Genomic DNA, 230,686 nt, shown 5'->3' on the forward strand with positions numbered 1-230,686 from the left:
CCGCCGGATTTCGGCAAGCGACGCATCAGCTAACGCCCGATTCAGGCCACGTTTGCGCGAACCCCCGGCCGAGCCCATCGCGGCCGCGTTCAATGTTTCCACCACGATCACCTGATGGTGCGCAGCGAGTGTGGTGGTGGCCTTGTGTAGGACGTCGCGGCGTATCGCTGCGGCGCGGGCGTGGGTACGCCCGATCCGCTGCTGCGTGACGCGCCACCGGTTCGACGGCTGCTGCCGAGTCTGGGTGGCCGAATCATAGCGGCCACGCTGGCGGGCGGCGCGCCGCTGCAACACCCGTAGCCGATGCTGGGCGGCGGTCAACGATTTCGGCGCCGCGACCCGCGCCACTTCACGCCCGTCCGGGGTAGCCACAACCAGCAGACCGTCAGCCTTCACCCCGACATCAACACCCACCACCGGCGCCTGGGCACCGACATGGCCGGGTACCGCGACTGCTCGCTGCACGACGACCTGAAATGCCACATGCCAGCGGCCTGACGCGTCTTCGGACAGAGTGGCCGAGAGAACCCGGGCTGTTCCGTTATCGATGCGGCGAGCCAACTTTCGGGTCGACTCGTGCGTCTTGATCCGCCCGATCCTGGGCAGAGTGATGTGGTGGCGGTCGGTCTCGACCCGGATGGTGCCGGTCGTGAACCGCACCGACCTAGGTGCCCGCGCGGACTTGAACCGCGGGAACCCGACCGGTTTCCCCGCACGTTTACCTGCACGCGACTTGCCCCACGCGTCCAAGCCCCGAGCCAAGGCGTCGAGTCCGGAACTGTAGGCCTCTTTCGAGTTGTCACCCCACCACGGGGCGACCTCGTCCTTGCGCGCATTCCACTGCTTACGCAAACCAGCCAACGACCAATTCAGTAGCGGCGTCAACTCGGCCTCGACGATCCCGTACGAGCGTTCGGCGGCCCGTTGATCGATCACCGCCTTCACCACCGCCAGCATCACATTGTGGGCAAATCGTGCACCCCCGGCATGAGACCGGAACGCCCGCACCTGCGCAGGCGTGGGATCGAGCGCGAAACGGTACGCCTGGACTGTCCAACCCGCGGGCACCTCGAACCGGGCCATCAGCCCAGCCCGGTCGTCTCGGCATGTGTGGTAGCGGTGACAGCGCGCAGCGCCCGATTGCGTGCACCACGACGGCCATACAAACCCGCGCACATCGACGTCAACACCTCGATCACGTCGCGGACCAGATCATCGTCGGTCTCACCCTGATCAGTCACCACGATCCGACGCCCCTGCGCCGACAACGCCGCTTCGAGGTACTCCACCCCGAACCGCGCCAGACGATCACGATGCTCCACAACCACCACACTGACAGACGGGTCCGACAACACCCGCCGAATCTTGGGGCGCTTCCGTTCAACCCGGACCCGACCTCACACACCACCTCACCGACCTCGTGGCCATTCGCAGTCGCCCACTCGGTGAGCCGGGCAACCTGACGATCCAAGTCCGCGCGCTGATCATGCGAGGACACCCGCGCATACACCACCACCCGGCCGCCACCACCGACCTCAGCAACGTCGACCCAGATCGTGCCCGACTCCAGACGACGAGCAGGCACCGGCATCCGGTCCTCCCGAAACCACCGATACGCAGTCTGCGGATGCACCCCCTGCGACCGCGCCCACTCAGCCAACTTCACCCACTCAGCAAAACACACATTCGATCACGTTTACTCACAACGTAAGGAACAGTTCACAACCCCAGCGAGATGATCACGGCGGTGACCCCCGCGATGAGCGCTGCGGCCAATTTGGCGAGCACCACCCGTTCTCGGCGCGGTTCCATCGTGAACGTGGTCAGCGCGGTGCGTTGACTCCATTCGCCGGTGACCAGCAGGATGGCGAGGACCGGCAGGATGATGCCGGTCGGAATGTTCATCATGCCGAAGAACTGTCCGAAGTTCAGGTTCTCGGGGCTGTTGCGGTCCGCGATCAGCATCGCGACCGCGACCACCACCGAGATGACACCGATGGATGCGGCGAGCCAGAATCCGGCGCGGGTGTCGACCAGCTTGCGTAGTTCGACGCGGGTCAATCGGGTCAGCGGGATCGCGGTGTCGCGGATCCCACCGGCGTCGTCGGGCGCTGGAGTTGTTGGGCGAGTGGGAATCTGGACGGTCATGACGGCACTCCTGACAGGGCGGGCTGTTCGCGCTGAGTCTGTTGGGTGAGTTCGAGGAACATCTCCTCGAGTTGGGCTCCGTCGGCGGGCCGCAGTTCCACCAGCGCGATGGCCGCGGCGGCCGCGACCCGACCGACGTCTTCCGGTGCGGCGTCGGTGCGCAGACCGCCGCCGTCGGCGGCCCGCACCTCGATGCCGGTGATGCCCAGCGCGGTGGCCAGCGCCGCGTCGTCGAGCGACCGGACCAGGGTTCCCTGGGCGGCCAGCAGCTCGGATGTGGTGCCTTGCGCGACGATTCGGCCGTGGCCGATGACGAGGATTTCGTCGGCGATGATCTCGATCTCGTGCAACAGATGTGAGGACAGCAGCACCGTCCCGCCACGGTCGGCGTAGTCGCGCAACAGCGTGCGCACCCAGTGGATGCCCGCGGGGTCGAGCCCGTTGGCGGGTTCATCGAGAATCAGGATGTTCGGATCGCCGAGCAGCGCGTTGGCGATGCCCAGACGTTGACGCATGCCCAGCGAGTAGTTGCGTACCCGGCGGTCGGCTTCATCGGGCGTCAGACTCACCAGCTCGAGAATCTCGTCGACGCGTGCCCGCGGGACTCCCAGGGTCATCGCGCTGAGTCGCAGGATCTCGGCCCCGGTGCGACCCGCGTGTTGCGCGGACGCGTCGAGCAACACCCCCACGTGCGTTGCCGGGTTGGGGATGTCGCGGTAGACGCGTCCGACGACCGTCGCCGAACCCGACGTCGGCGGGGTCAGCCCGGCGATGATCCGCATGGTCGTCGATTTCCCGGCACCGTTGGGTCCGAGAAAACCGGTGACCTGCTCGCGAGTCGTTGGCGGCGCTCACCGAACGAGAACATGCCGTCGCGGTGTGCGTGGCCACGGGTGCCTCGAACTCGGAGATCGCCGCGCAGCTGTTCATGAGTGTCGCGACCGTGAAGGCGCACATCTCGCACATCTTCGCCAAACTGGGCGTCACCAACCGCGTGCAGGTCGCGATTGCGCTGCATGACGCCGGCCTGGCCTGATGTCGGCCCGCCTGATCTGGGACGTGGCGTAGACGTGTGTTCCGGTGGACACTGGACAGCACACGGCCACGGCGCCGACCCGCTGCAGTAGGAGGTCTCCCATGGCGGAGAACAACGGTCCGTTCGGGATGAGTCCCGAGGACTTCGATCGCTTTGCCCGCGAGGCCACCGACGGTGTGCGCGACATGGTCGGCAAGTTCTTGTCCGGCTCCGGGGCCCAGGGCGCGGCGTGGTCGACCTTGTTCACCGACGCCGGACGCCCGCGCCGTCGTGAACCCGAGACGGCGGGGGAGACCGGCACCGGAGTCTGGGCTGTCTTCGTCGTCAGCGACGACGGCGGTGCACGGGTCGAACAGGTCTACGCCTCCGAGATCGACGCGCTGCGGGCCAACAAACACAACACCGATCCGCGGCGTAAGGTCCGGTTTCTGCCCTACGGCATCACCGTCAGCGCGCTCGACGAGGATGACGCCTCCGACGAATGAGGCGACCATCGGCGTCCCTGGGCTGATCGTCACCGGGTCACTTTCACTGGGCTGATCGAAGTGCCGCTCGGCGTTCCTCGGCCTCGGTGAACCGTCGGCGCGCGACTGCGGTGCGCGGTACCAGCTGGGGCACCGGGTGTGGTCGGCCGGCGTCATCGGTGGCGACCATCGTGAAGTAGCAGCTGTTCGTATGGCGGCGTTCGCCGGTGAGCACGTTCTCGGTGTCCACGCGGATACCGACCTCCATCGACGTCCGGCCGGTGTAGTTGATCGACGCCGAGAGGGTCAGCACTTCGCCCACCCGGATCGGTTCGCGGAAGATCACCCGGTCCACCGACAATGTCACGGCGTACCGACGGGAGTACCTGCTCGCACAGGCGTAGGCGACCTGGTCCAGCAATTTGAGCAAGGTCCCGCCGTGCACGTTGCCGGTGAAGTTGGCCATGTCCGGTGTCATCAACAACGACATCGACAAGCTGATCCGGTCGTCGTCGGCCTCGGGTTCGTCGGCGTCGGTTCGGTCGGTGACAGTCTCCATCCATGGCTCCCATCGGGCTGCGGCGTCTGACCTGACCAGCCTTTCATCTACCGGCTGGTCAGGTCGGCAACGCAGTGATATCCCGACGGGGTGCCTCAGGGATGTGCGGGTTCGGCCAGCCCCTGGGCGAGGCCCACGCCGCCGCCGATGGCTGCGCCGGCCGCAGCGAACGGCGCCGCAGTGGCGGCTGCTCCGATGGCCGCCCCGACCGGCGGTCCCACCACCAGGCCGGCGGGCAGGAATGGCACCCCCGCCACCAGTCCGGCGACACCACCGACGACCCCGCCGGCGACCGCGAGCGGGGCACCGACCGTCGCAGTGGCGACGGCTGCGCCGGTGGCCGCGCCGGCGATGGTGGTCGCCGCGACCCGGTCCGAGCGTGCGGAATCGAGGCCCACGGCGTCGCCCGCGGTGGCAATCTGCGCCTCGCCGGTAGCGGCGGCGGTATTGACCTGTTCGGTCTGCTCGGGCGGCAGCCACTGCGGCGCCGGTGCGGTGATGTCTCCGATCCGTACGGTGTCCGGTGGCGCGGTGATCGGCCGGACCGGTGCGGTGGGTGCCGGGGCGTGCAACGTGCTCGGATCGAAAGTGGGCAGCGGCCGGTCGGGTAGCGCGCGACTGCCGGGCCCGGTCCGGGTACCCGCGTCGTCATCGACGATGTGGTGCGGTCCGATGTCGGCCGTGAGATGTGCGGGAGCCGGTTGGGCCGAAGCGATCGCGCCCCCGGTGAAGGCGAGTATCGCCGGTGCCGATCCGGTCGCCACCCAGGCGGCGAGTCTGGCCGGGCGGCGCCGGTCGACGGCTTGCGGGGTGCGGCTGTCGCGTCGATCCAGCCGGTGCCGGCCGTGTGTGCGTGTACCCATACGAATCTCCGAAACGTCGTCGTCTGTGTTCTGGCACACGTGATTCGCCCGGTGAGAGTGTGCGGATGGGTTGGTTGCCCGGCGATGTGCCAGGATGACCGGATGATGGTGATCGCCGAGGCGTCTTCGTCAGCCGATACCTCCGCGATCGAATCATTGTTCTGGATCACCGTCGCCGCGGCAGCGTCGCCGATCCTGTCGCGGATCACGCGCGGCTACGTGCCGGATGTGGTGATCCTGTTGGTGTGCGGCATGGCGATCGGCCCCCATCTGCTGGGGTGGGCCGACGTCGACAGCGTGCAGATCCTGAGCGAACTGGGCCTGGGCATGCTGTTCCTGCTGGCCGGCTACGAACTGGATCCGAAACTGCTCGGCGGTAGGTCGGGCAGGGTGGCGCGAATGACGTGGCTGGCGGGTCTGGCGATCGCCCTGATCGCGGTCACCTTCGCGATCCCGGACGAGAACTTCAGCGCGCACATCGCGGTGGCCATCGCGCTGACCTCGACCGCATTGGGCACGCTGCTGCCCATCATCAAGCAGGACGGACTGCTCGACACCCCGCTGGGTCGGTCGGTGATGGCCCACGGGGCGGTGGGGGAGTTGGCGCCGATCATCGCGATGTCGCTACTGCTCACCAGTCGCAGCGTGGGCGGTGCGCTGGTGGTGTTGATCCTCTTCGGGGTCGCCGCGGTGCTCATCGGTGCGGTACCCCAACGCATCGTGGAGCGCATCCCGGGCGTGCGATACGCGGTGTCGGAGATGAGCGAGGGCACAGCACAGTTGCCGGTCCGGGTGGTGTTCCTGCTGCTGGTCACCCTGATGACCGTGGCCGCCGTCTTCGACCTCGATGTGGTGCTCGGCGCTTTCGCCGCCGGACTGATCCTGCAGCGGCTCATCGGGCCACAGAACCACGAGGTCGGGAAGTCGCTGGAAGTCGTCGGCTTCGGTGTGCTCATCCCCGTCTTCTTCGTCGTCTCGGGGATGAACATCGATGTGACGGCCGTGCTCGGGCAACCGGTGCTGTGGCTCGGGCTGGTCGTCGCGATCGCGGTCGCCCGCGGACTGCCGGTGTGGCTCAGCGAGCGCTACGTGCAGCATGGCAACAACCTGGTGAACCAGCGAGAACGAACTCAGCTCGCCTTGTATGCGGCCACCGGCCTGCCGATCATCGTGGCGGTCACCGGAGTGGCCACTGCGGCCGATCTGATGTCGGTGCAACTGGCATCGGTGCTCGTCGCAGCCGGCGCCACCACGGTGTTGGTGTTCCCGCTCATCGCACGCCTGATCACGCCCCGAGAACGGGTGTAGCCGCCGCCCCGGTCAGGGGCGACGGCCACACAACACGGTCACACGCGCGGTGTCAGAGGTAGGCACCGCAGGTCGGCCATGCGCCGGCGCCCTGAGTGGCCAGCACGTTCTCGGCCACCCGGATCTGCTCGGCCTTCGAGGCGTTGGCCGGGTTCCCGACACCGCCGTTGGCTTCCCAGGTGCTCTGCGAGAACTGCAGGCCGCCGTAGTAGCCGTTGCCGGTGTTGATTCCCCAGTTGCCGCCGCTCTCGCACTGGGCGACTGCGTCCCAATTGTTCGCCGACGCGGTGCCGGCGACTGCAGCGAACGGGGCCAGGGACAGGGCGCCGACGATTCCGGCGCGCACAGCAAGCTTCTTCATGCTCATGGTCATCGTTCCTCCTATCGCCACCCCGTAGCTGGCTGGGCGGCTGATCTCGGACCGGTGGCGACGGTACAAGCGGATAACAGAAAGGTCACATCGACTCGGTGACCTGCAGGATTTTGATCACGCGTCGATAACGTAGGGTCGAATCCTGTGAATTCCCTGCACATCGCGGCGTTTTGCGGGCCGCGGATCACGATCTGACATCCGCTTCACTGTGACGGATCGCACAGCCAGATTGTGGTGTCGGTCACCGACATCGGCGCGCGGAGCGGGTCCGCGTGTGGCGTCAGGTCAACTCCGCCCGGAGGTCGTCGTCGAGCGATACGCGCACCAGGGCCGCTGCCAGCAGCGCCGGATGACCGTCCGCGAGCCGGTGCAGTTCGACGGGGTCGTCGGGCAACCCCAGTTCGCCGGCCGCCGACAGTGCCCGCTCGTCGAAGTAGGGGGTGACCCAGTCCCACACGTCCTGTACCTCGCGCAGGAACACCGATGCGCCGGTGGGGCCGATCCCGGTGAACGTCTGTAGTTCCTTGGCGGCGCGACCGACGTCTCCGTCGGCGCGGTCGGCCAGCGTGCGTAGGTCGCCCTGGTAGTCGGCGCCGACCTTGCGTGCGGCCTCGCCCAGTCGGGTGGCGGTGCTCTCGTCGTAGCGCACGTAGTGTCCGCGCCCGAGTGCATCGACCAGGTCCTGCCAGTCGGCGTCGGCCATCTTCGCCGGCGTCCGGTAGCCCGCGGCGAACAACTCGCGTGCGGCCGCGACCGCGATGTCGGCCGAGATGCGCGCGCTCAGCAACAGCGACAGGACCAGCAGTTGGAACAGGGGTGCCGGCGTGTTCTTCAGGGTGATGCCGGCCTCGTCGGCGTAGGTGCGCCCGGCGCGTTCGATCAGCGCCGAGACGACGCGCTGGTGTGACACGGTGATCCCTCTCGTCGACTCGTGAGGTCTCACGGGTCGACGGCGCCACGCGCCCGCCCCCGCGAGCTGTCGCTGAGGTGTTACCCGGACGGCGGGTCAGGTAATCGTCCATCCTGTCCCGGGGAGCATGACGCGCTACCGACGGCGGTGCAGTACGACACGTCCGCCGCGGGCGGGTGCGTACGCGACGCCGCGAGAGTGCCAGCGTTCATCGGGCGATGTCGACGGTTCGATGGTGAAATCGCGTATCAGTGCGCGCAGAACGACGTCCATCTCCATCTGTGCAAACGCGGCGCCGATACATCGGCGCGTACCGCCGCCGAACGGCAGCCATGCGGGCCCGGGCGTGGTCCCCAAGAAGCGTTCCGGATCGAACCGCTCGGGATCACGGAACTGGCGGCTGTCGTCGTGCAAGAGGGATATCGACACCATGATGTTGTGGCCCTTGGGTATTCGATACGGGCCGAGCTCGACGAGGTCGTCGATCACATGGCGGCCGGCGAGGTCGATCACCGGCCGGCTGCGCTGGATCTCGGTGATCGTGGCCGTGAGGTAATCGCTGCCACCCGCGTCCAGCTCGGCGACGAGCGTGTCGAGCGCCCTGCGATGACGCTGGAGGCGTTCGATCGCCCAGGCGAGTGTCGTCGCGGTGGTCTCGTGTCCGGCGGCCAGCAAGGTGAGCAGCTCGTCGGCGATCTCCGCATCGGTCATCGCCGAGCCGTCCTCGTGTCGGCTGAGGATCATCAGCGCCAGGATGTCGGTGCGGTGGGCGAGGTCGTGCTCGGCGCGGGCGGAGGCGATCAGCGATCCGACGACGCGGTCATAGGTCTCGCGCTGTGCAGCGAATCGGCGACGCGGATCGAGTGGGCCGAAGGTCAGCGGCAGGTCGGGGATCGTCGCCAGCCGCGATCCGGTCGTCACCATGGGCGGAATGATCTGACGCAGGACGTCGAGGTCGGCGTCGCGCGCACCGAACACCGTGCGCAGGATGACGTTGAGGGTGATCCGCATCATCGGCTCGAGGGTGGCGAACGGGCGTCCGGTCGGCCACGTGACCGCCTCGGCGGCGAACTCCTCGGCGACCACCGCCTCGTAATACCGAATCCGCTTGCCGTGCAGCGGCGGTGTCAACAGCTTCCGGCGTCGCCGATGCTCGGCGCCGTCGAGTGAGAACATCGACCCGGCGCCGAGGACGCGGCCGAGGTTGGGGCGGATGTTGGCGACGCGATCGGTCGAGGTGGTGAAGAGTTGCCGTGCCAGAGTGGGATCGGCGACCACTACCACGTCGCCGAACACGGGCAGCCCGATCGTGAACGTGGAACCGTATCGCCGCGTCAGTTGTGTCATCGTCTGGCGCCTGCGGAGGGCGAAGCCGAGACCGGTCGCGACCCTCGGCAGGCGCGGGCGCGGGGGGAGAATCGGTTCGACCTCGCTGATCTGTCCGGTCGTCATCCCGCGGTCCTCTCGTCGTGTGCCCGGTACGCTTCCGTACCACCTGACGGTACGCGTGCGTACCGTGCCTGACAAGGGCGGGGTCGTATCGTTGGGGCATGTTGCCCGAAGCTGTCGTCTCGTCGGAGGGCGCCGCATCCCCGGTGCGGGAACGGCTTCTGCAGGCCATGGCCACCTGCGTGATGGAACGCGGCTATCGGGAGACCACGGTCGCCGACGTGGTCCGGGTCGCGCGGACCTCGCGCCGTTCCTTCTATCAGGAGTTCGCCGACAAACAGGCCTGCTTCGTCGATCTCCTGCGCACCACCAACGACGCGATGATCCAGGCGATCTCCGAGGAGGTCGATCCTGCCGCGGAGTGGACCATGCAGATCCGGCAGGCGGTCGAGGCGTATGTGTCGGTCACCGAACAGAACCCGGCGATCGCCTGGAGCTGGATTCGTGAACTGCCGGCACTCGGGGACTCGGCGCGCCGCGTCCAGGTGGACGCGATGGAATCGCTCATCGCGGTTCTGGTGCCGCTCACCGACTCGCCGCGTATGCGGGAAGCGGGCATCTCTCCGATGACGCATGAGACGGCGGTGATGATCTGGGGTGGTATCCGCGAACTGGCGGCGTCGGCGATGGAACAGGACCGGTCCCTCTACAGCATCGTCGAACCCGTGGTCGCGGCATGTATCGCCCTGATCGGAGCGAACATCCGGAGTTGACGACCAACGTCCCGGTGCGACGGTGCGCACCGGGACGTTGGTCGCATCGGTGGTCGCTCAGGCGTCGGCCAGTTTGGCGAAGCGCGCGAGATGAGCGTCGGCTGAGCCGAATTCGTACTCGACAGCGGTCAATCGGCGGAAGTAGTGGCCGATGGCCAGTTCCTCGGTCATACCCATGCCGCCGTGCAGTTGGACTGCATTCTGGCCGATGAACCTGGCCGCGCGGCTGGCAGTGGCCTTTGCTGCCGACACTGCCGCGGCTCGTGCTGCGGGTTCGGCGTCGAGGGTCAGGATGGCGTAATACTGTGCGGCAACCGCCTGCTCGAGTTCGATGTGCATGTCCACCATGCGGTGTTGCAGAGCCTGGAAGCTACCGATGGGCTGACCGAACTGCTGTCGCTGCTTGGCGTACTCGACGGTGTCGTCGAGCACCTTGCGCATCGCCCCGACCGCCTCGGAGACCACGGCCGCGGTCGCCTCATCCCATGCGTACTCGAGCACGGGGAGAGCCTGCCCCTCGTTGCCGATCAGTGCGTCGGCGTCGACCCGCAGGTCGGTGAAGGTCAGGTCCGCGGCTCGGCGGTCGTCGATGGTGCGCACCGCGTGCATGGTCAGGCCCTCGGGCACGGTCTCGGTGAGGTCCACCAGGAACATCGACACCCCGTCGCGTTCACGGGTCTCACCGCCGGTCCGCGCCGTGATGATCAGGTGATCGGCGAGTGGCGCGGTGGTGACAACGGCCTTGGCACCGTTGATGATCCACGAGTCGCCCGACTTCTCGGCCCGGGTGCCGACGTGGTGAAGCATGCCGCCCGAGCCGTCTTCGATCGCGGCGAGTGCGGTCAGTGCGTTGCCGCTGACGATCTGCTCACCGATGGCCAGCGCCCGCGGGTGACCGGTGCGGGCCAGCAGACGCGCGCCCAGCACCACGGTGTCGACGAACGGCTCGACGACGAGCGCATGTCCGAGGGCCTCGGTGACCACCATCAGTTCTTCGGGTCCGCCGTCGTCACCGCCGATGGATTCGGGTAGGCAGGCGCCGATCACGCCGAGCTCCTCGGCGAACGAGCGCCAGATCTCGGGTTGCCATCCGGCGCCCACCTTGGCCACCTCGCGGCTGGCCTCCAGGTCGTAGCGTGCGCCTAGGAACTTGGTGAGTCCGTCGCGCAGCAATTGTTGTTCCGGGGTGAGGGTGAAGTCCATTGTTCTGTGTGCTCCGTTTGTGTGCCGGGTTGATGTGGGACCGCGGTTGTCTACCCGAGTCCCAGCGCGGCCTTGGCCAGGATGTTCCGCTGGATCTCGTTGCTGCCCGCATAGATAGATCCGGCACGATCGTTCATGTAGTGCAGCGGGGCGACGGCCTGCCATGCCTCGCCGCTGACATACCCGTCGGTCGGCGGGGTGTACCGGTTGATCGGACCGCCGGGGGCAGCGGCGTGCGGCTGGTACACGCGCCCGTGCACTCCTGCGGCCTCGAGGTCGAGTTCGGTGATCTTCTGGCTCAGTTCGGTGCCGAGGATCTTGAGCATCGAGGCGAGCGACCCGGCATCTCCGCCGGAACTCATCGCGGCCAGCGCACGGTACTCGAGGACCTCGAGGATCTTCGCGCGCACACGTACGTCGGCCAGCTTGGCCGCGAACGCCGGTTCCTCGATCAGGGGTACACCCGACGGCCCGGTCATCGCGGCGGCTTCGGCTGCGATGTTCTCGGCCATCACCTGCAGGGCGGGGGCCGCGGCGCCACCACCACGTTCAAAGATCAGCAGGTACTTGGCGACGGTCCAACCCTCGTCGACCTTGCCGAGCACGTTGCGCTTCGGGACCCGGACGCCGTCGAAGAAGACCTGTGCCTGGACCTGCTCACCGGAGGCCATCACGAGTGGCTGGACTTCGATGCCCGGTGAGTTCATGTCGATCAGCAAGAAAGTGATGCCCTGCTGCTTGCGCTCCTGGCGAGACGTCCGGACCAGGCAGAAGATCCAGTTGGCCTCCGCGGCATGCGTCGTCCAGATCTTGCTACCGGTGACCACGAAGTCGTCGCCATCGCTGACCGCGGCCATCGACAGAGACGCCAGGTCCGAACCTGCCTCGGGCTCGGAGTAGCCCTGGCAGAAGAACACGCTGCCGTCGAGGATGCCGGGCAGGTAGAAGTCCTTTTGCTCCTGCGTACCGAATGCCATGATCGCGTGGGACACCATCCGGATGCCCATCGGCGACAGCGCCGGTGCGCCGGCCAGGATCGATTCGCGGCTGAACAGGTAGTGCTGCCCGAGGGTCCAATCGCAGCCGCCGTATTCGACCGGCCACGCGGGCGCGGCCCAGCCGCGCTCGTGCAGGATTGCCTGCCACGTCATAGACGCCTCGTGATCTGCGTACACGCTGGTCCGCAGGCGGCCCGCGGCGCGCAGATCGGGGGTCAGTTTGGCCTCGAGGAACTCCCGTACCTCATCGCGGAACGCGATGTCGGCGTCCGACCATGTCATGTCCATTTCGAGTTGCCACCTCTGTCTTCACTGAAGCTGTGCGCTCACGTCGTTGCCACCTACGTATCAAATATATGTGACACGCCGAATGTACTCCGACGTCGCCCGCGTGGGGAAGCAGATGCGGGTTTTGCCGGTGGCGAGTTCGCGCGACGGTCGCTGTCGCGGTGTGAAGTTCGTGCGGGGTAAGTGCCCTCAGCTCGGCTGCGGGGACGCTCCGGTCTCGCCGGGGCTGTCCGGTCCGGCGTCGCCGTCGGCGTCCGGGGAGGCCTCGTCGGTGGGTGGCCCGGTGCCCGCGTCGGGTTCGGACTTCGGTGCCGACGACGACAGCAGGATGTCGGCCCACCGCGTGGACGGATCGATGTCGATGAGCAGGGCCTTGGACATCAGCGTCAGCGGCACCGCGAGGATCGCACCCAACGGTCCGATGACCCACGCCCAGAACACGAGTGAAAGGAAGGTCAACGTTGTGGACAACCCCACGGCGTCGCCGACGAATTTTGGTTGGATCACCGATTGGATCACCACGTTGATGACGCTGTAGATGGCGATCACCAACAGCATCTGACCCCAGCCGCCGTCGAGCAGGGCCAGCAGGGCCGGGGGGATCAGGCCGATGACGAACCCGATGTTCGGGATGTAGTTGGTGATGAACGAGAGCAGTCCCCAGAGGATCGGCAGAGGGATGCCGACGATCCACAGCGCCACCGAATCGAAGACGGCGACGATGAGGCCGAAGACGGTGGACACCAGCAGGTAACTGCGGGTGCCCTGGGCGAAGCTGCGGAACGCCATGGCGATGTCGGGTCGGATGCCGCGCAGCACATCGATGCGCTTGTCGAAGGACATCGCGTCGGCGGCCATGAACAGCAGGAGCGTGACCACCAGGATGAGCGCCGACGCCACCGACAACGTGCTCTCGAGGACGTCCGACATGTATCCGAGCGCCTTGCCCGGGTCGACGTGGGAGATCATGTTGTGCACGTTGTCCGGGCTCACGCCGTGACTGGTCAAGAACTCCTGGAAGTTGTCGATGAGGCCTTGGAACTTGTCGGCGTACTCGGGCAGGATCGTCGCGAGCCGGGCGATCGAGAAGGCCAGCGACCCGAAGAGTGTCAACAAGATGCCATAGACGGCCACCAGGGTGGCGACGAAGGCGAGCCACGTAGGCATTCCCTTGCGGCGCAGCCACACCGGGATCGGCTGGACGGCCACCGTGAGCATCAGGGCGAGGAAGATCGGCCCCACGAGGCCGGACACCGCCTTCATGCCGCCGACGGTGACGATCAAGCCGGTGACCGAGAGCAACACGATCGTGCCCCGCGGCATCGACCAGCCCTTCGGCTCCTCGGTGCCTGCCTGCTCCAGCGTCATGTCCGAGCCTCTCGTCGTGTGGCTGTGGCGAATGGCTCGCCGATGGTCGGACGAATGGTAACCCTCCGGCCGCCGAATTCACCGACGATGCGGTCAGCGACCGGTCCAGCGTGGTGGTCGCTTGGCGACGAACGCGGTGATCCCTTCAATCGTGTCCTGGCTGACCAGCAGGCTGTCCATGGCGGCCGAAGTCGCCTCGATGGCCTCGATCTCATCGGGGATGGCAGCCGCGGTGTCCATGGCGCGTAGCGATTCCCGCACCGATGTGGGTGACGCCGCGAGTACTTCGGCGGCCACGGTGCGCGCGAGGTCCATCACCTCGCCGGGTGGCGCGATGCGGCTGATGAGTCCTGCGGCCAGCGCCTCGGCGGCGTCGAGTCGTCGTCCGGTGAGAATCATGTCGCGGGCCAGCGCCCCACCGACGGCGGCCGGCAGGCGCACCAGCCCGCCGGCCAGCGCCGCCAGACCCACCCTGACCTCCGGGAGGCCGAAGGTGGCGCGTTCGTCGGCGACGACGATGTGACAGGCCATCGCGATCTCACAGCCGCCGCCCAGGGCGAAGCCGTTGACCGCGGCGATGACGGGTTTGGGCATCGATCGGCGGGAGGTGAGCCCGGCGAAGCCGTTGCCCGGAATCTCCAGGCCGGCACCGGTGGTCTGCGCGAGATCGTTGCCGGCGGAGAACGCCTTGTCGCCGGCACCCGTCAGGATCGCCACCCAGAGGTCTGCGTCGGCGAAGTACGCGTCGAAGATCTCATCGAGTTCGGCGTTCGCGGCCGGGTGCAGTGCGTTGCGCGCCTCGGGGCGATTGATCGTCACCTCCAACAGGTGGCCGTCGCGGCGGACCTCGACGTGCTCGTAGGAGGAACGGAAGGTGGGCGCAACCGGTGGGTGGTGACGGAGCATCGATGCCCGATCGGTGAACACGCGGTTGCCCTTCGCGCTCGACCGGACGTAGATGTCGGCGCCCACCGGGTCGTCGGTGGCCAGTAGTTCGAACATCGACTCGTCGTCGGTGGCCACTGTGGCGATGAACCGTCGACCGGAGTCGAGACGGCCGATGACGATGCCGGTTCGTGAGCCGTCGCGGCCGGGCATGACCGTGAATCCCTCGATTGTCGCCGGACCGTCGGCGTAATCCGAGGTCTGTACGCGGGGAGCGGCGTCGAGCACCTCCTGTACACCGCTCGAGTCGTCCGGCGACCATGCGGTCGGTCGGGTGCTGTAGATCCCCACCGACGTCTTGCTGAGGATGCCGCCGTTGGCCGCAACGAGTGCAAACGAGTCGCGCTCGCCACGACACCGGTCGACGGCCTCGGCGATCGCGTGCATCGAGTAGTTGTTGCCCGGGCCGCCGAAGAACGGCAGACCGCCGGTCAGGGTCAATCCGCGGGGGTCGTCGGCATCGATGCCGAGTGGATCGATCACGTTGGACACCGCGATCGGGAAGCAACTGTAGATGTCCAGGTGCGCGACGTCGTCGAGGCCGATCTGGGCCACCGCGAGCGCGTGCTGCACGGCCGCGGCGGCCGCCGGCCCGCGGCTGAGGTCTGGGCGCTGCATCAGTGGGCGCTCGCGGGTGTCGGCGTGGCCGTGCAGGAACACCCACCGTGACGGGTCGATCCCGAGTTGTCGGGCGACCCGCACGGACATCACCAGGGTGGCGGCCGCCTGGTTGACCTGGTCGCGCGCGACCATGAACCTGGTGAACGGGTCGGCCACAACGCGATTGGTCTCCGACACGGTGGCGAGTTCGGATGCAGATCGCACCGTGGGGGCTGCCGCATGCGGGTTGGCGGCCGCGACCTCCGACATCGGGGCGAACAGTTCGCCCATGGTCTCGGTATAGCGTCCGCGGGGCAGGCCGACCCGGTGGCGACGGGCGTTTTCCAGGACCGCGTACTGGGCCACCGGCGACAGCAGTCCGTGTTTCGCCTCCTGGTGGGTCGTGAGACCGGCGATCGCGAAGCCACGATCCTCAAGTTGACCTCCGACCTGCTCGGTGAAATCGGGTCGATCGCGCTCAGTGGTGGTCGACATCAGGTGGCGCACCGTCGACATCACCTCGGCGCCGAAGATCATTGCCGCCGAACGACGCCCCGCGACGATCTCGCCGGCGAACTCGGTCAGCAGGCTCTGTGGACTCTGCCCGCCGGTCACCCCGAGCACGGCGTGTTCGGGGTCCATCCCGATCCGTTTGGCCACCGCCCGCGGCATGTTGTCCGGTCTGCCCAGCGGCGAGGATGACATCGGAGTGGATTGTTCGAACGTGCGCACAGCGACGACGGTGTCGATCTCGGCGGCGACCGCAGGTGCGACCACGCCGGTGTCGGCCAGCGCCGCCTCGACGGCGCGCGATGCGAGGTCGGATTCGCAGAGGCCTCGGTAGTCGTCGTCGGTGAGGCGTTCGGACGACTGGCCGACCCCGACGATGACCGGAGTGTTCGGATCGAGCGCGTGGATAGAGACAGATCTCGGCATGTGTCCATTTATGCACTCCGGTCACCGCTCGCGCTGACCTACCCCTGATTCTTCGGGCGATGAGGCGCTGGCTCCGAACCATGGATCGAGCTACCCTGAATGCAAGTAATACTGATTACAAGTAATCACCTGGAGGTTGCCATGTCCGATACCGCGGCAGAAGTGAGCGGATGGTTGGCCGGACGCCTGCCCGACGAATTGTTCGTCGGCGCACCCGAGGTATCGGTTGATCGTGAGGAGATCACCATCGTCGGCACCATTGCTGCGCCCGATACCGAATCCGGGGCCGATCCGGCGACGGTCGCGCAGGCCGAGGCCGGCCGGATCGCGCGCTTCCGGGAAACCACGCGTGATCAACGCATAGAGGTTGCGCGGGAGGCGGAACATCGATTCGACCGCAAGGTCGCCTGGGGCGTGCGATGCGGCGAATCCGCGCAGTTGTTCACCCACCTCGCCGTGCCCGTCATGACGCGACTGCGTCAACCGCAACGCCAGGTACTCGACACACTGGTCTCGGCCGGGGTTGCACGCAGTCGCGCCGATGCGCTGGCCTGGTGTGTGAAACTCGTCGGGCAGCACACGGATTCGTGGCTCACCGAGCTTCGCACGGCGATGGACCGGGTCGACGAGGTGCGCAGCACGGGTCCCGTCGTGGACTGAGGCTGCCGACCGAACGCGCCCGTCAGGTCAGCCGGGTGTACACATCCTGCCATCGGACCGTGATGGCTTGTCGCGCAGCCGCGCTGCTCCAGTCTCCGAGGGTTGCGCTCAACACTGCTTCGGCGACGTCGCGCACCTCGTTGGACAACGCGAGGAGGTCGTCGCGGTAGCGCGCGATCAGTCCGATCCGCAGACCGGCGACGTCGATCAGACGGGTCACGTCCTCGTCGGGTTCGTCGAGGTCTCGACTCGCCTCCACCAGCCACGCGTCCGTCTCGTCGGAGTGCCCACCGTCGACGAATATGTCATTCACGGTTGCGCTCCTTCCCGGATGTTGTCGATCGGTCTGTGTTCCGTGGCGGTCTGGTTGTCGGGGGTTTCTCCGCATCGGGTGGGCCGCCGGGGCGCCAGGGTCGCAGCCGGATGGACAGATACCTCCTGCTGCGCTGCAGATGACCGCGGACGGACCCGGTGCTGGTCTGCAACACCCGGGCGATCTCGTCGAGCGACATCCCCTCGTTCTCGCGCAGCCACCACGCCGTGCGCGAGGTGGGCGGCAGGTTGCCGAGTTCGGTGCGCAATGCCTCGACCAACGAGGAGTGTTCGGCGACATCTGCGGGGAGGGGGCATGGGTCGGCGAGCGCCGCGAACTGCTCGTCGGCGGTGGGCAACTCGCGACGCCTGCGTCGGTAATCGGTGGTCCGACGGTGAGCGATGGCGAACATCCAGGTGCGAAAGGAACTGCGGAATGCGAAATCCGGCAGGCTCTTCCACGCATGCATCAAGGTCTCCTGGGCGAGATCCTCGGCGGTCTGGGGGTCGGGCACCATGCGTCTCAGATAGCGCAGCAGGCCGGGAGGGACGCGCGCCACCAACAGGCCGAAGGCCTCACGATCACCGACCGCGGCGGCTGCCGCCAACTCGTCGTCGGACATCGCCGTCAGTTCCAGCGGCGACGATGCGGGCCGGTGTGCCGTCGGCCCATGGCCATCCATGCCGGCCACTCGTGGGAACCTTGAACCATTCATGTGACCGGCATCACCAGAACTCGTGCGTGCACTTTCCGTTTCCACTGCGACTGACTCTATACACGGGCCACCGCCCGGGTACGCAGGTCGCGCACCGAAGAACGTGGTGGCCCCCGGAGAACGAAGGAGTTCGCATGTCCGACACGACCAGCCGCACCCAGTCCGCCACCATCGAGCGGGAGCGGCCGTCGGCCGCGACCGGCGGTGTCGGCACCAGCCTGGTGCACAAGGACCCGGCCGGCGATCGCGGGAGGACATCGATCTCCGACATCGTCGTGGCGAAAATCGCGGGTATCGCCACCCGCGAGATCGACGGCGTCCAAGATGTCGGCGGCGCTGCTGAGCGGGTGGTCGGCCGGGTCCGGGAAGCTTTGCCGGGCGCGACCACCAGCACCACTCAGGGGATTGCCGTGGAGGTGGGGGAACGGCAGGCAGCCGTCGACGTGTCGATCGTGGCCGACTACGGCGTGGCGATCCACCAGCTGGCCGCCGCCATTCGGCGCAACGTCATCACCGCCATCGAGCAGATGACCGGACTCGAGGTGACCGAGGTGAACGTCACGGTGCACGACATCCGCTTCGAGGACGACGACGAGGGCGTCGACGAGACCCCGCGCGTCCAGTGAGCACGGGGGACGCGCAGGCGACAACCGCGGCCGGTGTGGTGGATGCCGTGACCGCCGTGCCCGGGGTCACCGGATTGTACGGCGGGGTCTTCGGCGAGATCGCCACCTATCTGCCCGGTCGGCGGGTGAACGGCGTTGTGCTGACCGATGATTCGGCAGAGGTGCATATCGTTGTCGACGCGACCCACGACCTTCGTGAGGTCGCGTCGGCGGTGCGCGAGACGGTGCACGACCTGACCGGCGTCCCCACCGTCGTGACGGTCGAGGACATCAGCGTCAGGACCGAGCCGATCGATGCAGCCGATGGTGGGTTGTGATGGGGAAGGAGAACCAGATGCCACAGAACGCGGTGGTCGGCATGATCGCCGGCCTGCTGCTGGCGATAGCGGCGATCACCGGTGGTTTCGGTGGCTTCGTGCTCGCGCTGGTGCTCGGTGCGATCGGGGTGCTGGCGGGTCTGCAGCGCGACGGAGTGATCGATGTGCGGGCCGTGGTACGGAGCCGCAACCGTGGTTGACCATGCCACCGCCCGCGGCGGTCTGGTCATCGCCGATCGCGTCGGTGAGAAGACCGCGGTCCGTGCGGCCCTCGGAGTCGACGGCGTCATCGCCCACCAGACGACGCTCGGGTCGATGCTGTCCGGCTCGACGCCGGGCCGGGCCATCGCCGGTGGCGACTACCCGCAGGTCTCGGTGGACATGTCGGCGGCGACGCCGCGGGTGCAGGTGACGATCGCGGTGCGGTGGCCGTGCCGGCTCACCGATGTGTGCCTGATGGTGCGCGATGCGGTGACCCGCGATCTCGATCGGCTGACCGGACATCGACCGTCACGAGTGGACGTCTCCGTCGCGGCGGTGGTGAACGCCGCCGACATCGCCGCCACCGGTGACCCTCGTCGCGGCTACACCGAGCTGCCTCCGGTGCCTCCGGCGCCGAGGGAACCCGACCCGGCCCTCGACGATGCGGACGCAGACGCAAGGCCCGATGCCGAACGTCAGGAGGTACAGCGGTGACGACGCAGATGTCGGTTCCCGGCGAGCACAACCGCACGACCGCGGCCAAGACCGCCGACACTCACGACGCGAAGGTGTTCGCGCCGGCCGCGAATCCCACCGCGGTGGTGCCCGGTGTCCTGATCGGCGTCGCAATGCTCAGCCTCGCCGTGGTCGCCGTGCGCGACCTGCTCGTGGCGGCCGGCTGGATCTCCGGGCCCGGTTGGTTGACCACGGCCGCACTGTGGGTGGCCGACATCGACTGGTGGGACTGGATGTGGCCGGCGGCGGTCGCGTCGATCATCGTAGGCGGCGTGTTGCTCTGGCTCGCCGTGCGGCCCCGTCGGCGCACCCATCTGAGCGTCGCCGAGCACGAAGTGTTGTGGACCCGACGCGGTGATGTCGCACGGCGCTGCAGTGCTGCGGTCTCCGCGCTCGGCGGTGTGTCGCATGCGACGACCGTGGTGGGCCGTCGCACCGTGAAAGTGTCGGTCACGGTGCACGATTCGGTGGACCGATCGGTCATCGACCAGGTCGTGGGCGAGGTGTTGTCGACCATCGCCGCGCCGCTGCGTCGCAAGGTCAGAATCGTGAGCGCGCGCGGAGGTGATGAACGATGAACCGAAGGCCGGCGGTGTGGCACCGGCTCACAGTGGCGGTGATCGGTGCGCTGCTCGTAGCCGTCGGTGCGGGTGCGTTGCTGTGGCGAGCCGAGGTTGGTCCCGTACGGGACTGGATCGACCGGATCGATGCGGGATGGGCGGCGCGGACCGCCGAGACCGCCTGGTGGCCGGCGATCCTGGGCGCGGTGGCCATCGTCGCCGCACTGTGGGGTCTGCGGCTGCTCACGGCCACGGTCCGCCCCGGAAAGGTCGACGACCTCGTCCTCGACGGCAGCAATCGCTCCGGGGTGCTCACGGTGCCACCGAAACTGGTCGCGACCGCGGTCGGCGCCCAACTCGCCGCGAATCCGCTTCTCGACGGGGCGAAGGCCACGGCGACCGACGACCGCGGCCGAAAGATAATCCGGCTCACGGTCACGGCGCAACCGACGCGTTCCTATGACGAACTCGCCGGCGTCGTGGGCGATGCGGTGGACGAGATCCGCGACGCCCTCGAGGGTGCGCAGGTCCACGTGCAGGCCTTCATCCATCTGGAACCACACTCGAAGTGATCGGCGGCGGCCGTGAAGCTGCACGCCGATGAGCTACCGTGCGGGCATGCAGCGGATGGCACCGGCCGACGCTCGGACCTACTGGATGTCCGAGGCGATCCCCAACGATCAGTTCCTGGTGTATTCCTTTGCCGACCAGGGTGTCCCGCTCGACCGGTGGGCCGACGAGCTGCGCCGGCGATCGCGTGATGTGGCGGATCTGACCCGGCGCGTGCGCGATGTTCCGGCGGTACTGGATCGCCCGTTGTGGGTGACCTGCGGCGTGGACGACTCCCAGGTGCGACTCCATCGCGACGTCACGTCCTGGCCGGAGTGTCTGGACCGGATCGCGACCCTGATGTCGGCTCAACTGTCACCGACGAGGCATGCCTGGCGTGCCCACCTCTTGGGGCCGGTGACCACGCCGCGTGGGCGCGGTGTGGTGGTGGTCCTGCAGATCTGTCACGCGCTCGGCGATGGCAGACGTGCGGCCGACATCGCGCGAAAGTTGTTCGCTCCCGATGTTTTTCGTCCGAACGCGACGAGCCATACCGACGGTATGCCGCCTGCGGTCGCCGCCGGGGCGGCCGCCGCGATCGGTGGTGTGCTGCTGCCTGTGCGACTCGGCCGGATGATCTGGCGTGGCGGGTGCGCCTACCGGGCGGCTCGTCGTCGCCGGCCTACCGGGACGGCCGGATACCCGCCGACCGTGCTGAACCGTCCACCCGGCGACCGACGGAGCCTGCGGGTGATCGTTGTCGATCGGGATGCACTCCCGCGTGAGCACACCGTCACCGTCGGTGCCCTGACGGTGATCTCGATCGCCCTCGCGCGTCATCTCGGGATGCCCCGAGGTGGCATCGGGGCCGAACTGACCGTCGGCCGCAGCCGGCCGACGGCTGCGCGCAACAACTTCCGCAACGTCGGTGTCGACCTGCACCTCGAGATCGCGGACCCCGTCCGACGGTCGACGGCGATCGCCGCCGAGATCGCTCTCGCCCGCGACGCCGACGATGAACCCGCGCGGATCGCGCAGCGGCGCGCCGACGATGCGGTGCCGTCGATACTGACCCACTGGGGTGTCAGGCATTTCGACGTCGATCGCCGACCGGATCGGGTCACCGGGGTGACCGTGGTGTCCTCGGTCTACCGCGGCGCCGACGACCTCGCGCTCGGTGGTGGACGGGTTCAGTTCACCACCGGCTTCCCGGCACTGTCCCCGGCGCAGGGACTCACCCACGGCGTGCACGGGATCGGTGACACGGTGGCCATCTCGGTCACGACCAGTCCGGAGATCATGCCCGATGTCGACGGGTACATGGGCCTGCTCGACGAGGCGCTGACCCAGGTCGGCGGTGGCCGCGCTGGTCAGGACTCGTCGGGTTCGCCGCCGCGCGAGTAGCCGTTGCGCTCTGATCCGTCGGTGATCGCCGGATCGCCGTGTGGTGTCGAACCTCGTGAACCGCGCGTCAATCGCTTCGGCAGGCGGTCGGCCAGCCCACCGAGGGGTGCGACGGTCTGATTGAGCAGATCGACGGTCTGCGCCAACTCGTGCACGGTGTCCTGCATGGCCAGCAGGTTGGGGGCGAGCTGACCGATCACTTCAGTGAGTTCGGTGATCCGGTCCAGCGGACCATCGGGCGCGATCGCGCGTTCGACCGCGCCGTTCTCGCCGACCAGTTGATCGAGCAGGCCGCCGTCGGCGGCCATCCGGTCGAGCACCCCACCGTCGGCGGTCACTTTCTCCATCACTCCGTCCGGCGCGGTCAGCTTGTCGACGATGCCGCCCTGCGATGTCAGCCGTTCGAGGATGCCCTCGTTCTCGGTGAACTGATCGACCACACCGCCGGGCCGGGTGAGTCGGTCGAGCGGTCCGTCCTTGGCGGTCAGCCGGACCAGGATGCCGCCCTCCTCGGTCATCTGCTCCAACAGACCGCCCTTGGCGGTGAGCTTCTCGAGTAACCCATCGGGGGCGGTCAGTCGGTCGATCACACCGTCGGGGTTCAACAGTCGTTCCAGGGGGCCGCCCGCGGCGAGGATCCGTCCGAACGGCCGGTCCGGCCCGAGAAGTTCGGCGAGTTGGTTGAGCAGCGCGATCGGTGTCCGTGAGCTGCCCAGTTCATCGCCGGACATCCCCAGCGCCGTGTTGACCTCGTGCTGGACGCTGTTGGCGGTCAGTCGGGCGATGGTGACAGCGGATTCAGCGGCGGTCAGTACCACGCCGGTCACGGCAAAGCCGAGTCGGAACGGCAACTCGATGACGCCGGGCGAACCGCCGTTGTTCTCAACCATGACCCTGACATTATGTGATGTCAGGTTCTGGCGGGAGGGGGCTTGGCAGATCCGGCGCGCCGATTCAGCCCTTCTTGGCTGCGGCCTTGGCTGCCTTCTTGAAATCGCGGACCTTCTGCAGCGACACCGGATCGGTGACGTCGGCCACCGATCGGAAACCGGCCTTGCCGTAGTCACCAACGACCTTGGTCCAGCCCGTCGGTTTCACGCCGAGCTGCTTGGCCAGCAGAGCGGTGAAGATCTTCGCCTTCTGATCGCCGAAACCGGGCAGGGCGCGGATGCGGTCGAACAGGTCGGCGCCCGAGGACGCCTCGGTCCAGATGCGTTCGGTGTCTGAGCCGTATTCGTCGACGACGACCTGTGCAAGGGCCTGGACGCGACCGGCCATCGACCGGCCGTAGCGGTGGATCGCTGGTGGGGTCGCACACAGATCGGCGAAGGACTCCGGGTCGGCGGCCGCGATCGCATCGGGCTCCATGGTGCCGAACCGATCGCGGATCTTGGCCGGCCCGGCGAAGGCGCGTTCCATCGGGAACTGCTGATCGAGCAACATCCCGGTCAGCAGCGCGAAGGCGTCGGTGGACAGCAGGGCATCGGCGGCCGGGTCCTGCGCAATCTGGAGATTCGCCATGGGGTCATCGTAGTTGGCCCTAGACTCTGGCCTCATGGGGATTGTGCGCAGGGGGCCGGGCAGCAGGGGTTGTGCACAGCGTGGGCGAACCCGCCGCTTCGCTGCTGCGGTGCTCGCCGTGGCCGCGGTGGTCGGCGGGGTCATCACCAACGGAGCGGGAGCCGCGCGGGCGATTCCCGAATACACCGATCCCAATCTCGTGACCACCCTGCGCTGCGACAGCGCGAACCCGCTGCCGGGCCCGACCATCCCCATTCACGTCGATGTGTTCAACCAGATCCCGTTTCCGGCCGATGGTCTGCCCGGACCGGCGATCTCGCTGATCGCGTCGAACCGGGCACAGCCGGCGATCCTCGACTACACCATCGAGGTCCGGGTGTCCTGGCGCAACCTCGCCAGCGGCCGCAGCGGGACGGTCACCGTGCCGACCCGTGCGCGCACGGTCACCTGGCAGGTCGATCTCCACCCGGGTCCGGGGCCGGTCGCATTCACCATCCGGCAGAAGATCGGTGTGATGGCATTCGTGCCGATGGTCGGCGCGACCACGTCGACCTGCGCGGGCCGCGCCACGGCCTGAGAGAACGGATTTCGATACCAAATAGTGCGCGTAAATGCCCCGGCGCCGCGGGCTCGGACTAGTAGCCTGACAATCGCACTCCGCCTCGACGTGGCGGAATTCGATGGTGAGGACACGGCAAATGGCGCAGTCGCACAACCCCGAGGCCGCTGAGCAACATACCGCGAAGGTCATCGGTGTCACGGTCGCCGCGGCGGTCGGCGGCTTCCTGTTCGGTTTCGACAGTTCGGTCGTCAACGGAGCGGTGGAGTCCATCGAGGACACCTTCGGCATGGCCGAACTGCTGACCGGTTTCGCCGTGGCCATCGCACTGCTCGGTTGTGCCCTCGGCGCCTGGTTCGCAGGTCGGCTCGCCGACGTGTGGGGACGCAAGCGCGTCATGCTGCTGGGATCGGCGCTGTTCATCATCAACTCGATCGGTACCGCATACACCCAGACGGTTCCGGACCTGTTGCTGTGGCGCGTCCTGGGCGGCATCGGCATCGGCATCGCCTCGGTGATCGCGCCGGCCTACATCGCCGAGATCGCACCCGCGCGCTACCGCGGCGCCCTCGGATCGCTGCAGCAACTCGCGATCACACTCGGCATCTTCGCGGCGCTGCTGTCGGACACGTTGCTGCAAAACGCCGCCGGAGGCCCGGAGAACGACCTCTGGTGGGGCCTGGAGGCGTGGCGCTGGATGTTCCTCGTCGGCGTCGTCCCGGCCGCCATCTATGGCCTGCTGGCACTGATGATTCCGGAGTCCCCGCGCTACCTCGTCGGGCGGCACCGCGACGAAGAGGCCGCGCGAATCCTCCAGGAGGTGACCGGCGAGCCCAATCCGCTCGACCGGGTCAAGGAGATCCGGATAACCGTCAAACGGGAGGCGCGGACGTCGCTGAAGGACATCCGCGGTCCGTCGTTCGGTCTGCATCCGCTTCTCTGGGTGGGTATTTGGCTGGCGATCTTCCAGCAGTTCGTCGGTATCAATGCGATCTTCTACTACTCGACCACGCTGTGGCAGTCGGTCGGCTTCAGCACCGACGAGGCATTCGTGACATCGGTGATCACCGCCGCCATCAACGTCGGGATGACGTTCGTGGCGATCCTGTTCGTCGATCGCATCGGTCGCCGCAAACTGTTGCTCAGCGGCTCGATCGGTATGTTCATCGGCCTCGTCATGGCCTGTATCGCATTCACCCAGGCGTCCTATCTCGACTCCGGCACCGTGGGTGACACGACCTGTACGCCGGGCAACACCAACGCCGATTGCCTTGCCCTGCCGGACCCGTGGGGCCCGGTCGCGCTGGTCGGGGCCAACGTGTTCGTGATCTTCTTCGCCGCCACCTGGGGACCGGTCATGTGGGTGATGCTGGGTGAGATGTTCCCCAACAGCATCCGCGGAGTCGCACTCGGTGTGTGCACCGCCGCCAACTGGCTGGCCAACTTCACGATCTCGATGCTGTTCCCGGAGATGAGCAAGACCCTTGGCCTGGGGTGGATCTACGGGTTCTTCGCCTTCTGCGCAGCGGCGTCGTTCTTCTTCGTGCGGTCCAAGGTGGAGGAGACCAAGGGGATGGAGCTCGAGGACATGGACGCGGCTGCCGCATCGCGCCTGTCCCAACTCGAGGCGATCCGGTCGGCCAAGGGCGGCGGTCGCTGATCAGTCGTCGTCGTTGTCCGGCTCGGAGCCGAGGCCGGTCAACAGCAGCCACTGTGCGGCGAAATAGCTTGCGAGCACCCAGGCCTCACCGGCTGCCGCGAGGCGCGGATTGTTGATGAGGTGACGTCGGTTGATGATCGTCAGGTCCGAGGCCAGAAAGAGCAGACCCCCGGTACGCATCGCCGATCGAGACGGGCGCATACCGGCGGCGGTCGCCGACATCAGCGCCAGGGAGTTGCCGTAACCGCCGAGTATCGGCAGCAGCCGCGGACGGTGCACCGCGAGGACGGTCGCGGATTCGGCGAGGACAGCGGTGCGGGCGAGGAGCCCCCGTCCAGATGGCCGCGCGCCGCGCCGCATCATCGCTGCCGTCAGGCACAACTGCGCGCCCGCGAACAGTGAGGCACCGAGCTGCAGCCGTCGATCCTTGTCGGCCGGTTCGTCGGCGAACTCCTCGAGCAACATGGCGCGATCGCCGGCGGCGGAGAAGGCCACCGCCCCGGCGAGTAGCGCATTGTCGGTTCCCGACCGAGTGCCCGCGTGCCGAGCGACGTCGACCCCGAGAAACAGCAGGGGAAGCGGTTTGGTGAGCGCTGCCGGCCGACGACGGTGCGCTGCGCCGGCCACCGTGGCGGCGGTGGCCAGCGCCAGATAGGTGAGGGCGCGCCCGTCCGGCCGCCGAGTGCGACGCGGTTGGGAGGCCCTCACCGACCGGCCACGCGAGCGACGAACCATCGCATGTCGTTGTCGGACAACGCTTCGGACTGTTGTTGGTTGACCGCGAGATACGTGCGTGCGGTCACCCGGCGGTCGGCGTGCTGTGCGTCGTTGAGATACCGCAGCGACAGTGGCACGACGACATCCTGGTCGAACAGACTCTGCGTCATCATCACCGGCCGGGTGAATCCCTTGATCGGGATCATGTGGGTGCGGGAGACGACATCGAGCAGCTGGCCATTGCCCGACAACGGCTGGCGGAACAGCGATCCGAGGGTGGTGCCGGAGAACTCCGCGGTCAGGTCGTCGGCGCAGACCGCAGCAGCGCGATCGAGCCAGTGCCTACCGGAGTCGGTCAGGAACGCATCGAGATCGACCGATTCACGGGCGTTGCGGATCGCGCTGAGGGTGAACAGCACGGCGGACTCGACACCACTGGGCATGGTGCCGGTCTCAGGTCCGAGGCCGCCGATCAGTGTGTCGAACTCGACCGGGATGGACGACACGGCCGACCCGCGATAATCCAGCTTCGGCCCCTGCATGCGGGTGGCGGTGCGTGCGAGCTCGATGGCCGCGGCGGCGCCCTGGCCCTCACCGACCACAACCCAACGGCGACTGAGGTTCTCGGCGACATCGCGACTGGCCCGGACGGCATCGACGATGTTGCGCGAGGTGGTGTCTGTGTCGAAGTACTCCGGTGTGCCCTGCGTGCCCAATCCGGCGTAGTCCGGGGTCACCACGGCGTATCCGCGGTCGAGCCAGCGTGCGATCTGGTCGCTGTCGGCGCGGGTCGGTTGCGCTGACGGCGCACACCGGTCGGCGATGCCGCGGCTGCCGTGCGCCCACACCAGGATCGGCCAGCCGCCCCCTGGTGCTTTTCCGGCCGGCACCTCCACCGAACCGGTGGACAACCGTGGTTCCCGGTCGGTGCCGGTGCTCCAGTAGGTGAACGCGGCTCCGGAACCGGCAGTCGACGTCAGTCGGTGTTTGGGCAGGTCCCGGTTGGCGAACACCGACCCGGCGGCTCCCGCGGCCGGGGTGGCGCCGGGCGCACCCGCGGCGGTCGTCGGTGTGAGGACCGACGTCGCACCCAGCAGGAGGGCGGCGGCCGCGATGGGCAGTGCGGCGCGGGCGCTGCGAGTGGATCTCCGTCGGCGGATGGCGCGGCGGGGGTGAGGCGAGGACATGATGTGGCGGCTTCTCGTTGTCAAGGGGTGTGCTCGTCCGAAGGGCCCGTCAGGCCTCGACTATGCCCACGGCGGGTAGGAAGTAGCAGGTGCGCCCGGCATGGTCGGCGGTTCCGTAGACGGCCGACAAGACGGTGCCGTTGCCGGTCTGCACCGGTGCCAGGCGGACCCCGGACAGCAGTGGCAGCGCCTTGAGGATCGGTGCGTCGCTGATCGGCTCGAGATCGGCGAATCCGCCCTGCAGGGTGGCCACGTTGAACCAGGCGATCTGCATCTTGGCGTCGGTTGTGCCGGCCGATGCCGGGACAAAGGCATACGCGGTCTGACCGTCATCGACGAGGTTCAGCTTTGGCAGGGTGATCCCGAACAGTTCCTCGAGCGGGGTCAGGGGTTCGGATGCCAGGGGCCATGGCCCTGGGACCGCGCCGGCGCCGGCGGTGACCAGCCCCAGCGGGTTGTCGTCGGTGGGAGTGGTGCAGAACGGCGCCACCGACGGGGTGAGTGGCTGTATGCCGAGGGTGCGCAGGAGCGCCATGGGGTCGGAGTCGGCGACCGGTGTCGCGGCACCGCGGACGGCGATCTGGTCGCTGGAGAGCTGGCCGACACTGGTCATGATGGCCTGCGCGGCGTCGAGTGCCATCCGGTCGACCCCGGCATCCTTCAGCAACCGCACGGCCGCCGCGAGTTCACTGTCGAACGGGATGTCGGGCAGCGTCAGGGAATTCGGCTCTACCAGTGGCGCGGCTGCTGCGGGGGTCGCCAGAGCCGGTACACACAGTCCGGCAGCAGCTGCGACGGCAACGCCGAGCGCACCCGCTCGCAGACGGTACGGGCGACGACGGCGGCGTGTCCGCGCGCCGGCTCCCACCATGTCGCTGCCCACCATGTTCTCTCCTTCAACGATGCACGCCGCCGGGTCTCACCGGCGGTGTTACGAATGTGACAGATGTTGCTCAAGTTAAAAGAGAGCACGATTGACAGCGACGGAGCAAGTCGTGAGTCCGACCTGTGACATGGTCGCGATCATGGGGCGATCATCTGGCGGAGCGGATCGAACCCGCAGGTGGTGGACGTGTGGCGGTGATCACATGGTCCGTTGGGCACTACGACGACACCCCCGAGGACGTGAGTCCCGGGGGTGTCGAATGGTCGGGGTCGGTGACTATATGTGTCGCCGCCCGTGGGTCAGATGATGGCGAGGCCGATCGTCGGCACGATGGTGCAGCTGTTGATGCGTCCGTCGCTCTTGGTGGTGACGTCACCGTAGATCGTCGACACGATCCGACCCCTGCCGGTCTTGGCGATCCCGGTGAAGGTGCCCGGGCCGTCGGTCACATTGATCTTCGGGTTGCGCTTGAGCGGCTGCTGGCCGGTTCGGCCGTTGTCGATGTTGAGCCAGGTCACCCACAGCTTGCGATCGGGGTTGTTGATGGCCGGGCCGGTGCCGAGACTGGTGTAGACGTAACCGGCCTCACCGCGCTTGGGCCCCGGCGCGGGCGCATCCTGCGGACCGGCGGTGACCAACGCCCGGCCCAGCGAGTTGCCGCCGTCGGGACTGCCGTTGCCCTCCATGCAGCCGAATCCCAGCGTCGGATAAAGAAATTCCTGGATCTTCGGTGCATTGGGTCCCTGTGGGATCTCGGGCTCGCCGGGTTTGCGTTCCGCGGCCAGATGTCGCTGCGCTGCCACCCGTCCCGGCTCGCCGAGGAAGTCGATCACGTCCTGCCAGATCTCTTTGACCTTCGGCGGCAGACCGGGGGCGGCCGCGAGGGCTTTGGCCTGGTCGAGAAGTTGCGGGCTGATCTTGCCGTCCGGCCCCTTGGTGGCGACAGCGCCGATGATGGCGGGGGCGAAGGCGCCGAGCGAGTCGAGGACGCGCTGATCGACCTTGGGCTGTGCGGGTGCCGGCGCGGCATCGGCGACGGCGGGTACGGCCAGCGAGGTCGCCGCGACGAGGCTCATCGCCGCAACCGTGATCCGGCGTGCCGGGCGGCCGGCGTGGCTACGGGTGCGGGAGGAGCGCGGGCTCAGGAGTGCAGGCAAACGCACTGTTTCCGGTCCAATCGGTCGTCGGTGCGGGCCGGTTGTGGCCTGCACTCCGCGGTCAGTGACGGACGACGCAGATCGCGTCGCGCGTCATTCTATGCACCCGCCGACGACGGGCACCGTCCAGGGAGCCTAACGCCAAAGAATGTGACCAATGGTGTTGTTGATGCAATTGTTACTGATGGGGTTCGCTGTGGCAACGGTCGTGTAGTCGTGGAGTTACTGGTTAGATCGAGCAGTGGCCAGACGACGAGAGAGGTGGCCGTTCATCGTGATCGGTGTCCACAGACGCAGATACGTGACCAGGGCAGTCGCCGCAGTGGCAGCGGTGCTGACCGGTGCGACCGTGGTGGCCGGATGCGCCGACGACGCGGAGCCCGGCGCCGAGGTCACGTTGCTGACACACGATTCGTTCACCCTGCCGGATTCGGTGTTCGACACCTTCCGCCAGGAGACCGGATTGACCCTGAAGGTGGTCAAATCCGGAGATGCCGGCCAGCTCGCCTCGACCGTGTCGCTGACCCCCGGATCGCCCAAAGCGGATGCGGTGTTCGGCATCGACAACACCTTTGCCTCGCGTCCGATCGAGGCGGGTGCGCTCGAGCCCTACCAGTCGCCGATGGCGGCCGGCGGCGCCGCCGATTACGCGCTGCCCGATTCCGACAACGAACTGACCGCGGTGGACCGTGGCGATGTCTGCCTCAACGTCGACGACGATTGGTATGCCTCACGCGGTGAGGAACCGCCGACGAGTCTGCGTGACCTGCGTGACCCGAAATACGCGTCGCAGGCCGCCTTGCTCGATCCCGGTACCTCGTCGCCCGGACTCGCCTTCCTGCTGACCACCATCGGGGTGTTTCCGCAGGGATGGCAGGACTACTGGAAGACGGTGACCGCAGGCGGTGCGACCGTGGTCTCCGGTTGGGAGATCGCCTACAACCAGCTGTTCTCCGCCGGTGAGGCGCAAGGCGACAAACCCATCGTGCTGTCCTACGCATCGTCGCCGGCCGCCACCCCGGGGACCTCGGCGCTCCTCGACAGCTGCTGGCGGCAGGTCGAGTACGTCGGAATCCTCAAAGGGACCGACAATCTCACCGGCGCGCGAAAACTGGTCGACTTCATGCTCTCGCCGACGGTGCAGGAGGCCCTGCCGTCATCGATGTATGTCTATCCGGTGCAGCAGGGGACACCGCTGCCCGACGGATGGGTCCAGCGGGCCCCGGTGCCGTCCTGGACTGTCAGCCTCCCACCTGCCTACGTCGCGCAGAATCGGGAGGCGTGGCTGCAGGAATGGCGCGACGCCGTCGGGCGGTGACGGGCCGGCGTCTGGGCGTGTTCGCGCTGAGGTTGGTGCCCGCGGCTTTCATCCTGGTGTTCTTCCTGTGGCCGCTCGGTGCGCTCGTGCGACGCGCGGTCGAGGTGCGTTCGGGCGAGGGTATCGGTGCCTTGCTGCGTCGCACCAACGCCGTGGACCTGTTGGGCTTCACCCTGTTTCAGGCTGCCGCGTCCACCGTGCTGGCGCTGGTGGTCGCTGCGCCGATGGTGTGGCTGATCGCCCGTATCGACATCCCCGGCTCGCTGTTGCTGACGGTCGTGGTGACGGTGCCCTTCGTGTTGCCGACGGTCGTCGTCGGGGTCGCGTTCCGGGCTTTGCTCGATGGCCCGCTGGCCTTCGCTGACATCTCGTCGGGACTCTGGCCGATCCTGCTCGCCCACGCCTTCCTGAACGTCGCGGTGATCGCACGGGTGGTCGGGGCGGCGTGGCGGTCGGTGGACCCCCGGCTCGCCCAGGTCGCCCAGACGCTCGGCGCTTACCGGGCGCGCGCTTTCGTCGACGTGACCCTCCCACGCCTGCTCCCGGCGGTCGGCGCTGCCGCTGCGCTGGTCTTCCTGTTCTGTTCCACGAGCTTTGGGGTGATCATCATCCTGGGCAACGGGGAGATTCGCACTCTGGAGACCGAGATCTACACCCAGGCCGTCAGTTACTTCCGCATTCCGGAAGCGGTGACCCTGTCGATGCTGCAGATCGTCGTGGTGGTGGCCGCGCTGCTGCTGACCCGGCTGTTCACCGAGCCCGGCGGTTCGGGTCCCACCGCTGCGGCCGAGACCCGGGTACGGCCTCGGGGCAGGCAGTGGTTGCCGGTGTCCGCCGCTCTGGCGTGGGTCGCGGTGGTCCTGGTCGCGCCGCTGGCGGTCCTGGTGGTGCGTTCGGTACGCCCCGGAGCCGACGGGACCTGGACGCTGGCCGGCTACCGCGCGCTCAACGAATCGGTCAACGGCGTCACCCCGCTGGAATCGCTGCGCTACTCGTTGGTCACGGCCGCGCTCGCGATGGTGATCGCGCTGGTGGTCGGTCTCCTCGCCGCCATCGCGATGCATCGATCCACCGGGGCCTGGGCGGCAGCGGGGGGCGTCATTACTACCATTCCGCTCGGAATCAGCGCGGTGACACTGGGATTCGGCTATTTGATCGTGCTCGCGGCGTTGCCCCGGGAGGTGGCCGCATCGCCACTGGTCATCCCGTGCGTTCAGGCACTGATCGCCATCCCGGTGGTGGTACGGGTGGCGGTGCCCGCGCTCGAATCGGTGTCGTGGCGACTGCGGCAGGCCGCGATGACGCTCGGCGCGTCACCGCTGCGGGTGTTCTGGACCGTCGACCTGCCGATGATCGGACGGTCTCTGGGCGCGGCCGGCGGGTTCGCCTTCGTGATGGCGCTCGGGGAGTTCGGTGCGACGAGTTTCCTGGCGCGCGCCGACACCACCACGCTGCCGGTGCTGATCGGGTCCGCCCTGAACCGACCCGGCGCGGAGAATCTGGCCACCGCCATGGCAGCGTCCGTGGTACTGGTCGCCGTGACGACCCTGGCGGTGACGATCGTGGAGGCGCTGCGGCCGCGCCAGGGGGCGCTGCTCTGAGATGGTGGATCGCTGACATGCTGGAACTCGACAATGTGGCAGTGCGGTACGGATCGACCACGGTGATCGACGAACTCACCTGGTCGACGGGCACCGGCGGATCGGTGGTGACCGCATTGCTGGGTCCCTCGGGGTGTGGCAAGTCCACGCTCATCCGGGCCATCGCCGGACTGGAGCCCCTGACAACGGGGCGGATCATGTTCGATGGCCAGGACCTGGCCGACACTCCGGCGCATCGGCGTGACTTCGGGGTGGTGTTCCAGGATGGGCAGCTCTTCGGCGGGCGCAGTGTGGCCGCCAACATCGCCTACGGGTTGCGGATGCGTCGATGGCCCCGTCCAGCAATCCGGGTGCGAGTTGAGGAGATGCTCGAACTGGTCCGTCTCAGCGGGTTCGGGGAGCGTCGCGTGGAGGAGCTCTCCGGGGGCCAGGCGCAACGTGTCGCGCTGGCCCGGGCGCTGGCACCCCGCCCGCGGCTGTTGTTGCTCGACGAGCCACTCGCCGCGCTCGACCGGTTGCTGCGTGACCGGTTGGCCACCGAGATCAGAGACATCGTCACGACCACCGCGACCCCGACGATCGTGGTCACCCACGATCACACCGAGGCCGCGCTGATGGCCGACTCGATCTCGGTGATGCGCAGTGGCGCGTTGGTGCAGACCGCCGCGCCGGCTGAGCTGTGGCTGAGCCCGAAGGACGAGTGGACGGCCCGGTTCCTCGGCGTGACCACCGTGCTGGCCGCCGAGGTCACCGACGGACGAGCGGTGACCTCGCTGGGGGAGGCCACCCTCGATCTCCCGGACGGACACGCGTCGTTGGGGCTACGGCCCGAGTCCGTGCGTGCCGTCGGTGTCGTCGGGGAGAGCCCGTCGTCCGGCGTAGTCGCGGCCGTAGCCGATCTGCCGGCCGGTCGCCGGCTGCGGGTGCAGGTGGGCCACATCGAACTCGATGCCATCACCTCGGATCGACTCGGCGTGGGCGACCGGGCCGCCCTCGAGCTGGTCGAAGAGCGGGTCGCGGTGATCGGCGAATGACCGGACACCGGATCGTGGTGGCCGGGGCGGTCCTGGACCGTGATCGATTACTGCTGGCGCAGCGGCGCTATCCACCCGACCTGGCGGGCCTCTGGGAGCTACCGGGCGGCAAGGTCGAGGCGGGGGAGAGCCCCGCGGACGCGCTGCGTCGAGAACTGCGTGAGGAGCTCGGGGTGACGATCGCGGTGGGCGCGGCGCTGCGCGAATCGGTCGCCTTGACCGGCGATCTCACGCTGGTCGCCCTGCGGGCGCGCATCGAGTGCGGCACCCCGCACCCCGCCGAACACGAGGCGCTGCGTTGGGTGGATGCGCCGGGCCTGCGACTGATGCACGACTCGGGTCGACTGGTACCCGCCGACAACGTGTGGGTGCCCGAACTGCTCGGCGACCTCGGCGGGTGAGATGACATCGATGCGGGCCAGGCTCACCCGCGGTTCAGCTCCTCGGCCAGCATCACGATGATGCCGCTGGGCCCCCGCACGTAAGTGAGCCGATAGCTGTCCCCATAGGTCCCCACGCCGCGCAGCGGGTGGCACCCGTGGCGAGCGGCGATCTGCAGTGCTTCGTCGAGGTCATCGACCGAGAACGCGACGCGGTGCATACCGATCTCGTTCGGACGCGTGGGTGCGGTCTCGATCGCGTCGGGGTGGATGTATTCGAAGAGTTCGAGACGCCCCAGGCCGTCGGGTGTCTGCAACATGGCGATCCTGGCGTGGTTGCCGTCGAGGCCGACGGCCGTGTCGGTCCATTCGCCGCTGACCGTGTCGCGACCGAGCACCTCGAGTCCGAGGTCGGTGAAGAATGCGATGGCCGCGTCGAGGTCACGTACGGCGATGGCGACGTTCTCGAGTTTGATGCCCATGCCCGGATCCTACGAGCGTCTCCCGTTGGTCCCTGAGGCGCGAGCTTGCGAGCGACACGAAGGGCCCTCGCACACCCTCAGGCCGCGCGCGCCCGCTTAAGGGCCTTGGTGAGCTGCTTCTTCGTCATCTGCGCACCGTCGAGTTTGCGCATCCGATGGACCACCACCGGGCACCGTACGCACCTGGTGGACTTGCGGCAGCATTTCTTCTTCGGCTTCAGTTCGGCGATGTCCGCCGGGTGGACCTTGCCCATGCGCCGGACATTAGCATGCCCTAACTTATCGGCCGACCCGGAGATGTGATCGCGATCTCAGCTTGTCGCCCGATACCCTGTACGCGTTGACTTGTCCACCGGTGATCGACCGGTCCCCATCGCAGTGAAAGAGAGCTCAGTGAGCGCTGTCCACAACTTCCGAAACGTCGCGATCGTCGCGCACGTCGACCACGGCAAGACCACGCTGGTCGACGCGATGCTGCGCCAGTCGGGGGTCTTCGGCGAGCGCGCCGAACTCGTCGACCGCGTGATGGACTCGGGTGACCTCGAACGCGAGAAGGGCATCACCATTCTCGCGAAGAACACTGCGGTCCATCGTCGCCAGCCCGACGGCACCGAGGTCGTCATCAACGTCATCGACACGCCCGGCCACGCCGACTTCGGTGGCGAGGTCGAACGCGGCCTGTCGATGGTCGATGGTGTGGTGCTGCTCGTCGATGCCTCCGAGGGTCCGCTGCCGCAGACCCGGTTCGTGATGCGCAAAGCACTCGCCGCATCGCTGCCGGTGATCCTGGTGGTGAACAAGACCGACCGCCCGGACGCGCGCATCCAGGAGGTCGTCGACGAGAGTCAGGATCTGCTGCTCGACCTCGCCTCCGACCTGGACGACGAGGCCGCTGCCGCGGCCGAGCTCGCACTCGAGCTCCCCGTGCTCTATGCCTCCGGCCGCGCCGGCGTCGCCAGCACCGAGCAGCCCGCCGACGGCGAGGTGCCGTCGGGGGAGAATCTCGACCCGTTCTTCGATGTGCTCCTCGAGCACGTTCCCGCGCCCAAGGGCGACCCCGATGCGCCGTTGCAGGCGCATGTGACCAACCTCGACGCGTCGGCGTTCCTCGGTCGCCTGGCCCTGGTCCGTATCCACAACGGCACCCTGCGCAAGGGCCAGCAGATCTCGTGGTGTCGTGAAGTGGACGGGGAGCCGGTCGTCGAGAAGGCGAAGATCACGGAGCTGCTGGCCACCGTCGGCGTGGACCGCGCCCCGGCCGAATCGGCCGTGGCCGGTGACATCGTCGCGGTGGCCGGTATGCCGGAGATCATGATCGGTGACACCCTCGCCGACCTCGACAACCCGGAGCCGCTACCGCGGATCACCGTCGACGAGCCGGCGATCTCGGTGACCATCGGCACCAACTCCTCGCCGCTCGCCGGCCGGGTGTCGGGCCACAAACTGACCGCCCGGATGGTGAAGTCGCGCCTGGACTCCGAACTCGTGGGCAACGTGTCGCTGCGGGTGCTCGACATCGGCCGTCCCGACGCCTGGGAGGTCCAGGGCCGCGGCGAGCTTGCACTGGCCATCCTGGTCGAGCAGATGCGACGCGAGGGCTTCGAACTCACCGTTGGCAAACCTCAGGTGGTGACCCGCAAGGTCGACGGCAAGGTGCAGGAGCCGTTCGAGCACCTGACCGTCGACGTCCCCGAGGAGTACCTCGGTGCGGTCACCCAATTGCTTGCCGCCCGCAAGGGCCGCATGGAGCACATGAACAATCACGGCACCGGCTGGGTCCGGATGGAGTTCATCGTGCCCTCGCGAGGCCTGATCGGGTTCCGCACCGACTTCCTCACCGAGACCCGGGGAACCGGCATCGCCAACGCCGTGTTCGACGGATACGACGCGTGGGCCGGCGAGATCCGCGCACGCCACACCGGATCGCTGGTCAGTGACCGCACCGGCAGCGTCACCCCGTTCGCGATGATCCAGCTCGCCGACCGCGGCACCTTCTTCGTCGAGCCGGGTGCCGACACCTACGAGGGCATGGTCGTCGGGATCAATCCGCGTGCCGAGGATCTCGACATCAATGTCACGCGCGAGAAGAAGCTGACCAACATGCGCCAGTCGTCGGCCGACGTGATGGAGACCCTCGCCAAGCCGATGCAACTCGACCTCGAGGGCGCGATGGAGTTCTGCGCCGCCGATGAGTGTGTCGAGGTGACGCCCGAGGTCGTGCGGGTGCGTAAGGTGCATCTCGACTCCTCGACGCGCGCCCGCGAGCGCTCGCGGGCGAAGTCGCGTGACCAGGCGGCCGGATAGCCGGCGCGTGTGCGCCCGGCGTCGATTCGCGCCGTGACGAGCTTGTGGGGGTGTTGTCGGTGAGTCGTTGGCAGGCGGGAGCGGGCCGCGTGAGACAGTCGGTTTCCGGTGGACGCAGGGTCCGGCTGCTGGCACTACTCGGCGCTCTCGCGCTGCTGGCGACGGCGTGTATGTCCAACCCGCCGCCGCCGGTGCGAGAAACCGCTCCACCGCCCACTCCGACCGAGTACCCGACCGAGAAGACGGTCTATGTCGCGACCGATTCGGTCGGTGGCGGCTTCAACCCGCACATCGGTGCCGATCAGGGCACTGTCACCACCGCGGTCGCGGCGATGACCCTGCCGAGCGCATTCCGGCCGGTCGCAACGCCGGAGGGAGTGGTGTGGCAACGCCAGGAGGCGTTGATCACCTCGGCCGAGGTCACCTCACGTGACCCGTTCACCGTGACCTATCAGATCCACACCGATGCCCAGTGGTCGGACGGGCTGCCGGTCACCGGTGACGATTTCTCGTATCTCTGGCAACAGATGTCGCGCCAGCCCAATGTGGTGGCGCCCGCGGGATACCGGCTCATCGACTCCGTGCAGTCGCGCGCAGGCGGTAAAGAGGTGCAGGTGACCTTCGCCCAGCCCTATCCGGGGTGGCGGCAATTGTTCACCGATCTGCTGCCCAGTCACGTGTTGCGGGGTGCTCCGGCCGGTTTCCAGACCGGTATGGACAGCGGGAAACCGGTGTCGGCGGGCCCGTTTGCGATCGTCTCCATCGACCAGACCCGCGACGAGGTGCGGTTGGCTCGCAACGACCGATACTGGATGGAACCGCCCAGTCTCGATCAGGTGGTGCTGCGACGTGCCGGCACCGCATCGCAGATGGTCGAGTCGGTGCGGACGGGCGACTCGGCGATCGCCGCGGTGCGGACCAGCCCGGCGACCACCGCCGAACTGTCGGCCGTTCCCGGTCTGATGACCCGCCGCAGCCCCACGTCGCGGGCTCTGTCGATCAGCGTCAACGCCCGCACCTCGACGATGCGTGCACTACCGATACGGCGTGCCGTGCTGGGAATGATCGACCCGGATCTGGTGACCCTGGCCGGTGCCGGGGACGACATCGTCACGCCGTTCGCCAACACCGTTTTCGCACCCACCGATCCCGGATACTTCCCGGTGGATCGTGTCCGGCCGACGGCCGATGAGATCGCCGGTCTGCTCGCCGACGAGGGTTACCAACGGGCAGCGCCCGACGAGGAGACCACTAATCCTTCCGGTGCTCCGTCGGCCTCGATGGGTGCGTCGAGCGCGCCCGCATCGCCCGCCGAGTCGGGTTCCGACGGCCCCAGCGCGTCCGACGGTGGCACCGAGGTGGAGCCGCTACCGGCCGGAATCGCCCCATACCGCAAGGACGGCGACGACCTGGTGATCCGGGTGGGCGCCATCAGCGGGGATCCACGATCCACCTCGGCGGCGGCCAACATCGTCGACCAGTTGCGCGGCCAAGGCGTCCGGGCAACGGTGCTCGCGCTGCCCAACAGTGAGCTCTACGGTGTCGCGCTGACCAACGCGCGTGTCGATCTCGTGGTGGGCTGGCAGGGCCTCGGCGTGCCGGCCGCGGCATCGCTGGCCTCCCAGGTCGACTGCGATCAACCCAAGCCGGGGACCGCGCCGTCACTGTCGACGCCGCCTACACCGGCCAGTGTGTCGCCGGGTCGCGAGGGCGCGGCCGACGACAGCTATGCGAGTAATGTCTCCGGGATCTGCGATCCGCAGCTCATCGGTCTGGCCCGCGAAGCGCTGTCCGCGCCGAACCCGATCCCACTGCTCACCGAGGCCGAGCCGTTGCTCGCCGCACAGTCGGTTTATGTGCCGCTGTATCAGGACAGCATGTTCGTCGGCCTCACCGACCAGGTCGTCGGGGTTCCGCTGTCCGGACCGATCCAGGTCGCCATCTTCGGCGACACGGTCGCCTGGGAGCAACGATGACCACCGACACCTCGCGGCGTTTGCTGCTGCTGCACGCGCATCCCGACGACGAGACGATCATGACCGGCGGCACCATCGCCCGTTACCTCGCCGAGGGCGTCGACGTGCGCGTGCTGACCTTCACCCTCGGTGAAGAGGGCGAGGTCATCGGCGACGAATGGGCGCAGCTGGCCGCCGACGGTGGAGCCGATCAACTGGGCGGATACCGAATTGCGGAACTGAGCAGCGCGCTGGCCGCGCTGAGTCCGGCTGGGCGACCGGCGCTGCGGCCGAGATTTCTCGGCGGAGCGGGGCATTGGCGGGACTCCGGCATGGACGGCGCACCGTCTGCGCAGCATCCGCGCGCGTTGGTCCGGGCCGGGTTCGACGATCTCGTCGACACCCTCGTCGACGAGATCGTGTCGTTTGCACCGCAGGTCGTCGTCACCTACGACAACGCGGGCACCTACGGCCACCCCGACCACAAACTGGTCCACGCGTCGACCGTGGCGGCCCTGCCACGGGTGCATGCTCGGATGGCCGGCGGGTCGCTGCCCGAGCCGGTGAAGGTCTACGAGTCGATCACCGAACGCTCCGCGCTGCGTTCCGGGTTGTCGGCGGCGGCAGGCCGGGTGCCGAACGGCTGGCGACTACCGGCAGCCGACGAGTTGCCCAGCCACCCCGACCACACCATCACCACCGAGATCGACGTCGGCGACGTCGTCGATCGCAAGGTTGCCGGATTGCGCGCACATGCGACTCAGGTGACCGTGGCGCCGTCCGGATCCGAATACGCGCTGTCCAACAACATCTTGCAGCCCGTCTTCGACCGGGAGCACTTCGTGCTGATCTCCGCGCGCCACCGGCCCGAGCCGGGGCGACGGGAGACCGACCTGTTCGCCGGGATCGACTGATGCGTCCCGTCGACCGCGCATTGCTGGCCTTGCTGGTGGTGAACGGCTTCGTCGTCGGTGTGTTGTCGGTGGCGTTCGTCTACCTGCGTTTCGGCGGCATCGCGATCCCGGTGGCGGCGGTGCTCGCCGGGATCGTCAACGCGGTGTTGCTCTGGCTGGCTGCGGCCATCACCGACGGACCGTTGCGTTTCCTCCCGCTGCTGGCCTGGTTGCTGGTGCTGGTCGCCGGCGCGCTGCCCGGCCCGGGCGGCGATCTCGTGCTGGTGCCGGACGGAACGTTGGTGCTGCCCACCCTCGGTCTGCTCGCCATTGGCGCAGGCGTGCCCTTTCTGCTTGCCTGGACCCGGCGGTTGCCCGATCCCGACGACCGCTGAGCAGCGCCGGTCCCGGGCCCGTCGGGGCGTCGAGGCCGGTTCGCCGGGTGCGGTTAGAGTGAGGGAATGGTCCTGCGGGAGTGGGCTCGGGACGCGCACGCCACTGTGCAGGCCGTCCGGGCAGCTGTGCGTCACGTCGCCGACGATCCGTCGTCGCTCGGCGACGACGAGTGGCTGGCGTTGCTCGGTGCCTCCGGCGCCGAACTCGACGAGCTCTGCGCGCTGGCCGACGACGCCCGCCGGACGATCACCGGAGACGAGCTCACCTTCGTCGTCAACCGCAACCTCGACACCTCGGTCGTCGGCTCGGGTCGGCCCGACGTTCCCGATGTCAGCGATCTGGTCGTCGAGGCATGGGAATTGGGTGCCACCGAGATCTGCCTGCAGGGACCGCTGTCCGTCGACGCTCCCACCGACGGGTACCTGCGCCTGGTCGACACCATTCACGCGGCGGCCCCGCAAATGCATCTGCACGCCTTCCGCCCGCCCGAGGTGCGCGACGCCGCCACTCGGATGGGGGTGTCGGTGACCGAGCTCCTGCGCCGTGCACACGCGGCCGGACTCGGCTCCGTGCCCGGCACGGCCGCCCAGATTCTCGACGACGACGTCCGTGCGCATCTTGCCGGTGGCGCCGCCCCACCTGTGGCCGAGTGGGTGTCGACCATCGAGGCGGCCCACCAGGTGGGAATGTTCTCGACGGCGACGATGCTGTATGGACACGTGGAGACCCCGCAGCATCAGCTCGACCATCTGCGTGCGCTGTGCGAGATGCAACGCCGCACGCGAGGGTTCAGTGAGCTCATCTTGATGCCACTGCTGCCCGAGAACGCCCCACCGCATCTGCGGGAGGTGGCCACCACGCCGGTCACCCGGCGCGAGACCCGAGCCGTGCATGCGGTGGCCCGGCTGCTCACCCTGGGCACCTTCGACCACATTCAGGTCGCCTGGACCAAACACGACGCCGACACCACCGAGGCGTTGCTGGGCGGCGGAGCCGACGACATCGGGGGCCTGCTCATCGACGGCGACCTGATGCCGGACGCCGGCCAGGAGGCCGGACGGGTACTGGGCGTCGACGCGATCGCCGACCTCGGCGCACGGCTGGGACGCAATCCTCGCCAGCGAACCACCGGCTATGCGGATCCGCCGGCGCAGCGATTGACACCGATACCCCAGGTTCGTCGGTGAGCAGGACGTCTACTGCCGAGCCGCTGGTGATCGACGTGGCCATCGTCGGTGCCGGATTCGCCGGCATCGGCATGGCCACGCAATTGGCGCGGCGCGGACGAGACTCGTTCGTCGTCCTCGAACGGGCCGGTGGCGTGGGCGGCACCTGGCGGGACAACACCTATCCCGGCATCGCCTGCGACATCCCGGCACATCTGTACTCCTTCTCCTTCCGGCCTCCGTGGGACTGGGCGACGCTGTATCCGCAGGGTGCCGAGATCCGCCGCTATCTCGAACAGACGGTTGTCGACGAGGGGCTGACACCGCACATCCGGCTCGGCTGTGAACTCCGCGATGCGCGATGGTCGGACGCCGAATCTCGTTGGGAGATCGAGACCAGCGCGGGTGCCGTGTGCGCGCGGGTGTTGGTGATGGCCGTCGGGCGACTGTCTGAACCGCACATACCCGACATCGACGGACTCGAATCCTTTACCGGCACAGTCGTTCACACAGCGCAATGGCGTGACGACCTGCTCGCCGGAGGCGAGCGGATCGGGGTCGTGGGTACCGGTGCCTCCGCGGTTCAGGTGATTCCGCACCTCGCTGCGGACGCCGAGGAGCTCGTCGTGTTCTCCCGCACACCACCGTATGTCGTGCCGCGTGACGATCGCCGGTTCACCGTCGAGGAACGAGCCGAACTCGCGGTGCCTGAACGTGCGCAGGCAGTCCGGCAGGACATGCTCGCCGACGCCGACCGGGCCTTCCGGCAGCGCCTGGGGTTGCGGCCCGACATCGATGCCATCCGCGAGCGCGCCTCGAGTCATCTCCGCCGGCAGGTCGCCGCCCCGGGCCTGCGCGCGGCGCTGACCCCGGACTACGAGATCGGCTGCAAACGCATCCTGCTCAGCGATGATTTCTACCCGGCGCTGCAACGGCCGAATGTGGTGTTCGAACCGAGCGCGCTCGACTCGGTCGTCGAGTGCAAGGCGCGCGCGGTCAGTGGACAGACCTACGACCTCGATGTGCTGGTGATGGCGACCGGTTTCGAGGCCACCCGGCTACCTGCCGCGGTACGGGTGCGGGGCCGCCACGGGGAGGTCCTGGACGACCACTGGTCGGCGGGCATGGTGTCATTCGCCTCCACGGCGGTCCACGGTTTCCCGAACATGTTCGTCCTCGACGGTCCGAATGCTGCCCTGGGACACAATTCGGCCATCTACATGATCGAGACGCAGTTGGATTATGTGGTGGGCGCTCTGGATCACATGGCGCGCAACGCCATCGACGCCATCGAGGTGACCGCGGCGGCCGAAGAGGCCTACACCCGGGAGATCGACGAGCGCAGCGCCTCGACGGTGTGGTTGACCGGATGCAACAGTTGGTACGTGGATCCCAGAAGCGGTCGGCTGACCCTGTTGTGGCCCGGCACCGCGGTGTCGTTCCGCGAACGCAACGGCACCTTCGATCCGACGCCCTATGAGATCGGATCCCGACCCGTCGACGAAGGAGGTCGATACCCGTGACAGACGAGACGATCGCCGATGCACTCGACGCCGCCCGTTGCGGCGCCGACCTCGATGAGACTCAGGCCGCCGCGTTGCTCGCCTGCTCCGGTGACGACTTGATCGCACTGCAGGAGATCGCCTCGCGGCTGCGTGACGACGGCCTCGCCGGGGCCGGACGCGACCGGCAAATCACCTATTCCCGAAAGGTGTTCGTCCCTCTCACCCGGCTGTGTCGGGATCGATGCCACTATTGCACCTTCGTCACCGTCCCCGGCAAACTCGCCCGCGCCGGGCAGGGCATGTACCTCGAGATCGACGAGGTACTCGAGATCGCCCGCAACGGTGCCGCGCTCGGGTGCAAGGAAGCACTGTTCACCCTCGGTGACCGCCCGGAGGATCGCTGGTCGCAGGCGGGTGAGTGGCTCGCCGCGCGGGGGCATGACTCCACCCTCGACTATGTCCGGGCGGCAGCGGTTGCCGTATTGCAGGAGACGGGTCTGCTCCCGCACCTGAACCCGGGGGTGATGAGTGCGGCCGAGATGCGGGCGCTGCGCCCGGTCGCGCCGTCGATGGGCATGATGCTCGAGACCACCTCGCGTCGGCTGTTCACCGAGAAGGGGCAGCCGCACTACGGCAGTCCGGACAAGGATCCGCGCGTGCGGCTGCAGGTACTGCACGACGCAGGGGCCGAACGCGTCCCGTTCACCACCGGCATCCTGGTCGGGATCGGGGAAACCCTCTCCGAGCGCGCCGAATCCATCATCGCGATCCGCGACATCCACCGGGCGCACGGACACATCCAGGAGGTCATCGTGCAGAACTTCCGCGCGAAGCCGGATACGGCGATGCGCGGCACCCCGGATGCCGAGATGACCGAATTCCTGGCGGCGGTGGCCGTGGCCCGTGTGGTGCTCGGACCGCAGATGCGAGTGCAGGCGCCGCCGAATCTGGTGTCGGCGCGGGAGTGTGCGGCGCTGATCGCCTCCGGTGTCGACGACTGGGGTGGCGTATCACCGCTGACGCCCGATCACGTCAACCCCGAACGCCCCTGGCCCAACCTGGACGCGCTCGCGGAGATCACCGCGGAGTCGGGCTACATACTCAGCGAACGCATCACCGCGCAGCCGCCGTACGTGCTCGCCGGTTCGGAGTGGATCGATCCGGGTCTGGCCGGGCACGTCGCCGCCATCGCCGACCCGTCGACGGGTCTGGCGGCCGACGTCCACCCGCAGGGCCGTCCCTGGCCGGCCGTCGCCTGATCTCGGCCCTCCCGCCGAGAAGAACCCGGCATCTCGCCGAGGAGGAGCGGGCTCAGTCGCCGTCGAGTGCGCGCAGCGCCTGATGACCACCGATGACATCGGTGGCCCGGTGCAAGCCGAGCTGCTGCAGCGATGCCGCGGCGAGGCTGGAGGTGTAGCCCTGCGAGCACAGGATGATCCAGCGCACGTCGTGATCGACCGCTTCGGGTAGGCGCGCGTCACTGGCCGGATCGCAGCGCCATTCCAGAACGTTGCGTTCGACGACGAGTGCGCCGTCGGCTTCACCTTCCGCGGCTCGTTGGCCGGCCGGGCGGATGTCGACCAGGACCGCGCCTGCCGCCACCTCCGCCGCGACATCGGCCGCCTCGATGCGGTGCAGGCCGCGACGCGCCGCGGCGAGCAGATCGTCGATGGTGGGCACGTCGATCACTCCGGTTGGTCGGTCAGCTCGGTCCGGGTCCGGCGTAATCGGCCCGGCTCGAGGACATCGTAGAAGGACATCGCCGTCAGCGGTGGGGAGTAGGCGTGCACACTCAGCGTCGGTTCGGTGGCCCCGGCGGTGCCGGCCGTCTGGCCGGGGTCATGGCGCTGCACATCGTGGACCCACCCCAGGGGGAACGATGCCTGATCGCCCGCGGCGAGCACCCGCACGGCGAGGTCCTGGCCGGTCCATCGGTACTCCCGCAGCGCCCCGGACAACACCGTCAGGGCGCCGATCGACCCCGCGTGGTCGTGCAGTTCGGTGGCACGGTCCGGGGTCCAGCTGATCAACCACAGGTCGAGCTCGTCGGTGGTCTCCAACCGTGCCGCCCAGCGCTCGATGGCGTCCCACTGTGGCGGGAGGAGGTGGTCGTAGACCCCGTCGAGGACGTCGGCCACACCCTGATCGGTGATCCGGCGCAGGTCTGCGGGCCGCAGCCGCGTCGGCAGCGTGGTGGTTCGGGTGCGCACTGGGTCGGCATGTGTGATCACGTGCACCAGAGTCGCGTCGGCGGGCCACGGCGTCGAGGATTGGACGCGCGCAGATCACAACGACGACAGAGTATGTGATCCGCATTACGTCTGAGCTCGTGGAACGGGGGCGGGTGTCGAACAGGGGGACGCCCGCCCGATACTCTTGGACACGGACTCATGTGTATGTGGCCCGTTCGTTCGGGGTCGCCGCGCGGTCCGTGATCCGGTGCGTTCAGCCCACGCACCGACCCCGGCGACGACACCGCGACCGCGATCGTTGCCGGGCCGCGAGTGTTTTGCAGCGAAGGAGAGTGTGGTGACCTACATCATCGCGGAGCCTTGTGTCGATGTCTTGGACAAGGCCTGCGTCGAGGAATGCCCGGTGGACTGCATCTACGAAGGTGGCCGGATGCTCTACATCCAGCCCGACGAGTGTGTCGACTGCGGTGCCTGCGAGCCGGTGTGCCCGGTCGAGGCGATCTTCTACGAGGATGATGTGCCCGACGAGTGGGAGCCCTACGTCAGCGCCAATGCCGACTTCTTCGACGACCTGGGATCACCGGGCGGTGCGAGCAAGGTCGGCAAGACCGAGGCGGACCCGGCGTTCATCAAGGGTCTACCGCCGATGAACGAAGAGGAATGAACTGACGCCGTGAGCACGTCTGGTTTCGCGACACGACGGCGGGTCAGCTCGGTGCTCCCGGACTTCCCGTGGGACACCATCGGCGCCGCCCGGGCGCGAGCCGCCGAACATCCCGGCGGCATCGTCGACCTGTCGGTCGGGACACCGGTCGATCCGGTCGATCCGGTGATCCGGGAGGCGCTGGCCGCATCCTCGGAGTTCCCGGGCTACCCGACGACAATCGGCACGTCTGCGTTGCGTACCGCTGCGGTCGGCGCCCTGGCCCGTCGGTTCGGCACCACCGGTCTCGACGAGTCGGCCATCCTGCCCGTGATCGGCACCAAAGAGGTCATTGCCGGCATGGTGTCGATGCTCGGTATCGGCGCAGGCGATGTCGTGGTGATTCCCGAGGTTGCTTACCCGACATACGAAGTCGGGGCGCTGCTGGCCGGTGCCACGGCGGTGCGGGCGGATTCGACCGTCGCGCTGGGCCCCACCTCACCTGCGTTGCTGTATATCAACTCGCCGTCCAATCCGACCGGCAAGGTGCTCGGCATCGATCACCTCCGCAAGGTCGTCGACTGGGCCCGTGACCGGGGCACCATCGTGGTCTCCGACGAGTGTTACCTCGGTCTGACGTGGGAGGGGGAGGCATACTCGATCCTCGATCCCCGGGTCAGCGGCGGCGATCACCGTGGTCTGATAGCGGTGCACTCCTTGTCCAAGGTCTCCAATCTCGCGTCCTATCGGGCGGGCTTCCTCGCCGGTGACCGAGAACTGATCGGTGAACTACTCGCCGTTCGCAAACATGCCGGGATGATCGTGCCGTTCCCCATCCAGGGGGCGATGGTCGCCGCGCTCGACGACGACGACCACGCGCACGCTCAACGCGAGCGCTACCGGGCCCGCCGCGAAGCGTTGCTCGCCGCGGTCACCTCGGCCGGCTTCCGGGTCGACCACTCGGAAGCCGGACTCTATCTGTGGGCCACCCGGGGCGAGGACTCACGAACCACTCTGGACTGGCTCGCCGACCGCGGCATCCTCGCGGCACCCGGCGACTTCTACGGTCCCGCGGGCGCGCAGCATGTGCGCATCGCACTCACCGCGACCGACGAACGCGTCGCCGCGGCCGCCGAACGTCTGAACCACTGAGGTGTGCCCGGTGCAAAACCGGGCACAGTCAGCGGTCAGTTGTTCTTGTGCAGCGCCTCGTTCAGGGCGATGCCGTCGCCCTTCCAAGGGACGACCTCCACGGCCCCGGTGAGGCTGTTGCGTCGGAACAGCAGGTTGGACTGCCCGGCCAACTCGCGGGCCTTGACCGCGGTGCCGTCCGGACCGGTGACCTTGGTTCCGGCCGTCACGTAGAGGCCGGCCTCGATCACGCAGTCATCGCCGAGGGGTATGCCGCAACCCGAGTTCGCGCCGAGCAGGCACCGCTTGCCCAGTGCGATGATCTCCTTGCCGCCGCCGGACAACGTGCCCATCGTGGAGGCACCGCCGCCGATGTCGGAGCCGTCGCCGACCACCACACCGGCCGAGATGCGACCTTCCACCATCGACGAGCCCAGCGTCCCGGCGTTGTAGTTGACGAAACCCTCGTGCATGACGGTGGTCCCGGGAGCGAGATGAGCGCCGAGACGGACCCGGTCGGCGTCCCCGATCCGTACGCCGCCGGGCAGCACGTAGTCGACCATGCGCGGGAATTTGTCGATGCTGTAGACGGTGACCGGACCGCGCGAGCGAAGGCGCGCGCGGGTGGTCTCGAAACCGTCGATGGGGCAGGGTCCATGATTGGTCCACACGACGTTGGTCAGCAGGCCGAAGATGCCCTCGAGGTTGGTGCCGTGCGGTGTCACCAGACGGTGCGACAGCAGGTGTAGACGGAGATACACGTCGTAGGCGTCGATCGGCGCCGACGACAGGTCCGTGGTCGTGGTCTTCACCGCCACCGTCTTGACTCCGCGCGCGGCGTCCTCGCCGATCAGGTCACGCAGATCGTGCGGGACGGCGTCACCGTCGAGGACGACGGTCTCGCTCGTGGCGGGAGTGTTCAGTTCCGGCTCGGGGAACCAGACGTCGAGGACCACGCCCGGGTCAGCCGACCCGCCGTTGGTCACCGTGGCAATACCGGTTGCGAAAGCGCCGTTAGTCGTCACGGATGCACAGCCTACCGGGGGAGGGTGACACTCGATCGATGGCCGGGGCATCGACATCGGAGACCGCACGTGGTGCCGTGTGGTCGGCCGAACACGAGGTGGGGACGGCCGAGATCCTGCCGGACGGTTGCATGGATCTGATCTGGGACCGACGGCGTCTGCTGGTCGCCGGTCCCGACACCCACCCACACCAGCACGTCTGCGAGTCGGTCGAGCACATGGTCGGCATCCGGCTGGCGCCGGGCGTCGCGCCATGCGTGCTCGGCGTCCCGGCGTATGACGTTCGGGATCTGCGGGTCGATCTGACCGATCTCTGGTCGTCGGCGGAAGCGGCGCCCTGGCTCGACGCGCTCTGCGCCGCCGCCGAGCCGTCAGCGGTGCTGCGTCGACTCGCCGACACGCGTCGATGGGAGGTGCCCGGATGGGTCACTCCGGTCGCGGATGCGTTGGCGGGTGGTCGCCGCGTCGACGAGGTCGCCGGTCTGCTCGGTGGTACGACGCGCACCTTCCACCGCCATGTCCTGCGACATTTCGGCTACGGACCCAAAACGTTGCAGCGCATCCTCCGGGTACGTGCAGCGCGGGTCGACCTCGCTACGGGGGTCGAGCCGGCGCAGGTCGCGGCCGGCCGGCACTTCGCCGATCAACCGCATATGCATCGGGAGTTTCTCGACCTGGTGGGCCGCGGCCCGGATACCTTTCGGTGCGGCCCATAGCGCCCGAATCACTCGAGCGGGCAATAGAAGTCGACGGGATTGCCGTCGGGATCGCGGACCACGGCGTACCGCTGACCCCAGAATGCATCGAACGGTTCGTGGGCCGAAGAATGGCCGGCGTCGACGAGCCGCCGGTGCAGCGCGTCGACCTGCGCCGGCGAGGCGCACTCGAAGGCCACGGCCATGCGGTGGCCGCCGGACGGTTCGGTCCAGTCGGGGGTGAACGACGAGACGACATCGCGGGTGTCGAACATGATCCGCAACCCACCGGCAGTGGTGTCGGCATGCGGTTGGTTCTCTGCCCCCTCGGGGAATGTGAGACCGCACAACCGATAGAAGGCGAGAGCTGCGCCCATGTCGCGGGTGACGATGGACAGTGCGTTGAGCGCGGGAACCGGGGTGTCGTCGACAGAGGTCATGGCGGTGACGCTACTGCGGTCGGCGGTGAGGGTCTTGAACGTTTCGGACAATTGCTGCGGGTGGTGAGCGGTCGGTGAGCTCGGCCGACGGCTACGGTGATGGGGTGACTGCTGCCGACCTCGATCTACGCGCCGACCCGGTCGAGCTGACCGCGGCACTCGTCGACATCGCGAGCGAATCGGGCGACGAAGCCGCTATCGCCGATGCCGTGGAGAGTGCATTACGTTCCCAGGCAACCGGTTTCGAAATCGTCCGCGACGGCAACCGGGTTCTCGCGCGCACCGATCGGGGGCTACCGAGCCGAGTCATCCTGGCCGGTCATCTCGACACCGTGCCGGTGGCAGGCAATCTGCCGCATCGACGCACCACCGACGACGACGAGGGCGATGTGGTGCACGGCTGCGGCACTGTCGACATGAAGTCCGGCGACGCGGTGTTCCTGCATCTGGCTGCGACGTTGGTTGATCCGGCCCACGACCTGACGCTGATCTTCTACGACTGCGAGGAGATAGCTGCGAAGTACAACGGGCTCGGCGTGATCGAGCGGGAGCTACCCGACTGGTTACGCGGCGACGTTGCCATCCTCGGTGAACCGACCGGTGGACTGATCGAGGCCGGCTGCCAGGGCACCCTGCGGGTTCGGCTGTCGGCCTCGGGCGTCCGCGCACACTCGGCGCGGTCGTGGATGGGCGACAACGCCATCCACAAACTCGGTGGGGTGCTCACCACCCTCTCTCGCTACCGGCCGCGGACGGTCGACATCGACGGCTGTGAGTACCGCGAAGGGATGTCGGCGGTCGGACTCGGCGGTGGTGTCGCGGGCAACGTCGTACCCGACGCGGCGTATGTCGACGTGAACTTCCGTTTTGCACCCGATCGCAGCATCGAGCAGGCCCTCGCGCACGTGCGTGACGCGTTCGCCGACTCCATCGCTGATGCCGAACTCGGTGTCGAGGTCACCGACTCGGCCGCGGGCGCCTTGCCGGGGCTGTCGAACCCGGCCGCGGCCGCATTGGTCGAAGCTGCCGACGGCCGGTTCCGCGCCAAGTACGGGTGGACCGACGTCTCGCGTTTCTCGGCGCTGGGCATCCCGGCGGTCAACCTCGGGCCCGGAGACCCGAGTCTGGCCCATCGCGTCGACGAACGCGTTCCGGTGAGTCAGATCGGCCAGGTCGCAGATCTGCTGCGTGCGTTCCTGTCCGGCTGACCGATAGGGAGATCTTCGATGGCGCGCACCGAGTACGACTCCGAATACAACTCAGGCGAGACGGGTCCTCGTGGCTCCGACAATCCGTCGGCGGACCTGGAGACTTGCTACGTGGGCCCGATCCGGGTCCGCCGGGACCCCGGCGAGGCGTCCGAGACCACCGACCGACGCCTGCTCGAGTGGGTGGATCCGCGCGATCGTGACCTACGTGCCGAGCGCACCATGCGCGACTCCTGGCGAGTACTGCGAATCCAGTCGGAGTTCGTGGCCGGGTTCGACGCGTTGAGCGAGGTGGCCGAGGCGGTCACGGTCTTCGGGTCGGCCAGGTTGGTGCCCGGTAGCGCCGAGTTCGATCTGGCGATCCGGCTCGGACGGGCGCTTGGGGAGGCCGGCTACGCGGTCATCACCGGTGGCGGTCCGGGCGCGATGGAGGCAGCCAATCGGGGCGCCTGGGAGACCGGCGCGCAGAGCATCGGGCTCAACATCGAGCTGCCGTTCGAGCAGCACCTCAACGAGTGGGTCGACGTCGGCATGAACTTCCGCTACTTCTTCGTGCGTAAGACGATGTTCGTCAAGTATGCGCAGGCCTTCGTCTGTCTGCCCGGCGGCTTCGGCACTCTCGACGAAATGTTCGAGGCGCTGACGCTGGTCCAGACCAAGAAGGTTGTGCGATTCCCCATCGTGCTGGTCGGGCGGGAGCACTGGGCGGGCCTGCTGGACTGGATGCGCGAGGTTCTGCTGGCCAAAGGGATGATCTCCACTGACGACCTCGACCTGCTCCACCTGGTCGACGAACCCGCCGAAGCGGTCGAGATCATCGCCGCTGCGGCTGCCGGGCGGGGTGGTCGATGAGCGCGATCTGTGTGTACTGTGCGTCCGGCCCGGTCGATCAGAGCTTTCTCGATCTCGCCGCCGACCTGGGGACCGCGATCGCCGACGCGGGACACACGGTGGTGTCCGGGGGCGGCAACATCTCCATGATGGGCGCGCTCGCGGAGGCGACGCGGGCCGCCGGCGGTAGGACCGTCGGCATCATCCCGCGTGCGCTGATGGAGCGCGAGGTGGCCGATCTCGGTGCCGACGAATTGGTGGTCACCGACACCATGCGCGAACGCAAGCGATTGATGGACGAGCGGGCCGACGGCTTCATCACGCTGCCGGGCGGGATCGGAACCCTCGAAGAGCTTTTCGAGACCTGGACCGCGGGATATCTCGGGATGCACGCCAAACCGGTGGTGCTGCTCGATCCGGTCGATTTCTATGCGCCGTTGCTCGGCTGGCTGGATGATCTGTGTGGGCGTGGCTTCGTCTCCCGCCGCGCGTTGGACCGCCTTCTCGTCGCCCAATCCATACCGACCGCCATCCAACTTGCTACTGCTCGGTAAGGTAGGGCGCACGGCGTGTCCACGTGCGTATGGTGCGCGCCGCAGACCAGCGAGAACGCCGAACAACGCGAACATCGAGCGGCGTCAACACAAAGATGTGGAGTAGAGATCTGATGCCGAGCAGTGACACCCACACGGACACCTCCGCGGCCGAGCCGGTCGGCCTGGGGGACCTGGCCCGGGGCGTGGTCAAGATGGCGCCGCATGCGCTGAACATGATCAAGCATGCGCCGGGACTCATCCACCGTCCGCCGCAGGCGAAGCGGACCATCGGCTCGATCTTCCAGAAGCACGCGGCCGCTCACCCCGATCGACCGTTCATCCGGTTCGAGGGTCGGTCGATGACCTACGGCGAGGTGAACCGCCGGGTCAACAGGTACGCATCCTTGCTGACCGACAACGGCGTCGGCACCGGTGATGTTGTCGCGATCCTGTCGAAGAACAACCCGACCGACCTGATGCTGATCCTGGCCACGGTGAAACTCGGTGCCGTGGCGGGCATGCTGAACTACAACCAGCGCGACAAGGTGATGGCGCACAGCGTGTCACTGCTCGAGGCCAAGGTCCTCGTGCACGACCCGGACTGCGCCGAGGCTTTCGGGTCGATCCCGGCCGACGTGCAGCCGCCGCACGTTTTCGATTTCGCCGAGTTCGACGCGGCGTCCGCGGACGGCAGCGAGGACAATCCCGCGGTCACCGAGGAGCTGCCGGCGTCGACCAAGGCGTTCTACATCTTCACCTCGGGTACCACCGGTATGCCCAAGGCGAGCGTGATGAGCCACAACCGCTGGCTCGCGAATCTTTCCGGGATCGGCGGACTGGCAGTGCGCCTGCGCCACAGCGACACCATGTACGTGCCACTGCCGCTGTACCACAACAACGCGTTGTCGGTCGCGCTCGGCTCGGTCCTCGCATCCGGGGCATGTATTGCGATCGGCCGGTCGTTCTCGGCATCGAAATTCTGGGATGACGTCATCCTGAACCGGGCGACGGCCTTCTGCTATATCGGAGAGCTGTGCCGATACCTGTTGGCGCAGCCGGAGAAGCCGACCGATCGCCGGCACGCGGTGAAGGTCATCATCGGCAACGGGATGCGGCCGGAGATCTGGGACGAGTTTGCCGAGCGGTTCGGCATCGACCGCATCGTCGAGTTCTACGGCGCGAGCGAACTCAACGTCGCCTTCGTCAACGCCTTCAGTGTGAAGCGCACCGCCGGATTCTGTCCGTTGCCGTACAAGATCGTCGAATACGACGACCACGGCGAACCCCGCCGCGATGCGAACGGGCGTCTCACCAAGGTGGGCAAGGGTGGCACTGGTCTGCTCATCGCCGAGATCAGCGAACGGGTGCCGCTCGACGGCTACACCGATTCCGAGGCGACCGAGAAGAAGATCATCCGCGACGCGTTCAAGCCGGGCGACGCCTACTTCAATTCGGGCGACCTGGTGCGCGATCAGGGATACGCACACATCGCCTTCGTCGATCGGCTGGGTGACACCTTCCGATGGAAGGGCGAGAACGTGGCCACCACGCAGGTGGAAGGTGCCCTCGACTCCTTCGGGGCGATCGCCCAGTCGGTGGTGTACGGCGTGGAAGTGCCCGGCACCGACGGCCGCGCGGGCATGGCCGCGGTCAAACTGCGCGAGGGCGCCGATCTGGACCAGGGTGAGCTCGCCGCGCACCTGTACTCACACCTGCCGTCCTATGCGGTGCCGTTGTTCATCCGGGTGGTCGACGATTTCGAGCAGACCTCGACCTTCAAGAACCGCAAGGTGGAGCTGCGTGACGAGGGCTACTCCGACACCGGCGACGACCCGCTGCACGTGTTGGCCGGTCGCGACAAGGGGTACGTCGAGTTCTATGCCGACTATCCCGATGACGTCGCGAACGCGAAGGCGCCGAAAGGCTGAACCGCTCCCTGCCGGTCGAGTAGGTGTCGAGCGTTCGGTGGGTGTTGTTCTGCTGGTCGAGTTGGTGACGAGCGTCGTGTTCGGTGGGTGTTGTTCTGCTGGTCGAGTAGGTGACGAGCGCAGCGAGGAGCCGTATCGAGACCCTCGTTACCCTGGCACCATGCTCTCCACGCTGTGCGGCAAGTCCGTCGCCACCGACCGGGCCCTGGTGATGGCCATCGTGAACCGGACGCCCGATTCCTTCTACGACCGGGGTTCGAGCTTCACCGACACGGCGGCCCAGGAGCGGATCGAGCAAGCGGTGGCCGAGGGCGCCGACATCATCGACGTCGGTGGCGTCAAGGCGGGGCCGGGCGACGAGGTGGACGTGGCCACCGAGACCACCCGGGTGGTGCCGATGATCGGCTGGATCCGGGAGCGTTTCCCCGAGGTGTTGATCAGCGTCGACACCTGGCGGAGCGAGGTGGCCGAGCAGGCTTGCGAGGTCGGAGCCGATCTGATCAACGACACCTGGGCCGGCGCCGATCCGGCGTTGGTGAAGGTGGCGGCCGCACACCGTGCCGGCATCGTGTGTTCGCACACCGGAGGCGCCACCGTACGGACCCGTCCACATCGGGTGGCGTACGCCGATGTGGTGGCCGATGTGGTGGCCGACGTCACTGCAGCCGCCCGTCGAGCTGCCGATGCGGGGGTGCCGCGTGATTCGATCGTGATCGATCCGACACATGATTTTGGCAAGAACACCCATCACGGGCTTGCCTTGTTACGCCAGGTGAACGTTCTTGTTAATACCGGCTGGCCAGTGCTTATGGCGCTGAGCAACAAGGACTTTGTAGGGGAGACTCTGGGTGTGGATCTCGATGAACGGCTGGAGGGAACCCTGGCCGCGACCGCTCTGAGTGCCGCTGCCGGCGCCCGGATCTTTCGCGTCCACGAGGTTGCCGCCACCCGTCGCGTGGTCGACATGGTCGCTGCCATCGCGGGAACACGCCCACCCGCCCGAACAGTCAGGGGACTCGCATGACCAAACAGGTTCGTCGAACCCAACAACAACGTCGGCCGGCTCGTGCCGGGGGTCGCACCGCGACCGTTGCCAACAATCGGGACAAAACCACCATGTGGCCGACTCCCGCGGACACCATGGGTGCCAAACAGCGGTGGTCTGCCACCAACACCTGGGAACAGCCGGACTGGACCATCGACGAGTTGGTGGCCGCCAAGGACGGGCGCACAGTGTCTGTGGTGCTGCCGGCGCTGAACGAAGAAGAGACCGTCGCCGACGTCATCGCGTCGATTCGGCCGTTGTACGGCACGCTGGTCGACGAACTGATCGTGCTGGACTCCGGGTCCACCGACGCGACCGCCGAGCGCGCCCGGGAAGCCGGCGCCACGGTGGTCAGCCGCGAACAGGCGGTACCCGGTCTCGAGCCCGTCAAGGGCAAAGGAGAGGTGCTCTGGCGGTCGATCGCGGTCGCGACCGGCGACATCATCGCCTTCGTCGACTCCGACCTCATCGACCCCGATCCGATGTTCGTGCCGAAGATGCTCGGCCCATTGCTCGTCGACCCGAAGATCCAGTTGGTGAAGGGGTACTACCGGCGGCCGCTTCGGACCGGCGGCCAGCAGGATGCCAACGGCGGCGGACGGGTCACCGAGTTGGTCGCGCGTCCGCTGCTCGCGTCCCAGCGTCCCGATCTCACCGGAGTTCTCCAGCCGCTCGGCGGTGAGTACGCCGGTACGCGCGAACTCTTGTCGTCGGTGCCGTTCGCGCCTGGCTACGGCGTCGAGATCGGGCTGTTGATCGACACATTCGACCGCTACGGACTCGACGGCATCGGCCAGGTGAATCTTGGCGTGCGGACCCACCGGAACCGTCCGCTGATCGAGCTCGGTGTGATGAGTCGGCAGATCGTGGGAACGCTGATGCGGCGCTGCGGAATCGAGGACTCGGGGATCGGACTGACCCAATTCACCGCCGAGCCCGACGGTTCGTTCACCCCGCACACCACCGAGGTCTACCTCGAGGATCGACCACCCATGAGTTCGATTCTCGTCGAGGAGTCCGACGACGCGGAGATGGCGTCCTAGCACGCCCCAGGTGACATACGCCCCTGGTGACAACGAGTACGCCTCTACGGGGTCGATGACCGTCGGGGCACGCGCGGCAGGCTGTCTGCCACTATTGGTGCCATGCAGACGATGTTGCTGTATCTGCTGATCATGGCCGTGGTGGTCGCGGCGGTGTTCGCCGTGGTCTGGTTCGTGTTCGGCCGTGGTGAGGAGGTGCCGCCCATCGACCGCGGTACCACGCTGACTCGGTTGCCGCGTGCCGGCATCACCGGCGATCACGTTCGCGGCCTGGTCTTTCGGCAGACCCTGCGCGGGTACTCGCCGTCGGAGGTGGACTGGGCGATGGAGAAGCTCGCCCGTGAACTCGACGAACTGCGCGGCGTCGTGCTCGACCTGCAGGCACGCGAGGAAGCCGACATGCCGAGCGTCAACGGCATTCCGGGCCACTCCGTCGCGGCCGGCCCAGAGGTCGACGAGCCCCGATCAGACAGGACGTGATCGACGCGTCGATCATCCGATCGGACCTCCGTGCCGGGCGTCGAATGGGCGTTTTCGGCACGTCGCCGCAGAGTGCGCGGGTGATCATCTCGCCACCACGTATCATTGTCCTGGCACCTGTGGCAGTCCGATCGCTGCGCCGGGTGTCGTTCCACACGGTGTGGCGGATGCTCTGAAAGGAGTTCGAGAATGGCGGCGATGAAGCCACGTACTGGGGATGGCCCCCTCGAAGCGGCCAAGGAGGGACGTGGAATCGTTGTCCGGATTCCGATCGAGGGCGGCGGGCGCCTGGTGGTCGAACTGAGTGCCGACGAGGCTGCCGCCCTCGGCGAGGAACTGCGCGGGGTCACCGGCTGAGTCGATCAGCTGATCGGCAGGTTCCGCTGCGCGTCGTCGAATCCGCGTTGCGGTGCCCGGTCTGTTCCGTCGCACTCGAGGTCGCCGACGACGACCGATCCCTGATCTGTGTGACGTCACATCGATTCGACATCGCCCGGCAGGGGTATGTCTCGCTTCTCGACGGTCGCTCGACACCGCATCGCTCCGACACCGCTGCCATGGTCGGCGCGCGACGGCGGGTGCATGAATCCGGGCTCTTCGACCCGGTCTTCCGAGCGGTCGCCGATGCCGCGTGGCCGGTACCCGGAAGCGACCTCGAATCGAACCGACCGCCGATGGTGCTCGATGCGGGCGCCGGAACCGGCCACTACCTGGCCGCGACTCTCGCCGGCTCGGACGAGTTGTGGGGCATCGGACTGGACCTGTCGAAGTTCTGTGCCCGTGCCATCGCTCGTGGACACCCGCGTGCCGCCGCTGTGGTCGCCGACGTCTGGCGTCCCCTGCCGATCCGCACCGCCTCGGTGGGTGCGGTGCTGTCGGTGTTCTCCCCCCGCAACATCGACGAGTTCGCCCGGGTGCTGCATCCCGGCGGGGTGTTGGTGGTGGTGACACCCAACGCCGATCACCTCGGCGAGATCGTCGGACCGATGGACATGTTGGGCATCGCCGACGACAAGGACCGACGACTGCGCTCGGCACTCGGCGACCGTTTCGAGGTCATCGCCGAACACCCGGTGGCGCACCGCCGCGAGCTCGATGCGGCGGGCATAGGCGACCTGGTGAGCATGGGTCCCTCCGCATTCCATCGCACCGCCGACGAGATCGCGTCAGCCGCCGCGGCGATGACCGAGATCTCCGGGCCCTGCGGGGTGACGGTGTCGGTCACGGTGACGGTCTGTCGGCCGACGACCGGTGATCACCGCAGGGTGAGCCGGTAGACCTCGAGCGTCTGCTCGGCGATCGATGCCCACGAGAACTCGGCCTGCGCACGTTCGCGGCCGGCGGTGCCCATCGCCTCGGCTTCGGCCGAATCGGAGACGACGGCGTTGACCGCCTCGGCCAGGCCCATCTCGAACGCGCGGGGATCGACCGGGTCGTAGGGCACCAGGCGCCCGCTGACGCCGTCGCGCACCACCTCCGGGATTCCGCCGACGGCAGAGGCCACCACGGCGGTCCCGCACGCCATCGCCTCGAGATTCACGATGCCGAGCGGTTCATAGATCGACGGACACAGAAAAACGTGTGCGGCGGTGAGGATCTCGCGAATTCGCGGCTGAGGCAGCATGTCGCGCACCCAGAAGACGCCGTCGCGGGACGTGGCCAGTTCGGCCACCGCCGCTTCGATCTCCGCGCCGATCTCCGGGGTGTCGGGAGCGCCTGCGCACAACACCAACTGGATGTCGGGATGGAACTGGTGGGCCGCTGCCACGAGATGTGCCACGCCCTTCTGACGGGTGATCCGCCCGACGAAGGCGACGATGGGACGGCTCGGGTCCACCCCGAGTCCGGTGAGCGCCGATTCCGGTCCGAACGGATCGTCCACCGGGAACCAGCTCGTGGTGTCGATACCGTTGCGCACCACGTGAACCCGTTCGGGGTCGAGCCGAGGGTAGGTGTTGCACACGTCGGTGCGCATCCCCGAGCTGACCGCGATCACCGCGTCGGCGTACTCGACCGCATTGCGTTCGGCCCAACTCGAGACGCGATAGCCGCCACCGAGTTGTTCGGCCTTCCATGGACGCATCGGCTCCAGTGAGTGCGCGGTGAGCACATGCGGAACCCCATGCAGCGCAGCCGAGAGGTGGCCCGCCAGGCCCGTGTACCAGGTGTGCGAATGCACCAGGTCGGCGCCATGCGCCCCGATCGCCATCCGCAGGTCCGTGGACAGCGTGGTAATCGCCGCGTTGGCCCCGGCCAGACCCGGATCGGGCTGATAGACCTGCGCGGTTTCCCGGTCGGCGCCCATACAGTGCACATCCACCGTGGTGAGTGCGCGCAGATGTCTGACGAGCTCTGTGACGTGTACGCCGGCGCCGCCGTACACCTCGGGTGGATACTCCCGGGTCATCATCGCCACCCTCATGCGCACGACGCTAACCGGATCATCGCCGGCTCGCCATCGGTGTGGCGAAACTCGGCTTCGGGAGAGGGCCATTCGCCTAGCCGCGACGTTCGATGCCCGTTAAGTTGGAGCATGTGAGATCACAGCCGCACGTGCTCGGAATCGTTCTCGCAGGCGGCGAGGGGAAGCGCCTGTACCCCTTGACGATGGATCGCGCCAAACCGGCGGTTCCGTTCGGCGGCTCGTACCGGCTGATCGACTTCGTGCTCTCCAATCTGGTCAACGCCGGCTATGAACGGATCTGTGTTCTCACGCAGTACAAGTCGCATTCACTTGACCGTCACATCTCGCAGACCTGGTTCTCCTCGGGCTTCCACGGTGAGTACATCACCCCGGTGCCCGCGCAGCAGCGGCTCGGGCCACGCTGGTATACCGGCAGCGCCGACGCGATCTTCCAGTCGATGAATCTCATCAGCGACGAACGGCCCGAGTACATCGTCGTCTTCGGCGCCGACCACGTGTACCGGATGGATCCCTCGCAGATGGTCGAGGCCCACATCGATTCCGGTGCCGATGTCACCGTCGCCGGCATCCGGGTGCCCCGCGCGGAGGCGACCGCATTCGGCTGCATCGACTCCGATTCGACGGGACGGATCACCCGATTCCTGGAAAAGCCTGCCGAGCCGCCGGGCACCCCCGACGATCCCGAGGTCACCTTCGCGTCGATGGGCAACTACGTGTTCACCACCGATGCGCTGGTGGACGCGATCCGCGCCGACGCCGCCGACTCGGATTCCGACCACGACATGGGCGGCGACATAATCCCCGCCTTCGTCCGCCGGGATCGCGCCTATGTCTACGACTTCAAGGACAACGAGGTACCCGGGGAGACAGAGCGGGACAAGGGCTACTGGCGAGACGTCGGTACGCTAGACGCCTTCTACGACGCACACATGGATCTCGTGTCCGTACACCCGGTCTTCAACCTCTACAACCAGCGGTGGCCGATCCGTGGCGAGACCGTCAACCTGCCGCCCGCCAAGTTCGTCCAGGGGGGAACGGCCCAGGATTCGGTCGTTGGTGCGGGTTGCATCGTGTCGGCCGGCACCGTCAGCGACTCGGTGCTGTCGGCGAACGTGGTGATCGAAGACGGCGCGATCGTCGAGGGCAGTGTGCTGATGCCCGGTGTGCGGATCGGTAAGGGAGCGGTCGTGCGCCACGCGATCCTCGACAAGAACGTGACGGTCGGCGAAGGCGTAGCGCTCGGCGTCGATTCCGAGTCCGACCGAGAGCGGTTCTCGGTGAGCAGCGGTGGTGTCGTAACCGTGGGCAAGGGCTTCCGCGTCTGACGCAGCACGCGGGAGTTCACCGACGCATCGCCACCGTTACCGCTGCCGTCGGCGTCACCGCATCGCGGCGAGGCCCCGGTCGATGAGGATCGGGACGTCGACGGTGTCCGTGTCCGCGGGGAGGGCATCGATCGGCCACCATGCCAGGTCGACCGACTCGTCGCTGCGGATAACCGGTGGCGGATCTCCGTCGGAGGTCGGTTCGGTGATGGCGGCGTAGCGCACGTCGAGGTGGCGTGTGGCTACGCCGAGCGAGCAGGTGATCGGATGGGTATGCAGATGGACCGGCATCGGCGAGAGTCGCAGGGTGGCGATACCGGATTCCTCGATAGCCTCCCGACGCGCGGCATCGGCGATCGTCGTGTCGTCCGGCTCACAGTGCCCGCCGAGCTGAATCCACTTACCCACGCGCGGGTGCAGGGTCAGTAACACATGGCGCAGGGACGCGTCGAACACGATCGCCGACGCGGTGATGTGGCCGGGTTCGCTGGCACGCAGGCACCCGTCGGGGGCTGCGGCCAGGAATGCGAGATACGTGTGGCGCAGGGAGTCCTGTTCGGCATCGGGGGCGGCCCACGAGCGTAGGGCCTGCTCGGTCGAGGCCTTCAACGACGGTGCGCTCATCGCTCGATCACCAGTCCCGTGGTGTCGGCCGGTGCGCGGGTCGGGCTCTCGGTCGCGGGCCGCCCGACGGCGACGGCGCCCAACGGCTCCCACCCGTCGTCGAGGTCGAGAGCCCGGCGCACCACTTCGGGGGCGAAGATCGTCGACCCGATCCAGCAGCTACCGATCCCGCGCACCGACAGCGCGACCAGTAACGCGTTCACCGCGCCGCCGGCTGCGACGGTGAACATCGTGTGTTCGGCAGCGTTGCGTCGCGCATCCCGATACTCGTGAGCCCCGTCGGGAACCAGGAACGGTATCACCAGTTCCGGTGCGTCGTACAGGATCTGACCGCGGCCCAGACGTTTGGCCACCGACTCCGGTGACTTCGCGTCGCTCTCGAGATCGATACGCCAGGCCTGTCTCATCTCGTCGAGCAGGTGTGCACGGCGGTCGCCGGACCGCACCCACACGAAGCGGACGGGATGGGTGTGGTGCGGGGCCGGGGCGGTCAGCGCATCCGCGAACGCGGCGTGCATGATCTCGCTCTCGACGGGTTCGGGCGCAAAGGAACGCACCGATCGGCGGGTCAGCAGTGCCTCGCGCCGTCCGAGTTCGATGGCCTCGGCGGTGCCGAGTCGGAACAGGTCCTCTTCGGCGGGGCGGACCAGGTCGGCCGCCCGCGAACCGTCGTCGACAGGATGCAGGCCACGGATGACGGCGATGGGCATCCCGCCGAGTTTGCCCTTGACGAGATCGGCGGCGGCGGCGATCTCGTCGGCAACGGCGATGTCGGTCACGATCAGCGGATTGCCGTGCGCATCGACCGACCCGTCATAAGGGTGAGAGACGGCGACCCCTGCCGACCCGATCGCGACATCGGTCTGGCCGTTGCGCCACGCCCGACCCATGGTGTCGGTGACCACCACCGCCACGTCGAGATCGGCCAGCTCGTGGATGCGCCGTCGTAGTCCGGCCGCGCTGAGGTCCGGGTCGACGGGCAGCAGCGCGAGCTGATCGGTCGCGACATTCGAACCGTCGACGCCGGCGGCGGCCTGGACGAGACCGTTGCGGTTCTCCGTGATCAGCGTGCGGTTCTTGCGAGCCAGCACGCGAACCGATTCGGCGTCGATGAGTCGTCGGCGCAGAGCGTCTCGCTCGTCGGGGTCGGTCGGCGCATCGACCATGCGTCCCTCGACCTTGGAGAAGATCTTGCTGGTCGCCACGATCACGTCGCCGTCGGCGAGCCAGGGCGCCGCTGTGAGCAATTCGGCGGCGACGTCCATGCCCGGCCCGAACTCGCCGAGGCCGGTGACCGGCCGGATCTCGAGTCCGCCGCTCGCGCCGTGGTCGGGTCGACCGGTGCCGGCGGTCATGCGGGTCCGCCAACGGAGCCGTCGTCGAGGTCGGGAGTGCCGACTCCGACGAGTGCGCACGCATCGCGCACCATCTGCGCGGTGGCGGCGGGATCGGTCATCAGCAGGGGAGCCGAGCCGATGGTGATCCCGTCGACGGCGGCCCGGTCGCCCTCGGCCACCAGCCAGCCGTCCAGGATTCCGTTGCCGCTGCGAGCGCCGTAGTGGGCCGCGATCGCCTCCGCCGAGGTCTCCACGCCGATCACCGACAGACATTCGTCGGCCATCCCACGCAGGGGCCGGTTGTCGATGACCGGCGAGATCCCGACCACCGGTGCGGGCGTGGTCCGGAGCGCACTTCGGATGCCGGGCACACTCACGATGGCGCCGATGCTGACCACCGGGTTGCTGGGCGCGAGCAACACGACGTCGGCGTCGGCGATCGCCTCGGCCACTCCCGGCGCGGCTCGGGTGTCGTCGGAGCCCACCTGCGCGAACCCGAAGGTGGGTATGCGGGCGCGGTGGCGCACCCACCATTCCTGGAAATGAATGGCCACGCGCTCACCTTCGTCACCGTCGGGTTTGGCCACCACCACATGGGTCTCATGTCGGTCGTCGGTGGCCGGCAGCAAGCGCACCCCGGGCTGCCAACGCCGGCACAGGGCTGCGGTCACGTCGGACAGTCGATAGCCCGCGTCCAGCATCTGCGTGCGGATCAGGTGTGTGGCGAGATCGCGGTCACCCAGACCGAACCAGTCGGGGTCGGCGCCGTAGGCGGCCAGCTCTTCCTTGGCGTGCCACGTCTCGTCGACCCGGCCCCAACCGCGGGCGGTGTCGATTCCGCCGCCGAGGGTGTACATGCACGTGTCGAGGTCAGGGCAGATACGCACCCCGTGCATCCAGGCATCGTCGCCGACGTTGACGACTGCGGTCACCGAATGCGTACCGGCGCCGGCGCCGGGATGTGGCGGGCTACCGATGACGTCGCCGTCTGCCGTGTCCCGGTGCGAGGGCTGCTCGGCCGGATCAGGAAAGGGGGTGGGCCCGAATACCTCCCGCACGCCGGAGAGAAACCGCGCGCCACCGACACCGCCCACGAGGACCGTCACTTTCACCTCGTTCACTCTAGGCCATGTCTCCCAACGCCCTTGGCGGGCGTTGGCGGCTGTCACATGACTGACGCGTCGTCGGCGATGCATCGCGAACGCGCTGCGAGGACGCGAAGTCCGAGGTCACCGTCGGTACGCCGATGACGTGGCGACCGGGTGGCATTGGGTTCGCTACCATGGGTGGCACTCTGGGGGGAGGGGATCGGCGATCTGTGAGATTGCAGATCCCCACCGACCCGGTCCGTGTCGGACCGAGAGATCCCGAAGACTGGTGGTATGAAGGAATCTTTCGGTTTAACTTGACCGCGGTGGCCTCGGCCGTGTGTAATCACATCAGTGTCATTCCGGGTTTCGAGATCGAGAATCGATGGAGCGCAAGGCTTTCGCTCATATGTTCGAAGAGCCCGGTGGGGGTTGGCCCCGGACACGCGGTGAGATCGACGGTGTGGGCAGATGCGGCGGAGCGGCAGGGTGGCCGGCCGCATCCGGCGGTAACTGGAACTGACAGACTCTCGAGCTAGGAGGCGCCGACGATGGCTTTCGAAAACCCGATCGGCAATCCCCTTGAACCACGCAATATTTCCGATCAACACAGCCCTGCCGCACCGATCGATCGGGCGGAAGAGCTCGCCGGTGCCGAGGTGGGCGTCAATCCCATTGGAATGCCCGGCGATTCATTCATGTCGCCGATCATCGGTGTGGATTCCGCTGAGCCGGTAGAGAATTCGCCGTGGCCTCAGCGTCGCCACCTCTCCTTGGTGCCCAACGATTTCGATGATCTCTTCGACGCGGTCGAGGAACAGTGGCAGGACCGCGCGCTCTGTGCGCAGACCGATCCGGAGGCGTTCTTCCCGGAGAAGGGCGGGTCCACCCGCGAGGCCAAGCGCATCTGCCAGGGCTGCGAGGTCAAGTCGGAATGCCTCGAGTACGCGTTACACAACGACGAGCGGTTCGGCATCTGGGGCGGTCTCTCCGAGCGTGAGCGCCGCCGCCTCAAGCGCGGCATCATCTGAGGGTCCGCCGGTCCGCTCAGCGGGCCGAACAGTAGGGCGGTCACAGCTCCTGCGGTGTCACCGAGTGCTGTTCACCGTCACGGCGCCGATCACTCCGGCCCGCGGTCGACAGTGTCCTCATCGACGCCGAGGTGGGTCGCCACCTGCTGCACCAGGACTTCGTGGACGAGTTCCAGCAGATCGGCGCCACGCTTGGCGCGGATCTCCAGTGGTCGCCGAAACAATATGATCTGGGCCCGCGTGGGCTGACCGGTCACGTCGACGCCGGCCGGGATGAGTCGAGCCAGCGGTATGGCCCCGTCGGCGGTGACCTCGTCGGGCCACTGGATCGACTCAGGGTCGCGCGGAAGCATGCGGGGGATGTCGTCGACGGCGATGTCGAGCCCGATGAGCTGTTCGTGCCAGTGCGCATCGATCTCCGCGAACGCTTCGAGAGCGGTCACGTCGAACGAGTCGGATCGGCTGGCGAATGCCGGCACGGATTGGGGTAACAGCGGCGAACGCAGGCCGCGTCCACGGCGGTCGCGGACCCCGATTCGCCGACCGGATCGCCGTGTGGGTGCCCCGGACCGAGACTCCGCGGCCCGGCCGCGGGTTTGGTTCAGCCGACCCCGCGCGTCCTGCCCGCGGCCGCGCGGATCGTCGCCACGGCCACGCGAGGGGCGGGGAGCATCGAAGCGCATGTCGAGAGTGTAGGTATTTGTCACGTCGGTGTCTCGGGTGAGGTGTCTTTGGGCGTGCGCGCGTGTCGCCACCGGCGCGCAAGGCCCCGCGGGGATAACCTCGACTGCGTGAAGCTCCCCCGACAGTGCTGCAGGCCCGGCTGCGCCCGTTCCGCGGTGGCTACCCTGACCTTCGTCTACGCCGAGTCGACCGCGGTGATCGGACCGTTGGCCAGCAGCGCCGAGCCGCATTCGTGGGATCTGTGTGACGAACATGCCCGACGGATCACCGTGCCACGGGGCTGGGAGATGTTGCGCAGCGAGAGCGGCTTCTCCGCGCCGGTCGCCGAGGACTACGAGCTCACCGCGCTGGCCGAGGCGGTCCGTGAGGTCGGCGGCGCCGACCGTGTCGATGTGACACCGGGATTCCCCGATCTGTTCGATCCCCTCGACGACACGCGGCCGCCGGGCCGACATCGTCGCGGACGTCCCGGGGTGGCGTCATCGGAATCGTCACCGTCGGCCGATGAGCCCACACGTCGCTCGCCGCATTCCGCACGGCCACGACCGGGACGTCGCGGTCACCTACGGGTGCTGCCCGATCCCATCGACTGATCGGGGTGCGCGGCGGCAGCCGTACCGGTCATTCGCGTCGGCCTGCGTGGGGTCGCAACGTGGCGCTCGGGTCGTCGGCGAAGTGGTTGACGAGTCGGCTCCGTGGTTAATCTAGATGGCATGCGCACCGGTTCCCTCGACCTCGATGACGTCGAGGAGTTGATCGATGCCGACGTAGACGGATTACTGCCGACGGTTGCCCTGGCGGGCGCCCAGGTGCGTGCGGTCGCGGAGGCGCAGCGTGAGGGAGTGTTGGAGCCCCTCAAGCAGTTGCGTCCGCGCAGCGTCGTGATCGTGTGCTCGCCCACCGGGGCCGCTGCGCCTGCGGCCGCCCTGGTGACCGCGGCCGTCGGCGCGCGCGTCGACGTGCCGATCGTGTGTGCCTCGGTACTGCCGGGCTGGATCGGTCCGCTCGACGTGGTGGTGATCGCCGGTGACGACGCCGGCGACATGATGCTGGCCGACGCCGCAGCCCGATCGTTGCGCCGCCGCGCGGAGGTCGTGGTCGCCGCCCCGATCGAGGGTCCGTTGCGGGAAGCGCTGGGTGGCAACGGTATCGATCTGTCGCCGCGCGTCGGCGTGGACCCGCGTTTCCGGTTCCCGGGGTTTGTCGCGGCGCTGTTGGCCGTCGTGGTCTCGCTGTCGCAGGTGCGGTTCACCGGTCGCGCTCCCGGGCTGGCCGACCTCGCGGACGCCATCGACGCCGAGGCCGGAGCCAACCATCCGCGTCAGGAGAGTTTCCACAACCTTGCCAAGGCGATCGCGGGACGACTCGATGGCCGGTCGATCCTCTGGGTCGGCGACTCCGCGGCAACCGCGGTGGTGGCCGCGCAGGCGTCCCGGGCGCTGGTGGCTCTGGCGGGCGTGATCTCGGCGACCGCCGAGATTGGTGACGTCATGCGGCTGCATCGGGAGTTTTCGGCACGCACCGGATCGGCCCCCACCGATTCGATCTTCTACGACCCGGACTTCGACGGTCCGGCAGCGGAGGCACCACCGCGGGTCATGGCGGTCACCACGCCGGCGCGCGACTGGTATCTGCGCAGGCGGCTCGACGGGATCGGCGATCTCGACGTGCTGACCGGCGAATCGGGCACCCCGACGCCACCGAGCCCGGCGCAGATGCCCGATGAGGCGGCCGCCGACGCACCCGCAGACATCGAAGCGTTGCTCGTACTGGTGTTGCGGATCGAGATGGCCGCCGTCTATCTCCGGCTGATCAGGACCTGAGGTGATGAGAACCCTGGAAGGCGTGGTGCGGCCCTACGCGTGGGGGTCGCGGACCGCGATCGCGTCGATGCGAGGCAAGGCGGTGCCGTCCCCGCATCCGGAGGCCGAGTTGTGGTTCGGGGCTCATCCGGCCGGACCGGCGTCCTGTCTCGGCGCGGACGGTCAGATCGACGTCGACTTGCTGACGGCGATCCAAGCAGACCCACCCGGGATGCTGGGTCAACACACGATCGACCGATTCGACGGTAGGTTGCCGTTCCTGATGAAGGTCCTCGCGGCCGAGGAACCGCTGTCGTTGCAGGCGCATCCGAGTGCCGACCAGGCGCGCGACGGCTTCGAGCGCGAGAACGCACAGGGCCTGCGACTCGATGCCTCAGATCGCAACTATCGCGACCCGTGGCACAAACCCGAACTCATCGTGGCGCTCACCGAGTTCGAGGCGTTGGCCGGTTTCCGCGATCCGGGTGCGACCGTGGACTTGCTGCGAGAACTGCAGGTCGCTGAACTCGATCCGTATCTCGGTATGTTGGCCGGGCAACCGGATTCCGAAGGTCTACGCGCCCTGTTCACCACATGGCTGACCCTGCCCGACGCGTCCATCACCACCCTGGTGCCCGCGGTGCTGGCCGCGGCGGTAGAACTCCTCAGCTCGGGACGGCCGAGGTTCGCCGCGGAGCTGCGCACCGTGCTGGAACTCGGCGAGGTCTACCCGCGAGACCCGGGAGTCCTGGCGTCCTTGCTGCTCAATCGGATTCATCTCGAGCCGGGGGACGGACTCTACCTGCCCGCGGGAAACCTGCACGCGTATCTGCGGGGGACCGGGGTGGAGATCATGGCGAACTCCGACAACGTGCTCCGCGGTGGATTGACACCCAAACACATCGACGTCCCCGAATTGCTGCGCGTGCTCGATTTCACGCCCGCCGCCGTGGATGATCTCGTGCCTGCGGTACACACCGTCGGCGCCGAGCGCATCTATGTGACCGCCGCTCCCGAGTTCCGGTTGTCGCGGGTGGAGCTCGACGGCACCGGCCTGCTGTATGCCTCCTCGATCTGTTTCGACATGCCCGGTCCACAGATCCTGACCGTGCTGACCGGTTCGATCGAGGTCCGTCCGATGGGTGGCCGGCCCATCACGGTTCGGGCCGGGCAGGCGGTGTGGATCGCCGACTCCGAGCCCGATGTGGTGGTGCACGCATCGTCGTCGCGTGCGGTGTTCTTCCGGGCACTGGTCCCGGTGAGTGCGGGGCGCGAGCAGTAGCGCCGTGCCAGCGCTTCGCTACCGCCCCAGCATCTTCCATTCGTCGGGGGTCGCAACCATCGTGACGGCCACTCGCTCGTTGGCCGTGGTGACCGAGATGTCCTGGGGCGCCCGCGGGTTCTGCCGGAGGATGACCGCTGCGTCGGGGACCAGGTCGGTCACGCGTGGATCGTCGGGTGCGAGAACCGTCAGATGCGTGGTGTGGGGTTCGGCCGGCGGCGGGGTGAGTCCGTCGTAGACCGCCACCCGGTGCCCGAGCGGGGCCTGGACCCGGTCGGAGCTCAATGCGAGTCGCCGCAGATCGCCGACCTGGGCGATCAGGTTGTGCCACTGGGCCGGTCGCACGGAGTGCACGGTGACCGCAGCGCCGATCGCGATCGCCCGCAGGATCACCTGACCGACCACCTGTGGTCCAGCGCAGAGCGCCACCGCCCGGACGTCGGGACCGAGCAGCGGTACCGCGACGGCTCGCCCGCTGTGGTCGGCACCAACAAGTTGTCCACATCCGCCGGCCGGTATCCGCATCGACCGCAGCAACGCGAGGGCGTCGTCGCCGTGAGCGCACCGGAGGCGGCGATCGAGCCTGCCGGGTACGGCAATCGGCAGACTGGCTGCCAGAGCGTCGAATTGGTGTCCCTCCAGCACGGTCAGACCTGCCGGGAGCGGATCGGCCGTTCGGCCCGCCGTCGGCAACTCGGCGAATCGCACCATGCCGCTGACCTCGAGTGCGCCCTCGGCATCATGGCGCAGGCGCACCGTCGTGGTGGTCGACAACGCGGTGTTGACCCAGATCGTCGACATGACGGACGCGAGTAGGTCCGGGTCGATGAGCGCGCTACGAAACCGCAGTTCGCCTGCGGCGATGGAATCCCACTCCTCGCCCATGTCGTCGATCGGTGCGCCCTCGGACAACTGGGTGGTGACCGTGGTGATCTCGGCGGCGTTGAGGATCGAGACGCGCAGGCCGCTCTCCGAGAGCCGGTTGGCCACGCGGCGAGTGCTGATCGTCGCCGTGCGCAGGGCGCCGACGGCACCTCCGCCACGACGCGCCACCGCGTCGGCGCAATGCAGGGGGTTGAGGCGGAGCACGACCAGCACGGAGCGGTGCGCCGTCGCCGCCAGCGGGCCCAGGGTGCGGTGGTAGGTCTGCGCGATCGTGCCGCCGCCCCAGCTACGCACGCCGTGGCTGATCACCTCGATCGAATCCAGTCGGATGTCGAACGGGTTGATGCACTCGGCGAGCGCATCCAGTGGCACCACCTGGCCGGTCGGGTCGTTCACCGCGGCCCCGGCCGGGGTCAGATAGGTCACCGCAGGCGTTGCGGGCGACACCCGGAGCACGGTGATCAGTGTGTCGCCCACCCACCGGGCGCCGATGGTGTCGGTCACCGACGTCGGTGTCCTCAGGGGGGTGCGGCCGGTCTGTGGTCCGGCCGGAATGTCGAAGGACGCCGGAACGAGGTCGGCGGCGCCCCGCTGTGCCCGCGCCCAGCGGAAGCCGATGCGGTGCGACCAGGCAGCGACCATCGACCTGCGCCCACGCAGCGGGATCAGTGCGAGTGAGGCGAGTGCGGCGAGTATCAGCGCGATCGCACCCAGCGTGGACCCGCTGACGGCCCATCCGACGAGTCCGGCGGCGAGGACGGTCTCGATCAGCACCAGGGTGCCCAGCGGCAGGCCACGACGGTGCCGGTGTGCGCCCGCGGGATGATCGGTGTCCACGCGCGCCGCCGACCGTGTCGCCCCCGCGCTCGTCGCAGTCGGTGGCGGTGCGCCCCGCATCACCATGGAACCCCCCTCAGTTCTCCGGGTGACAGGCACGACACCCGCGGAAACGTATCGGCTACGCTACTACGCGGCGAATCGTCGGTGACCACGTGATACTCGGTGAGGCGAGGATGAGCCGTGTCTGCCACGCAGTCGGAATGGGGGAACGATGGCCCGGCAGCTGACCACCAGGGCGCAGGTGAACGGTTACCGTTTCCTGCTGCGCCGTCTGGAACATGCGCTGGTGCGGCGGGACGTGCGGATGCTGCACGACCCGATGCGCTCGCAGATACAAGCACTACTCGTCGGTACCGTACTGGGCCTGCTGGTCCTGGGTGGTTGCGGGGTGTGGGGGCTCATCCGGCCACAGGGCTCGGTGGGCGACGCGAAGATCGTCGTCAGCAAGGATGGCGGCGGCAACTACGTCGTCATCGATGACACCCTGCATCCGGTCCTCAATCTCGCGTCGGCTCGGTTGATCACCGGCAGCAGTGAGTCGCCTGCGTCGGTCAGCGACGGCAAACTCGCGTCATATCCGCGCGGACCCTTACTCGGTATCCCCGGCGCGCCCGGCGCGTTGCCGTCGTCGGGCCACCCCGGCGAGTCGTTCTGGACCGTCTGCGACACCGCGGCCGTCTACCCGAACGTCTCCGGAGAGTCGATCACTCTCACGGTCATCGGGGAGCGACCAGTGCTCGGCGGAGCGATCGACTCCGCGGACAGCGATGACGCGGTCATGGTGACCACCGGTGGCGAGACCTACCTCGTGTACACGGTGATGCGTGATGGCACGCCGCGCACGGTGCGGGCAGCCGTGGACACCGACAGCGTTCCGGTGATGCGTGCGTTGGGCCTCGAGGGGGTCGCGCCGCGTGAGATGAGTGCCGGACTACTGAACAGTTTCCCCGAGGTCGACCCGATCGAGGTGCCCGACATCAGCGGTGAAGGCCGGCCCGGGGGAATGCGCGACGACGACATCCGTGTGGGCTCGGTGGTGAAGTCCGTCGGCATCGACGATCAGACGAGCTACTACGTCGTGTTGCGGGACGGTGTGCAACAGATCACCGAGGCGACCGCAGAGATCCTGCGTCTCGCCGATCGCGACGGCACCGCTCCCGTCCAGACGGTGGCGCCGGGGGAGATCGCGGCCACGCCGACGTCCGCACGCCTACCTGTCGACGACTTCCCCGATCGCGCACCGAATCTGGTGGATGTCGACACCGGTGGCACGCTGTGTCGATCCTGGTCGCGCGGTGCGGATGATCCCGCGGCGACCACCGGGTTCCTGATCGGTCGGACGTTGCCCCTACCCGACGGTGCCGAGCCGGTATCCCTCACCTCGGCGGACGGTCCGGGCCCGGGCGTCGATCAGGTGTACCTCCGTCCGGGCACCGGTGAGTACCTCCAGGTCACCGGCGCCGAACCCGACAGCGAACGCGTCGAATCCCGGTTCTTCGTCAGTGATTTCGGGATTCGCTTCGGGGTGGCCGATGCCGAGGCCGGGCAGATCCTGGGATTGGGTGAGCGTCCCATGCAGGCGCCATGGTCGGTGATCTCGCTGCTGGCCGCCGGTCCGTCCTTGTCCCGGACCGCCGCGCTGGTGTCCCACGACGGCATGGTGCCCGATCAGGACGGCCGGGCCATCGCCGACCCCGGCAACTGACCCACCGTCGGCAAACTGCCAACTGAACCTGCGCGTCGACTGGGCGCTGTTTTCGGTCGACTGGGCGTGGCTGCCGTTCAGGACGTCAGTGGGCCGCCGACGATGTTGGAGACGATGCCGCGGATGATCCGGGTCCCGTCTTCGGAGCGCAGCTCGTCGTACCAAGCGGCAGTCGCCGCCGGATCCTTGGCGTGGGTCACGTCGCACCGCCGGCGCGCGCGCAGGACGAGATCGCCGGCCCGCTCGGTGCGCGACGACTCGTAGGCGGCCAGCGCTGCGTGGACATCGTCGCGGTGCTCTGTGAACGCGAACTGAAGTGCCACTGCGTCTTCCATCGCCGAACAGCCGCCCTGTCCGATGTCGGGAGTGGTGTTGTGGGCGGCGTCGCCGAGCACCGCGACCCGGCCCTTGACCCAGGTGTGAAACGGATCGAGGTCGAGGATCTCGACGCGATTGGTGGTCGCCGGGTCGAGCTTCTCGATGAGCCGCTGGACCCCGGGGGCCCAACGCGCGAAATTGTCCGCGAGGACCTCGCGCGCGGTACCGCGTTCGTAGGGTTCACCTTCTGGCATCGTCACATCGAAGAAGAAGTAGAAGCGATTGTCGGCGATGGGCATCACCGACACCCGCTTTCCGTCGCCCACGTAGGTGGTCCACTCGGTGGCCGGCCCGATGGCCTCATCCACCTCGACGAGACCGTTGAAATTGACATAGCCCGCATATCGGCGTTCCACCGGTCCGCCCAGGACATACTCGCGCGTCAGGGATTTGGCACCGTCGGCGCCGATGACGATGTCGCCCGTGGCGGTGGTGCCGTCGGCGAACTCGACCGTGGCCTGCGTGGGGCCGTCGGCGACACTGACCATCTTCTTGCCGAAGTTGATGTCCGCCATGCCGTACGCGGTCATCAGCATCATCTGCAGCTCGGCCCGGGCGACGGGGTACGGGCGCTGCCCGACCTCATCGATCAGTGGTTGCATGCTGAAGCGGCACATGGTTTCGCCGGTGAACCCGTCGACGTAGGACATGGAGTCGACGATGCCGCCGAGCGCCGCTGTCTGTTTCTCGAGTCCGAGGTGGTTGAGGCATTTGACGCCGTTGGACCAGACCGAGATCGCGGCGCCCACCGGCTTGTTCTCGGTCACCTGTTCATAGACCTCGACCTCGTGACCGATCTGCTTGAGCGCGATGGCAGCGCTGAGTCCGCCCATTCCGGCGCCGATGATGACAGCCTTCACCTCGTGGGGTCCCTTCTCTCCGGTGTCGCCATCCGTGCGGGGCCGGGGCGACAGGTCAGTCAAGGCTATGACGGTTGCCGCACCACCGCAGAACGGCCGAGGTGACCGCGGGCTTCGTGAACGTGGGGGTTCAGTCGCCGGTCACGCCGCGGGCCAGGGTGCGGACCATCTCTTCCCACTCGGCGGTGATGGTCTCTAGGTCGAGGCCGGCGACTTCGACGAGATGCTTGACCGCCGCCGCATTCAACGGAGACTGCACCGCGACCGAGATGACGTCGAGGCGATCGCCGAATCCCAACTGATGCAGCAAGATCTGGACATGGCGGTTGGACGCCGACCACACCGGGTGGTTCATGAAGTCGCCGCCGGCGCCGCCGGCCTCGAGCAGGATGTCCAGATGGCTCGAGGTGAGCTTGAGCCGGGCCCGGCCATAGGCGAGCAGGCGATCCAACGGGGGAGCGCCCGGCCCCAATGGTTGCGGCCCGGAGATGTAGGCGCGCTGGATCTCCGACTCTGAATGATCGAGTAGCGCGAACATCAGGCCCGTCCGGCTGCCGAAGCGCCGGAACACGGTGCCCTTGCCGACACCTGCTTCGCGGGCGACCGCGTCCATCGTCACGGCGGCGGCGCCGTGATTGTCGATGAGGTTCTGGGCCGCCGCGAGCAGCAAGCGGCGATTCCGCGCGGCATCGGCCCGTTCGGTGTCCGCCCGTTCGCCGACGCCGACGGACATGCTCAGAGGTATGAAACCGCCGTCGGGACCGTTCGACACAGTGACGAGGGTAACGGTTCGGGCGGATCGGGAATCGGTGGGACCGGCCTGCCGTTTGATACTTCGAATGGCTAACCATCGAGTGCGTGGATAACAGGAGGAGCGTCCGTGAGCGAACGCAATGTGGAGATCGTGGCGCTGGTGGGCAGTCTGCGCCGCGAATCGATCAACCGAGGTCTCGCCCAGCTCGCCGCCGACAAGGCTCCGGCCGGCATCACCGTGACCGTGGTCGATGGTCTGGGCCGGCTGGCGTTCTACAGCGAGGACGACGACCCCTCCATCGAGGCGGGCGCGACTCTGCCCGAGGGCGTCACCGGGTTGCGTGAGGCGGTCGCTGCGGCCGACGCCGTGCTGCTGGTCACCCCGGAGTACAACGGCACCATGCCCGCGGTGTTGAAGAACGCCATCGACTGGCTCTCGCGCCCGTACGGTGCCGGTGCCCTGTCGGGCAAGCCGGTCGGCGTGATCGGCGCGGCATTGGGCCGGTTCGCGGGTACCTGGTCACGTGAAGACACCCGTAAGTCCGTGAAGATCGCCGGCGGCCACGTCGTCGAGGAGGTCGAGTTCGGGCTGCAGACCTCCTCGATGTCCGACGACGGACTCGCCGACGCGGAGCTCGTCACCGGGGTGGTGGACGCGGTTCGCCGACTGGCCGATGAGGTGTCGGTGTCGGTCTGATCAACCGATGGTGACGATGCGCCGCCGCGAGCAAGGGCTCGCGGCGGCGTTGGTCGTTTGCGGGGTTGTGGAGTGCCGTGGGACACCTTGTGGACTGCCGGGGGACAACATGTGGACGACACGCCGGACACGCCCGACTTCACGATCTCGCATGCCTACGACCTGCGACTTTCACGAATGTTATTCACAACCTCTAGTGGTGGTGCGAATTGTCAGCCACTAGGTGTAGTGTTTGGGAGACCGGCAGGGCGGATTACCTACACGAATGTGATTCTGCGGAAAGCGCCTCGAAGACGGTGATATAGGTCACCATCTTCACGTTGGGAAAGTGCGGCCACCGCACTGCGTTGAAGACAGATGTAGAGCGTGAATGCAGATGTCGAGCGCGAAGGTGGCGGGTTCGGTTTCCTCTGACAAGGGCCGAACGGTGACGGCCCGGATGGGTCGATGCCGGCGACATGGTGGACACCCGGGCAGCGGTGGACGCCACAGCACACACGACGACCAGACCAGCCTGATCCAACAGACGCATCGAACCGCACGAGGAGAACTTTGATGGCCATCACCGTCTACACCAAGCCCGCCTGCGTCCAGTGCAACGCCACCTACAAGGCCCTCGACAAGCAGGGCCTGGCTTACGAGGTGGTTGACATCAGCACCGACGATGAGGCGCGCGACTATGTGATGGCGCTCGGTTACCTGCAGGCCCCCGTGGTGGTCGTCGGCGACGAACACTGGTCGGGTTTCCGCCCGGACCGCATCAAGGCCCTCGCCGCATCGGCTGCCTGATCCCCCTCTGTCGGCCTGATGGGGAAGTCGGGTTCGATCATGGTGCGATCGGGGTAAGCGAGATCACGAGGTAGCACACGAGTCAGGAGTTTGGAGGTCGATCGTGACCCAGGCCTCGAATCCCGACGCTTCGGTCCGGGCGTCCCACCCGGCGCCACTGATCGTCTATTTTTCCTCGGTGTCGGAGAACACGCATCGATTCGTCGAGAAGCTCGGATTGCGCGCGCAGCGTATCCCGGTCCTCGGCGATCCTGCGGTGTTCACCGTCGATGAGCCGTTCGTGCTGGTGCTGCCCACCTATGGCGGTGGCAAGGCGACCGGCGACCGATCCGGGTACGTGCCCAAGCAGGTCATCAAGTTCCTCAACAACATCCACAACCGCTCGCTGATCCGCGCCGTCATCGCGGCCGGGAACACCAACTTCGGCGAGGAGTTCTGTCTCGCCGGCGACATCGTCTCGCGGAAGTGTCGGGTGCCCTATCTCTATCGGTTCGAGCTGATGGGCACTGTCGACGATGTCGAGCGGGTACGGGACGGGCTGGCCGATTTCGCGCTGAGCTCGGCGTTCACCCATCCGGACCGGGACGCGCTGAGCGTTTCGCGCGCCTGAACTGTCAGACCCCACGAGTACCGTTTCGCCCACAATCATCTAGCTGCAGGAGTCTTTCGTGTCGCCAACCGCCGCACCCGTCTCGGACACCGCCTCGGCCAGCAAGTCCGGAGTGCATCCCGGCCCGTCGGGGCACGAACCCGGCGAATTGGACTATCACGCGCTCAACGCGATGCTGAACCTGTACGACAGGGACGGCAACATCCAGTTCGACAAGGACCGCGAGGCGGCCAACCAGTACTTCCTGCAGCACGTCAACCAGAACACGGTCTTCTTCCATGACCTCGACGAGAAGCTCGACTACCTGCTCGAGGAGAACTATTACGAGCCCGAGGTCCTCGCGAAGTACGACCGCGAGTTCGTGAAACTCCTGTTCGGGCATGCGTTCTCGAAGAAGTTCCGATTCCCGACGTTCCTCGGCGCGTTCAAGTACTACACCAGCTACACACTGAAGACCTTCGACGGCAAGCGGTTCCTGGAACGCTTCGAGGACCGGGTGTGCATGGTCGCGCTGACGCTGGCCGACGGTGACACGGCGCTGGCCCGTCATCTCGTCGACGAGATCATCGAGGGGCGTTTCCAGCCGGCCACCCCGACCTTCCTCAACTCGGGTAAGAAGCAGCGTGGTGAGCCGGTGAGCTGCTTTTTGCTTCGCATCGAGGACAACATGGAATCCATTGGGAGGTCGATCAATTCGGCTCTCCAGCTCTCCAAGCGCGGCGGAGGAGTGGCGCTGCTGCTGTCCAACATCCGTGAGCACGGCGCGCCGATCAAGAAGATCGAGAACCAGAGCTCGGGCGTCATCCCGATCATGAAGCTGCTCGAGGACTCGTTCTCCTACGCCAACCAGCTCGGCGCGCGCCAGGGCGCCGGCGCGGTGTATCTGCACGCCCATCATCCCGACATCTACCGCTTCCTCGACACCAAGCGGGAGAACGCGGACGAGAAGATCCGTATCAAGACGTTGTCGCTCGGCGTGGTGATCCCCGACATCACCTTTCAGCTCGCCAAGGACAACGACGACATGTACCTGTTCAGCCCGTATGACGTCGAGCGCGTCTATGGAGTGCCGTTCGCCGACGTGAACGTGACCGACACGTACCACGAGATGGTCGAGGACAAGCGCATCCGCAAGACCAAGATCAAGGCCCGCGAGTTCTTCCAGACCCTCGCCGAGTTGCAGTTCGAGTCGGGCTACCCGTACATCATGTTCGAGGACACGGTGAACCGGGCCAACCCGATCGACGGCAAGATCACCCACTCCAACCTGTGCTCGGAGATCCTGCAGGTCTCCACCGCGTCAGAGTTCAACGACGATCTGTCCTACTCGCACATCGGTAAGGACATCTCGTGCAACCTCGGGTCGCTCAACATCGCCAAGGCGATGGACTCACCCGACTTCGGGCAGACCATCGAGACCGCGATCCGCGGTCTCACCGCGGTCAGCGATCAGACCTCGATCACCTCGGTGCCCTCGATCGAGAAGGGCAACAACGACTCCCACGCCATCGGCCTCGGTCAGATGAATCTACACGGCTACCTGGCCCGCGAACGGATCTTCTACGGCAGCGACGAAGGTGTCGACTTCACGAACATCTACTTCTACACGGTGCTGTTCCACGCGCTGCGGGCGTCGAACAAGATCGCGCGTGAACGTGGCCATGCCTTCGGCGGCTTCGAGAAGTCGAAGTACGCCAGCGGGGAGTTCTTCGACAAGTACACCGAGAAGGTGTGGGAGCCGGAGACCCAGAAGGTACGCGACCTGTTCGGCCAGGCCGGAATTCACATTCCCACCCAGGACGACTGGCGGGAGCTGAAGGCCGCCGTGCAGCGCGACGGTATCTACAACCAGAATCTGCAGGCCGTCCCGCCGACCGGATCGATCTCCTACATCAACCACTCGACCAGCTCGATCCACCCGGTGGCCGCGAAGATCGAGATCCGCAAGGAAGGCAAGATCGGCCGCGTCTATTACCCGGCGCCGTACATGACCAACGACAACCTGGAGTACTACCAGGATGCGTATGAGATCGGGTACGAGAAGGTCATCGACACCTACGCCGCGGCGACCCAGCACGTCGACCAGGGGCTGAGTCTCACCCTGTTCTTCAAGGACACCGCCACCACCCGCGACGTCAACAAGGCGCAGATCTACGCGTGGCGCAAGGGGATCAAGACGCTGTATTACATCCGTCTGCGTCAGCTCGCTCTCGAGGGGACTGAGGTGGAAAATTGCGTTTCCTGCATGTTGTGACAGCCTGACCAACTGTTCGTGGATGGTGTGACCATGACAATCGCGAAGTACGGTGTCATATACGGAGTCCGCTTGCGGCCAGAGTACGACTATCGCTATATCGGGCTTACAACCAAGACTGCGTCCAGACGCTTACAGCAACATTTCAAGGTTGCTGCAGCTGGCCGAAAGACTCCGTTCTACGACTGGCTGCGAAAGCAAGATCGCGACAATGTAATAGCCGATGAGCTCGATTGGATCGACGGACTGGACGACTTGGGGCAGGCTGAAATCGCGTGGATTGCCTACCTACGTCGTGACGGTCAGCCGTTACTCAATCTGGCCTCCGGGGGGCTGGGTCCTACCGGCGTTGTATGGACCGAAGAGATGCGCGAAGCAGCTCGAATTCGGTCAACCGGTCGGAAGGGAGTAAGTCGGTTCGCACAAGAAAATCCATTCTTCGGGCGAACGCACTCGGACGAACAGCGAGCGAAGTGGTCAGTCGAGCGACGAGGTTCCATTACAGGAGCGGCCAACCCGAACTTCGGTAAGTTCGGGATCGACCATCCAGGCTACGGACACACGATGTCTGCCGAATCCAGGCAGCGTCTCTCCGAGCAGCGACGAGGCTCGGGGAATCCGAACTTCGGACGCCGAGCGAGCGATGAGACACGTGCCAAGACGTCGGCAACTCGAAAGGGACGACCGCAGCCATCCAGCAAGCGAAGTGCTCACACTCGCTATCACACGAACAAAGGCGTGTTCAAAGACACTTGTCGATACTGCGTTGAGGACGCGGCCACAACAACGAATGAAGAAAGCGGAAGTTGAAATGCCTGAGAAACTGAAGCTCGTCGACCGCGTCTCCGCGATCAACTGGAACCGCGTCCCCGACGAGAAGGACGCCGAGGTCTGGGATCGCCTCACCGGCAACTTCTGGTTGCCGGAGAAGGTGCCGGTGTCCAACGACATCCAGTCGTGGCACACCCTCACCGAGTACGAGAAGCAGCTGACGATGCGGGTCTTCACCGGCCTGACGCTGCTGGACACCATCCAGGGCACCGTCGGTGCGGTCTCGCTGATCCCGGATGCGACCACGCCGCACGAGGAGGCGGTGCTCACCAACATCGCATTCATGGAGTCGGTGCACGCCAAGAGCTACAGCTCCATCTTCTCCACGCTGTGCTCCACCAAGGAGATCGACGAGGCGTTCCGCTGGTCGGAGGAGAACGAGCAGCTGCAGCGCAAGGCGCAGATCGTCATGGATTACTACCGTGGCGACGACCCGCTCAAGCGCAAGGTCGCCTCCACGCTGCTCGAGTCGTTCCTGTTCTATTCCGGCTTCTATCTGCCGATGTACTGGAGCAGCCGCGCCAAGCTCACCAACACCGCCGACCTGATCCGGCTGATCATTCGCGACGAGGCCGTGCACGGCTACTACATCGGCTACAAGTACCAGCGCGGTCTCGAGGTGCAGAGCCCCGAACGTCGCCAAGAGCTCAAGGACTACACCTTCGAGCTGCTGTTCGAGCTCTACGACAACGAGTCCGACTACACCGAGGCCCTCTACGACGAGGTCGGCCTCAGCGAGGACGTCAAGAAGTTCCTGCGCTACAACGCCAACAAGGCGCTGATGAACCTCGGCTACGAGGCGATGTTCCCCAGGGACGAGACCGACGTGAACCCGGCGATTCTGTCGGCGTTGTCACCCAACGCCGACGAGAACCACGACTTCTTCTCCGGCTCGGGCAGCTCGTATGTCATCGGTAAGGCCGTCAACACCGAGGACGAGGACTGGGACTTCTGACACCTTGCGTCTTGTAGTACGGACCGGCGATTTTCGCCGGTCCATACTACGAAATCGGGCGGTCGCGGATGCGGTCGTAGAGATCGTCGAGCAGGTCGATGGCCTCGCCGATGTCGCCAGGCGCGATACCCGAGGCGCGCAACGCTTTGCGGAGCGCATCGGCATCGAGGTCCATGATCGGGTTCATCCGCCCGGGAGTGGGCAGCGGCGGCAGCGTGGCGTTGGTGCCGTAGAAGTCGACGGCCGGAACCACCGCCGTGTCGCGGTCGGCCGCCGGTGAGTCGTCCGCCGGCGCCGTGGCGTCGCTTGCCGCGGCCAGCAACTGCACGGTGTCGGTACCCATCACGGTGAGCAGGGTCGCGGCACTGCGGTCGATCTCGGCGGCCACCTCGTAGGCGACGCACAACACGTGTATGCACCGCGGTGACTCATCCGGACACGTGCAGTCGGCGGCGATGTCGGCCGACTCGGTCGGCATGATCAACTCGCCGATTGCCGACGGTTGCTCCCCGCGCGTCAATGCCATCAGCTCTCCGGTCGCGTCGTTCGTACGCAACAGGGCGACCACGGTCGCCGGATCGACGGCTCGCATGGTGAGGGTCACCTCGAACGGGTCGAGCTGACTACCACGCACCGATGCGGTCACGCGGGCCACGCCGATCTGCAGGCGCTCGGCGTGGTGGTCGCGAAAGTACCGCCGCGCCTGAGTGATCCGCCGATGATCCGCATCGCCGGTGTGCGCGCCCTCGACGACGTCGACAAAACTACGGCCCCACCGGGTCGCGCCATACGCGCGAGCCGCCGAGGCCCTGGGCGTCCGACGTTGACTGCCGCGCGGGCTCACTCGCTGACCGCCTCGTCGCGCAGTGCGAACAGGTCGAACAACTCGTCGTTGCCGAGCTCGGTCAACCAGGTCTCGCCGGACCGCACCGTGAGTCGCGACAGCTCACGCTTGGCGGAGATCATCTCGTCGATCCGCTCCTCCAATGTCCCGACGCACAGGAATCGGTGCACCTGGACGCGCTGATGTTGGCCGATCCGGTAGGCACGATCGGTGGCCTGGTCCTCGACCGCGGGATTCCACCAGCGATCCACATGCAGCACATGGTTCGCGGCCGTCAGGTTCAGTCCGGTGCCCCCGGCCTTGAGGGTGGCGATCAGGGCCGGCGGACCGTCGCCGCTCTGGAAACGGGCGACCATCGCATCGCGGTCGATGCGGTTGATGCCACCGTGCAGCACCGGAATATCGGTGCCCAGCGATTCGGCGAGCCAGGATGACAACAATTCACCGAACGCCGCGAACTGGGTGAAGACCAGCGCCCGATCGCCTTCGGCCGCCGCGGTGGAGAGAATGTCGAGCACCAACTCGACCTTGCCCGACCGGTGCCTGCCACGACGCATCATCGCGGATCCGTCGGCCAGATAATGCGCCGGATGATTGCACACCTGCTTGAGTCGGGTCAGTGCGGCAAGGATGTTGCGCCGACGGATGGTGCGTTGCTGTTTGCTGCGCAGCGCCTCCATCAGCTCGTCGATGACCGCGCGGTACAGCGCCGCCTGCTCGAGGCTGAGGTTGGCACGCACCGTGATGTCGGTCTTCTCGGGTAGATCGGTGATGATCGACGGATCGGTCTTCTCGCGTCGAAGGATGAACGGTTGCGTCAATGCGTTGAGGCGCCGCAGCGCGGCCGGGTCGCGATCGCGTTCGATGGGTTCGGCGAACCGGGCGCGGAACCGCGATGCCGACCCCAGCATGCCCGGATTGACCAGATCGATCACTGCTCTCAGGTCCTCCAGCCGATTCTCCACCGGCGTCCCCGTGAGCGCGATCCGGTGCTCGGCGGGGAAGCCCCGCACGGCCTTCGCTGCTTTGGTGGCCACGTTCTTGAGATGCTGTGCCTCGTCGACGACGATCCGGCGCCAGGTCCGCTGGCCGAGGATCTCCCGGTCCCGGGTGGCGATGGCGAACGTGGTGAGCACGACGTCCGCGCCGGCGAGGACCTCGCCGATCGTCGCGTGCCCCGCGCGCGACGTCCCGTGATGGACCACCACCCGCAGATGCGGTGCGAAGCGTTCGATCTCCCGTTCCCAGTTCCCGACGACCGACATCGGGCAGATGATCAGCGTGGGACCGGCAGCAGGCGCGGGCTCGGCTCGATCGTGATGATCGCCTCTCTCATGGCACAGAAGTGCGATTATCTGGATCGTCTTGCCGAGGCCCATATCGTCGGCCAGCACCCCGCCGATCCGATGGTCGGACAGGTAGGCCAGCCATTCGAGTCCGCGGTGCTGGTAGGGCCGCAATTGTGCGCACAGCGTCGCCGGCGGGGGCAGCTCCGCGGGCCGCAGCCGACCGCCGGCCGCGATGTCGTCGAGCCATGCCAGGCCGTCGATCGAGGTGACCGGTACCGGTACGGAGTCGACGACGAGATTGAACAACTCACCCATGTCGGCCGGATGGTCCGATGTGCCGTGCGCACGTTGGCCGAGGATGAACGCGGCGGCCCGGTGCAGGGCACCTCCTTCGGCGCGAACCCAGGTGCCGCGGATCTTGACGAGGTCGCCTTGACGACGGGCGAGGTCGGTGAGATCGGCCTCCGACAGGGTCATCGCCTCGGGTGTGTCACCCAGGGCCAACCGCCATTCGAACTCGTCGATCTCGGCGACGCCGATCTGCGCGGCGCGCCCGGTGCTGGTGGCCACCGGCCGGGCGCGCAGCCCCAGCGTCGGGCGCACCTCGGCCACTGTCCGGGGCAGCAGCACCGGGCAGCCGGCCTCGGTCAACGCGGCAGCGCCCTCGACGAACAGCTTCTCTACGGTGGGTGTGGTCAGCAGGAAGTCGAGGGAGTGCCGGTCGGGTTCTGCCTGTGCCAACTCGGGAAAGGCGCGGACGGCGGTGGCGAGGCCACTGGTGACACGATCGAGTTCGTGCTGGTCGAGATGCTGCGGTTCCACCGCGTGGATGCGACCGTCGGCATGGCGACGGCACACCTGTAGACGCCACAGGGTGGGCTGATCGGCGGCCCGCCGGGTGGCGTACTCCACATCATCGTCGTCAGGTTCGTGCAGGCGCAGTATCAGCATCGAATCATCTTGCGGTGCAGCCTGATTCCATTGCATCCAGGCCGACTGCGCCATGTGTAGTCGAGATCGCATCGATGGTGATAGCGGCGGTGGTTCCGTGGCCAGTGCTCGTATCAGCCATGCCGCGGGGGGATCGTCGGCGATCAACGGCCCGGCGGCCGCGATTCGGCCGCGACACTCGTGGTCGACGAGTTCGGCGATCATGTCGGTGATCGCCTCGGCGCCACCGTTGGCCGCGACCAACCCTGGTGCGGCCGCCGCCACCACAGCCAGCCAACTGCGCCATGCCGGCGTCGGTACCGACTGCCAACGCAGAAGCGATTCGCCGGCGATGTCGGCGACGCCGGGGGCCACCGAACCGGCGGCGACCGATCGGCGGACGCCGTCGAGTAGATACCGATACCACGCGATCTCGCCGCTGACCGGGTACGGGCGGGTCAGATCGAGCAGTGCGACCGCCGACGACGTGCTCAAGGTCATGCTGCTGATGAACTCACGGCCGGAGCCAGGCCCGGTAATCGTGATCTCCCGCCGAGAACGCCGCCGTGCCAATTGATCCCCGATCGCCACGGGAAGGTCGTCGGGCCCGACATCGGATCGCGACCACCACAGTGCCAGTCCTACCCCCGGTCGCCACAGCGCATGCAGGGGCAGGGCACCGGGGTGCCCGGAGGAAGTGGTTCGGTGTGTATCGACTGGCATGACAAATCACCGATGAGCCTAATCGCTCCGTCGGACATGCTCGCCCCGACGCCGGCCGCCTCAGCGCCAGGCTGTCAACAACTCGCGAGCCCGCTCGGCCAGGCTCATCTGCCACAGCGGGCCAAAACTGACGCGTCCTACTCCGAGTCCCGCGAGATGTGCCCGATCATCCTGCGCGGGATGACCGATCGCGTTGACCGGCAACGGCAACCCCGCCGCCAGGCGACGATGGACGTCGTCGCTGTGGAAGCCCACCGGATACAACGATCGTGCCCCTGCCTCGGCGCACAGCCGCAGCCGGGAGATGGCAAGGTCCACTCGGTCGGACTCCTCGCCGACCTGTTTGAGGAACACGTCGGTGCGGGCGTTGATCACCACCGCGACACCCGCGGCGTCGGCGGCGGCCCGCAACGCTCCCACCAGGTCGGCGTGTTCGGTCGCCGACCGCAACCGACCACCTTCGGAGTGGACGGTGTCCTCGATGTTGAGGCCGACGGCGCCGGCCTCGAGCAGACCATCGACGAGACGTGCCGGCTCCTCGGCATAGCCTGACTCGATGTCGACGGAGATCGGGATCTCGACCGCCGTGGTGATCTGACGCACCCGGGTGAGCAGTTCGTCGAAGGTCATTCCCTCGTTGTCGGCACGACCGATCGAGTCGGCCACCGGATGACTGCCGACGGTCAGCGCGGCGAAGCCGGCGTCGGCGGCGATGTTTGCCGACCAGGCGTCCCACACAGTGGGGAACACACCGGGATCGCCGGGACGGTGTAGATCCAGCAGGGTCTGGGCGAGCTGGGCGAGGTCACGAGTTGCCATCGAGAGATCCCTTCAGGTCGTTGAGCACCAGCCAGGCGGCCGCGAGGCCGGACGAGCGATACCAGATGTCGTCGTCCACTGACAGCACCCGTTTCCAGGTCGGTGCGCCCATGTCCAGCCAACGATCGCTGAGCAGGACGTCTTCTCCGTGCGCCTGACCCTCGTCGCCGACGAAGCTGACGTAGATCAGGTCGGCGTCGGCATCGGTGAAGTTCTGGTCGGTGACCGTGGACGATCGCGGTGAGCGCTGCGGCTCCGGTCGCTGTACTCCGACCATCGACAAGATCTGACCGGCGAAACTGTCGGTGCCCGCGATCATCTCCGAGTCTCCGGTGAACCGGACCAGAGACACCTGGTTGTGCGCGGCGTCCATCCGTCGGCCGGTCTTGCGGGTCTCGGTCCGGAACTCCTCGAGCAGTCGGGTGCCGCTCTCGCTGCGCCCGAGCGCGTCGGCGACCGCCTGGAACTGCGCCTGCCAATCGCCGTCGGTCGGAATTGTCACCACGCGGGCATCGGCGAAGGCCTCGGCCGACGCCGCCGATCGGTCGGTGGTGAGCACGACGTCGGGGTCTGCTTCGCCGGCCGTCGCCGGGTCCGGCGAGGTGCCGATGGTCGGGACAGATCCGAGTTGGGGGCCGAGGTAGGTGGGTATCGAGCCTGCGTCGGACGTCACCGCGACCACCTTGGGTCCGATGCCGAGTGCGCAGATCGGATCGAGCAGGCCCGGGTCGGTCACCGCGATGCGCGCGACGTCGGTCTGCCCGGCATCGGGTGCGGTCGGTGCCAGGCAGGTGCGTGTCAGATCGCGATCGGCGTTGACGATGTTGACCTCGGCGACCCGGGTGGTCACCGTCGAGATGGGTGACCCGTCCGGCGTCGTCAACGGTTCCTCGCCAGCACACGCTGCCAGCGCGCCGGCCAGCAGAACCGCCACCGCGACGCCGCCCACGCGCGGAACCCGCCGGGGCCACGAGGCTCGATGGCGGCCGGTCGGAAGCGGGGTCACCACACTGCGATGCACGCGATCACGCTAGCACCGGCGGACCCGTCGACCTCCCGCGGCGGATCCGGTCGGTCCCGATGGGTGTCCACGCGCTCGCCAGCGCGCCGCGCGTCGGCCTCCCCTAGCTCACTGACCTGCGGCTACAGTGGATGGATGAGCTCGAATACGACAGATCGTAGGACCCACTCGGCCACCGTCTGTATGAGGGTTTAGGATCAGTTACCAGCGCTCGTTTTGTTCATGTGGCGACCGCGGGGAAGTAGCAGGTGACCGACCCCGGCGGTTGTGCAACGAGGAGGATCTGTGACCGCGGTTGACCAGCCCACCACGCAAGTGGCTCCAGTGCGTCCCTTTCCGGAGCGCTACCAGCCCAAGGGTTCGTTCATCTACAAGCTGATCACCACAACCGATCACAAGCTGATCGGCATGATGTACATCACCGCCTGCTTCGCCTTCTTCCTGATCGGCGGACTGATGGCGCTGCTGATGCGTGGTGAGCTCGCCCACCCTGGTATGCAGTTCCTGTCGACGGAGCAGTTCAACCAGCTGTTCACCATGCACGGCACGGTGATGCTGCTGCTGTATGCGACCCCGATCGTGATCGGCTTCGCCAACTTCGTGCTGCCGCTGCAGATCGGCTCGCCCGACGTCGCCTTCCCGCGGCTCAACGCGTTCGGCTTCTGGTTGTTCGTCTTCGGTGCCTGCGTCGCGCTCAGCGGCTTCTTGCTCCCGGGTGGTGCCGCCGACTTCGGCTGGACCGCATACACGCCATTGACCGACGCGATCCACTCGCCGGGTTACGGCGCTGATCTGTGGATCATGGGTCTGGCCGTCAGTGGTCTGGGCACCATCCTCGGTGCGGTGAACATGGTGACCACGGTCGTCTGTCTGCGCGCGCCCGGTATGACGATGTTCCGCATGCCGATCTTCACCTGGAACATCCTGGTCACCAGCGTGCTGATCCTGCTGGTCTTCCCGCTGCTGACCGCCGCACTGATGGGCCTGGAGGTCGACCGCCAATTCGGTGCTCACCTCTACGACCCGGCCAACGGTGGCGTCATCCTCTGGCAGCATCTGTTCTGGTTCTTCGGACATCCCGAGGTCTACATCATCGCGCTGCCGTTCTTCGGCATCGTGTCCGAGGTCTTCCCGGTGTTCTCGCGCAAGCCGATCTTCGGCTACTCCGGTCTGGTCTATGCGACGCTGGCCATCGCGGCCCTGTCGGTCGCGGTGTGGGCGCACCACATGTACGTCACCGGTGCGGTGTTGCTGCCGTTCTTCTCCTTCATGACCTTCCTGATCGCGGTGCCGACCGGTGTGAAGTTCTTCAACTGGATAGGCACGATGTGGCGCGGTCACATGACGTTCGAGACACCGATGCTGTTCTCGGTGGGCTTCATCGTCACCTTCCTCTTCGGTGGTCTGACCGGTGTGCTGCTGGCGAGCCCGCCGCTGGACTTCCACCTGTCCGACAGCTACTTCGTGGTCGCGCACTTCCACTACGTGCTCTTCGGCACCATCGTGTTCGCCACCTACGCCGGCATCTATTTCTGGTTCCCCAAGATGACCGGACGCATGCTCGACGAACGACTGGGCAAGATCCACTTCTGGCTGACGTTCATCGGCTTCCACACCACCTTCCTGGTGCAGCACTGGCTGGGTAACGAGGGTATGCCGCGCCGTTACGCCGACTACCTGCCGTCCGACGGGTTCACCACGCTGAACGCCATCTCCACGGTCGGTGCGTTCATCCTGGGCCTGTCGACACTGCCGTTCCTGTGGAACGTCTTCCGTAGCTACCGCTACGGCGAGGTCGTGACCGTCGACGACCCGTGGGGCTTCGGCAACTCGCTCGAGTGGGCCACCAGCTGCCCGCCCCCGCGGCACAACTTCACCGAGCTGCCCCGGATTCGTTCCGAACGTCCGGCGTTCGAGCTGCACTATCCGCACATGATCGAACGGATGCGCGCCGAGGCGCACGTCGGGGCCGGTCACAACTCGGGCAAGGACCGCCACATGGAAGACGCGCGGCGTAGTCCGTTGACGGTCGGTGACCATGAGGGTTCGCCGGACCCGGATCCACGCTGACGCGCACGCACTCCGCGAAACACGTGGTCAACGAATCGAGCGACACCACAGTTCTGATCACCGTCACCGGACCGGACAAACCCGGCGTCACCTCGGTGCTGATGGGTGCGCTGGCCGGTCAGCAGGTCAGCCTGCTCGACGTCGAACAGGTGGTCATCCGCGGCCGCCTCACCCTCGGCGTGCTGGTGTCTGCCTCCGGCGATGCCGAGGAACTGCAAGACGTCGTCGAACAGGCGATGGCCTCGATAGGGATCGACGTCATCGTCGAAGTGGGCGCAGCCAGTGCCGGCCGACGTCCATCGAGTCACGCGGTCGTGGTGCTGGGAAGTCCGGTCACCGCGCGCGCATTCCGGGCGCTGGCCGGAGCGCTGGCGAAGCAGGGCGTCAACATCGACTCCATCCGGGGAGTGGCCGACTATCCACTCACCGGACTCGAGTTGATGGTCAGCACCGGACGCGACGACGTGGCCGCCGATGCCGCATTACGTAAGGGCCTCGCCGCGGTCGCGGCCGATCACGGCGTCGACATCGCGGTGGAACGCGGCGGTCTGGCACGACGCGCCAAGCGGGTCATCGTCTTCGACGTCGACTCCACCCTGATCCAGGGCGAGGTCATCGAGATGCTCGCGGCGCGTGCCGGCCGCGAAGCCGAGGTGGCGGCGGTCACCGAGGCCGCGATGCGCGGCGAACTGGATTTCTCCGAATCGCTGCATCAGCGTGTGGCCGTCCTCGCCGGACTCGACGCCAGCGTCATCGACGACGTCGCGAGTTCGCTGGAGCTGACGCCGGGCGCACGCACCACCATCCGTACCCTGCACCGGCTCGGATACCACTGCGGTGTGGTGTCCGGCGGCTTCCGACAGGTCATCGACGGCCTGGCGCACGAACTCGAACTGGACTTCGTGCGGGCCAACACGCTCGAGATCATCGACGGCAAACTGACCGGCCGGGTGATCGGCGAGGTGGTCGACCGGGCCGGCAAAGCGAAGGCGTTGCGGGCGTTCGCCGATCAGGTCGGGGTCGCCATGGAACAGACCATCGCGGTGGGCGATGGTGCCAACGACATCGACATGCTCAGCGTGGCCGGCTTGGGGATCGCCTTCAACGCCAAACCTGCGTTGCGTGAGGTCGCCGACGCCGCGCTGAGTCACCCCTTCCTCGATGCGGTCCTGTTCATCCTCGGTGTCACCCGCGACGAGATCGAGGCGGCCGACGCAGCCGACGGGGTGCTGCGTCGAGTACCGCTCAGCTGACGGCCGTCATGCCGGAGAATCCCGCGATCATCGGCGGCGTTGTCGATCCGTTCGACGACGCATTCCGGCGCCTGCAGGTCTATGTCGGCGGCGGTGCGGATCCGGCGGACCCTGCCGACGTGCTGGCCATGCAGATGGTGTTGCGCATCGAGAAGACCGAGCCACCGGCGCGCGCGGAAGTACTGACCGCCGCGGCGCGCGCCGTCGCGTTGTTGTGTCTCGACGATCGTTGCGGTGGCGAGGGCCCCTGGGTGACGCCGATGGACGACTGGTGTGCCGCCCGCATCCGGAAGATCGCGCGGCGTGCTCGAGGTGCACAATGGGCTGCGGCGCAAGAAGTCTGGGGTCTGACTGTGACCGAGGGCGGGGCGCAGGCACGCGCGCTGGTACCCGGGCGGGTGGGGGATGTTGATCGCCGGATCTCGCGCCTGCAGATCGGCGGCACGGACCTGCCCGGTGAGCTCTCGTCAGACCCGGATCACGCGGGGGTGGTCCTCTGGCTCAACCCGGGAGTGACGATGACCGTGGGCAAGGCGGCCGCACAGGTGGGGCACGCGGCGATGCTCGCGGTGAAGCTGATGAAACCAGAGCAGGCACGCTCCTGGCGGAGTGCGGGCTGCCCGTTGACGGTCCGCGCGGCCACTCCGCAGCGGTTCGCAGCACTGCTCGACGCCGATGCCCGCGGTGACGCGGTGGCGGTGCGCGATGCCGGGTTCACCGAGATCGCGCCCGGTTCGGTGACGGTGATCGCGGAGGTGATCGATTCATGAACGAGCACCTGCTACCGCCGTGGGCGCGCGAACTGGGCCTGGTGGCGCATCCGGAAGGCGGCTGGTACCGAGAGACCTGGCGCAGCCCGGTGACCGTGCCCGCCGGCGTCCTGCCGCAGAGCTATTCGGGCGACCGCGCTGCGGCCACGGCGATCCTGTTCCTGCTGTTGCCGGGAGAACGGTCGGCGTGGCACGCCGTCAGAAGCACCGAGCTGTGGCTTTACCATCGGGGATCACCGGTCCTGCTCGAACTCGGCGGCGACGCCGAGGAGCCGAGGACACCGACCGGGATCGTCGTCGGTTCCGATGTCGCGAATGGGCAGCAGCCCCAAGCCGTGGTGCCCCCGGCGACGTGGCAACGCGCGCGGCCGGTCGGGGATGAACCAGCGCTGGTCAGTTGCGTCGTGTCACCCGGCTTCGACTTCGCCGATTTCCGCCTGGCCGGACCCGGGGTCTGACACGCCGGTGGTCAGTCACCAGCCGCCGACAACGCTCGTGCTGGCGCGATATGGGCCAAGGTGTTGAGCCAGACGTCGCGATCCGGGGCGATCGACGCGACGATGAGCTCGTCGGCGTGCGCATGGCCGGTGAACCAGTCCAGGTAGTCGGTGACCTGCGCCGGGGTGCCGACGCCGGAGTACGTCATCATCGCCTCGATCTGCCGACCTTGCGGCATGTCGAGCACCATATCGGCCTCCTCGTCGGAGAACCGGCGATCCCGGGCGAACAACGCGTTGACCCGGGCCCGCTTGGCCTTGCGGAGCTGTTCGGCAGCCACGGCCTCGTCCTCGTCGGCGATCACACACACCCCGGCGATCACGTACGGAGCGTCGAGCTGCTCGGACGGTTGGAACTCCCGTCGATACAGGGCCACCGCCTCTTCCAGCGCCTGCGGGGCGAAGTGCGATGCGAACGCGTACGGCAGCCCCAGGGCGGCGGCCAACTGCGCGCCGAACAACGACGACCCGAGGATGTAGAGCGGGATGTCGGTGCCGGCGCCGGGAGTGGCATTAACGCCCTCGACCCGGGAGCGGCCGCGCAGATATGCCTGCAGCTCCAGGACGTCGGAGGGGAACCGATCCGCCGAAGCCATGCTCCGACGAAGGGCGGCAAACGTCTGTTGGTCTCCGCCGGGCGCGCGGCCCAACCCCAGGTCGATGCGCCCGGGATGCAACTCGGCGAGTGTGCCGAACTGTTCGGCGATGGCCAGCGGCGAATGGTTGGGCAACATGACCCCGCCCGCGCCCAGTCGGATGGTTTCGGTGTGTGCGGCGATATGCGCGATCAGTACCGCCGGCGCGGCCGAGGCGATACTGGACATGTTGTGGTGCTCGGCGTACCAGATGCGTCGGTAGCCCCAGGCCTCGGCGCGCTGCGCCATGTCCACGCTGGCGGCAAAGCTCTCACCGACCGTTTCACCGGAGCCGACCTGAGCCAGGTCGAGGATGGACAAGTCAACACTCATGTCCTTCTCAAGGCGGCGGTCCCGTCGGGTATTCCACGCTGCCCGATTGTGTTCTGCCCGAGGATGTGTCGCCCTGCTCACGACGGGTACGCGAGACGTGGTGCACGATAGGGGGGTGACGAAACCGAGTGATCGCAGTGGCGCCGACGACGTGTACGAATCCGATCCCGATCTCTTGGTCGACTTCCGCGATGTCACTCTCGTGCGGGGTGGCAACACCCTGGTGGGCCCGGTGACCTGGCAGGTGGAGCTCGACGAACGCTGGGTGATCATCGGGCCCAACGGCGCGGGCAAGACGTCGCTGATGCGGCTGGCCTCGGCGCAGGAGCATCCCACCTCGGGCACCGCGTTCGTGCTCAACGAGCAGCTCGGCAGAGTGGAGGTGCGCGAGCTGTCCACCCGGATCGGAGTCTCGAGCGCGGCGCTCGCCGAGCGGGTGCCGCCGAACGAGATCGTCAGCGACCTGGTGATCTCCGCCGGCTACTCGGTGGTCGGGCGGTGGCGGGAGAGCTACGACGACATGGATCGTGGCCAGGCCGTGGAATCGCTGGAATCGATGGGTGCCGAGCATCTGGCGGACCGGAGCTTCGGCACGCTGTCCGAGGGGGAGCGCAAACGCGTGCTCATCGCACGCGCGCTGATGACCGACCCCGAGCTGTTGCTGCTCGACGAACCGGCCGCCGGCCTCGACCTCGGGGGCCGCGAGGAACTCGTGGATCGGCTCGGGCGTCTCGCCGCGGATCCGGAGGCGCCGGCGATGGTGCTCGTGACCCATCACGTTGAGGAGATCCCGGACGGGTTCACCCATGCGATGCTGCTCTCCGAGGGGGAAATAGTGGCGCAGGGACTACTCGACGACGTGCTCACCAGTGAGAATTTGTCGACCGCGTTTCGGCAGCGCATCACTCTGAGCCGACCGGGCGGCCGGTACTTCGCCCGCCGTGCGCGGCGGGCCGGCGGGCATCGGCGCGCAGCCGGTTGACCCGAGGGCGTTACTGTCAGGGGAATCGGACCACCGATTACGTCAGACAGGAGACGACCATCATGAGTTCATCGCAGCCGACCGAACCCGCCCCGCTGCGAGACGCCGCCACGGTGGTCCTCGTACGAGACACCGCCGACGGGCCCGAGGTCTTCCTCCAGCGTCGAGTGCAGCAGATGGCCTTCGCCGGCGGCGTCACGGTTTTTCCCGGTGGGGGCGTCGACCCGCGCGACGCCGAAGCGGATATCGACTGGACGGGGCCCGGCGCCGACTGGTGGGCCCACGCGTTCCACACCGACGAACAGACCGCGCAATCTTTGGTGTGCGCGGCGGTCCGCGAAACGTTCGAGGAGTGTGGTGTCCTGCTGGCGTCCCGGCCCGACGGCTCGTTTCCCGATCCGGACAGCTTCGGCGCCGAACGGACCGGCCTCGTGGACAAGTCGTTGTCGTTCGCGCAGTTCCTCCGCGATGCCGGACTCAGTCTGCGGGCCGACCTGCTGCGCCCGCTGGCGCACTGGATCACCCCGATCATCGAGAAACGTCGGTATGACACGCGGTTCTTCATCGCCGCACTGCCGTCGGGGCAGACCGCCGACGACAAGACCTCCGAGGCCGAGGTGGCCGGGTGGGCCACCCCGCGCGCTGCGCTCGACCTCTGGGTCGCCGACAAGCACGTTCTGTTGCCGCCGACCTGGGCGCAGCTGACCCATCTCAGTGAGTTCGGCTCGGTGACCGAGATTCTCGCCGCCGAGCGCGAGGTGGCGGCCATCGAACCGTCGGTGGAGCCGGGTGCGGGTCTTGCCGGCCTCAAGTTCGACGGCTCGGAGCGCTATTTCGCCGTCGCTGCCGAGCGGAAGGTACCCGGACTGAGTCGGTGACGGGTTATCGCGTCCGCGCGATCACCGATCCATATCGATGACGTCGGGCTCATCGGTTCCGACGCCGATGTCGTCGCGGTCGGCCCATTCCAGCAGCGTGTCGAGGCGGTGGGCGACGTCGTCGATCTCGGCGTGCAGGTCGCCGATCTCGACGAACCGGTCCGGCATCGTCGCGATGGTGAAGTCGTCCGGAGCGATGTCATCGATCTCGTCCCACCTGATCGGTGCGGACACCGTGCCGCGCGGGTTGCCGCGCACCGAGTAAGCCGAGGCCATCGTGTGATCGCGGGTGTTCTGGTTGTAGTCGACGAACACCGCGGTCGGGTCGCGATCCTTGCGCCACCAGGTGGTGGTGACGTCGTCGGGTGCGCGTCGCTCAATCTCGCGGGCGAACGCCAGGGCGGCCCGACGTACGTCGGCGAAGCCCCACTCTGGTTCGATTCGTACATAAATATGCAGGCCACGGCCGCCCGAGGTCTTGGGGAAGCCGCGCATCCCGAGTTCGTCGAGCACTTCTTCGACGACGTGGGCGACCCGCTGGATGCGAGAGAACGGGCAATCGGGCATGGGATCGAGGTCGATCCGCCACTCGTCGGGGGACTCGGGATCGTCGCGTCGGGAGTTCCAGGGATGGAACTCGACGGTGGACATCTGCACCGCCCAGATCACACTGCCCAACTCGGTGACACATAGTTCGTCGGCGGTACGGCCGAACCGCGGAAACCAGAGTTCGACCGTCTCGAGCCAGTCGGGCGCACCGGCCGGAATGCGCTTCTGGTGCACCTTCTTGCCGTCGACCCCTTGGGGAAATCGGTGCAACATGCATGGTCGTTCGCGTAGCGCGCGGACGATGCCGTCGCCGACTGCCAGGTAATACTCGGCGAGGTCACGCTTGGTTTCGCCACGCTCGGCGAAATACACGCGCTCCGGACTGGACAGCCGGATGATCCGGTCACCGACCGGCAGTTCGATCGGTTCACCGGCATCGTTCGAGGCCTTGGCCATGGACCAACTGTATGGCCTCCGCACCCGGTCGCGACGGACGAACGGTAGCCTTCGACCATGGCTGAGTTCGTCACACTCGAGACATCCGACGATCATCCCGGAGTCGGCACCATCCGGTTGAACCGTCCGCCCATGAACGCGCTGAACCGGCAGGTACAGAACGAACTCGCGGCTGTTGCCGACGAGGCGACAGTGCGCGACGACATCAAGGCCGTCGTCATCTACGGCGGGCCGAAGGTCCTCGCCGCTGGTGCCGACATCAAAGAGATGAACGAGATGACCTACGCCCAGATGAGCAAGGTGGCCGGCCGCCTGCAGTCGGCGCTGGGTGCCATCTCGGAGATCCCCAAACCGACGGTCGCGGCCATCACCGGCTACGCACTCGGCGGTGGGCTCGAGGTGGCACTCGGCGCCGACCGGCGCATTGCCGGCGACAACGCCAAGCTCGGCGTGCCGGAGATCCTGCTGGGTGTGATCCCCGGTGGCGGCGGAACCCAGCGGCTGGCGCGGCTGATCGGTCCGGCCAAGGCCAAGGACATGATCTTCACCGGGCGTTTCGTCGCCGCGGATGAGGCGCTGGAGATGGGGCTCGTCGACGAGGTCGTGGCACCCGACGACGTCTACGACACCGCACTCGCCTGGGCGGGACAGTTCGCCAACGCAGCAGCCATCGCACTCGCCGCCGGCAAGAAGGCCGTGGACCAGGGACTCGGAGTGGATCTCACCACGGGTTTGAAGATCGAGGAGCAATTGTTCGCGGCGCTGTTCGCGACCGAGGACCGCGCGATCGGCATGGCGTCGTTTGTCGAGAACGGCCCCGGCAAGGCGGCATTCACCGGCAAGTGAGCTCCTTTCGCCCCCGCCCCACCATCAGGAGAACCCACACATGACCACCGACGTGACCCCGGGGACCGACCCCGAACCCAATCCGCACGCCACTGAGGAGCAGGTGCGCGCCGCCCTGGCCGACACCAAGCTCGCGCAAGTGCTTTACCACGACTGGGAGGCCGAGACCTACGACGACAAGTGGTCGATCTCCTACGACGAGCGCTGCATCGACTATGCGCGCGGCCGATTCGACGCAGTCGCCGCAGATCAACCACTGCCGTATGAGCGGGCCATGGAACTCGGTTGCGGCACCGGTTTCTTCCTGCTGAACCTGATGCAGTCGGGGGTCGCCACGAAGGGATCGGTCACCGACCTGTCGCCGGGCATGGTGAAGGTCGCCCTGCGCAACGCGGAGAACCTCGGGCTCGACGTCGACGGCCGAGTGGCCGATGCCGAGCGAATCCCGTATGACGACAACACCTTCGATCTCGTCGTCGGCCATGCCGTGCTGCATCACATCCCGGATGTCGAACAGGCCTTGCGGGAGGTACTGCGGGTGCTGAAGCCCGGTGGGCGTTTCGTGTTCGCCGGCGAACCCACCACCATCGGTGACTTCTACGCACGCTGGATGAGTCGCGCCACCTGGGCAGCGGCGACCAACGTGACGAAACTGGGGCCGCTGAAGTCGTGGCGCCGACCGCAGGAGGAACTCGACGAGTCGTCGCGAGCGGCCGCGTTGGAGGCCGTCGTCGATATCCACACTTTCGATCCGGCCGATCTCGAACGAATGGCACGCAGCGCAGGCGCGACCCAGGTCGACACCGCCACCGAGGAGCTCGCCGCCGCGATGCTCGGTTGGCCGGTACGCACCTTCGAGGCGGCCGTCCCGCCCGGCAAGCTCGGCTGGGGCTGGGCGATGTTTGCCTTCAACGGGTGGAAGCGACTGTCCTGGCTGGACGAGAAGGTCCTCCGGAAAGTGGTGCCGCCCAAGTTCTTCTACAACGCGATCGTCACCGGTATCAAGCCGGGTGGTTGACCATCGGTCGGGTACCGCGCAGAACGTTCCCCACACCTGCGGCAGGTGTGGGGAACGTCTCGCGTGGTGTCAGTTGTCGACGGGATTGAGGGTCGACGACGCAACCGGGACTCCGAGCACCGTGTTGATGGCACGGTAACCGTCCCGGGTCTTGATCAGGACGAGGCGGCTGACCGGTGGTATCTCCGCGTATCCACCGGTCGGCGTGTGGGTGAGAGCCAGGGGTGTCCCGGCCGGGCCGATGAGCTCGTCGCCGACGACCCGATAGATCTGACACGGTCCCGGCTCCACCGAACTGCCGTAGCGGGTCTGCACACAGAATTCGTAGGTGCCGTCCTCGACCTGTGCGTGTGCGGGTCCGGAGCCGGCGGCGAGTGCAGTCCCGGCTACGGCGGCGGCGAGAAAGGATACGGCTACGGAACGTCTCATGGCACGGATCTTTTCTTAGGCTAACCTAACTCGTCAACTCGTCGGTTCCTCGGGAAAGATGGTGGTCGATGGGATACCGATTCACGGACGATGATGTGTCGTTCCTGCGGTCGCGTCACGGCGCCGAGGCTCTCGCGAGTGCGTCTGCGCTGGAGCTGTCTGCGTCGTCGATGCTGCGTGACGTCGCCGACCTCCGTGCGCGATTCGCGCCGCGCGACGGCGCCATCGTCGAAACCGTGTTGTGTCGTCGGCGGGGGAAGGCGAAACTACGTGTCGCCGAACGGATGTTGTTCACGGAGGACGCAGTGCAGCAGGCGACCGCCTCTCCGGTCGCGGCGCACCGCGCGACGGAGATCGCGGCACGCCATCCCGGTGCAGTGGTACACGACATCACCTGCTCGATCGGCGCGGAAATGATGGAACTTGCTGCACAACGACAGATCTCGGGTGTCATCGGCAGCGATCTCGACCACACACGTCTCGCGATGGCGCAGCACAACACGGGCCTCGACGGTCCGCCGGCCACCCTACTCGTCGCCGACGCGCTCTCGCCGACCTCGACCGCCGATGTCATCGTCGCCGATCCGGGCCGGCGCTCGGGCGCCGGACGGGTGTTCCGGCTCGACCAGCTCACGCCGCCGCTGCTCGACGTGTTGACAACGTATTCGGGGCGTCCCCTTGCGGTGAAATGTGCTCCGGGACTTGACTACCAGACGTTGCGGGACCTGTACGGCTTCGACGGGCAGGTGCAGCTCTCGTCGCTCGACGGCGCAGTCCGTGAGGCATGTCTGTGGACCGACCGTGACGGTGAGCCGCGCCGCCGTGCCACCGTGATGCGCACCGAGCCGGATGGTTCCGTGCAGTCCTACGAGGTCACCGACGCCGATGCCGACGACATCGGCGGCGGCGAGGTGGGGGAGTGGATCATCGATCCCGACGGTGCCATTGTGCGTGCCGGTCTGGTGCGTCATTACGCTCGGCGCCACGGTCTGTGGCAGCTCGATCCGCAGATCGCGTACCTGACCGGGACCCGAGTCCCGTCGGGTGAACGTGGTTTCCGCGTCCTCGAGGCGTGCGGCGTAGCGGACAAGGAGTTGCGACGTCGCCTTGCCGCCTACGACTGTGGCACCCTCGAGATCCTCGTTCGCGGACTCGACGTGAACCCCGACGAGCTACGAAAACGGCTCAAACTCAAGGGTGCACGCGCGCTGGCCATTATTCTCACGAGGGTAGGGCGTCGTGGTGTCGCCTACCTGTGTGAACCGGGCGTGCGAACACCTGGCCTCATCTAGGCTGCGACGCCAGAGCGGCCCGCCAAGCCGCTGTGTTCCCGGCCTTACCGGCTTTCGATCGATGCCTTGCTGTCGAAGAAGTAGACTTTGCCGATATTGGTCGCGGTGGCGATCTGGCCCCACGGCGATACCGCGACTCCGGTGGCGAATCCGACGGATTCGGGCAGGGGCAGCGTGCGCATGGTGGTGCCGTCCGCTGCGGAGACCTCGGTGAGCGACAACGAGTCCTTGCCCTCGTCGCGCACCACCGTCCATGCGGTGTCCTGGTCGGTCAGGGTGGACAGGCTGACCACAGCGAGATCGTCGCGCTGCCACACCTGTTCAGCGTGATCACCGGCATCGCGCAGCAGGGTCAACGGTGCGCCGAGAACGCCCGTGGGGATGATGAGCCCGTCGGGTGACACGCTCATCGTCGCGAAGCCGTAACCGCCGTTGTCGTACGTCCACCGGGTGGCGCCCGACGCCGCGTCGATGGCCACGATCCGGCCGAGGCGACTGAACGCGTACACGGTCGAACCGTCTGCCGACAGCGTCGGCGCCCCGATCACACCGCCCGGCACATCGGCATGCCAGATCTCGCGCATCGTGCGCCCACCGTCCTCGGTGGCGTAGCTCATCGCGCGGATCTGCGAGGCGATGGCACCCTGCGGCCAGAAGTTCACGAAGAAGCGTTCATTGGCGGTGTCCACCGCCGGGGGCGCGGGGATGGCGCAGCGCGGTCCGTTGGTGACGCATTCGCCGAACCCGAAGGTCGGGTCGTCGGGGTTCATGTCCGTACGCAACCGGACCTCCGGGGCGGTGAAGTCGCTGGTCTGCGAATTCAACAGCAGGAGTTGACCTTGGGTGGTCGCCACCAGAACCTCGCCGGGAGCGGCGAACTTCGCCGACAGCGGCACCCCGATCATCGGCATCCGCCAGCGGATCGCGCCACCGGCGCTGAACGCCAGGAACATCGACTCCTCACCGACGTACGGTTGATCGAACTGGTCGACGAGCAACGAGTTCACCTCGGTGCCCGTCCGCATTCTCTTGCAGAAGTTCTTGCGGCCGTTGCGCGGATCGAGGATCAGCAGGTTGCAGCCGTTCGCGGTGCTCGATGTGACACCCACGTTGCCGTTGCCGGAGATGGTGAGCGGTGCGGTCACCGGGCCGCCGGTGGGGCGCGTCCAGCTCAGTTCGAGATCTTCGGGCACCGCGGGATAGGCGAAGTTGGAGTTGGCGGCGTTGCCGCCATAGCTCGACCATCCCGCGCTCGCCACCGAGCGGATGTCGATGTGGCCGTCCGAACACGAGGTCACCAGCACCGCCACCACACTCGCCAGGATCGTCGCGACGATCATCGGCGTGCGGCGTGCGTTCTCGGTGCGAGCACCCTCACCCACCGGGGCTGCTGCAGCCATCGGCGCTCCTGTTCTGGTCGCGGTTGCCCCGTCGGTCGACGTGCCAGTCTCAGAGCCTAACGTGGGCCCGAACGGTTCTCGATTAGGGTTTGTCGACATGACCACGATGTGGAATGCCTCCTACCGCTCGCGCCTGCGGGCAGGGCGCCGGCGTGATCCGGCGCAGGCCCGTTTCCTCACCCTCGACTCGTTGCGCTGGGTGAAGCGCAATCGTGCCTACACCCCGTGGTACCTGGTTCGTTACTACCGGCTGGCGCGATTTCGGCTCGCGAACCCCCACGTGGTGCTGCGGGGCATGGTGTTTCTCGGACGCAACGTGGAGATCCATGCGACCCCGGAGATGTCACGGCTGGAGATCGGCCGCTGGGTCCACATCGGGGATGGCAACTCGATCCGTTGTCATGAGGGCAGCCTGCGCATCGGCGACAAGACCGTCTTCGGCTGCAACAACGTGGTGAATTCGTACCTCGACCTCGAGATCGGCGGGTCCACCCTGATCGCCGACTGGTGCTACATCTGCGACTTCGACCACAAGATGGACGACATCACGTTGCCCATCAAGGATCAGGGCATCGTCAAGGGACCAGTGCGCATCGGCCCGGACACCTGGGTCGCGGCGAAGGTGTCGGTGCTGCGCAACACGATCGTGGGCCGGGGATGTGTACTCGGCTCACATGCGGTGGTGCGTGGGGTGATCCCGGACTATTCGATCGCCGTCGGCGCCCCGGCACGGGTCGTGAAGAATCGTCAGGACGATTGGGCGCAGTCAGCGCAGCAGCGGGCCGAACTCGAGCGGGCATTGGCCGACATCGAACGCAAGAAGGCGCAAACACACGATTCGTGAGCCCGATGCCCCCGGGGTCAGTGAGCTCCGGGTGCCACACCTTCACTCGGTTGGACGACGACGAACCCAGGTCCGTGGAACGCCAGCTGAAACGATTCCCCGGAGCCGCGACCGATCAGCGAACCGAGCTTGAAGTCGTTCTTCAGGCCCGGGGACAGGGTGCTCGACCAGCACACCGCCGCCTGCGGGTCGACAAAGGTGGGCTGAACCGAGCAGTCGAGGATCATCGGCGGTCCATCGCTGGCGATTCCGACGGTGCCGTGGCCGCCGAGAGTCAGGTTGAACAACCCGCCGGCGAGCATGCCGGCGTTTCCGATCGAGGTGATCTTCCAGTCGAGAGACGCGTCGAAGGCGAGCAGACTCGACGTGTTGATGGTGAGGGAGTCGCCCTCGAGGTCGATGGTGAACACAGTGCTGTTGGATCGGGCGAAGAAGACCTCGCCCTGCCCGCGCACCCGCATCAGTTGCCCACCCTCGTTGGTGACCGCCTTCTTCAGGAAGTTCGACATCGACCCCGAGCCTTCGTGGGCGAAGTCGAACTGACCTTGATAGGCCACCATCGCACCCTTGGCGGCCAATGCCTCCGGGCCGAAGCCGAGTCGCAACATCTTGTCCGACTGCAAGGTCCAGCGCTGCGCGCTCTGCTTCTCCTGGTTGACCTGATCGAAGATGGGACTGCGCACGATGACTCCTCAGCTGTCGGGTGCGGTGTCGGCGCTCACTGTCGGTTGTGCAGGATCACGCTCGGGCAACGGTCGTTGCGGGATGTGTGGTCTACCGACCGGATGACGAACGCGTCGTTTGGCGGCGAGATACACCCCGGCGGTCCGTTCGGCCACCTCCGCCCAGGAGAACTCGACGGTGAGTCGTTCCCGTGCACGGCGAGCGCGTACGGCTGCCGCGGCCGGGTCCGCGAGACCCGCCCGCACGGCAGCGGAGAGCCCGGCGATGTCACCGGGTGCGAAGGTGAGCCCGGTGGTGGGATCCGACACCGCCTCACCCAGGCCGCCCGCCGACGACACGATCAGCGGGATACCGGTGGCCGCTGCCTCCAGAGCCACGATGCCGAACGGCTCATATCGACTCGGCAACACGATGGCGGCACATCGGTGCATCAGATCCACGAGTCCGTCGTGGTCGACGGCGCCGAGGAAACGTACCGACTTGGCGACCCGGTGGCGTCGGGCCTCGTCGACCAGCCAGTCCAGCTGAGTGCCGGTGCCGGCAACGGTCAGGGTGGTGCCGGGGTGGGTGCGCCGGATGCGGGGCATCGCGGCGATGAGATCCTGCACCCCCTTCTCGTACTCGAGGCGGCCCGCGAACAACAGCTCGGGCGGTCCGGATACCGGTGGCCGCGGGGCGAACGGCCAGGTGCGGATGTCGATGCCGTTGTGGATCACCGACACATCAGCGATGTCCGGACCGAAGAGGCGACCGACCTCGTCGCGCATCGACGTCGAACAGGTGATCAGCGAATCCGATTCGTGCGCAAGCCACCACTCCACCGAATGCACCTGCCGATTGGTTGGCCCGCTCACCCAGCCGCTGTGCCGGCCGGCCTCGGTGGCATGGATCGTGGACACCAGGGGGACGTCGAAGAACTCGGCCAGGGCCACAGCCGGGTGGGCGACGAGCCAGTCATGAGCGTGCACCACATCGGGTACCCACGGTGATGCGCCGGTCAAATCTCGGCGTCCGCCGAACGCGGTCATGCCGGCTCGGATCAGCGCATGTCCCATCGCCAGGGTCCAGGCCATCATGTCCTGGCCGAAATCGAACTCCGGCGGATCCTCCGCGGCGGCGATCACCCGAACGCCGTCGGTCCGGGTGTCGGTGGTGGGGTGGCTGACCGCGTCGGTGCCCGTGGGGCGCCGCGTCAACACCACCACATCGTGGCCGGCGAGTGCGAGTTCGGTGGTCAGCTGATGCACATGCCGACCGAGGCCACCCACCACGACCGGTGGGTACTCCCACGAGACGATCAGCACCCTCATCTGGCATCCCCCATCGCGCTCACGCGCCCGAGCCACCCGGCGGCGTGGCGGTGTACAGTCGCCGCGCGTCCAGCCCGGCGAACAGATTGTCGGCCCGAGACCAGTTGCGGGCGAGTCGCTCGGCGAGGTCGACCCGGCCGCGGAGTGCGGCGTCGCAGATCTCCCGGGTTGCGTGCGCATGTTTGTGCGCCCGTTCCACAGCGTAATGCGCAGCCGTGTCCTTGGAGACCATGAACGGCCAGTCCGATGACACCGTGAGCAGCGTCTCCCGCACGATCTGATCGGCGACGCGGTTGCGTCCGCCCCGATACCCGGCGCCCGCGCCGAGGGCCACCGGCTCGATCAGCTTGTCCACCGCCGCCAACGCGGTCTCGGTGACCTCGGCGTTGAGCGCCACCAGGTGGTCGACCTGGGGACCGTTCCAGACGCGCCAATCCTTGCCCGATCCCCACGACGATGCGGCCAGATCCACGGGGGCACCCACGAGACCGTTCCGTCGCGCGGAGTCGAGGGTGCCGACCCGGATGCCGGCCTGCGGCAGGCGGTGCAGCACCCGCTCGAGCCAGACCGGACCCTCGTGCCACCAATGTCCGAACAACTCGGTGTCGAACGCGGCCACCACCAGTGCGGGACGGCCCAACCGAGCCGATTCGTCGATGAGCCGACGACGTACGTGGTCGACGAAATCATCGACGTGTCGGTCGATGATCGGGTCCACGCCTGCGGGGTCGTAGGGTTTCTTGTCCTCGGCGGCCACCGTGCGTCCGGTCACCCGGGCCGGTTTGAGGCCGGTCAGGTGGTCGTAGGTATGAAAGTCCCGGTACGCGGCGTGCCCCGGATAGCCCGATCGGGGTGACCACACCCGGTAACTGACGGCCAGGTCCCGGCCGAATGCGACGACGTCGGAGCCGCCGACAGGTCGGCCGAGGGCGGTGTCGCCGCGGAGCGTCGGCCCGTCCACCATGAAGTGTCCGACCCCGGCTGCGGCGTACTCGGTTTCCATTCCGGGGGCGAAGGCGCATTCCGGGGCCCAGATCCCGGCCGGGTCGATGGCCCAGCGTGTGCGCGCGTCGGCCAGCCCCTCGCGTAGCGAGAACTGGCGCAGCCGGCCGTCGAGCAGCGGGGCGAACGGGTGGGCCAGCGGCCCGCCCAGGATCTCCACGACTCCCGCCGATGCCAACGCGCGGATCTGCGGGCTGCCGCCGTGGCGCCAGTGCATCTCGAAGTCGGTGAGGGCGGCTCGGGAGGCACGGAATTCCCGGGTGCCCAGATCGCGGCGGGTCCGGTCACCATCGGCCGCGGCCGCCGTGGCCCGCAGATGCCAGTCCGCGAGCCACTCGTGCATCGAATTGGTGCACTGCGGGTCGTCGAGCTGCGCGGCCAACACCGGTGTGATGCCCAGTGAGAGTTGGTCGGTGGCACCGGCATCGGCGAGGCGGCGCAGCATCGCGAACAGCGGCAGATACGAACCGGCCCACGATTGGTACAGCCATTCCTCGCCGACCGGCCAGCGGCCGTGGTTGGCCAGCCATGGCAGGTGCGAGTGCAGCACCAGGCAAAACTGTCCCGGAACCGGTTGCGCGGACGAGGTCACGTCGACGGTACTGCGGGTCACGGTCGTACGGCGACAGCGAGGAGGTCGAGACTGGCGTCGATGTCCACCTCAGGTGCCGCCGCATCGCGGATCTCGAAGTCGGTCAGGCGGATTGCGGCCACATCGGCAACGAGCTCGGCAGGCCACTGCTGACCGGCCAGCGCACGGTCGATCTGAGCATCGATCACCGACCCACCCCATTTCGCGTCGAGCGCGCCCAGTTCGGCGCCGTGGTACACCCCGTGCATCGACTCCACGGCGAGTCCGCCCTCGATCAGCAGTTCGCGTAGCTCCGTGGCGTCGAGCTCGCGGGTGTGGAACGGATTGAGCGGGGTATCACGGCCCGGCGAGAAGGTGATGCGATTCGGGGTGGAGATGAGCAGTCGCCCACCCGGTCGCAGGACCCGGCGACACTCGGCGACGAACGCGCCCTGATCCCACAGGTGTTCGATCACTTGGAAATTGATCACCACGTCCACCGAGTCGGCGGGCAGCGGCAGATCGATCAGGTTGCCCTGGTGCACCGTCAGGCCGGGGTAGCGGCGACGGGTGTGGGAGACCGCGGCCTCGTCGTAGTCGACGCAGACCACCGACCGCGCCACCTCGGCGAGCATCGCCGCGCCGTAGCCCTCGCCGGAACCCGCCTCGAGTACATCGGCACCTGCGCAGCGATCGAGGACGTGGGCGTAGGCCACCTCGTGCCGCCGGAACCAGTAATTCTCCTCGGCGATCCCTGGGACGGTCCGCTCGCCGGTCACCGCGAGGGTGTCGTGTGACTCGCTCATCCCCACGACAGTAGTAGGTGGGCATCCCCACTCAACGTTCATGCTTGCCGCGACCGCCGCCGCAGCCGATCGGCCCGCGCGTTATGTGAGGTAGGCGATGTTTTGTGCCAACCGAGCAGACGCTAAAGTAGGGGAGACCGATAGCAACTTACTGGGCAGTAAGATGTTGAAACCGACGCAGGAGGTCGACGCAGACCCATGACAAACATTGTCGTTCTGATCAAGCAGGTTCCTGATACGTGGTCCGAGCGCAAGCTGACCGATGGGGATTTCACCCTGGACCGTGAGGCCGCCGACGCCGTTCTCGACGAGATCAACGAGCGCGCGGTCGAGGAGGCCCTGAAGATCAAGGAAGCCGACGGCGGCGAGGTCACCGTGATGACCGCCGGCCCTGAGCGCGCCACCGAGGCCATCCGCAAGGCGCTGTCGATGGGTGCCGACAAGGCGATCCACATCAAGGACGATCAGATGCACGGCTCCGACGCCGTCCAGACCGCTTATGTGCTGGCCCGTGCGCTCGGCACGGTCGAGGGTGTCGAGCTGGTCATCGCAGGCAACGAGGCCACCGACGGCCGCGTGGGTGCGATCCCGGCGATGATCGCCGAGTACCTGGAGCTCCCGCACCTGACTCATCTGCGCAAGCTCACCGTCGAGGGCGAGACCCTCAAGGGTGAGCGCGAGACCGACGACGGCATCTTCCACATCGAGGCCGATCTCCCGGCCATCGTGAGCGTGAACGAGAAGATCAACGAGCCGCGGTTCCCGTCGTTCAAGGGCATCATGGCCGCGAAGAAGAAGGAAGTTCAGGTCGTCACCCTCGCCGAGATCGATGTCGAGGCCGGCGACGTGGGCCTGGAGAACGCCGGCAGCCAGGTGACCGCCTCCGCTCCGAAACCGCCGAAGACCGCCGGTGAGCGCGTCAGCGACGAGGGCGATGGTGGCACCAAGGTCGCCGAGTACCTGGTGTCGCAGAAGATCATCTAGTCCGCACGGGCCCTGACATCACCAGCGACAACCCAGACATTCAGGAGATAGAAGAAACATGGCTGAAGTACTCGTGCTCGTGGAGCAGGACGCCGAAGGCGCCCTGAAGAAGGTCACCAGCGAACTCATCACCGCCGCCCGTGCGCTCGGCACCCCGTCGGCCGTCGTGGTCGGCAAGCCGGGATCGGCCGACGGTATCGTCGACGGTCTCAAGGAAGCCGGCGCGGAGAAGATCTACGTCGCCGAATCCGACGATGCGGCGGCCTACCTCGTCACCCCGCAGGTCGACGTGCTCGCGTCGGTCGCCGAGCAGGCCTCGCCGGCCGGCATCCTGGTCGCGGCCACCCCGGACGGCAAGGAGATCGCCGGACGGCTGGCCGTGCGCTTGGGCTCGGGCGTGCTCGCCGACGTGGTCGACGTCAAGGAGGGTGCGGTGGGTATCCACTCCATCTTCGGTGGCGCATTCACCGTCGACGCCCAGGCCAAGGGCGACGTCCCGGTCTTCTCGGTCCGTCCGGGTGGCGTCGAGGCGGCTCCGCAGGCCGGTGCCGGCGAGCGCGTCGACGTCGAGGTCCCGGCGCAAGAAGACGGCGTCGTGAAGATCACCAAGGTGGAGCCGAACGTCGGTGGCGACCGTCCGGAACTCACCGAGGCCTCGATCGTGGTCTCCGGTGGCCGTGGCGTCGGCAGCGCCGAGAAGTTCTCGGTGATCGAGGAGCTCGCCGATTCCCTCGGTGCCGCCGTCGGCGCATCGCGTGCCGCGGTGGATTCCGGGTACTACCCCGGTCAGTTCCAGGTCGGTCAGACCGGTAAGACGGTGTCGCCGCAGCTCTACGTCGCGCTCGGCATCTCCGGTGCCATCCAGCACCGTGCCGGCATGCAGACCTCGAAGACCATCGTCGCGGTCAACAAGGACGAAGAGGCGCCGATCTTCGAGATCGCCGACTACGGCGTCGTCGGCGATCTGTTCAACGTCGCACCGCAGCTGACCGAAGAGGTCAAGAAGCGCAAGTGAGGTTGATCGGCTCACGAAGCTGAGCCAAGCGAACCCCGGTGGCCCCCGATGTGTCGATACCGACACGTCGGGGGCCACCGTCGTCTACCCGGGGCGAGTGCCGGGTGTTCACCACGCGCGCACCGACACGCAACGTCGATGTGGCGATCAGGTCGTTCGACGTCGGTGTCATCAGGTCATGACCATCACGTCGAGTCCGCCCGCCGAACCGGTCGTCGCATTGCCACCGCTCGATGCGCCTGCGCTCACCGTCGTCGGGTCGAAGCATGCGTGGTACCCCGACAGCGCGTGTGGGGATCGGTGCCGCCAACTCGATCCGGCCGAAGCGGGCGGATATCTGCTCGTCGCGATCCGGCTGACGGGTTTGTTCGCCATGGTCGTGCTGCTCGCCCTGACCGGGCCGCTGGCGGCGGTGTGTCCGCGCCTGGTCCGTCGTCGGTACCTCGTGCGGGCCGCCCGCGCACTGCTGTGGTCGATCGGTGTGTCGGTGCGCGTGGACGACCGCCGCCCGTTCGTGGGTGGCACGCGTGGTCTCATCGTGGCCAATCACACGTCGTTCCTGGACATCTTCGCGCTCGCCGTGATCAGCCCCGCGCACTTCGTGGCGAAATCCGATGTCGCCGCGATGCCGGTGATCTCCGGGATCGCCCGCCGACTCGGCGTCATCACGATCGACCGTGCGGCGCTGCGCCGCCTGCCGGCCACCGTGGCCGAGGCGGTGGAGCGACTCCATCGCGACAGTTCCGTGGCGGTGTTCCCCGAAGGCACGACGTGGTGTGGCCGCGAGGCCGGTCGGTTCCGCCCGGCCTTCTTCCAAGCGGCCATCGACGCCGGTGTGCCGATCATCCCGGTTCATCTGCGTTTCACCGCCCACGACGGCTCGGTCACGGCAGCGGCCAGCCTGATCGGAGACGACTCGCCGTTGGACACGCTGCGCCGGGTGCTGGCCGTGCGCGGTCTCGTCGTGCGGGCCACCGTCCACGAGGCGCAGCTACCCGATGCCGACCGTCGTGCCCTGGCACTGCGCTGCGAGCGGCTGGTCTCCGGGGCCGCAGGTTGAGATGAAATCGTTGATATATCTCATATATGTTGTATCCCGAACGCACGACGACCCGTCGGCGTGGTGATCCAACATCAGGAGGACTGCGAGCAATGACGTCCGCACCGGCCCTGTCCCGCGCTGAGGCGCAGAAGCGATTCGCCGCCCTCGTCGCCGCCACCGGCGTCGTCGACGATGCCGAACTCGACGCAGTTTGGGCGGCACTGGAGACCATGCGCCCCGAAGAGATGTTCGGTGCGTGGAAGGGAGGAGAGTTCACCACCGGCCATCCGGTCAACGGCATGCTCGAGAAGGCCGGCTGGTATGGCAAGACCTTCGTCTCCCGCAGCGATGTCCAGCCGCTGGTGTGCCGTGGTGAGGACGGAAAGCTGTTCTCCGACAAGAAACTCGGCAAAGGCGAAGCGAGTCTCTGGGCCATCGAGTTCCGCGGTGAGGTGACCGCGTCCATGGTCTACGACGGTCAGCCGGTCATCGACCACTTCAAGCGCGTCGACGCCAACACCGTGATGGGCATCATGAACGGCAAGGGTGGTGTCGTCGACGGCCGGCACCTCTACTTCTATCTCGAGCGGGACTGAGCGCCGGTGCAGATCGACGCCGCGGTCGTCTCCACCCCGGGCGGCCCCTTCGAGGTGATGCAGATCGAGATGGACGAGCCGCGCGCCGGCGAAGTACTGGTACAGATGCGGGCGGTCGGTATCTGTCATACCGATCTCGGCATGAAGGCGACCTGGTCACGGCGTCGCCTGCCGCAGGTCTTCGGGCATGAGGGCGCCGGGGTGGTGGCCGCGGTCGGACCGGATGTCACGGGCCTGCAGGCCGGGCAGACGGTGAGTCTCACCTTCCGCAGCTGCGGGCGGTGCGGCCAGTGCACGAGCGGTCACCCGGCGTACTGCACGGCCGGACTCAACATGGCCGGCCGACCCGATGGCTCCCCGACGTTGCGGCGGGGTTCCGACCCCGTCTTCGGTGGATTCTTCGGCCAGTCGAGCTTTGCGACCTACGCGATGGCCCACGCCGACAACGCGATACCGGTACCGGCCGATGTTCCGGCCAGTGTCGCGGCACCGTTGGGGTGTGGTGTGCAGACCGGGTACGGCACCGTCACTCAGGTGATCCGTCCGGCGCCGGGCTCCACGGTGACGGTGTACGGGGCGGGCAGTGTCGGGCTGTGCGCGGTGCTCGCCGCCGTCCGCGCCGGTGCCGACGTGGTGGCGGTGGATCCGATCGCCCGACGCCGGGAACTGGCGGAGAAGTTCGGCGCAATCGGGAGCGTGGATCCCGCCGCGACCGACGATGTGGCCCGCGCAGTGCGGTCGATCCATCGGCGCGGTACCGATCACGGCATCGACACGACCGCCCGGCAGGATGTCGTCGCGGCGGCGGTGCAGGCCGCCGAACCCCGCGGCGACATCGCGCTCGTCGGGATCGGTCGCACCCTCGAGTTCGACGTCATGAGCGTTCTCTACAAAGGACTGACGATCCGCGGCGTCATCGAGGGTGATGTGGTCGCGGCCGACATCATCCCGGAACTCGCCACCCTCTATCTCGCCGGGGAACTGCCGCTCGACGAGCTCATCACGACCTACCCGTTCGCCGACATCGAGCGGGCCGCGGCCGACTCGCTGACCGGCACGACCGTCAAGCCGGTGCTGCTGTTCGACTTCTGACGCGCGGACGCCCACCGGCGCTCCGGCGGTGGGCGAGTCCCACCGACAGCCGCCCGGCTCGTGTCGATCACCTCACTGTCGGATCGTGCGGGAATTGGTGGGCCGTCGATGCGCGTTTATCCTTGCTGAGACATGTCCACGCCATCCCGAGCCCCAATCTACCTCGATCACGCTGCGTCGACCGGCATGCTGCCGGACGCCATCGAGGCGATGACCGCTGTCTTCGCGCAGCCGGGCAACGCGTCGTCGCTGCACGGGTCGGGCCGATGGTCGCGTCGCCGACTCGAGGAGGCACGCGAATCGGTGGCCGCGTCGGTGGGGGCCCGACCCTCGGAGGTCATCTTCACCGGTGGGGGTACCGAGGCGGACAACCTCGCTCTGAAGGGGATCTACCGGGCGCGGCGGCGAGCCGATGGCCGTCGGCGCCGGGTCATCGTGTCCGCGGTCGAACATCATGCCATCCTCGATCCGGCCCTGTGGTTGTCGGACGTCGAGGATGCCGAGTTGGTGATCGCGCCGGTGGATGGCGAGGGTTTCGTATCACCGTCGTGGCTGCAGGCCGAGCTGGCCGAGCATGCCGACGAGACCGCGGTCATCTCGGTGATGTGGGCTAACAACGAGGTCGGCACGATCGAGCCGATAGACGAGCTCGCCGCCATCGGGGCGGAGTTCGGGGTTCCGGTCCACTCCGATGCCATCCAGGCGGTCGGCCACATCCCGGTCGATTTCGGTGCCGCCGGGCTGGCCGCGATGAGTCTCGCGGCCCACAAGTTCGGTGGGCCCCAGGGCGTCGGCGCCTTGCTGCTGCGCCGCGACGTCGATTGTGTCCCGCTGCTGCACGGAGGCGGGCACGAGCGTGACGTGCGCTCGGGTACGCAGGATGTGGCCGGCGCGGTCGGCATGGCGGCGGCATTGCGCTGGTCGACCGACCATCTCGAGACGAACATCGAGTCCGTGACGGCGCTGCGCGAGAAGCTGTTCGCCGGGCTCCTCGCGTTGCCCGGCACCACCGCCAACGGTCCGCGCGACCAACGCCGCCTGCCCGGCAATGTGCACGTCTCCTTCGACGGCTGTGAGGGGGATTCGCTGCTGATGCTGCTCGACGCCAACGGTGTCGAGTGTTCCACCGGATCCGCGTGCACCGCAGGCGTGGCACAGGCCAGTCACGTGTTGTTGGCCATGGGACTCGACGTCCCGACTGCGCGCGGGTCACTGCGCTTCTCGCTGGCCCCGACGTCGACAACTGCCGACGTCGACGCGGTCGGCGAGGTCATCGGCCAGGTCGTGAACCGCGCTCGTGCGGCCGGCCTGGTGTCATCACCGAGTGGAGAGGTCAGCTGATGCGCGTACTCGCCGCGATGAGTGGTGGCGTCGACTCCTCGGTCGCCGCTGCCCGCGCCGTCGACGCCGGACACGAGGTGGTCGGCGTCCACCTGGCACTGTCGAGCGCTCCAGGTGCGCTGCGCACCGGATCGCGTGGCTGCTGTTCGCGGGAGGACGCGTCCGACGCGCGTCGTGTCGCCGACGTTCTCGGCATCCCGTTCTATGTCTGGGATTTCGCCGACCGGTTCAAAGACGACGTGATCGACGAGTTCGTCGATGCCTACGCAGCCGGTCAGACCCCGAACCCGTGTCTGACATGCAACGAGAAGATCAAATTCGCCGCATTGGCTCAGAAAGCGGTGGCGCTGGGCTTCGACGCGCTCGCGACCGGACATTACGCGCGCCTGGCCGACGGTGAGCTCCGGCGTGCGGTCGACGAGGACAAGGACCAGTCCTATGTGCTCGCTGTGTTGACCGCCGAGCAGCTGGCACGAGCGATGTTCCCGGTGGGGGACACACCCAAGAGCGGGATCCGTGAGGAGGCGGCCCGCCGTGGACTGGCTGTCGCCGAGAAACCGGACTCCCACGACATCTGCTTCATCCCGACCGGAGACACGCGCGCCTTCCTCGGCGCACGGATCGGCATCCGGCCGGGGGCGGTGGTCGACGCCGACAGTGGTGAACGACTCGCCGACCACAAGGGCGTGCACGGCTTCACCATCGGCCAACGCAAGGGACTCGGCATCGACGCACCGGCCGCCGACGGGCAACCGCGGTACGTGACCGATATCGATCCGACCTCGGGCACGGTGACAGTCGGTTCGGCCGCCCACCTCGATGTCTGGTCCATCACCGCCGGTCGCGCCGTGTGGACATCCGGAGTGGTGCCCGACGGGCCAATCGACGTGATGGTGCAGGTACGCGCCCACGGCGGTCTCGCCCCGGCCCGTGCGACCCCGATATTCGCCGACGACGAACCCGCGATCGAGATCGCCCTCGCCGAACCTCTCACCGGCGTGGCGCGAGGTCAGGCCGCAGTGCTCTACGCACCCGACGCGCAACACGGTGACCTCGTACTGGGTTCCGGACGAATCCGTGCCACCGACTCCGATCCCGCGTCCGGCGCCCCCGACGCACGGGTTCCGGCCGGCGCCCACCGGTGAACGCAGCCGAGAGAATCCAGCTCGGCGGTACCGGGACCGGCATCGGCTCGATGCCCGGCACCGACGCCCGCGAGGCAGCGGCCGTTGTGAACGGTGAACTCGACCTCGCCCATCTCGTCGAGCTGCCCGCCCGTGGCGTGGGCGCCGACATGATCGGACGAATGGCCGCCGTCCTCGTCGATCTACCCATGGATGCCGACACCTGGGGCTACCGGCTCGGGTCACGGGGCGCGGGGTCGGCCCGGCGTGCCCGCGATCATCTGCAGGCCGACCTCGATGCCGTCGAGGAGATCTGGGACGCTGCAGGATTCATCGGTACCTCGCGCCCCTTCAAAATCCAGGTCTGCGGGCCTTTCACCCTGTCGGCGTCGGTCGAACTGCCGTCCGGTCACAAGGTGCTGCGCGATCGTGGGGCGTGGCGAGACGTGGTCGCGTCGACCGCGGAGGGGACCCGCGAGTTGGTGGGGGAGGTGACCCGCCGGCTCGGGGCCGAGATCATCGTGCAGCTCGACGAGCCGATGGTCGGCCAGGTCATCGACGGCGCGGTGGTACCGCTGACCCGATTCGACACCATTCCGGCGGTCCCGGTCGTCGAGGTCGTGGATGCGTTGCGCGGGCTGATCGACGTCGTCGACTGTCCGGCCATCGTGCACAGCTGCGCCGCCCCGCGCTGGGACCTCATCACGCGCATGCCCGGAGTCGGTTGGTCACTTGATGTGACCAGCGTGACGAGTGACGATCTCGACGGGCTCGGGATGCTGCTGGACCGCGGTGACGTGTTGGTGGCTGGTGTAGTGCCCGGCACCGGCGGGGATCGCCGCGTGCGAGCCGAGACCGTCGCCACCCGCCTGGCCACCCTCGTCGACCGCATCGGGCTACCCCGAAAAGTGTTGTCGGACAGCGTTGTGGTCAGCCCCACCTGTGGGTTGGCCGGGGCCGAGCCGGGTTGGGCGAAGGCGGCGCTGGGGGTCTGTGCGGCGACCGGCGAACTCCTCGGCACCGATCCCGAGGCGCTGTGATCGGAGCCACCGCACGCGCTCCGAGGCGCCAGACGGCGACCCAGATTCAGCGCGCGTCGAGTTCGGCGACGGATCTCGCGGGCGCGATCTGGCGGTAGCTGGCGTCGAGCAATTCGGTGACCTCGGTCCAATCGGTCCTCTCGTCCAGCAGCATCCCCAGCCAACCGGCCGGCCCGAGGTAGGCGGGCAGGTAGAAGCGCGGATCGGCGAGCAGCGCCTCGCGTTCGGCCGGGTCGGCGACGAACAGCACCGACTGGTCATGGCGTTCCCGACTGCCCTTCACACTGCCGCCGTAATTGCCGAACATCTTGGGGCATCGGAACGTCGGGCGCCCGTGCGCGATGACCTCGGTCGTGTGGGGCAGTGCCAGCGCGATCTCGCGAATCCGTCCCAGGTACGGGTCGTCGTCGGAGAACATGATCGGATGCGGCATGGGCTCAGCCTAGAACGATCGGCACTGCGGATGTGTCGGACACCTTCGATACGCTCGTGACGTGGCAGAACAAGGCAACCCCACCGACGCCGGCGGTGACCTGCGTGAGCAATGGACGACTCTCGCCGACGAGATCCGCGATCACCAGTTCCGCTATTACGTCAAGGACGCGCCGATCATCTCCGACGGCGAATTCGACCGGTTGCTGCGACGACTGCAGGAACTCGAGGACGCGCACCCGGAACTGACCAGCCCGGATTCGCCGACGAAGCTGGTCGGTGGAGGCTTCTCCACGGCGTTCACCCCGGTCGACCATCTGGAGCGGATGCTGTCGCTGGACAACGTCTTCGATTCCGACGAGATGCGCGCCTGGGTGGATCGTGTGCACGTCGACACCGGCGGTCACGGTGAGTTCCTGTGTGAGCTCAAGATCGATGGCGTGGCGCTGTCGTTGGTCTACGTCGACGGAACGCTGACCCGGGCGGTCACTCGCGGGGACGGACGCACCGGCGAAGACGTGACACTCAACGCGCGCACCATTGAGGACGTACCGCGTCGGCTCACCGCCGCCGAGGGCTTCCCGATCCCACACGAACTCGAGGTGCGCGGTGAGGTGTTCTTCCGCGTCGAGGATTTCGAGGCGCTGAACGCCTCACTGGTCGACGACGGTAAACCTCCCTTCGCCAATCCGCGCAACTCGGCGGCCGGTTCTCTGCGTCAGAAGAATCCACAGGTCACCGCCCGGCGGCGACTGCGGATGATCTGCCACGGCATCGGCCACACCGAGGGGTGGCGCCCCGCGTCGCTGCACGATGCCTATCTGGCGCTGGGAGCGTGGGGGCTGCCGGTGTCCGCCCATACCACCAAGGTGGCCGGCGCCGACGAGATCCTGGACAAGATCGCCTACTGGGGCGAGCACCGCCATGACGTGGAACACGAGATCGACGGCATCGTGGTGAAACTCGATGACGTTGCGCTGCAGCGGCGCCTCGGTTCCACGTCGCGCGCCCCACGCTGGGCGATCGCCTACAAGTACCCGCCGGAGGAGGCGACCACCACTCTGCTCGACATCAAGGTCGGGGTGGGGCGTACCGGCCGGGTGACCCCATTCGCGTTCATGGAGCCGGTACTCGTCGCCGGCTCCACGGTGTCGCGAGCGACTCTGCACAACGAATCCGAGGTGCGGCGCAAAGGGGTGCTCATCGGCGACACCGTCACCATCCGTAAGGCCGGCGACGTGATTCCTGAGGTCCTCGGTCCCGTCGTCGACGTTCGCGACGGCAGTGAGCGAGAGTTCGAAATGCCCGCGCACTGCCCGGAATGCGGCACCGCGTTGCGTCCGGAGAAGGACAGCGATGTCGACATCCGCTGCCCCAACGCCCAATCGTGCCCGGCGCAGCTGCGCGAGCGGCTGTTCCATCTCGCCGGCCGCGGTTCCTTCGACATCGAGGCGCTGGGATATGAGGCAGCCACGGCGCTGTTGTCTTCCGGTGTCCTGACCAATGAAGGAGACCTCTTCTCGCTCACCGCAGACGACCTCACCAGGACCGATCTTTTCCGCACGAAGGCCGGAGCACTCTCCGCCAACGGCAAGCGACTACTCGCCAATCTCGACGGCGCGCGAAAGGTACCGCTGTGGCGCGTGCTGGTCGGGTTGTCGATTCGGCATGTGGGTCCCACCGCAGCTCGTGCGCTGGCCACCGAATTCGGTTCGCTGCAGGCAATCGAAGACGCGTCCACCGACCAGTTGGCCGAGGTCGAGGGGCTCGGTATGACCCTCGCGCAGAGCATCAACGACTGGTTTGCCGTCGACTGGCACCGCGACGTCATCGAGAAGTGGCGCGCGGCAGGCGTTTCCATGGAGGACGAACGCGACGACTCGATCGTCCGGACGTTGACGGGCAAGACCATCGTGGTGACCGGGTCTCTCCAGGACTACTCGCGCGACGGCGCCAAGGAGGCCATCCTGCAACGTGGCGGTAAGGCGTCGGGGTCGGTGTCGAAGAAGACCGATTACGTCGTCGTCGGAGACTCACCGGGCACCAAGGCCGCCAAGGCCGAACAGCTCGGTGTCCCGATCCTCGACGAGCAGGCGTTCACCCATCTTCTGCAGACCGGTGAAGCACCAGAGGCCGAGTGAGTCAGCTGTCGGCGCGCAGCACGGTGCTGACGATGCCGGTGAGATAGCCGAGTCGGGCGATCTCGGAAGGACGGAAGTCCGGGCCGCCGATACGGCCGAGCAGAACCGCTCGTGCGCCGTCCCCCAGCGGCGCGGCCGCCAGGCGCGTGTCCATGTCCTGCCATGCCTCAGGCACCCAGTCGGCGGTGGAATCGAGTTGCGCGGCTCGATCGATGGGCAGCCAGTCCGCCCGGGTGAGTGGTGTCTCCGGCGCGCCGGAGCTGCCGAACAGCTGCAACACCCCGTTGCTGGCGCTGGTGATCACCATTGCCCACGAAACCCGCAGGACGCGCGGTGCGTTGTCGACGAGGACCTGCAGCTTGTGGTCGTCGGTGGTCGCGACCTGATCGACGAGCTCCAGTTCGCGGTGGGTGTCGAGAACCCCCGCATACGGTCGGATCGAGTCGACGCGCACCCCCTTGAGCTTTTCGGCCGCCGTGATCAGACCGTCCGGTAGCGAACCGGGCGCGATGTCGACGACCAGATCGTCGACGGCATAGCCCTCGCCGCGTTCGACCACTTCCAGCGACAGGATGTCGGCGCCCACCGAACCGAGCTGGACGGCGAGCAGTCCGAGACTGCCCGGGCGGTCCTCGAGGTACACGCGCAGCAGGTACGACACGCGGCTCATTGTTGCACCGAGGTGTGACCACCGTGTGACGAGAGGGGGCCGCGGCCGGTCTGCGCAGGTGCCGTGGGCGCAGGCCCACCGCGCCGCCGCGCGGGTGCGCGAGTACTGCGCCGGTGATGGTCGGGGGTCACGATGATGTCATGGCAACCGACGACACAGGCGCCGCAGCAGATCAGCCCCAGATCTCGACCCAGGTCACCGCATCAGTCGCCCGCCGGATCGAGCCGGGGCGTGAGCACGACTTCGTGAGTTGGACCGATGCGGGCATCGCGTTGGCGCGAACGTTTCCGGGATTCCTCGGTGGTGGCTGGCTGCGCAACTCCCGAATCGATGACGAGTACTACGTGGTCTATCGGTTTGCCGACGAGAAGACCATGGACGACTGGGTGTCCTCACCAGTGCGCAAGGCCTGGCTGTCGCGAGGTGAGGGCGTCGCGGTGGAGTATGCGACGCACCGCTTGTCGGGCATCGAAGGCTGGTTCGAGCCGCAGCAGCACTTGACCCACGCCGTCCGGGTCGCCGGGGCGGCGCCGCCGCGGTGGAAACAGGCGATCACGATCTGGCTCGGATTCTTCCCGATGTCGTTGCTCATCAATGTGGTGGTGGTCAGCCGAATCGACGGGCTCCCGCTGGTGCTCACCACGCTCATCGCCACGCTGATCAACACGCCGATCATGGTGTATGTCGTGTTGCCGTGGATCACCGTTCGATTGGCTCGGTGGCTGCACTGAGCACCGCGTCACGCGCGCGCAATCGACTCCCATAGGCTGGTGGGGCACACCTGAGCACTCGGCGAGAAAGGACCTGGCATGTCCAGCGGATCGGAGTCGGCCATCTCCCGGGAGGAGGTCGCGCACCTGGCTCGGCTGTCCCGGCTTGCGCTGACCGATGAGGAACTCGATCAGTACGCCCAGCAACTCGACTCGATCCTGGCTCATGTGGCGCAGGTGTCCGAGGTCGCGGCCGACGATGTGCCCGGCACCGCACACCCGGCCGAGCTGGCCAACGTGTTGCGCCCCGACGTGGTGGTCCCCGGCCTGACCACCGATCAGGCGCTCTCCGGTGCGCCGCGTGTGGAACAGGACCGGTTCGCCGTCCCGCAGATCCTCGGGGAGGAACAGTGACATCAGCCCGCACCGCCGGCGAGATCACCGGGCTCTCGGCCGCCGACCTCGCCGCCAAGATCTCAGCGCGTGAGCTGTCGTCGGTGGAGGTCACCCAGGCCCATCTCGACCGCATCGCCGAGGTCGACACCGACCTGGGCGCCTTCCTGCACATCAGCAGCGCTGAGGCGTTGGTCGCCGCCAAGGCCGCCGACGACGCCATCGCCGGTGGCGAGGCGCCTTCGCCACTCGCCGGTGTCCCGATCGCGCTGAAGGATGTGTTCACCACCACCGATGCGCCGACGACCTGCGGTTCAAAGATCCTCGAAGGCTGGGTGCCGCCGTATGACGCCACGGTGACCGAGCGGCTCCGGGCGGCCGGCATCCCAATTCTCGGCAAGACGAACATGGACGAGTTCGCCATGGGTAGCTCCACGGAGAACTCGGCCTATCAGGTCACCCGCAATCCATGGGACACCGACAAGATCCCCGGTGGATCCGGCGGCGGCAGCGCGGCCGCACTCGCGTCGTATCAGGCGCCGCTGGCCATCGGCACCGACACCGGCGGCTCCATCCGGCAGCCGGCGGCGGTCACCGCCACGGTGGGCGTCAAACCCACCTACGGCACCGTGTCCCGTTACGGCCTGGTGGCTTGTGCATCGTCGCTGGATCAAGGTGGTCCATGCGGACGGACGGTCCTCGACACCGCGCTGTTGCACGAGGTGATCGCCGGCCATGACCCGCGCGATTCCACGTCGATCGACGCGCCCGTCCCCGACGTGGTGGCGGCCGCGCGGTTCGGTGCCGAGCAGGATCTGACCGGTGTGCGCATCGGCGTGGTCACCGAACTGCAGGGTGAGGGCTATCAGTCCGGTGTCCTGGAGTCGTTCCGGGCAGCGCTGCAAGTGCTCACCGACCGCGGCGCCGAGGTGGTCGAGGTGTCGTGCCCGCATTTCAGCTATGCCCTCGGCGCCTACTATCTGATCCTGCCGTCTGAGGTGTCATCGAACCTCGCTCGTTTCGATGCGATGCGGTACGGGCTGCGCGTCGGCGATGACGGCACACACAGCGCCGAAGAGGTGATGGCGATGACCCGCGACGCCGGCTTCGGTCCAGAAGTCAAGCGGCGCATCATGATCGGCACCTACGCGCTGTCGTCGGGCTATTACGACGCCTATTACGGTCAGGCCCAGAAGGTGCGGACCCTGATCGCGCGCGACTTCGCTGCAGCCTACGAGAAGGTCGACGTCCTGGTTTCGCCGACCACCCCGACCACGGCGTTCGCGTTGGGGGAGAAGGTCGACGACCCACTTGCGATGTATCTGTTTGATCTGTGCACCCTGCCGGTGAACCTGGCCGGAGTGGGCGCGATGTCGGTGCCGTCGGGTCTGTCGGCCGACGACGGCATGCCCGTCGGCCTGCAGATCATGGCCCCCGCGCTGGCCGACGACCGGCTGTATCGGGTGGGCGCCGCCTACGAGGCGGCGCGCGGGCCGATCGAGTAGCACATCACGAGGACAGACTCCCGGTGCCCTGTTCGAGACCGTAGCGGTGCCCGACGCCGGGGGCTCCGTCGAGCGCTCCGAGCAGGTCGGCCGAGGTCTGAAGGAACCCGATGAGCGGCAGCCAGGGTGGTTGTGGCGCATCACGTCCGACGGCCCGGGTGTCGTGTGGTGGCCGGGATGGCCGCCACAGCAACGACACTGACCATCGCGGAATCGGGTCGGTGCGGTTGGCCACGATGATGCGGCGACTCCCGATCCCGGGACGTCGGGCCACCGAATCCCCTGGCACGCCCACGAGGACGGTCTCGGCGAGGTCGCCGGGATGAGTGCGGTCGGCCCATGAACGGGCCGCCTCGGCACCCACCGCGCCGAGGCTCTGTCCGTAGATGTGGATCTGCGGTCGTTGCGGCGGCGGACGTGTGCCGGTCCGGTGGAGGACGGCCCGCAGCAGTGTGATCGTGGTTCGTCCGGCCGCTGCCCGATCGGCGACGAAGGTCTGCCACGACGGGCGAGCCGAATACTGCATCGCCAGCACCGCGACGTCGCCGGCGAATCGCTCGCGGTAGCCGTGGACCGCGGCCTCGTCGACCCATCCGGAACCCGTTGGCACCGCGATCACCACGGCCCGCCGGTCCAGTCCGCCGGCCCGCACCCACCGGGCCACCAGCTCGTCGCTGCGATGAGTCACCGATGCACCGTCGGCGTCGGCGTAGAAGACGTCGGCGGGCACGTCGGGTCGGCGGTCCGCCGGTTCATCGGCCGTGGCCGCGGGCAGCATGCCTGTGGCGAGAGCGGCGACCATTGCGAGTAATAACGTTGTGGTGCGCGGCAACCACACGATCATCACGAAGGCGAGCAGGCCTGCCGCGACCGACGCGGCTGCCCAGCCGAGGCCAACGGCGGGCATACCGAGAGCGCCGCGTAATCCGTTCTGCCAGGACATGCTGAGAAGCGCCGCGCAACTGGTCGCGCCGAGGGACGCGGCCGCGGTTGCCGCCGTCGGGGCAGGCCGGGCCGGCGATCTGCGGGTTGCCAGCAGCGCGCACACGGTGACGACGGCGACGCACCCGGCCGTGAGTGCAGCCGACACCGCCGCTGGTCGGGGCAGTCCGGATGGCCACAGCGCTGCGATCGCTGCGAGGCCCGCCGCCACCGAGACCACCGGGTGCGGCCCGCGAGCCCCGGGCGCGGTCACCGCGCACCGCGCTCGTGCAGGGCCGCCCAGCCGCGGCCGACGCCGGATGTGACGATCGCAGCGGTTGATTCGGTCGGTGCCGGCGGGCCGTCGAACTGCCGCCAGGTGTTCAGCCGCAGCCCGAGATCGGCGGCGGTCGCGGCGGCCTGACACAGCGGAGACGTGCACGCCGTATGCATCCGCTGGACCAACATCCGGTCCAGTCGCAAGCGCGCCCAGCCGCCGAGGCGATGACCGGTTCGGTCAGCGAATCTCAGCACGTCGTAACCGAAGTCGTGGGAGCGGCAGAGCACTTCGAAGCGCTGTGGCAGCGCGATCGGGGACGAACACCCACCAGCGGGGTCCACCGGATAGCCCGCCTGCATCTGTGGGCGATACCCGAACATGGCGACGAAGCCCGACGGTGTCTCGGCGGCCGCGCGATACTGCCGACCGCTCGTCAGATGCCACACGATCCGGCCGGCGGTGCTCGTCAGGTCCTCCGGCGCGGGGGCGCTCGCGGTCGGTTCCCGCGCGGCGTGCACAGTGCTCGGGTGGGCCGACGCCGGACCGTAGCCGACTCCGAGAACTATTGCCGCCGAGAGCAAACCGGCGATCAGTCGTTGGCTTGGTCGGCTCGGCCGCCGATGCTGTCGTTTCATGTGCTCGACGCTAGGAATCGGCCTCGCCGCCCCACATCGGCCGAATCGGTGATCACCCCGACCATCGCGAGATCGTCACGTGATGCGGTTCCTCATCCCGGCGAGTGAGCGTGGAATCCCCCGAAAGTATGAGGACGTGCGGTCCCGCGCGCCCTACGGTGAGTGGACGAGGTGATGGAGATGTTTCGAACAGTGCGAAGGCTGACGGGCCGGGCGGCGACGGTGGCGCTGCGGGAGGTGGCCGAACATCCGGCTGCCCGCGACCCGGCCGTGCAACGCTACGTGCGGTCCCCGATGAACTGGTTCTTTCTGTTTGTTGCGGCGGTATTGTTCTCGGTGTCGTGGCCCACCTTGTCATTGACGCATTCGGTACCGGCGTATGCGCAGCCGGTTGTCGCGGCCTTCGCCGCGCTACCGGTGGCGCTGGTCTACTGCGCGCCGGTGGCAGGGTGGGCCGTGTCCGTGGTGTCGGCTCAGCTGATCGGGCTGCTGATCCCGACGGTCAACGGCTGGCCGTGGTCGGTTCAGGTCGTCCACATCATCTCGTTGCTGGTGTTGACCTTCGCCGCGTATCTGCGGTGCACGTTGCGATGGATTCCGGTGGTATGGGTCAGTACCTGCATCGTCTTCGTGCTGGCGGCCCCCGCCGACGCCCGCGGTGGCTGGGTGTTCGGGCTGACTTTCGGTGCGGTCGTCGTCGCGCTGATCCGGGTGCTGGCCAGGTCGCGCCGCCAACTCGCTGTCAGCACCGAGCAGAAGCAGGTGGTCGAATCCCAGAAGGCGATCCTGCAGGAGCGGACCCGAATTGCTCGTGATCTGCATGACGTTGTGGCCCATCGAATGTCGGTGGTCGTGGTGATGGCGCAGACGGCTCGTTACCGGCTGGTCGACGTCAGCGACGAGGCGGCGGCGGAGTTCGAGGCGATCGCTGTGTCAGCTCGCGCATCGCTCGACGAGGTGCGCCAGATGCTCGGCGTGCTCCGTACCGACGGGGAGTCGACTGCCGCACCCAATCCGGATCTCGACGATCTCGGTTCGCTCGTCGACCACACCCGGCTGACCGGCGCGACAGTGGATCTCGTCGACACCGTCGCCCACGAGAAGATCAGCGCAGCAGCGGGTCTGGTCATCTATCGGATAGTGCAGGAGAGCCTGGCCAATGCGACCCGACATGCGCCGGGTTCGACAGTGCAGATCTCGATACTCCCGGCGCAGGTGGGGGTCATCGAGGTGTGTGTGCGCAACACCGCACCGACCGCCGAACCCGTGCGTCTGCCGGGTGCGGGCACCGGCATCGTGGGCATGGTCGAGCGTGCCGCGGCGGTGGGCGGCGCACTCACCGCCGAGCCCACCGCCGACGGCGGGTTCGCGGTACGTGCGTTGATCCCGGACCACCCCGGAAACATGGTGGCTGCCGTCGGGTCGGCGGTGGGTGCGAGCGAATAGGCTTATCCGCGTGGCTGTCACGGTGGTGGTTGTCGACGATCAGGCAATGGTGCGCCAAGGATTCTCCGCGCTGCTCGGGGCGCAACCGGACATCTCCGTCCTCGGCGACGCCGCAGACGGTGTCGCCGCCGTCGAGCTGTGCGCCCGGGTCCGGCCGGACGTGGTGTTGATGGACGTGCGCATGCCCCGCAAGGACGGCCTGCGCGCGGCCGAGGAGATCCTCCGCGCGTCGGCCGGACGCGAGGGCGCCACCCGGGTACTGATGCTGACGACCTTCGACATCGACGATTATGTCTACGAGGCCCTGCGCATCGGTGCGTCGGGCTTCATGCTCAAGGACGCACCCGCCGATGAACTCGTCCGTGCTGTGCGGGTCGTCGCCGATGGCGAGGCGCTGTTGGCTCCGTCGGTCACCCGGCGGCTCATCGAAGAGGTGACCGCACGCAGATCGCGCACACCGCGCAGCCGCGCGGCCGACCAACTCACCCCGCGGGAACGGGAGGTGCTCGACCTCGTCTCCGACGGACGGTCCAACGGAGAGATCGCCGGCCGGCTCTACGTCTCCGAACAGACCGTCAAGACCCACGTCAGCAGTGTGCTGAACAAACTCGGTCTGCGCGATCGCGCCCAGGCGGTGGTGTTCGCCTACGAGAACGGGCTGAAGTGAGGACACCGGAAGTTCACTCTTCGACCTCACGACGCGGACGCGACACCCGGCGCAGGCCCGCCCGGACCACTAGATTGGCAGGGGTAGGTGTCTGCAGGGTCGACAGGAAGGTCTCAGGGCGATGGCCAAGAGGTTCGGCATTCTCACCAGCGGCGGTGACTGCCCGGGACTGAACGCGGTGATCCGCGGCGCAGTACTCAAGGGCGAAACCGTCTATGGACACGAGTTCGTCGGCTTCAAGGACGGCTGGTACGGGCTGGTGTACGGCGACATCATGGAACTCGATCGCTCCACGGTTCGCGGATTGTCCCACGAGGGTGGAACAATCTTGGGTACCAGCCGGTTCGGGCCGTATCAGGAACCCGACGGCGGCGCGGAGAACATCAAGAAGGTGATGAAGAACCTCGGCATCGACGGTGTCATCGCCATCGGTGGAGAGGGCACCGCGTCGGCATCGCGACGGCTGTACGAGGACGGCATCAACATCGTCGGCGTTCCCAAGACAATCGACAACGATCTCGACGCCACCGACTACACGTTCGGATTCAACACCGCGGTGGAGATCGCCACCGAGGCCATCGATCGCCTGCGCACCACCGGCAACTCGCACAAGCGGTGCATGGTCCTCGAGGTGATGGGACGGCACGCCGGTTGGATCGCCCTCTACTCCGGCATCGCCGGCGGCGCGCACGCGATCCTCATCCCTGAGCAGCCCGAGAGCCTCGATCAGATCTGCGCCTGGGTCACCCACGTCAAGAACCGTGGTCGTGCCCCGATGGTGGTCGTCGCCGAGGGATTCAAGTTCCCGGACATGGACGAGGCCTATTCGGTGAAGGGGCTCGACGGCTTCAACCGTCCGCGCCTTGGCGGTATCGCCGAGGTGCTCGCCCCGCTCATCGAGGAACGTACCGGTATCGAGACGCGCGCCACGGTGTTGGGTCACATCCAGCGGGGCGGTGTCCCCACGGCATTCGACCGGGTCCTCGCGACCCGACTCGGTATGGCGATCACCGACCTCTGCGCCGACAAGGGGTGGGGCAAGATGGTGGCGCTCAACGGCACCGACATCGTGCGCGTCGATTTCTCCGATGCGCTGGCCAATCAGAAGTCGGTGCCCGCCGATCAGTACCAGGAGATCCGGGTCATCTTCGGTTGACCCGACGGGTCAGCGGGTTGCGGGTGGCGTCGCCGGGTAGACCGGCGGTGTCGACGGTTGCGCCGGTTGCGCCGGTTCGCGCGGGATGATCAGCCACAGCACCAGGTACAACAACACCTGCGGGCCGGGCAGCAGGATCGACGCCACGAAGAGCACCCGGATCACGGTGACATCCCAACCGAAGCGCTTGGCGATACCGCCGCACACTCCGCCGAGCCAGGCGTCGTCGCGTGAACGCATCAGTCGGGTGGGAGCCGGAGTCGTGGTGGTCATGGTTGTTCCTTTCGTCTGACATCGACGCTACGGATTGCTCGTCCCGGTCGCATCGGGGATGACCCTGATCTCCACCCGGGTTCGCATCGCTTGCGTCCGACGACCCGGGGGGCCGACGGATCACGGGAGCAATAAGATGGCATCCATGACTGCCGCTGCCACCGAACTGCTCGACTACGACCAGGTCATCGCAGAGTTCGACCCCGTCCTCGGCCTCGAGGTGCACGTCGAACTGGGCACCGCGACCAAGATGTTCTGCGGCTGCCCGACCGCGTTCGGTGCCGACCCGAACACCCAGGTGTGTCCGGTGTGCATCGGCCTGCCGGGGTCGCTGCCCGTCGCGAACGTCAAGGCCATCGAGTCGGCGATCCGGATCGGGCTGGCGCTCAATTGCAGTATCCGGCCGTCGAGCGTGTTCGCCCGCAAGAACTACTTCTACCCCGATCAGCCGAAGAACTATCAGATCTCCCAATACGACGAACCGATCGCCTACGACGGCCACCTGGAGGTGCTGCTGGGAGACGGCACCCCGTGGCGGGTGGAGATCGAGCGTGCGCACATGGAGGAGGACACCGGCAAGTCCTTGCACATCGGTGGTTCCGGCCGCATCCATGGGGCGAGTCATTCACTGCTCGACTACAACCGGGCCGGCGTTCCGCTGGTGGAGATCGTGACCAAGCCCATCGTCGGCGCCGGTGAGCGTGCACCGGAGATCGCCCGTGCCTACGTGTCGGCTCTGCGAGATCTGCTCAAGGCCCTCGACGTCTCCGATGTCCGGATGGATCAGGGCTCGCTGCGCTGCGACGCCAACGTCTCGTTGATGCGCAAGGACGCAACCGAGTTCGGCACCCGCACCGAGACCAAGAACGTCAACTCGCTCAAGAGTGTCGAGGTGGCGGTGCGTTACGAGATGCAGCGGCAGGCCGCGCTGCTGCTCGCCGGGGGCGAGGTCGTGCAGGAGACCCGGCACTTCCATGAGGCCGACGGCACGACGTCGGCGGGACGTCGCAAGGAGACCGCCGAGGACTACCGCTACTTCCCCGAGCCCGACCTGCCACCGGTCGCTCCGGACCCGTCGTGGATCACCGAGCTGGGTACGACGTTGCCGGAGATGCCGTGGGTGCGCCGCGCCCGTATCCAGGACGAATGGGGTGTCTCCGACGAGGTGATGCGTGACCTCGTCAACGTCGGCGCGATCGACCTGGTGATCGCGACCGTCGACGCCGGCGCCGGCGTGGAAGCCGCCCGCGGGTGGTGGGTGTCGTTCCTGGCGCAACAGGCCAACACCCGCGGTACCGAACTCGCCGACCTGCCGATCACTCCGGCGCAGGTGGCGCGGATCATCGGCCTCGTCGACGAGGGCAAGCTCACCACCAAACTCGCTCAGCAGGTAGCGGTGGGGGTGCTCGACGGCGAGGGCGAGCCGGATCAGGTGGTGGCCGATCGCGGCCTCGAGGTGGTGCGCGACGATTCGGCTCTGCAGAAGGCGGTCGATGATGCCCTGGCCAACAACCCCGACATCGCCGACAAGATCCGCGGGGGCAAGGTCGCTGCGGCCGGCAAGATCGTCGGCGACGTGATGAAGGCCACCCGCGGTCAGGCCGACCCGGCTCGGGTCAAGGAACTCGTCCTGGCCGCCTGCTCCTGATCGGGCCCGCTCCGGGCAGACTACCTCCGGCAACGGGGTGCAATCTGCCGGCGAGGCTACCCGGTCAGGTCCGGTCCTCGGTCGACGACGGCGGCAGCCAGCGGACCACGCGGTCGTCGGTGCTGACCGGCTCACCCGAGGTGCGGTTCACCGTGGCGAACTGGATCACACCGTTCTCGAGCGCCACCATCCGACCCAACGCGCCGTAGCGCTTCTCCAACACCACTGCGGGTGGGGTGATCGCCGGCTTCTCCCGAGTCGGTTCGGTGAGGGCCTCGATGTGCTGGGTGCGAGTCGTCGAGACGAAGATGGCACCGGAGGTGACCGCGCAGCCGGCGATCTGCGGGCGGTCGGGCCACGTCCACAACACCTTCGGGCCCGATGGCTCCAGGACCTGGATGCGATCCTCGGTCGCGGTCTGGTCGGCGACATAGAGCGAGCCGGTGGTGGCGCTCGGACACAGGGACACATTCGAACCGAAACCCGAGGCCAGGATTCGCGGGCGCGGGTTCGCGCCCGAACTCAGCGACGTCACCGACAGGATCTTGCCCGCCAATGACGAGGGATCATTGGCGGCGGCCGGGTTGCCGGCGTCGCCGGTCGCGACCACCAGCTCCGTCGGGGACCTGAAGAACATCGCGCCCATGTTCCCGCTGGCACCCTTGGGAATACCCACCAGGATCGGTTTGGGCACGTCGCCCGGTGCCAGGCGCACCACCCGATTGTCCGACGCGGTGGTGATCAATGCGTAGATCAACCGGTCCTGGTCGTACGTGGGGGAGAAGGCGAAGTCGATCAGTCCGCCGTCGCCGGATGCGTCGACCGGCGCTGTGGCCAGAACACGCTGCGGTCCATAGCGTTTGGTGGTGATGATCTTTCCGGTGGTGCGTTCGGCCACCACGGTGACCTCACCCTGATCGTCGCCGGGCATCACCGCTGCGGTGGACTGCAGGCAGGTGGCGATCACCGCCGGGTCCGGGTCCACACACGGACCGGGGGGCGGTGGTACCGGTGGTTCGGTGGGGGAGGGACGGGGCTGTTGCTGCTGCGCCGGTGACTCGTTGTTGGCGCTGAACGCACCGGCGTCCTTCGCGCGATCCTGCTCGGTGAAATCGGCACATCCACTCGCCGCCAGCATCAGCACACCGAGCACCACCAGAGTGATCAGGCGACCGGGGCGGGTGCGGGCCGATGCGGTCGACCGCTCGCGGTCGTGTTCTGACCTCGGCCACCCCATACGCATGGCGTCCAGCGTAGGCGATCGTTTCCGACTCACCGCGCGCTGCTCGAGGCGTCCAACGGTGTTGGCGCCTACAGTCGGAACCGTGAGCGAACGTGACCCAGCCGCAGGCGGCGGCTCCAGTCCGTACGACGAACCAACGGGCGAGATCGATCTCGGGACGGCCGCATCCGGGCGCCGCCGGCCGGTTCCCACCGAGGATCGCGACACCTTCTATGACCGACACGCTGCGGCGGGCCGCAAGCGGGTCGATGATCTCGATGACATCGCACCTGACGAGGTACAGACCCGATCTGTGTCGACGCCGACAAATCCCGCCCCGGCCGACCCGGAGTCGGCAGACCCGACCCCGGCCGATCCGACCCCGGCCGATCCGACCCCGGCCACTGAGGCCATCGACCGTCGACCGGCGGGGGCGGTGGATCCCCGGCCGCCGGCCGCAGAGGATCCGACCACCCCGATCGTCGCGCAGGCCCCGACCCTCGGCGACGCAGGCGCGCCCACCACCGCCTTCGGTGCGTCCGCGGCACCGCGGACCACCGCGTATGCGGCCGAGCCGGCCGGCGACGACCGAGCCGATCCGTATCCGACGCCGGAGACCTCGCCGATCGCGGAGCCGTACCCCGTCGGCGACAGCTACCCGACCGGTGATGAACGTCTGCGGTCGGTGGAAGAGGATCTCGCCGACTCTGAGCGGCGCGCTCGACGGGGCACCATCGACCTCGGCCTGCTGCTGCTTCGGGTCGCGGTGGGACTCATCGCGATGGCACACGGAGCGCAGAAACTGTTCGGGTGGTGGAACGGCCCGCGACTGTCGGGCTTTCAGGACATGCTGGTCAACGCGCCCAATCCGGCGATCGGCTTTCAGGACGACGCCGCGCGGCCCCTTGCCATCGTCGGCGCGCTCTCGGAGACCCTCGGTGGGTTGATGCTGGTGGTCGGGCTGTTCACCCCGCTGGCGGCGTCGGCGGTGCTCGGTGTGATGCTCGTGGCCGCGGCATACAAGGCCACTCTGGCCGGTGGCGTATGGTTCTTCGCCTCCGGTGGCGGGGGAGCCGGGATCGAATACGAACTGCTACTGGCGGTGTGCGCGGCGGTCATCATCCTGACCGGTCCCGGCCGGATCTCCGTCGATGCACCACGCGGTTGGGCGCGCCGACCCGCGTGGGGGTCGCTGGCGCTGCTGGTGGTCGGCGTGGGCGCCGCGGTCGCCGTGTGGCTGCTGTTCAACGGGACCAACCCGTTCGAGTCACCCGGCAATCCCACCGGCTGAGCGCCCGCTGCCGGTCGGTCAGTCGACGACGCGCACCGCGCCCCGATCGGCCGAGGTGGCCAGCTTCGCGTAGGCACGCAGTGCGGTGGTGACCGGTCGCTGTCGGTCCTTGGGCTGCCACGGTCGCTCGGACGCCTCCATCTTCGCGCGGCGCTCGGCGAGCACGTCGTCGTCGACGAGCACCTCGAGGCGCCGGGTCCGGACGTCGATCAGGATCGGGTCCCCATCCTCGACGAGCCCGATCGCGCCACCCGATGCCGCCTCGGGCGACATGTGTCCGACCGAGAGCCCCGACGACCCGCCGGAGAACCGGCCGTCGGTGATCAACGCGCACTTACGACCCATGCCGGTGCCCTTCATGAAGGCGGTGGGGTGCAGCATCTCCTGCATACCGGGTCCACCGGCGGGCCCTTCGTACCGCACTACGAGCACCTCGCCGGCCTGGATGGTCTTCGACAGGATCACCTGCACGGCGTCCTCTTGACTCTCCACGACGCGCGCGGGCCCCTGGAAATGCCAGAGTTCCTCGTCGATGCCCGCAGTCTTGAGCACCGCGCCGTCGGGCGCCAGATTGCCGCGCAGCACACACAGACCGCCCTCGACGGTGTAGGCGTGCTCGAGATCGCGGATACAGCCGCCGGCCGCATCGGTGTCCAACGACGTCCACCGGTTCGCCGTGGAGAACGGGGTGGTGGTACGCACACCGCCGGGCGCCGCGTGGAACAGCTCGACGGCCGCGTCGATCGCCGTGCCGCCGCGGATGTCCCAGTCATCGAGGAACTGCCCGATCGTCGGGCTGTGCACGGTTGCGGCGGTGTCGTCGAGCAGACCGGCCCGGCGCAGTTCGCCCAGGATCGCGGGGATTCCACCGGCGCGATGCACGTCCTCCATGTGGTAGTCGGAGTTCGGTGAGACCTTCGACAGGCACGGCACGTTGCGACTGATCTCGTCGATGGTGGAGAGGTCGAAGTCGGTGACCTCGCCCTCCTGCGCGGCGGCAAGGATGTGCAGGACCGTGTTGGTGGAGCCGCCCATCGCGACATCGAGCGCCATCGCATTGCGAAATGCGGTGGGGGTGGCGATGTTACGGGGCAGCACCGAACTGTCGTCGTCGCGGTACCAGCGCAGGGCCGCTTCGACGATCACGGTGCCGGCACGTTCGAAAAGCGCGCGGCGGGCCTCATGGGTGGCCAGCGTGGATCCGTTGCCGGGCAAGGCCAGGCCGAGGGCCTCGGTGAGACAGTTCATCGAGTTGGCGGTGAACATGCCCGAGCACGATCCGCAGGTGGGGCACGCCGATCGCTCGACCTCGGACAAGCCCTGCTCATCGACGGCGCTGTTCGCCGACGCCGAGATCGTGGTGATGAGATCCGACGACGGGTGGGCGACTTCGCCGACCACCACGGCCTTGCCGGCCTCCATCGGTCCACCCGACACGAACACCGTCGGGATGTTCAACCGCATCGCGGCGTTGAGCATGCCAGGAGTGATCTTGTCGCAGTTGGAGATACACACCAGTGCATCGGCGGTGTGGGCGTTGACCATGTACTCGACGGAGTCGGCGATGATCTCGCGACTCGGCAGGGAGTAGAGCATTCCGCCGTGCCCCATCGCGATTCCGTCGTCGACGGCGATCGTGTGGAACTCACGCGGCACCCCGCCCGCCGCGCGCACCGCGTCGGCGACGATCTCGCCGACGTCCTTGAGATGCACGTGGCCGGGTACGAACTGGGTGTAGGAGTTGGCGATCGCGACGATCGGCTTGCCGAAGTCATCGTCGGTCATACCTGTGGCCCGCCACAGAGACCGGGCTCCTGCGGCCTCGCGGCCGACGGTGGTGGTTCGGGACCTCAGAGCTGGCATCGCTGTTTCCTTGTGTCGACATGTCCGCCTGGACTCGGGCGAACTCGTGAACGCCACCGCATGGGGCCGTACACGATTGACGAGGCTACTCCGCGGCGACGAGCGCGAACAAAATGATTTCGTTGGGTCAGTTCTCGTCGTCGGCGGCTGCCGCGGCGTACGGATCGGGAATGCGACCGCGGCTGGCTGCCGAGAGCCGGGGCAGGTCGGCGAAGGTTATGGCGGGCAGGCGGACCCGCGTGCCGTTGGCCAGTACCGCCCGCACCGAACTCCACCGGGGGAACTGCAGGCCGTCGATCTCGCTCCATGGGATCTCACGGGTGGAGAAGGTGTGCACGGCCCGCAGGCCGTCTTCGGTCACGACGGTCCGGATCCGGACGATCCACCAGCCCAGCAGTACGGGCAGGATGAGGGTCCAGCCCAGCCAGACCAGCGACGCACCGGCGAGGATCACCGTGACCACGAACATCATCGGCACCGCGAAGTAGGCGAGACGTTGAATCCGGAACGTCTGCGGCAGTTCGACGGCGGGTGCATCATGAGAGGCGGGCGATGGAGTTGACACCCGACCATTGTCTCACTTCACGCATCCCGTTGATTCACCAGGATGTTCCCACGATGTGGGATGCCGATGGGCGCGGTTTGACTCTTGACATGCGCCGGTCCTACCGTGAAGGCGTGATGCAGCATCAGATTCTCGTAGTACTCGGCCGGCGCGTCGTCGCCTGACGGGTCACTTCGTAGACCTCCAGCATCGACGCGCCACCCTCGAACAGCTCAGCTGTCGGGGGTTTTTTCTTGTCAATTGAACGAACACCAGAGCAAAAGGATCGTGCAGTGAGCGCACCAACAGCACGTACCGACGACGCGCGGGGAACCGCGCGCGAAGCGGCGCCGCGTCAACAGTCACCAGCGGGCGGGAATCTGCGCGCGGTAGGTCAGCACACGGTTGCTCCCGAACGCGTCAGCGGGGCGCAATCGGTGGTTCGTTCGCTCGAGGAACTCGGCGTCGAGATCGTCTTCGGCATCCCGGGCGGAGCCGTTCTGCCCGTCTACGACCCGCTGCTCGACTCAGCGAAGGTGCGTCACGTCCTGGTGCGCCACGAGCAGGGCGCGGGTCACGCGGCCACCGGTTACGCCCAGGTCGCCGGACGTGCCGGCGTCATGATGGCCACGTCGGGCCCCGGCGCGACCAACCTGGTCACCCCGCTGGCCGACGCGCAGATGGACTCGGTCCCGGTGGTCGCGATCACCGGTCAGGTGGGTCGCGCGCTCATCGGAACCGACGGTTTCCAGGAGGCCGACATCTCCGGCATCACCATGCCGATCACCAAGCACAACTTCCTGGTGAACAACCCCGCCGACATCCCGCGCGTGATCGCCGAGGCGTTCCACATCGCCGAGAGCGGACGTCCGGGTGCAGTGCTCGTCGACATCCCCAAGGACATCCTGCAGAGTCAGACCACCTTCTCGTGGCCGCCACAGATCGACCTGCCCGGCTACCGTCCGGTGACCAAGCCGCACGGCAAGCAGGTCCGCGAGGCGGCACGGCTGATCCAGTCGGCCAAGGCGCCGGTGCTCTACGTCGGTGGCGGTGTCATCAAGGCCAACGCGTCCGAGGAACTGCGTGAGCTGGCCGAGCTGACCGGTATCCCGGTGGTCACCACGTTGATGGCGCGCGGTGCATTCCCCGACAGCCACTCCCAGCACCTGGGTATGCCGGGTATGCACGGCACCGTCGCCGCGGTCGCGGCGCTGCAGCGCAGCGATCTGCTCATCACCCTCGGCGCCCGCTTCGATGATCGGGTGACCGGTCAGCTGTCGTCGTTCGCGCCCGACGCGAAGGTGATCCACGCCGACATCGATCCGGCCGAGATCGGTAAGAACCGGCATGTGGACGTGCCGATCGTCGGCGATTGCAAGGCGGTCATCGGCGACCTCCTCGAGACGATCCGCAACGAGCGCGCGACCACCACCGAGGCGCCGGACCTGTCGACGTGGTGGCGGTACCTCGACGGCATCCGGCGCACGTATCCACTGAGCTACGACCGTCAGGCCGACGGCTCGATGTCGCCGGAGTTCGTCATCTCGGCCATCGGCAAGGCCGCCGGGCCCGACGCGGTGTACTGCGCAGGCGTCGGGCAGCACCAGATGTGGGCCGCGCAGTTCATCTCCTATGAGAAGCCACGGACCTGGCTCAACTCGGGCGGTCTGGGCACCATGGGCTACGCCGTCCCGGCCGCGATGGGCGCCAAGGCCGCCGCGCCGGACACCGAGGTGTGGGCCATCGACGGTGACGGCTGCTTCCAGATGACCAACCAGGAGTTGGCCACCTGCGCGATCGAGGGCATTCCGATCAAGGTCGCCCTGATCAACAACGGCAATCTGGGCATGGTTCGCCAATGGCAGACGCTGTTCTACGAGGAGCGCTACTCCAACACCGACCTGGCGACGCACTCACGTCGCATCCCGGACTTCGTGAAGCTCGCAGAGGCGTTGGGCTGTGCGGCATTCCGGGTGGAGAACGAAGCCGACGTCGACGAGGTGATCGCCAAGGCCCGCGAGATCAACGACCGGCCGGTCGTCATCGACTTCATCGTCGGTGCCGACGCGCAGGTGTGGCCGATGGTCGCCGCGGGTACCGGCAACGACGAGATCATGGCGGCGCGCGACATCCGTCCGCTCTTCGATGATGACGAATCCGCCTCGGTCGACACACCGGAGATCCATGAGGCCATGGGCCGCACGGATGCCGCGGTGCTGGCCGGTTCCGCAGACAAGAAGGACGAGCAGTGAGCACCACCCATACCCTCAGCGTTCTGGTCGAGGACCGGCCCGGCGTGCTCGCCCGTGTCTCGGGCCTGTTCTCGCGGCGCGGCTTCAACATCGAGTCGCTCGCCGTGGGACCGACCGAGCTGAAGGGGATCTCACGGATGACCATCATGGTCACCGTCGACGACTTCCCGCTCGAGCAGGTCACCAAGCAGCTCAACAAGTTGATCAACGTCATCAAGATCGTCGAACAGGACCCGGAGAGTTCGGTGTCCCGAGAACTGATGATGATCAAGGTGCGCTCGGACTCGGCGGTGCGATCAGAAGTGATCGAGGTGGTGAACCTGTTCCGCGCGAAGGTGATCGACGTCTCGCCGGAATCACTGACCATCGAGGCCACCGGCACGAGTGAGAAGCTCGAGGCGCTGCTGCGGATGCTCGATCCGTATGGCATCCGGGAGATCGCGCAGTCGGGCGCGGTCACATTGGGTCGGGGACCCAAGAGCATGTCGGCCAACCGCTGACACGAACGAATCACACGAGAAGAAATCGAAGGGAATCCAACTGTGGCGATCGAACTGTTCTACGACGACGACGCCGATCTGTCGATCATTCAGGGCCGCAAGGTCGCGGTGATCGGCTACGGCAGCCAGGGACACGCACATTCGCTGTCGCTGCGTGACTCCGGCGTCGACGTCGCGATCGGCCTGCGCGAGGGCAGCAAGTCGCGCGACAAGGCCGCCGAGCAGGGCCTGAAGGTCATGACCGCCGCCGAGGCCGCTGCCTGGGCCGACGTCATCATGATCCTCGCCCCGGACACCTCGCAGGCGAAGATCTTCACCGAGGACATCGAGCCCAACCTGAAAGATGGCGACGCCATCTTCTTCGGACACGGCCTCAACATCCACTTCGACCTGATCACGCCGGCCGAGAACATCACCGTCGGCATGGTTGCGCCGAAGGGCCCCGGCCACCTGGTGCGTCGTCAGTTCGTCGACGGCAAGGGTGTGCCCTGCCTGATCGCCATCGACCAGGATCCCAAGGGTGAGGGTCAGGCTCTCGCGCTGAGCTACGCCAGCGCCATCGGCGGTGGCCGTGCCGGCATCATCAAGACCACCTTCAAGGAAGAGACCGAGACCGACCTGTTCGGTGAGCAGGCCGTGCTCTGCGGTGGCACCGAGGAACTGGTCAAGACCGGCTTCGAGGTCATGGTCGAGGCCGGTTACGCCCCGGAGATGGCCTACTTCGAGGTGCTGCACGAGCTCAAGCTCATCGTCGATCTCATGTACGAGGGCGGCATCGCGCGCATGAACTACTCGGTGAGCGACACCGCGGAGTTCGGTGGTTACCTCTCGGGGCCGCGCGTCATCGACGCCGACACCAAGGAGCGGATGCGCGGAATCCTCAAGGACATCCAGGACGGCACCTTCGTCAAGCGTCTCGTCGCCAACGTCGAGGGCGGCAACAAGGAACTCGAGGGGCTGCGTAAGCAGAACGCCGAGCACCCGATCGAGGTCACCGGCAAGAAGCTGCGCGATCTGATGAGCTGGGTCGACCGGCCGATCACCGAGACCGCCTGAGCGACTTCACGTCCCTGACTTTTGGTAGCTACGACAGTGGCCCCGAGGTGAGACCTCGGGGCCACTGTCGTAGCTGACGATCAGATCGGGCGGAAACCGCCGTACTGCGGCAGCGAACCGACCCGGCGCAGGATCGGGGCGATGTTGGTGCCCGTCTCTGGTCCGAGGCAGGCGAGGAAGTAGTAGGCGTTGACCATGCCCACGAGGCGGTCGCCGACGACCACCGGGCTGCCGGAGTCGCCCTCGACCACACACAGCTGGCTGAAGTGCACATCGCCGTCGGAGAACCAGCTGATACCGCAGGTGTTGCCGGTGGTGCGGCCTTGCTTGCAGGCGACGGCCGGGAACGCGAGCGGCCGGGGGTCCACGCTGCGGATGGTCAATCCGCGCACGGAGCGCAGCGGCACGACCTTGGCCGGATTGAACTCGATGACCGCGATGTCGAGATCACTCGCGGAGTACGTGATGGTGCCGGCCTGACCACGGTCCTGGAAGGTCTCGGAGTACACCTTCTGGCCGGGATTGCCGCAGTGACCGGCGGTGATACCGATCAGCTTGCCGGTGTTGGACTTGCCGATGGTGGTCAGCGTGCACGCTGCCGCGGAATTGCCGCCCTTGAGCACCAGGATTCCCGATCCACCACCGAGATAGATCTTCGCCGGTGCGGCATCCACTGAGCCAGCCCCCAAGCCGGCCAGCACTGTTGCAGCCAGAACAGCCAACAGTGCTGTCAGCTTCCTCATCATCCACTCTCCGCTCATCGATGCGCACAGAATCAACGGCCCCGGAGCCGAGCCCGGGGCCAAGCACACGGTACCGGGCGGTAGCCGCGTGATGCGTGGTGCGGAATCGTCCCGGGGTCGGTTTGCAACCTATCCGTAATGCCGATCACAATCTACCGTGAAATTCCGGGGGCGGACCCGAGCAGCGGATACCGCCTGCAAATCCGACATGCGGCGACGACTAAGCTGTCCGCGGAAGTCCCCGTGGTCGCCTCTGCGCCGCCTGCGGCGATCTCCGCCTTCTCACTGACTTTGGCCCCCGACCATGGAGACTATCGTGACCTCAGCTGGCCGTCCGGTCGTTCTGATCGCCGACAAACTGGCTCCCTCGACCGTCGAAGCGCTCGGCGACGACGTCGAGGTCCGCTGGGTGGACGGCCCCGACCGGCCGAAACTGCTCGAAGCCGTGGCCGACGCCGACGCCATTCTCGTACGGTCGGCCACCACCGTCGACGCCGAAGTGCTTGACGCCGCACCCGGAGTCAAGATCATCGCGCGCGCAGGTGTCGGCCTCGACAACGTCGACGTCCCGGCCGCGACCAAGCGCGGCGTGATGGTCGTGAACGCCCCCACCTCCAACATCCACACGGCGGCCGAACATGCCGTCGCGCTCCTGATGTCCGCGGCCCGACAGATCCCCGCCGCCGACGCCACGCTGCGGGAGCACACGTGGAAGCGCTCGGCGTTCAACGGTGTGGAGATCTTCGACAAGACGGTCGGCGTGGTCGGCCTCGGCCGCATCGGCCAGCTGGTCGCCGCTCGGATGGCCGCGTTCGAGACCTCGATCATCGCCTACGACCCGTACGTGTCGCCGGCCCGCGCCGCTCAGCTCGGCATCGAACTGGTCAGCCTCGACGAACTGCTCGAGCGCGCCGACTTCATCACCGTGCACCTGCCGAAGACTCCGGAGACGCTGGGACTCATCGGCAAAGACCAGCTGGCGCGTACCAAGAAGGGTGTCGTCATCGTCAACGCCGCGCGCGGTGGCCTCATCGACGAGCAGGCGCTTGCCGATGCGATCAACTCCGGGCACGTCCGGGGCGCGGGACTCGACGTCTACGCCACCGAGCCGTGCACCGATTCGCCGCTGTTCGAGCTGCCGCAGGTCGTGGTGACCCCGCACCTCGGCGCCTCCACCAGCGAGGCCCAGGACCGTGCCGGCACCGACGTCGCCAAGAGTGTCCGGCTCGCGCTGGCCGGACACTTCGTGCCCGACGCGGTGAACATCACCGGCGGTGCGGTGGATGAAGAGGTGGCGCCATGGCTCGAGGTGGCGCGCAAGTTGGGCTTGCTGGTGGGAGTCATCAGCGACGAGCCACCGACCTCGCTCGTCGTCGACGTCCGCGGCGAGCTCGCCGCCAACAACGTGGAGGTTCTCGGCCTCTCGGCACTGCGCGGGCTGTTCTCTGCGGTCCTCGACGAACCCGTCACCTTCGTCAATGCCCCGGCTGTGGCCGCCGATCGTGGCGTGACCAGTGAGGTCACCACCGCGCCGGAGAGCCCGAACCATCGCAGCGTGGTGGACGTGAAGGCCGTCTTCGCCGACGGGTCGGTGCACAACGTATCGGGCACGCTCACCGAACCGCGCCTGGTGGAGAAGATCGTCAACATCAACGGCCGCAACTTCGACCTGCGGGCCGAGGGCCACAATCTGATCGTCAGCTACGCCGACAAGCCCGGCTCGCTCGGGCGGATCGGCACCCTGCTGGGCAACGCCGACATCGACATCCAGGCGGCGGGTCTGTCGCAGGATGCCGACGGCCCGGGAGCCACCGTGGTGCTGCGGGTCAGCGCCAAGCTGTCCGACGATCTCGTCGCCTCGATCGGTGAGGCCGTCGGCGCCACCCTGATCGAACAGGTGGATCTGTCGTGAAGCTCGCAGTGATCGCCGGGGACGGCATCGGTCCCGAGGTCGTCGGCGAGGCCATCGGCGTTCTCGAAGCCGTGGTGCCCGCGGTGACGACCACCGACTACGACCTGGGCGCACGCCGGTACCACCGCAACGGAGAGTTGCTCACCGCCGACGACCTGGCGTCGTTGCGCGAACACGACGCGATTCTGCTCGGCGCCATCGGGGACCCGTCGGTGCCGTCGGGTGTGCTCGAGCGCGGCCTGCTGCTGAACATGCGTTTCGCCCTCGACCATCACGTCAATCTGCGACCGGCCCGCAAGCTTCGCGGTGTCAACTCGCCGCTCGCCGGCGATCCGGACATCGACTTCGTGGTGGTGCGGGAAGGAACCGAGGGTCCCTATACCGGTAACGGTGGCGCGATCCGCGTCGGCACACCGAACGAGGTCGCCACCGAGGTCAGTGTGAACACCCGGTTCGGTATCGAACGCGTGGTGCGTAACGCCTTCGAACGTGCCCGGGCGCGCCGCAAGAAGCTGACGTTGGTGCACAAGACCAACGTGTTGACCTTTGCGGGTGCGATGTGGAGTCGCACGGTTGCCGAGGTCGGCGCCGAATATCCCGACGTGACCACCGATTACTGCCACGTGGACGCGGCGACCATCTACCTGGTCACCGATCCCGGGCGATTCGACGTCATCGTCACCGACAATCTGTTCGGCGACATCATCACCGACATCGCCGCCGCGGTCACCGGCGGCATCGGATTGGCCGCGTCGGGCAACATCGACGCCACCGGGACCAATCCGTCGATGTTCGAGCCGGTGCACGGCAGCGCGCCCGACATCGCGGGGCAGGGCAAGGCCGATCCGACCGCTGCGATCCTGTCGGCAGCCCTGCTGCTGGCTCATCTCGGTGAGACCGACGCGGCCGAGCGAGTCGAGAAGGCCGTCGCCGACGATGTGGCCGCTCGCGGGTCGGAGGCGTTGAGCACCACCGAGATCGGGCGCCGTATCCGCGAACGCGTCTGATCTCCATCGCGCGACCGTCGCGACAGAGCCCCGCCCGGGAGACATCCGGGCGGGGCTTCGTCGTCGTGGCCATCGTGTCTCGCACGACGCCGGTTCATTGTTCTATTTTCGATAGAACTATATGATCAGCACGTGTTGATCCGCATCGACCCGTCTTCGCGCGTGCCGCTGTACGAACAGATCGCCTCGTCACTTCGCGGCTCGATCGCACGCGAGGAGATCGGAGGTGGTGAGCGGCTCCCGGCCGCACGCGATCTGGCCGCGTCGCTCGACATCAATCTGCACACCGTATTGCGCGCCTATCAGTTGCTCCGCGACGACGGGGTCGTCGAACTTCGTCGAGGGCGGGGGGCGGTGGTGACACACGCGGCCGCCGGGCGTGCCGAACTCGCCGATGCGGTGGAGGGTCTGATCCGGGTGGCGCGGCGACTGGGCATGTCGGCCGACGCGACGGCCGCCGAGATCCACGGGAGGTGGACGCTGTGAGTGGACCGGACGAACAGGGGGACAGCATGAACAGGTGGTTGATCGGGGCGCTCGGTGTGCTTCCGTCGATGATCGCCGGAGTCGTGGGGTCCCTGCTCGTGGCAGCATGGGCCGACGGCCTACCCGATCCGGTGGCCACGCACTGGGGTGGCGGTGGCGCCGACGGTTTCACCAGCGTTCCGGTGGTGGTTGCCTTGCCGGCCTTCGTGGGGATCCTCGGTGCCGTCCTCGGTGCACTGTCGGTGCTGCTGCGCGATCGCACCGCCTTTCGTCTCACGCTCGGAATCGTTGTGGGCGTTGCAGTGTCGACGATCGCCATCATCGTCTTGGCGACCGGGTCGCAGCGCGGTCTCGCGGATGCCGGTGACGCCGCCACCCCGACGTGGCAGCTGCCGGCCGGCTGGCTCCTGGGACTCGCGGCGGGCGCGGGAACGGCTGCGCTCGTGCCGAAGTGGACGTCGACGGAGCAACCGCCAGATGTCGGCGAACGGCCCGACGTCGCGCTCGCCCCCGGCGAGCGGGCACTGTGGACACGGGTCGCGACCACGTCCGGCGTGGCGACGGCGATCATCGCCATCGCCTTGATGATCCTGATCTCGGTGGCACTGCTGGTGCGCTCATGGCCCGTCATCCTCATCGCGGTCGGGGTACTCGTCGTGTCTGTCGCGATGTGGAGTGTCCGGGTGACGGTCGACCGTCGCGCGGTGGCGGTCCGCGGCCGACTCGGCTGGCCGCGCACCGTGATTCCGATGGCGGAGATCGATCACGCCGAGTACGTGCAGGTTCGGGCACTGCGTGATTTCGGCGGCTACGGCTATCGCGTGGCGATGCACGGGGATCTGAAGGGGGCCAAGGGTTTCGTGCTCCGGTCCGGAGACGCGCTGCTGATCCTCCGGCGCGGTGGAGCACGCCACGTAGTCGTGGTGGACGACGCTCGCACCGCCGCAGGGCTGATCAATCGATTTGTCGATCCCGCGGGACGAGGGGAATGGCGATGAGTGGTGTCACGGCGGTCAGCGCGAAGGCGATCGGGAAGCCGGACGCGGCGATCAATGCGCCGAGTATGGGGGTACTCGCCGAGGTGGCCAGGTACTGGGCGGTGTTCTGAATCGCCAGACCGCGCCCGCTCCATGACGGGCCGGCGTATTCGGCGATGGCGGTGAAAGCCAAGCCGTTGTCGGCGACCGAGGCGATCGAGGCGATCACCATCACCAGTGGTGCGACGGGACTCCCCAACCAGTCGGTCAGTGCCAGCGCCATCGTTGCCAGGGCGGCGATCAGGGCGATCAACCGGATCGGACGCATGCGCGAGCCCCACGCGTCCGACACCCGTCCGGCCACGATGCGGCCGATGGCGCCGATCACCTGTGTCACGGTCACCAGGACGCCCGCCGCGGCCGGCGGCCACTGATGCGCGACGATCAACCAGGTGGGCACGAAGGTCCACATCATGGCCTGCGGAATCACCAGCAGCACGCTCACACCGTGGACTCGGGCCAGGAATCCGCTGGTTCGATAGGGATTTCGACCAGTGCTCGACTCCGTCACGTCGGCGGGGCGTCGCGGCGGCGATGGTGGATCCACGATCCCGACGACGCATGCGATGAGTCCGAGTCCGGTCACCACCATCGGAACCGCCAGGGCCGCGGTGACGCCGAGTGCCTGCGCGGTCGGCGGCATGGTGAGCGCGCACACCGCGATGCCGAGCGGCTGTGCCATCTGACGTACCCCCATCGCGGTGCCGCGTTGTCGAGCCGGGAACCAGCCCACCACGATTCGACCGCTGGCGCCGTTGGCTGCCCCGGAGCCCAATCCGCCGACGAACAGTGCTGCGCCCAAGGCCCACAACGGGGCGTCGACGGCGGAGATGACCACGGCGGCGATGGTGCCGGCCAGGGTGATGCACAGTGAGATGGTCAGGACGCGGCGCTCACCGTATCGGTCCAACAGTGCGCCCCACGGGATGATCAGCAGCATCAGGCCCACCGTGGGCACCGTGGCCAGCACCGAGCCCGCAGCGAGCGACATGCCGTGCTCGGTGTGCAGGGCCGGGATGAGATACGCAACGCCGCTGACCGCGCAGGTGGTGGTCATCGCGGCGACCAATGCGCAGCACAGCATCGTCCATCGGCGCGCCGCGGTCATCGTCGGCTGCGTCCGCACAGGGGTTTCGGCGACGCGGTCCATGTCACTCCATCTCAATATGTGAAACACAACGTCCACATTGTAAAACGAGGCGTGGGCTGGTCCAACCCGCGTCCCGAGTGCTGAGAAAAGGCGGTGCGATAGTGTCGTGCCATGCGTTTAGGTCGAGTAGCCAGCCCGGACGGGGTCGCCTTTGTCGCCATCGAGGACGCCGAGGACGGCCCTCGGGCGCGTGAGATCGCGGAGCATCCGTTCGGCACACCGTCGTTCACCGGACGATCGTGGGCGCTGGCCGACGTCCGTCTGCTCGCGCCGATCCTGGCCTCCAAGGTGATCTGCATCGGTAAGAACTACGCCGCACATGTCACCGAGATGGGGGGTGAGCAACCGGCCGATCCGGTGATCTTCATCAAGCCGAACACCTCGATCATCGGTCCGGAGGTTCCGATCGTGCGTCCGCCGAACTCCGAGCGGGTCGACTACGAGGGGGAACTGGCGGTCGTCATCGGGCAGCCCTGCAAGGACGTCGCAGCGGCCAAGGCCGCGGAGGTGATCCTGGGCTATACCGTGGCCAACGACGTCACCGCCCGTGATCAGCAGCAGGCAGACGGCCAGTGGACCCGTGGCAAGGGTTATGACAGCTTCTGTCCGCTCGGTCCCTGGATCGAGACCCAGTTCGACCCGAACGATGTCGAGGTGACCACCGAACTCGACGGGGAGGTCAAACAACGCTCGCGGACCTCGCTGATGCTCCACGGCGTCGGTGAGATCATCGAGTGGATCTCGCGGATCATGACCCTGCTACCAGGTGATGTGATCCTGACCGGCACCCCCGAGGGCGTCGGCCCGATGGTTGCGGGCCAGCGCGTGGCGGTCACCGTTGAGGGGATCGGCACGCTGTCCAACCCGGTGGTGGACAAACCGTGAAGGGGCCGAACATCGCGCGCGTCAACGGGATCGAGCTCGCCTACGAGGATGTCGGTAGTGGGCCGCTGGTGGTGATGGTGATGGGAACCGGCAGCCCGGGCCGGGTCTGGCAGGCCCACCAGCAGCCTGCGCTGGTCAAGGCCGGGTATCGGGTGATCACCTTCGACAACCGTGGCATCTCGCCGTCCTCGGAGTGCGTCGAGGGCTTCACCGCCGACGACATGGTCGCCGACACCGCCGCGTTGATCGAGCATCTCGCGGCCGGTCCGGCGCTGGTGGTCGGAACCTCGCTCGGTGCGCGCATCACCCAGGAGTTGGCCCTGGCGCGACCCGACATCGTGAAGGCCGCGGTGATGATCGCCACCTACGGTCGCAACACTCCGCTCCAGCAGGCGATCTCGGCGGGGGAGCGGGCGCTCTACGACAACAAGATCACGTTGCCGCCGGAGTATGCGGCGGCGATCACCGCGCATCTCAACCTCTCCCCGCACACACTCGACGATGACCGGACGGCCAAGGACTGGCTCGATGTGATCGGATTCTCGCCGCAGACCGTCACCGCGGGCGTCCGGGCGCAGCTGGGACTGCACGATCGTGAGTCGGATCGGCTTGCCGCGTACCGAGCCATCGCGCGTCCCGCCTTGGTGATCGGTTTCGCCGACGATCGCACGCTCCCGCCGAAACTGGCCCGCGAGGTCGCCGACGCCATCCCCGGGGCCCGCTACGAGGAGATCGCGAAAGCCGGCCATTTCGGCTACCTCGAACAGCCCGCCGAGGTGAACCGGCTGCTGATCGAGTTCCTCGGAACCCATCGCTGAGCCGGTTCGATATGCTGACCACCATGAGTGGTTCCGATGTGCGCGTTCGCTTCTGTCCGTCCCCGACCGGTACCCCCCACGTGGGGCTCGCCCGGACGGCGCTGTTCAACTTCGCGCAGGCGCGCCACGACAAGGGCACCTTCGTCTTCCGGATCGAGGACACCGACGCGGCGCGCGACACCCAGGAGTCCTACGAGGCGATCCTCGACGCGTTGCGCTGGCTGGGCCTCGACTGGGACGAGGGGCCCGAGGTGGGAGGTCCCTACGGGCCCTATCGGCAGTCGGAGCGACGTGGCCTCCATCTCGACGTGGTGGCTCGGCTGCTCGAGGCTGGGGAGGCCTATGAGGCATTCTCCACTCCGGAGGAGGTCGAGGCGCGGCACCGCGCCGCGGGACGGGACCCCAAGCTCGGCTACGACAATTTCGATCGTGAGCTGACTGATCAGCAGCGTGCGGATTTTCGTGCAGAAGGACGCAAAGCTGTTGTGCGACTGCGTATGCCGGACCATGACATTACCTGGGACGATCTCGTTCGGGGTACCACCACGATCAAGGCGGGCACGGTCCCGGACTTCGCGTTGACCCGTGCGAGTGGTGACCCGCTGTACACGTTGGTGAATCCCGTCGACGACGCGATGATGAAGATCACCCACGTGCTGCGTGGGGAGGATCTCTTCTCCTCGACCCCACGGCAAATCGCCCTGTACGACGCGCTCATCAGGGTGGGGATCGCCGACCGGGTGCCGGAATTCGGGCACCTCCCGTTCGTGATGGGGGAGGGCAACAAAAAGCTCTCCAAACGCGACCCGGAGTCGAATCTCTTCCACCATCGGGATCGTGGATTCATCCCGGAGGGTCTGCTGAACTATCTGGCATTGCTCGGGTGGGGCTTCTCCGGTGACAACGACATCTTCACCCTCGACGAAATGGTCGCGGCTTTCGATGTGCGCCAGGTGAACTCGAATCCGGCTCGATTCGACCAGAAGAAGGCCGACGCGATCAACGCCGAACACATCCGGCGGCTGGAGCCGGCCGACTTCGCCGATCGGCTCCGGCACTACCTCGTCGGGGCGGGCAAGCTCGGCGAACCGGTCGACGAGGCCACCTTCGTAACCCTGGCCGAACTCGTGCAGACCCGCATCCAGGTGCTCGGCGACGCATGGCCGCTGATGTCGTTCCTCTATCTCTCCGACGCCGATTTCGTGATCGACGAGAAATCGGCGGCCAAGAACCTCGGAGGCGATGCGGGACCGGTGCTCGATGCCGCGTCGGCGGCGCTGGGTGCGGTGGACGGTTGGACGGCGTCGGCGATCGAGGAGGCGCTCACAACGGCCCTCGTCGATGAGTTGGGGCTCAAACCCCGAAAGGCGTTCGGGCCGGTGCGGGTGGCTGTCACGGGGTCGCAGGTGAGCCCCCCGCTGTACGAGTCGATGGAGCTGCTCGGTCGTGACAAGAGCCTCGCGCGGCTGGGCGCGGCCCGCGAGATGATCGCAAAATAGGGGTTTGACCTGCCGATTTGTGGTCTAGGGGGATACCTTTGGTAATCTTCTCCTCGGTTCTTTTCCGGCCGGGACGCCGAATCGGAGAAGGGAAAACCTTGGGGTATGGTGTAATTGGCAACACAGCTGATTCTGGTTCAGCCATTCTAGGTTCGAGTCCTGGTACCCCAGCGAGCTGTTGGGATACGATCTCTGACCGAGGCAATATCCTGATGGTTCCAACTGAATAGCGTGTCCATGGCCCCGTCGTCTAGCGGCCTAGGACGCCGCCCTCTCAAGGCGGTAGCGCGGGTTCGAATCCCGTCGGGGCTACACAGGAAGGCGCCTCCTCCGATTTCGGAGGAGGCGCCTTCTTCGGTGTGCGGGGCGTCAGTCGTCGGCCGATGGGGCGGTGCTGCCCGCGACGGGCATCGGGTCGAGGCCGAGCTTGCGGTGATCCCACGATCGCACCTTTGCCGGGATCAGGCGCACGGCCACCCGCTTGTGCATCATCTGGTCGACGAAGGGCCGCATCTCGTCGGTGTACGGCCCGGTGTATCGCTCCCAGACGCTGATGCCGACGCGCAGGCACGAGTCCGGGTCGTCGAGGATCTCGGCGCTCCCCTCGAAGGACACCCCGCGCAGGGTGTCGTAGGTGTCCCCGTCTTCGATCATCACGGTGCAGCGACTGTTGCGGCGCAGGTTGACCGCCTTCTGCGATTTGGCCTTCGTCTCGAACCAGATCTCGCCGTTGACCACGCCGTACCACATGGCCACGAGATGGATGCCGCCATCGGGACCCGTGGTCGCCAGCGTCGCGGTGCGGCTGTTGGCGACGAAGGTCTCGATCTCGGCGTCGGACATGACGATCTGGCTGCGTTGATTGACTCCCATGCAGTGACGCTAACCGACCGCGGGTGCCGGCGGGTCAGGTGCGGGTCGGTTGCAGCCGTTTGTGGATCGCGTCGGCGGCGGCGAGCAGATCGGCTGCCCAGCGTGCTCCGGGGCGTCGCCCCATGCGGTCGATCGGCCCGGAAACCGAGATGGCCGCGACCACGTCTCCGGTGGCGTCGCGGACCGGCGCGGACACACTGGCCACCCCGGCCGCACGTTCACCGGCGCTCTGCGCCCAGCCGCGGCGTCGTATCTCGTGCAGTGCCCGCTCGCTGAAGACGCTGTCGTGTACCAGGGCGCGTTGGGTGCTCGAGTCGGTCCAGGCGAGCAGGACCTTGGCGGCCGATCCGGCGCTCATCGGGAATCGGGTACCCACCGGGACGGTGTCGCGTAGCCCGGTCGGCGGTTCCATGGCAGCGATGCACACTCGTTCGGCGCCCTCGCGACGGTAGACCTGAACAGATTCGCCGGTGATCTCCCGCAGTCGCGGCAGTACCATCAGGGCCGCCTCGCGGACCGGGTCGTGCGAGGAGGCGGCGGCCAGTTCCGCCAGCGCGGGACCGGGATACCAGCGGCCCGAGGAGTTGCGCGCCAGGAGGCGATGGGTTTCCAACCCGACTGCGAGTCGGTGCGCCGTCGCCCGCGGCAATCCGGTGCGGTCGCACAACTCGGTCAGATTGCACGGAGCCTCGGCGATCGCGTGGAGTACCACCACAGATTTGTCGAGCACGCCGATTCCGCTCGTCGTCGGCGATGCGCTATCCTTTCCCATAGGACGATACTAGCGTCCCAGATAATGAGATGCACCCCCGACAGATGCGAGTAGTGCCATGAGCTCCAGCCCCAACGCGCCGCGTACTCTTGCCGAAAAAGTGTGGGACGACCACGTCGTCGCACGCGGCGACACCGATGGTGCCGGGAATCGTAATCCCGACCTGATCTACATCGACCTCCATCTCGTGCACGAGGTAACAAGCCCGCAGGCTTTCGACGGCCTCCGGCTCGCCGAGCGTCCCGTGCGCCGACCGGATCTGACCATCGCCACCGAGGATCACAACGTTCCGACGGTCGACATCTTCAAGCCGATCGCCGACGAGGTGTCACGCACTCAGGTCGAGACGCTGCGCCACAATTGCGAGGAGTTCGGGATTCGCCTGCATCCCATGGGCGATGCCGAGCAGGGCATCGTGCACGTGGTGGGCCCGCAGCTCGGGTTGACCCAGCCTGGGATGACGGTGGTGTGCGGTGACAGTCACACCTCCACACATGGTGCGTTCGGATCGATCGCCATGGGCATCGGAACCTCCGAGGTCGAACACGTGTTGGCCACGCAGACATTGTCCTTGCGCCCGTTCAAGACGATGGCGATCACCGTCGACGGCGAGCTGCCGGCGGGTGTCACCAGCAAGGACCTCATTCTTGCGGTGATCGCCAAGATCGGGACCGGCGGCGGCCAGGGGTACATCCTCGAATACCGCGGAGCGGCCATCGAGAAGTTGTCGATGGAAGCCCGGATGACCATCTGCAACATGTCGATCGAGGCGGGCGCCCGGGCCGGGATGATCGCGCCGGATCAGGTGACCTACGACTTCCTCAAGGGGCGCCCCCATGCTCCGACGGGAGCGGACTGGGACGCCGCGGTGACCTACTGGGACAGTCTGCGAACCGATCCCGATGCCGAGTTCGACGCCGAGGTTCACATCGATGCCTCTGCGCTGACGCCGTTCGTCACGTGGGGAACCAACCCGGGCCAGGGTGCGCCACTCGGGGCTCGGGTGCCCGACCCCGCCGAGATCGTCGACGAGAATGACGCCGTCGCGGCCCGACGAGCGTTGGAATACATGGACCTGGAGCCCGGAACGCCGCTTCGCGATGTGAAGGTGGACACCGTGTTCGTCGGATCGTGTACCAACGGGCGGATCGAAGACCTGCGGGCGGTGGCCGACATCCTGAAGGGGCGCAGCATCGCCGACGGGATGCGCATGCTGATCGTGCCGGGCTCGATGCGGGTGCGTGCGCAGGCCGAAGATGAAGGGCTCGGTGAGATCTTCGTCGCAGCCGGCGCCGAGTGGCGTCAGGCGGGATGCTCGATGTGTCTGGGCATGAACCCCGACCAGCTCGCTCCAGGTGAGCGGTGCGCGTCGACGTCGAACCGGAACTTCGAAGGGCGGCAGGGCAAGGGTGGCCGCACCCACCTGGTCTCGCCGGCGGTCGCGGCCGCCACCGCCATCCGGGGAACGCTGTCGGCCCCCGCGGATCTCGGCTGACCCTCGCCCCTCGTCACCACACGCACAGGATCGGAACACATCATGGAACCATTCATCACCCACACCGGGATCGGCGTGCCGCTGCGCCGCAGCAATGTCGACACCGACCAGATCATTCCGGCGGTCTATCTGAAGCGAGTGACCCGCACCGGCTTTGAGGACGGGTTGTTCGCCGGGTGGCGCGCCGACCCGGATTTCATTCTGAACAACGAACCGTGGAGCCAGGGGTCGGTACTGGTCGCCGGTCCGGACTTCGGTACCGGGTCGTCGCGGGAACACGCGGTCTGGGCGCTGTCGGACTTCGGCTTTCGAGTGGTCATCTCGTCGCGCTTCGCCGACATCTTCCGTGGCAACGCCGGAAAAGCGGGACTGGTGGCCGCCGAGGTCGAGCAATCCGACGTCGAACTCATCTGGAAGCGCCTCGAGGAGCAGCCGGGGCTGGAACTGACGGTCAGTCTTGCCGATCGGACCGTGACCGCCGGAGACCTCGTGGTGCCGTTGGCAATTGATGACTACACCAGGTGGCGTCTGATGGAGGGTCTCGACGACATCGGATTGACGTTACGCCAGGTAGAGGTGATTTCTGAGTTCGAAAAACAGCGGCCGTCGTTCAAGCCGGTGACGCTGCACAGCTGACCGAGAACCTCGTCTACGGGTTGTTCTGGCCTGTCCCCGGAATCTGATCGCTGCTTTCGATTTCGCAACATGCCTGGTTAATTGGCGTGGAAGATGGACGTTTTCGAATTCGACGTTTACCGTGTGGAGTTAGCTGGCCTACCGATGGGTCAGAACAGCTTGCGGAGGTTTCAATGAACAAAGCAGAGCTCATTGATGAGCTGACGAAGAAGCTCGATGCGGATCGCAAGACTGCGACGGCCGCTGTCGAGCTCGTGGTGGACACGATCGTGCGCGCCGTGAACAAGGGCGAGAGCGTGACGATCACCGGGTTCGGTGTCTTCGAGAAGCGCAAGCGCGCTCCTCGTGTGGCGCGTAACCCGCGCACCGGCGAGACCGTGAAGGTGCGTGCCACTTCGGTTCCCGCGTTCCGTCCGGGAGCGCAGTTCAAGGCGGTCGTGGCGGGCAAGCAGAAGCTGTCCGCCAGCGGTCCCGCGGTGAAGCGGGGCAGTGCAACGGCGGCGCCGGCGAAGAAGACCGCAGCCAAGAAGACCGCGGCGAAGAAGACCGCGGCGAAGAAGGCTCCGGCCACGAAGACCGCAGCCAAGAAGGCAGCACCGGCCAAGAAGGCGGCGCCGGCGAAGAAGACTGCGGCCAAGAAGGCTCCGGCCAAGAAGACCGCGGCCAAGAAGGCTCCGGCCAAGAAGACCGCGGCCAAGAAGGCTCCGGCCAAGAAGACCGCAGCCAAGAAGACCGCAGCCAAGAAGACCACCGGCCGCCGCTGAGGCGCCGGTACTTTCATCTGCTCGCCTCGGCCCTCGACGTCCTTCCCTCGTCGGGGGCCGAAGCGTGTGACCGATCAGTGCGTGTGGATCAGCCCTGGCGGTCGGTGTGCGGTAGCGGACTGTCGATGTGGTCGGCGGCGAGCAGTCGGCCATTCGACGTCGACAGCACCCACACACTGCCTTTTCTGTTGCGCTTGACGGGCAAGGTCAGGTCATCCTCATGGGCCCACCACTGCATCAGCGGCGGAATCACCTTCCCCTGGCTGCACACCGCGTGGATCGCCGATGTGTCGGTCGCGATCTCCCGTATGCGGCGATGAGCGGCGTCGGAGTTGGCGCGGTAGGCCTCCTCGGACAGCGCGGTCTCCGGCACGATCGCCACACCCAACTTCTCGGCCGCAGGAGCCAAGGTCTGCTCGCAGCGCACGCGGTCGGCCGAGTGCAGACGTTCGGCGCCGAAGGCGTCCAGCAACGTCGACAGGTCACGTGCCTGGGCTCGACCGAATTTGTCCAGCGGGCGCAATCGGTCGTCGCCCTTGTACCGCGAACGACGGCCGGCGCGCGCGTGACGCACCAGCAGCAGGGTGTGCACGTCGGCCGGGAGGCGTTCGAACTCCTTGAGTACCTTCCGGTCCAGCCCGTAGCTGAGCAGCCCGGCCGCGGCGGCCGGGTCGAGCCAGCGCAGGTCATCGACCTCGTGATTCGCGGTGAAGTCACCGCCCAGCGCGCGGGCGGACCAATAGCGCACGCGTTTGTACCCGCTGGGGATCTGGTAGCCGACATCCATCAGATGACGACCCAGCCGGCTCAACTGTCCGGTCTCCTCGCGGATCTCGCGGACCGCGGTGGAGACCAGTGTCTCCCCGTCGTCGATCTTGCCCTTGGGAAGGGTCCAGTCGTCATAGCGCGGTCGGTGGACGAGGCAGATCTCCACGCCGTCGCGGGTCGGGCGCCACAGCACGGCACCCGCGGCCCACACCGTCTTCGTTGTCTTGGACATCGAAGAGAATCCTAGGTTCTCGAGGTTGCCGGCAGGTTCACGAATGGTGGTCGGGTCGTCGGCGGTTGCGTCGGATCATCTGGCGCTGGTGGTCGCGGACCTCTTCGCCGGCGGCCGGTGATGCCACCCAGCTGCCGTCGGATCGCAGTTCCCAACACCGTGTCCGCGGATCCAGGGCGGAGGCGAAGACGTCCCCGAGCTCGGTGGTCAGGCGGTGATCGCGGACCTGCACCATCACCTCCACCCGACGGTCGAGGTTGCGGTGCATCATGTCGGCGCTACCGATCCAATACTCGTCCTGCGCACCGAAGTGGAGTACGCGGGAGTGCTCGAGGAATTGGCCGAGAATCGAGCGGACCACGATGTTCTCGCTGACCCCGGGCATGCCCGGCCGCAAGGCGCAGATGCCGCGGACCACGACCTCGACAGGGACACCGTTCTGCGATGCGCGATACAGGGCGTCGATCACCTGCTCGTCGACGAGGGCATTCGCCTTGAGCTGCACGCGGGCCCGGGTATCGCCCTGGAGGAAGCGGTCGATCTCACCGTTGATGCGTTCGATGATGCCCGAACGGATTCCGTGCGGCGCCACCAGGATGTTGCGGTACTCCTTCTTTCGCGAGTACCCGGTGAGGGTGTTGAACAGGTCGGTGAGGTCGGCGCCGATGTCGGGTGCGGCGGTGAACAGACCCACGTCCTCGTAGAGCCGTGCGGTCTTAGGGTTGTAGTTGCCGGTCCCGATGTGGCAGTAGCGTCGGATCGACGAGCCCTCGCGGCGCACCACCAGACAGGTCTTGCAGTGTGTCTTCAGACCCACGAGGCCGTACACCACGTGTACGCCGGCCTGCTCGAGTTGCCTGGCCCACTTGATGTTCGCCTGCTCGTCGAATCGCGCCTTGATCTCCACCAGCGCGACCACCTGTTTGCCTGCCTCCGCGGCATCGATGAGTGCGTTGATGATCGGGGAGTCGCCCGAGGTCCGGTAGAGCGTCTGCTTGATCGCGAGGACCTGAGGGTCGGCTGCTGCCTGTTCGATGAAACGCTGCACGCTCGTGGAGAACGAGTCGTAGGGGTGGTGCACGAGTACGTCACCCTCGCGCAGCGTGGAGAAAATGCTCTTGGGGGTCTCTCGTTCGCCGAACGCCGGATGTGTCGCGGGAACGAACGGGCGGTCCTTGAGATGGGGCCGATCGAGTCCGTTGACCTCGAAAAGGCAGGACAGATCCAGCAATCCCGGAACCTGGATGACGTCATCGGGGTTGACGTCGAGTTCACGCAGCAGCAGTTCGAGCATGTGCTCGCTCATGTCGTCGGCGACCTCGAGTCGCACCGGGGAGCCGAAACGCCGGCGGGCGAGTTCGCGTTCGAGCGCTTGCAACAGGTCCTCGTCGCGGTCCTCTTCGACCTCGAAATCGGCGTTCCGGGTGATCCGGAACGCGTGATGCTCAACGATTTCCATGCCCGGGAACAGATGCCCGAGGTTGGCCGCGATCAGTGTCTCCAGCGGCAGCAGAATCGTCTTCGATTCGTCCTGTTGCGAGGGGTCGTGGCGGCGCATCAGGGTGTCTACCCGGATCAGCCTGCTGACATTGTCGGGAACCTTGATTCGGGCGAAGTGTTCGCCACCGGTGTTGGCGTCCTTGACCGTCACGGCCAGGTTCAGCGAGAGCCCGCTGATATATGGGAACGGGTGCGCGGGGTCCACCGCCAGCGGGGTCAGCACCGGGAACACGTCTTCGTGGAAATAGTCGATCAGCCGGGTCTTCTGATCGTCGGAGAGTTGCGCCCACGTGACGACGTGGATGTCGTTGTCGGACAGGGCCGGGTTCACCGAATCGAGGAACACCCGGGCATGCCGTTCGGCGATCGTTTGGGTGCGCGCGGCGATGCGACGCAACTGTTCTCGCGGCGACAAACCGTCCGCCGAGCGCACCGACAGCCCGGTCTCGTCGCGTCGCTTCAGCCCGGCTACGCGCACCATGAAGAACTCGTCGAGGTTGGAGGCGAAGATCGCCAGGAACTTCGCTCGTTCCAGCAATGGCATCGACGTGTCCTCGGCCAGCGCCAGGACACGTGAGTTGAAGTCCAGCCAGCTCAGTTCGCGATTGAGGTACCGGTCGTCGGGAAGGTCCGTGGCTTCTTCGGGGACGAGAGTCGCGGCGGGCGGCGCCCCGGGGATCGATGTGATCGGTTGGGTGGCGGTGTCGTCGGCAGGGCTCACCGTTCAATCATGACGCATCGCGGGTGGCGCTGAGACGTTTGGTGGCCGAATCCGATGGTGTGCGGCGATTCGAGGAGGATGTGGGGCCCAGCGGCCTCGTCTCACCCAGGATTGCCGCGGTGTGGCGGCCCACTCCCAGCGATCGGGCGGCGTCGAGATCGGCGGCGGTGTCGACGTCGGTGCGCAGATCCGCCCAGCGGACGTGACCGGGATCGAGTTCGACCGCTCCGGCGGCGCGGTGGGCGGCCGCGGAATCGGGCCCGAACCGTGGCGGTTCGGTGATGCTGCGATCACGGAGCAACACCGTGGTGCCGCGTCCGTTTCGATCGGTCAGGACCGCCTGTCGCAATCCGTCCGCCGCGGCGATCACCGCTTGCATGCTGGTGGCCGTCGCCGCAGGCAGATCCGCTTGCACAAGCATCACCGTCCGCGCCGTCGGCCAGCGGCGGCGCGCGATTGCGGATGCTTCGGCGAAGGCCTGGTTGAGTCGATCGGTGTCGATGGGCCGGGCGCCGCGATCCTCGCCCACACTGATCGCTCCCGCCGCGCGGGCGGCGGCGAGTACCTCGTCGTCGGGACTGATGACCGCGATGCCCTCGACGCGTGGACCTCGCAGCGCATCGATGGTGTCGAGCAGCATCGCCAGCACGAGGTCGCGGTGCAATCCGTCGGACGCCGGTCCGCGGCTGGCCGCCAACCGGGACTTGGCCTCGGCCAGGCGTTTGACCGCCAAGACGGCCACGACATCACCTGGGCGTGGGGCGCCCGCGTCGGTGTGTGATGTCGATTCCATGGCATCCATGATGCCGATCGCGCGAGCGGAGTGTGACGCGCACCCGTCTGATCCGGTCCGGCGCTCGTGGACATACCACTAGTGTGAGGTGCGAAGTGTGGTCGACGAAGGAGTGATCGTGCGTGCGGTGGTGATGGGTGCGGGATCCTGGGGAACCGCGATCGCGAAGGTGTTGGTGGACGCCGGGACGGAGACGACGATCTGGGCTCGGCGGCCCGAGCTCGCCGAGCGCATCACCCACGACCACGCCAATGGCGATTATCTGCCCGGCATCACCCTGCCGGATGGTCTGCGCGCGACGAGTTCGGTCGTCGACGCGGTCACCGGCGCCGACGTGGTGGTGTGTGCGGTGCCGTCACAGTCCTTGCGGGCCAATCTCACCGAGTGGATGCCACACGTCGCTGACGATGCGACCTTCGTCTCGCTGGCGAAGGGGGTGGAGACCAGCACCCTGCTGCGGATGAGCGAGGTCATCGCCGAGGTGTCCGGTGCGCCGGTAGAACGGGTCGCGGTGTTGTCCGGACCCAATCTCGCCCGCGAGATCGCCGAGGGGCAGCCCGCGGCTACCGTCATCGCGTGTCGCGATGAACACCGAGCGCAGAATCTGCAGCAGGCCTTCAACACCGGGTATTTCCGCCCGTACACCAACACCGATGTGGTCGGCTGCGAGATCGGCGGTGCGGTGAAAAACGTCATAGCCCTGGCGTGCGGAATGGCCAGCGGCGTCGGATTCGGGCAGAACACGCTGGCGACCATCATCACTCGCGGTCTGGCCGAGACCATCCGCTTGGCCGTGGCGGTCGGCGCTCAGATCGAGACCCTCGCCGGCCTGGCCGGCGTCGGCGATCTGGTCGCCACCTGTTCGTCACCGCTGTCGCGCAATCGGACCTTCGGCGCGCACCTGGGTCAGGGCGCGACGATGCAGGAGGCGCAGGAAGCCACACACGGGCAGGTCGCCGAAGGCGTCAAATCGTGTTCGTCGGTGCGGGCACTGGCGGTGAAATTCGATGTGGAGATGCCGCTGACCGACGCAGTGCACCAGGTCTGCCATTCGGGACTGTCGGTTGCCGACGCAGTGAGCTCGTTGCTCGGCCGCCGGACCAAGCCGGAGATCTACGACTGAGTCGATCCGGGATCAGCCGCGGACCCGCGATCCGTCCGACCGATATCAGCCGAAGTCCAATGGTGCCCGCGGCAACGTCTGGTCGATCACCGCGCTGACGTCGGTGATCGGTGCGTTGCCGGCGTTCTCGGGGATCCACATCGCCACATAGGGGCGGTGGTCCACGCACACGTATGCCTGGCCGGCACCTTCGACGGTGTCGGTGATGAACCACTGAACCGGGTTGATCACCTGCAGGTTGCTCGTCGGCGACAGCTCGTCGGGACGTGAGATACCGCACCGCAGTGTGACGGGGTCGGTGTCAAGGTCCGACGACCACGTCACCGTCGTGCCCGTGACCTGCTTGTCGCCGAAGCCGTCGAAGGTCTGCGGCAGTGCGGCGATGAGCTTGTCGCAATCGGCAGGGGCCGCCTCATCGGATGCGTAGGACTCGATCGGTGTGGACGGATCCGGTCGCAACGCCGCGAAGGTGATGAAGCCGACGATGACCATCGCCGGAATCGCCACCAGGGTGGCGATCAGTGCCGGGCTCAGTCTCGGGCCGCTGCCGTAGCGTGCCTGCGCGTCGTCGCCGGAGGCCTCGCCGGCCTGGTTCTCGTCGGTCACGACGAACACACTAGTGCGCGGAGTCGCCCGAGATCAGTGCGAGGACTGCACCACCGGACACGTGAGGGTGCGGGTGATTCCGTCCACCTTCTGGATCTGCGGCACGACGTTCTCGGTCAGGTGCGCCGCATCTGCTGCGTCCACACGGACGATGACATCGTAGGGGCCGCTGACCTCTTCGGATGTGGCGACACCGGAGATCTCCGCGATCGTTGCCGCTGCCAGCGCGGCCCTTCCGACCTCGGTCTGGATCAGAATGTATGCCTGAACCACGCCCATCCTCTCGTCTGCACCGGGGTCCGGCTGTCGACCCGGTGTCAGTATTGTCGCTGACAACCCCGTCCAAGCGCGACTGGAAGCGAATCGAGGAGTTGTGGTGTCCGTCGAAGGTGCCGGGGAACCGGTCGATCGGTCGAGGTCGGTCGGCGATGTCGGAGAGCGGCGCCTGATCGTCGAGTTGACCCGGTCCTCGAGAGCGTTGGATGCCACCCACCGCACAGCCGATGTGGTGATCGGTTCCGGGGACGATGCGGCGGTGATCGACACCGCCGGGCCGACCGTCATCAGCACCGACACCGCGGTCGCGGGCCGGCATTTCCGCTTCGATTGGTCGGATCCACGCACCGTCGGGGCCCGCGCGGTGATCCAGAGTGCCGCCGACATCGCAGCGATGGGCGGGCGCGTGACCGGCACCGTTGTGTCCATCGCGTGCCCCGCCGACACCACCGTCGGCACCGTGCTCGACCTTAACGACGGAATCCTCGACGCCACCCACCGACTCGGTGGTCGGGTGCTGGGCGGTGACCTCGTCGGTGCCGATGAGGTGGTGCTGACCGTGACCACCGTGGGTGCTCTGGACGGTGCGACGCCGATCGTGGTCGGCGGCGCGCGGCCTGGCGATGTGCTCGCGGTCACCGGCACGGCGGTGGGTGCGAGCGCGGCCGGGCTCGCCTTGTTGCTCGACGCGCACGACCGTGGAAACGATGAACTGCTCGCCGAGTTCGCCGATCTGGTCGCCGCTCATCGACTTCCGGCGCCCGACCTGGGACAGGGGCCGGCGGCGGCGCATGCTGGTGCGCATGCGATGACCGATATCTCCGACGGGCTCGTGGAGGAATTGATCACCATGGCCGCGGCCTCCGGTGTGGCGCTCGCGGTGTCGAGCGATCGCATCCCGGTGGGCAGCGACATGCGTTCCGCGGCGCGCCGTCTGGGTGTGGATCTGCGCGAGTGGACCGTGGCCGGTGGAGAGGATCACGAACTGTTGGGCGCGTTCGCAGCCGGTACGGTCCCGCCGGGCTGGACCACGATCGGCGAGGTCCGCGACGGCACCGGTGTGCGGGTGGACGGTCGGGCGGTGCAGGATCTGCGGGGGTGGCAATCGTTCGGGTCCTGAGCCCGTGCCAATTGTCTGCGCTCGGCATGCCTTAGATTCGGTGCATGGCTATCTATGCGCTCGGTGATCGTGAACCCACCATCGGTGACGATGTGTACGTCCACCCCGATGCGGTCGTCATCGGGGATGTGACCCTCGGCGACGGGGTGTCGATCTGGCCGACCGCGGTTCTGCGGGGCGATTCCGGGACCATCACCGTGGGCCGACGGACCAACATTCAGGACGGCACGATCATCCACTGCACCCCGATCGACGCGACGGTCATCGGCGCCGAATGCGTCGTCGGGCACAACGCGCACATCGAGGGCGCGACGATCGGCGATCACTGCCTCATCGCGTCGGGTTCGGTGGTGCTCAATGGATCGACGGTCGGCAGCGGCGCGATCGTCGGGGCAGGTGCGGTCGTGCCGTTCAAGTTCACCGTGCCGGACCGCACGATGGCCCTCGGTGTGCCGGCCAAGGTCCGAGAGGGCTTCGAGGTGCCGGAGGGTCACGTGGACCTCAACGTCGAGATGTACTTCGAGAACGCCAAGTACTTCCGGGAGTCGCTGCGGAGGATCGGATGACCTCACCCACAACCGAATCCACGGGAGACGGGGCGAAGCCGCTGTCGGATCTCATCGACCCGGGCTGGGCCGATGCGCTGGCTCCCGTGGAACCGGTCATCACCGCGATGGGACAGTTCCTGCGTGCCGAGAACACGGCCGGACGCGGTTATCTGCCCGCCGGCAGGAATGTGTTGCGTGCGTTCACCAATCCGTTCGCCGATGTGCGGGTGCTGATCGTCGGGCAGGACCCCTATCCGACGCCCGGGCATGCGGTGGGACTGAGTTTTTCGGTGGCGCCAGACGTCTCGCCGATACCGCGGTCGCTGTCCAACATCTACCGCGAGTACTGCGCGGACCTCGGTTACCCCCAGCCGGCCAACGGGGATCTGACTCCCTGGGCGAAATCCGGTGTGCTGCTGCTGAACAGGGTCCTCACCGTGTCGCCGGGGGAGCCTGCCTCGCATCGTGGGAAGGGCTGGGAACAGGTCACCGAATGCGCGATCAAGGCACTGGTCGCGCGGGCGGCCGATCCGCTGGTGGCGATTCTCTGGGGACGCGACGCCGCCGGACTCAAGCAGTGGCTGCCCGATGTCCCGGTGATCGAGTCGGCTCATCCGTCACCACTGTCGGCGAGCAGAGGGTTCTTTGGTTCCCGCCCGTTCAGCAGAGCCAACGACGCGCTCGAGGATCTGGGAGCCGACCCGATCGACTGGCGGTTGCCCGCCGCCTGAGGTTTCAGGCGTTGCGGGCGGCCGCGAAGTCCGGTTTGCGCTTGGCGACGAAGGCGTCGACACCCTCGATGCCCTCCGGTGCCGCGGACAATGCGGAGATCGACTGCGCCTCGGCGGCGAGCTGATCGCCCAGAGTCGAGGTGGCCGATCGGGTGAGCAGGGCGCGGGCGGCCCCGTCCGACTGCCACGGGCCGGCGGCGATCTTCGCCGCGGTGGCGAGTGCGGTGGAATCGACCTCGTCGTCGGCGACGATGTCGGACAACAGTCCCCAGCTCAGCGCCTTGTCCGCGTCGATGACCGGGTCGGTGAGGATGATCTGACGGGCGCGTGCGGCGCCGACGATGCGGGGTAGCGTCCAGGTCATCCCGCCGTCGGGGGACAGTCCGATACCGCGGTATGCCGGTCGCATCTTGGTGGAGGTCCCGCCGATCGCGACATCGGCGTGGGTGACGATGCTCATCCCGGCGCCGGCGGCCCAGCCCTTGACCGCGGCGACGACCGGCCGATCGGCTTCGTGGAGGGCGCTGACGAAGGCGTGGAAATTGTCGGCGATCTCACGCAGGAAGGTGGGGCGGTGGGCGGCCGAGGCGAAGTCGCGGACGTTGCCACCGGCGCAGAAGTTCGCGCCCGGACCCTTGAGCAGGATCACCCCGACCCGGCGCTCTCCGCGCGCGATTTCGCGGAGTGCGGCGGCGCCCGCGGACAGGGCGTCGTCGTTGAGCGGATTGCCCGGTGCGTCCGAGGAGATCGCGATGGTCAGGATGCCGTCGCTCTCGGTGACGAGCTCGGCAGTGGGTGCGGTGGCAGGGTCAGCGGTCATGGTCTGCAGACTCTAGTGCCAACGCACAAAGACCCGACTCCCAGGGCCGAGCTAGTGTTCGCTCGGGGAGTCGGGTGCAATGTGGATGTCGGTTCGACGCCGACGGCCGAGGCCGTCGGGAGCGTCAGACGCGAGCGGTCTTGCCGGCCTTCAGGCAGGAGGTGCACACGTTCTTGCGCTTGCGGTTCCCCGGCGCGACCTCGACGCGCACCGACTGAATGTTCGGGTTCCACCGGCGGTTCGTGCGGCGGTGCGAGTGTGACACCGACTTGCCGAAGCCCGGTCCCTTGCCGCAGATGTCGCAGACGGCAGCCATCGTCGAACTCCCTTGTGTTGATGAAAGTGGTCGTGTTCTGCCCGCAGTTCCACGATCGGCGACGGGCGTCGACGGGCACAGTTGCAAGGCAACCCTGCAAGAGTAGCCGGAAGGACCCGACCCGGCCAAATCGCGGCGCCAGGAGCGGGCAGATGGTGGCACCGTGGCCGTCGGGGCGTCCGAGTAACCTCGAACACATCCGGCCAACGGCCATCGTCACTGCCAACGGTAAGGGGTTTCATGGAGTCGGTGTTCGACGGTGGTCGCATCAGGATGATGAATCCGCAGCTGTTGCGGGATTGGGCGCACACCGCGGTCGACGGGCTCGAGACGCTGCGGGGCGAGATCAACGACCTGAACGTCTTCCCGATCCCGGACTCCGACACGGGCAGCAACATGCTCTTCACGATGCAGGCCGCTGCCGACGGCCTGGCAACGCTGTCCGAGGATGCGAGCACCCCGCAGGTGGCCCGGGCGATGGCCGACGCGGCGATCGCACAGGCCCGCGGAAACTCCGGCATCATCCTCTCGCAGGTGCTCATCGGTCTGGCCGATGCCGCCGAGCTGATGCCCGACCAGACCCAGGTGACTTTCAACCAGCTGTGGGCCGCGGGGTTGCGGCTCGGGTCGCTGGCGGCGATGCGGGCGGTCAGCGAACCCCGGGAGGGCACCGTCCTCACGCTGATCCGGACCGCAGCGGAGACCGCCGCGGCGCACGTCTCCGAGTCGGCGGGCGACCTGGCCCGGGCGGTGGCCGATGACTGCGCCGATGCGCTCGAGCGCACGCCGGAGCAAATGCCCGAGCTCGCCGAGGCCGGTGTCGTCGACGCAGGTGGGCGGGGATTCCTCGCACTGGCCGATGCCATGGTCGCGGTGTTGACCGGTGTCGCGCAGCGCCGGCGCCGTTACCGGGGGATCCTGATTGGTGGTGGTGTCCCGGGGCATCAGGGCAACGACGCCTGTACCGGCGGCAGCGACATGGACTTCGAGGTGATGTACTTCCTCGACGGTGCCGCCGGCGATCAGGTCGGGTCGTTGCGTCAGGTCCTCAACGAGATCGGCGATTCCGTGGTGATCGTCGGGGACAGTTCGACCGGGGGCGAACGATTCTCGGTCCACGTGCACACCAGCGACCCGGGACGGGCGGTCGAGGAGGGTGCGGCCCGCGGACCCGTCGCCGAGGTCCGGATCAGTTGCTTTGCGCTCGACGCGATTCGTGCCCAGACCGACACAGCCGAACCGCCGCCCCGGCACAAGCGAGCGGTGGTCGCGGTGGTGACCGGCGAAGGTGCCGACGAATTGTTCACCGAGGCCGGGGCCGCGGTACTACGCGCAGACGCCGGACTCGCGCCGGAGGCTCTGACCGAGGCGATTCGCGGAACCGACAGCGCACACGTGGTGGTGATGGCCAACGGCAAACTGAGCTCGCAGGACCTGGTCACGGTCACGGCGGCCACGCGGTCCGCGCAGCGTTCGGTGGTGTTTCTGCCGACCTCGTCGATGGTGCAGTGCCTGTCGGCGCTGGCCGTACACGATCCCACCGAGGCGCCCGATCCCGACACCTATGCGATGGCAGAAGCTGCCGCAGGTACCCGCTGGGGTTCGCTGGTGCGGGCCGACAGCCGGATCATGACGCTCGCCGGTACGTGTGAGGTCGGGGATGTCCTGGGCATGATCGGGTCCGATGTGCTGGTGATCGCGCCCGACCAGACCGGGGCGGCGACCGCGCTGGTCGACCTGATGCTCGCCACCGGTGGTGAAATGGTCACTGTGATGGCGGGTTCCGGGGTGGACGACGCCGCGCTGGATGCGCTCGCCGAGCAGATGCGCCGCAGCTACGCGGGTGTGGAACTCGCCATCTACCGGACCGGCCAACCCGATCAGCTGCTGCAGGTGGGGGTCGAGTGATGGTGGCGATGGCCGACGGTCTCGAGACGGTGGTGAGCCCCAAGGTCGCCTCGCAGATCTCGACACTGGGCATCGTCACGGTGGGGGAGCTGCTCCGCTACGCTCCGCGCAGATACGTGCGACAGGGTCAGCTCTCCAACCAGGAGATGCCCGTGGAAGACGATTGGCTGACGATCGTCGGCCGCGTCACCGGCGCCAGCATGATCCCCATGAAGAAGCGGTCCGGGAAGTTCTTGAAGGTGACCGTGACCGACGACGATTACACCTACGTCGCGAACTTCTTCAACGCCCGCTTCATCCAACACCGGATCAAGCCGGGGGCCAGGGTGCTGATGGCGGGCAAGGTGAAGATCTTCCGAGGCCAGATACAGCTGTCCCACCCGGAGTGGGCAGTGTTGCCCGATGGCGAGGCCGGCGTCGACGGCGTGGTCGGTTCGGCGATGCTGGCGCAGATGCTCGGCGCGGAGGCGGAGTCGCTCGACGAGTCGGGCAACACCGCTGCCGAAGCACTGGTGGATCGGTCCATCATCCCGATCTACCCGGCCACCAAGGACATCCAGACCTGGACCATCGGGGCGGCAATTGCGCGCACACTGGCCGCGGTCGAGCGCAGCGGCGCGCAGGCCGACGCCCTCACCGACCAGCAGCAGAGATCGCGCGGGCTGATCAGCACGGCCGAGGCGCTACACAAAGTGCATCTGCCCGAGACCGAGGACGACATCGAGGCGGCGCGGGCGCGATTGAAATTCGACGAGGCGCTGGCCATCCAGACTGTGCTCGCCCAACGGCGGATCGCCGGCCGCACCGAGAACGGACCGCCGTGCCCGCACGTCGCCGGCGGACTCGAGGACCGACTGCGCGAGCGTCTACCGTTCACCCTGACCGACGGCCAGCAGACCGTGGTGGCCGAGATCGCCGAGGACCTGGCGCGCGACACCCCGATGAGTCGTTTGCTGCAGGGCGAGGTCGGCTCGGGCAAGACGCTGATCTCCCTGCTGGCCATGCTCCGGGTGGTGGACAACGGACATCAGTGTGCGATCCTTGCTCCGACGGAAGTACTTGCCGCGCAGCACTATCGGACGATGACGTCGATGCTGGGCAACCTCGCGGAGGCCGGCGAGTTGACCGCGGCCGAAGGTGCGACCAAGATCGCGCTGCTCACCGGATCGATGAAGACCGCCGGCAAACGGCAGACGTTGCTCGACGTGGTGACCGGCGAGGCCGGCATTGTGGTGGGCACCCACGCGCTGCTCGAGGAGAACGTCGCATTCTTCGATCTGGGCATGGTGGTGGTCGACGAGCAGCACAGATTCGGTGTCGAACAGCGGGACACGTTGCGCGGCAGAGGTAAAGACCGGCTGATGCCGCACTTCCTGGTGATGACCGCGACACCCATCCCGCGAACCGTCGCGATGACAGTTTTCGGCGACCTGGACACCTCGGTGCTCACCGAACTACCCAAAGGCCGCCAGCCCATCAAGACGTCAGTGGTCCCGATGCGTAACTCGGCCTGGGTGGACCGCGCGTGGACGCGCGCGGCCGAAGAGATCGCCCAGGGCCGCCAGGTGTACGTGGTGTGTTCGCGAATCGGCGACGATCCCGACGGTAAGAAGAAACCGAAGGGACGCAACGAGGAATCGGAACCGCAGAGCACCTCGGTTCTCGACCAGTACACCGAGTTGTTGGGTGGGCCGCTCGGTGGCCACCGGATCGAGATGTTGCACGGACGCCTGCCCGCCGAGGAGAAGAACGCGATCATGGACGCGTTCGGTCGTGGTGAGATCGATGTGGTGGTCTCGACCACTGTCATCGAGGTCGGCGTGGACGTGCCCAACGCGACGATGATGGTGGTTGTCGATGCGGAACGATTCGGGGTCAGTCAGCTGCATCAGTTGCGTGGCCGCGTAGGCCGTGGCAGGCACCCCGGCCTGTGTCTGCTGATGACCTCGGCCAAGGACATCTCGCAGTCGATGCAGCGACTGCGGGCCGTGGAGGCTTCCACCGACGGGTTCGAACTGGCCCGCGTGGATCTCGAGCAGCGCAGGGAGGGTGACGTTCTCGGGTCGCTGCAGTCCGGTGGTGTCTCCTCGCTGCACTTCCTGTCGCTGCTGGCGGACGGCGATGTGATCGCCGACGCCCGCGAACTCGCCGACGACGTGGTGGGGGCCGACCTGCCCCTGGCCGATCACAGGCCGCTCGCCGACCTCGTCGACGCCGTGCTGGTCCCCAACAAGGTCAAATACCTCGACAAATCCTGACCAGAGCGGAACCGAACACGCGGCTGCCGCGTCCAACTGTCATGGTGTCGGGCGCCGCGTGGCCACTGCGGTGGTGGCTGATCCTCGTCGGCAGCGTGCTGACCGCGGTGATCGTGGCCGGAGGTCTGACTCTGTCCGGGCGCGGAGCGTCCACCGACTCGGCGGCGGGCAGCGCAGCGGGTGCGGCGTCGCTGCGACTCGCGGGCCTGTCGGTGACCGACCGCCGCGCCGAGCGCTCGGACTACCAGCGTGCGGCATTCGGGGCCGCCTGGACCGACGCTGTGACGGTGACGGGTGGCGGAAACGGGTGCGATACCCGAAATGACGTTCTGGCGCGCGACTTGGTCGATGTGCGTCGAGCCGTCGTCGACAGTTGCCCTGACGCCGTCGTCGCCGGCGAGTTCCGTAGCCCGTACACCGGTGAGTTCATCGCCTTCCGCCGCGACCGACGTCCCGGCGCCGTGCAGATCGATCACATCGTTCCGCTGGCATACGCCTGGGACATGGGTGCGTGGGCGTGGCCGCAAACGGCGCGGATGAATCTGGCGAACGACCCCGCGAACCTGGTCGCCGCCGACGCGGCCTCGAACCTCACGAAATCCGATCAGGCCCCGGCCGAGTGGATGCCGCCCAATCGGCGGTTCCACTGCCAGTACGTGACTCAGTTCGTCATGGTGATGGCCGCCTACCAGCTCCCTGTCGATCGTCGGTCGCGTGATGTGATGGCGCAGGTTCTACGGTCCTGCGGTGCCTGACACGGGGGAGGACGGACTGGGCGGGGAGACGAACCGCCCGCACACGAGGGTCACGACAGCGATGGCTGCTGCCATTGCGAGGAACGCATCGGCGTAGCCGAGTCGGCCGACGAACCAACCGAATCCGACGGCACCGAGACCGAGTCCGCCGTCATAGGCGATATTCCAGATGATGCTGGCGGTCCCGCTGCGATCTGGGCCGAGACGTTGCACTGTCACGACGAACGAATCATTCTGGCAGGAACCGAAACCGGCGCCCAACAACGCGGCACCGAGGATCAACGACCAGCCCGGTCCGTCCAATGATGTTCCGATGATGGTGCAGCCCAGCGCGGCGATGAGCACCGAGAGCACCAGCAGTCGCCCCGCACCGCGCCGATCACCGTGGAATCCGGCACCCAGCCGCCCGGCCACCAAGGTGACGGAGCCGGCGAGGAGTGCGGCGGCGACAGTTGCAGCGCTCGGTCCGGACAGCGGCAGGAATGTGGTGGTGGCGCCGAAGGCGCCCGCGACCATCACGAACACCACGATCGGGACCGTGATCGGCCGCACGTCCGATATCGACGGCAGTCGGAAACGCCCGTACAGTCCGCTCGGAAGCAGGCAGGCGATGACCGCGCCTGCCAGGGCCGCTGCTCCGGCGATGTAGAACACGAGGTGATAGCCGAGGACGTCGACGGCCCACACGCCGCCGGCCAACGCGCCGATGTTCGGCAGCGCCGCAGCGGCACCGTAATAGCCCGAATACGAGGCGAGTTTCCGGGGACCGGCGAGGTCGGCCACGATCACCGCCCCGGAGATGACGATGAAGGCGAAGCCGATACCGCGGATGACGGTGATCAGCACGATCGGTACGGCGTCGGTCGCCAGCGGATACAGCGGCGTCGGGCCACCGAGCAGGACGGCGCCGAGCACCATCATGGTGCGCAGTGGTACGCGTCGGAACAACCACGGCATCGACAGCTGTGTCGCCACGGTGGCCGCCATCATCGCCCCGGTGGTGGCACCGACCACCACACTTCCGGCGCCACCATTCGACGCCCACATCGGTACCACGGGAAGTAACGCGGCGTAGTTGACGAAGGCCAGAAAGGTGGCGCCCATCAAGGCCACGAGATTGCTCATGGCACCAGGGTTTCACGCAGCGTTGAGCAGTGCGAGCAGGTGGGACTCGACGACGCTCGTGGTGTCCGGAACGTGACCGACCGACGGTGGCGCGGTCGACAGGTGAAGGCCGTCGGTGGGTGTATGGATCTCCATTCGGTGGCCGCCGGCGGTCTCGACCACCGCGTACCGCCAGCCGCCCGCCTCCTTCGCCAGGTTGTGCGCGCGGCACGCGCCGTCGCCGTTGACGTCGGTGGTGGCGCCGCCGTGTCGATGCGGGTGGGCGTGATCGGTCTCGGCGATCGGTGCGCCGCAATACGGTGTGCGGCACATTCGGTCACGCATGGCGATGAAATGCGCCAACGCCTTGGGGAATGTGCGCGACCGCGCGTCCATGGAGACCAGCGTGCCGTCGCGCGGGCGCGCGAACAATCGTCGCAGCGACGATCTCGTCGTCCCGTCGGTACCTTCGGCAATCATCTGTCGCGCCAGGCTGCCCGGGATCGGGCCGAATCCGGGGATCTCCGCCGCCTCATGGCTGTTGGTGAGCATGGTGCGTTCGGACATGACCACGTTCACCGACACCGGGACCTTTTCGGCGTAGTCCTGGCCGGTGACCCGCTCGACAAGGGTGTCGGCCATGATCTGCGCGTGGGTTCGATCGTCACCCCCGACCGTCGCGTCGGCATGTGCCTTGAGTGACGCGTACACCGCGACTCCCTGCTTCAGGGGTAGCAGCGCCGAGAGTTTCGTCATCAGATCCGGGGCGGGGCGCACCCCGACCCGACGGTCCTTCTCCGCCCGGGCCGACCGCGCGACCACGGCGTGTGGATCGAGTTCGTAGGCGTGCTTTTTGGCCGAGGCCTCGAGTGCGCGATCGCTGACGCCGTCGAGTGTGGCCGGATCGGCACACATGCGTCGATCGATCTCGGTTCGGGTTTCTTTTGTCAGATAAGCGGTTTCACGGACCAGGATGGTGGCGCGCCATTCGGTGAGCGTCCCGGAGGTCAATGCCCGCATCGTGTGCGGCATCTCGTGGGCGAGAGCCCGTGCGAAACCCAGGTATTGACTGCCTTTTCGCGGGGACACCTTGCGTGCGAGACCGACCTCTGCCGACAGGCCGCGTCCGCGCCGGGATGCCGGCACGTTGCGCATCTGCTCGTCGGCGTCACGCAACTCCTCGAGTCGCGCCGTCTCACGCACTTGTGCGGCAGCGCACGCCGACTTGATCTCCTCGAGCAATGTCAGACGCTTGGTCGCAGCGGCCTCGGTGTCGGCTACGGCAAGCGATGCAATCGAATCCGGCATGGAGCGCAGGAAGTCGGGCGCAGCCGGCGTCTCTGCAGCAGGTTCGGCGTTACCCGGCGTCACAACCGATACGTCCACCGACATCGACCCCCCGATCGATTGATTCGAACTCACGTTCGATGCTACGCCGCGATCGTGACCGGCGCAACCGTTATTTACCAGTGCATCGGTGACAGTTCTGTATCAAGACATTGGTGACATTGTGGGTGGTCATGGTGGTGAGACTTGTGCAGCGAGGCTCGCGTGGTGGCTGCTCGTGAAACGATTGACCCTATGGTGCGTCTGGCTATCTCATGGCTCGCTGCAGGAGTCACATTTATCAGAAGCGGACAACCATGCGGATGTTCTGCTGCGGAACCGTCACCGATGTCCTGATATAGGACACGTGATTGGCGAAACGGAGACGAGCTGCAAGCTGGTGAGGGCTGCTTAGCGGCCGTAGTGCACTCCAATACCCGACAAATGCTGCACCCGAGGGAAATCCAACCGCACGAAACTGATCGGGGTGATGCCTGCACCGCTTGGCTCCGATGGCGCACAATGGTCCTGTGGGAGCGAAGAGCAACGAGGCGACGTTCCGCTTCACGCTGCCGGCTCACTTGCACGGGCCCGACTCAGCGAGCAGATGAAAAGGCTGTACTCGAAAGGGCCCGCGATGCTGGAGCTGTATCCATCGGCGACCTAAATGTCAGCGACAGTATCTCCGTCGGTGACGGCACCTGCCAGTACTCGGTTCGAGTTCGGTTGTACTTCGGTGGCACTGCCTTCGCTCGAGCCTCATCATTTTCCGGCCGGGCTCAACGACGTCGGGGCCTCTGAGAACACTCGTCCTGGCCAGTAGCGTCTGCTTGGCCGCGGCCGCGATATGGCTTGATATCCCGATCAGCAGTGGTTTGTGCAGTGCGACGTCGCACACAGTATTGCTTCGACACGTAGCGGGCGTGCAACTATCGGTCAGGTGCCCGCTGTGCGTCAGAGCATCGTAGAAGCAATCGATATCTCTGCCACCCAGGCCGGTATCGTTCTAAACGCCGACCAGAAGCGGCTTACTGAACGACTCGCCATGCTCGCCCAGCCCGATGGTCGTCGACTCCGAGCCCGCCGAAACCAGAGTTCACGTGGACTATATGTCCACGGGCCGGCCGGCCGCGGAAAATCTTGGCTGGCTCAAGCCTATTTCGATGAAGCGACCGTGCCGAAAACCCGGGTCCACTTCCACAACTTCTTCGACGAGTTGCACCTTCGCGTACACGACTCCCGCGATGATCCTAGAGCGCTAGAATCCGCGCTCAGTGAACTCCTCGGGCCAAGTCGCCTGCTGTTCTTCGACGAGTTTCATGTCCACGATTCTGGGGACGCTCGCCTTCTCACACGCCTTCTCGAGTTCGTGTTCGCTCGGCAGCTCACGGTGCTGGTCACCTCGAACTATGCGCCGGAATCCCTATTGCCCAATCCCATCTGGCACCACACCTTCGAGTCTGGTATCGCGATGATCAAGAACCACCTCGACGTATTCCACCTCGACGGTCCCCACCGACTACCGGACGCAGTCACCACACCACACCACGGGCTTCGCGTCCGGCAAGTGGCTGACCGATTCGGCGCCCGGTAGCTATCCATCCGCCGACGAGAAAGCGACGCTCACGGTCCGGGGTCGACAATTCGCTGCCCTCGCTGTCCGTAATGGTCAGCTATGGATCTCGTTCGGTCAGCTGTGCGACTCACCACTATCGACGATCGAATATCTCTACTTGGCCGACGCGTTCGGTGACTGGGTCGTAACCGACATCCCGCTGTTCGACGAGGTGGGCCGCGAAGCGCAGCAGCGGTTTATCAACGTCATCGACATCTTGACCGACACCGATACCCCCGCCACATTCATCTCAACACACACCCTCGACGAGTTCCTCGCGACTGATACCGCGCGCCCGGACGCCTTCCGCATGGCCAGCCGACTCCAGCTACTTCGTGGCTAGCAGCGAGAACAACTCGTCCCACATCATCACGTCTCGATACCAGCTCAGCCGGGATTGGGGCACTTCCGGACGCACCGCTACTCTGGTGGGCGACATATTTCCGCAGGCGAAGTCGAGGATTCCATGAGTGCACCCACCGCCGATTCGGGCGTGGTGGCGACCGACGTCGAAGAGGTCGTCGCGGGTCTGGCCAAGGCCGCCAAGGTCGCGTCGCAGGCCCTGGCCGGGTTGACGACCGCGGCCAAGAACGAGGTTCTGCTCGCAGCGGCCGAGGCCATCGAGGCCGACAGTGAAGCGATCCTGGCCGCGAATGCCGCCGACATCACCCGCGCGGACAACGACGGCACCGAGGCCAGCCTGATCGACCGGCTGCGGCTGACCCCGGAACGCATCACCGGAATTGCCGACGGACTCCGCCAGGTGGCGGTCCTACCGGATCCGATCGGCACCGTCGTGTCGGGCAAGACGCTGCCCAACGGCATGGAATTGCGTCAGCTCCGGGTGCCGCTCGGTGTAGTCGGCATGGTGTACGAAGCGCGGCCGAACGTGACCGTCGACGCCTTCGGTATCGCCTTCAAGTCGGGCAATGCGGTGCTGCTGCGCGGTTCGTCGTCCGCCGCGAACTCGAACGCCGAACTCGTCCGCATCCTGCGTGAGGTGTTGCGCGACAAAGGTGTCAACGCCGACGCCGTTGCGCTGCTGCCGAGCGAGGACCGGTCGAGCGTCACCGCTCTCATCCGTGCCCGCGGCCTGGTCGACGTGGTGATCCCGCGCGGGGGCGCCGGACTGATCAATGCAGTCGTGGCCAATGCCACCGTGCCCACCATCGAGACCGGCACGGGCAATTGTCATGTCTACGTGCACGCACTCGCCGACCTCGACGTTGCCACGCGCATCGTGTTGAACTCCAAGACACGGCGGCCAAGCGTGTGCAACACCGCCGAGACGGTACTCATCGACAAGGCCGTGGCGTCCGACGCGTTGCCGAAGATCTCGCAGGCCCTGCAGGCGCAGGGCGTGGTGATCCACGGTGATGAACCCGGTATGGAGCCGGCGACGGACACGGACTGGGCCGAAGAGTATCTGTCGATGGACATCGCGATGAAGGTCGTCGACGACCTGGATGCGGCGGTCGCCCACATCGACACCTGGGGGACCGGTCACACCGAGGCGATCGTCACCACCGATCTGGCCGCCGCGCGGGAATTCACCTCGCGGGTCGATGCGGCGGCGGTGATGGTCAACGCGTCGACCGCGTTCACCGACGGTGAGCAGTTCGGGTTCGGTGCCGAGATCGGCATCTCGACACAGAAACTGCATGCGCGCGGTCCGATGGGGCTGCCGGAACTCACCTCGACGAAGTGGACCGTCTGGGGCGACGGCCACATCAGGCCCGCCTGATGGCCGAGACGACCGCCGCGACCGGCGGGCCCACCACCGTGCCATCGTTCACCGACGTCGCCGACGTCACCACACGGCTGCGCGACACCGGCTATCTCGCCGACGACGCCACTGCCACGTCGACGTACCTGGCCGACCGGCTCGGCAAACCGCTCCTGGTGGAAGGCCCCGCCGGCGTCGGCAAAACCGAACTGGCGCGGGCGATCTCGCAGTCGACGAATGCCGAGTTCATCCGGCTGCAGTGTTATGAAGGCATCGACGAGGCGCGGGCACTCTACGAGTGGAACCACGCCAAACAGATCCTGCACATCCAGGCCACCGGGACACGAGACTGGGACGAGGCGAAGAGCGACATCTTCTGCGAGGAGTTCCTGTTGCCGCGTCCGCTGCTACGGGCCATCTCGAGATCCGAACCGACGGTGCTTCTCATCGACGAGGTGGACAAGGCCGACGTCGATGTGGAGGGTCTGCTCCTCGAGGTGCTCAGTGACTTCGCGGTGACCATTCCCGAGATGGGCACGGTTGCCGCCACCCGGCGGCCGATCGTCATCCTCACGTCCAATGCGACCCGCGATCTCTCCGAGGCGCTGAAGCGTCGGTGCCTGTACCTCTACATCGACTTCCCCGACTCGGTCCGCGAACGCGAGATCCTGGCGTCGCGGGTGCCCGGGTTGCCGGACGCTCTCGCCGCGGAACTGGTGCGGGTCGTCGGTGTGTTGCGCACCCTCGACATCCGCAAGAAGCCGTCGGTGGCCGAGACCATCGACTGGGGCAACACCCTGCTGGCGCTCGGCGCGGGGGAATCGACTACGGGCTCCGGCGCGACTCTTGACGACGGTCTGATCGCGCGCACCCTGGGTGTGGTGCTCAAGCACCGCCCGGATCTGAAGACGGCGTTCAAAGAACTCAAGTTGGGCTGATGTCCCCTCCGGCGCAGGCGGCACCCGAGGTGCCGTTGATCGATCATCTGACCGGTTTCGTCGACGAGCTGCGGGCCCGCGGTATCGTCGTCGGGCCGTCGTCGCTCATCGACGCGGCGCAAGCCGTGGAGGTGCTCGATCTGCTCGACCGTCGCACCTTGCGGGAGGGACTGGCCGCCACCCTCATCAGCGATCAGATGCATCGCCGGGTGTTCGACACCGTCTTCGACCTGTGGTTTCCGCTGGGCACCGGCGCGCGCACCGCGGTCTCCGAATTGCCGAGAACGCAGGACGGCGAGGTGGATGTGGAGGCGATCCGCGACCAGCTGGCCGAGTTGCTCGCCGACGAGTCGCCCGATGCGGACGCGCGGCTCGCGCAGATGGTGGCGCTCATCGTCGACCAGCTCGGACGTTACGATTCCACCCGCGGCGAGGCGTACTCGGCCTATCAGGCGTTGTCGCAGATCAGTCCGCAGACGCTGATCGCGCGGATCGCGGCCGCGATGGCCGGCGGTGGCGACGACGACTCGCTCGGCGACCGCGCGGGTACCGAGCCCCGCTACCGGAGTGCGGCGCGCGCCCGATCGGCCGATCTGCGTGCTGCGATCGAGGCGGAGACGCAGCGGCGGATGGCCGGTGCCAAGGGCCGTGAACGGGTCGCGGAGTATGCCGTGCCGCAGCTGCCGGAGAACATCAATTTCCTGTCGGCCGGTGCGTCGGACCTCGCCGAAATCCGACGCACGATCGAGCCGCTGGCACGGCTGTTGGCGGCGAAGCTGGAAGTTCGTCGCCGCCGATCGCATCGTGGCGCGGTCGACGTGCGCAAGACGTTGCGGGCATCGATGTCGACCGGCGGTGTGCCGATAGAGCTCACGCATCGCAAACCCCGACCGGGGCGTCCGGAGCTCACCGTCATCTGTGACGTGTCGGGCTCCGTGGCGGGTTTCTCCCAGTTCACGCTGCGATTGGTGTATGCGTTGCGTCAACAGTTCTCGAAGGTCCGGGTCTTCGCCTTCGTCGACACCGTCGACGAGGTGACCGACTTCTTCGACCGGGGCGCCGACGACGAGGACTTCGGTGCCAGCATGCATCGGATGATCACCACGGCCCGGATCAGCACCCGCGATGGACACTCCGACTACGGCAACATGCTCAACGGCTTCGTCGAAGAATACGCCGACTCGCTGACCCACCGTGGGGCACTGCTGATCCTCGGCGACGCCCGCAACAACTACCACGATCCGCGGCTGGGAGCGCTCCGTGAACTCGTCGACCGTGCCCGACATGCGTACTGGCTCAATCCCGAGGCCGAGCGCAATTGGGGCACCGGGGACTCCGCCGCGACAGAGTACGCCGAGGGCATCGAGATGTTCGAATGTCGCAACGCCACCCAGCTCGGACGAGTGATCGCCGACCTGCTGCCGGTGTGATCTGCAGCGGGTCACCGGGTGCCGTGTGGTCGACCGCGTAAACTCACACGTCATGGCCACCGACGGGCAGACGTCCACGCGACCGCGCGCACGCCGCATCGGCATCATGGGTGGCACGTTCGATCCCATCCACAACGGTCACCTGGTGGCCGCCAGTGAGGTGGCCCATCGGTTCTCCCTGGACGAGGTGATCTTCGTCCCGACCGGAAGACCCTGGCAGAAGCTGGGTGAGGACGAGGACGGCCACGTCATCGACGCGGCGAGGGCGGTCAGTCCGGCCGAGGACCGCTACCTGATGACGGTCATCGCGACCGCATCGAATCCGCGCTTCAGCGTGAGCCGCGTCGACATCGAACGTGACGGCGACACCTACACCGTCGACACACTGCGTGATCTCCGCAAGCACCATCCCGACGCCGAGCTGTTCTTCATCACCGGCGCCGATGCGCTGGAATCGATCCTGTCCTGGCAGGACTGGGAGGGATTGTTCGAACTCGCGCACTTCATCGGCGTCAGCCGACCCGGCTACGAACTGCACGCCAAGCATCTCGCTGCGCACCTCGGTTCGCTGCCGCCGGATACGTTGCAGATGCTCGAGATCCCGGCGCTGGCGATCTCGTCCACGGACTGCCGCGCCCGCGCCGCGCGCGGGCGTCCGGTCTGGTATCTCGTTCCCGACGGAGTCGTCCAGTACATCGCCAAACGCAAGCTGTACCGTGCGCCGAAGGCGTCCTCGCCGGGGGTGTCCGCGCCCTGATCTCACTGCGACGACCAGACCTGCCTCACACACCGCACCGCACCCCGACGGAAGGACTCCAGTGACTGCCTCAGCCGAAGCGCTGCAGATGGCCACCGTGGCGGCACACGCCGCCGCCGACAAACTCGCCCACGATGTCACGGTCATCGATGTCTCCGAACAACTCGTCATCACCGACATCTTCGTGATCGCGTCGGCCGACAACGAACGGCAGGTGACCGCGATCGTCGATGAGGTGGAGGACAAACTGCGCGAAGCCGGTCACAAACCCGTGCGGCGGGAAGGCACCCGTGAGGGCCGGTGGGCGCTCATCGACTACGCCGACATCGTCGTACACATCCAGCACACCGACGAGCGGCAGTTCTACGCGCTGGAGCGGCTCTGGAAGGACTGCCCGGTCATCGACGTGGACGGCCTCGCGTGAGCGGCGGACCGGACAGTCACGACACCTCCGTGGAACGTCTCACGCCGGTGGTCCGTCGGCTGATCCTGTTGCGTCACGGGCAGACCGACTACAACGCGACGAGCCGGATGCAGGGGCAGCTGGACACGGAGCTGTCGACGTTGGGCCGGCGCCAGGCCGAGGACGCCGCGGTCGCGTTGGCCGATCGCGCACCTATGCGCATCCTGTCCTCCGATCTGACCCGCGCCCGCGACACCGCCGAGGCGTTGGCGCGGCGGACAGGGCTCACGGTCACCACCGACAAGCGCCTGCGTGAAACACATCTCGGTGACTGGCAGGGCATGACCCACCTCGAGGTGGATGCCGAGATGCCGGGGGCGCGGCGCATCTGGCGCGACGACGCGTCCTGGGCGCCACCGAACGGCGAGAGCCGAATCGACGTCGCGACCCGGGCCACCCCGCTGGTGGATGAGCTCGTGAACATCGTCGACGGCTGGGGCAGTGGTGAACGACCTGAGGCCCCGGTGGTGCTCGTCGCTCACGGCGGCGTCATCGCCGCGATGACCGCGGCACTGCTGGACCTGGACCGGAAGTCGTGGCCGGTGTTCGGCGGACTCGCGAACACCAGTTGGGTGCAACTGTCCGGCCACGGCGTGCCCGGCAGTGCGCCACGGTGGCGATTGGACGTCTGGAACGCCTCGGCCGAGGTGGCCGACGCGGGCGTGCAGTGACGATCCTGGTCTTGTCGGACTCGCTGGCCTACTACGGGCCGACCGGTGGCCTGCCCGCCGACGACACCCGAATCTGGCCGTCGCTGGTCGGGGTGGGATGCGATCGCGATGTGGCGCTGTTCGGACGGATCGGCTGGACCAGCCGAGATGTCTGGTGGGCTCTCACCCAGGACCCCAACATCTGGGCGGCAGTACCGACCGCGGAGGTGGTGGTGCTGGCTTTCGGCGGGATGGACAGTCTGCCGTCGCCACTGCCCACCGCGGTGCGCGAACAGATCCGCTACGTGCGACCGGCGCGGCTGCGTCAGGTGGTGCGCGACGGCTACTCGTGGTTGCAGCCTCGCCTGTCCACAGTCGGATGGCCACTGGCACTGCCGCCGTCGGTCACCGTCGAATACCTCGAGAAGATCCGGGCCGCGCTCGCCGAGTTGCGGCCCGACCTGCCCATCGTGCTGTGTCTGCCGCCGACGCATCGCAGTCCGTACTACGGATACGTGCACTCGGGCCGGATACCGACCACGGCGGCGATGCTCGCTTGGGGGCGCTCCCACGATTTGCGCATCGCCGACTTCTACCCGGTCACCCGCGACGCGTTCGAGCAGCGGCCCGAGACGATGAACCCCGACGGCATTCACTGGGGATTCGACTGTCATCGGCGCATCGCCGACGAGGTCATCGGGGTGGTGCGCGAGGCGCTGACCACACCTGGCCGCAACGGTGCCGACGGGCCCCCGGCCGCCCCGAAACCGACCGGCTAACGTAGACGCGTGCCAGTCGTCGTCGTCACCGATTCATCTTCGCGCCTGCCCGCCGAGATCGCCGACCACTACGGTATCCGGCAGGTGCCGTTGCACCTGACGCTGGACGACGAGGATTATCGCGAAGGCGTGGACGAGATGCCCGCAGACATCGTCTCTCACCCGGGTGTGACGACCTCAGGGGCCAATCCGCACGAACTCGGCACCGCTTACGAACAGGCGCTGGCCGACAGCGACGGCGACGGAGTGGTTGCGGTCCACATGTCGCGTCGCCTGTCGGGAACCTGGAGCGCCGGCCGGCTGGCCGCTGAGAAGTACTCCGGACAGGTCCGCATCGTCGATTCACGGTCGGTGGGCCTGGCCGTCGGCTTCACCGCGATCGGTGCGGCGCAGGCGGCGAATGCCGGCGCCGATCGCGATCGCGTCTACGAATCCGCGATCCGACAGGCCGCCACCATCGACTCGATGCTGTGCGTCCATCAACTCGAGAATCTCCGACAGAGCGGCCGGATCAGCGCAGCGAGCAAGATGCTGGGTTCGGCGTTGTCGATCAAGCCGATCCTGCACATGGTCGACGGCGTGCTCACTTTGCGTGAACGCCACCGGACCTTCTCCAAGGCGCTGGAAAAAATGGCCGACGCGGCGGTCGAGTCAGCGGCCGGCCGGCCGGTGACCCTCGGTGTGCAGCACTGCGAATCACCCGAGCTCGCATCCGAATTCGCCGATTCCATCGCCGATCGATTTCGCGAGGTGACGTCACGGGTGATCGTCGATCTCGGTCCGGTGCTGGGCTGCCACGTGGGGCCGGGGGCCATCGGGGTGACACTGGCCACCAACCTCGAACCGATCGAACTGTAGATTCTCGACGCGGCCGAATCCACAGCCGCCGGTTGATCCACAGATCTCTGTCGGCAGCCGACGTGCGGACTGAATCGACGACGATCGGTTCTAGCCTCGACGGGCATGAGCACAACCTCGCCGCGGCGCCGGTCCGGTCTGGATCGACTCGACTCCCGTGCCCCGAATCAGACCGTTGTGGAGTCGGAAATACCTGCGCGGCAAGAAATTCCAGATTCGTCGGAGGTAAATGACGATGGGGTCGACACCGTCGGCGTCGGCGGTCCGTGGCCGGTCACGGCCGTACCCACCTGGTACGCGCCGGTCGGCGACGCCGAGCGATCCGGGGAGCAACTCAGCGTCGGCGATCGGTTCGGTGCCCTCGACGCAGAGGACGTCGACGACGAACCGCGCCGACGTTTTCTCGTCGCGCCACCGGCCGCGATCGCCCTGATCCTGGTGGGGATCGCGGCGTGTGCCGTGGCGGGGTTCTCGCTCCTGCGCGCCGGAACGGACACGGCGACTCCCGTGGCGTTCCCGGCGACCGCCGGACCGTCGGCCGGCGTTGCCGCCGACCCGACCCAGGTGTCCTCGCCGCAGACTGCGGCACCCCAGCCGCCGACCCAGGCCGCCGAACTGGTGGTCAGCGTGGTGGGACTGGTGCATCGCCCGGGGCTGGTGCGGCTGTCGGCCCAGGCGCGCGTGGCCGACGCGATAGCTCGTGCCGGTGGGGCGCGGAAGGGAGCGGATCTGCTGTCGCTCAACCTGGCTCAACGCCTCAACGACGGTGACCAGGTTCTGGTCGGCTACGGCGGCGACGGTGGGCGGATGGCGCTGCGCAGTGCTGTCGTCGGCGGCGGGCAGTCGGGTGCGGCTGAGTCGGGCTCGTCGGCGGGGCGCAGCGACACATCGGCGACCGACGACGGGCCGGGAGGGAAGGTGAATCTGAATTCCGCGACCGAGGCGCAACTCGATGAACTGCCCGGTGTCGGACCGGTGACGGCACAGGCCATTCTGGCCTGGCGTGAGGCCAACGGACGATTCACGTCGGTCGACCAGCTCGCCGAGGTCGATGGCATCGGGCCCACCCGGTTTGCGCGGCTGCGCGATCTGGTGACGGTGTGACCGCTGGGCGTGTGGCCCGGAGTGTCGTGCCGAGTGGCGACTACCGGCTGGTGGTGCCCGGGGCGAGCACCTGGACGGTGACCTTGCTGATCCTGTTCGGCCCGCGCGCGGTGGTGTGGCCGGTGCTGGTTGTCGGCGTGCTGGTCTGTGCGGCCTGCGCACTCGCCGTCCGCCGGGCGTGGGTGACTTGGGCGACGGTGTCGCTGGTGGTGGTCGCGGCGGCGATGGCGACGGTGACCGCCGGGGCATTGGCGATGCGGCTGCAGGCTGCGACGGCTCACCCGCTGAGCGGGATCGAGGGCAAAGTGCGGATCAGTGCGGTGGTCGGCGACGACGCGATCATCATGGGTTCGTCCGCACGGGTGCGTGTCCGCGTGGATGTCTGCGAGTTGTCGGGACGCGCGGTCGCGCCGGCGTCGGCGGAGCTGACCGGTCCCGCTGCGAGCTGGTCGGAACTTTCTGTGGGTCAAAGCTTCTCGACTGTCGTCCGGGTGAGCCCGCCACGGCGGGGTGAGATGCTGGTGGCGCGGCTGTCCGCGGTGGCCGAGCCGCGGCTGCTTGGCCGGCCGCCGCCGCATCAGCGACTGGCGACCTTCATTCGCGCACGGCTGCAGCAGATCTCCGCGCGGGCTCTGGGGGTGGAGGCTGCCGGTCTGCTGCCTGGTCTGGTCCTCGGGGACACCAGTGGACTCGGGACCGAGGTGCGGTCGGACTTCCGCGCGGCGGGGTTGACCCACCTGGTGGCGGTGTCGGGCGCCAACTTCGCGATCGTTTGCGGAGCTGCGGTGCTGGCGGTGCGGATGCTGGGCGCGTCGCCAGGGGTGACGGCGGTGGTCGGGGCGATCGTGGTGGTGGCCTTCGTGATCCTGGTCCGCCCCTCTCCGAGTGTGCTGCGCGCGGCGATGATGGGCCTGATCGGACTGCTGGCGTTGATCCGGTCACGGCGAGCGCAGGCGTTGCCGGCGCTCGGGACGGCGGTGGTGCTCGGGTTGCTGTGGTGGCCGGAACTCGCCGCGGATCCAGGATTCGCGTTGTCGGTGATCGCGACCGCGGGACTGGTGCTGTGGTCGGCCCCGGTGCGAGATCGGTTGCGCCGCTGGCGAGTACCGGCCGGCGTTGCCGAGCTGCTGGCGATGGCGCTGGTGGCGCAGCTGGTCACCGCGCCTGTCGTCGCGATGATAGGTGGGCGGTTCAGCGTCGTCGGACTGGCCGCCAATGTGGCGGTCGCACCGATCGTCGGGGTGATCGCGATCATCGGCACCGGCGCCGCAGTGCTGGGTGCGATGGGCGGACCCAACGGCCCGGGCGCGGTGTGCGCCGAACTGATGATCCGTGCGCTGGCACCGGAATTGTGGTGGATGCTGAGCTGCGCCCGCGTACTGGGCCGTCTGTCGTGGGCGGCGATCGAGGTTCCCTCCGGAGTGCTCGGTGCGGTGATCGTCGCGCTCATGACCGTGTGCGCTCTCGGGGCGCTCCGCGCGGTCTGGCAGCATTGTCGTCGTGAGTGAACGCCTACATCTGTTGCTCGGTGATGACGACTTCCTGACCGGGCGGGTCATCAGTTCGATCACCGCACAACAGGCGGCAGCGGCCGGCACCGAGGTTCCGGTGACGCGGGTCCGCGCCGGCGATGTGACCGAGCACGAGTTGGCCGAATTGCTCAGTCCGTCGCTGTTCGCCGAGGATCGGATCGTCGTGGTGGAGTCGGCGGCCGAGGCGGGTAAGGAACCCGCCTCGCTGATCGCGCAGGCAGCGGGGGAGTTACCCGAGGGCATCACCCTGATGGTGATCCACACCGGCGGCGGTCGTGCGAAGTCACTGGTGCCCGCACTGAAGAAGGCCGGTGCCACCGAGCACGACTGCGCCGGGCCCAAGTGGCCGTCGGAGCGGATGGATTTCGTGCGCAAGGAGTTCCGCGTGCTCGGCGCCAAGGTGAGCAACGACGTGGTGGAACAGGTCGTCGAAGGGGTCGGTGCCGAGCTACGGGAACTGGCCGCGGCGTGTGCCCAGCTCGTGGCCGACACCGACGGGAAGGTCACTGTCGACGCGGTCCGCCTCTACTATCAGGGGCGCCCGGAGATCACCGGATTCGAGGTGGCCGACAAGGCGGTGACCGGTGACCGTCCGGGCGCATTGGAATCACTGGCATGGGCCGAACATCATGGGGTCCCGCGCGTGTTGCTCGCCGACGCGCTGGCCGAGGCCGTCCATGCGATCGCCCGGGTCCGCGCCATCGGTTCGATGGATCAATACGCGGCCGCATCCGAGCTCGGCATGCCGCCGCGGCGGGTCAAGAAGGTGCAGGCTCAGGCGCGCGCCTGGGATTCGGTGTCGATCGCGGCCGCGGTGCGGGTGGTGGCCCAGCTCAACGGCGACGTCAAGGGGCAGGCCGCGGACCCGGCGTTCAGTCTCGCGCACGCCGTCGCGGCGGTGGCGGACCTGCGTCCGGCGCCCGGACAACGCAGTTCACCCCGGTGACCGCGTGGACGTCACCGGGGTGAACCGAAAAGACTTCAGCTGATCTGAAAGAAAGAGTCGGGATCAGAGCTTGTTGACGGCGATGGCCATCGCCGACTTCTTGTTGGCGGCCTGGTTGGCGTGGATGACGCCCTTCGAGGCAGCCTTGTCGAGCTTGCGGCCGGCGGCACGCGACAGCTCGGCGGCCTTGTCCTTGTCGCCGGAGTCGACGGCTTCGCGGAAGCTGCGGATCGCGGTGCGCAGCGACGACTTCACCGACTGGTTGCGCTGACGGCGCTCCTCGTTGGTCCGGTTACGCTTCATCTGCGACTTGATGTTGGCCACGCGTGTATCCCTCTTGATCTGGTCGGTAGTTGTTTCGTTTCCAGCAGGTCGGGTGCCGTGAATCCGGTGGATCACGTCGACGCTGCGACAGCGGTCGACTTTACCAGCAGGCGGCCACCCCGCCCAAATCGCGGACAGAGCCGATTAGGCTGGCGCTCATCATGTCAGTCGTCTTCATTCACATCGGCCTGCCCAAAACCGGCACAACCCACCTTCAGGATCGCCTCTGGCGTAACCGTGACCTGGCATTACGGTCATCGGGTCTGCTCTATCCGGGCAATCACATGACCGATCACTTCCATGCCGCCACCCATCTGCAGCCCGAGCGCTACCTGGACTGGGTGAACCCGGACTTCGATGACGCGTGGCCCAACCTTCTGGGTCAGATGAAGGCCTGGCCGGGAAAATCGCTACTCTCCCACGAGCTGTATGCGACGGCCACACCGCGACACATCGACACACTGATGTCGGACCTCTCCTTCGCCGACGAGATCCATGTCATCGCAACCGTCCGCGATCTGGCGCGGCAACTGCCCTCGGTGTGGCAGGAGAACATCAAGAACCAGCGGCGTGCCGATTTCGCCGAGTTCCTGGCGTCGGTGCGTGAGCACGGACCGGCGGTGCCCGGCTTCGTGCCACCGACCGACGGCGGCGAAGAGGAACCGTTCTGGGAGTTCCAGGACTATGTGCGGATCCTCGCCGACTGGGCCGACGCGGTGGGCCCGCAACGAGTGCATCTGGTGACCGTACCGACCCGCCGCGACACTCCCGGGGAATCGATCTGGGAGAGATTCCTGCGGGTACTCGACGTCGATCCGGCGCCGCTGACGATGGATGTGCCGAACCTGAACTCGTCGTTGCCGGCGGCACAGGCCGAGTACCTGCGCCGACTCAATCACCATCTGCAGCCGTCGGACGTGCATTGGAGCCGCTATGACGGGGTGGTCAAGGGTCAGGTCATCCAGATCCTGAAACGCGCGCACGGCGCGCCCCTGGGGCTCAGCGCAGAACAACGTGTCTGGGCGGCGAGCGCCGCCGATGACATGGTGGCGGCCGTCCGGTCGCGTGGCTACGTCGTCTCCGGCGATCTCGCCGATCTGGAGGTGTCCACCGCCGCGGGTGTCGACGCCGAGCCGCCGACCACGCAGGACATACTCGACGTCGCTGTCACGACCATGGCGGAGATGGTCAAGGAGGCGCCGATCCGTGACGACCGCCCAAGGCTGCGGACACGCGCGATGAACGTGGCGCGTCGTGCCCGGCGTCGGGTACGCGCGCTGCGCCGTCGGTGATCGGCGTGGCACGCCCGTGGCCAACAGTCCTGCCGAATCGCGGTTTTTGTAGCACCATGTCAAGTTATGAGTCCCGCGCCGACGACCTCCGCCAGCAAGCGAGCCGCCAGCAAGGCCACGAAGTCCACCACGACTACTGGTAGCCCGGCGAACAAGTCGACCAAGGCCACCAAGTCGTCGTCCGGGCGAAAGTCCGACACCAAGGCCGCGGGCACCAAGGGGCGGTCCAAGGAACCGGCCAAACGTGCCAAGACCACGGTCCGTGAACCCAAGGCGATCGACAACACGATCTTCGCCGGATACTCGAAAGGGCCGTACGGCAAGGCCTTCGACGAGATGTTCGACGCCGACGGCGAGGTGCGCGCACCATACCGCGGCATCTACAAGGCGATGTCGGCCTACGATACGGCCGACCTCGACGTGCGGGTCGATGCACTCGGCCGCGCGTTCATCGATCAAGGTGTCACGTTCTCGCTGTCCGGCAAGGAACGACCGTTCCCGCTCGACGTTGTGCCGCGGGTGATCTCGGCGAGCGAATGGAGCAAGCTGGAAGCCGGTATCACCCAACGGGTGCAGGCCCTGGAGTTGTTCCTCGACGACATCTACGGCGAACAGGAGATCCTGCGCGACGGGGTGTTGCCGAAACGGCTTGTGCACTCGTGTGAGCATTTCCATCGGCAGGCCGCAAACATCCGTCCGCCCAACGGGGTTCGCATCCATGTCGCGGGTATCGACCTCATCCGTGACGAGAACGGCGATTTCCGGGTACTCGAGGACAACCTGCGATCCCCGTCCGGCGTCTCGTATGTGATGGAGAACCGGCGCACCATGGCGCGGGTCTTCCCGGATCTGTTCTCCTCGCATCGGGTGCGTGCGGTTGCCGACTATCCCAGTCACCTGTTGCGCGCGTTGCGGGCATCGGCGGCGTTCAACGAGGCCGATCCCAACATCGTGGTGCTCACCCCGGGTGTCGCGAACTCCGCCTACTTCGAACATTCGCTGCTGGCGCGACTGATGGGCGTCGAGTTGGTCGAGGGTCGAGACCTCTTCTGCCGCGACAACATCGTCTACATGCGCACCACTGAGGGTGAGCAGCGGGTGGACGTGATCTACCGCCGCATCGACGACGATTTCCTCGATCCGATGCAGTTCCGGCCGGATTCCATGCTCGGCGTCGCAGGCCTGCTGAATGCCGCCCGCGCCGGCAACGTGGTTATCTCGAGTGCGGTCGGCAACGGCGTCGGCGACGACAAGCTCATCTACACCTACGTTCCGGACATCATCGAGTACTACCTCGGTGAGAAACCCTCGTTGCAGAACGTGGACACGTTGCGGTGCTGGCTCGACGACGAGTGCGAAGAGGTGCTCGACCGGATCGACGAACTCGTGGTCAAACCGGTGGAGGGTTCCGGCGGCTACGGCATCGTGTTCGGTCCGGACGCCACCAAGGCAGAATTGAACACGTTGGCCCGCAAGGTACGCAACGACCCCCGCGGATGGATCGCACAGCCCGTCGTGCAGTTGTCGACGGTGCCGACCAAGATCGACGGGGAGGTGCGGCCCCGGCACGTCGACCTGAGGCCGTTCGCCGTCAACGACGGGGAGTCGGTGTGGGTTCTGCCCGGTGGTCTCACCCGCGTCGCCCTGCCCGAGGGATCGTTGGTGGTCAACTCCAGTCAGGGCGGCGGCTCCAAGGACACGTGGGTGCTCGCGTCGGCGCGCTCGTCGGAAGATCGTGAACTCTCCGGGGCGAAGGTGGTCAACGCCAGCGGGGTCGCCGCCGCCCGCCCGGCCGAGAACGCTCCCGACCCGCTGCACACCCAGACCCAACAACAGCAGCAGGGCCTCGAACAGCAGGGTGGTGAGCACTGATGATGTTGGCGCGCAACGCGGAATCGCTCTACTGGATCGGCCGCTACGTCGAACGTGCCGACGACATGGCACGCATTCTCGACGTCGCGATCCACCAGTTGCTCGAGGATGCGACTGTCGACGTGGACCGTCAGGCACGCCTGGTTATCCAGGTTCTGGGTCTGGACACGCCGAGTACCGACGATCTGATCGACGTGTGGGCCCTGACCGAGCGCGTCGCCTACGACAAGGACGCAATCGGTTCGATCGTCGACCTGATCCGGTCGGCCCGGGAGAACGCACGTGGTGCGCGTGAGGTCACGTCCAGCGAGATGTGGGAGTGCCTGAACACCACCTACAACGGTCTCAACGACGCCGAACGTCGGGCTCGCCGGCTCGGCCCGCACGAGTTCCTGTCCTACGTGAAGAACCGGGCCGCCATGTTCGCGGGACTCGCCGACGCCACCCTCAGCCACGACGACGGCTACCGGTACCTGCTGCTCGGGCGGTCGGTGGAACGCGTGGACATGACCATTCGGATGCTGCTGTCGCGCGCCGGCGATCGCGTCACGTCGCCGTCGTGGGTCAGTGTGCTGGTGTCAGCCGGTGCACACGACACCTTCCTGCGCACCTACCGAGGACGGCTCGACGCGGAGAACATCGTCGAGTTCATGTTGGTGGACAGGCTGTTCCCGCGGTCGGTGTTCCACGCGCTGCGGGTGGCCGAGCACAATCTGAACGACCTGGAGAAGCGGCCGAGCCGCGTCGGCACCCAAGCCGAGGCGTTGTTGCTCCTCGGCCGTGCGCGCAGCTCGTTGGAGTTCATCGAACCGGGCAATCTGCTCGAGGACCTGCAGGACCGTCTGCTCGATCTCCAGGACACCTGCCGCGCGGTCAACGAGGCGGTGACCGGCCAATACTTCCATGTGTCGCCGTATGTCTCGTGGGCCGACGCCCGCGTGAGCGATTCGGAGGACCACATGATCGAGGAGAGTGAACTGTGAGCTGGCGTCTACGCGTCGTCCATTCCACCGGATTCGCCTACAAGAGTCCGGTGACGTCGTCGTACAACGAGGCCCGCCTCACGCCCCGCAGCGACAACCGGCAAAACGTCATCATCAACCGGGTCGAGACGGTGCCGGCCACGAGGTCCTACCGCTACACCGACTACTGGGGCACTGCGGTGACCGCCTTCGACCTGCACGCACCGCACGAGGAACTCGAGGTGTCCGGCATGTCGGTGGTGGAGACCGAGGCCGGTGGCCGGGTCCCGGTCGCCGAGCAACGCACCTGGGACGACGTGCGCAGCGACTACGTCGAGGACCGCTACGACGAGATGCTCTCTTACACCGGGTACGTGCCGAAGAACCGACAGCTGGCCTCGGCGGCGACGCGACTTGCCAAAGGGCTCGATCCCGATGCGGCCGTCGAGGCGGTGTGCCGCTACGTGCACGAGGAGATGAAGTACGTGCCTGGCACGACCGGCGTGCACACCACCGCCGTCGACGCATGGAACGAACGCAAAGGTGTCTGCCAGGACTACGCGCACCTGTCGTTGCTGATGTTGCGCAGCCTCGGCATCCCCGCCCGATACGTCTCGGGGTATCTGCACCCGAAACCCGATGCGGCCATCGACAAGACGGTCGAGGGGCAGAGCCACGCGTGGATCGAGGCGTGGACAGGTGGTTGGTGGGGTTACGACCCGACGAATGCCACCGGCATCACCGAGCAGCACGTGTCGGTCGGAGTCGGACGCGACTACTCGGATGTGTCACCCCTGAAGGGGATCTACACCGGTGGCGGGGCAACCGATCTCGATGTCGTCGTGGAGATCACCCGGCTGGCCTAGCGGTCAGTGCCAGCCGAAGTCGGCGCGTAGACGGGCCGCGACCCGGTCGAACCGCGCACGATCGAGAATGGCGCCCTCGCGACGGATGCCGTGTTCGGCAACGACCAGGACCCGGTCGAGCCGAACGAAACTCTCCCGCCGCGACGCATCCCACACCCCGCTGCCGATACCCATCCAATCAGGGTCCTCGCGGTGATACTCCCTGCTGGACAGCATCAATCCGAGGAGATTCGCGCCGGACCGGCCGACAACGAGCACCGGGCGGTCCTTGCCCTGATCGGGATCATCCTCGTAGCGCACCCAGGTCCACACGATCTCGCCCGGATCGGCGGCGCCGTCGAGGTCAGGGGAGTAGCAGATCGCGCGCGCGAGAGTACGTGTCGCAGCGGTACGCGGAGTGAGTCGCATCGCGGGTCAGCCCATCAGGGTGTCGAACACGGCGTCGGCGGTCACCGTGGCGGTGGGTGCGCGATCGGGGTTGAGATTGTGGCCGACCTTCTCGATCTCGACGACGCGGGTCGGCGACGAAATCAACGCCACCGCGTCGGCGAGTTCCGCAGGTGTGGCGAACGGATCGGTACTGCCATGCACGATCACCGTGGGCACCGAGATCGACGACAGATGTTCGGTTCGCAGCCGGTCGGGTTTGCCCGGCGGGTGCAGGGGATAGGACGTCAGCAGCAGGCCATCGGCCAGATCCGGATTCTCGGCAACCGCCATCGAGGCCTGCCGACCGCCATAGGAATGACCGCCGACGATCAGCGGAACACCGTCGAGCCGGAACGTCTCGCAGGCCGCGACGATGCCGGCACGATCGGCAGCCGCCGTCGACGGGCTCGGCGGGCCCTTGGGGCGCCGTTGTCGGTAGGGCAGATCGATACGGGCCACCAGCAGGCCCCGCGCGGACAGCTCGTCGGCCAGCACGCGCAGGATGACCGCGTGTCGGTTGCCGCCGGCGCCGTGCGCGAGCACAGCCACCCCGATCCGATCGTGGCCGGGTTCGGTGACCTCGGCCACCACCGAGTCGGCGTCGTACGTATGCGACTCGGGACTGTTCGGAGGGGGCGCGGCAGCCATTGCACAACCGTAGCGGCGAGCGTCGCCGACGCCGACCGCGGCGGGCATGAGAAACTGGACCCAGCGACGTGGTCACCTTCGGCCGCGTCACCATGCCGCACGTCCGAGGAGCAGTTCGATTCCCACCTTCGCTGACACCACCTTCACCGACCCCGCGCGGATCCGGAACTTCTGCATCATCGCCCATATCGACCACGGGAAGTCCACCCTGGCCGACCGTATGTTGCAGCTGACCGGCGTGGTCGAGGAGCGTCAGATGCGCGCGCAGTACCTCGATCGGATGGACATCGAACGTGAGCGCGGCATCACCATCAAGGCGCAGAACGTGCGCCTGCCGTGGCAGGTCACCGAGCCCGACGGCGCCACCACCGACTACGTCATCCACCTGATCGACACACCCGGCCACGTCGACTTCACCTATGAGGTCTCGCGTGCCCTCGAGGCCTGTGAAGGGGCGATTCTGCTGGTCGACGCCGCCCAAGGCATCGAGGCGCAGACGCTGGCCAACCTCTACCTGGCGATGGACAAGGACCTGACGATCATCCCGGTCCTCAACAAGATCGATCTGCCGGCGGCCGATCCGGACCGCTACGCCGCGGAGATCGCGCACATCATCGGCTGCGAGGCCGACGAGGTGCTGCGGGTGTCGGGTAAGACCGGAGCCGGCGTGGCCGAACTGCTCGACGAGGTCATCCGGCAGGTCCCCCCGCCCGAAGGTGATCAGGACGCTCCGGCGCGCGCAATGATCTTCGACTCGGTCTACGACACCTACCGTGGGGTGGTCACCTACGTCCGTGTCGTCGACGGACGCGTCCTGCCGCGCGAGAAGGTGCTGATGATGTCGACCGGCGCGACACATGAACTTCTCGAGGTCGGCATCGTCTCGCCCGAACCGAAGGCATCCAAGGGGCTGGGAGTCGGTGAGGTCGGCTACCTGATCACCGGTGTGAAAGACGTGCGGCAGTCCAAGGTCGGCGATACCGTGACCACGGCCAAGCACGGGGCCGAGGAACCATTGACGGGCTACCGGGAGCCGCAGCCCATGGTCTACTCGGGGCTCTACCCAGTGGACGGCTCGGACTACCCGGTGCTGCGCGAGGCGCTGGACAAGCTGCAACTCAACGACGCGGCACTCGCCTACGAACCGGAGACCTCGGTGGCCCTCGGGTTCGGTTTCCGCTGCGGCTTCCTCGGGCTCCTGCACATGGAGATCACCCGTGAACGCCTCGAACGCGAGTTCAACCTCAACCTGATCTCGACAGCACCCAACGTCGTCTATCGGGTCATCATGGAGGACGGGCAGGAGATCACCGTCACCAATCCATCGGACTGGCCTGCGGGCAAGGCCAAGCAGATCTTCGAGCCGATCGTGAAGATGACGATCATCGCTCCGAGCGAGTTCGTCGGGGCGATCATGGAACTTTGTCAGAGCCGGCGCGGTGATCTCGGCGGGATGGATTACCTCTCGGAGACCCGCGTCGAGCTGCGCTACACGATGCCGATGGCCGAGATCATCTTCGACTTCTTCGATGCACTCAAGTCGCGCACCCGCGGCTACGCCAGCCTCGATTACGAGGAAGCCGGCGAGCAGGAAGCCGAGCTGGTGAAGGTCGACATCCTCTTGCAGGGGGAGGCCGTGGACGCGTTCAGCGCGATCGTGCACAAGGATGCGGCCTATGCGTACGGCAACAAGATGGCCACCAAACTCAAGGAACTGATCCCGCGTCAGCAGTTCGAGGTACCGGTGCAGGCGGCCATCGGCTCCAAGATCATCGCGCGCGAGAACATCCGTGCCATCCGCAAGGACGTGCTGGCCAAGTGCTACGGCGGTGACATCAGCCGCAAGCGCAAGCTGCTCGAGAAGCAGAAAGAGGGCAAGAAGCGGATGAAGACGATCGGGCGGGTCGACGTCCCGCAAGAGGCGTTTGTCGCCGCGCTGTCCACCGACTCACTGGGAGACAAGCCGAAGGGGAAGTAGACCGTTGGACAACCGCCGCAACCCGGTACTGGCCGAGAGTCCGCTGCCGCACGGACTGCCCGACTTCGCGTCGATCTCCGACGACGACTTCCTGCCCGCCTTCGGTGAGGCGATGGCGACCCATCTCGCGGAGGTGGAGTCGATCGCCACCGACCCACGGCCCGCGACGTTCGCCAACACCGTAGAGGCGTTGGAACTGTCCGGGCGGGATCTCGCTCGGGCCGGCGGGATCTTCTTCAATCTCGTCGGGCCGGACACCAACCCGCAGCGCAACGAGATCTCCCGGCAACTCTCGACCTTGCTGACCGACCACGCGAACACCATCGCCATGGATCGGCGACTGTTCGAGAGGATCTCGGCGCTGCACGACCGCGCAGACGAACTCGACCTGACCGAGGCGCAGCAACGGTTGCTCGCCAAGCGCTATCGCGAATCGGTGCGGGCCGGCGCCGGGCTCGGCCCGGACGAGCAAGAACAGATACGCCAGATCTCTTCGCGGCTGGCATATCTCAGCACGACGTTCTCGCAACGCATTCTCGATGACACCAATGCCTCGGCGGTGCTCGTCGACAACATCGCCCAGCTCGACGGGCTCTCGGCGGGACAGGTCGCCGCCGCTCGCCGGGCGGCAGCCGACGCGGGACACGAATCCGGTTACCTGCTCACCCTGGAACTACCCAGCAGCCAGGCGGTACTCACGGGGCTCACGGATCGTTCGGTGCGGCAACGGGTCTTCGACGCGTCGATCTCGCGCTGTGCGCGGGGTAACGACCACGACACCCGTGAGCTCGTCCTCGAGATCGTCGGGCTTCGCGCTCGACGTGCCCGACTCCTGGGGTATCGCGACCATGCCGAGTATGTGATCGCCGAGGAGACCGCACCCAACCCGGCCGCGGTCGTCGAGTTGCTGGCCGAGCTCACCGCGTCCGCCCTGCGGGCGGGCGGACGCGAACTGACCCGCCTGAACCGGTTCGCCGACGAGGAGATCGGCGCGGCCGACCTCACCTACTGGTTGGAACGGGAGCGGCGGGCCGCGTCTGCGGTTCCGCTCGACGACTTCGGTGACTACTGCGAGCTCGACAATGTGTTGCAGCGCGGGGTGTTCTATGCCGCGGGCAAACTGTACGGACTGCGATTCATCGAACGAACCGACCTGCACGGCTACCACCCCGACGTGCGGGTGTGGGACGTGATCAACGAGGCGGGGCGCAGCATCGGCCTGTTCCTGGGTGACTTCTATGCGCGCCCGTCCAAACGGGGCGGCGCCTGGATGAACAACATCGTCGACCAGTCGATGGTGTTGTCCACACAACCGATCGTGGTGAACGTCGCCAATCTGACCAAACCCGATGACGGCGCGCCCTGCCTGCTGACGATGGACCAGCTGACCACTCTGTTCCACGAGTTCGGACACGCCCTGCACGGTTTGTTGTCGGCTGTCGACTACCCGTCGCAATCGGGTACGTCGGTGCCGCGGGACTTCGTCGAGTTCCCGTCGCAGGTGAACGAGATGTGGGCATTGCATCCAGATGTGTTGTCGCAGTATGCCCGTCACCACGCCACGGGTGAACCCATTCCGGCGGCGCTGGCCGATGCGGCACGCGATGCGGCGAAGACCGAGAGCGCGCACTCCACGATCGAGTATCTCGCTGCCGCGCAGCTCGATCTGGCCTGGCATCGGATCACCGCCGACGACACGGTCGACGATGTCGCGCAGTTCGAACGAGATGCGTTGCGGGCGGCAGGTTTCATCGGTGACCTGATCCCGCCGCGGTATCGCAGCGCGTACTTCAACCACATCTTCGGCGGCGGCTATTCCGCGGGCTACTACTCCTACATCTGGTCGGAGGTACTCGACGCCGAGACCGAACAGTGGTTCCTCGCCGAGGGTGGACTGCTGCGCGACAACGGCCGACGCTTCGCCGAGGCAACACTTTCGCGCGGCGACAGCATCGACCCGTTGGCCGCCCACGAGACGCTCATCGGGCGGACTCCACGCATCGAACCACTGCTCACCCGGCGCGGACTCGTCGCGTCCGAGGAACGCTAGCCGCGGCGATGGAATCCGGGGCCGGTTCTTGTCGCGACAGCCGCGGCGATCTAACGCGGTTCGCTCTGCTCAGTATCGCGGCTGCCGTGGTCACCATCGCGATGAAGGTGATCGCTTGGCAGATCACCGGTTCCGTCGGCCTGCTGTCCGATGCGGCCGAGTCGGTGGTGAATCTCGTTGCGGCGGTTGGCGCGTTCGTGGCCCTACGAGTAGCCGCCCGGCCGGCCGACACCGGTCACAACTTCGGCCACACCAAGGCTGAGTACTTCTCGGCCGTCATCGAGGGTGTGATGATCTTCGTCGCGGCCGGCGCGATCATCGTCACCGCGATCAACAGGTTGATCAACCCCACGGAACTGGAGGCGGTGGGCCCCGGTCTGGCCATCTCGGTCGGGGCCACGGTCATCAACGGCGTAGTGGCGGTGGTCTTGTTGCGGGCCGGGCGACGTCATCGATCGATCACCCTGGAAGCCGACGGCAAACACCTGATGACCGACGTCTGGACCACAGTGGGGGTGGTGTTCGGGGTGTTCCTGGTTGCCGTCACCGGCTGGCTTCGGCTCGATCCGCTCATCGCCATGGCCGTCGCGATCAACATCCTGGTGGTGGGCAGCCGACTGATCTGGCGCTCCGCGGCGGGGATGATGGATGCGGCGCTACCGGAATCCGACCTGGCGGTGATCGACACGACGCTGAGCCCACATCGCGACCGCGGCGTGGTCTTCCACGACATCCGCACCCGTGAGGCCGGACATCGTCGGTTCGTCCAGATGCACATGCTGGTGCCGGGTGAGTGGTCGGTGCAACACGCCCACGACCTCGCCGAAGAGGTCGAAGGTGAGTTGCGGGCCGCCCTGTCACACCTCGACGTCGCCATCCACGTCGAACCGGTCGACGATCCGCGCGCCTACGAGTCCTGGCGCCTGAGCTAGTGTCCCGTCAGTGGTGGGCGGGCTGGAACGTGCCGTGGCTGGCGGCCTCCTCGGCCCGGATCACGTGCATGACCGCGTTGATCAACGCCAGGTGGGTGAACGCCTGCGGGAAGTTGCCGAGATGCTGGCCGGTTTTGGCGTCGATCTCCTCGGCGTAGAGCTTGAGCGGGCTGGAGTAGGAGAGCAACCGCTCGCACAGCACCTTGGCGCGATGCAACTCACCGATCTCAACCAGCGCCGAGACCAACCAGAACGAACAGATGGTGAAGGTCCCTTCCTCGCCGGAGAGTCCGTCGTCGGTCTCCTCGACGCGGTAGCGCAGCACCAGTCCGTTGTCGGTCAACTCGTCGGCGATCGCGAGCACAGTGTTGCGGACCCGGTAGTCGTCCGAGGGCAGAAAGCGCAGCAGCGGGATCAGCAGTGCGGACGCGTCGAGCGCTGGGTCGCCGTAGCGCTGGGTGAACACCCCACGCTCATCGACGCCGTGTTCGAGGATGTCGGCGCGGATCTCGTCGGCGATGCCCGCCCATGTCTTTGCATACGACTTCTCGCCATGAAGGGCGGCGAGCCGGGCGCCGCGATCGAGAGCGACCCAGCACATCACCTTCGACGAGGTGAAATGCTTTGGTTCGCCGCGCACTTCCCAGATCCCGCGATCGGGTTTGCGCCAGTTCTTCACTGCCTCCTCGACCTGTGCCTTCAACACCGGCCACAGGGTCTCCGGGACCGCCTCGCTGGACTTGGTGTTGAGGTAGACCGAGTCGAGCATGGTGCCCCAGATGTCGTGCTGCGCCTGGTTGTAGGCGCCGTTTCCGATACGCACCGGACGGGCGCCGTCGTATCCGGACAGGTGATGGAGTTCTTCCTCCTCGAGGGTGCGCTCGCCGCCCACCCCGTACATCACCTGCAACGGATGGTGCTCGCCGTTGGTGGCCCCCGACACGTCGGCGATGAACGAGAAGAAGTCATCGGCCTCACGGTCGAGTCCCAGGGTGTACAGGCCCCACAGCGCGAACGTGGAGTCACGCACCCAGGCATATCGGTAGTCCCAGTTACGTTCCCCGCCTGGTGTTTCCGGCAACGATGTGGTCGCTGCGGCGAGGAGTGCGCCGGTGGGCGAGTAGGTGAGGCCCTTGAGAGTCAATGCCGAACGCTGCAGATGCGTGCGCCACGGGTGGTCGGGGAAGGTGCCGGCATTGATCCATTGCCGCCAGCACTCGGAGGTCGACCACATCTTCTGCGCCGCCTCTTCGTAGTTCTGCGGCGCGGGCTGTCGTGACCAGGACAGTGCGACGAACTTGCTGTCGCCCTCGACCAGACGTGTGCGGGCCCGGGCCTCGCGGCCTTCGAGCCCGAGCCGGAGATCGGTCGTCAGTTTGAGCGTGGGACCGGGGGCGGTGGTACCCGATCCGGTGGCGATCGCCTCGCCGTAGGCAGGCCCCGAATACTCCCACACTGTCTTGCCACGGTGATAGTCGAATGCCGGTTCGCAACTCAAGGCGAGTTCCACGGTCCCTGAGACACAACGCACCGTCCGCAAGAGAATGTGTTCGGCGTCCCAGTCGGTGGGGGTGCGGCGATGTGTGGTGGACCGACGTTCGTGGTCGTGCCAGGGACCCATCACCAAGGCATCGCGCACCACGATCCACCCGGTGTCGGTCTGCCAGGTCGTCTCCACCATCAGGCTGCCCGGCAGGTACCGCCGATCGACCGGCACGTTCACGCCGTACGGGGCCAGTCGGAAGTGCCCGGCGCTGCGATCGAGGACGGCTCCGAACACGCTGGGCGAATCGGGACGTGGCACACACATCCACTCGACCGAACCGTTACGCGCGATCAGACAGTTGGTCTCGGTGTCGGAGAGGAAGGCGTAATCGCCGATGGGTGGGAACGCGTTGTGGCTTGGTGTGGCGGGCGAGAAGGCCTTTGCCTCCGGGTCGATTCCGGTGGCATCGGAATGCGTGCTGCCGGCGGCGTCGATGGGCGTGGCGTTGTCGATGGGCAGCGCAGTGACGGCAGCGTCTTCCGGTGGAGTCATGGCTATATCATTGCGATCAGGCCCGACCGTCGCCACTCGGCCGACGTCGGGATCTCGCCGGGCTTGAATCAGCCTGAGCGAAACCCGGGTGCGCCCACGAGTCGGGCCGGAAAGACGATGAGGTGATACGTCATGTCGCTGCTCACCTGGTGGGACGGGGTCGAGGAGTGGCTGACCGGTCTCTCGTTCGTTCCGCAGCTGCTGGTGACCCTCGTGGTGGTGATCCCGTTCGCCGTGGTGGTGGCAGCGGTGCTCAATGTGCTGGTCGACGCGGTCTCGACGGTGTTCGATCGACGACGATTCGCCGACGACGATGGAAAGGGGCTGTAGGCGATGTTCCGTTCTCGCGTGACGTTGGCGTTGGTGGCACTCATCGTGCTGGTGATCTTGGCCTGGGTCCTCACCCGCTGACCTGGCCGCGGTAGTGAGGTGGCGCCGGCGCGAACGCATTGGTGGCACGGCCCCGGGCGTTGCTAGCGTCTATGAGTTCGGTGTGACGCAGCGTGGGAGGAAGTGAGCGTGACGAAGTCGGTTGGCGTGCGCTCGAGGCGCCCCGCGATGGCGGTGGCCATCGCGGCAACCCTGACGCTCGTCCTCGCGGCCTGCGGAGGCGGGTCGACCGATGAGCCCGGCGGCGAGGACATCTCCACCGGCTCGCGTCATGTGAACCTGATCGCCTACGCGACCCCCAAACCGGGTTTCGACGTGGTGATCCCGGCCTTCCGCCGCACCGAGAGCGGCCACGACATCGGGTTCTCCCAGTCGTACGGCCCGTCCGGTGACCAATCCCGCAAGGTGGCCCGTCGCGTGCCCGCCGACGTCGTCAACGTCTCGGTGCAACCGGACATGACCCGACTCGTCGACGCCGGCGTGGTGGACGCGGATTGGCAGCAGCGCGAACCCAACAACAGCGTTGCGTTCGGGTCGGTGGTCGCATTTGTGGTGCGCAAGGGCAACCCCAAAAACATCCGCGGCTGGGACGACCTGCTCAAGCCGGGCGTGCAGGTCATCACCCCCAATCCGGGCAGCTCCGGATCGGCCAAATGGAATCTGCTCGCCCCCTACGCGGTGAAGAGCAACGGCGGCCGCGACAACCAGGCAGGCCTCGACTACATCGCTGAACTGATCCGCGACCATGTGACCGTGATCCCCAAGTCGGGACGCGAGGCCACCACGGCCTTCGAACAAGGGCAGGGCGACGTCCTGATCAGTTACGAAAACGAGGCGATCATGCTGGATCGGGCCAACGCGACTGCGAGCCCGGACCAGCAGGTGGAGTACTTCGTGCCGCGCGAGACCTTCCAGATCGAGAACCCGGTGGCCGTGGTCAATACCACCTCCGACGAGCCCGCCGCACGCGCCTTCGTGGACTATCTGTTCACCGACGAAGCGCAACTCCTGTGGGCCGAACAGGGTTTCCGGCCGGTGACCGATTCCGTCGCGGCGGCGACCAAGGAGATGTTCCCGGGACAGATCGAGAAGCTGTGGACCATCGACGAACTCGGCGCGGTTCTCGGTCCGCAGGCCGGCCCTGCCGCCGACGGCTCGATCCGCACCGGCTGGGCGGCGGTGGACACGGTGCTGTTCGGTTCGGACGGTTCGATCACCGAGCTCTACGACACGGGCGGCCGACAGTGAGCACGCCGGTCACCGACAGTGGTTCCCAAAGAGCCGTTAGCAAGGCGCCGCCCCGAGGTTTCCTGGGACGCAGCCGCACATTCAGCGGGGTGAGTCCGCTGGGCATCGGCGTTGCATCATTGTGGCTGACCGTCATCGTGCTGTTGCCGCTGGCCGCGATCACCGTCTCGTCGTTCTCTGATGGGTGGTCTGGGTTCGTCGACGCCGTCACCGACCCCAACGCGCTGGCCACTTTGCGGATCACCGTCATCGTTTCGCTGGTGGCCGCATTGATCAATGTGGTCTTCGGCACCATCATCGCGTGGGTGCTGGTGCGGGACCAGTTCTGGGGCAAGGGATTCGTCAACGCCATCATCGATCTCCCGTTCGCGTTGCCGACCATCGTGGCCAGCCTGGTGTTGTTGTCGCTGTACGGCCCGAACAGCCCGATCGACGTTCACATCAACGCCACCAAACCCGCAGTGGTCGTGGCGTTGACGTTTGTCACATTGCCGTTCGTGGTGCGGCAGGTACAGCCGGTGCTGATGGAACTCGACACCGACGTCGAAGAGGCCGCTGCGGTGTTGGGCGCGACCAACTGGACCACCTGGACCAAGATCGTGCTGCCTGCGCTGCTCCCGTCGATCCTGACCGGTGCAGGCCTGGCGTTCACCCGCGCGATCGGCGAGTTCGGTTCGGTGGTGCTCATCGGCGGCAACATTCCGCGCGACACCCAGGTCGCCTCGCAATACATCCAGCAGCAGATCGAGGTCGACGACCCGGTCGGGGCGGCCGCTGTCTCGGTGATGCTACTGCTGATCGCCTTCTGTGCGTTGCTCGTGTTGCGACTGGTGGGTCACCGGCAACGGATGCGAGAGGAGCGCGACCAGTGAGATTGTCGCCGTTGACCCGCTACGGTCTGCGTGCCGTCGCGCTCATCTATCTGTTCGTGCTGTTGATCGTGCCGGTGACCCTCATCTTCTGGCGGTCGTTCGAACACGGGGTCGGGCAGTTCTGGGAGTGGATCACCACACCCGCCGCGATCTCCGCCCTCCAGTTGAGCCTGGCGATCGTTGCGATCGTGGTGCCGCTGAACGTGGTGTTCGGCATCGTGACCGCGCTGGCCCTGGTGCGCGGCCGATTCCCCGGCAAGGGGATTCTGCAGGCCGTGGTGGACCTCCCGTTCGCTGTGTCGCCGGTGGTGGTGGGCGTCGCATTGATCCTGCTGTGGGGCTACGGCGGATGGTTCGGCGGCATCGAGAGCGCCGGGTTCCGCATCATCTTCGGTTTCCCCGGTCTGGTGCTCGCCACCATCTTCGTCACGCTGCCGTTCGTGGTGCGCGAGGTGGAGCCGGTGCTGCGCGAGATCGGTACCGAGCAGGAACAGGCGGCTGCGACGTTGGGGGCCAACGGCTGGCAGACGTTCAGCCGGATCACGCTGCCGGCCATCCGGTGGGGTCTGACGTACGGCATCGTGCTGACGGTGGCCCGGTCACTGGGCGAGTACGGCGCGGTGATGATGGTGTCGTCGAATTTCCCCGGCATCTCGCAGACCCTGACCCTGCTGGTTCACTCTCGTTACGTCGACGACTACAACGAGTACGGCGCGTATGCTGCGGCCACATTGCTGATGTTGGTGGCCATCGCGGTGTTGATCGCGATGACACTCATCGAACGCGGTGCCCAGAGCCGGGTCGGCGACACCGACGAGGCGGCCGGTGACGAACCGTCGACTGGTGAGGCGCCTGCCGAAGATGTCGCGCCGGCTGTCCCGTACGGCCCTGCCTCGACCGAACCGCACAAGGAAGGCATGTGACATGTCGATCTCGGTGATACGCGCGAACAAGAGGTATGGCGATTTCGCCGCTCTCGACGACGTCTCCATCGACATTCCGGAAGGGTCGCTGACGTCGTTGCTCGGCCCGTCCGGCTCGGGCAAATCGACGCTGCTACGGGCGATCGCCGGTCTCGACAGCCTCGACTCGGGCACCGTGCTCATCAAGGGCAACGACGTCTCCACCGCATCGCCGCAGCAACGCGACATCGGATTCGTGTTCCAGCACTATGCCGCGTTCAAGCACCTCACCGTGCGCGACAACATCGCGTTCGGCCTCAAGATCCGCAAGCGTCCCAAGGCTGAGATCGCGGCGAAGGTCGACGAGCTGCTCGACGTGGTCGGGCTGACCGTGTTCCAGAAGAGGTTTCCCGCGCAATTGTCCGGCGGCCAACGCCAGCGGATGGCCCTGGCGCGTGCATTGGCCGTCGACCCGCAGGTGCTGTTGCTCGACGAACCGTTCGGTGCGCTCGACGCGAAGGTCCGGGAGGATCTCCGAAAGTGGTTGCGTCGCCTGCACGACGAGGTGCACGTCACCACCGTGCTGGTCACCCACGACCAGCAGGAGGCGCTCGACGTGAGCGACCGCATCGCGGTGCTGAACAAGGGGCGTATCGAACAGGTGGGCACACCCGACGACCTCTACGACCGACCGGCCAACGTCTTCGTCGCGTCGTTTCTGGGGTCGACGGTGCGCCTCAACGGCGAACTGGTCCGTCCGCACGACATCCGCATCGGGCGCAACCCCGAACTGGCACTGCCGGCAGCAGACTCGGCATTGGACACCGGGGTCATCAAGGCGACGGTGACGCGGGTGGTGCATCTCGGATTCGAGGTGCGGCTGGAGCTGATCGCCGCCACGACCGGTGACGAGTTCCAGGCGCAGATCACCCGAGGCGACGCGTACGCGTTGAATCTGAAACCCGGAGAGGTGATCTACGCCCGCGCGACGAAGGTGGCCGCGCTCAGCGACTCCTGAGTAGAGTCGCGGGTCGCCACCGCCCGGTATTGACGGCAGACGGCCTCGATGACGTCACGGTGGGCGCCCAGCGGTCCCGCGACCACCGCATCGCTGGTGTGGCGATCGACTGCGGCCTCGACCCGCTCGGTCAGCAGGCCGGCGGACAAGAAGTACGGGCTCACCGCGATGCGCTCCGCGCCGGCGGATCGTAGGCGACGGATGGCGGTCCGCAGACGATGATCACGCGCGCCCAGTTTGGTCGCGAACACCACCTCGACCGGTCGGTTCAGGAGCGTGGACAACTCGATCGCGCGCCGGCGGACGTGGCGGTCGGCGGCGGCGTCGGAAGAGCCCACGGCGGTGAGGATCACCCCGACACGATCGGCGACCGGATCGGTGACCCCGGCCTCCACGAGGCGGTAGGCCAAGGCCTGGGCGAGTGGTGACGAGCCGATGACGTCGGTCTGGGTGACCGCACGCCCGCGACCGGTGTGGTCGGCGATGATCGTCGGCAGGTCGATCTTGCTGTGATAGCCCGCCGCGAACAGCAGCGGAACCACCACGCAGTCGCCGGTGACCTCCTCGAGCGCCGTACCGACCAGCGGAGCGTCGAGGTCCAGATAGGCGAGTTCGGTGTCGACTCCCGGCATGACGCGGCCGACCGCGTCGCGGATGCGCGAGGCGGTGGCCGCGAACCGGGGGTCACGGCTGCCGTGTGCCACCAACAGCAGTGTCGGGTTCATCAGCTTGTCCAACCGAACGGGATTCAGACGAGCTCCGGCGTCTGCGACAGGTGCAGATGCGCCAGCGCGTCACCGACGAGGCCGGCCCCGAGGGTGTTACCACCCTGCGGATCGATCAGCAGGAAGCTGCCCGATTCGCGGTTGACCTGATAGTCGTCGGCGGCGATGGGATCGGCGGTCTGGATGGAGATGCGGCCGATCTGGTTGAGCTCCACGGTGTCCGGAGCGTCGATCAGCGACAGGTGTTGCTCGTCGAAGAGCACCTCGAGGCCGCCGATGATCGCCTGTGTGGTGCGGGTGCCGTGCTTGAGCAGCAGACGGGCACCGGGGCGCAGCGGCTTCTCGGCCAACCAGCAGACCGTCGCGCTGAACTGCTGCAACGGTTCCGGGGCGTCGGCGACAGCGGCGATGAGGTCGCCGCGCGAGATGTCTACGTCGTCGTCGAGCAGCAGCGTGACACTGCGGCCGGTGTGCGCGGTGGCGAGCTGCCCGTCGGCGGTATCGATCTGCCGGATGGTGCTGCGGGTGCCCGCAGGCAGGATCACGACCTCGTCGCCCACGGAGACCCGGCCGGCGGCGATCTGTCCGGCGTACCCGCGGTAGTCGGGGAACTCAGGTGTGCGCGGGCGGATCACGTACTGCACCGGGAAGCGCAGGCCCACCGGCCGAGGGTCGGTGACATTCGGCACCGTCTCGAGATGCTCGATGAGTGCCGGACCGTCGTAGTACGGGGTGGACTCGGACCGGGTGGCGATGTTGTCGCCGTGCAGTGCCGAGACCGGGATCGCGGTGACCTGCTCGGCCGACCAGCCCAGCGAACGGGTCAGTTCGGCGAACTCGGCCGAGATCTGCGCGAAGGCGGTGGCCGGGTCGTCGACGAGGTCGATCTTGTTGACCGCCAGAACCAACTGCGGCACACCGAGCAACGCCATCACGGCGGCATGGCGCCTAGTCTGCGCGACGACACCGTTGCGGGCGTCGACCAGCAGGATCACCAGCTGGGCGGTGGATGCACCGGACACCGTGTTGCGGGTGTACTGCACGTGGCCGGGGGTGTCGGCGAGCACGAAAGAGCGTGCTGGCGTGGCGAAGTAGCGGTAGGCGACGTCGATCGTGATGCCTTGCTCACGCTCTGCGCGCAGCCCGTCGACGAGCAACGAGAGGTCGGGACCCTCCAGGCCGCGGTCGACCGAAGCCTTGGTGACGGCGTCGATCTGGTCGGCGAGAACCGATTTCGTGTCGTAGAGCAGGCGGCCGACGAGGGTGGACTTGCCGTCGTCGACGCTGCCGGCCGTCGCAATACGCAGGAGGTCGGGGGCGTGCTTCATCTCAGAAATATCCTTCGCGCTTGCGGTCTTCCATGGCGGCCTCGGAGACGCGGTCGTCGCCGCGGGTTGCGCCGCGTTCGGTGAGTCGGGAGGCGGCGACCTCGGCGAGCACGGCCTCGTTGTCGGCGGCGTCGGAGAGCACCGCGCCGGTGGTCGAGCCGTCGCCGACGGTGCGGTAACGCACCACGCGCTTCTCGACGACCTCACCCTCGCGGGGTCCGCCCCACGGGCCGGTGGTCATCCACATGCCGTCGCGCGAGTAGACCTCACGCTCGTGCGCGTAGTACAGCGGTGCCAGCAGGACCTGTTCGCGGGCGATGTAGCGCCAGATGTCCAGCTCGGTCCAGTTGCTCAGCGGGAACACGCGCACGTGCTCGCCGGGTGCATGGCGGCCGTTGTAGAGGTTCCAGAGTTCCGGGCGCTGACGCTTGGGGTCCCACTGCCCGAAGGCATTACGCAGCGAGAAGATCCGCTCCTTGGCGCGCGAGCGCTCCTCGTCGCGTCGGCCGCCGCCGAACACCGCGTCGAAGCGGTTCTCGGTGATGGCGTCGAGGAGCGGGATGGTCTGCAGTGGGTTGCGAATGCCGTCCGGTCGTTCGGTGAGGCGACCGTCGTCGATGTACTCCTCCACCGACGCGACGTGCAGGCGCAGGTTGTACCGCTCGACGATCTCGTCGCGGAACGTGATGATCTCCGGCAGGTTGTGTCCGGTGTCCACGTGCAGCAGCGAGAACGGCAGTGGCGCAGGCCAGAAGGCCTTGATCGCCAGGTGCAGCAGCACGGTGGAGTCCTTGCCGCCGGAGAACAGGATCACCGGGCGTTCGAACTCGCCGGCGACCTCACGGAAGATGTGGATCGCCTCGGATTCGAGGGCGTCGAGGGTGGTGAAGTCGTCGGCGGAGTCGACCACGGCCCGTGCGGTGTCGGGGGTGGTGGTGGACGAGGTGTCGGCGATGGTCATGCGTGCAGCCCACATTCTGTCTTGGCGCGACCGGCCCAACGGCCACTGCGCGGATCGGATCCGGGTTCGGGTTTGGCGGTGCAGGGTGCGCAGCCGATCGACGGGTAGCCGTCGTCGACGAGCGGGTTGACCAGCACTCCGTTGGAGTCGATGTAGTCCTGCATGGTCTCGTCAGACCAGGCGGCGATCGGGTTGATCTTGACCAGCCCGAAGCCCTCGTCGAAGGAGATCAGCGGAGCGTTGGCGCGCGTGGGTGCCTCCACGCGCCGGATGCCGGTGATCCAGGCGTCGTAGCCGGCGAGCCCGTTCTTGAGCGGAACCACCTTGCGCAGCCGGCAGCATTCGCCGGGGTCGCGGGCGAACAGGTTGCGGCCCAACAGTTCGTCCTGCTCGGCGACGGTGTGTTCGGGGGTCAGGTTGACCATCTCGACGCCATACACCTGCTCGACCGCGTCCCGGGTGCCGATGGTCTCGGCGAAGTGATAGCCGGTGTCCAGGAACAGCACCTTGAGCTTGCTGCCGTGCAGCGCCTCGTCGTCGATGTTCTTGGTGGCCAGGTCGACCAGCGCTGCGTCCTGCATGTTGGAAGCGACCACGAAATTGTCGCCGAAGGTTTCGGCGGTCCAGCGCAGCAGGTCGGCGGGAGTGGCGTCGGGGCCGAGGTCGGCCGCGCCCTTCTCGGCGATCGCGCGTAGCTCGTCTTCGCTGAACCGTCGGCCGGTCGCTGTCGTGTCGGTGGACGTGCTCATCGCAGTGCCTCCTCGTCAGCTCGAACGGCCCACTGCGCGAACCGTTCTCCGTCGTGTCGCTGCTCCACGTACTGGCGGACCACCCGGTCGATGTAGTCGCCGAGTTCGGTGGAGAGCACCTTGTGTTGCCGCAGCTTGCGGCCGAATCCGGCGTCCTGGCCCAGGCTTCCGCCCAGGTGCACCTGGAATCCCTCGGTCTGTCCGCCGTTGCCGTCCTCGACCAGCTGACCCTTGAAGCCGATGTCGGCGACCTGCGAACGGGCGCACGAGTTGGGGCAGCCGTTGATGTTCACGGTGATCGGGGTGTCGAGGTCGGCGTTGATGTCGGCGAGGCGCTCCTCGAGCTCCGGGACCAGCCGCTGCGAACGCTTGCGGGTTTCGGTGAAGGAGAGCTTGCAGAACTCGATGCCGCTGCACGCCATCAGGTTCCGTCGCCAGTTGGATGCCCGGGCACTGAGGCCGAGCTTCGCCAGGTCGGCGATGAGCTCGTCGACCTTGTCGTCGGCGACGTCGAGCACCACGAGCTTCTGGTACGGGGTGAAGCGGATGCGGTCGGACCCGACTCGTTCGGCTGCCTCGGCCACCTTGGTCAGGATGGTGCCGGAGACACGGCCGGCCATCGCGGCGAAACCGACCGAGTTGAGGCCGTTCTTGAGCTTCTGCACGCCGACGTGGTCGCGCGGAGCGGTCAGCGGCTCGGGTGCCGGACCGTCGATCAGCTTGCGGCCGAGGTATTCGTCCTCGAGGACCTGGCGGAACTTCTCGATGCCCCAGTCCTTGATGAGGAACTTCAGGCGTGCCTTGGTGCGCAGTCGGCGGTAGCCGTAGTCGCGGAAGATGGCGACCACGCCCTCCCACACGTCGGGCACCTCGTCGAGCGGAATCCAGGCGCCCACCCGCTGCGCCAGCATCGGGTTGGTGGACAGCCCGCCGCCGACCCAGAGGTCCAGGCCCGGGCCGTGTTCGGGATGGTTCACGCCGATGAAGGCGACGTCGTTGGTCTCATGCGAGACGTCCTGCAGACCGGAGATGGCAGTCTTGAACTTGCGCGGCAGGTTCGAGTACTGCGGGTCACCGATGTAGCGGCGGACGATCTCGTCGATCGCCGGGGTGGGGTCGAGCACCTCGTCGACGGCCTCACCGGCGAGCGGGGAACCCAGGATGATGCGCGGGCAGTCGCCGCACGCCTCGGTGGTATAGAGCCCGACGCTTTCGAGCCGCTCCCAGATGGTGGGGACGTCCTCGATGCGAATCCAGTGGTACTGGACGTTCTCGCGGTCGGACAGGTCGGCTGTGTCGCGGGCGAACTCGGTGGACAGTCCGCCAAGGGTGCGCAGCTGGTCGACGTTGAGGGCGCCCGCGTCACAGCGCACCCGCATCATGAAGTGGCTGTCCTCGAGGATGTCGATGTTCTCGTCGCCGGTCCAGGTGCCGTCGTAGCCCTCGGCGCGCTGGGTGTAGAGGCCCCACCAGCGCATCCGGCCGCGCAGATCCTGCTTGTCGATCGACTCGAAGCCCTGCTTGGCGTAGATGTTCTCGATGCGGGCCCGGACGTTGAGCGGGTTGTCGTCCTTCTTGACCTGCTCGTTGGGGTTCAGCGGCTCACGGTAACCGAGTTTCCACTGGCCCTCGGCGCGGCGCTTGGCCGGGCGCTTCTTACGAGCGGGGCGGTCCGCGGCCGGCGCGGCCTTGGCGGCTGCGTAGGGCGTGGTCACGGACAGATCGTCGGTGGTGGACGTCATGAAGTCTCCTGAGCTGACGCAGGCACACGTCAGCGATCACGAAAAAGGTGGGCTGGAAACGTGTCGGCATCCCGCGTCGAGCGGGGGACTTCTCAGGGCCGAACTGTCGTCTGCCGACGACAGGGCAACACGTCGTCTAAGGACGACAGAATGCGCTGCAGACGCGCTTGAGATCGATGTGGCGTCGGGCTGCGAGCCACACCCCTGGGGAAGTCACGTCGTTCATAGTGCCACGATCACCCTTGCCGCGTCTACTTGGGGTTATTTTTCCTCACGATGAGGCAAATGTCCGTTACCGGTGCACCTCGAGGTCCATTCCTTTGGGGTCAAGGCGTTCGGTGCGACGTCTATTCCGCGTCCGCGAAGTGACACCGAAACCGACGAGGTGGCGCTCATCACACCGCACCGAGCGCGCATGATGGACCCATGAAGCTCGAAACCGAGCCCGCAGTCGACAGCGCCGTCGAAGTAGCGTGTGGTGCGGTCGACCCGGCGACACCACTCGGCCTGTATCTGCATGTGCCGTTCTGTGCGACGCGCTGCGGGTACTGCGATTTCAACACCTACACGGCAGGGGAGTTGGGCAGCTCCTCGTCGCCTGAATCATGGCAGCAGGCGGTGGAGCGGGAGCTGGACAGCGCCGCACGGCTGCTGAATCCGGCCCGAGGGGTCTCGACGATCTTCGTCGGCGGTGGCACGCCGTCGCTGCTGGGGGCCGACGGTCTGCGGCGCCTCCTGGACGCGGTGCGTGCCCGGTTCGAGCTCACCGACGACGCCGAGGTCACCACCGAGTCGAACCCCGAATCGACCTCGCCGGAGTTCTTCGACGGTTTGTTGGCAGCCGGATTCACCCGGGTCTCGCTCGGGATGCAGTCCGCGGCACCGCATGTGCTCGCGACACTGGACCGCACTCACACGCCGGGGCGGGCGGTGGCCGCCGCCCGCGAGGCCACCGCCGCCGGTTTCCGACATGTCAATCTAGACCTCATCTACGGAACGCCGGGGGAGACCGATGCGGATCTGCACGCCAGTGTCGACGCCGTACTGTCCACCGACGTCGACCACGTGTCCGCCTACGCCCTGATCGTGGAGGACGGCACCGCGTTGGCGCGTCGGATTCGTCGTGGCGAACTGCCCGCACCTGACGACGACGTGCTCGCCGATCGCTATCAGATCCTCGACAGCCGCCTGCAGGCCGACGGATTCGATTGGTATGAGGTGTCCAACTGGTCACGCGGTGAGGACAGTCGCTGCCGCCACAATCTCGCGTACTGGTACAGCAGTGATTGGTGGGGTATCGGACCGGGTGCGCACTCCCATGTCAATGGTGTGCGGTGGTGGAACCAGAAGCATCCGGCCCGATACGCCGACGCGCTGACCGATGCGCGGCTGCCGGTGGGCGGTCACGAAGTACTCACCGACGAAGACCGCCACGTCGAGTCGGTGATGTTGACCGCGCGATGCCGCAACGGGCTGCCCGTCGAGCACCTCACCGCCGAGGAGTTCCGGCGGGCATCGGGCTTCGTCGACGACGGGCTGCTCGCCTTCGTCGGTTCGGTGGGCGCACGGTTGGTGCTCACCGACGCCGGACGGCTGCTCGCCGATCGGGTGGTGCGGGAGATCCTGTACGCCGGGTGACGGTGGCTCACCACTGGGGAGGGGTAGTCGACGGGAGGGTCCAGCCGGTGCTGCGGGTGGCCTTGCGATGGGCGCCGCCGGGCACCGGAGCCCGGCCCGGCGACGGTAGGCGTTCGGTGTCGAGTCGGTCGGCCACCGAGTCCGCGTCGGCGTCGAGGTCGATGGCGTCGAGATCGAGCATGCGGGCATGGATGATGTGCCGGTTACGGAGTGCCGAGCGCACTGCGCGGTGCAGCCCGTCCTCCAGATACAGATCGCCGCGCCACCGCACGACATGCGAGAAGAGATCGCCGTAGAAGGTCGAATCCTCGCTCAGCAGACGGTCGAGCGCGAGGACCGTGGTGACCGTGGTGAGTTCGTCGAGCCGGAACTGACGGGGCGGGATCTTGGCCCACGCACTCGCCGACATCCCATGGTCGGGATAGGGCCTCCCGTCCCTTACCCCCTTGAAGATCATCGAACACTTCCTGGTCCGGCGTGCGTGGCGACGGGCGCGTGGATGATGCGTCCGGCGGAATGCACGCAACGGTTCGTAAGATGGACGTCACCTACTGTATGGCAGAGTGCACGATCGGGAGGTGTAGTCGGATGTCGACCACGGACGATCGCAGATTTGAGATCTTGCGTGCGATCGTGACCGATTTCGTCTCCACACAGGAGCCCATCGGTTCGAAGGCGCTCGTGGAGCGCCACCAGCTCGGGGTGTCGAGCGCGACGGTCCGCAACGACATGGCGGTGCTGGAGGCCGAGGGCTACATCGCCCAGCCGCACACCAGTTCCGGCCGGGTACCCACCGATAAGGGTTACCGGATGTTCGTCGACCGGATCAGCGAGGTCAAGCCGTTGTCGGCGGCAGAGCGACGCGCGATCCTGTCGGTCCTCGATTCCGGGGTGGACCTCGACGACGTGCTGCGACGCTCGGTCAAATTGCTCGCTCAGCTCACTCGGCAGGTCGCCGTCATCCAGTACCCCGTACTGTCGACGGCCACCGTGCGGCACCTCGAGGTGGTGTCGCTGTCGCCGTCGCGGCTGTTGCTGGTGGTGATCACCGATACCGGTCGGGTCGAACAGCGCATGGTGGCGCTCGGTGACGACCTCGACGAGGACGACTACATCCGCTTGCGCGACATGTTCTCCGCGGCCTTGCACGGCAAACGTCTGGAAGAGGCGTCGGTGGCGGTCGCCGAACTGGCCAACGATGCCCCGGACGACATCCGCGATGCGGTGATCGCGGTGGCCACGATTCTCGTCGAGACGCTCGTGGAGCGTGGTGACGACCGTCTCGTTCTCGGCGGCACGTCCAATCTGGCCCGTTCGGCCGCCGACTTCGCGCCGGTGTTCGGCGGGATGGACACGGTGCTCGACGCCCTCGAAGAGCAGGTGGTGGTCTTGAAGTTGCTCGCCACGAGCCAGCGTATGGGACGGGTCACCGTCCAGATCGGGGAGGAGACGCAGACCGAGAACCTGCGTGGCACCTCGGTCGTGTCGACAGGGTACGGTGCTTCGGGCACGGTGTTCGGCGGCGTCGGCGTGGTCGGTCCCACCCGTATGGACTATCCGGGAACAATCGCGTCTGTCGCAGCCGTTGCCAAATATGTCGGCGAGGTGTTGGCCGATCGCTGACCCGTGCGGCCGCCCGCAGCGGCCCGGGAGCGATGCCGGACCACCCGAGCCCAGTGTGACCAGTGAGACGACAGGACCGAGACGACCGTGGCACGTGATTATTACGGAATCCTGGGTGTGGCCAAGGGTGCCTCCGACCAGGAGATCAAGCGCGCTTACCGCAAGAAGGCGCGTGAGCTGCACCCCGACGTCAACCCGGGCGAAGAGGACCGATTCAAAGAGGTCAGCACCGCTTACGAGGTGCTGACCGACCCCGAGAAGCGCCGCATCGTCGACGCCGGCGGGGACCCGATGGCGGGTCCGGGCCAAGGCGGCTTCTCGGGCGGCGGCTTCGGAAGCGGCGGTCTGGGAGATGTCTTCGAGGCATTCTTCGGTTCCGGCGGCGGCGGAGGCTTCGGTGGGGGATTCGGCTCAGGTCGTGGACCGCGCAGCCGGGTGCAGCCGGGCGAACCCGCGTTGGTCGCCGTGGAACTCGACCTCGACGAATGCGCGGCCGGAGTCAACAAGGAGATCACCGTCGACACCGCGATCCTGTGTGACCTGTGTAAGGGATCGGGTACCCACGGCGATTCGAAACCGACCAGCTGCGACACCTGTAAGGGTCAGGGCGAGATCCAGGCCGTGCAGCGATCCTTCCTGGGCCAGGTGATGACCGTGCGCGAGTGCCCGACGTGCCACGGCGTGGGCGAGGTCATCCCCGACCCGTGTCGAAAGTGCGGGGGCGACGGCCGTGTCCGCTCCCGCCGCACGATGACGGTGAAGATCCCCGCCGGCATCGAGAACGGCATGCGCGTGCGACTGTCCGGACAAGGTGAGGTCGGCCCGGGCGGTGGGCCTGCCGGTGATCTCTACGTCGAGGTCACCGAGCGTCAGCACGAGGTCTTCGTCCGCGACAAGGACGACCTGCACTGCACCGTCCGCGTGCCGATCGCCGACGCCGCGCTCGGCAACGAGATCGACGTCGACACGATCCTCGACGGCACCGCGCGCGTCACCATCGCGCCGGGGACCCAGCCCGGACATGTGGTGAAGGTGAAGGGCCAGGGCATGCCGCACCTCAACACCGGGGTCCGCGGCACTCTACACGCGCACCTCGAGGTGGTGGTTCCCACCAAACTCGACACCGCCCAGACCGAGGCGCTGAACCAATTCCGCGAGGCATCGCATGAGCAGCCGGAGGTCGTCAGCTCCGCGACGGGCGCCGCAGCCGGTGGGCTCTTCTCGCGACTGCGTAACGCTTTCGCCGGACGCTGAACCCGACGACGAACTGACAAGAGCTACGCGTGAGTCCACCACTGTTCTGGGTCGAGGACGTACCGCGTGCCGGTACCGACGTCGTGGTGTCTGGTTCCGAAGGCCGCCATGCGGTCACGGTCACCCGACTGGCCGTCGGTGCGGAGTTGATCGCCGGCGACGGACGAGGGTCCACCGCCCGCTGCGAGATCGTGGCGATCACCGGCAAGGACTCACTGGTGGCCCGGGCGCATTCGTACGCCTACGTCGACCCTCCGCGGCCCCGCGTGACGGTGGTGCAGGCACTGCCGAAGTCGGAGCGGTCGGAACTGGCGGTCGATCTCGCCACCGAGGCCGGGGCCGACGAGATCGTGCCGTGGCAGGCGGCGCGGTGCGTGGCCCGGTGGACCGGCAAGGCCGACAAGGGGCGGGACAAGTGGCGGGCGGCTGCGGTGGCTGCCGCGAAACAGAGTCGGCGACCGTGGATTCCGTCGATCGCACCGCTGGCGTCCACGACAGATGTCCGCAGTCGCTGCGCTGACGCCATCGCCGGCGGCGGTGTGGCGGCGATCCTCCACGAGGATGGCGGCGTCGGGCTCCGCGACCTTCCGATCGCCGAGGCCTCCGAGATCGTGTTGGTCGTCGGACCCGAAGGGGGCGTCGACGACACCGAGATCGCCGATCTCACCGCGCTCGGCGCAACGCCGGTGATCCTGGGGCCGGAGATCCTGCGCACGTCGAGCGCCGCGGCCGTCGCGCTCGGCGCGATCGGAGTCCTGACCGATCGGTGGGTGACCCGGTGAGACGATGCGCCGTTCATCGGACCAAAGTGGAATACGGTACGGCGCCATCGCAATTCGGGCATGTATATCTCCCCGCAGACGGCGTCGGACCCGAGGACACGGTGCGGCCGGTGGTGCTCATCCATGGCGGCTACTGGAGCACCGAGTTCGCTCTGACCATCGAGACCGCGATCGCTCGTCTGATCGCCGAACGTGGTTGCCTGGTCTGGAACATCGAGTACCGCCGTGTCGGCGAGGAAGGCGGCGGCTGGCCGGGCACCGGCCGAGATGTGCTGGCCGCGCTGCGGGCTCTCGACGGTCCTGTCCGCGATGTCGTACCGCCCGAGATCGGCTCGCGAGTGGACTGGGATGCGGTCGCGGTGGTCGGCCATTCGGCGGGCGGACAACTCGCCGTCTGGGCGGTGGCGCAGCTGGGGGCGCGCACCGCGGGCACCACGATCACCCAGGTCATCGCTCAATCGGCGGCACTGGACCTCGAAGCAGGCGCGAACCGGCCGTCAATCCGTGGGCTGATGGGTCGACCGGTCGACGAGATCCCACATCGCTATCGGGAGGCATCCCCGCTGTGTCAGGAGCCCTTCGAGGCGCATGTGGTGGCACTGCACGGTGAACTCGACAGCGCGATTCCGGTGGAGTCGAGCCGGCGTTACGTGCAGACGGTCACCGCGGCCGGCCAATCGGCCGAACTCGTGGTGGTGCCGGGTGAGGGCCACGACGCGTTCGTGGATCCGCACAGCGTCTCCACTCGGCAGACGATCCGGTTGCTGGGTGTGTGAACCGGCGCCGGGCCTGTGTACGAGCGGAATAATGCCTGCTGATGCCCCGTTCAATCGCGTTAGACTGGCACCATCGCGGCGCAACAGCTGCACCGAACATGGACCCTGAGGAGGGATTTCATACGTGAGTGACGACACCCCGGACGCGAGCACGTCGTCGAACAGACCACCCGCGGGCCGATCTGTCACCTCCAACGTGGAAATCTCTTCCGAGGTGGTGTTCGGCCTGCTCGGAGCAAGTGACGTCAATCTCCGTACTCTCGAACAACTGCTGCCGGCGGATATCCATGTACGGGGCAACCAGGTCACCCTGACCGGTGCACCCGCCGATGTGGCGGCGTCCGAACGTGTGATCGCCGAGCTGGTCGATCTCGTCGGTCGCGGCACCCCGCTGAGCCCCGACCTGGTTCGGCACAGTGTGTCGATGCTGTCGGAAGGTTCGAGTGAATCGCCCGCCGACGTGTTGTCGCTGGACATCATCTCCCGCCGCGGCAAGACCATCCGGCCCAAGACGCTCAATCAGAAGCGCTACGTCGACGCGATCGACAACCACACCATCGTGTTCGGCCTCGGGCCCGCCGGTACCGGCAAGACCTATCTGGCGATGGCCAAGGCCGTGCAGGCGCTGCAGTCCAAGTCGGTCAACCGCATCATCCTGACCCGCCCGGCTGTCGAGGCCGGTGAACGTCTCGGCTTCCTGCCGGGCACGCTCAGCGAGAAGATCGACCCCTACCTCCGGCCTCTGTACGACGCGCTGCACGACATGATGGACCCCGAGGCGATCCCGAAGCTGATGGCGGCCGGGGTGATCGAGGTGGCGCCGCTGGCGTATATGCGTGGCCGGGCGCAACCCTTGTCGACCCGAGTGCTGACACCGGGGGGGTTCCGCCCGATCGGCGACCTGGAGGTCGGCGATCAAGTCATCGGCTCGAACGGCAAGCCCACCGAGGTGCAAGGCATCTACCCGCAGGGCTTCAAGGACATCGTGCGGGTGACCGCACAGGACGGTGCCTCGACTCTGTGCTCCACCGATCACCTGTGGTCGGTGTACACCCGCAGCGACCGACGTCGCGGCAAGGGGCCCCGGGTGCTCGCCGCCAAGGAGATGATCGGCAATCTCCGCGCGGCGCACTACCACCGCTACGAGCTGCCGATGCTGGCTGCGCCGGTCTCCATCGACGCCCAGCCGGTACCTCTCGACCCGTACGCCCTCGGACTGATGCTCGGTGACGGATGTATGGCGGGCATGACGACACCGTCGTTCACCACCGCAGACCCCGAACTCATCGACGCGCTCGTCGCCGCAGTTCCCGGCATCCGGGCCCGACAGAAATCGGACGTCGACTATGTGCTCAACCGCATCGGCACGCCGGGCGAGGTGATCACGATCGAGAACCCGGTCACGCATGCGATGCGTGCACTGGGGCTGTGGGGGAGCAAGTCGTCCACGAAGTTCGTGCCCGCCCAGTACCTGCAGAACTCCGCCGACGTCCGACTGGCCGTATTGCAAGGACTGCTCGACACCGACGGCGGACCCGTCGGCCAGTCGGGACGCACCTGCCGCGTCCAGTACACGACGGTGTCCGACCGCCTGCGAGACGACGTCATCTTCCTCGTGCGCTCTCTCGGGGGCGTGGTGTACTCACGCACCCGGAAAGCAGCTGGTCGTGCTCCGGGCAAGGCACGCGGACGTGAGGTTCCCTACCGCCATGATGCGCACGTGCTCGACATCCGGCTGCCGGCCGGCCTGGCGCCGTTCCGGCTCGGCCGCAAGGTGGAGAAGTACGCGGCGGGCGCATGCAAGGAGCCGAAGCGCTACATCGAGAGCATCGACGAGGTGGGCACCGAGGAGGCGGTCTGCATCAAGGTCGCCGCCGAGGACTCGCTGTATGTGACGGAGGACTTTCTGCTCACGCACAACACCCTCAACGACGCCTTCATCATCCTCGACGAGGCGCAGAACACCACCGGCGAGCAGATGAAGATGTTCCTCACCCGTCTCGGCTTCGGCTCCAAGGTCGTCGTCACCGGCGACACCACCCAGGTCGACCTCCCGGGCGGGGCGCAGAGCGGCCTGATGGCCGCCACCCGCATCCTCGACGGCATCGACGACATCCACTTCTCCACCCTCACCAGCCAAGACGTGGTCCGGCACCGCCTGGTTGCCGACATCGTCGACGCCTACGGCCGGGCCGAGGAGAATCAGCGGTCCGGTGGCCTGCGTGATGCCGATAGATTGCCCGGCAACCGCGCGTCGCGTCGCGCCGCCAACCACGGGCGTCGGTCATGAGCATCGAGCTGGCCAACGAGTCCGGCGTCGAGGTCCCGGCCGATCTGATCATCTCGGCCGCTCGTTTCGCGGTGGCGGCGATGGATGTGCATCCGGCGGCGGAATTGTCCATCCTGTGTGTCGATCAGGACGCGATGGCCGACATGCACATGCAGTGGATGGACCTGCCCGGACCGACCGACGTGATGAGCTTCCCGATGGACGAACTCGCGCCGGGCGGCCGGCCCGACGCAGCCGAACCGGGACCGGCCATTCTCGGTGACATCGTACTGTGCCCGGAATTCGCGGCCGAACAGGCGAAATCGGCGCGACGGTCGTTCGAGCACGAGCTGTCGATGCTGACCATCCACGGGGTGCTCCATCTCCTGGGCTACGACCACGCCGAGCCCGAAGAGGAAAAGGAGATGTTCGGTCTGCAGAACCGAATCCTCGAGGACTTCTATGCCGACCGGCATCGTCAGGCGCAGCAACGTCGACAGTCCGACCGCGACACGCGGCTGCTGACCAACATCGGCTTCACCGATCTCACTGCGGGCGACAACGCCTCCACCGAGGACGAGTGACGGTGCCTGACGACGTCATCTTCGTCGTGGCCGCGATCGTGCTGCTCTTGTTCGGCGGGATCTTCGCCGCCATGGATGCCGCCCTGTCGACGGTCTCGATAGCCCGTGTCGAAGACATGATGAAAGAACAGCGCGCCGGTGCCGTCCGATTGGCGACCGTGCTCCAGAGCAGGGGCACCTACGTCGGTCTGGCGGTGCTGCTGCGCGTCACCTGCGAAACGGCCTCGGTCGCGTTCATCGCACTTGCCTTGACCGACTGGCTCGGCGTGGGATGGGGACTGTTCGCCGCGATTCTCGGCATGGCGGTGGTGCTGTACGTGGCCGTCGGTGTCGGTCCACGCACCCTCGGCCGCCAGCATGCGTACACCATCTCGCTGGGTTCGGCGATCGTGCTGCAGGCCATCGGGTTACTACTCAAACCGCTGACCCGGCTGCTGATCCTGATCGGTAATGCGATCACCCCGGGCAAGGGCTTCCGCAACGGACCATTCGCCACCGAAGTGGAACTGCGGGAAGTCGTCGACCTCGCCGAGGCCAGTGGCGTGGTGGCGGCCGATGAACGCCGGATGATCCAGTCGGTGTTCGACCTCGGCGACACCAACGCCCGCGAGGTGATGGTGCCGCGTCCGGAGATGATCTGGATCGAGCAGGACAAGACGGCGGCACAGGCGATGAGTCTGGCTGTGCGGTCCGGTCACTCCCGTATCCCGGTGATCGGCGAGAACCCCGACGACATCGTCGGGGTGGTGTATCTGAAGGACTTGGTGTCAGGCGAATCCTCGACGACGGCGCGGGTACACGAGGTGATGCGCGATGCCGAGTTCATTCCCGACTCCAAACCGCTGGACAAGGTTCTCGCCGACATGCAGCGCACCCGCAATCACATGGCTTTGTTGGTCGACGAGTACGGCGGCATCGCGGGTCTGGTCACCATCGAGGATGTCCTGGAGGAGATCGTCGGCGAGATCACCGACGAGTACGACACGGACGAGGTCGCACCGGTCGAGGAACTCGACGACGATGCGGTGCGGGTGTCGGCCCGGCTGCCGGTGGAAGATCTAGGCGAGCTGTTCGACATCGACATCGACGACGACGAGGTGGAAACCGTCGGCGGTCTCCTCGGCCTCGAACTCGGTCGTGTCCCACTGCCCGGGGCGCGGGTGGAGTCGCACGGACTGCTTTTGGTCGCCGAAGGTGGCCCGAACCGTCGAGGGCGTCAGCGCATCATCACCGTGCTGGTCACCCGCATGGATGAGCCCGAGACCGACGACACCCGATCTGGCCGCGGTGAGCACCATGACAGCGACATTCCCGATGATGAGGTGGCCGATCGGGATCGAGGTGGGGAATACTCCATGTCCAGCCGAGGGTCGTCGCAGCGATCGCGCGGCGAACGCACCAAGCACACCAACGGCAGCGAGGACAGAACGTGAGCACAGCCCCGGGTGAGAACACCGACCTCTCCGACGAGGACCACAAACTCGTCGTGCTCGCCCGGGGAGCACTTGCCCGCGCCGAGACGAGTACGGCGGCAGCCGTCCGTGACGGCGATGGGCGCACCTACGCCGGTGCGCCGGTCAGCACTAACTCCCTGGAACTGTCCGGACTGCAGGTGGCGATCGCGACCGCGCTGTCCTCGGGAGCGCGTGCCTTTGAGGCGGCCGTACTCATCAACGGCGCGGCCGACGATCCGGGGATGGCCACCCTGGTCGAGATCAGCGCCGACGCCTACGCGGTGCTGACCGACCTGAAGGGTGCGCCGATCGACCGGGTGGGTTCGGTCTGATGGCCGAATTCCGGTCGGGGTTCGTCTGTTTCGTCGGCCGGCCGAACACCGGCAAGTCCACCCTGACGAACGCCTTGGTCGGTGAGAAGATCGCGATCACCTCCAACCGGCCGCAGACCACCCGGCACACCATCCGCGGCATCGTGAACCGCGACGACGCGCAGCTCATCCTGGTGGACACACCCGGACTGCACCGTCCGCGGACACTGCTGGGCCAGCGACTCAACGACCTCGTCCGCGACACCTACTCCGAAGTCGATGTGATCGGCGTGTGTGTGCCCGCCGACGAGGCCATCGGCCCTGGTGATCGGTGGATTCTGTCCCAGGTGCGGCAGATGGCGCCCCGCACCACCGTGCTCGGTGTGGTCACCAAGATCGACCGCGTCACCCCAGACAAGATCGCCGCCCAGCTCATCGCGTTGTCCGAATTACTCGGGCCCGACTCCGAGGTGGTGCCGGTGTCGGCCAGATCCGGCAAACAGCTCGACGTGCTGACCGATGTGCTGGTGAGCCTGATGGAGCCCGGGCCGGCGTTCTACCCCGATGGCGAGCTCACCGACGAGCCCGAGGAAGTGCTGATGGCGGAGTTCATCCGCGAGGCGGCGCTCGAAGGGGTGCGTGACGAGCTGCCCCATTCGCTGGCGGTCGTCATCGAGGAGATCATCCCGCGCGACACCGACGACGCCACCGCAGAGTCCGACGGACCGACGATGGTCGATGTGCACGCCATCCTTTACGTCGAACGTGACAGTCAGAAGGGGATCATCATCGGCCATCGGGGGTCGCGTCTCAAAGAGGTCGGTACCGTCGCCCGGGCACAGATCGAGAAACTACTGGGCACCAAGGTGTACCTCGACTTGCATGTGAAGGTCGCCAAGGACTGGCAGCGCGACCCCAAGCAGCTCGGTCGGATGGGTTTCTAGCCGATGGGGCGTCACGAGAGTGCCGACGACACCGCAGGCGCGCCGGTTGATGACGTTTTGCCCGAACAGCACGAAGCGGAGGCCGGCAGCACCATCGCCGAAGTCCTGCGCTCACCACGGTTCTGGCTCGCACCGCTGGTTCTGGTGGTGGTGATCATGTCCCTGATGGCCGCGCTCTACATGGGCGCGGTCGCCGATCCGCAGAAAAATCTGCACGATTTCCCGATCGCGCTGGTCAACGAAGATCGTGGCGGTGAGGTCGACAACCCCGACGGCAGCACCAGCACCCAGAACTTCGGCAACGAGGTCGCCGACGGCGTGGTCTCGGCCGCGGCCGCGAGTGGAATCGCCGTCGAGCGCACCGACCGCGTCACCGCGCTGGGCGAACTCAATTCCGGCAAGACCTACGGCGTCGTGGTGATCGGGCCCAACTTCACCAACCGCGCCGTCGCATTGGGGCGGTCGGCGGTTCTGCAGGCCAAACCTGCACCGATGGCCATCGACGTGTTCATCAACCGTGGTTCGGGCACCTTCGCGTCGGCCGTCACCACCACGTTCGCCGACGAGATGTCGGCGCAGGTCAATCAACAGGTCGGCGAGCGGTTGGTGGAGACGGTGCGGCAAACGTTGGTGGCCGCTGACGTGCCCTTCTCCGGGGCCGCACAACTGGCGCTGGCCAACCCCGTCGACGTGCGGGTCATCGAACCGACTCCGCTGCCCGACGGCTCGGGTAACGGGTTGTCGGCGTTCTATTACACGTTGCTGCTGATCTTGGCCGGTTTCACCGGGGCGATGATGGTCAGCGTGGTGGTCGACGGCATCCTCGGCCAGACCCCGATCGAGTACGGGCCGTTCTACCAGTTGCGACAACGGTTGGCGATCTCGAGATGGGGCACCCTTGCCACCAAGTGGACCATCATGGTCTTCGTCGCGGTGATCCAGTCCGCGCTCTACATCGCGGTCTGCACCGCGGTGGGTACGTCGCTGCCCAACGCGTTCTCGCTGTGGATGTTCTCGGTGCTGGTGATCAGCGCCGTCGGCATCTCGGCGAGTTCGATGATGGCGGTCTTCGGAAACCCGGGTCTGATCCTCAACCTGATCTTCTTCGTGATCCTCGGACTGCCCTCGTCGGGTGGCACCGTGCCATTGGAGGCCAGTCCGCGACTGTTCGCCTGGATCGCCGCGATCGAACCCATGCACCTTGTGTACCTGGGCTGCCGCGCGATCCTTTATTTCGATGCCGACTTCGATGCCGGACTGGGGCGTTCGGTGATCCAGTGCCTGGTCGGGCTGCTGGTCGGTGTCGCGTTGGGTCTGGGCGGGACCAAGCTCTACGACCGCAAGGGCTGGCACCGGTTCCCCGGCGGGATGACGTTGCCATCGCGTCTGGCACGGTTCGTCGACGGGGGCGGACCGGCCACCATCACCACGCCGTCACCTGCGCACGTGGCCGGCGTGGCGCCCGAGCGCAGGCGCGCCGACCCGGACTGAGCGCATGTCGCGACGGTCATCGTCGGTGCACGGTGGAAGAATGATCGGGTGAGGTTCTACCGGGATGAGGCCGTGGTGCTGCGCCAGCACAAGCTGGGCGAAGCCGACCGCATCATCACGATGCTCACCCAGGAACACGGCCTGGTGCGTGCGGTGGCCAAAGGTGTGCGACGTACCCGATCCAAGTTCGGTGCCCGGCTCGAACCCTTCGCCCACGTCGATGTGCACCTGTATCCAGGACGCTCACTCGATGTGGTCACCCAGGTGCACACGCTGCACGCGTACGCCGACGCGCTCGTGGCCGATTACAGCCGCTACACCACCGCATGTGCGGTTCTGGAGACCGCGGAACGGCTCGCTGGTGAGGAACGTGCACCGGCCGCACAACTGCACCGGCTGACTGTCGGTGCGCTCGACGCGCTGGCCGAACGTCGGCGACCCAACGAACTCATCCTGGACGCCTACCTCCTGCGGGCCATGCATTGCGCGGGCTGGATGCCCACCCTCGACGTCTGTGCCCGCTGTGCCCAGCCGGGACCGCACCGTGCGTTTCACGTGGCGGCCGGGGGAGCGGTGTGCATCCATTGCCGCCCTCCCGGTTCCGCGACTCCGTCGCCGGGCGTACTGGATCTGATGGATGCGCTCTTCCGTGGCCAGTGGGAACACACCGTGGACGTCAGTTCGTCGTTGCAGCGGCAGGCCACCGGACTGACCGCGGCACATCTGCAGTGGCATCTGGAACGACAGTTGCGAACCCTGCCACTGATCGAACGTGAAGCACCCCATAGGCTGGTGGACACCGCGTGAGAGGAGACGGGCGATGGCGTTACGACCCGGTTCGCGATCCGGGAAGGTCCGACCGGCCGTCACCCGATCGGCAGATGCCGGAGTGCGTCCACCGGATGCACACCCCAGTGGGGCGACGCCACCGGAATTGCCGTCGGAGCTGATTCCGAAGCATGTCGCCCTGGTGATGGACGGCAACGGTCGCTGGGCGCAGGAGCGTGGTCTGCCCCGCACGGAGGGGCACAAGCGCGGTGAGGCCGTGCTCATGGACACTGTGTGCGGGTGCATCGAGCTCGGCGTGTCCTGGTTGTCGGCATACGCGTTCTCCACCGAGAACTGGTCGCGTAGTCCTGACGAGGTGCGATTCCTGATGGGGTTCAACCGTGACGTGATCCGTCGGCGGCGCGACGAGATGAACGAGATGGGTGTCCGGGTCCGCTGGGCGGGCCGGCGACCACGGTTGTGGCGCAGCGTGATCCGTGAGCTCGAGGTCGCCGAGGAGATGACGCGGAACAACACCGTGATGACGCTGACGATGTGCGTCAACTACGGCGGCCGGGCCGAGATCGCGGACGCAGCCAAGGAGATCGCCCGACGGGCGGCCGCCGGCGAGATCGACCCTGAACGCATCACCGAGGCGTCCTTTGCCAAGTACCTCGACGAGCCGGACATGCCCGATGTCGACCTTTTCCTGCGGCCATCAGGGGAGAAGCGGACCTCCAATTTCCTGCTGTGGCAGTCTGCGTATGCGGAGATGGTCTACCAGGACAAGCTCTTTCCTGATTTCGATCGTCGTGACCTCTGGGCGGCCTGCGTCGAATATGCCAAGCGGGATCGGCGGTTCGGCGGGGTGATGTCGACATGACCGAACTCTCGGCGCCACGATCGACGTGGCCGTCCCGCGTTGCGGCGCTGGTTGCGGAGTTCGGTGAGGTCGTCACCGTCGACGCCGATTCGGTTGTCGTGCAGGTGGGTTCGACTCGTGCCTCGATCAGGGCGCTGGAGCTGGCCGCCGGCCTCGAAGTGCTGACCGTCACCCAGCTGGTCGCATTGGACCTCCCCAACACCGACGCGCTGCGCGACGACGTCGAGGATTGTGATGCGCAGCTGAGTTTCGGTGCGCTGCGTCGATCGGATCCCGAAGGGGTGACCACCGATGTTCTGCAGTACTACACTTTCCCGGCCGGATCGCTCGACGACATGCCGTTGCTGACCGTGCTGCATATGGTGTTGTCGGCGGGAGCTGATGCGGCACAGCAGCTCTCGGGCTAGTGTGACCGCTGACAGTCGGCGCAGTAGCCGAAGACCTCCACGGTGTGGTTGATCTCGGTGAACCCGTGCTCGGCGGCGACCTTGGCTGCCCATTGTTCGACCGGTTCGGCCTGAACCTCCACCGTGGTGCCGCAACGACGGCACACCAGGTGATGATGATGTCCCGACGAGCAGTGGCGATAACGCATCTCGCCGGAGCCGTCCCACAGCACATCGATCTGACCGGCCTGGCTCAGCGCCTGCAGGTTGCGATACACGGTGGTCAGTCCGATTGACTCGCCCCGGGCCTTGAGTTGCTCATGGAGTTCCTGCGCGGAGACGAAGTCGTCGCCCGCGGCCAGCGCATCCGCGATGGCGGCGCGCTGGCGAGTCGATCGGACGCCGGTGACGGGCCGGTCGGTTCGTGCGGTCATCGGGACACCTCGCCATCTCCGGATGCGGGTTCGATCCGCGACGACGGCTCCATCGCGTGGGTCAGGGCGTCGGTGACGATGTGGGCGAGGTGGTCGTCGACCAGCTCGTAGACGATCTCCCGGCCGCTGCGATTGCCGCGCACCACGCCGGCATCCTTGAGCACACGGAGATGCTGACTGACCAACGGCTGACTCAACGACAAGGCGCCCACCACCTCGTGCACACATTGCGGACGCTCCCGCAGTAGCAACACGATGGCGACCCGAGTGGGCGAGGCCAGCGCGCGAAGCAGGTCGCTGGCAGCTTCGTATGCCGCCGGACCTGCAGTACGCGCGTCGGCGCCGGGAGCGCAATCTCGTTCTGGTGAACCCATCGCCCCCATCCTAAAGGAAGTGGTTTTCATTTGGCGGTGGAGTGGATTCCGACAACAGATACCGGTGTGGCTACCCTGTAAGGGTTGCCGTTTCGACATGGTGTTCCTGTGACATGATGCCGAGCCGGTGGCGTCATCCCGAGAACACCGAATCGTTGGAGATCAGTTAACCGTGGCCGCCCAGTCCAACCGCGTTGAAGCCGTCGTCAACCTCGCCAAGCGTCGAGGTCTGGTCTACCCCTGCGGTGAGATCTACGGCGGAACCCGCTCCGCGTGGGATTATGGACCGCTCGGCGTCGAGATCAAGGACAACATCAAACGCCAGTGGTGGCGCACAATGGTGACCGGTCGCGAGGACGTGGTCGGCCTCGACTCGTCGGTCATCCTGCCCCGCCAGGTCTGGGAGGCCTCGGGCCACGTCGAGGTCTTCACCGATCCGCTCGTCGAATCGCTGCACACCCACAAGCGCTACCGCGCCGATCATCTGCTCGAGGCCTACGAGATCAAGCACGGCCACCCACCGGCCAACGGTCTGGCCGACATCAACGATCCCGACACCGGCCAGCCGGGCAAGTGGACCGAGCCGCGCGCGTTCAGCGGCCTGCTCAAGACGTTCCTCGGCCCCGTCGACGACGAAGAGGGCCTGCACTATTTGCGTCCGGAGACCGCGCAGGGCATCTTCGTGAACTTCAAGAACGTGATGACCACGGCGCGTAAGAAGCCCCCGTTCGGCATCGCGCAGATCGGCAAGAGCTTCCGCAACGAGATCACGCCGGGCAACTTCATCTTCCGGACCCGGGAGTTCGAGCAGATGGAGATGGAATTCTTCGTCAAGCCCGGCGAGGACGAGGACTGGCACCAGTATTGGATCGACCATCGGTTCAACTGGTACGTGGATCTGGGCATCGACCCGGAGAACCTGCGGTTGTTCGAGCATCCGAAAGACAAGCTGTCGCACTACTCGAAGCGCACCGTCGATGTCGAGTACAAATTCGGTTTCTCCGGTAACCCGTGGGGTGAACTCGAAGGTGTCGCCAACCGCACCGACTTCGACCTGTCGACCCACAGCAAGCATTCCGGTGAGGACCTGTCGTTCTTCGATCAGGCCTCGGGTGAGCGCTACACCCCGTTCGTCATCGAGCCGGCGGCCGGTTTGACCCGCTCGCTGATGGCGTTCCTGTGTGACGCCTACACCGAGGAGGAGGTGCCGAACGCCAAGGGCGGCATCGACACCCGGACCGTGCTGAAACTCGACCGTCGTCTGGCCCCGGTGAAGGTGGCGGTGCTGCCGCTGTCGCGCAACGAGAAGCTGTCCCCCAAGGCGAAGGACCTCGCCGCGGAACTGCGCAAGCACTGGAACGTCGAGTTCGACGACGCGCAGGGTATCGGCAAGCGTTACCGCCGCCAGGACGAGATCGGTACGCCGTTCTGTGTGACCGTGGACTTCGACACCCTCGACGACCAGGCGGTGACCGTGCGGGAGCGCGACACCATGAGTCAGCAGCGGGTGGCTCTGGACAAGGTCGTGGAGTACCTCGGTGGCAAGCTGCTCGGTTCCTGACCTTCGTGACACCCGATCCCTGTTGAGACCCGGAGCTTGCGGAGGGTCGTCACGAATCGATCCCTGAGGAGACCCGGAGCTTGCGGAGGGTCGTCACGAAGGGCGCGTCCAGTGCGACCTGCGGATATCTGTCATAGTTGTGGATGGAGTTGTCGTCGCACGCCCGGGCACGGGGTTCGGACTGTGGTGCGACGAGGAGAGCGAGTGAAGCGGTGACCGTCAGCGGCAAGGTCGTGCACTACGACGCAAATCGGGGATTTGGGTTTCTCGCGCCGGAGTCGGGTGGCGCCGACATCTTTTTGCACATCAACGACATCGACATCGACGAGACGGCGCTCAAACCCGGTGCCAAGGTGGAGTTCGACGTCGAGGAGACCGACCGGGGTTCCAAGGCGGTCAACGTGGCCGTGACCGAGGCCGCACCTGCCGACGAGGCTCCCGCCGGCCGTCCGCATCGACGCGAGACACACGACCACGGACGTTCGCACGGTGGCGAGCGTCCGCGGCGGTCACGGGGTTCGCTCGACGCGTCGGCTTTCACCGAAGAGATCACGGAGTTGCTGCTCGACTCCTCCGACGACCTGACCGCCGGACAGATCGTGGCGATCCGCCAGCGCATCACCGACTTCGCGGTCGCCCGGGGCTGGGTGCTTGACTAGCTCGACCAGCGTGTCTGCCATTCCGCTCACGGCCGACTACGGTGACGAGGCCGTCGAGCGATTCGTGCCGGAAGCGCCGAAGGTCGCGAGTCTGCCCGGTACCCGCACGGATCACCGCAGCGACTTCGCGCGGGACCGTGCGCGGGTGCTGCATTGCGCCGCGCTGCGTCGTCTCGCCGACAAGACGCAGGTCGTCGGACCGCGGGAAGGCGACACCCCGCGTACCAGACTCACGCACTCGCTCGAGGTCGGTCAGATCGGCCGCGGCATCGCGATCGGACTGGGCTGCGAACCGGACCTGGTGGAACTGGCCGGTCTGGCCCACGACATCGGGCATCCGCCGTACGGTCACAACGGCGAACGTGCTCTCAACGAGGTCGCTGCCGAGATCGGTGGATTCGAGGGCAACGCGCAGAATCTGCGGATCCTCACTCGGCTGGAACCGAAGTTGCTCGACGCGAACGGTCGCAGTGCGGGACTCAATCTGACCCGGGCGTCGCTGGACGCCACCCTGAAGTACCCCTGGACGCGCCGGCCGCCGGCAGTGAAGTTCGGCGCCTACGACGACGACGAGTCGGCGCTGGACTGGATTCGCAACGGCGCCGCGGCGGGCCGGCAGTGTATCGAAGCCCAGGTGATGGACTGGTCCGACGACGTCGCCTACTCCGTGCACGACCTCGAGGACGGGGTCATCGCCGATCGGATCGACCTCCGCACGCTGGCCGATCCCATCGATCAACGTGCCTTGGCCGACATCGGCGTCAAGGAGTTCGAGGGCCTCGAGGCGGGCGCACTCATCGACGCCGCTCAGCGGTTGTCCCGGATGGAGATCGTCATGGCCGCCGGTGGTTACGACGGGAGCCTCGACAGCGCGGTCACATTGAAGCGGCTCACCAGCGAACTGATCGGCCGGTTCGCGTCGGCGGCGATCACCGGCACCCGGGCGATGGTCGGGGACCGGTCGGTGTCGCGCTATGACGCCGACCTCACCGTCTCGCCGCTGGTGGCGGCCGAGGTCGCCATCTTGAAGACACTTGCGCTGCGGTTCATCTTCTCCAACGAACGACACAAGGCCACCCAGCGGCGCCAGCGCGAACGAATCCATCGCGTTGCCGACTGGTTGACCGCCGCCGCCCCCGGTGGGCTCGACCCGATCTTCGTGCCGTTCTGGCAGGACGCCTCCGATGACGCTGCGCGGCTGCGGGTCATCGTTGATCAGATCGCGTCGATGACCGAGGGCAGGCTCGAACGTTCGGACCGGCAGAACTCGGGAGCTCAGGCACACCTCGGCTGAGTGTGAGTAGGGCTGCGGCGACGCGGCGTGCACTCACTACACTGGTCGGCGTGCCAGGCCGAATTCCCGATCGTGACATCACGGCGATCCGTGAGCAGACACGCATCGAGGAGATCGTCGGTGATTACGTGGCGCTGCGCCGGGCCGGGGCCGACAGCTTGAAGGGGCTGTGCCCGTTCCACGATGAGAAGTCCCCGTCGTTCCACGTTCGGCCGAATCACGGACACTTCCACTGTTTCGGCTGTGGAGAGGGCGGCGACGTCTACAGCTTCCTGCAGAAGCAGGAGCACATCTCATTCGTCGAGGCGGTGCAGCAGCTTGCCGATCGCATCGGTTACCAGATCCATTACGAGGGCGGCGGCACCGCGATCATCCGTGACCGCGGAACCCGAGCACGCCTGGTGGCGGCCAATGCCGCCGCCCAGAAGTTCTACGCACAACAACTTCAGTCGCCGGAGGCGCAACCCGCCCGCGACTACCTGACCGAACGGAACTTCGACGCCGCCACCGCTGCGACGTTCGGTTGCGGATATGCGCCGGCCGGTTGGGACACCATGACGAAGGCGCTGCTGTCCCAGGGCTTCGAATTCAGCGAACTCGAAGCCGCCGGGCTGTCCAAGCAGGGGCGGAAAGGGCCCATCGACCGGTTCCATCGCCGACTGCTGTGGCCGATCCGCAATCTCGGCGGCGACATCATCGGCTTCGGGGCGCGCAAGTTGTTCTCCGATGACAACCTCGGCAAGTACATGAACACGCCGGAGACCATGCTGTACAAGAAGTCTCAGGTGTTGTTCGGGCTCGACCACGCGAAGAAGAACATCGCCAAGGGGCACCAGGTGGTGATCGTCGAGGGCTACACCGATGTGATGGCGATGCATCTCGCGGGCGTGACCACCGCGGTGGCCTCGTGTGGGACCGCATTCGGTGAGGACCATCTGGCGCTGTTGCGACGGTTGATGATGGATGACTCGTATTTTCGCGGTGAGGTGATCTATACCTTCGACGGTGACGAAGCCGGAAAGGCCGCGGCGCTCAAAGCTTTCGAAGGCGAGCAGAGTATCGCCGGACAGACGTTCGTGGCGGTGGCGCCCGAGGGGATGGACCCCTGCGAACTCCGGCAGGAACGTGGTGACGCAGCGGTGCGTGATCTGGTCGCTCGGCGGGTACCGATGTTCGAGTTCGCGATCAAGGCCTTGTTGGGCAGTCATGATCTCGACACCGCAGAGGGTCGCGTGCACGCATTGCGCGAGACGGTTCCGGTCGTCGCGCGGATCAAGGACGTCGCCCTGCGCGACGAGTACGCGCGGCAGCTTGCCGGCTGGGTGGGCTGGGAGGATGTGGCCCAGGTGCTCGGACGGGTACGTGAGGAGGGCGCGCGATACGCCCGGGCGACGGGCAGCGCAGCGCGCAACAGCGGGCGTTCGGGGCAGGTCACCTCCATCCGGCGCCAGCGACCGGAGGCGGCATCGGCGCCGCCCACTGCGCGACCGCTGGCCGCCGACCCGCGTTTGTGGCCGCAGCGCGAAGCGCTCAAGGCGGCACTGCAATACCCGGCCGTCGCCGGGACCGTGTTCGATTCGCTGCCGGTGCAGTGTTTCACCGAACCCGCATATGCCTCGATTCGAACGGCGATGTCCGCGCTCGGTGGCACGTCGGCCGGTATGGGCGGCGCCGAGTGGGTGGATGCGGTGCACAACGGCGTCGACGATCCGGTCCTCGGTCCGTTGGTGACCGAACTCGCCGTGGAGTCGATGCCGGTCACCGAGGACAACATCTCCCGGTACATCAGCAGCGTGTTGGCGCGGCTGCAGGAGGTCTGGGTCGGAGCCCAGATCGCCGACATCAAGTCGCGGCTGCGTCGGATGGCGCCGGGCGAGGACCCGGATGGCTACAACGCAGTGTTCGGGGACCTGGTGGCCTTGGAGGCCTATCGGCGCAGTCTGCTCGAGCAGGCCGTCGATCCCGACACCGGAGTCGGCTGACTTGTTCGGTCAGGGTGCCGCGGTCATCACGCGGCGGTCGCGTTCCTCGCGCCCGGGCGGAGCTGCTCGGGGAAAAGTGGCCGGTGCGGGTCGTCGGCGTTGAAGGTGCAACCCCCGCCGTAGGTGTGCGGGCCGCGACAACGGTCGGGTGCCGGTTTGGGCCGTCCCCAGATGTGATCGGTTCCCCGCATGTTGTGCCCCCTTCGCGACCGTGCGTTGGGAGAATTATCACCCGACCTGTCCGACCGGGCAGGTCGGCGAGGCGCCACTGTGGCGCTCCTCACCAGTCACGCCTGGGTGGTCAGGCCTGGGCGATGGCCGTCGTGAGCCATTGGGCCAGCCAGCTCACGGCGTTGTTGCCGTTGGCGTCGACGACCAGTGACCCGTAGTGAACGTGACTCTCACCGGAATAGAATTTTCCGGCCGAGACCGCGTCGGTGACCAGGGTGGCCGGGTCGGTGATCGCGTACTTCGCGACGATGCGGGTCACCGCGGTCGCCGAGTTCTTGAAGTCCGGTGACACGACCGGCATCCCGGAGCCCGCCTGCGGTGTGGCGGACACGACGCCACGGGCGACCTGGCCGAGCTCGCGGCCGAGGCGGGCGACCTCGGCGCGCGTATGCCCGGTGACCGGTAGGGTTTTGGCGCCTGCGCGCTGTCCCACCTCGGCGGCGGCCACCCAGGTCACCTGTTGGATTCGGCCCACCAGGTCGGCGGTACGTTCCACGTCGACATGGGAGAGTCCCGCCGCGACCACGGACATCGCCTTGGCGAATCCGGTCTCGTCGGGGATCAGTGCGAGAACGGCAGAGATCTCGGCGAAGTCGACCGCCGCGGCGAGGGTCACCAGGGGTCGCAGGTCGGCGTTGAGCTCGGTGGCGGTCGCGTGCGCCGCCGCGAGGTCACCATCGGCGGCTTGTGTCGGCAGCGCGGCCAACCCTGCCGCGATGCCGTGCAGATCGAGTGAGGCCAGTGTGCCGGCGGCAGTCGCCGCGCGGCGGACGGCGAGCACGGCCTGGTCCGGTGTCTTGCCCAAGGCCGACCCCAGCTGACCGAGGAATGGGTTCTGCCGCTTGTCGATCGAGCAGTAGAGGTCGGCGGGAGCGCAGATCGATGAGACCCGTCCGGCCAGCGTGCCCATGCCGGCCGGGCGTGGGTCGGCGATTCCGACACCGTCGGCTCGTGGTCCGACGACGGTTTCGCCGCGGGTACCCGCACGTGGGTCGGCCAGCAGTGCGACGGCGAGCACTTTGTCAGGGGTGACCGGGCCGATCCGGTTCCCGATCGCCGACGCGAGGTCCCCGGCAGCATCCGCGCCTTGGCTGTAGCCGGTGATCGTCACCTTCGCTGTCGGATGTCGGGCGGTGAAGTCACGCAGGACGCGGGCCGCGTTGTCCAGAGCCGTGGCCTTGCTCACTCCGTAGCTCTCTCCGTTGTCGAATGCGCGAGCGAGGTAGGGCAGGAAGTAGATGTGCGCAGAGGTGCCGTGGTCGCGACGGATGCGTTCGGCGATGGGCTTGAGGGCGCCGATCGGGGTGCTCGGATCAGCGGTCTCATCAGTCTCCCAGGTCCCCGGGATGAACAGGTTGAACGTCGGCGCACCATGCGCATCAGCGGGCGCGGGCGCAGGGGCGGTCAGGAGCCCGACGGCGACCACCGAGAGTGCCGTGAGGCCGATGATGGGCATGGACGTACGCCACCGTCGGGTGGTCGTAATGCTTTCACTTGTGTTGATTCGGAGCGACTTTCGGGGAACACGAACGGCAAGCGTCATCGAGATTTCCGCGAGTGGGGGAGGGGGAGGTGGACCGGTGGGCCGATCCGGGCAACTGAGTCGTGGTGAAGGTCGATGTGATGATCTCGAACCCTACCCCGCGCCGGTTTGGATCGGGAAACTTTCCCCCCTTTGGGTGACACCGCGCGTGTCGTCGCGGTGAACACTGTGAGTCAGGCTGGCGTGCAGAGGGTTTGGAGTTGCCCGAGTGGCCTCGTGGGGACGGTGGTGCCGGTGGGGTACCACCGAGCCGTCGCGGTTGGGCACGCGAAGTGCTGTGCCGGAGTGTCGAATCCGGCGTCGTTGACTTCGTTTGGGAAACGAACGTCCAGTTTGGTGCACCGACGTCTCGGAGTCTCTGGTGGGGCGGGCGGGGCTCGAACCCGCGACCTACGGATTATGAGTCCGCGGCTCTAACCAACTGAGCTACCGCCCCCGGCATGAGCGCTGCGCATGCCCGACGCTGCACATTACCGCACCGGCTCGCCGACCTGGTCGGCGCCGCGGCGCAACACGGCACACTAGACTGCAGGGAATCCACAGCGGATGACACGAGCACAGTGACGAACGAGGAGCGCATGGCCGGGGGCGACGGGGCGAGCGAAGACCGCGACCTCCCCGAAAGTCTGGTCGACGTGGCGGGCCGACGTATCCGCGACGCGATACTCTCCGGTGGACTCTCCCCCGGGGCGAAGATCGTCGAGGAGACTCTGTGTGCCGATCTCGGCATCAGCCGAGCTCCGGTGCGTGAGGCGCTGCGCCTGCTGGCGCAACAGGGCCTGGTCGAGCATCAGCCGAGGCGTGGTACGCGGAATGGTCTCCCCGCGACATCGTGCAGCTCTTCGAGTTGCGGCAGGTGTTGGAGAGGTTCGCGGTGGAGTCGGCGCTCCCGCTGAACGACCCGGTCGAGCAACTCGCGCCGGTGCGGGCGGCGGTCGAGGAGATGAAGACGGCCACCGATGACCTCGCCAAGGATGACGCCCATCGACATTTCCATGCTGCGGTGGTGGGTCTGGCGGGTAATCGGCAGCTCGACATCGCACTCGAGCCCATTCTGCTCAAGCTCCAGTTGCCGATGGCGGTGAACCTGCGGGCGGAGACCGTGGACCATCACGGACCCGATGACGGCTTTCGGCGTCATCTGGCAATCGTCGAGGCCTTGGAGACCAACGATCCGGTCGCCGCGGTGGCCGCGTTGCGTGACCACAAGCATCTTCAGTACCTCGATCTGGCTGCGCCGCCGGGGGATACCGCGACGTAGCTGCGGGGCGTGCACCGGTCCGTCCGCCGTCGACCCGCCTCGGCGTCGCTAACACAACCGACACACAGACGATCCGCGGCCGCCACATATTCTGTCGGCAATCGACGCTATGGAGATTGGTGGTCGGTCCCTTAGGGGACCTGCACTCGGCCCGTCCGTCGCGGAGATCCTCGCTAATCATGTGTCCGGCAGTGGGTCGCCGACACGGACTGCGCGGATCGTCGCCGACGCGATCGATGCACGCGGCGACGACGGCACTTGGCCGTCGACCGTCGGTCGCGAGGACCTGCTGGCCGCGGCGGCAGATCTCGAGAGACGTCCCGGGGCCCGGGCGCTCCCGCTCTACGGCGTCCCTTTCGGGGTCAAGGACAGCATCGACGTCGCCGGGGTGCCCACGACGCTGTCGTGTCCGGACTATGCCTACGTCCCAAAGATGACGGCGCCGGCGGTGCAGCACCTGCTCGACGCGGGGGCGCTCTATGTCGGCAAGACCAATCTCGACCAGTTCGCCACCGGGCTCAACGGCACCCGAACACCGTACACGGTGCCGCGCAGTGTGTACGGCGGACAGATGATCTCGGGTGGGTCGAGTTCTGGGTCGGCGCTCGCAGTCGCCCTCGGTGAGGTGCCGTTCGCGGTAGCGACCGATACCGCCGGCTCCGGGCGAGTGCCCGCCGCACTCAACGGGGTCCTGGGATACAAACCTTCGCGAGGGCTCATCAGCACCGTGGGGCTGGTGCCCGCGTGTAAATCCCTGGACTGCATCACCACGATGGCCGGTTGCATCGACGACGTCGACCGGGTGATGGCGGTGATGGCGGGTCGTGACGACGACGATCCGTGGTCGCGTAGCCCGGGACCGAAGTACGCCGGCGGCCCGATTCGGGTGGGTCTGCCGCCGTTGTCCGAACTGGAGTTCTTCGGTGACGAAGCCATGCGTGCGGCGCATCTGTCATTTCGGGACAGGTTGATGCACAACGGGTTCGCCGCGGCTGTCGACATCGTCGAGGTGTCGCTGGCGCCGTTTCTGGCGGCCGGTGAACTGCTCTATGCCGGACCGTGGGTGGCCGAGCGCCTGGTGGTGTTCGGTGACTTCCTCGCCCAGCGGCCCGACGCCATCCATCCGGTGGTGCGCGACATCCTGCGCAGCGGCCAGAAATACACCGCCGTCGACGCCTTCGCCGCACTGCAAGAACTCCAGCAACTGCGCGCCCAGGTTGCCCGCACATGGCGCGACCTGGACGTGCTCGTGACGCCGACCATCGGTCGCACGTTCACCGTCGAGGAGGTACTCGACCAACCGATCGAGACCAACACGATGCTCGGTCACTACACCCATTTCGGCAAAGGCTTGTCCCGTGGCCCAACCCGTGACCATCGCCGCCCTACCCGCACCGCTGCACCTCGACATCGCACGTACCGCTCTGGTCATCATCGACATGCAACGCGACTTCCTGCTGCCGGGTGGTTTCGGCGAGACCCTCGGCAACGATGTGTCGCGGCTACAGCAGGTGGTCGCACCGTTGGCCGAGCTACTCGCCGCCGCGCGTGCGGCCGGGATGCTGGTGATCCATACGCGCGAAGGTCACCTGCCGGATCTGTCCGACTGTCCACCGGCCAAGCTCAACCGCGGGACGCCGGCCAAACGGATAGGCGATCCCGGTGCATACGGCCGGATCCTGATTCGGGGCGAATACGGCCACGACATCATCGACGAGCTGGCGCCGGTCGGTGGCGAAGTGGTGATCGACAAACCCGGTAAAGGCGCCTTCTACGCCACCGACCTCGACACCGTGCTCGCCGAACATGGCGTCACCCAGCTCCTCGTCACCGGCGTCACCACCGAGGTGTGCGTGCACACCACCACCCGCGAGGCCAACGACCGCGGATACGAATGCGTCGTCGTATCCGATTGCGTCGGTTCGTATTTCCCAGAGTTCCAGCGAGTGGGCCTGGAGATGATCGCCGCGCAGGGCGGGATCTTCGGCTGGACCGCGCCGAGCGGCGTGCTCGTCGCCGCCCTCACCGATCAGCCGGCAGCGTCGCCGACGTCACCTGTGCCCGGCTCCGCAGTCTCCTGAAGCGGGCACGTCACCTGTTGCCGAGAGGATCGAACCACCGATGAGTACCACCACCGACCCCGCTCCGCCCGCCGACCCGGCGTTGTCGCCGGCGCCACCGCCCGTTCCGTGGTGGACCCGCGGTGACACCAACGCGTTCTTCGGACTCGGATTCAACATCCTCGTCAACGTGCTCACGCTGACGGGGCTCATGATCGCTGTCGTCCAGATTCCCGCCGGCGACGTACTGGGCACGGTGCTGCCGGCGCTTGGCGTCGCGCTGATACTCGGCAACCTGTACTACACATTCCTCGCGCGGCGACTCGCCAAGCGCGAACGGCGTACCGACGTCACCGCGTTGCCGTACGGACCCAGCGTGCCGCACATGTTCATCGTGGTCTTCGTCGTGATGTTGCCGGTCTATCTGACCACCAACGATGCGATGCAGGCCTGGGAGGCCGGGCTCGCGTGGGCGTTCATGATCGGTGTGATCGTGATGATCGGCGCGTTCGTGGGGCCTTACGTACGCAAGCTGACGCCGCGCGCGGCGATGCTCGGCACGCTCGCGGGTATCTCGATCACGTTCATCGCCATGCGCCCGGCCGCCCAGATGTGGGAGGTCGCCTGGATCGGTCTGCCGGTGTTGGCGATCATCTTGATCGGTTTCTTCACCGACGTGCGGCTGCCCGGCAACATTCCCGTCGGGCTGGCCGCACTGTTGGTGGGCACCGCGATCGGCTGGATCGGCGGCTACATGTCGGTGCCCGATCTCGAACAGGCCGTCTCCGACATCGCGGTCGGGATTCCGGATCAACGCTTCGACATGTTGTTCTCCGGACTCGGTGACCTCGCGCCGCTGCTCGGTACCGCCATACCGCTGGGCGTCTACAACTTCACCGAGGCGATGAGCAATGTGGAGAGCGCAGCCGCGGCAGGCGACAACTACAACCTGCGCAGTGTGCTGTTGGCCGACGGTGCAGGCGCCTGTGTCGGCGCGGCCTTCGGTTCGCCGTTTCCGCCCGCGGTCTACATCGGACATCCTGGCTGGAAAGACGCCGGCGGTCGGGCCGGCTACTCGTTGGCCAGCGGGGTGGTGATCGGGGTCCTCTGCTTCGTCGGCCTCTTCGGTGTGTTGGAGGCGTTGCTCCCGGTTCCCGCGATCGTGCCCATCCTGCTCTACATCGGTCTCCTGATCGGTGCGCAGGCATTCCAGGCCGTTCCCAGGATTCATGCGATCGCGGTGGTCGCTGCGATTCTGCCCAATCTCGCCGAATGGGGCCGGGGAATGATCGACAACGCGCTGAGCGCGGCGGGCACGACCGCCGCGGAAGTCGGCGCTGAGGCGCTCGGCAACGCGGGTCTGGTCTACGACGGCCTGAAGACGCTGGGCGAAGGCGCGGTCCTCGTCGGCCTGGTGTTGGGCACCATCGTCACCTTCATCCTGGACAAGAAATTCCACTTCGCCGCGATCGCTTGCGCCGTGGGTGCGGTGCTGTCGTTCATCGGGCTCATTCATGCGCCCGAGGTGAGCTGGGCGGCCGCCCCGGAAGTCGCACTGGGCTACCTCTTCTTCGGTCTGGTGTGCATCGCATACTGGTTCCTGCCCAACGCGCGGACACCCCGCACCTTCGACGAGGCGGACGTCGTGGCCGGGCACTGACCTCACACGGTTCGGCTTCATGCGGGTACGGGGCGCCGGAGAACGGGCGTGCAGGCGTTTTGTTCTCCGGCGCGTCCATGCGCTAGAGTCATCACTCGGTTCGAGAGCATTCCCCCATAGCTCAATTGGCAGAGCATTCGACTGTTAATCGAACGGTTACTGGTTCGAGTCCAGTTGGGGGAGCAACACAATCCCCCGTCACCTGCACCAGGTGGCGGGGGATTTCGGCTCTCCGGGATGCCCGGATCAGACCTCGGCGGCCTCGCGGTGGCGCGCCAGATCACGGCGCAGTTCGGCCACCTCGGTGCGCAGCGTCTGGATCTCGGCGGACGTCGCCGCCGCGTTGGCCTCGTCGTCGTCGGCGACACGCTGGACGATCCACGACGCGATGGTGGCGGTGACGACACCGATCACACTGATCCCGCCGAGCATGAGCAGTCCGGCGATGACCCGACCCGTCGTGGTGATCGGGTAGTAGTCGCCGTAGCCGACGGTCGTCACCGTGGTCATGGACCACCAGAGGGCGTCGCCGAAGGAAGTGATGGTGGCATCGGGAAGGCGGCCCTCGGTCTCGTAGATGGCCAGTGATGCCACGTAGATCAGGAGTAGGGCGCTGGCCGCCGTGTAGATCACCACGCGGCCTCGGATGGCGCCGCCGAGCGCCTTTTGCAGCACGGTGATGAGGATCAACAATCGCAGCAGCCGGAGTGGGCGCAACATCGGCAGGACAACGATCGCCAGGTCGGCGAGATGGCGCCAGAACCACGACCAGCGATCGGGGGTGATGGCCAGGCGTACGACGTAATCGATCGCGAAGCAGGCCCAGGAAGCGAAGATGACGACGTCGAGCACTGTGTTCATCGTCTCGCCGGGATCGGCGAGCACCTGCAATGAGTACGCGGCGAGGAACAGCACCGCCATGGCCACGAGGGGCCACTCGGCGCGTCGTTCCCACCCGGCGAGCGGGTCATGTCCTCCGACGGCAGATGCCCGGCGCTGGTGCGCGGCGGTGTCGGCGGTGTCCATGTCGAGTGCACCTTTCGTCTCGTCGGGGCACCGCGACGTGATGAGGTCGCGGCGGGTCTCGCGGGACCTCTCAAACGACCGCGCCGCCCAGGGCGGGGCAGGTCGTCGGGGGTGACCTGCCCCGCCCTGGGCGGCGCACTTCCAAAGACTACCCGACGCGGACGAATACCTCAGCCGGGCGGCCCCGGCGCGTCGTGTGCAGTCGGCGCTCGGGTGATGGGCTCAGCTCTGTTCATCCCAGATGCCGGTGGCCTCCAGGTGTCTGGTCAGGCGTGCGGCACCGTCGACGAACTGTCGTCGCGTCTGCTCGACCACCTGGGTTCGGTCTCCGGACCGATACGCCTCGATGAGCTTCGCATGCGAATCCACCGCCACCTCGCCCCATTCCGGGTCGGTCGCGTACAGCTGCGCCGGGGTGTACCGGGTGGCGCTGAGCAGGAACCAGGCCAGTTTGCCGCCCGACGCGATCAGATTGTGCACGCGGTGGAAGTCGAACTCCGCGCTGGCGACCTGACTGCCGTCACCGGAGGTCAACGCGCTGCGCAGCTGTTGGTTGTGCCATTCGAGGTCGGCGATCTGCTCGGGGGTGATCGCGTCTGCGGTACGCAACGCCAGTTTGACCGCGATCTCGCCCTGCAACCAGAACAGGTCCTCGACATCGGTACGGCTGAGTTCGGCGACGATGTAGCCACGGTGCGGCGCGAGGTTGACCATGCCCTCGCCCCGTAGGGTGAGCAAGGCCTCACGGACCGGCGTCACACTGACGCCGAGCCGCTCGGCCGTCTCGTCCATGCGGACATAATCACCGGGCCGCAGCGTGGCGGTCATGATCTGCTCACGCAGGTGGGCGGCGACCTCCTCGGAGAGCTGTGGCCGCCGGCGCAGACGTGGCGACGTCGAGCGCGCCGGACCCTCAGAGCCCGTAGGTCTTGCCGATGATGTCGCGCTGGATCTCATTTGTGCCACCGTAGACGGTCGAGATGATTGCACCGCGCATCAAACGCTCGGCGTCGAACTCGGTTGCATAGCCGTAACCACCCATCATCTGCATCGCGTCGATCGTCATCCGCTTCGACGTCTCGGTCGCCTTGAGCTTGGCCATCGAGGCCTCGCGCGGCAACAGCTTGGTGGGGTTGTCATCGGCCTG

220 protein-coding genes, 4 tRNA genes and 6 pseudogenes (1 of these 230 cut by a window edge) are annotated in these 230,686 nt (G+C 67.0%); 145 read left to right on the forward strand and 85 right to left on the reverse strand.

The window, feature by feature from the left end:
- The 4 genes and pseudogenes from tnpB to L1892_RS05155 form a co-directional block, all read right to left on the reverse strand.
- On the reverse strand, positions 1–1,083 hold a 1,083-nt coding region (gene tnpB, locus L1892_RS05140), incomplete at its 3' end, for an IS607 family element RNA-guided endonuclease TnpB (protein WP_235722395.1).
- A pseudogene (locus tag L1892_RS05145) lies at positions 1,083–1,591 on the reverse strand (IS607 family transposase). The pseudogene L1892_RS05145 and the gene tnpB, both read right to left, overlap by 1 nt.
- 131 nt (positions 1,592–1,722) lie before the next feature.
- Positions 1,723–2,148, reverse strand: a pseudogene (locus L1892_RS05150) (ABC transporter permease); the annotation flags it as partial.
- Positions 2,145–2,978, reverse strand: a pseudogene (locus L1892_RS05155) (ABC transporter ATP-binding protein); the annotation flags it as partial. The pseudogenes L1892_RS05150 and L1892_RS05155, both read right to left, overlap by 4 nt.
- A 14-nt stretch (positions 2,979–2,992) precedes the next feature.
- Between L1892_RS05155 and L1892_RS05160 the strand changes: the two are divergent.
- Positions 2,993–3,184, forward strand: a pseudogene (locus tag L1892_RS05160) (response regulator transcription factor); the annotation flags it as partial.
- A gap of 101 nt (positions 3,185–3,285) precedes the next feature.
- Positions 3,286–3,669 carry an Rv0313 family protein gene (locus L1892_RS05165; RefSeq protein WP_235722396.1) on the forward strand — a complete coding sequence of 128 codons (384 nt, stop codon included), beginning with the start codon at positions 3,286–3,288 and terminating at the stop codon, positions 3,667–3,669.
- Between the two features lie 43 nt (positions 3,670–3,712).
- Here the strand turns inward: L1892_RS05165 and L1892_RS05170 are convergent, their stop codons facing one another.
- Entirely contained in the window at positions 3,713–4,207 is a 495-nt protein-coding gene (locus L1892_RS05170; RefSeq protein ID WP_235722397.1) for an acyl-CoA thioesterase, read from the reverse strand.
- Between the two features lie 95 nt (positions 4,208–4,302).
- Entirely contained in the window at positions 4,303–5,070 is a 768-nt protein-coding gene (locus L1892_RS05175; protein ID WP_235722398.1) for a hypothetical protein, read from the reverse strand.
- A 105-nt stretch (positions 5,071–5,175) separates the two neighbouring features.
- Between L1892_RS05175 and L1892_RS05180 the strand changes: the two genes are divergently transcribed.
- Positions 5,176–6,378, forward strand: a complete 1,203-nt coding sequence (locus L1892_RS05180) for a cation:proton antiporter (RefSeq protein ID WP_235722773.1) — start codon at positions 5,176–5,178, stop codon at positions 6,376–6,378.
- 52 nt (positions 6,379–6,430) lie between these two features.
- On the opposite strand, the gene L1892_RS05185 is transcribed toward L1892_RS05180, so the two are convergent.
- The 3 genes from L1892_RS05185 to L1892_RS05195 all read right to left on the reverse strand — a co-directional run bounded on the left by L1892_RS05185 (position 6,431) and on the right by L1892_RS05195 (position 9,113).
- Complete coding sequence (locus tag L1892_RS05185) at positions 6,431–6,751, reverse strand: transglycosylase family protein (RefSeq protein WP_235722399.1); 321 nt, start codon at positions 6,749–6,751, stop codon at positions 6,431–6,433.
- Between the two features lie 280 nt (positions 6,752–7,031).
- A complete protein-coding gene (locus tag L1892_RS05190) occupies positions 7,032–7,661 on the reverse strand; it encodes an HhH-GDP family DNA glycosylase (protein WP_235722400.1) in 630 nt (209 codons plus the stop codon).
- Positions 7,662–7,796: 135 nt separating this feature from the next.
- Positions 7,797–9,113 (reverse strand): cytochrome P450, encoded by a 1,317-nt coding sequence (locus L1892_RS05195; protein ID WP_235722401.1) that lies wholly within the window; start codon positions 9,111–9,113, stop codon positions 7,797–7,799.
- A 98-nt stretch (positions 9,114–9,211) separates the two neighbouring features.
- Between L1892_RS05195 and L1892_RS05200 the strand changes: the two genes are divergently transcribed.
- The gene (locus L1892_RS05200; RefSeq protein ID WP_235722402.1) at positions 9,212–9,823 is read left to right on the forward strand and encodes a TetR/AcrR family transcriptional regulator; all 612 of its coding nucleotides are present in this window, start codon (positions 9,212–9,214) and stop codon (positions 9,821–9,823) included.
- A 57-nt stretch (positions 9,824–9,880) separates the two neighbouring features.
- Here the strand turns inward: L1892_RS05200 and L1892_RS05205 are convergent, their stop codons facing one another.
- The 4 genes from L1892_RS05205 to L1892_RS05220 form a co-directional block, all read right to left on the reverse strand.
- Entirely contained in the window at positions 9,881–11,026 is a 1,146-nt protein-coding gene (locus L1892_RS05205) for an acyl-CoA dehydrogenase family protein (protein WP_235722403.1), read from the reverse strand.
- Positions 11,027–11,076: 50 nt separating this feature from the next.
- Positions 11,077–12,312 (reverse strand): acyl-CoA dehydrogenase family protein, encoded by a 1,236-nt coding sequence (locus L1892_RS05210; RefSeq protein ID WP_235722404.1) that lies wholly within the window; start codon positions 12,310–12,312, stop codon positions 11,077–11,079.
- 189 nt (positions 12,313–12,501) lie between these two features.
- Complete coding sequence (locus tag L1892_RS05215; RefSeq protein ID WP_235722405.1) at positions 12,502–13,680, reverse strand: AI-2E family transporter; 1,179 nt, start codon at positions 13,678–13,680, stop codon at positions 12,502–12,504.
- 93 nt (positions 13,681–13,773) lie between these two features.
- A complete protein-coding gene (locus L1892_RS05220) occupies positions 13,774–16,161 on the reverse strand; it encodes an acetyl-CoA acetyltransferase (RefSeq protein ID WP_235722406.1) in 2,388 nt (795 codons plus the stop codon).
- A gap of 141 nt (positions 16,162–16,302) precedes the next feature.
- Between L1892_RS05220 and abmR the strand changes: the two genes are divergently transcribed.
- Complete coding sequence (gene abmR, locus L1892_RS05225; RefSeq protein ID WP_235722407.1) at positions 16,303–16,821, forward strand: ATP-binding transcription factor AbmR; 519 nt, start codon at positions 16,303–16,305, stop codon at positions 16,819–16,821.
- Positions 16,822–16,843: 22 nt separating this feature from the next.
- Here the strand turns inward: abmR and L1892_RS05230 are convergent, their stop codons facing one another.
- Together L1892_RS05230 and L1892_RS05235 are read right to left on the reverse strand one after the other, a co-directional pair.
- Positions 16,844–17,134 carry a hypothetical protein gene (locus L1892_RS05230; protein ID WP_235722408.1) on the reverse strand — a complete coding sequence of 97 codons (291 nt, stop codon included), beginning with the start codon at positions 17,132–17,134 and terminating at the stop codon, positions 16,844–16,846.
- Complete coding sequence (locus L1892_RS05235) at positions 17,127–17,816, reverse strand: RNA polymerase sigma factor (RefSeq protein ID WP_235722774.1); 690 nt, start codon at positions 17,814–17,816, stop codon at positions 17,127–17,129. Before L1892_RS05235 ends, L1892_RS05230 begins: the two co-directional genes overlap by 8 nt.
- A gap of 167 nt (positions 17,817–17,983) precedes the next feature.
- Between L1892_RS05235 and L1892_RS05240 the strand changes: the two genes are divergently transcribed.
- The 7 genes from L1892_RS05240 to L1892_RS05270 are packed head-to-tail and all read left to right on the forward strand — an operon-like array spanning position 17,984 to position 22,022.
- A complete protein-coding gene (locus L1892_RS05240; protein ID WP_235722409.1) occupies positions 17,984–18,475 on the forward strand; it encodes an Asp23/Gls24 family envelope stress response protein in 492 nt (163 codons plus the stop codon).
- Complete coding sequence (locus L1892_RS05245) at positions 18,472–18,792, forward strand: Asp23/Gls24 family envelope stress response protein (RefSeq protein ID WP_235722410.1); 321 nt, start codon at positions 18,472–18,474, stop codon at positions 18,790–18,792. The genes L1892_RS05240 and L1892_RS05245 overlap by 4 nt, the downstream gene beginning before the upstream one ends.
- Positions 18,793–18,809: 17 nt before the next feature.
- Positions 18,810–18,992, forward strand: coding sequence for a DUF2273 domain-containing protein (locus L1892_RS05250; protein ID WP_235722411.1), 183 nt, complete (start codon positions 18,810–18,812; stop codon positions 18,990–18,992).
- A complete protein-coding gene (locus L1892_RS05255; protein WP_235722412.1) occupies positions 18,985–19,488 on the forward strand; it encodes an Asp23/Gls24 family envelope stress response protein in 504 nt (167 codons plus the stop codon). The genes L1892_RS05250 and L1892_RS05255 overlap by 8 nt, the downstream gene beginning before the upstream one ends.
- Positions 19,485–20,087, forward strand: a complete 603-nt coding sequence (locus tag L1892_RS05260; RefSeq protein WP_235722413.1) for a DUF6286 domain-containing protein — start codon at positions 19,485–19,487, stop codon at positions 20,085–20,087. Before L1892_RS05255 ends, L1892_RS05260 begins: the two co-directional genes overlap by 4 nt.
- Positions 20,084–20,641 (forward strand): Asp23/Gls24 family envelope stress response protein, encoded by a 558-nt coding sequence (locus L1892_RS05265; protein ID WP_235722414.1) that lies wholly within the window; start codon positions 20,084–20,086, stop codon positions 20,639–20,641. Before L1892_RS05260 ends, L1892_RS05265 begins: the two co-directional genes overlap by 4 nt.
- 28 nt (positions 20,642–20,669) lie before the next feature.
- Entirely contained in the window at positions 20,670–22,022 is a 1,353-nt protein-coding gene (locus L1892_RS05270; RefSeq protein ID WP_235722415.1) for a WS/DGAT domain-containing protein, read from the forward strand.
- Here the strand turns inward: L1892_RS05270 and L1892_RS05275 are convergent.
- Both L1892_RS05275 and L1892_RS05280 read right to left on the reverse strand, forming a co-directional pair.
- Positions 21,989–22,912 carry a hypothetical protein gene (locus tag L1892_RS05275; RefSeq protein ID WP_235722416.1) on the reverse strand — a complete coding sequence of 308 codons (924 nt, stop codon included), beginning with the start codon at positions 22,910–22,912 and terminating at the stop codon, positions 21,989–21,991. The two genes, L1892_RS05270 and L1892_RS05275, sit on opposite strands and share 34 nt — an antisense overlap.
- A 64-nt stretch (positions 22,913–22,976) precedes the next feature.
- Positions 22,977–23,543, reverse strand: a complete 567-nt coding sequence (locus L1892_RS05280) for an HhH-GPD-type base excision DNA repair protein (RefSeq protein WP_235722417.1) — start codon at positions 23,541–23,543, stop codon at positions 22,977–22,979.
- 34 nt (positions 23,544–23,577) lie between these two features.
- On the opposite strand from L1892_RS05280, the gene L1892_RS05285 reads away from it, so the two are divergent.
- On the forward strand, positions 23,578–24,120 hold the full coding sequence (locus L1892_RS05285; RefSeq protein ID WP_235722418.1) for a hypothetical protein: 543 nt from the start codon (positions 23,578–23,580) through the stop codon (positions 24,118–24,120).
- A gap of 121 nt (positions 24,121–24,241) precedes the next feature.
- The gene (locus L1892_RS05290; RefSeq protein ID WP_235722419.1) at positions 24,242–25,762 is read left to right on the forward strand and encodes a sugar porter family MFS transporter; all 1,521 of its coding nucleotides are present in this window, start codon (positions 24,242–24,244) and stop codon (positions 25,760–25,762) included.
- On the opposite strand, the gene L1892_RS05295 is transcribed toward L1892_RS05290, so the two are convergent.
- The 4 genes from L1892_RS05295 to L1892_RS05310 form a co-directional block, all read right to left on the reverse strand.
- The gene (locus tag L1892_RS05295) at positions 25,763–26,470 is read right to left on the reverse strand and encodes a lysoplasmalogenase family protein (protein ID WP_372474966.1); all 708 of its coding nucleotides are present in this window, start codon (positions 26,468–26,470) and stop codon (positions 25,763–25,765) included.
- Positions 26,467–27,666: a lipase family protein gene (locus L1892_RS05300; protein WP_235722421.1), complete on the reverse strand. Its 1,200-nt coding sequence runs from the start codon at positions 27,664–27,666 to the stop codon at positions 26,467–26,469. Before L1892_RS05300 ends, L1892_RS05295 begins: the two co-directional genes overlap by 4 nt.
- A 49-nt stretch (positions 27,667–27,715) precedes the next feature.
- Positions 27,716–28,552, reverse strand: a complete 837-nt coding sequence (locus L1892_RS05305) for a hypothetical protein (protein ID WP_372474967.1) — start codon at positions 28,550–28,552, stop codon at positions 27,716–27,718.
- Between the two features lie 299 nt (positions 28,553–28,851).
- Positions 28,852–29,628, reverse strand: coding sequence for an Rv1157c family protein (locus L1892_RS05310; protein ID WP_235722423.1), 777 nt, complete (start codon positions 29,626–29,628; stop codon positions 28,852–28,854).
- A 382-nt stretch (positions 29,629–30,010) separates the two neighbouring features.
- On the opposite strand from L1892_RS05310, the gene L1892_RS05315 reads away from it, so the two are divergent.
- The 4 genes from L1892_RS05315 to L1892_RS05330 are packed head-to-tail and all read left to right on the forward strand — an operon-like array spanning position 30,011 to position 34,063.
- Complete coding sequence (locus tag L1892_RS05315; protein WP_235722425.1) at positions 30,011–31,027, forward strand: thiamine ABC transporter substrate-binding protein; 1,017 nt, start codon at positions 30,011–30,013, stop codon at positions 31,025–31,027.
- Entirely contained in the window at positions 31,003–32,628 is a 1,626-nt protein-coding gene (locus tag L1892_RS05320) for an ABC transporter permease (protein WP_235722777.1), read from the forward strand. The genes L1892_RS05315 and L1892_RS05320 overlap by 25 nt, the downstream gene beginning before the upstream one ends.
- A gap of 17 nt (positions 32,629–32,645) precedes the next feature.
- Positions 32,646–33,662 carry an ABC transporter ATP-binding protein gene (locus L1892_RS05325; protein ID WP_235722427.1) on the forward strand — a complete coding sequence of 339 codons (1,017 nt, stop codon included), beginning with the start codon at positions 32,646–32,648 and terminating at the stop codon, positions 33,660–33,662.
- Entirely contained in the window at positions 33,659–34,063 is a 405-nt protein-coding gene (locus L1892_RS05330; protein ID WP_235722428.1) for a (deoxy)nucleoside triphosphate pyrophosphohydrolase, read from the forward strand. The genes L1892_RS05325 and L1892_RS05330 overlap by 4 nt, the downstream gene beginning before the upstream one ends.
- A gap of 23 nt (positions 34,064–34,086) precedes the next feature.
- On the opposite strand, the gene L1892_RS05335 is transcribed toward L1892_RS05330, so the two are convergent.
- Positions 34,087–34,524, reverse strand: coding sequence for a VOC family protein (locus tag L1892_RS05335; RefSeq protein ID WP_235722430.1), 438 nt, complete (start codon positions 34,522–34,524; stop codon positions 34,087–34,089).
- A gap of 77 nt (positions 34,525–34,601) precedes the next feature.
- Complete coding sequence (locus L1892_RS05340; RefSeq protein WP_235722432.1) at positions 34,602–34,778, reverse strand: hypothetical protein; 177 nt, start codon at positions 34,776–34,778, stop codon at positions 34,602–34,604.
- 139 nt (positions 34,779–34,917) lie between these two features.
- Between L1892_RS05340 and typA the strand changes: the two genes are divergently transcribed.
- From typA to cofG, 7 genes are all read left to right on the forward strand, one after another.
- Positions 34,918–36,828: a translational GTPase TypA gene (gene typA / locus L1892_RS05345; protein ID WP_235722433.1), complete on the forward strand. Its 1,911-nt coding sequence runs from the start codon at positions 34,918–34,920 to the stop codon at positions 36,826–36,828.
- A 44-nt stretch (positions 36,829–36,872) separates the two neighbouring features.
- Positions 36,873–38,804 carry an ABC transporter family substrate-binding protein gene (locus tag L1892_RS05350; RefSeq protein ID WP_372474968.1) on the forward strand — a complete coding sequence of 644 codons (1,932 nt, stop codon included), beginning with the start codon at positions 36,873–36,875 and terminating at the stop codon, positions 38,802–38,804.
- A complete protein-coding gene (gene mshB, locus L1892_RS05355) occupies positions 38,801–39,697 on the forward strand; it encodes an N-acetyl-1-D-myo-inositol-2-amino-2-deoxy-alpha-D-glucopyranoside deacetylase (protein ID WP_235722435.1) in 897 nt (298 codons plus the stop codon). The genes L1892_RS05350 and mshB overlap by 4 nt, the downstream gene beginning before the upstream one ends.
- Entirely contained in the window at positions 39,697–40,071 is a 375-nt protein-coding gene (locus L1892_RS05360; RefSeq protein ID WP_235722437.1) for a facilitated glucose transporter, read from the forward strand. Before mshB ends, L1892_RS05360 begins: the two co-directional genes overlap by 1 nt.
- Before the next feature lie 66 nt (positions 40,072–40,137).
- Positions 40,138–41,259 (forward strand): FO synthase, encoded by a 1,122-nt coding sequence (locus L1892_RS05365; protein ID WP_235722438.1) that lies wholly within the window; start codon positions 40,138–40,140, stop codon positions 41,257–41,259.
- The gene (locus L1892_RS05370) at positions 41,256–42,761 is read left to right on the forward strand and encodes a flavin-containing monooxygenase (RefSeq protein WP_235722440.1); all 1,506 of its coding nucleotides are present in this window, start codon (positions 41,256–41,258) and stop codon (positions 42,759–42,761) included. Before L1892_RS05365 ends, L1892_RS05370 begins: the two co-directional genes overlap by 4 nt.
- Positions 42,758–44,002, forward strand: coding sequence for a 7,8-didemethyl-8-hydroxy-5-deazariboflavin synthase CofG (gene cofG / locus L1892_RS05375; RefSeq protein WP_235722442.1), 1,245 nt, complete (start codon positions 42,758–42,760; stop codon positions 44,000–44,002). Before L1892_RS05370 ends, cofG begins: the two co-directional genes overlap by 4 nt.
- Positions 44,003–44,054: 52 nt before the next feature.
- Here the strand turns inward: cofG and L1892_RS05380 are convergent, their stop codons facing one another.
- Together L1892_RS05380 and L1892_RS05385 are read right to left on the reverse strand one after the other, a co-directional pair.
- Complete coding sequence (locus L1892_RS05380) at positions 44,055–44,423, reverse strand: rhodanese-like domain-containing protein (protein ID WP_235722444.1); 369 nt, start codon at positions 44,421–44,423, stop codon at positions 44,055–44,057.
- 5 nt (positions 44,424–44,428) lie between these two features.
- Positions 44,429–44,974, reverse strand: a complete 546-nt coding sequence (locus L1892_RS05385) for a cupin domain-containing protein (protein WP_235722446.1) — start codon at positions 44,972–44,974, stop codon at positions 44,429–44,431.
- 295 nt (positions 44,975–45,269) lie between these two features.
- Here L1892_RS05385 and fdxA point away from each other — a divergent pair, with 295 nt between their 5' ends.
- Complete coding sequence (gene fdxA, locus L1892_RS05390; protein ID WP_235722448.1) at positions 45,270–45,599, forward strand: ferredoxin; 330 nt, start codon at positions 45,270–45,272, stop codon at positions 45,597–45,599.
- A gap of 9 nt (positions 45,600–45,608) precedes the next feature.
- The gene (dapC, locus tag L1892_RS05395; RefSeq protein ID WP_235722449.1) at positions 45,609–46,730 is read left to right on the forward strand and encodes a succinyldiaminopimelate transaminase; all 1,122 of its coding nucleotides are present in this window, start codon (positions 45,609–45,611) and stop codon (positions 46,728–46,730) included.
- Positions 46,731–46,765: 35 nt separating this feature from the next.
- Here the strand turns inward: dapC and dapD are convergent, their stop codons facing one another.
- On the reverse strand, positions 46,766–47,734 hold the full coding sequence (dapD, locus tag L1892_RS05400) for a 2,3,4,5-tetrahydropyridine-2,6-dicarboxylate N-succinyltransferase (protein WP_235722450.1): 969 nt from the start codon (positions 47,732–47,734) through the stop codon (positions 46,766–46,768).
- Positions 47,735–47,772: 38 nt separating this feature from the next.
- On the opposite strand from dapD, the gene L1892_RS05405 reads away from it, so the two are divergent.
- Complete coding sequence (locus L1892_RS05405) at positions 47,773–48,450, forward strand: DUF6597 domain-containing transcriptional factor (RefSeq protein WP_235722451.1); 678 nt, start codon at positions 47,773–47,775, stop codon at positions 48,448–48,450.
- 8 nt (positions 48,451–48,458) lie between these two features.
- Here L1892_RS05405 and L1892_RS05410 read toward each other — a convergent pair whose 3' ends face one another.
- Entirely contained in the window at positions 48,459–48,869 is a 411-nt protein-coding gene (locus L1892_RS05410) for a VOC family protein (protein WP_235722452.1), read from the reverse strand.
- 104 nt (positions 48,870–48,973) lie between these two features.
- Between L1892_RS05410 and dapE the strand changes: the two genes are divergently transcribed.
- The 9 genes from dapE to L1892_RS05455 all read left to right on the forward strand — a co-directional run bounded on the left by dapE (position 48,974) and on the right by L1892_RS05455 (position 57,217).
- Positions 48,974–50,077 (forward strand): succinyl-diaminopimelate desuccinylase, encoded by a 1,104-nt coding sequence (gene dapE, locus L1892_RS05415; RefSeq protein ID WP_235722779.1) that lies wholly within the window; start codon positions 48,974–48,976, stop codon positions 50,075–50,077.
- Between the two features lie 18 nt (positions 50,078–50,095).
- Positions 50,096–50,929 carry an LOG family protein gene (locus tag L1892_RS05420; protein WP_235722453.1) on the forward strand — a complete coding sequence of 278 codons (834 nt, stop codon included), beginning with the start codon at positions 50,096–50,098 and terminating at the stop codon, positions 50,927–50,929.
- Positions 50,926–51,462 carry an LOG family protein gene (locus L1892_RS05425; RefSeq protein ID WP_235722455.1) on the forward strand — a complete coding sequence of 179 codons (537 nt, stop codon included), beginning with the start codon at positions 50,926–50,928 and terminating at the stop codon, positions 51,460–51,462. The genes L1892_RS05420 and L1892_RS05425 overlap by 4 nt, the downstream gene beginning before the upstream one ends.
- Positions 51,463–51,575: 113 nt before the next feature.
- Positions 51,576–53,372, forward strand: coding sequence for a long-chain-acyl-CoA synthetase (locus L1892_RS05430; protein ID WP_235722456.1), 1,797 nt, complete (start codon positions 51,576–51,578; stop codon positions 53,370–53,372).
- 160 nt (positions 53,373–53,532) lie between these two features.
- Positions 53,533–54,396 carry a dihydropteroate synthase gene (folP, locus tag L1892_RS05435; RefSeq protein WP_235722458.1) on the forward strand — a complete coding sequence of 288 codons (864 nt, stop codon included), beginning with the start codon at positions 53,533–53,535 and terminating at the stop codon, positions 54,394–54,396.
- Positions 54,393–55,460 carry a glucosyl-3-phosphoglycerate synthase gene (locus L1892_RS05440; RefSeq protein ID WP_235722460.1) on the forward strand — a complete coding sequence of 356 codons (1,068 nt, stop codon included), beginning with the start codon at positions 54,393–54,395 and terminating at the stop codon, positions 55,458–55,460. Before folP ends, L1892_RS05440 begins: the two co-directional genes overlap by 4 nt.
- 102 nt (positions 55,461–55,562) lie before the next feature.
- Positions 55,563–55,940 (forward strand): DivIVA domain-containing protein, encoded by a 378-nt coding sequence (locus L1892_RS05445; RefSeq protein WP_235722461.1) that lies wholly within the window; start codon positions 55,563–55,565, stop codon positions 55,938–55,940.
- 189 nt (positions 55,941–56,129) lie between these two features.
- Positions 56,130–56,297 carry a DUF3117 domain-containing protein gene (locus L1892_RS05450; RefSeq protein ID WP_076479797.1) on the forward strand — a complete coding sequence of 56 codons (168 nt, stop codon included), beginning with the start codon at positions 56,130–56,132 and terminating at the stop codon, positions 56,295–56,297.
- Between the two features lie 47 nt (positions 56,298–56,344).
- A complete protein-coding gene (locus tag L1892_RS05455) occupies positions 56,345–57,217 on the forward strand; it encodes a putative RNA methyltransferase (protein WP_372474969.1) in 873 nt (290 codons plus the stop codon).
- On the opposite strand, the gene glgA is transcribed toward L1892_RS05455, so the two are convergent.
- Positions 57,196–58,362 (reverse strand): glycogen synthase, encoded by a 1,167-nt coding sequence (gene glgA / locus L1892_RS05460; RefSeq protein WP_235722463.1) that lies wholly within the window; start codon positions 58,360–58,362, stop codon positions 57,196–57,198. The two genes, L1892_RS05455 and glgA, sit on opposite strands and share 22 nt — an antisense overlap.
- Positions 58,363–58,475: 113 nt before the next feature.
- On the opposite strand from glgA, the gene glgC reads away from it, so the two are divergent.
- Complete coding sequence (gene glgC, locus L1892_RS05465; RefSeq protein WP_235722465.1) at positions 58,476–59,690, forward strand: glucose-1-phosphate adenylyltransferase; 1,215 nt, start codon at positions 58,476–58,478, stop codon at positions 59,688–59,690.
- 54 nt (positions 59,691–59,744) lie between these two features.
- Here the strand turns inward: glgC and L1892_RS05470 are convergent, their stop codons facing one another.
- From L1892_RS05470 to cofD, 3 genes are read right to left on the reverse strand one after another with little or no spacing between them, the layout of a single operon-like run.
- The gene (locus L1892_RS05470) at positions 59,745–60,314 is read right to left on the reverse strand and encodes an NUDIX hydrolase (protein ID WP_235722467.1); all 570 of its coding nucleotides are present in this window, start codon (positions 60,312–60,314) and stop codon (positions 59,745–59,747) included.
- Positions 60,311–61,669, reverse strand: coding sequence for a coenzyme F420-0:L-glutamate ligase (locus L1892_RS05475; protein WP_235722469.1), 1,359 nt, complete (start codon positions 61,667–61,669; stop codon positions 60,311–60,313). Before L1892_RS05475 ends, L1892_RS05470 begins: the two co-directional genes overlap by 4 nt.
- Positions 61,666–62,763, reverse strand: coding sequence for a 2-phospho-L-lactate transferase (cofD, locus tag L1892_RS05480; protein WP_235722471.1), 1,098 nt, complete (start codon positions 62,761–62,763; stop codon positions 61,666–61,668). Before cofD ends, L1892_RS05475 begins: the two co-directional genes overlap by 4 nt.
- 749 nt (positions 62,764–63,512) lie before the next feature.
- On the opposite strand from cofD, the gene L1892_RS05485 reads away from it, so the two are divergent.
- On the forward strand, positions 63,513–63,770 hold the full coding sequence (locus L1892_RS05485) for a WhiB family transcriptional regulator (protein WP_171011557.1): 258 nt from the start codon (positions 63,513–63,515) through the stop codon (positions 63,768–63,770).
- Between the two features lie 89 nt (positions 63,771–63,859).
- Here the strand turns inward: L1892_RS05485 and L1892_RS05490 are convergent, their stop codons facing one another.
- Positions 63,860–64,306 (reverse strand): metallopeptidase family protein, encoded by a 447-nt coding sequence (locus L1892_RS05490; RefSeq protein ID WP_235722780.1) that lies wholly within the window; start codon positions 64,304–64,306, stop codon positions 63,860–63,862.
- Between the two features lie 255 nt (positions 64,307–64,561).
- On the opposite strand from L1892_RS05490, the gene L1892_RS05495 reads away from it, so the two are divergent.
- The 3 genes from L1892_RS05495 to manA all read left to right on the forward strand — a co-directional run bounded on the left by L1892_RS05495 (position 64,562) and on the right by manA (position 67,538).
- Positions 64,562–65,047, forward strand: a complete 486-nt coding sequence (locus L1892_RS05495; protein ID WP_266061752.1) for a DUF3499 domain-containing protein — start codon at positions 64,562–64,564, stop codon at positions 65,045–65,047.
- 120 nt (positions 65,048–65,167) lie between these two features.
- On the forward strand, positions 65,168–66,277 hold the full coding sequence (locus tag L1892_RS05500) for a hypothetical protein (RefSeq protein WP_235722473.1): 1,110 nt from the start codon (positions 65,168–65,170) through the stop codon (positions 66,275–66,277).
- A gap of 4 nt (positions 66,278–66,281) precedes the next feature.
- Positions 66,282–67,538 (forward strand): mannose-6-phosphate isomerase, class I, encoded by a 1,257-nt coding sequence (gene manA / locus L1892_RS05505; RefSeq protein ID WP_235722781.1) that lies wholly within the window; start codon positions 66,282–66,284, stop codon positions 67,536–67,538.
- An 18-nt stretch (positions 67,539–67,556) separates the two neighbouring features.
- On the opposite strand, the gene eccE is transcribed toward manA, so the two are convergent.
- Positions 67,557–69,260, reverse strand: a complete 1,704-nt coding sequence (eccE, locus tag L1892_RS05510) for a type VII secretion protein EccE (RefSeq protein ID WP_235722474.1) — start codon at positions 69,258–69,260, stop codon at positions 67,557–67,559.
- Positions 69,261–69,474: 214 nt separating this feature from the next.
- On the opposite strand from eccE, the gene eccB reads away from it, so the two are divergent.
- Positions 69,475–70,968 carry a type VII secretion protein EccB gene (eccB, locus tag L1892_RS05515; RefSeq protein ID WP_235722476.1) on the forward strand — a complete coding sequence of 498 codons (1,494 nt, stop codon included), beginning with the start codon at positions 69,475–69,477 and terminating at the stop codon, positions 70,966–70,968.
- Positions 70,969–71,045: 77 nt separating this feature from the next.
- Here the strand turns inward: eccB and hpxO are convergent, their stop codons facing one another.
- Positions 71,046–72,206, reverse strand: a complete 1,161-nt coding sequence (gene hpxO / locus L1892_RS05520) for an FAD-dependent urate hydroxylase HpxO (RefSeq protein WP_235722782.1) — start codon at positions 72,204–72,206, stop codon at positions 71,046–71,048.
- A 130-nt stretch (positions 72,207–72,336) separates the two neighbouring features.
- Positions 72,337–72,978 (reverse strand): TetR/AcrR family transcriptional regulator, encoded by a 642-nt coding sequence (locus tag L1892_RS05525; protein ID WP_235722478.1) that lies wholly within the window; start codon positions 72,976–72,978, stop codon positions 72,337–72,339.
- A gap of 108 nt (positions 72,979–73,086) precedes the next feature.
- On the opposite strand from L1892_RS05525, the gene L1892_RS05530 reads away from it, so the two are divergent.
- The 5 genes from L1892_RS05530 to nrdF all read left to right on the forward strand — a co-directional run bounded on the left by L1892_RS05530 (position 73,087) and on the right by nrdF (position 79,095).
- Positions 73,087–73,656: an NAD(P)H-dependent oxidoreductase gene (locus L1892_RS05530; protein ID WP_235722480.1), complete on the forward strand. Its 570-nt coding sequence runs from the start codon at positions 73,087–73,089 to the stop codon at positions 73,654–73,656.
- Between the two features lie 555 nt (positions 73,657–74,211).
- The gene (locus tag L1892_RS05535) at positions 74,212–74,445 is read left to right on the forward strand and encodes a redoxin NrdH (protein ID WP_235722481.1); all 234 of its coding nucleotides are present in this window, start codon (positions 74,212–74,214) and stop codon (positions 74,443–74,445) included.
- Between the two features lie 103 nt (positions 74,446–74,548).
- Positions 74,549–75,055, forward strand: a complete 507-nt coding sequence (gene nrdI / locus L1892_RS05540; RefSeq protein WP_235722483.1) for a class Ib ribonucleoside-diphosphate reductase assembly flavoprotein NrdI — start codon at positions 74,549–74,551, stop codon at positions 75,053–75,055.
- Positions 75,056–75,113: 58 nt separating this feature from the next.
- Positions 75,114–77,309: a class 1b ribonucleoside-diphosphate reductase subunit alpha gene (gene nrdE / locus L1892_RS05545; RefSeq protein WP_235722484.1), complete on the forward strand. Its 2,196-nt coding sequence runs from the start codon at positions 75,114–75,116 to the stop codon at positions 77,307–77,309.
- 811 nt (positions 77,310–78,120) lie between these two features.
- Entirely contained in the window at positions 78,121–79,095 is a 975-nt protein-coding gene (gene nrdF / locus L1892_RS05555; RefSeq protein WP_235722486.1) for a class 1b ribonucleoside-diphosphate reductase subunit beta, read from the forward strand.
- Between the two features lie 46 nt (positions 79,096–79,141).
- On the opposite strand, the gene L1892_RS05560 is transcribed toward nrdF, so the two are convergent.
- From L1892_RS05560 to L1892_RS05575, 4 genes are read right to left on the reverse strand one after another with little or no spacing between them, the layout of a single operon-like run.
- Complete coding sequence (locus tag L1892_RS05560) at positions 79,142–79,939, reverse strand: hypothetical protein (RefSeq protein ID WP_235722487.1); 798 nt, start codon at positions 79,937–79,939, stop codon at positions 79,142–79,144.
- Positions 79,936–82,881, reverse strand: coding sequence for a DEAD/DEAH box helicase (locus L1892_RS05565; RefSeq protein WP_235722489.1), 2,946 nt, complete (start codon positions 82,879–82,881; stop codon positions 79,936–79,938). The genes L1892_RS05560 and L1892_RS05565 overlap by 4 nt, the downstream gene beginning before the upstream one ends.
- A gap of 60 nt (positions 82,882–82,941) precedes the next feature.
- The gene (locus L1892_RS05570; protein ID WP_235722491.1) at positions 82,942–83,700 is read right to left on the reverse strand and encodes an isocitrate lyase/PEP mutase family protein; all 759 of its coding nucleotides are present in this window, start codon (positions 83,698–83,700) and stop codon (positions 82,942–82,944) included.
- A complete protein-coding gene (locus tag L1892_RS05575) occupies positions 83,687–84,721 on the reverse strand; it encodes an ABC transporter substrate-binding protein (protein WP_372474970.1) in 1,035 nt (344 codons plus the stop codon). The genes L1892_RS05570 and L1892_RS05575 overlap by 14 nt, the downstream gene beginning before the upstream one ends.
- A gap of 285 nt (positions 84,722–85,006) precedes the next feature.
- Here L1892_RS05575 and ctaD point away from each other — a divergent pair, with 285 nt between their 5' ends.
- The 4 genes from ctaD to L1892_RS05595 are packed head-to-tail and all read left to right on the forward strand — an operon-like array spanning position 85,007 to position 89,272.
- Positions 85,007–86,791 carry an aa3-type cytochrome oxidase subunit I gene (ctaD, locus tag L1892_RS05580; RefSeq protein WP_235722493.1) on the forward strand — a complete coding sequence of 595 codons (1,785 nt, stop codon included), beginning with the start codon at positions 85,007–85,009 and terminating at the stop codon, positions 86,789–86,791.
- 23 nt (positions 86,792–86,814) lie between these two features.
- Positions 86,815–88,044, forward strand: coding sequence for a phosphoserine phosphatase SerB (gene serB / locus L1892_RS05585; protein ID WP_235722500.1), 1,230 nt, complete (start codon positions 86,815–86,817; stop codon positions 88,042–88,044).
- Between the two features lie 8 nt (positions 88,045–88,052).
- Positions 88,053–88,814 (forward strand): peptidyl-tRNA hydrolase, encoded by a 762-nt coding sequence (locus L1892_RS05590; protein WP_235722502.1) that lies wholly within the window; start codon positions 88,053–88,055, stop codon positions 88,812–88,814.
- Complete coding sequence (locus L1892_RS05595) at positions 88,811–89,272, forward strand: cupin domain-containing protein (protein ID WP_235722503.1); 462 nt, start codon at positions 88,811–88,813, stop codon at positions 89,270–89,272. Before L1892_RS05590 ends, L1892_RS05595 begins: the two co-directional genes overlap by 4 nt.
- Before the next feature lie 11 nt (positions 89,273–89,283).
- On the opposite strand, the gene L1892_RS05600 is transcribed toward L1892_RS05595, so the two are convergent.
- Positions 89,284–90,279, reverse strand: a complete 996-nt coding sequence (locus L1892_RS05600; RefSeq protein WP_235722504.1) for an LLM class flavin-dependent oxidoreductase — start codon at positions 90,277–90,279, stop codon at positions 89,284–89,286.
- A gap of 151 nt (positions 90,280–90,430) precedes the next feature.
- On the opposite strand from L1892_RS05600, the gene L1892_RS05605 reads away from it, so the two are divergent.
- Both L1892_RS05605 and L1892_RS05610 read left to right on the forward strand, forming a co-directional pair.
- On the forward strand, positions 90,431–91,261 hold the full coding sequence (locus L1892_RS05605; RefSeq protein WP_235722785.1) for an ABC transporter ATP-binding protein: 831 nt from the start codon (positions 90,431–90,433) through the stop codon (positions 91,259–91,261).
- A gap of 62 nt (positions 91,262–91,323) precedes the next feature.
- Positions 91,324–92,139 carry an NUDIX hydrolase gene (locus L1892_RS05610; protein WP_235722506.1) on the forward strand — a complete coding sequence of 272 codons (816 nt, stop codon included), beginning with the start codon at positions 91,324–91,326 and terminating at the stop codon, positions 92,137–92,139.
- Between the two features lie 21 nt (positions 92,140–92,160).
- Here the strand turns inward: L1892_RS05610 and ligD are convergent, their stop codons facing one another.
- Positions 92,161–93,144 carry a non-homologous end-joining DNA ligase gene (gene ligD, locus L1892_RS05615; RefSeq protein WP_235722508.1) on the reverse strand — a complete coding sequence of 328 codons (984 nt, stop codon included), beginning with the start codon at positions 93,142–93,144 and terminating at the stop codon, positions 92,161–92,163.
- A 57-nt stretch (positions 93,145–93,201) separates the two neighbouring features.
- Here ligD and L1892_RS05620 point away from each other — a divergent pair, with 57 nt between their 5' ends.
- Both L1892_RS05620 and L1892_RS05625 read left to right on the forward strand, forming a co-directional pair.
- Positions 93,202–93,990 (forward strand): enoyl-CoA hydratase/isomerase family protein, encoded by a 789-nt coding sequence (locus L1892_RS05620; RefSeq protein ID WP_235722509.1) that lies wholly within the window; start codon positions 93,202–93,204, stop codon positions 93,988–93,990.
- Between the two features lie 40 nt (positions 93,991–94,030).
- On the forward strand, positions 94,031–95,008 hold the full coding sequence (locus L1892_RS05625) for a class I SAM-dependent methyltransferase (protein ID WP_235722511.1): 978 nt from the start codon (positions 94,031–94,033) through the stop codon (positions 95,006–95,008).
- A 69-nt stretch (positions 95,009–95,077) separates the two neighbouring features.
- Here L1892_RS05625 and L1892_RS05630 read toward each other — a convergent pair whose 3' ends face one another.
- Positions 95,078–95,437 (reverse strand): hypothetical protein, encoded by a 360-nt coding sequence (locus L1892_RS05630; protein WP_235722513.1) that lies wholly within the window; start codon positions 95,435–95,437, stop codon positions 95,078–95,080.
- 68 nt (positions 95,438–95,505) lie between these two features.
- On the opposite strand from L1892_RS05630, the gene L1892_RS05635 reads away from it, so the two are divergent.
- Positions 95,506–96,729, forward strand: coding sequence for a THUMP-like domain-containing protein (locus L1892_RS05635; RefSeq protein WP_235722514.1), 1,224 nt, complete (start codon positions 95,506–95,508; stop codon positions 96,727–96,729).
- Between the two features lie 44 nt (positions 96,730–96,773).
- On the opposite strand, the gene L1892_RS05640 is transcribed toward L1892_RS05635, so the two are convergent.
- Entirely contained in the window at positions 96,774–98,129 is a 1,356-nt protein-coding gene (locus L1892_RS05640; RefSeq protein WP_235722516.1) for a BamB-related PQQ repeat family beta-propellar protein, read from the reverse strand.
- A 97-nt stretch (positions 98,130–98,226) separates the two neighbouring features.
- Here L1892_RS05640 and L1892_RS05645 point away from each other — a divergent pair, with 97 nt between their 5' ends.
- Positions 98,227–98,973: an acyltransferase gene (locus tag L1892_RS05645; protein ID WP_235722518.1), complete on the forward strand. Its 747-nt coding sequence runs from the start codon at positions 98,227–98,229 to the stop codon at positions 98,971–98,973.
- Positions 98,974–98,990: 17 nt separating this feature from the next.
- Here L1892_RS05645 and L1892_RS05650 read toward each other — a convergent pair whose 3' ends face one another.
- The 4 genes from L1892_RS05650 to L1892_RS05665 are packed head-to-tail and all read right to left on the reverse strand — an operon-like array spanning position 98,991 to position 103,346.
- A complete protein-coding gene (locus L1892_RS05650) occupies positions 98,991–99,656 on the reverse strand; it encodes an AIM24 family protein (RefSeq protein WP_235722520.1) in 666 nt (221 codons plus the stop codon).
- A gap of 9 nt (positions 99,657–99,665) precedes the next feature.
- The gene (locus tag L1892_RS05655; RefSeq protein ID WP_235722522.1) at positions 99,666–100,967 is read right to left on the reverse strand and encodes a glycosyltransferase family 4 protein; all 1,302 of its coding nucleotides are present in this window, start codon (positions 100,965–100,967) and stop codon (positions 99,666–99,668) included.
- A gap of 19 nt (positions 100,968–100,986) precedes the next feature.
- On the reverse strand, positions 100,987–102,561 hold the full coding sequence (locus tag L1892_RS05660) for a 1,4-alpha-glucan branching protein domain-containing protein (RefSeq protein ID WP_235722786.1): 1,575 nt from the start codon (positions 102,559–102,561) through the stop codon (positions 100,987–100,989).
- Between the two features lie 17 nt (positions 102,562–102,578).
- On the reverse strand, positions 102,579–103,346 hold the full coding sequence (locus tag L1892_RS05665) for a class I SAM-dependent methyltransferase (protein ID WP_235722524.1): 768 nt from the start codon (positions 103,344–103,346) through the stop codon (positions 102,579–102,581).
- 198 nt (positions 103,347–103,544) lie between these two features.
- On the opposite strand from L1892_RS05665, the gene L1892_RS05670 reads away from it, so the two are divergent.
- From L1892_RS05670 to L1892_RS05705, 8 genes are all read left to right on the forward strand, one after another.
- The gene (locus L1892_RS05670) at positions 103,545–104,330 is read left to right on the forward strand and encodes an electron transfer flavoprotein subunit beta/FixA family protein (RefSeq protein ID WP_235722526.1); all 786 of its coding nucleotides are present in this window, start codon (positions 103,545–103,547) and stop codon (positions 104,328–104,330) included.
- A gap of 58 nt (positions 104,331–104,388) precedes the next feature.
- Positions 104,389–105,345 (forward strand): electron transfer flavoprotein subunit alpha/FixB family protein, encoded by a 957-nt coding sequence (locus L1892_RS05675; RefSeq protein WP_235722527.1) that lies wholly within the window; start codon positions 104,389–104,391, stop codon positions 105,343–105,345.
- A gap of 178 nt (positions 105,346–105,523) precedes the next feature.
- Entirely contained in the window at positions 105,524–106,405 is an 882-nt protein-coding gene (locus L1892_RS05680; RefSeq protein WP_235722529.1) for a lysophospholipid acyltransferase family protein, read from the forward strand.
- Between the two features lie 92 nt (positions 106,406–106,497).
- On the forward strand, positions 106,498–106,983 hold the full coding sequence (locus L1892_RS05685; protein WP_235722530.1) for a DUF4334 domain-containing protein: 486 nt from the start codon (positions 106,498–106,500) through the stop codon (positions 106,981–106,983).
- 6 nt (positions 106,984–106,989) lie between these two features.
- Positions 106,990–108,075, forward strand: coding sequence for an NAD(P)-dependent alcohol dehydrogenase (locus L1892_RS05690; RefSeq protein ID WP_235722532.1), 1,086 nt, complete (start codon positions 106,990–106,992; stop codon positions 108,073–108,075).
- Positions 108,076–108,207: 132 nt separating this feature from the next.
- Positions 108,208–109,416 (forward strand): cysteine desulfurase family protein, encoded by a 1,209-nt coding sequence (locus L1892_RS05695; protein ID WP_235722533.1) that lies wholly within the window; start codon positions 108,208–108,210, stop codon positions 109,414–109,416.
- Complete coding sequence (gene mnmA / locus L1892_RS05700; protein ID WP_235722535.1) at positions 109,416–110,561, forward strand: tRNA 2-thiouridine(34) synthase MnmA; 1,146 nt, start codon at positions 109,416–109,418, stop codon at positions 110,559–110,561. Before L1892_RS05695 ends, mnmA begins: the two co-directional genes overlap by 1 nt.
- Positions 110,558–111,580: a uroporphyrinogen decarboxylase/cobalamine-independent methonine synthase family protein gene (locus L1892_RS05705; protein ID WP_308191662.1), complete on the forward strand. Its 1,023-nt coding sequence runs from the start codon at positions 110,558–110,560 to the stop codon at positions 111,578–111,580. The genes mnmA and L1892_RS05705 overlap by 4 nt, the downstream gene beginning before the upstream one ends.
- Before the next feature lie 46 nt (positions 111,581–111,626).
- Here the strand turns inward: L1892_RS05705 and L1892_RS05710 are convergent, their stop codons facing one another.
- Positions 111,627–112,013: an MmcQ/YjbR family DNA-binding protein gene (locus tag L1892_RS05710; RefSeq protein WP_235722536.1), complete on the reverse strand. Its 387-nt coding sequence runs from the start codon at positions 112,011–112,013 to the stop codon at positions 111,627–111,629.
- 61 nt (positions 112,014–112,074) lie between these two features.
- Between L1892_RS05710 and ligA the strand changes: the two genes are divergently transcribed.
- Positions 112,075–114,153, forward strand: a complete 2,079-nt coding sequence (gene ligA, locus L1892_RS05715) for an NAD-dependent DNA ligase LigA (protein WP_235722538.1) — start codon at positions 112,075–112,077, stop codon at positions 114,151–114,153.
- A gap of 1 nt (position 114,154) precedes the next feature.
- Here the strand turns inward: ligA and L1892_RS05720 are convergent, their stop codons facing one another.
- Positions 114,155–114,823: an ACT domain-containing protein gene (locus L1892_RS05720; RefSeq protein WP_235722540.1), complete on the reverse strand. Its 669-nt coding sequence runs from the start codon at positions 114,821–114,823 to the stop codon at positions 114,155–114,157.
- Between the two features lie 140 nt (positions 114,824–114,963).
- On the opposite strand from L1892_RS05720, the gene L1892_RS05725 reads away from it, so the two are divergent.
- From L1892_RS05725 to gatA, 3 genes are all read left to right on the forward strand, one after another.
- Positions 114,964–115,554, forward strand: a complete 591-nt coding sequence (locus L1892_RS05725) for an antibiotic biosynthesis monooxygenase (RefSeq protein WP_235722547.1) — start codon at positions 114,964–114,966, stop codon at positions 115,552–115,554.
- A gap of 78 nt (positions 115,555–115,632) precedes the next feature.
- Entirely contained in the window at positions 115,633–115,947 is a 315-nt protein-coding gene (gatC, locus tag L1892_RS05730; RefSeq protein WP_235722549.1) for an Asp-tRNA(Asn)/Glu-tRNA(Gln) amidotransferase subunit GatC, read from the forward strand.
- Positions 115,944–117,431 (forward strand): Asp-tRNA(Asn)/Glu-tRNA(Gln) amidotransferase subunit GatA, encoded by a 1,488-nt coding sequence (gene gatA / locus L1892_RS05735; protein ID WP_235722551.1) that lies wholly within the window; start codon positions 115,944–115,946, stop codon positions 117,429–117,431. Before gatC ends, gatA begins: the two co-directional genes overlap by 4 nt.
- Positions 117,432–117,435: 4 nt before the next feature.
- On the opposite strand, the gene L1892_RS24860 is transcribed toward gatA, so the two are convergent.
- Together L1892_RS24860 and L1892_RS05745 are read right to left on the reverse strand one after the other, a co-directional pair.
- Positions 117,436–118,626 carry an alpha/beta-hydrolase family protein gene (locus tag L1892_RS24860; protein ID WP_235722553.1) on the reverse strand — a complete coding sequence of 397 codons (1,191 nt, stop codon included), beginning with the start codon at positions 118,624–118,626 and terminating at the stop codon, positions 117,436–117,438.
- Entirely contained in the window at positions 118,623–119,267 is a 645-nt protein-coding gene (locus L1892_RS05745) for a hypothetical protein (protein WP_235722555.1), read from the reverse strand. Before L1892_RS05745 ends, L1892_RS24860 begins: the two co-directional genes overlap by 4 nt.
- Before the next feature lie 180 nt (positions 119,268–119,447).
- Here L1892_RS05745 and L1892_RS05750 point away from each other — a divergent pair, with 180 nt between their 5' ends.
- From L1892_RS05750 to L1892_RS05760, 3 genes are all read left to right on the forward strand, one after another.
- Entirely contained in the window at positions 119,448–120,713 is a 1,266-nt protein-coding gene (locus tag L1892_RS05750; RefSeq protein WP_235722556.1) for a sensor histidine kinase, read from the forward strand.
- Between the two features lie 10 nt (positions 120,714–120,723).
- Complete coding sequence (locus tag L1892_RS05755) at positions 120,724–121,380, forward strand: response regulator (protein ID WP_235722558.1); 657 nt, start codon at positions 120,724–120,726, stop codon at positions 121,378–121,380.
- 121 nt (positions 121,381–121,501) lie between these two features.
- On the forward strand, positions 121,502–122,536 hold the full coding sequence (locus L1892_RS05760; protein WP_235722560.1) for a 6-phosphofructokinase: 1,035 nt from the start codon (positions 121,502–121,504) through the stop codon (positions 122,534–122,536).
- Between the two features lie 9 nt (positions 122,537–122,545).
- On the opposite strand, the gene L1892_RS05765 is transcribed toward L1892_RS05760, so the two are convergent.
- Positions 122,546–122,809 carry a PspC domain-containing protein gene (locus L1892_RS05765; protein ID WP_235722561.1) on the reverse strand — a complete coding sequence of 88 codons (264 nt, stop codon included), beginning with the start codon at positions 122,807–122,809 and terminating at the stop codon, positions 122,546–122,548.
- Positions 122,810–122,954: 145 nt separating this feature from the next.
- Here L1892_RS05765 and gatB point away from each other — a divergent pair, with 145 nt between their 5' ends.
- On the forward strand, positions 122,955–124,457 hold the full coding sequence (gatB, locus tag L1892_RS05770; RefSeq protein ID WP_235722563.1) for an Asp-tRNA(Asn)/Glu-tRNA(Gln) amidotransferase subunit GatB: 1,503 nt from the start codon (positions 122,955–122,957) through the stop codon (positions 124,455–124,457).
- Positions 124,458–124,521: 64 nt separating this feature from the next.
- Here gatB and L1892_RS05775 read toward each other — a convergent pair whose 3' ends face one another.
- Positions 124,522–125,622 (reverse strand): PQQ-dependent sugar dehydrogenase, encoded by a 1,101-nt coding sequence (locus L1892_RS05775; protein WP_235722788.1) that lies wholly within the window; start codon positions 125,620–125,622, stop codon positions 124,522–124,524.
- A 160-nt stretch (positions 125,623–125,782) separates the two neighbouring features.
- Here L1892_RS05775 and L1892_RS05780 point away from each other — a divergent pair, with 160 nt between their 5' ends.
- Positions 125,783–126,970 (forward strand): DoxX family protein, encoded by a 1,188-nt coding sequence (locus L1892_RS05780; RefSeq protein WP_235722570.1) that lies wholly within the window; start codon positions 125,783–125,785, stop codon positions 126,968–126,970.
- 18 nt (positions 126,971–126,988) lie between these two features.
- Here L1892_RS05780 and ilvD read toward each other — a convergent pair whose 3' ends face one another.
- Both ilvD and L1892_RS05790 read right to left on the reverse strand, forming a co-directional pair.
- Positions 126,989–128,833: a dihydroxy-acid dehydratase gene (gene ilvD, locus L1892_RS05785; protein ID WP_235722571.1), complete on the reverse strand. Its 1,845-nt coding sequence runs from the start codon at positions 128,831–128,833 to the stop codon at positions 126,989–126,991.
- A gap of 127 nt (positions 128,834–128,960) precedes the next feature.
- Positions 128,961–129,398, reverse strand: coding sequence for a PH domain-containing protein (locus tag L1892_RS05790; protein ID WP_235722573.1), 438 nt, complete (start codon positions 129,396–129,398; stop codon positions 128,961–128,963).
- A 272-nt stretch (positions 129,399–129,670) separates the two neighbouring features.
- On the opposite strand from L1892_RS05790, the gene L1892_RS05795 reads away from it, so the two are divergent.
- From L1892_RS05795 to ilvC, 3 genes are read left to right on the forward strand one after another with little or no spacing between them, the layout of a single operon-like run.
- The gene (locus L1892_RS05795) at positions 129,671–131,629 is read left to right on the forward strand and encodes an acetolactate synthase large subunit (protein ID WP_235722575.1); all 1,959 of its coding nucleotides are present in this window, start codon (positions 129,671–129,673) and stop codon (positions 131,627–131,629) included.
- Entirely contained in the window at positions 131,626–132,129 is a 504-nt protein-coding gene (gene ilvN, locus L1892_RS05800; RefSeq protein WP_235722582.1) for an acetolactate synthase small subunit, read from the forward strand. Before L1892_RS05795 ends, ilvN begins: the two co-directional genes overlap by 4 nt.
- Before the next feature lie 42 nt (positions 132,130–132,171).
- Entirely contained in the window at positions 132,172–133,185 is a 1,014-nt protein-coding gene (ilvC, locus tag L1892_RS05805; RefSeq protein WP_235722584.1) for a ketol-acid reductoisomerase, read from the forward strand.
- A gap of 80 nt (positions 133,186–133,265) precedes the next feature.
- Here the strand turns inward: ilvC and L1892_RS05810 are convergent, their stop codons facing one another.
- On the reverse strand, positions 133,266–133,931 hold the full coding sequence (locus L1892_RS05810) for a chymotrypsin family serine protease (RefSeq protein WP_235722585.1): 666 nt from the start codon (positions 133,929–133,931) through the stop codon (positions 133,266–133,268).
- A 313-nt stretch (positions 133,932–134,244) separates the two neighbouring features.
- Here L1892_RS05810 and serA point away from each other — a divergent pair, with 313 nt between their 5' ends.
- The 4 genes from serA (at position 134,245) to L1892_RS05830 (ending at position 138,331) form a co-directional block, all read left to right on the forward strand.
- Positions 134,245–135,840, forward strand: a complete 1,596-nt coding sequence (serA, locus tag L1892_RS05815) for a phosphoglycerate dehydrogenase (RefSeq protein ID WP_235722587.1) — start codon at positions 134,245–134,247, stop codon at positions 135,838–135,840.
- Positions 135,837–136,847, forward strand: coding sequence for a 3-isopropylmalate dehydrogenase (locus tag L1892_RS05820; RefSeq protein ID WP_235722589.1), 1,011 nt, complete (start codon positions 135,837–135,839; stop codon positions 136,845–136,847). The genes serA and L1892_RS05820 overlap by 4 nt, the downstream gene beginning before the upstream one ends.
- A gap of 132 nt (positions 136,848–136,979) precedes the next feature.
- Positions 136,980–137,333, forward strand: a complete 354-nt coding sequence (locus L1892_RS05825) for a GntR family transcriptional regulator (RefSeq protein WP_235722594.1) — start codon at positions 136,980–136,982, stop codon at positions 137,331–137,333.
- Positions 137,330–138,331 carry a DUF1648 domain-containing protein gene (locus tag L1892_RS05830; RefSeq protein ID WP_235722596.1) on the forward strand — a complete coding sequence of 334 codons (1,002 nt, stop codon included), beginning with the start codon at positions 137,330–137,332 and terminating at the stop codon, positions 138,329–138,331. Before L1892_RS05825 ends, L1892_RS05830 begins: the two co-directional genes overlap by 4 nt.
- On the opposite strand, the gene L1892_RS05835 is transcribed toward L1892_RS05830, so the two are convergent.
- A complete protein-coding gene (locus L1892_RS05835; RefSeq protein ID WP_235722597.1) occupies positions 138,288–139,520 on the reverse strand; it encodes an MFS transporter in 1,233 nt (410 codons plus the stop codon). The two genes, L1892_RS05830 and L1892_RS05835, sit on opposite strands and share 44 nt — an antisense overlap.
- Positions 139,521–139,631: 111 nt before the next feature.
- Between L1892_RS05835 and L1892_RS05840 the strand changes: the two genes are divergently transcribed.
- The 5 genes from L1892_RS05840 (at position 139,632) to L1892_RS05860 (ending at position 143,034) form a co-directional block, all read left to right on the forward strand.
- Positions 139,632–140,405 (forward strand): fumarylacetoacetate hydrolase family protein, encoded by a 774-nt coding sequence (locus L1892_RS05840; protein ID WP_235722599.1) that lies wholly within the window; start codon positions 139,632–139,634, stop codon positions 140,403–140,405.
- Positions 140,402–141,223 (forward strand): alpha/beta fold hydrolase, encoded by an 822-nt coding sequence (locus tag L1892_RS05845; RefSeq protein WP_235722601.1) that lies wholly within the window; start codon positions 140,402–140,404, stop codon positions 141,221–141,223. Before L1892_RS05840 ends, L1892_RS05845 begins: the two co-directional genes overlap by 4 nt.
- Before the next feature lie 23 nt (positions 141,224–141,246).
- Positions 141,247–142,722 (forward strand): glutamate--tRNA ligase, encoded by a 1,476-nt coding sequence (gene gltX, locus L1892_RS05850; protein WP_235722602.1) that lies wholly within the window; start codon positions 141,247–141,249, stop codon positions 142,720–142,722.
- Positions 142,723–142,821: 99 nt separating this feature from the next.
- Positions 142,822–142,893 (forward strand) — tRNA-Gln (locus L1892_RS05855).
- 68 nt (positions 142,894–142,961) lie between these two features.
- Positions 142,962–143,034: transfer RNA gene (locus L1892_RS05860), tRNA-Glu, on the forward strand.
- Positions 143,035–143,091: 57 nt separating this feature from the next.
- Here L1892_RS05860 and L1892_RS05865 read toward each other — a convergent pair.
- Positions 143,092–143,595, reverse strand: a complete 504-nt coding sequence (locus L1892_RS05865; protein ID WP_235722604.1) for a PPOX class F420-dependent oxidoreductase — start codon at positions 143,593–143,595, stop codon at positions 143,092–143,094.
- A gap of 34 nt (positions 143,596–143,629) precedes the next feature.
- Complete coding sequence (locus L1892_RS05870; RefSeq protein WP_235722605.1) at positions 143,630–144,367, reverse strand: IclR family transcriptional regulator; 738 nt, start codon at positions 144,365–144,367, stop codon at positions 143,630–143,632.
- A 58-nt stretch (positions 144,368–144,425) separates the two neighbouring features.
- On the opposite strand from L1892_RS05870, the gene leuC reads away from it, so the two are divergent.
- The 3 genes from leuC (at position 144,426) to L1892_RS05885 (ending at position 147,262) form a co-directional block, all read left to right on the forward strand.
- Positions 144,426–145,862 carry a 3-isopropylmalate dehydratase large subunit gene (leuC, locus tag L1892_RS05875; protein ID WP_235722607.1) on the forward strand — a complete coding sequence of 479 codons (1,437 nt, stop codon included), beginning with the start codon at positions 144,426–144,428 and terminating at the stop codon, positions 145,860–145,862.
- 42 nt (positions 145,863–145,904) lie between these two features.
- Positions 145,905–146,498, forward strand: a complete 594-nt coding sequence (gene leuD / locus L1892_RS05880; protein ID WP_235722609.1) for a 3-isopropylmalate dehydratase small subunit — start codon at positions 145,905–145,907, stop codon at positions 146,496–146,498.
- A gap of 173 nt (positions 146,499–146,671) precedes the next feature.
- The gene (locus tag L1892_RS05885; RefSeq protein ID WP_235722610.1) at positions 146,672–147,262 is read left to right on the forward strand and encodes an HU family DNA-binding protein; all 591 of its coding nucleotides are present in this window, start codon (positions 146,672–146,674) and stop codon (positions 147,260–147,262) included.
- A gap of 88 nt (positions 147,263–147,350) precedes the next feature.
- Here the strand turns inward: L1892_RS05885 and L1892_RS05890 are convergent, their stop codons facing one another.
- From L1892_RS05890 to cofC, 3 genes are read right to left on the reverse strand one after another with little or no spacing between them, the layout of a single operon-like run.
- Positions 147,351–148,262 carry an NUDIX hydrolase gene (locus L1892_RS05890; protein WP_235722611.1) on the reverse strand — a complete coding sequence of 304 codons (912 nt, stop codon included), beginning with the start codon at positions 148,260–148,262 and terminating at the stop codon, positions 147,351–147,353.
- 37 nt (positions 148,263–148,299) lie between these two features.
- Positions 148,300–150,483, reverse strand: coding sequence for an RNA degradosome polyphosphate kinase (locus tag L1892_RS05895; RefSeq protein ID WP_235722613.1), 2,184 nt, complete (start codon positions 150,481–150,483; stop codon positions 148,300–148,302).
- A 7-nt stretch (positions 150,484–150,490) separates the two neighbouring features.
- Positions 150,491–151,276, reverse strand: coding sequence for a 2-phospho-L-lactate guanylyltransferase (cofC, locus tag L1892_RS05900; RefSeq protein WP_235722615.1), 786 nt, complete (start codon positions 151,274–151,276; stop codon positions 150,491–150,493).
- A gap of 118 nt (positions 151,277–151,394) precedes the next feature.
- Here cofC and L1892_RS05905 point away from each other — a divergent pair, with 118 nt between their 5' ends.
- Positions 151,395–152,399 (forward strand): NAD(P)H-dependent glycerol-3-phosphate dehydrogenase, encoded by a 1,005-nt coding sequence (locus tag L1892_RS05905; protein ID WP_235722789.1) that lies wholly within the window; start codon positions 151,395–151,397, stop codon positions 152,397–152,399.
- A gap of 45 nt (positions 152,400–152,444) precedes the next feature.
- On the opposite strand, the gene L1892_RS05910 is transcribed toward L1892_RS05905, so the two are convergent.
- Positions 152,445–153,005 carry a DUF3515 domain-containing protein gene (locus tag L1892_RS05910; RefSeq protein WP_235722617.1) on the reverse strand — a complete coding sequence of 187 codons (561 nt, stop codon included), beginning with the start codon at positions 153,003–153,005 and terminating at the stop codon, positions 152,445–152,447.
- Between the two features lie 33 nt (positions 153,006–153,038).
- Positions 153,039–153,284: an Lrp/AsnC ligand binding domain-containing protein gene (locus tag L1892_RS05915; RefSeq protein WP_235722618.1), complete on the reverse strand. Its 246-nt coding sequence runs from the start codon at positions 153,282–153,284 to the stop codon at positions 153,039–153,041.
- A 97-nt stretch (positions 153,285–153,381) separates the two neighbouring features.
- On the opposite strand from L1892_RS05915, the gene thiL reads away from it, so the two are divergent.
- Genes thiL through L1892_RS05930 form a run of 3 tightly spaced genes read left to right on the forward strand, consistent with a single transcriptional unit; the run spans position 153,382 to position 155,680 of the window.
- The gene (gene thiL, locus L1892_RS05920) at positions 153,382–154,401 is read left to right on the forward strand and encodes a thiamine-phosphate kinase (protein WP_235722620.1); all 1,020 of its coding nucleotides are present in this window, start codon (positions 153,382–153,384) and stop codon (positions 154,399–154,401) included.
- Between the two features lie 44 nt (positions 154,402–154,445).
- Positions 154,446–154,967, forward strand: a complete 522-nt coding sequence (locus L1892_RS05925; protein ID WP_235722622.1) for a gamma carbonic anhydrase family protein — start codon at positions 154,446–154,448, stop codon at positions 154,965–154,967.
- Positions 154,964–155,680 (forward strand): uracil-DNA glycosylase, encoded by a 717-nt coding sequence (locus tag L1892_RS05930; RefSeq protein WP_235722624.1) that lies wholly within the window; start codon positions 154,964–154,966, stop codon positions 155,678–155,680. The genes L1892_RS05925 and L1892_RS05930 overlap by 4 nt, the downstream gene beginning before the upstream one ends.
- Positions 155,681–155,684: 4 nt before the next feature.
- On the opposite strand, the gene L1892_RS05935 is transcribed toward L1892_RS05930, so the two are convergent.
- The gene (locus L1892_RS05935) at positions 155,685–156,500 is read right to left on the reverse strand and encodes an enoyl-CoA hydratase/isomerase family protein (RefSeq protein ID WP_235722625.1); all 816 of its coding nucleotides are present in this window, start codon (positions 156,498–156,500) and stop codon (positions 155,685–155,687) included.
- Positions 156,501–156,624: 124 nt separating this feature from the next.
- The gene (gene rpmB / locus L1892_RS05940) at positions 156,625–156,816 is read right to left on the reverse strand and encodes a 50S ribosomal protein L28 (RefSeq protein ID WP_124706538.1); all 192 of its coding nucleotides are present in this window, start codon (positions 156,814–156,816) and stop codon (positions 156,625–156,627) included.
- Between the two features lie 240 nt (positions 156,817–157,056).
- On the opposite strand from rpmB, the gene L1892_RS05945 reads away from it, so the two are divergent.
- From L1892_RS05945 to L1892_RS05955, 3 genes are read left to right on the forward strand one after another with little or no spacing between them, the layout of a single operon-like run.
- Complete coding sequence (locus L1892_RS05945) at positions 157,057–158,724, forward strand: fatty acid kinase ATP-binding subunit FakA (RefSeq protein ID WP_235722627.1); 1,668 nt, start codon at positions 157,057–157,059, stop codon at positions 158,722–158,724.
- Positions 158,724–160,982, forward strand: coding sequence for an ATP-dependent DNA helicase RecG (gene recG / locus L1892_RS05950; RefSeq protein WP_235722790.1), 2,259 nt, complete (start codon positions 158,724–158,726; stop codon positions 160,980–160,982). The genes L1892_RS05945 and recG overlap by 1 nt, the downstream gene beginning before the upstream one ends.
- A gap of 41 nt (positions 160,983–161,023) precedes the next feature.
- Positions 161,024–161,737 carry an HNH endonuclease family protein gene (locus L1892_RS05955; RefSeq protein WP_235722629.1) on the forward strand — a complete coding sequence of 238 codons (714 nt, stop codon included), beginning with the start codon at positions 161,024–161,026 and terminating at the stop codon, positions 161,735–161,737.
- On the opposite strand, the gene L1892_RS05960 is transcribed toward L1892_RS05955, so the two are convergent.
- Entirely contained in the window at positions 161,717–162,862 is a 1,146-nt protein-coding gene (locus tag L1892_RS05960) for an MFS transporter (protein WP_235722630.1), read from the reverse strand. The two genes, L1892_RS05955 and L1892_RS05960, sit on opposite strands and share 21 nt — an antisense overlap.
- A gap of 12 nt (positions 162,863–162,874) precedes the next feature.
- Complete coding sequence (locus tag L1892_RS05965; RefSeq protein WP_235722791.1) at positions 162,875–164,149, reverse strand: HNH endonuclease; 1,275 nt, start codon at positions 164,147–164,149, stop codon at positions 162,875–162,877.
- A gap of 1,063 nt (positions 164,150–165,212) precedes the next feature.
- Here L1892_RS05965 and zapE (L1892_RS24630) point away from each other — a divergent pair.
- From zapE (L1892_RS24630) to holA, 13 genes are all read left to right on the forward strand, one after another.
- Positions 165,213–165,761: a cell division protein ZapE gene (zapE, locus tag L1892_RS24630; RefSeq protein ID WP_268900020.1), complete on the forward strand. Its 549-nt coding sequence runs from the start codon at positions 165,213–165,215 to the stop codon at positions 165,759–165,761.
- Entirely contained in the window at positions 165,739–166,125 is a 387-nt protein-coding gene (zapE, locus tag L1892_RS24635; RefSeq protein WP_268900021.1) for an AFG1/ZapE family ATPase, read from the forward strand. The genes zapE (L1892_RS24630) and zapE (L1892_RS24635) overlap by 23 nt, the downstream gene beginning before the upstream one ends.
- 123 nt (positions 166,126–166,248) lie before the next feature.
- Positions 166,249–167,526: a glutamate-5-semialdehyde dehydrogenase gene (locus tag L1892_RS05975; RefSeq protein WP_235722632.1), complete on the forward strand. Its 1,278-nt coding sequence runs from the start codon at positions 166,249–166,251 to the stop codon at positions 167,524–167,526.
- Entirely contained in the window at positions 167,526–168,446 is a 921-nt protein-coding gene (locus L1892_RS05980) for an AAA family ATPase (RefSeq protein ID WP_235722634.1), read from the forward strand. Before L1892_RS05975 ends, L1892_RS05980 begins: the two co-directional genes overlap by 1 nt.
- Positions 168,446–169,876 (forward strand): vWA domain-containing protein, encoded by a 1,431-nt coding sequence (locus L1892_RS05985; RefSeq protein WP_235722636.1) that lies wholly within the window; start codon positions 168,446–168,448, stop codon positions 169,874–169,876. The genes L1892_RS05980 and L1892_RS05985 overlap by 1 nt, the downstream gene beginning before the upstream one ends.
- Before the next feature lie 52 nt (positions 169,877–169,928).
- Positions 169,929–170,633, forward strand: coding sequence for a nicotinate-nucleotide adenylyltransferase (nadD, locus tag L1892_RS05990; protein WP_235722637.1), 705 nt, complete (start codon positions 169,929–169,931; stop codon positions 170,631–170,633).
- 61 nt (positions 170,634–170,694) lie between these two features.
- Entirely contained in the window at positions 170,695–171,057 is a 363-nt protein-coding gene (rsfS, locus tag L1892_RS05995; RefSeq protein ID WP_160901019.1) for a ribosome silencing factor, read from the forward strand.
- The gene (locus L1892_RS06000; protein ID WP_235722639.1) at positions 171,054–171,767 is read left to right on the forward strand and encodes a histidine phosphatase family protein; all 714 of its coding nucleotides are present in this window, start codon (positions 171,054–171,056) and stop codon (positions 171,765–171,767) included. Before rsfS ends, L1892_RS06000 begins: the two co-directional genes overlap by 4 nt.
- The gene (gene octT / locus L1892_RS06005) at positions 171,764–172,525 is read left to right on the forward strand and encodes a diglucosylglycerate octanoyltransferase (RefSeq protein WP_235722641.1); all 762 of its coding nucleotides are present in this window, start codon (positions 171,764–171,766) and stop codon (positions 172,523–172,525) included. Before L1892_RS06000 ends, octT begins: the two co-directional genes overlap by 4 nt.
- A gap of 9 nt (positions 172,526–172,534) precedes the next feature.
- Positions 172,535–173,383: a DegV family protein gene (locus L1892_RS06010; RefSeq protein WP_235722643.1), complete on the forward strand. Its 849-nt coding sequence runs from the start codon at positions 172,535–172,537 to the stop codon at positions 173,381–173,383.
- A gap of 105 nt (positions 173,384–173,488) precedes the next feature.
- On the forward strand, positions 173,489–174,487 hold the full coding sequence (locus tag L1892_RS06015; RefSeq protein ID WP_235722645.1) for a helix-hairpin-helix domain-containing protein: 999 nt from the start codon (positions 173,489–173,491) through the stop codon (positions 174,485–174,487).
- Complete coding sequence (locus tag L1892_RS06020; RefSeq protein WP_235722646.1) at positions 174,484–175,995, forward strand: ComEC/Rec2 family competence protein; 1,512 nt, start codon at positions 174,484–174,486, stop codon at positions 175,993–175,995. The genes L1892_RS06015 and L1892_RS06020 overlap by 4 nt, the downstream gene beginning before the upstream one ends.
- On the forward strand, positions 175,988–176,965 hold the full coding sequence (gene holA, locus L1892_RS06025) for a DNA polymerase III subunit delta (protein ID WP_235722647.1): 978 nt from the start codon (positions 175,988–175,990) through the stop codon (positions 176,963–176,965). The genes L1892_RS06020 and holA overlap by 8 nt, the downstream gene beginning before the upstream one ends.
- A 63-nt stretch (positions 176,966–177,028) precedes the next feature.
- On the opposite strand, the gene rpsT is transcribed toward holA, so the two are convergent.
- The gene (gene rpsT, locus L1892_RS06030) at positions 177,029–177,289 is read right to left on the reverse strand and encodes a 30S ribosomal protein S20 (RefSeq protein ID WP_235722648.1); all 261 of its coding nucleotides are present in this window, start codon (positions 177,287–177,289) and stop codon (positions 177,029–177,031) included.
- Positions 177,290–177,450: 161 nt separating this feature from the next.
- Between rpsT and L1892_RS06035 the strand changes: the two genes are divergently transcribed.
- The 4 genes from L1892_RS06035 (at position 177,451) to L1892_RS06050 (ending at position 182,281) form a co-directional block, all read left to right on the forward strand.
- Positions 177,451–178,581: a sulfotransferase family protein gene (locus L1892_RS06035; protein ID WP_235722649.1), complete on the forward strand. Its 1,131-nt coding sequence runs from the start codon at positions 177,451–177,453 to the stop codon at positions 178,579–178,581.
- 66 nt (positions 178,582–178,647) lie between these two features.
- Positions 178,648–180,453, forward strand: coding sequence for a circularly permuted type 2 ATP-grasp protein (locus L1892_RS06040; protein WP_235722650.1), 1,806 nt, complete (start codon positions 178,648–178,650; stop codon positions 180,451–180,453).
- Positions 180,453–181,436 (forward strand): alpha-E domain-containing protein, encoded by a 984-nt coding sequence (locus L1892_RS06045; RefSeq protein ID WP_235722651.1) that lies wholly within the window; start codon positions 180,453–180,455, stop codon positions 181,434–181,436. Before L1892_RS06040 ends, L1892_RS06045 begins: the two co-directional genes overlap by 1 nt.
- Positions 181,433–182,281, forward strand: a complete 849-nt coding sequence (locus L1892_RS06050) for a transglutaminase family protein (RefSeq protein WP_235722652.1) — start codon at positions 181,433–181,435, stop codon at positions 182,279–182,281. Before L1892_RS06045 ends, L1892_RS06050 begins: the two co-directional genes overlap by 4 nt.
- 3 nt (positions 182,282–182,284) lie before the next feature.
- On the opposite strand, the gene L1892_RS06055 is transcribed toward L1892_RS06050, so the two are convergent.
- Complete coding sequence (locus L1892_RS06055; protein ID WP_235722653.1) at positions 182,285–182,689, reverse strand: type II toxin-antitoxin system PemK/MazF family toxin; 405 nt, start codon at positions 182,687–182,689, stop codon at positions 182,285–182,287.
- 6 nt (positions 182,690–182,695) lie between these two features.
- Complete coding sequence (locus L1892_RS06060) at positions 182,696–183,358, reverse strand: alpha/beta hydrolase family protein (RefSeq protein WP_235722654.1); 663 nt, start codon at positions 183,356–183,358, stop codon at positions 182,696–182,698.
- A gap of 46 nt (positions 183,359–183,404) precedes the next feature.
- Between L1892_RS06060 and lepA the strand changes: the two genes are divergently transcribed.
- Genes lepA through L1892_RS06075 form a run of 3 tightly spaced genes read left to right on the forward strand, consistent with a single transcriptional unit; the run spans position 183,405 to position 188,318 of the window.
- Positions 183,405–185,336: a translation elongation factor 4 gene (lepA, locus tag L1892_RS06065; protein ID WP_235722655.1), complete on the forward strand. Its 1,932-nt coding sequence runs from the start codon at positions 183,405–183,407 to the stop codon at positions 185,334–185,336.
- Between the two features lie 4 nt (positions 185,337–185,340).
- Positions 185,341–187,386, forward strand: coding sequence for a M3 family metallopeptidase (locus tag L1892_RS06070; protein WP_235722656.1), 2,046 nt, complete (start codon positions 185,341–185,343; stop codon positions 187,384–187,386).
- 8 nt (positions 187,387–187,394) lie between these two features.
- The gene (locus L1892_RS06075) at positions 187,395–188,318 is read left to right on the forward strand and encodes a cation diffusion facilitator family transporter (protein ID WP_235722657.1); all 924 of its coding nucleotides are present in this window, start codon (positions 187,395–187,397) and stop codon (positions 188,316–188,318) included.
- Between the two features lie 7 nt (positions 188,319–188,325).
- On the opposite strand, the gene L1892_RS06080 is transcribed toward L1892_RS06075, so the two are convergent.
- The gene (locus L1892_RS06080; protein WP_235722658.1) at positions 188,326–190,356 is read right to left on the reverse strand and encodes a glycoside hydrolase family 15 protein; all 2,031 of its coding nucleotides are present in this window, start codon (positions 190,354–190,356) and stop codon (positions 188,326–188,328) included.
- A gap of 132 nt (positions 190,357–190,488) precedes the next feature.
- On the opposite strand from L1892_RS06080, the gene L1892_RS06085 reads away from it, so the two are divergent.
- The 5 genes from L1892_RS06085 to L1892_RS06105 all read left to right on the forward strand — a co-directional run bounded on the left by L1892_RS06085 (position 190,489) and on the right by L1892_RS06105 (position 194,786).
- The gene (locus L1892_RS06085) at positions 190,489–190,686 is read left to right on the forward strand and encodes a hypothetical protein (RefSeq protein ID WP_235722659.1); all 198 of its coding nucleotides are present in this window, start codon (positions 190,489–190,491) and stop codon (positions 190,684–190,686) included.
- 228 nt (positions 190,687–190,914) lie between these two features.
- Positions 190,915–191,994, forward strand: a complete 1,080-nt coding sequence (locus tag L1892_RS06090) for a sulfate ABC transporter substrate-binding protein (protein ID WP_235722792.1) — start codon at positions 190,915–190,917, stop codon at positions 191,992–191,994.
- Complete coding sequence (cysT, locus tag L1892_RS06095) at positions 191,991–192,866, forward strand: sulfate ABC transporter permease subunit CysT (RefSeq protein WP_235722660.1); 876 nt, start codon at positions 191,991–191,993, stop codon at positions 192,864–192,866. Before L1892_RS06090 ends, cysT begins: the two co-directional genes overlap by 4 nt.
- Positions 192,863–193,789, forward strand: a complete 927-nt coding sequence (cysW, locus tag L1892_RS06100) for a sulfate ABC transporter permease subunit CysW (protein WP_235722661.1) — start codon at positions 192,863–192,865, stop codon at positions 193,787–193,789. The genes cysT and cysW overlap by 4 nt, the downstream gene beginning before the upstream one ends.
- Position 193,790: 1 nt before the next feature.
- Positions 193,791–194,786, forward strand: coding sequence for a sulfate/molybdate ABC transporter ATP-binding protein (locus L1892_RS06105; RefSeq protein WP_235722662.1), 996 nt, complete (start codon positions 193,791–193,793; stop codon positions 194,784–194,786).
- Here the strand turns inward: L1892_RS06105 and L1892_RS06110 are convergent.
- The 5 genes from L1892_RS06110 to L1892_RS06130 are packed head-to-tail and all read right to left on the reverse strand — an operon-like array spanning position 194,744 to position 200,291.
- Positions 194,744–195,511, reverse strand: coding sequence for a sirohydrochlorin chelatase (locus L1892_RS06110; protein WP_235722663.1), 768 nt, complete (start codon positions 195,509–195,511; stop codon positions 194,744–194,746). The genes L1892_RS06105 and L1892_RS06110 overlap by 43 nt on opposite strands.
- A 23-nt stretch (positions 195,512–195,534) precedes the next feature.
- Entirely contained in the window at positions 195,535–196,839 is a 1,305-nt protein-coding gene (locus L1892_RS06115; RefSeq protein ID WP_235722664.1) for a sulfate adenylyltransferase subunit CysN, read from the reverse strand.
- A 1-nt stretch (position 196,840) separates the two neighbouring features.
- Positions 196,841–197,815 carry a sulfate adenylyltransferase subunit CysD gene (cysD, locus tag L1892_RS06120; protein ID WP_372474971.1) on the reverse strand — a complete coding sequence of 325 codons (975 nt, stop codon included), beginning with the start codon at positions 197,813–197,815 and terminating at the stop codon, positions 196,841–196,843.
- Positions 197,797–198,549 carry a phosphoadenylyl-sulfate reductase gene (locus L1892_RS06125; protein ID WP_235722666.1) on the reverse strand — a complete coding sequence of 251 codons (753 nt, stop codon included), beginning with the start codon at positions 198,547–198,549 and terminating at the stop codon, positions 197,797–197,799. The genes cysD and L1892_RS06125 overlap by 19 nt, the downstream gene beginning before the upstream one ends.
- A complete protein-coding gene (locus L1892_RS06130; protein WP_235722667.1) occupies positions 198,546–200,291 on the reverse strand; it encodes a nitrite/sulfite reductase in 1,746 nt (581 codons plus the stop codon). The genes L1892_RS06125 and L1892_RS06130 overlap by 4 nt, the downstream gene beginning before the upstream one ends.
- 426 nt (positions 200,292–200,717) lie before the next feature.
- Here L1892_RS06130 and hemW point away from each other — a divergent pair, with 426 nt between their 5' ends.
- Complete coding sequence (gene hemW, locus L1892_RS06135; protein ID WP_235722668.1) at positions 200,718–201,929, forward strand: radical SAM family heme chaperone HemW; 1,212 nt, start codon at positions 200,718–200,720, stop codon at positions 201,927–201,929.
- 7 nt (positions 201,930–201,936) lie between these two features.
- Here the strand turns inward: hemW and L1892_RS06140 are convergent, their stop codons facing one another.
- Entirely contained in the window at positions 201,937–202,386 is a 450-nt protein-coding gene (locus L1892_RS06140; RefSeq protein ID WP_235722669.1) for a type II toxin-antitoxin system VapB family antitoxin, read from the reverse strand.
- A gap of 131 nt (positions 202,387–202,517) precedes the next feature.
- Here L1892_RS06140 and hrcA point away from each other — a divergent pair, with 131 nt between their 5' ends.
- The 13 genes from hrcA to L1892_RS06205 all read left to right on the forward strand — a co-directional run bounded on the left by hrcA (position 202,518) and on the right by L1892_RS06205 (position 215,475).
- Complete coding sequence (hrcA, locus tag L1892_RS06145) at positions 202,518–203,552, forward strand: heat-inducible transcriptional repressor HrcA (protein WP_235722670.1); 1,035 nt, start codon at positions 202,518–202,520, stop codon at positions 203,550–203,552.
- 87 nt (positions 203,553–203,639) lie between these two features.
- Positions 203,640–204,806, forward strand: coding sequence for a molecular chaperone DnaJ (gene dnaJ, locus L1892_RS06150; protein WP_235722671.1), 1,167 nt, complete (start codon positions 203,640–203,642; stop codon positions 204,804–204,806).
- Between the two features lie 29 nt (positions 204,807–204,835).
- Positions 204,836–205,588, forward strand: coding sequence for a 16S rRNA (uracil(1498)-N(3))-methyltransferase (locus L1892_RS06155; protein ID WP_235722672.1), 753 nt, complete (start codon positions 204,836–204,838; stop codon positions 205,586–205,588).
- 26 nt (positions 205,589–205,614) lie between these two features.
- Positions 205,615–206,364 carry an alpha/beta hydrolase family protein gene (locus L1892_RS06160; RefSeq protein WP_235722673.1) on the forward strand — a complete coding sequence of 250 codons (750 nt, stop codon included), beginning with the start codon at positions 205,615–205,617 and terminating at the stop codon, positions 206,362–206,364.
- A gap of 124 nt (positions 206,365–206,488) precedes the next feature.
- A complete protein-coding gene (locus tag L1892_RS06165) occupies positions 206,489–208,654 on the forward strand; it encodes a PhoH family protein (protein ID WP_235722674.1) in 2,166 nt (721 codons plus the stop codon).
- On the forward strand, positions 208,651–209,217 hold the full coding sequence (gene ybeY / locus L1892_RS06170; protein WP_235722675.1) for an rRNA maturation RNase YbeY: 567 nt from the start codon (positions 208,651–208,653) through the stop codon (positions 209,215–209,217). Before L1892_RS06165 ends, ybeY begins: the two co-directional genes overlap by 4 nt.
- Positions 209,218–209,219: 2 nt before the next feature.
- Positions 209,220–210,650, forward strand: coding sequence for a hemolysin family protein (locus tag L1892_RS06175; protein WP_235722676.1), 1,431 nt, complete (start codon positions 209,220–209,222; stop codon positions 210,648–210,650).
- Entirely contained in the window at positions 210,647–211,003 is a 357-nt protein-coding gene (locus tag L1892_RS06180; protein WP_235722677.1) for a cytidine deaminase-like protein, read from the forward strand. Before L1892_RS06175 ends, L1892_RS06180 begins: the two co-directional genes overlap by 4 nt.
- Positions 211,003–211,926, forward strand: a complete 924-nt coding sequence (gene era, locus L1892_RS06185) for a GTPase Era (RefSeq protein ID WP_235722678.1) — start codon at positions 211,003–211,005, stop codon at positions 211,924–211,926. The genes L1892_RS06180 and era overlap by 1 nt, the downstream gene beginning before the upstream one ends.
- Positions 211,927–211,929: 3 nt before the next feature.
- Positions 211,930–213,417 (forward strand): YhgE/Pip domain-containing protein, encoded by a 1,488-nt coding sequence (locus L1892_RS06190; protein ID WP_235722680.1) that lies wholly within the window; start codon positions 211,930–211,932, stop codon positions 213,415–213,417.
- A 48-nt stretch (positions 213,418–213,465) separates the two neighbouring features.
- Positions 213,466–214,224 (forward strand): DNA repair protein RecO, encoded by a 759-nt coding sequence (recO, locus tag L1892_RS06195; protein WP_235722681.1) that lies wholly within the window; start codon positions 213,466–213,468, stop codon positions 214,222–214,224.
- 13 nt (positions 214,225–214,237) lie between these two features.
- Positions 214,238–215,068 carry an isoprenyl transferase gene (locus L1892_RS06200; protein WP_235722682.1) on the forward strand — a complete coding sequence of 277 codons (831 nt, stop codon included), beginning with the start codon at positions 214,238–214,240 and terminating at the stop codon, positions 215,066–215,068.
- Positions 215,065–215,475, forward strand: a complete 411-nt coding sequence (locus L1892_RS06205; protein ID WP_235722683.1) for a hypothetical protein — start codon at positions 215,065–215,067, stop codon at positions 215,473–215,475. The genes L1892_RS06200 and L1892_RS06205 overlap by 4 nt, the downstream gene beginning before the upstream one ends.
- Here the strand turns inward: L1892_RS06205 and L1892_RS06210 are convergent.
- Together L1892_RS06210 and L1892_RS06215 are read right to left on the reverse strand one after the other, a co-directional pair.
- Positions 215,472–215,888: a Fur family transcriptional regulator gene (locus L1892_RS06210; RefSeq protein WP_235722684.1), complete on the reverse strand. Its 417-nt coding sequence runs from the start codon at positions 215,886–215,888 to the stop codon at positions 215,472–215,474. The two genes, L1892_RS06205 and L1892_RS06210, sit on opposite strands and share 4 nt — an antisense overlap.
- Positions 215,885–216,262, reverse strand: a complete 378-nt coding sequence (locus L1892_RS06215) for an ArsR/SmtB family transcription factor (RefSeq protein WP_235722685.1) — start codon at positions 216,260–216,262, stop codon at positions 215,885–215,887. Before L1892_RS06215 ends, L1892_RS06210 begins: the two co-directional genes overlap by 4 nt.
- 172 nt (positions 216,263–216,434) lie before the next feature.
- Here L1892_RS06215 and L1892_RS06220 point away from each other — a divergent pair, with 172 nt between their 5' ends.
- The 4 genes from L1892_RS06220 (at position 216,435) to dnaG (ending at position 221,758) form a co-directional block, all read left to right on the forward strand.
- On the forward strand, positions 216,435–217,823 hold the full coding sequence (locus tag L1892_RS06220; protein ID WP_235722687.1) for a glycine--tRNA ligase: 1,389 nt from the start codon (positions 216,435–216,437) through the stop codon (positions 217,821–217,823).
- 212 nt (positions 217,824–218,035) lie between these two features.
- The gene (locus tag L1892_RS06225) at positions 218,036–218,482 is read left to right on the forward strand and encodes a cold-shock protein (protein WP_235722688.1); all 447 of its coding nucleotides are present in this window, start codon (positions 218,036–218,038) and stop codon (positions 218,480–218,482) included.
- A 10-nt stretch (positions 218,483–218,492) separates the two neighbouring features.
- A complete protein-coding gene (locus L1892_RS06230; protein WP_372474972.1) occupies positions 218,493–219,776 on the forward strand; it encodes a deoxyguanosinetriphosphate triphosphohydrolase in 1,284 nt (427 codons plus the stop codon).
- A 50-nt stretch (positions 219,777–219,826) separates the two neighbouring features.
- Positions 219,827–221,758, forward strand: a complete 1,932-nt coding sequence (gene dnaG / locus L1892_RS06235) for a DNA primase (RefSeq protein WP_235722690.1) — start codon at positions 219,827–219,829, stop codon at positions 221,756–221,758.
- A gap of 301 nt (positions 221,759–222,059) precedes the next feature.
- Here dnaG and L1892_RS06240 read toward each other — a convergent pair whose 3' ends face one another.
- Both L1892_RS06240 and L1892_RS06245 read right to left on the reverse strand, forming a co-directional pair.
- Positions 222,060–223,445 carry a cutinase family protein gene (locus L1892_RS06240; protein WP_235722691.1) on the reverse strand — a complete coding sequence of 462 codons (1,386 nt, stop codon included), beginning with the start codon at positions 223,443–223,445 and terminating at the stop codon, positions 222,060–222,062.
- A gap of 446 nt (positions 223,446–223,891) precedes the next feature.
- Positions 223,892–223,968, reverse strand: a tRNA-Ile gene (locus L1892_RS06245).
- 142 nt (positions 223,969–224,110) lie between these two features.
- On the opposite strand from L1892_RS06245, the pseudogene L1892_RS06250 reads away from it, so the two are divergent.
- The 5 genes and pseudogenes from L1892_RS06250 (at position 224,111) to L1892_RS06270 (ending at position 228,696) form a co-directional block, all read left to right on the forward strand.
- Positions 224,111–224,793 (forward strand): annotated as a pseudogene (locus tag L1892_RS06250) (GntR family transcriptional regulator).
- A 109-nt stretch (positions 224,794–224,902) separates the two neighbouring features.
- Positions 224,903–226,138 (forward strand): annotated as a pseudogene (locus L1892_RS06255) (amidase family protein); the annotation flags it as partial.
- A gap of 13 nt (positions 226,139–226,151) precedes the next feature.
- The gene (locus tag L1892_RS06260) at positions 226,152–226,874 is read left to right on the forward strand and encodes a cysteine hydrolase family protein (protein ID WP_235722692.1); all 723 of its coding nucleotides are present in this window, start codon (positions 226,152–226,154) and stop codon (positions 226,872–226,874) included.
- Between the two features lie 40 nt (positions 226,875–226,914).
- Positions 226,915–228,513 (forward strand): SulP family inorganic anion transporter, encoded by a 1,599-nt coding sequence (locus L1892_RS06265; protein WP_235722693.1) that lies wholly within the window; start codon positions 226,915–226,917, stop codon positions 228,511–228,513.
- A gap of 110 nt (positions 228,514–228,623) precedes the next feature.
- A tRNA-Asn gene (locus L1892_RS06270) sits at positions 228,624–228,696 on the forward strand.
- Positions 228,697–228,759: 63 nt separating this feature from the next.
- On the opposite strand, the gene L1892_RS06275 is transcribed toward L1892_RS06270, so the two are convergent.
- The 3 genes from L1892_RS06275 to L1892_RS06285 form a co-directional block, all read right to left on the reverse strand.
- On the reverse strand, positions 228,760–229,539 hold the full coding sequence (locus L1892_RS06275) for a potassium channel family protein (protein ID WP_372474973.1): 780 nt from the start codon (positions 229,537–229,539) through the stop codon (positions 228,760–228,762).
- A 222-nt stretch (positions 229,540–229,761) separates the two neighbouring features.
- A complete protein-coding gene (locus L1892_RS06280) occupies positions 229,762–230,496 on the reverse strand; it encodes a GntR family transcriptional regulator (RefSeq protein ID WP_235722695.1) in 735 nt (244 codons plus the stop codon).
- Positions 230,453–230,686, reverse strand: partial view of an acyl-CoA dehydrogenase family protein gene (locus L1892_RS06285; RefSeq protein ID WP_235722696.1) — the final stretch only. Its footprint extends 906 nt past the window's final position; the window shows 234 of its 1,140 coding nt (coding positions 907–1,140); its start codon lies off the right edge, out of view; it ends in the stop codon at positions 230,453–230,455. The genes L1892_RS06280 and L1892_RS06285 overlap by 44 nt, the downstream gene beginning before the upstream one ends.

The organism is Gordonia tangerina, from assembly GCF_021556435.1.
Classification (GTDB): Bacteria; Actinomycetota; Actinomycetes; order Mycobacteriales; family Mycobacteriaceae; genus Gordonia; species Gordonia tangerina.

Coding starts and splice junctions, on each gene's coding strand:
- L1892_RS06090 (WP_235722792.1), top strand. CDS start 190,915: ATGGCGGTGGCCATCGCGGCAACCCTGACGCTCGTCCTCGCGGCCTGC.
- L1892_RS06205 (WP_235722683.1), top strand. CDS start 215,065: ATGACCGAACTCTCGGCGCCACGATCGACGTGGCCGTCCCGCGTTGCG.
- L1892_RS05640 (WP_235722516.1), bottom strand. CDS start 98,129: ATGGCTGCAGCAGCCCCGGTGGGTGAGGGTGCTCGCACCGAGAACGCA.
- L1892_RS05930 (WP_235722624.1), top strand. CDS start 154,964: ATGACCTCACCCACAACCGAATCCACGGGAGACGGGGCGAAGCCGCTG.
- L1892_RS05450 (WP_076479797.1), top strand. CDS start 56,130: ATGGCGGCGATGAAGCCACGTACTGGGGATGGCCCCCTCGAAGCGGCC.
- L1892_RS06085 (WP_235722659.1), top strand. CDS start 190,489: ATGTCGCTGCTCACCTGGTGGGACGGGGTCGAGGAGTGGCTGACCGGT.
- gatC (WP_235722549.1), top strand. CDS start 115,633: ATGTCCAGCGGATCGGAGTCGGCCATCTCCCGGGAGGAGGTCGCGCAC.
- L1892_RS06080 (WP_235722658.1), bottom strand. CDS start 190,356: ATGACTCCACCGGAAGACGCTGCCGTCACTGCGCTGCCCATCGACAAC.
- L1892_RS05760 (WP_235722560.1), top strand. CDS start 121,502: ATGGCCAAGAGGTTCGGCATTCTCACCAGCGGCGGTGACTGCCCGGGA.
- L1892_RS05180 (WP_235722773.1), top strand. CDS start 5,176: ATGGTGATCGCCGAGGCGTCTTCGTCAGCCGATACCTCCGCGATCGAA.
- L1892_RS05175 (WP_235722398.1), bottom strand. CDS start 5,070: ATGGGTACACGCACACACGGCCGGCACCGGCTGGATCGACGCGACAGC.
- L1892_RS06055 (WP_235722653.1), bottom strand. CDS start 182,689: ATGCGACTCACTCCGCGTACCGCTGCGACACGTACTCTCGCGCGCGCG.
- L1892_RS05925 (WP_235722622.1), top strand. CDS start 154,446: ATGGCTATCTATGCGCTCGGTGATCGTGAACCCACCATCGGTGACGAT.
- L1892_RS06190 (WP_235722680.1), top strand. CDS start 211,930: ATGGGGCGTCACGAGAGTGCCGACGACACCGCAGGCGCGCCGGTTGAT.
- L1892_RS05865 (WP_235722604.1), bottom strand. CDS start 143,595: ATGGGAGTCAATCAACGCAGCCAGATCGTCATGTCCGACGCCGAGATC.
- hrcA (WP_235722670.1), top strand. CDS start 202,518: ATGTCGACCACGGACGATCGCAGATTTGAGATCTTGCGTGCGATCGTG.
- L1892_RS05915 (WP_235722618.1), bottom strand. CDS start 153,284: ATGGGCGTGGTTCAGGCATACATTCTGATCCAGACCGAGGTCGGAAGG.
- L1892_RS06280 (WP_235722695.1), bottom strand. CDS start 230,496: ATGAGATCCAGCGCGACATCATCGGCAAGACCTACGGGCTCTGAGGGT.
- L1892_RS05670 (WP_235722526.1), top strand. CDS start 103,545: ATGACAAACATTGTCGTTCTGATCAAGCAGGTTCCTGATACGTGGTCC.
- L1892_RS05625 (WP_235722511.1), top strand. CDS start 94,031: ATGACCACCGACGTGACCCCGGGGACCGACCCCGAACCCAATCCGCAC.
- L1892_RS06210 (WP_235722684.1), bottom strand. CDS start 215,888: ATGACCGCACGAACCGACCGGCCCGTCACCGGCGTCCGATCGACTCGC.
- L1892_RS05975 (WP_235722632.1), top strand. CDS start 166,249: ATGAGTGCACCCACCGCCGATTCGGGCGTGGTGGCGACCGACGTCGAA.
- gatB (WP_235722563.1), top strand. CDS start 122,955: ATGACTGCCGCTGCCACCGAACTGCTCGACTACGACCAGGTCATCGCA.
- L1892_RS05320 (WP_235722777.1), top strand. CDS start 31,003: ATGGCGCGACGCCGTCGGGCGGTGACGGGCCGGCGTCTGGGCGTGTTC.
- L1892_RS05240 (WP_235722409.1), top strand. CDS start 17,984: ATGTCCGACACGACCAGCCGCACCCAGTCCGCCACCATCGAGCGGGAG.
- L1892_RS06035 (WP_235722649.1), top strand. CDS start 177,451: ATGTCAGTCGTCTTCATTCACATCGGCCTGCCCAAAACCGGCACAACC.
- L1892_RS06075 (WP_235722657.1), top strand. CDS start 187,395: ATGGAATCCGGGGCCGGTTCTTGTCGCGACAGCCGCGGCGATCTAACG.
- L1892_RS05430 (WP_235722456.1), top strand. CDS start 51,576: ATGCCGAGCAGTGACACCCACACGGACACCTCCGCGGCCGAGCCGGTC.
- L1892_RS06125 (WP_235722666.1), bottom strand. CDS start 198,549: ATGAGCACGTCCACCGACACGACAGCGACCGGCCGACGGTTCAGCGAA.
- ilvD (WP_235722571.1), bottom strand. CDS start 128,833: ATGCCAGCTCTGAGGTCCCGAACCACCACCGTCGGCCGCGAGGCCGCA.
- L1892_RS05215 (WP_235722405.1), bottom strand. CDS start 13,680: ATGACGCTGGAGCAGGCAGGCACCGAGGAGCCGAAGGGCTGGTCGATG.
- L1892_RS05595 (WP_235722503.1), top strand. CDS start 88,811: ATGAACGAGCACCTGCTACCGCCGTGGGCGCGCGAACTGGGCCTGGTG.
- L1892_RS05300 (WP_235722421.1), bottom strand. CDS start 27,666: ATGTCCTCGCCTCACCCCCGCCGCGCCATCCGCCGACGGAGATCCACT.
- gltX (WP_235722602.1), top strand. CDS start 141,247: ATGAGTGGTTCCGATGTGCGCGTTCGCTTCTGTCCGTCCCCGACCGGT.
- L1892_RS05955 (WP_235722629.1), top strand. CDS start 161,024: ATGGTGTCGGGCGCCGCGTGGCCACTGCGGTGGTGGCTGATCCTCGTC.
- L1892_RS06115 (WP_235722664.1), bottom strand. CDS start 196,839: ATGAAGCACGCCCCCGACCTCCTGCGTATTGCGACGGCCGGCAGCGTC.
- L1892_RS05665 (WP_235722524.1), bottom strand. CDS start 103,346: ATGAGCGAGTCACACGACACCCTCGCGGTGACCGGCGAGCGGACCGTC.
- mshB (WP_235722435.1), top strand. CDS start 38,801: ATGACCACCGACACCTCGCGGCGTTTGCTGCTGCTGCACGCGCATCCC.
- mnmA (WP_235722535.1), top strand. CDS start 109,416: ATGCGCGTACTCGCCGCGATGAGTGGTGGCGTCGACTCCTCGGTCGCC.
- leuD (WP_235722609.1), top strand. CDS start 145,905: ATGGAACCATTCATCACCCACACCGGGATCGGCGTGCCGCTGCGCCGC.
- L1892_RS05475 (WP_235722469.1), bottom strand. CDS start 61,669: ATGACCGCCGGCACCGGTCGACCCGACCACGGCGCGAGCGGCGGACTC.
- L1892_RS05285 (WP_235722418.1), top strand. CDS start 23,578: ATGGGGATTGTGCGCAGGGGGCCGGGCAGCAGGGGTTGTGCACAGCGT.
- L1892_RS05610 (WP_235722506.1), top strand. CDS start 91,324: ATGAGTTCATCGCAGCCGACCGAACCCGCCCCGCTGCGAGACGCCGCC.
- nadD (WP_235722637.1), top strand. CDS start 169,929: ATGGCCACCGACGGGCAGACGTCCACGCGACCGCGCGCACGCCGCATC.
- L1892_RS05305 (WP_372474967.1), bottom strand. CDS start 28,552: ATGGTGGGCAGCGACATGGTGGGAGCCGGCGCGCGGACACGCCGCCGT.
- L1892_RS06130 (WP_235722667.1), bottom strand. CDS start 200,291: ATGACGTCCACCACCGACGATCTGTCCGTGACCACGCCCTACGCAGCC.
- L1892_RS05360 (WP_235722437.1), top strand. CDS start 39,697: ATGCGTCCCGTCGACCGCGCATTGCTGGCCTTGCTGGTGGTGAACGGC.
- L1892_RS05420 (WP_235722453.1), top strand. CDS start 50,096: ATGGCGCGCACCGAGTACGACTCCGAATACAACTCAGGCGAGACGGGT.
- leuC (WP_235722607.1), top strand. CDS start 144,426: ATGAGCTCCAGCCCCAACGCGCCGCGTACTCTTGCCGAAAAAGTGTGG.
- L1892_RS05960 (WP_235722630.1), bottom strand. CDS start 162,862: ATGAGCAATCTCGTGGCCTTGATGGGCGCCACCTTTCTGGCCTTCGTC.
- L1892_RS05630 (WP_235722513.1), bottom strand. CDS start 95,437: ATGAGACGTTCCGTAGCCGTATCCTTTCTCGCCGCCGCCGTAGCCGGG.
- L1892_RS05165 (WP_235722396.1), top strand. CDS start 3,286: ATGGCGGAGAACAACGGTCCGTTCGGGATGAGTCCCGAGGACTTCGAT.
- L1892_RS05885 (WP_235722610.1), top strand. CDS start 146,672: ATGAACAAAGCAGAGCTCATTGATGAGCTGACGAAGAAGCTCGATGCG.
- nrdF (WP_235722486.1), top strand. CDS start 78,121: ATGCCTGAGAAACTGAAGCTCGTCGACCGCGTCTCCGCGATCAACTGG.
- L1892_RS05205 (WP_235722403.1), bottom strand. CDS start 11,026: ATGGACTTCACCCTCACCCCGGAACAACAATTGCTGCGCGACGGACTC.
- L1892_RS05710 (WP_235722536.1), bottom strand. CDS start 112,013: ATGCCGCATCCGATCATGTTCTCCGACGACGACCCGTACCTGGGACGG.
- L1892_RS05935 (WP_235722625.1), bottom strand. CDS start 156,500: ATGACCGCTGACCCTGCCACCGCACCCACTGCCGAGCTCGTCACCGAG.
- zapE (WP_268900020.1), top strand. CDS start 165,213: ATGCTCGCCCAGCCCGATGGTCGTCGACTCCGAGCCCGCCGAAACCAG.
- L1892_RS05750 (WP_235722556.1), top strand. CDS start 119,448: ATGTTTCGAACAGTGCGAAGGCTGACGGGCCGGGCGGCGACGGTGGCG.
- L1892_RS05890 (WP_235722611.1), bottom strand. CDS start 148,262: ATGTCCAAGACAACGAAGACGGTGTGGGCCGCGGGTGCCGTGCTGTGG.
- lepA (WP_235722655.1), top strand. CDS start 183,405: ATGAGAAACTGGACCCAGCGACGTGGTCACCTTCGGCCGCGTCACCAT.
- L1892_RS05500 (WP_235722473.1), top strand. CDS start 65,168: ATGCGCACCGGTTCCCTCGACCTCGATGACGTCGAGGAGTTGATCGAT.
- L1892_RS06110 (WP_235722663.1), bottom strand. CDS start 195,511: ATGAACCCGACACTGCTGTTGGTGGCACACGGCAGCCGTGACCCCCGG.
- L1892_RS05275 (WP_235722416.1), bottom strand. CDS start 22,912: ATGGTTGAGAACAACGGCGGTTCGCCCGGCGTCATCGAGTTGCCGTTC.
- L1892_RS05235 (WP_235722774.1), bottom strand. CDS start 17,816: ATGGATGGCCATGGGCCGACGGCACACCGGCCCGCATCGTCGCCGCTG.
- eccB (WP_235722476.1), top strand. CDS start 69,475: ATGGCCCGGCAGCTGACCACCAGGGCGCAGGTGAACGGTTACCGTTTC.
- hemW (WP_235722668.1), top strand. CDS start 200,718: ATGAAGCTCGAAACCGAGCCCGCAGTCGACAGCGCCGTCGAAGTAGCG.
- ybeY (WP_235722675.1), top strand. CDS start 208,651: ATGAGCATCGAGCTGGCCAACGAGTCCGGCGTCGAGGTCCCGGCCGAT.
- L1892_RS06060 (WP_235722654.1), bottom strand. CDS start 183,358: ATGGCTGCCGCGCCCCCTCCGAACAGTCCCGAGTCGCATACGTACGAC.
- L1892_RS05265 (WP_235722414.1), top strand. CDS start 20,084: ATGAACCGAAGGCCGGCGGTGTGGCACCGGCTCACAGTGGCGGTGATC.
- L1892_RS05280 (WP_235722417.1), bottom strand. CDS start 23,543: ATGGCGAATCTCCAGATTGCGCAGGACCCGGCCGCCGATGCCCTGCTG.
- L1892_RS05290 (WP_235722419.1), top strand. CDS start 24,242: ATGGCGCAGTCGCACAACCCCGAGGCCGCTGAGCAACATACCGCGAAG.
- L1892_RS06040 (WP_235722650.1), top strand. CDS start 178,648: ATGAGTCCCGCGCCGACGACCTCCGCCAGCAAGCGAGCCGCCAGCAAG.
- L1892_RS05620 (WP_235722509.1), top strand. CDS start 93,202: ATGGCTGAGTTCGTCACACTCGAGACATCCGACGATCATCCCGGAGTC.
- L1892_RS05835 (WP_235722597.1), bottom strand. CDS start 139,520: ATGGACCGCGTCGCCGAAACCCCTGTGCGGACGCAGCCGACGATGACC.
- L1892_RS05425 (WP_235722455.1), top strand. CDS start 50,926: ATGAGCGCGATCTGTGTGTACTGTGCGTCCGGCCCGGTCGATCAGAGC.
- L1892_RS05250 (WP_235722411.1), top strand. CDS start 18,810: ATGCCACAGAACGCGGTGGTCGGCATGATCGCCGGCCTGCTGCTGGCG.
- abmR (WP_235722407.1), top strand. CDS start 16,303: ATGTCCGATACCGCGGCAGAAGTGAGCGGATGGTTGGCCGGACGCCTG.
- L1892_RS05535 (WP_235722481.1), top strand. CDS start 74,212: ATGGCCATCACCGTCTACACCAAGCCCGCCTGCGTCCAGTGCAACGCC.
- manA (WP_235722781.1), top strand. CDS start 66,282: ATGAGAACCCTGGAAGGCGTGGTGCGGCCCTACGCGTGGGGGTCGCGG.
- L1892_RS05765 (WP_235722561.1), bottom strand. CDS start 122,809: ATGACCACCACGACTCCGGCTCCCACCCGACTGATGCGTTCACGCGAC.
- L1892_RS06045 (WP_235722651.1), top strand. CDS start 180,453: ATGATGTTGGCGCGCAACGCGGAATCGCTCTACTGGATCGGCCGCTAC.
- L1892_RS05810 (WP_235722585.1), bottom strand. CDS start 133,931: ATGATGAGGAAGCTGACAGCACTGTTGGCTGTTCTGGCTGCAACAGTG.
- L1892_RS05720 (WP_235722540.1), bottom strand. CDS start 114,823: ATGAGCCGCGTGTCGTACCTGCTGCGCGTGTACCTCGAGGACCGCCCG.
- L1892_RS05210 (WP_235722404.1), bottom strand. CDS start 12,312: ATGGACATGACATGGTCGGACGCCGACATCGCGTTCCGCGATGAGGTA.
- L1892_RS06140 (WP_235722669.1), bottom strand. CDS start 202,386: ATGATCTTCAAGGGGGTAAGGGACGGGAGGCCCTATCCCGACCATGGG.
- L1892_RS05405 (WP_235722451.1), top strand. CDS start 47,773: ATGGCCGGGGCATCGACATCGGAGACCGCACGTGGTGCCGTGTGGTCG.
- L1892_RS05965 (WP_235722791.1), bottom strand. CDS start 164,149: ATGCCGGATTCGATTGCATCGCTTGCCGTAGCCGACACCGAGGCCGCT.
- L1892_RS05565 (WP_235722489.1), bottom strand. CDS start 82,881: ATGCCAGTCGATACACACCGAACCACTTCCTCCGGGCACCCCGGTGCC.
- L1892_RS05570 (WP_235722491.1), bottom strand. CDS start 83,700: ATGGCAACTCGTGACCTCGCCCAGCTCGCCCAGACCCTGCTGGATCTA.
- L1892_RS05270 (WP_235722415.1), top strand. CDS start 20,670: ATGAGCTACCGTGCGGGCATGCAGCGGATGGCACCGGCCGACGCTCGG.
- recG (WP_235722790.1), top strand. CDS start 158,724: ATGGTGGCGATGGCCGACGGTCTCGAGACGGTGGTGAGCCCCAAGGTC.
- glgA (WP_235722463.1), bottom strand. CDS start 58,362: ATGAGGGTGGCGATGATGACCCGGGAGTATCCACCCGAGGTGTACGGC.
- ligD (WP_235722508.1), bottom strand. CDS start 93,144: ATGGCCAAGGCCTCGAACGATGCCGGTGAACCGATCGAACTGCCGGTC.
- L1892_RS06015 (WP_235722645.1), top strand. CDS start 173,489: ATGAGCACAACCTCGCCGCGGCGCCGGTCCGGTCTGGATCGACTCGAC.
- L1892_RS05655 (WP_235722522.1), bottom strand. CDS start 100,967: ATGAGGGTGCTGATCGTCTCGTGGGAGTACCCACCGGTCGTGGTGGGT.
- L1892_RS05985 (WP_235722636.1), top strand. CDS start 168,446: ATGTCCCCTCCGGCGCAGGCGGCACCCGAGGTGCCGTTGATCGATCAT.
- L1892_RS05685 (WP_235722530.1), top strand. CDS start 106,498: ATGACGTCCGCACCGGCCCTGTCCCGCGCTGAGGCGCAGAAGCGATTC.
- L1892_RS05220 (WP_235722406.1), bottom strand. CDS start 16,161: ATGCCGAGATCTGTCTCTATCCACGCGCTCGATCCGAACACTCCGGTC.
- L1892_RS05445 (WP_235722461.1), top strand. CDS start 55,563: ATGCAGACGATGTTGCTGTATCTGCTGATCATGGCCGTGGTGGTCGCG.
- rpmB (WP_124706538.1), bottom strand. CDS start 156,816: ATGGCTGCCGTCTGCGACATCTGCGGCAAGGGACCGGGCTTCGGCAAG.
- L1892_RS05185 (WP_235722399.1), bottom strand. CDS start 6,751: ATGACCATGAGCATGAAGAAGCTTGCTGTGCGCGCCGGAATCGTCGGC.
- L1892_RS05410 (WP_235722452.1), bottom strand. CDS start 48,869: ATGACCTCTGTCGACGACACCCCGGTTCCCGCGCTCAACGCACTGTCC.
- L1892_RS05945 (WP_235722627.1), top strand. CDS start 157,057: ATGGAGTCGGTGTTCGACGGTGGTCGCATCAGGATGATGAATCCGCAG.
- L1892_RS05840 (WP_235722599.1), top strand. CDS start 139,632: ATGCGTTTAGGTCGAGTAGCCAGCCCGGACGGGGTCGCCTTTGTCGCC.
- L1892_RS05675 (WP_235722527.1), top strand. CDS start 104,389: ATGGCTGAAGTACTCGTGCTCGTGGAGCAGGACGCCGAAGGCGCCCTG.
- L1892_RS05340 (WP_235722432.1), bottom strand. CDS start 34,778: ATGGGCAAGGTCCACCCGGCGGACATCGCCGAACTGAAGCCGAAGAAG.
- L1892_RS05645 (WP_235722518.1), top strand. CDS start 98,227: ATGACCACGATGTGGAATGCCTCCTACCGCTCGCGCCTGCGGGCAGGG.
- L1892_RS06215 (WP_235722685.1), bottom strand. CDS start 216,262: ATGGGTTCACCAGAACGAGATTGCGCTCCCGGCGCCGACGCGCGTACT.
- cofC (WP_235722615.1), bottom strand. CDS start 151,276: ATGGAATCGACATCACACACCGACGCGGGCGCCCCACGCCCAGGTGAT.
- L1892_RS05365 (WP_235722438.1), top strand. CDS start 40,138: ATGGTCCTGCGGGAGTGGGCTCGGGACGCGCACGCCACTGTGCAGGCC.
- L1892_RS06265 (WP_235722693.1), top strand. CDS start 226,915: ATGAGTACCACCACCGACCCCGCTCCGCCCGCCGACCCGGCGTTGTCG.
- L1892_RS05170 (WP_235722397.1), bottom strand. CDS start 4,207: ATGGAGACTGTCACCGACCGAACCGACGCCGACGAACCCGAGGCCGAC.
- L1892_RS05470 (WP_235722467.1), bottom strand. CDS start 60,314: ATGAGCGCACCGTCGTTGAAGGCCTCGACCGAGCAGGCCCTACGCTCG.
- L1892_RS05725 (WP_235722547.1), top strand. CDS start 114,964: ATGGCAACCGACGACACAGGCGCCGCAGCAGATCAGCCCCAGATCTCG.
- L1892_RS05980 (WP_235722634.1), top strand. CDS start 167,526: ATGGCCGAGACGACCGCCGCGACCGGCGGGCCCACCACCGTGCCATCG.
- L1892_RS05440 (WP_235722460.1), top strand. CDS start 54,393: ATGACCAAACAGGTTCGTCGAACCCAACAACAACGTCGGCCGGCTCGT.
- cysD (WP_372474971.1), bottom strand. CDS start 197,815: ATGTGGGCTGCACGCATGACCATCGCCGACACCTCGTCCACCACCACC.
- L1892_RS05695 (WP_235722533.1), top strand. CDS start 108,208: ATGTCCACGCCATCCCGAGCCCCAATCTACCTCGATCACGCTGCGTCG.
- L1892_RS05590 (WP_235722502.1), top strand. CDS start 88,053: ATGCCGGAGAATCCCGCGATCATCGGCGGCGTTGTCGATCCGTTCGAC.
- L1892_RS05310 (WP_235722423.1), bottom strand. CDS start 29,628: ATGAGCCTCGTCGCGGCGACCTCGCTGGCCGTACCCGCCGTCGCCGAT.
- L1892_RS05635 (WP_235722514.1), top strand. CDS start 95,506: ATGGGATACCGATTCACGGACGATGATGTGTCGTTCCTGCGGTCGCGT.
- L1892_RS05745 (WP_235722555.1), bottom strand. CDS start 119,267: ATGAAACGACAGCATCGGCGGCCGAGCCGACCAAGCCAACGACTGATC.
- era (WP_235722678.1), top strand. CDS start 211,003: ATGGCCGAATTCCGGTCGGGGTTCGTCTGTTTCGTCGGCCGGCCGAAC.
- L1892_RS06275 (WP_372474973.1), bottom strand. CDS start 229,539: ATGGACACCGCCGACACCGCCGCGCACCAGCGCCGGGCATCTGCCGTC.
- L1892_RS06240 (WP_235722691.1), bottom strand. CDS start 223,445: ATGCCCATCATCGGCCTCACGGCACTCTCGGTGGTCGCCGTCGGGCTC.
- L1892_RS05680 (WP_235722529.1), top strand. CDS start 105,524: ATGACCATCACGTCGAGTCCGCCCGCCGAACCGGTCGTCGCATTGCCA.
- L1892_RS05330 (WP_235722428.1), top strand. CDS start 33,659: ATGACCGGACACCGGATCGTGGTGGCCGGGGCGGTCCTGGACCGTGAT.
- L1892_RS05325 (WP_235722427.1), top strand. CDS start 32,646: ATGCTGGAACTCGACAATGTGGCAGTGCGGTACGGATCGACCACGGTG.
- L1892_RS05200 (WP_235722402.1), top strand. CDS start 9,212: ATGTTGCCCGAAGCTGTCGTCTCGTCGGAGGGCGCCGCATCCCCGGTG.
- folP (WP_235722458.1), top strand. CDS start 53,533: ATGCTCTCCACGCTGTGCGGCAAGTCCGTCGCCACCGACCGGGCCCTG.
- L1892_RS05600 (WP_235722504.1), bottom strand. CDS start 90,279: ATGAGTGTTGACTTGTCCATCCTCGACCTGGCTCAGGTCGGCTCCGGT.
- L1892_RS05195 (WP_235722401.1), bottom strand. CDS start 9,113: ATGACGACCGGACAGATCAGCGAGGTCGAACCGATTCTCCCCCCGCGC.
- L1892_RS06105 (WP_235722662.1), top strand. CDS start 193,791: ATGTCGATCTCGGTGATACGCGCGAACAAGAGGTATGGCGATTTCGCC.
- L1892_RS06200 (WP_235722682.1), top strand. CDS start 214,238: ATGGCGTTACGACCCGGTTCGCGATCCGGGAAGGTCCGACCGGCCGTC.
- L1892_RS05335 (WP_235722430.1), bottom strand. CDS start 34,524: ATGGGCATCAAACTCGAGAACGTCGCCATCGCCGTACGTGACCTCGAC.
- L1892_RS05870 (WP_235722605.1), bottom strand. CDS start 144,367: ATGGGAAAGGATAGCGCATCGCCGACGACGAGCGGAATCGGCGTGCTC.